Annotated in this window: 161 protein-coding genes and 2 tRNA genes; 77 read left to right on the top strand and 86 right to left on the bottom strand. The window is 38.7% G+C overall.

What is annotated here, in order from left to right:
• A partial coding sequence (locus tag BLR60_RS16145; protein ID WP_143009100.1) for a transposase occupies positions 1-185 on the top strand: 185 nt, incomplete at its 5' end.
• Between the two features lie 154 nt (positions 186-339).
• Here the strand turns inward: BLR60_RS16145 and BLR60_RS16140 are convergent.
• The 7 genes from BLR60_RS16140 to BLR60_RS16110 all read right to left on the bottom strand — a co-directional run bounded on the left by BLR60_RS16140 (position 340) and on the right by BLR60_RS16110 (position 9252).
• A tRNA-Asp gene (locus BLR60_RS16140) sits at positions 340-416 on the bottom strand.
• Positions 417-832: 416 nt separating this feature from the next.
• Complete coding sequence (locus tag BLR60_RS16135; protein WP_090501630.1) at positions 833-1045, bottom strand: TIGR04139 family peptide modification target; 213 nt, start codon at positions 1043-1045, stop codon at positions 833-835.
• A 463-nt stretch (positions 1046-1508) separates the two neighbouring features.
• A tRNA-Asp gene (locus BLR60_RS16130) sits at positions 1509-1582 on the bottom strand.
• 102 nt (positions 1583-1684) lie between these two features.
• Positions 1685-2758 (bottom strand): peptide chain release factor 1, encoded by a 1074-nt coding sequence (prfA, locus tag BLR60_RS16125; RefSeq protein WP_090501656.1) that lies wholly within the window; start codon positions 2756-2758, stop codon positions 1685-1687.
• 680 nt (positions 2759-3438) lie between these two features.
• Entirely contained in the window at positions 3439-4188 is a 750-nt protein-coding gene (locus BLR60_RS16120) for a UDP-2,3-diacylglucosamine diphosphatase (RefSeq protein WP_090501628.1), read from the bottom strand.
• 285 nt (positions 4189-4473) lie between these two features.
• On the bottom strand, positions 4474-6012 hold the full coding sequence (locus tag BLR60_RS16115) for a RagB/SusD family nutrient uptake outer membrane protein (protein ID WP_090501626.1): 1539 nt from the start codon (positions 6010-6012) through the stop codon (positions 4474-4476).
• An 18-nt stretch (positions 6013-6030) separates the two neighbouring features.
• Positions 6031-9252: a SusC/RagA family TonB-linked outer membrane protein gene (locus tag BLR60_RS16110; RefSeq protein WP_090501625.1), complete on the bottom strand. Its 3222-nt coding sequence runs from the start codon at positions 9250-9252 to the stop codon at positions 6031-6033.
• A gap of 290 nt (positions 9253-9542) precedes the next feature.
• On the opposite strand from BLR60_RS16110, the gene BLR60_RS16105 reads away from it, so the two are divergent.
• From BLR60_RS16105 to BLR60_RS16090, 4 genes are all read left to right on the top strand, one after another.
• Positions 9543-11669 (top strand): prolyl oligopeptidase family serine peptidase, encoded by a 2127-nt coding sequence (locus BLR60_RS16105; RefSeq protein ID WP_090501624.1) that lies wholly within the window; start codon positions 9543-9545, stop codon positions 11667-11669.
• Between the two features lie 11 nt (positions 11670-11680).
• A complete protein-coding gene (locus tag BLR60_RS16100; protein WP_143009099.1) occupies positions 11681-12211 on the top strand; it encodes a hypothetical protein in 531 nt (176 codons plus the stop codon).
• Between the two features lie 158 nt (positions 12212-12369).
• Positions 12370-13380: an NAD(P)/FAD-dependent oxidoreductase gene (locus BLR60_RS16095; RefSeq protein WP_090501620.1), complete on the top strand. Its 1011-nt coding sequence runs from the start codon at positions 12370-12372 to the stop codon at positions 13378-13380.
• Between the two features lie 36 nt (positions 13381-13416).
• The gene (locus BLR60_RS16090) at positions 13417-13743 is read left to right on the top strand and encodes a 2Fe-2S iron-sulfur cluster-binding protein (RefSeq protein ID WP_025141835.1); all 327 of its coding nucleotides are present in this window, start codon (positions 13417-13419) and stop codon (positions 13741-13743) included.
• 396 nt (positions 13744-14139) lie between these two features.
• Here the strand turns inward: BLR60_RS16090 and BLR60_RS16085 are convergent, their stop codons facing one another.
• The 6 genes from BLR60_RS16085 to BLR60_RS16060 all read right to left on the bottom strand — a co-directional run bounded on the left by BLR60_RS16085 (position 14140) and on the right by BLR60_RS16060 (position 23779).
• A complete protein-coding gene (locus BLR60_RS16085; protein ID WP_090501618.1) occupies positions 14140-16746 on the bottom strand; it encodes a glycoside hydrolase family 2 protein in 2607 nt (868 codons plus the stop codon).
• A 98-nt stretch (positions 16747-16844) separates the two neighbouring features.
• Positions 16845-19103, bottom strand: a complete 2259-nt coding sequence (locus BLR60_RS16080) for a GH92 family glycosyl hydrolase (RefSeq protein ID WP_090501616.1) — start codon at positions 19101-19103, stop codon at positions 16845-16847.
• A 300-nt stretch (positions 19104-19403) separates the two neighbouring features.
• Positions 19404-20729: an alpha-L-fucosidase gene (locus BLR60_RS16075; RefSeq protein ID WP_090501614.1), complete on the bottom strand. Its 1326-nt coding sequence runs from the start codon at positions 20727-20729 to the stop codon at positions 19404-19406.
• Positions 20730-20754: 25 nt separating this feature from the next.
• Positions 20755-22446 carry a S41 family peptidase gene (locus tag BLR60_RS16070; protein WP_090501612.1) on the bottom strand — a complete coding sequence of 564 codons (1692 nt, stop codon included), beginning with the start codon at positions 22444-22446 and terminating at the stop codon, positions 20755-20757.
• Positions 22447-22638: 192 nt separating this feature from the next.
• Positions 22639-23472, bottom strand: a complete 834-nt coding sequence (locus BLR60_RS16065; RefSeq protein WP_208600653.1) for a carboxylesterase family protein — start codon at positions 23470-23472, stop codon at positions 22639-22641.
• Positions 23473-23563: 91 nt separating this feature from the next.
• Positions 23564-23779 (bottom strand): hypothetical protein, encoded by a 216-nt coding sequence (locus BLR60_RS16060; RefSeq protein WP_010599278.1) that lies wholly within the window; start codon positions 23777-23779, stop codon positions 23564-23566.
• A 248-nt stretch (positions 23780-24027) separates the two neighbouring features.
• Between BLR60_RS16060 and BLR60_RS16055 the strand changes: the two genes are divergently transcribed.
• On the top strand, positions 24028-24630 hold the full coding sequence (locus BLR60_RS16055; RefSeq protein ID WP_090501608.1) for a porin family protein: 603 nt from the start codon (positions 24028-24030) through the stop codon (positions 24628-24630).
• A 178-nt stretch (positions 24631-24808) separates the two neighbouring features.
• On the opposite strand, the gene BLR60_RS16050 is transcribed toward BLR60_RS16055, so the two are convergent.
• The 5 genes from BLR60_RS16050 to BLR60_RS16030 form a co-directional block, all read right to left on the bottom strand.
• The gene (locus BLR60_RS16050; RefSeq protein ID WP_090501606.1) at positions 24809-26404 is read right to left on the bottom strand and encodes a SusD/RagB family nutrient-binding outer membrane lipoprotein; all 1596 of its coding nucleotides are present in this window, start codon (positions 26402-26404) and stop codon (positions 24809-24811) included.
• 11 nt (positions 26405-26415) lie between these two features.
• The gene (locus BLR60_RS16045) at positions 26416-29460 is read right to left on the bottom strand and encodes a SusC/RagA family TonB-linked outer membrane protein (protein WP_090501604.1); all 3045 of its coding nucleotides are present in this window, start codon (positions 29458-29460) and stop codon (positions 26416-26418) included.
• A 254-nt stretch (positions 29461-29714) separates the two neighbouring features.
• A complete protein-coding gene (locus BLR60_RS16040) occupies positions 29715-30512 on the bottom strand; it encodes a DUF4397 domain-containing protein (protein ID WP_090501602.1) in 798 nt (265 codons plus the stop codon).
• A 24-nt stretch (positions 30513-30536) separates the two neighbouring features.
• The gene (locus tag BLR60_RS16035; RefSeq protein WP_090501600.1) at positions 30537-32147 is read right to left on the bottom strand and encodes a SusD/RagB family nutrient-binding outer membrane lipoprotein; all 1611 of its coding nucleotides are present in this window, start codon (positions 32145-32147) and stop codon (positions 30537-30539) included.
• A gap of 8 nt (positions 32148-32155) precedes the next feature.
• Positions 32156-35239 carry a SusC/RagA family TonB-linked outer membrane protein gene (locus tag BLR60_RS16030; RefSeq protein ID WP_244155681.1) on the bottom strand — a complete coding sequence of 1028 codons (3084 nt, stop codon included), beginning with the start codon at positions 35237-35239 and terminating at the stop codon, positions 32156-32158.
• Between the two features lie 231 nt (positions 35240-35470).
• Between BLR60_RS16030 and BLR60_RS16025 the strand changes: the two genes are divergently transcribed.
• Positions 35471-36217, top strand: coding sequence for a DeoR/GlpR family DNA-binding transcription regulator (locus BLR60_RS16025; RefSeq protein ID WP_090501596.1), 747 nt, complete (start codon positions 35471-35473; stop codon positions 36215-36217).
• A gap of 34 nt (positions 36218-36251) precedes the next feature.
• Here the strand turns inward: BLR60_RS16025 and BLR60_RS16020 are convergent, their stop codons facing one another.
• The 3 genes from BLR60_RS16020 to BLR60_RS16010 form a co-directional block, all read right to left on the bottom strand.
• On the bottom strand, positions 36252-37490 hold the full coding sequence (locus tag BLR60_RS16020; RefSeq protein WP_244155680.1) for a RagB/SusD family nutrient uptake outer membrane protein: 1239 nt from the start codon (positions 37488-37490) through the stop codon (positions 36252-36254).
• Between the two features lie 74 nt (positions 37491-37564).
• Entirely contained in the window at positions 37565-40699 is a 3135-nt protein-coding gene (locus BLR60_RS16015; RefSeq protein WP_090501591.1) for a SusC/RagA family TonB-linked outer membrane protein, read from the bottom strand.
• A gap of 103 nt (positions 40700-40802) precedes the next feature.
• Positions 40803-41999, bottom strand: coding sequence for an anhydro-N-acetylmuramic acid kinase (locus tag BLR60_RS16010; protein ID WP_090501589.1), 1197 nt, complete (start codon positions 41997-41999; stop codon positions 40803-40805).
• Positions 42000-42149: 150 nt separating this feature from the next.
• Between BLR60_RS16010 and nagB the strand changes: the two genes are divergently transcribed.
• From nagB to BLR60_RS15995, 3 genes are all read left to right on the top strand, one after another.
• Positions 42150-44075, top strand: coding sequence for a glucosamine-6-phosphate deaminase (gene nagB / locus BLR60_RS16005; RefSeq protein WP_090501587.1), 1926 nt, complete (start codon positions 42150-42152; stop codon positions 44073-44075).
• Between the two features lie 652 nt (positions 44076-44727).
• Positions 44728-45888 carry an acyltransferase family protein gene (locus BLR60_RS16000; protein WP_090501585.1) on the top strand — a complete coding sequence of 387 codons (1161 nt, stop codon included), beginning with the start codon at positions 44728-44730 and terminating at the stop codon, positions 45886-45888.
• Positions 45889-45927: 39 nt separating this feature from the next.
• Positions 45928-46965, top strand: a complete 1038-nt coding sequence (locus BLR60_RS15995) for a LacI family DNA-binding transcriptional regulator (protein ID WP_090501582.1) — start codon at positions 45928-45930, stop codon at positions 46963-46965.
• Positions 46966-47064: 99 nt separating this feature from the next.
• Here the strand turns inward: BLR60_RS15995 and BLR60_RS15990 are convergent, their stop codons facing one another.
• Positions 47065-48609: a glycoside hydrolase family 10-like protein gene (locus tag BLR60_RS15990; protein WP_090501580.1), complete on the bottom strand. Its 1545-nt coding sequence runs from the start codon at positions 48607-48609 to the stop codon at positions 47065-47067.
• A gap of 205 nt (positions 48610-48814) precedes the next feature.
• On the opposite strand from BLR60_RS15990, the gene BLR60_RS15985 reads away from it, so the two are divergent.
• Positions 48815-49717, top strand: a complete 903-nt coding sequence (locus BLR60_RS15985) for a coiled-coil domain-containing protein (RefSeq protein WP_090501578.1) — start codon at positions 48815-48817, stop codon at positions 49715-49717.
• 42 nt (positions 49718-49759) lie between these two features.
• Here BLR60_RS15985 and BLR60_RS15980 read toward each other — a convergent pair whose 3' ends face one another.
• The 4 genes from BLR60_RS15980 to BLR60_RS15965 form a co-directional block, all read right to left on the bottom strand.
• Entirely contained in the window at positions 49760-53491 is a 3732-nt protein-coding gene (locus BLR60_RS15980; RefSeq protein WP_090501576.1) for a sensor histidine kinase, read from the bottom strand.
• A gap of 87 nt (positions 53492-53578) precedes the next feature.
• The gene (gene fabD / locus BLR60_RS15975) at positions 53579-54460 is read right to left on the bottom strand and encodes an ACP S-malonyltransferase (RefSeq protein WP_090501574.1); all 882 of its coding nucleotides are present in this window, start codon (positions 54458-54460) and stop codon (positions 53579-53581) included.
• Between the two features lie 81 nt (positions 54461-54541).
• Entirely contained in the window at positions 54542-55177 is a 636-nt protein-coding gene (folE, locus tag BLR60_RS15970; RefSeq protein WP_090501572.1) for a GTP cyclohydrolase I FolE, read from the bottom strand.
• 12 nt (positions 55178-55189) lie between these two features.
• The gene (locus BLR60_RS15965) at positions 55190-55600 is read right to left on the bottom strand and encodes a 6-pyruvoyl trahydropterin synthase family protein (RefSeq protein ID WP_090501570.1); all 411 of its coding nucleotides are present in this window, start codon (positions 55598-55600) and stop codon (positions 55190-55192) included.
• Positions 55601-55705: 105 nt separating this feature from the next.
• Here BLR60_RS15965 and mqnB point away from each other — a divergent pair, with 105 nt between their 5' ends.
• Complete coding sequence (gene mqnB, locus BLR60_RS15960; RefSeq protein WP_090501568.1) at positions 55706-56329, top strand: futalosine hydrolase; 624 nt, start codon at positions 55706-55708, stop codon at positions 56327-56329.
• A 118-nt stretch (positions 56330-56447) separates the two neighbouring features.
• On the top strand, positions 56448-57296 hold the full coding sequence (locus tag BLR60_RS15955) for a menaquinone biosynthesis family protein (RefSeq protein ID WP_090501566.1): 849 nt from the start codon (positions 56448-56450) through the stop codon (positions 57294-57296).
• Positions 57297-57404: 108 nt separating this feature from the next.
• Here the strand turns inward: BLR60_RS15955 and BLR60_RS15950 are convergent, their stop codons facing one another.
• The 3 genes from BLR60_RS15950 to BLR60_RS15940 all read right to left on the bottom strand — a co-directional run bounded on the left by BLR60_RS15950 (position 57405) and on the right by BLR60_RS15940 (position 60684).
• The gene (locus tag BLR60_RS15950; protein WP_090501653.1) at positions 57405-58100 is read right to left on the bottom strand and encodes a response regulator transcription factor; all 696 of its coding nucleotides are present in this window, start codon (positions 58098-58100) and stop codon (positions 57405-57407) included.
• Positions 58101-58251: 151 nt separating this feature from the next.
• Positions 58252-60072, bottom strand: a complete 1821-nt coding sequence (locus BLR60_RS15945; RefSeq protein ID WP_090501564.1) for a sensor histidine kinase — start codon at positions 60070-60072, stop codon at positions 58252-58254.
• A gap of 246 nt (positions 60073-60318) precedes the next feature.
• The gene (locus BLR60_RS15940; protein WP_090501562.1) at positions 60319-60684 is read right to left on the bottom strand and encodes a DUF3127 domain-containing protein; all 366 of its coding nucleotides are present in this window, start codon (positions 60682-60684) and stop codon (positions 60319-60321) included.
• 71 nt (positions 60685-60755) lie between these two features.
• Between BLR60_RS15940 and BLR60_RS15935 the strand changes: the two genes are divergently transcribed.
• The 13 genes from BLR60_RS15935 (at position 60756) to BLR60_RS15875 (ending at position 79483) form a co-directional block, all read left to right on the top strand.
• The gene (locus BLR60_RS15935) at positions 60756-61934 is read left to right on the top strand and encodes a THUMP domain-containing class I SAM-dependent RNA methyltransferase (protein WP_090501651.1); all 1179 of its coding nucleotides are present in this window, start codon (positions 60756-60758) and stop codon (positions 61932-61934) included.
• Positions 61935-61999: 65 nt separating this feature from the next.
• Positions 62000-62494, top strand: coding sequence for a hypothetical protein (locus tag BLR60_RS15930; RefSeq protein WP_143009098.1), 495 nt, complete (start codon positions 62000-62002; stop codon positions 62492-62494).
• 281 nt (positions 62495-62775) lie between these two features.
• The gene (locus tag BLR60_RS15925) at positions 62776-63057 is read left to right on the top strand and encodes a helix-turn-helix domain-containing protein (protein ID WP_090501558.1); all 282 of its coding nucleotides are present in this window, start codon (positions 62776-62778) and stop codon (positions 63055-63057) included.
• A gap of 69 nt (positions 63058-63126) precedes the next feature.
• On the top strand, positions 63127-63771 hold the full coding sequence (locus BLR60_RS15920) for an HD domain-containing protein (RefSeq protein WP_090501556.1): 645 nt from the start codon (positions 63127-63129) through the stop codon (positions 63769-63771).
• Between the two features lie 101 nt (positions 63772-63872).
• The gene (locus BLR60_RS15915) at positions 63873-65129 is read left to right on the top strand and encodes a putative DNA modification/repair radical SAM protein (protein ID WP_090501554.1); all 1257 of its coding nucleotides are present in this window, start codon (positions 63873-63875) and stop codon (positions 65127-65129) included.
• Positions 65130-65303: 174 nt separating this feature from the next.
• Entirely contained in the window at positions 65304-66068 is a 765-nt protein-coding gene (locus BLR60_RS15910; RefSeq protein WP_208600652.1) for a TIGR03915 family putative DNA repair protein, read from the top strand.
• 383 nt (positions 66069-66451) lie between these two features.
• The gene (locus BLR60_RS15905; protein WP_025141798.1) at positions 66452-66742 is read left to right on the top strand and encodes a co-chaperone GroES; all 291 of its coding nucleotides are present in this window, start codon (positions 66452-66454) and stop codon (positions 66740-66742) included.
• 133 nt (positions 66743-66875) lie between these two features.
• A complete protein-coding gene (groL, locus tag BLR60_RS15900) occupies positions 66876-68510 on the top strand; it encodes a chaperonin GroEL (protein ID WP_090501552.1) in 1635 nt (544 codons plus the stop codon).
• Between the two features lie 295 nt (positions 68511-68805).
• Positions 68806-74763 (top strand): PKD domain-containing protein, encoded by a 5958-nt coding sequence (locus BLR60_RS15895; protein ID WP_090501550.1) that lies wholly within the window; start codon positions 68806-68808, stop codon positions 74761-74763.
• Between the two features lie 3 nt (positions 74764-74766).
• Entirely contained in the window at positions 74767-75780 is a 1014-nt protein-coding gene (locus BLR60_RS15890) for a PorP/SprF family type IX secretion system membrane protein (RefSeq protein WP_244155679.1), read from the top strand.
• 23 nt (positions 75781-75803) lie between these two features.
• Entirely contained in the window at positions 75804-76463 is a 660-nt protein-coding gene (locus BLR60_RS15885; RefSeq protein ID WP_090501547.1) for an MgtC/SapB family protein, read from the top strand.
• 288 nt (positions 76464-76751) lie between these two features.
• A complete protein-coding gene (locus BLR60_RS15880; protein WP_090501545.1) occupies positions 76752-78179 on the top strand; it encodes an L-serine ammonia-lyase in 1428 nt (475 codons plus the stop codon).
• 110 nt (positions 78180-78289) lie between these two features.
• Positions 78290-79483: a C1 family peptidase gene (locus BLR60_RS15875; protein ID WP_090501543.1), complete on the top strand. Its 1194-nt coding sequence runs from the start codon at positions 78290-78292 to the stop codon at positions 79481-79483.
• A gap of 256 nt (positions 79484-79739) precedes the next feature.
• On the opposite strand, the gene BLR60_RS15870 is transcribed toward BLR60_RS15875, so the two are convergent.
• The 10 genes from BLR60_RS15870 to BLR60_RS15825 form a co-directional block, all read right to left on the bottom strand.
• Positions 79740-80645, bottom strand: a complete 906-nt coding sequence (locus BLR60_RS15870) for an AEC family transporter (protein WP_090501541.1) — start codon at positions 80643-80645, stop codon at positions 79740-79742.
• 69 nt (positions 80646-80714) lie between these two features.
• Positions 80715-81935: a DEAD/DEAH box helicase gene (locus tag BLR60_RS15865; protein ID WP_090501539.1), complete on the bottom strand. Its 1221-nt coding sequence runs from the start codon at positions 81933-81935 to the stop codon at positions 80715-80717.
• A 183-nt stretch (positions 81936-82118) separates the two neighbouring features.
• A complete protein-coding gene (locus tag BLR60_RS15860; RefSeq protein ID WP_090501537.1) occupies positions 82119-82571 on the bottom strand; it encodes an Hsp20/alpha crystallin family protein in 453 nt (150 codons plus the stop codon).
• A gap of 53 nt (positions 82572-82624) precedes the next feature.
• Entirely contained in the window at positions 82625-83017 is a 393-nt protein-coding gene (locus BLR60_RS15855; RefSeq protein WP_143009097.1) for a glycosyltransferase, read from the bottom strand.
• Between the two features lie 4 nt (positions 83018-83021).
• The gene (locus tag BLR60_RS15850; protein ID WP_143009096.1) at positions 83022-83252 is read right to left on the bottom strand and encodes a hypothetical protein; all 231 of its coding nucleotides are present in this window, start codon (positions 83250-83252) and stop codon (positions 83022-83024) included.
• A 5-nt stretch (positions 83253-83257) separates the two neighbouring features.
• Positions 83258-83524, bottom strand: a complete 267-nt coding sequence (locus BLR60_RS15845; RefSeq protein ID WP_090501532.1) for a hypothetical protein — start codon at positions 83522-83524, stop codon at positions 83258-83260.
• A 431-nt stretch (positions 83525-83955) separates the two neighbouring features.
• Positions 83956-84303 (bottom strand): HMG-box domain-containing protein, encoded by a 348-nt coding sequence (locus BLR60_RS15840; RefSeq protein ID WP_244155678.1) that lies wholly within the window; start codon positions 84301-84303, stop codon positions 83956-83958.
• A gap of 10 nt (positions 84304-84313) precedes the next feature.
• Entirely contained in the window at positions 84314-84865 is a 552-nt protein-coding gene (locus tag BLR60_RS15835) for an RNA polymerase sigma factor (RefSeq protein ID WP_057933206.1), read from the bottom strand.
• Positions 84866-85401: 536 nt separating this feature from the next.
• On the bottom strand, positions 85402-86337 hold the full coding sequence (locus BLR60_RS15830; RefSeq protein WP_090501528.1) for a TolB family protein: 936 nt from the start codon (positions 86335-86337) through the stop codon (positions 85402-85404).
• Between the two features lie 187 nt (positions 86338-86524).
• Positions 86525-87286 carry a DUF4197 domain-containing protein gene (locus BLR60_RS15825; protein WP_090501526.1) on the bottom strand — a complete coding sequence of 254 codons (762 nt, stop codon included), beginning with the start codon at positions 87284-87286 and terminating at the stop codon, positions 86525-86527.
• Between the two features lie 205 nt (positions 87287-87491).
• Between BLR60_RS15825 and BLR60_RS15820 the strand changes: the two genes are divergently transcribed.
• Together BLR60_RS15820 and BLR60_RS15815 are read left to right on the top strand one after the other, a co-directional pair.
• Positions 87492-88070: an RNA polymerase sigma factor gene (locus BLR60_RS15820; protein WP_090501524.1), complete on the top strand. Its 579-nt coding sequence runs from the start codon at positions 87492-87494 to the stop codon at positions 88068-88070.
• Entirely contained in the window at positions 88063-89367 is a 1305-nt protein-coding gene (locus BLR60_RS15815) for a carboxypeptidase-like regulatory domain-containing protein (protein ID WP_090501522.1), read from the top strand. Before BLR60_RS15820 ends, BLR60_RS15815 begins: the two co-directional genes overlap by 8 nt.
• A gap of 701 nt (positions 89368-90068) precedes the next feature.
• Here BLR60_RS15815 and BLR60_RS15810 read toward each other — a convergent pair.
• From BLR60_RS15810 to miaB, 8 genes are all read right to left on the bottom strand, one after another.
• Positions 90069-91079 (bottom strand): inorganic phosphate transporter, encoded by a 1011-nt coding sequence (locus BLR60_RS15810; protein WP_090501520.1) that lies wholly within the window; start codon positions 91077-91079, stop codon positions 90069-90071.
• Positions 91080-91091: 12 nt separating this feature from the next.
• The gene (locus BLR60_RS15805) at positions 91092-91733 is read right to left on the bottom strand and encodes a DUF47 domain-containing protein (RefSeq protein WP_186828578.1); all 642 of its coding nucleotides are present in this window, start codon (positions 91731-91733) and stop codon (positions 91092-91094) included.
• Positions 91734-92116: 383 nt separating this feature from the next.
• On the bottom strand, positions 92117-93142 hold the full coding sequence (locus BLR60_RS15800) for a sensor histidine kinase (RefSeq protein ID WP_090501516.1): 1026 nt from the start codon (positions 93140-93142) through the stop codon (positions 92117-92119).
• Positions 93143-93274: 132 nt separating this feature from the next.
• On the bottom strand, positions 93275-93637 hold the full coding sequence (gene secG, locus BLR60_RS15795) for a preprotein translocase subunit SecG (protein WP_090501514.1): 363 nt from the start codon (positions 93635-93637) through the stop codon (positions 93275-93277).
• Between the two features lie 13 nt (positions 93638-93650).
• Positions 93651-94706, bottom strand: a complete 1056-nt coding sequence (locus tag BLR60_RS15790) for a hypothetical protein (protein ID WP_090501512.1) — start codon at positions 94704-94706, stop codon at positions 93651-93653.
• A 75-nt stretch (positions 94707-94781) separates the two neighbouring features.
• Positions 94782-95297, bottom strand: a complete 516-nt coding sequence (locus BLR60_RS15785) for an LptE family protein (protein ID WP_317039658.1) — start codon at positions 95295-95297, stop codon at positions 94782-94784.
• A gap of 66 nt (positions 95298-95363) precedes the next feature.
• Positions 95364-96611 carry a sigma 54-interacting transcriptional regulator gene (locus BLR60_RS15780; RefSeq protein WP_090501510.1) on the bottom strand — a complete coding sequence of 416 codons (1248 nt, stop codon included), beginning with the start codon at positions 96609-96611 and terminating at the stop codon, positions 95364-95366.
• A gap of 68 nt (positions 96612-96679) precedes the next feature.
• On the bottom strand, positions 96680-98095 hold the full coding sequence (gene miaB, locus BLR60_RS15775) for a tRNA (N6-isopentenyl adenosine(37)-C2)-methylthiotransferase MiaB (RefSeq protein ID WP_090501508.1): 1416 nt from the start codon (positions 98093-98095) through the stop codon (positions 96680-96682).
• A 522-nt stretch (positions 98096-98617) separates the two neighbouring features.
• Between miaB and BLR60_RS15770 the strand changes: the two genes are divergently transcribed.
• The 4 genes from BLR60_RS15770 (at position 98618) to BLR60_RS15755 (ending at position 103847) form a co-directional block, all read left to right on the top strand.
• A complete protein-coding gene (locus BLR60_RS15770; RefSeq protein ID WP_090501506.1) occupies positions 98618-100402 on the top strand; it encodes an AsmA family protein in 1785 nt (594 codons plus the stop codon).
• A 66-nt stretch (positions 100403-100468) separates the two neighbouring features.
• The gene (locus BLR60_RS15765; RefSeq protein WP_090501504.1) at positions 100469-102283 is read left to right on the top strand and encodes a hypothetical protein; all 1815 of its coding nucleotides are present in this window, start codon (positions 100469-100471) and stop codon (positions 102281-102283) included.
• Positions 102284-102333: 50 nt separating this feature from the next.
• Complete coding sequence (locus BLR60_RS15760) at positions 102334-102891, top strand: LemA family protein (RefSeq protein WP_090501503.1); 558 nt, start codon at positions 102334-102336, stop codon at positions 102889-102891.
• Entirely contained in the window at positions 102891-103847 is a 957-nt protein-coding gene (locus BLR60_RS15755) for a DUF3137 domain-containing protein (RefSeq protein WP_090501501.1), read from the top strand. Before BLR60_RS15760 ends, BLR60_RS15755 begins: the two co-directional genes overlap by 1 nt.
• A gap of 118 nt (positions 103848-103965) precedes the next feature.
• On the opposite strand, the gene BLR60_RS15750 is transcribed toward BLR60_RS15755, so the two are convergent.
• The 8 genes from BLR60_RS15750 to gltX all read right to left on the bottom strand — a co-directional run bounded on the left by BLR60_RS15750 (position 103966) and on the right by gltX (position 113545).
• Positions 103966-104331 carry a response regulator gene (locus BLR60_RS15750; protein WP_090501645.1) on the bottom strand — a complete coding sequence of 122 codons (366 nt, stop codon included), beginning with the start codon at positions 104329-104331 and terminating at the stop codon, positions 103966-103968.
• Positions 104332-104350: 19 nt separating this feature from the next.
• Entirely contained in the window at positions 104351-104935 is a 585-nt protein-coding gene (locus tag BLR60_RS15745) for a chemotaxis protein CheB (RefSeq protein WP_090501499.1), read from the bottom strand.
• Positions 104920-105735 carry a CheR family methyltransferase gene (locus BLR60_RS15740; RefSeq protein WP_244155682.1) on the bottom strand — a complete coding sequence of 272 codons (816 nt, stop codon included), beginning with the start codon at positions 105733-105735 and terminating at the stop codon, positions 104920-104922. The genes BLR60_RS15745 and BLR60_RS15740 overlap by 16 nt, the downstream gene beginning before the upstream one ends.
• Positions 105736-105741: 6 nt before the next feature.
• Complete coding sequence (locus BLR60_RS15735; protein WP_090501495.1) at positions 105742-106113, bottom strand: response regulator; 372 nt, start codon at positions 106111-106113, stop codon at positions 105742-105744.
• A 13-nt stretch (positions 106114-106126) separates the two neighbouring features.
• Positions 106127-109711 (bottom strand): response regulator, encoded by a 3585-nt coding sequence (locus BLR60_RS15730; RefSeq protein WP_090501494.1) that lies wholly within the window; start codon positions 109709-109711, stop codon positions 106127-106129.
• A 19-nt stretch (positions 109712-109730) separates the two neighbouring features.
• A complete protein-coding gene (locus tag BLR60_RS15725; RefSeq protein ID WP_090501492.1) occupies positions 109731-110864 on the bottom strand; it encodes a sensor histidine kinase in 1134 nt (377 codons plus the stop codon).
• Between the two features lie 101 nt (positions 110865-110965).
• A complete protein-coding gene (gene ypfJ / locus BLR60_RS15720; RefSeq protein ID WP_090501490.1) occupies positions 110966-111808 on the bottom strand; it encodes a KPN_02809 family neutral zinc metallopeptidase in 843 nt (280 codons plus the stop codon).
• A gap of 228 nt (positions 111809-112036) precedes the next feature.
• Positions 112037-113545, bottom strand: coding sequence for a glutamate--tRNA ligase (gltX, locus tag BLR60_RS15715; protein WP_090501488.1), 1509 nt, complete (start codon positions 113543-113545; stop codon positions 112037-112039).
• A gap of 137 nt (positions 113546-113682) precedes the next feature.
• On the opposite strand from gltX, the gene BLR60_RS15710 reads away from it, so the two are divergent.
• From BLR60_RS15710 to BLR60_RS15700, 3 genes are read left to right on the top strand one after another with little or no spacing between them, the layout of a single operon-like run.
• Positions 113683-114891 (top strand): sensor histidine kinase, encoded by a 1209-nt coding sequence (locus BLR60_RS15710; protein ID WP_090501486.1) that lies wholly within the window; start codon positions 113683-113685, stop codon positions 114889-114891.
• Positions 114872-115381 carry a DinB family protein gene (locus tag BLR60_RS15705; protein WP_090501484.1) on the top strand — a complete coding sequence of 170 codons (510 nt, stop codon included), beginning with the start codon at positions 114872-114874 and terminating at the stop codon, positions 115379-115381. Before BLR60_RS15710 ends, BLR60_RS15705 begins: the two co-directional genes overlap by 20 nt.
• Positions 115371-115793, top strand: coding sequence for a hotdog fold thioesterase (locus BLR60_RS15700; RefSeq protein ID WP_090501482.1), 423 nt, complete (start codon positions 115371-115373; stop codon positions 115791-115793). The genes BLR60_RS15705 and BLR60_RS15700 overlap by 11 nt, the downstream gene beginning before the upstream one ends.
• 42 nt (positions 115794-115835) lie before the next feature.
• Here BLR60_RS15700 and BLR60_RS15695 read toward each other — a convergent pair whose 3' ends face one another.
• Positions 115836-116936, bottom strand: a complete 1101-nt coding sequence (locus BLR60_RS15695) for a serine hydrolase domain-containing protein (RefSeq protein WP_090501480.1) — start codon at positions 116934-116936, stop codon at positions 115836-115838.
• Between the two features lie 12 nt (positions 116937-116948).
• Positions 116949-117311, bottom strand: coding sequence for a DUF6249 domain-containing protein (locus BLR60_RS15690; RefSeq protein WP_090501478.1), 363 nt, complete (start codon positions 117309-117311; stop codon positions 116949-116951).
• A gap of 190 nt (positions 117312-117501) precedes the next feature.
• Here BLR60_RS15690 and BLR60_RS15685 point away from each other — a divergent pair, with 190 nt between their 5' ends.
• The 4 genes from BLR60_RS15685 (at position 117502) to BLR60_RS15665 (ending at position 119917) form a co-directional block, all read left to right on the top strand.
• Positions 117502-118068 carry a Crp/Fnr family transcriptional regulator gene (locus tag BLR60_RS15685; RefSeq protein ID WP_090501476.1) on the top strand — a complete coding sequence of 189 codons (567 nt, stop codon included), beginning with the start codon at positions 117502-117504 and terminating at the stop codon, positions 118066-118068.
• Positions 118069-118137: 69 nt separating this feature from the next.
• Positions 118138-118458 carry a DMT family transporter gene (locus tag BLR60_RS15680; RefSeq protein WP_090501475.1) on the top strand — a complete coding sequence of 107 codons (321 nt, stop codon included), beginning with the start codon at positions 118138-118140 and terminating at the stop codon, positions 118456-118458.
• Positions 118459-118859: 401 nt separating this feature from the next.
• Positions 118860-119441, top strand: coding sequence for an RNA polymerase sigma factor (locus tag BLR60_RS15670; RefSeq protein ID WP_090501472.1), 582 nt, complete (start codon positions 118860-118862; stop codon positions 119439-119441).
• Positions 119438-119917: an anti-sigma factor family protein gene (locus BLR60_RS15665; protein ID WP_090501468.1), complete on the top strand. Its 480-nt coding sequence runs from the start codon at positions 119438-119440 to the stop codon at positions 119915-119917. Before BLR60_RS15670 ends, BLR60_RS15665 begins: the two co-directional genes overlap by 4 nt.
• Positions 119918-120007: 90 nt before the next feature.
• On the opposite strand, the gene BLR60_RS15660 is transcribed toward BLR60_RS15665, so the two are convergent.
• From BLR60_RS15660 to BLR60_RS15635, 6 genes are all read right to left on the bottom strand, one after another.
• Positions 120008-120535 carry an RBBP9/YdeN family alpha/beta hydrolase gene (locus BLR60_RS15660; RefSeq protein ID WP_090501643.1) on the bottom strand — a complete coding sequence of 176 codons (528 nt, stop codon included), beginning with the start codon at positions 120533-120535 and terminating at the stop codon, positions 120008-120010.
• A gap of 81 nt (positions 120536-120616) precedes the next feature.
• Positions 120617-120808, bottom strand: coding sequence for a cold-shock protein (locus BLR60_RS15655; protein ID WP_010599196.1), 192 nt, complete (start codon positions 120806-120808; stop codon positions 120617-120619).
• A gap of 104 nt (positions 120809-120912) precedes the next feature.
• Positions 120913-121839 carry a hypothetical protein gene (locus BLR60_RS15650; protein ID WP_090501466.1) on the bottom strand — a complete coding sequence of 309 codons (927 nt, stop codon included), beginning with the start codon at positions 121837-121839 and terminating at the stop codon, positions 120913-120915.
• 73 nt (positions 121840-121912) lie between these two features.
• Positions 121913-122788: a phosphodiester glycosidase family protein gene (locus BLR60_RS15645; protein ID WP_090501464.1), complete on the bottom strand. Its 876-nt coding sequence runs from the start codon at positions 122786-122788 to the stop codon at positions 121913-121915.
• A gap of 336 nt (positions 122789-123124) precedes the next feature.
• On the bottom strand, positions 123125-125641 hold the full coding sequence (locus BLR60_RS15640; protein WP_090501462.1) for a zinc-dependent metalloprotease: 2517 nt from the start codon (positions 125639-125641) through the stop codon (positions 123125-123127).
• Positions 125642-125731: 90 nt separating this feature from the next.
• Positions 125732-126979, bottom strand: a complete 1248-nt coding sequence (locus tag BLR60_RS15635) for an aspartyl protease family protein (RefSeq protein WP_090501460.1) — start codon at positions 126977-126979, stop codon at positions 125732-125734.
• 51 nt (positions 126980-127030) lie between these two features.
• On the opposite strand from BLR60_RS15635, the gene BLR60_RS15630 reads away from it, so the two are divergent.
• From BLR60_RS15630 to BLR60_RS15620, 3 genes are read left to right on the top strand one after another with little or no spacing between them, the layout of a single operon-like run.
• Positions 127031-128359: a D-alanyl-D-alanine carboxypeptidase gene (locus BLR60_RS15630; protein WP_090501457.1), complete on the top strand. Its 1329-nt coding sequence runs from the start codon at positions 127031-127033 to the stop codon at positions 128357-128359.
• On the top strand, positions 128359-129399 hold the full coding sequence (locus BLR60_RS15625) for an aminotransferase class I/II-fold pyridoxal phosphate-dependent enzyme (RefSeq protein WP_090501455.1): 1041 nt from the start codon (positions 128359-128361) through the stop codon (positions 129397-129399). Before BLR60_RS15630 ends, BLR60_RS15625 begins: the two co-directional genes overlap by 1 nt.
• 37 nt (positions 129400-129436) lie before the next feature.
• The gene (locus BLR60_RS15620) at positions 129437-129937 is read left to right on the top strand and encodes a phosphoglycerate mutase family protein (RefSeq protein WP_090501453.1); all 501 of its coding nucleotides are present in this window, start codon (positions 129437-129439) and stop codon (positions 129935-129937) included.
• Positions 129938-130079: 142 nt separating this feature from the next.
• On the opposite strand, the gene BLR60_RS15615 is transcribed toward BLR60_RS15620, so the two are convergent.
• The 5 genes from BLR60_RS15615 to porX form a co-directional block, all read right to left on the bottom strand.
• Positions 130080-130769: a M15 family metallopeptidase gene (locus BLR60_RS15615; RefSeq protein ID WP_090501451.1), complete on the bottom strand. Its 690-nt coding sequence runs from the start codon at positions 130767-130769 to the stop codon at positions 130080-130082.
• A gap of 69 nt (positions 130770-130838) precedes the next feature.
• The gene (locus BLR60_RS15610) at positions 130839-132065 is read right to left on the bottom strand and encodes an alanine dehydrogenase (RefSeq protein WP_090501449.1); all 1227 of its coding nucleotides are present in this window, start codon (positions 132063-132065) and stop codon (positions 130839-130841) included.
• Positions 132066-132139: 74 nt separating this feature from the next.
• Positions 132140-132556, bottom strand: a complete 417-nt coding sequence (gene tsaE, locus BLR60_RS15605; RefSeq protein ID WP_090501640.1) for a tRNA (adenosine(37)-N6)-threonylcarbamoyltransferase complex ATPase subunit type 1 TsaE — start codon at positions 132554-132556, stop codon at positions 132140-132142.
• A 204-nt stretch (positions 132557-132760) separates the two neighbouring features.
• Positions 132761-132982 carry a hypothetical protein gene (locus BLR60_RS15600; RefSeq protein WP_090501447.1) on the bottom strand — a complete coding sequence of 74 codons (222 nt, stop codon included), beginning with the start codon at positions 132980-132982 and terminating at the stop codon, positions 132761-132763.
• A 185-nt stretch (positions 132983-133167) separates the two neighbouring features.
• Positions 133168-134721, bottom strand: a complete 1554-nt coding sequence (gene porX / locus BLR60_RS15595; RefSeq protein ID WP_090501445.1) for a T9SS response regulator signal transducer PorX — start codon at positions 134719-134721, stop codon at positions 133168-133170.
• Positions 134722-134832: 111 nt separating this feature from the next.
• Between porX and BLR60_RS15590 the strand changes: the two genes are divergently transcribed.
• The 10 genes from BLR60_RS15590 (at position 134833) to BLR60_RS24900 (ending at position 143423) form a co-directional block, all read left to right on the top strand.
• Positions 134833-136056 (top strand): HD domain-containing protein, encoded by a 1224-nt coding sequence (locus BLR60_RS15590; RefSeq protein ID WP_090501443.1) that lies wholly within the window; start codon positions 134833-134835, stop codon positions 136054-136056.
• Positions 136057-136178: 122 nt separating this feature from the next.
• A complete protein-coding gene (gene lpxD, locus BLR60_RS15585; protein WP_090501442.1) occupies positions 136179-137255 on the top strand; it encodes a UDP-3-O-(3-hydroxymyristoyl)glucosamine N-acyltransferase in 1077 nt (358 codons plus the stop codon).
• Complete coding sequence (locus BLR60_RS15580; protein ID WP_090501440.1) at positions 137245-138657, top strand: bifunctional UDP-3-O-[3-hydroxymyristoyl] N-acetylglucosamine deacetylase/3-hydroxyacyl-ACP dehydratase; 1413 nt, start codon at positions 137245-137247, stop codon at positions 138655-138657. Before lpxD ends, BLR60_RS15580 begins: the two co-directional genes overlap by 11 nt.
• The gene (gene lpxA / locus BLR60_RS15575; RefSeq protein WP_025141731.1) at positions 138657-139442 is read left to right on the top strand and encodes an acyl-ACP--UDP-N-acetylglucosamine O-acyltransferase; all 786 of its coding nucleotides are present in this window, start codon (positions 138657-138659) and stop codon (positions 139440-139442) included. Before BLR60_RS15580 ends, lpxA begins: the two co-directional genes overlap by 1 nt.
• Positions 139443-139514: 72 nt before the next feature.
• On the top strand, positions 139515-139982 hold the full coding sequence (locus BLR60_RS15570) for a GNAT family N-acetyltransferase (protein WP_090501438.1): 468 nt from the start codon (positions 139515-139517) through the stop codon (positions 139980-139982).
• Between the two features lie 13 nt (positions 139983-139995).
• Complete coding sequence (locus tag BLR60_RS15565) at positions 139996-140622, top strand: ABC transporter ATP-binding protein (RefSeq protein WP_090501436.1); 627 nt, start codon at positions 139996-139998, stop codon at positions 140620-140622.
• Between the two features lie 479 nt (positions 140623-141101).
• Positions 141102-141662 (top strand): elongation factor P, encoded by a 561-nt coding sequence (efp, locus tag BLR60_RS15560; protein ID WP_090501435.1) that lies wholly within the window; start codon positions 141102-141104, stop codon positions 141660-141662.
• 130 nt (positions 141663-141792) lie between these two features.
• Positions 141793-142353: an elongation factor P gene (gene efp / locus BLR60_RS15555; RefSeq protein ID WP_090501433.1), complete on the top strand. Its 561-nt coding sequence runs from the start codon at positions 141793-141795 to the stop codon at positions 142351-142353.
• Between the two features lie 340 nt (positions 142354-142693).
• Positions 142694-143254 (top strand): 5-formyltetrahydrofolate cyclo-ligase, encoded by a 561-nt coding sequence (locus tag BLR60_RS15550; RefSeq protein WP_090501431.1) that lies wholly within the window; start codon positions 142694-142696, stop codon positions 143252-143254.
• Between the two features lie 10 nt (positions 143255-143264).
• On the top strand, positions 143265-143423 hold the full coding sequence (locus BLR60_RS24900) for a hypothetical protein (RefSeq protein ID WP_167354761.1): 159 nt from the start codon (positions 143265-143267) through the stop codon (positions 143421-143423).
• A gap of 153 nt (positions 143424-143576) precedes the next feature.
• On the opposite strand, the gene BLR60_RS15545 is transcribed toward BLR60_RS24900, so the two are convergent.
• The 4 genes from BLR60_RS15545 to BLR60_RS15530 all read right to left on the bottom strand — a co-directional run bounded on the left by BLR60_RS15545 (position 143577) and on the right by BLR60_RS15530 (position 147676).
• Positions 143577-144557, bottom strand: coding sequence for a formimidoylglutamase (locus BLR60_RS15545; RefSeq protein ID WP_244155677.1), 981 nt, complete (start codon positions 144555-144557; stop codon positions 143577-143579).
• Positions 144535-145776 carry an imidazolonepropionase gene (gene hutI, locus BLR60_RS15540; protein WP_090501429.1) on the bottom strand — a complete coding sequence of 414 codons (1242 nt, stop codon included), beginning with the start codon at positions 145774-145776 and terminating at the stop codon, positions 144535-144537. Before hutI ends, BLR60_RS15545 begins: the two co-directional genes overlap by 23 nt.
• Before the next feature lie 93 nt (positions 145777-145869).
• Entirely contained in the window at positions 145870-146637 is a 768-nt protein-coding gene (locus BLR60_RS15535) for an exodeoxyribonuclease III (RefSeq protein WP_090501427.1), read from the bottom strand.
• A 340-nt stretch (positions 146638-146977) separates the two neighbouring features.
• On the bottom strand, positions 146978-147676 hold the full coding sequence (locus tag BLR60_RS15530) for a peptidylprolyl isomerase (protein ID WP_090501425.1): 699 nt from the start codon (positions 147674-147676) through the stop codon (positions 146978-146980).
• A gap of 94 nt (positions 147677-147770) precedes the next feature.
• Between BLR60_RS15530 and BLR60_RS15525 the strand changes: the two genes are divergently transcribed.
• From BLR60_RS15525 to BLR60_RS15490, 8 genes are all read left to right on the top strand, one after another.
• On the top strand, positions 147771-148172 hold the full coding sequence (locus BLR60_RS15525) for an HYC_CC_PP family protein (RefSeq protein WP_090501423.1): 402 nt from the start codon (positions 147771-147773) through the stop codon (positions 148170-148172).
• A 134-nt stretch (positions 148173-148306) separates the two neighbouring features.
• Entirely contained in the window at positions 148307-148843 is a 537-nt protein-coding gene (locus tag BLR60_RS15520; RefSeq protein WP_167354760.1) for a heavy-metal-associated domain-containing protein, read from the top strand.
• Between the two features lies 1 nt (position 148844).
• Positions 148845-149657, top strand: coding sequence for a hypothetical protein (locus BLR60_RS15515; protein WP_090501419.1), 813 nt, complete (start codon positions 148845-148847; stop codon positions 149655-149657).
• Positions 149658-149701: 44 nt separating this feature from the next.
• Entirely contained in the window at positions 149702-150205 is a 504-nt protein-coding gene (locus BLR60_RS15510) for a DUF3347 domain-containing protein (protein WP_090501417.1), read from the top strand.
• Positions 150205-150765, top strand: a complete 561-nt coding sequence (locus tag BLR60_RS15505; protein ID WP_090501415.1) for an AraC family transcriptional regulator — start codon at positions 150205-150207, stop codon at positions 150763-150765. Before BLR60_RS15510 ends, BLR60_RS15505 begins: the two co-directional genes overlap by 1 nt.
• Before the next feature lie 234 nt (positions 150766-150999).
• Positions 151000-151572, top strand: a complete 573-nt coding sequence (locus BLR60_RS15500) for a YceI family protein (protein ID WP_090501413.1) — start codon at positions 151000-151002, stop codon at positions 151570-151572.
• A 123-nt stretch (positions 151573-151695) separates the two neighbouring features.
• Complete coding sequence (ygiD, locus tag BLR60_RS15495; protein WP_090501411.1) at positions 151696-152520, top strand: 4,5-DOPA-extradiol-dioxygenase; 825 nt, start codon at positions 151696-151698, stop codon at positions 152518-152520.
• Positions 152521-152845: 325 nt separating this feature from the next.
• On the top strand, positions 152846-153565 hold the full coding sequence (locus BLR60_RS15490; RefSeq protein WP_090501409.1) for a heavy-metal-associated domain-containing protein: 720 nt from the start codon (positions 152846-152848) through the stop codon (positions 153563-153565).
• Positions 153566-153754: 189 nt separating this feature from the next.
• Here the strand turns inward: BLR60_RS15490 and BLR60_RS15485 are convergent, their stop codons facing one another.
• Positions 153755-154231 carry a DUF6265 family protein gene (locus BLR60_RS15485; RefSeq protein WP_090501407.1) on the bottom strand — a complete coding sequence of 159 codons (477 nt, stop codon included), beginning with the start codon at positions 154229-154231 and terminating at the stop codon, positions 153755-153757.
• Positions 154228-154752 (bottom strand): YfiT family bacillithiol transferase, encoded by a 525-nt coding sequence (locus BLR60_RS15480; RefSeq protein ID WP_090501405.1) that lies wholly within the window; start codon positions 154750-154752, stop codon positions 154228-154230. The genes BLR60_RS15485 and BLR60_RS15480 overlap by 4 nt, the downstream gene beginning before the upstream one ends.
• A 218-nt stretch (positions 154753-154970) precedes the next feature.
• Here BLR60_RS15480 and BLR60_RS15475 point away from each other — a divergent pair, with 218 nt between their 5' ends.
• The 5 genes from BLR60_RS15475 (at position 154971) to BLR60_RS15455 (ending at position 160238) form a co-directional block, all read left to right on the top strand.
• The gene (locus BLR60_RS15475) at positions 154971-156155 is read left to right on the top strand and encodes a hypothetical protein (protein WP_090501403.1); all 1185 of its coding nucleotides are present in this window, start codon (positions 154971-154973) and stop codon (positions 156153-156155) included.
• 163 nt (positions 156156-156318) lie between these two features.
• Positions 156319-158703, top strand: a complete 2385-nt coding sequence (locus BLR60_RS15470) for a S9 family peptidase (RefSeq protein WP_167354759.1) — start codon at positions 156319-156321, stop codon at positions 158701-158703.
• A gap of 331 nt (positions 158704-159034) precedes the next feature.
• Positions 159035-159667 (top strand): peroxiredoxin, encoded by a 633-nt coding sequence (locus tag BLR60_RS15465; protein WP_039479644.1) that lies wholly within the window; start codon positions 159035-159037, stop codon positions 159665-159667.
• A 14-nt stretch (positions 159668-159681) separates the two neighbouring features.
• Positions 159682-159990 (top strand): thioredoxin family protein, encoded by a 309-nt coding sequence (locus BLR60_RS15460; protein ID WP_039479645.1) that lies wholly within the window; start codon positions 159682-159684, stop codon positions 159988-159990.
• Positions 159990-160238 (top strand): DUF6952 family protein, encoded by a 249-nt coding sequence (locus tag BLR60_RS15455; RefSeq protein WP_010599336.1) that lies wholly within the window; start codon positions 159990-159992, stop codon positions 160236-160238. Before BLR60_RS15460 ends, BLR60_RS15455 begins: the two co-directional genes overlap by 1 nt.
• Before the next feature lie 699 nt (positions 160239-160937).
• Here the strand turns inward: BLR60_RS15455 and BLR60_RS15450 are convergent.
• From BLR60_RS15450 to BLR60_RS15430, 5 genes are all read right to left on the bottom strand, one after another.
• Positions 160938-163523 carry a phosphoenolpyruvate carboxylase gene (locus BLR60_RS15450; protein ID WP_090501401.1) on the bottom strand — a complete coding sequence of 862 codons (2586 nt, stop codon included), beginning with the start codon at positions 163521-163523 and terminating at the stop codon, positions 160938-160940.
• 262 nt (positions 163524-163785) lie between these two features.
• A complete protein-coding gene (locus BLR60_RS15445; RefSeq protein WP_090501399.1) occupies positions 163786-165333 on the bottom strand; it encodes a DHA2 family efflux MFS transporter permease subunit in 1548 nt (515 codons plus the stop codon).
• Between the two features lie 8 nt (positions 165334-165341).
• Positions 165342-166379: an HlyD family secretion protein gene (locus tag BLR60_RS15440; RefSeq protein WP_090501397.1), complete on the bottom strand. Its 1038-nt coding sequence runs from the start codon at positions 166377-166379 to the stop codon at positions 165342-165344.
• 8 nt (positions 166380-166387) lie between these two features.
• Positions 166388-167707 (bottom strand): TolC family protein, encoded by a 1320-nt coding sequence (locus BLR60_RS15435; RefSeq protein ID WP_090501395.1) that lies wholly within the window; start codon positions 167705-167707, stop codon positions 166388-166390.
• Positions 167704-168330 carry a TetR/AcrR family transcriptional regulator gene (locus BLR60_RS15430; RefSeq protein WP_090501393.1) on the bottom strand — a complete coding sequence of 209 codons (627 nt, stop codon included), beginning with the start codon at positions 168328-168330 and terminating at the stop codon, positions 167704-167706. Before BLR60_RS15430 ends, BLR60_RS15435 begins: the two co-directional genes overlap by 4 nt.
• A 232-nt stretch (positions 168331-168562) precedes the next feature.
• Here BLR60_RS15430 and BLR60_RS15425 point away from each other — a divergent pair, with 232 nt between their 5' ends.
• Together BLR60_RS15425 and BLR60_RS15420 are read left to right on the top strand one after the other, a co-directional pair.
• A complete protein-coding gene (locus tag BLR60_RS15425; RefSeq protein ID WP_025141696.1) occupies positions 168563-168748 on the top strand; it encodes a hypothetical protein in 186 nt (61 codons plus the stop codon).
• Positions 168749-168876: 128 nt separating this feature from the next.
• On the top strand, positions 168877-169446 hold the full coding sequence (locus BLR60_RS15420; protein WP_090501391.1) for a DUF2911 domain-containing protein: 570 nt from the start codon (positions 168877-168879) through the stop codon (positions 169444-169446).
• Between the two features lie 200 nt (positions 169447-169646).
• Here BLR60_RS15420 and BLR60_RS15415 read toward each other — a convergent pair whose 3' ends face one another.
• Together BLR60_RS15415 and BLR60_RS15410 are read right to left on the bottom strand one after the other, a co-directional pair.
• A complete protein-coding gene (locus BLR60_RS15415) occupies positions 169647-172016 on the bottom strand; it encodes a phosphocholine-specific phospholipase C (RefSeq protein WP_090501389.1) in 2370 nt (789 codons plus the stop codon).
• Between the two features lie 131 nt (positions 172017-172147).
• The gene (locus BLR60_RS15410; protein ID WP_090501387.1) at positions 172148-173653 is read right to left on the bottom strand and encodes a family 16 glycosylhydrolase; all 1506 of its coding nucleotides are present in this window, start codon (positions 173651-173653) and stop codon (positions 172148-172150) included.
• A 505-nt stretch (positions 173654-174158) separates the two neighbouring features.
• On the opposite strand from BLR60_RS15410, the gene BLR60_RS15405 reads away from it, so the two are divergent.
• The 5 genes from BLR60_RS15405 to BLR60_RS15385 all read left to right on the top strand — a co-directional run bounded on the left by BLR60_RS15405 (position 174159) and on the right by BLR60_RS15385 (position 184468).
• The gene (locus tag BLR60_RS15405) at positions 174159-177476 is read left to right on the top strand and encodes a DUF4175 family protein (protein ID WP_090501385.1); all 3318 of its coding nucleotides are present in this window, start codon (positions 174159-174161) and stop codon (positions 177474-177476) included.
• Between the two features lie 260 nt (positions 177477-177736).
• Positions 177737-178174: an rRNA maturation RNase YbeY gene (ybeY, locus tag BLR60_RS15400; RefSeq protein ID WP_090501384.1), complete on the top strand. Its 438-nt coding sequence runs from the start codon at positions 177737-177739 to the stop codon at positions 178172-178174.
• Between the two features lie 661 nt (positions 178175-178835).
• Positions 178836-180698, top strand: coding sequence for an ABC-F family ATP-binding cassette domain-containing protein (locus tag BLR60_RS15395; RefSeq protein ID WP_090501382.1), 1863 nt, complete (start codon positions 178836-178838; stop codon positions 180696-180698).
• 142 nt (positions 180699-180840) lie between these two features.
• Positions 180841-182703 carry a tRNA uridine-5-carboxymethylaminomethyl(34) synthesis enzyme MnmG gene (gene mnmG, locus BLR60_RS15390; protein ID WP_090501380.1) on the top strand — a complete coding sequence of 621 codons (1863 nt, stop codon included), beginning with the start codon at positions 180841-180843 and terminating at the stop codon, positions 182701-182703.
• Positions 182704-182824: 121 nt separating this feature from the next.
• Positions 182825-184468 carry an Ig-like domain-containing protein gene (locus BLR60_RS15385; RefSeq protein ID WP_090501378.1) on the top strand — a complete coding sequence of 548 codons (1644 nt, stop codon included), beginning with the start codon at positions 182825-182827 and terminating at the stop codon, positions 184466-184468.
• A gap of 91 nt (positions 184469-184559) precedes the next feature.
• Here BLR60_RS15385 and BLR60_RS15380 read toward each other — a convergent pair whose 3' ends face one another.
• Positions 184560-185072, bottom strand: coding sequence for a gamma carbonic anhydrase family protein (locus BLR60_RS15380; RefSeq protein WP_090501376.1), 513 nt, complete (start codon positions 185070-185072; stop codon positions 184560-184562).
• 116 nt (positions 185073-185188) lie between these two features.
• Positions 185189-186775: an L-aspartate oxidase gene (gene nadB, locus BLR60_RS15375; protein ID WP_090501634.1), complete on the bottom strand. Its 1587-nt coding sequence runs from the start codon at positions 186773-186775 to the stop codon at positions 185189-185191.
• Between the two features lie 408 nt (positions 186776-187183).
• Between nadB and nadA the strand changes: the two genes are divergently transcribed.
• From nadA to thiL, 3 genes are all read left to right on the top strand, one after another.
• Positions 187184-188224, top strand: coding sequence for a quinolinate synthase NadA (gene nadA, locus BLR60_RS15370; protein ID WP_394333572.1), 1041 nt, complete (start codon positions 187184-187186; stop codon positions 188222-188224).
• Positions 188225-188331: 107 nt separating this feature from the next.
• On the top strand, positions 188332-189576 hold the full coding sequence (locus BLR60_RS15365; RefSeq protein ID WP_090501374.1) for a dicarboxylate/amino acid:cation symporter: 1245 nt from the start codon (positions 188332-188334) through the stop codon (positions 189574-189576).
• Positions 189577-189650: 74 nt separating this feature from the next.
• Positions 189651-190691 carry a thiamine-phosphate kinase gene (gene thiL / locus BLR60_RS15360; RefSeq protein WP_090501372.1) on the top strand — a complete coding sequence of 347 codons (1041 nt, stop codon included), beginning with the start codon at positions 189651-189653 and terminating at the stop codon, positions 190689-190691.
• 226 nt (positions 190692-190917) lie between these two features.
• Here thiL and rmuC read toward each other — a convergent pair whose 3' ends face one another.
• The gene (gene rmuC / locus BLR60_RS15355) at positions 190918-192303 is read right to left on the bottom strand and encodes a DNA recombination protein RmuC (RefSeq protein WP_090501370.1); all 1386 of its coding nucleotides are present in this window, start codon (positions 192301-192303) and stop codon (positions 190918-190920) included.
• A 118-nt stretch (positions 192304-192421) separates the two neighbouring features.
• Between rmuC and purU the strand changes: the two genes are divergently transcribed.
• A complete protein-coding gene (gene purU, locus BLR60_RS15350) occupies positions 192422-193261 on the top strand; it encodes a formyltetrahydrofolate deformylase (protein WP_090501368.1) in 840 nt (279 codons plus the stop codon).
• Between the two features lie 233 nt (positions 193262-193494).
• Here the strand turns inward: purU and BLR60_RS15345 are convergent, their stop codons facing one another.
• Positions 193495-193923 carry a hypothetical protein gene (locus BLR60_RS15345; RefSeq protein ID WP_167354758.1) on the bottom strand — a complete coding sequence of 143 codons (429 nt, stop codon included), beginning with the start codon at positions 193921-193923 and terminating at the stop codon, positions 193495-193497.
• Positions 193877-194086: an FAD-dependent oxidoreductase gene (locus BLR60_RS25470; protein ID WP_090501364.1), complete on the bottom strand. Its 210-nt coding sequence runs from the start codon at positions 194084-194086 to the stop codon at positions 193877-193879. The genes BLR60_RS15345 and BLR60_RS25470 overlap by 47 nt, the downstream gene beginning before the upstream one ends.
• 81 nt (positions 194087-194167) lie before the next feature.
• Between BLR60_RS25470 and BLR60_RS15335 the strand changes: the two genes are divergently transcribed.
• The gene (locus BLR60_RS15335; RefSeq protein WP_057930995.1) at positions 194168-194863 is read left to right on the top strand and encodes a zinc metallopeptidase; all 696 of its coding nucleotides are present in this window, start codon (positions 194168-194170) and stop codon (positions 194861-194863) included.
• Positions 194864-195059: the final 196 nt, after the last annotated feature.

Here is a 195059-nt window from a genome sequence, read left to right as displayed (position 1 = left end):
CGTTCAATACAATTGCAAGGTCCATCCAGAACCATTACACAACAATATTGAACTATTTTGATAACAGATCAACAAATGCAGCGGCAGAATCTTTCGATGCAAAAATCAAAGCTTTCAGGGCTCAGTTCCGTGGTGTTAAATGCGTTAAGTTTTTCCTCTATAGACTAACGCAATTATATGCTTAATACGTTTATCACACAACTTTTGGTATTGATCCGTAAAGTGCGCTCGATTTGTCCACCTATATTTTAAGAAAGTTTGAATTTATTGGATGCTGTAGAAGCAAAAAAGCCTCTAGAAATACATTCTAGAGGCTTTTGATACATTTTGTATGTCACTTGGCGGAATGGACGGGACTCGAACCCGCGACCTCCTGCGTGACAGGCAGGCATTCTAACCAGCTGAACTACCACTCCTTTTGTTCCCTTTAAAGTTCGAACCTCTTTCCCTTTTCAGGACTGCAAATATAGGCACTATATTCAGTTTATCACTATAGTACTCCACTTTTTAATCAATAATTGCGTAACAGGCTGAGCCTCATTCTAAATATTTTCATCAGAACAGTCTTCAACCAAAAAGCCTTAACTTTGCAAATTAGACTTTTGTTGCAGAATGTACAGGACTCGAACTCAACCTTTACACATGATCTATTACTGCAATTTTAATATCAAAGATATATTGGCCCCTTCAAGACCTGTCGAAACAGTATGTTCAGTAGCTAATATAGATCGTACCGATTCTTCACCGCTGATAAGATTAAGTCTGCAAGTTTTTCATTTTAAAAAACAAAAAACTCGCAGACTTAATTTTTTATTTCTTGAATTGATTATTATCAATATTGGTTTTTACAATCGCTAAATCTAGCACACCATTTGCCATCATAATAGTAATCCACCAATGGACATCCGTTTTCATCTTTAAGGTTAGAAACGATATACTTAGGTCCACCAGCTAAACCACCTAATACAGCTTTATAACTTTCGAAACCCAGTTTCTTGTTTTCCAATGATGACAAGCTTTTTTGCATCTCTTTTAACTTTATCATTTTCTTTTAAAGTTTAATATTTGATTGATAAGCGCCAACTTACCCTGGCGTTTAGGTTTGGGTGCTATTTATAAAACATCAGTTGCACGTCTACAAAAAATATTATATAAATAGCTAACTACTGCGGTATAAATTTAATTTGCTAGCACTACCACAATAAGTTATTTTAAAGTTGAATATAAACATTTGGCAGTACAAGGCACATTTGATATTTGTTGGGTTTCGATAGATATTCGTAACGTTTACCAACAAATGCGCTAAAGGACTCTATAACCCCATATAGAACAGATGGTAAAGTAGGGATGAACAGTTTGGAATGACTAATCAGCACTATAAATTTAGGCTAGAATCTTTTCGTATCTAATGAATTCTGGAGATACGGACTTGGCAAGAAAAGAATACGAACTGATTATCAAGGTGATATTAACAAAAAAAAGCATCAATAAATTGATGCTTTTTTTAGCGGAATGGACGGGACTCGAACCCGCGACCTCCTGCGTGACAGGCAGGCATTCTAACCAGCTGAACTACCACTCCTTTTGTTCTCTTTAAAGTTCGAACCTCTTGTCTCTTTCGAGGTTGCAAATATAGAGACTATATCTTAATTCGCAAAATTTTTTTCAAAAAATATTTAACTCCTTAACCTACAGCACCTTCCTGCATCTTCTCTGCATTTTCTGCAAACTGAAGTGCATCAATAATCTCCTGAATGTCGCCATCCATAATAGATGGCAGGTTATACATCGTTAAGCCGATCCGGTGTTCGGTAACGCGGCCCTGAGGATAATTATAAGTTCTGATCTTTGCCGAACGATCCCCTGTTGATACCATCGTTTTACGCTTTGCAGCAATATCTCCGTTTTTCTTCTGCAATTCGATATCGTAAAGCTTACTACGCAACATCTCCATCGCAATTACACGGTTACCCAGCTGAGAACGTTCCTGCTGACATACTACTACAATACCCGATGGCTTATGCGTTAACTGCACTTTGGTTTCTACTTTGTTTACGTTCTGTCCACCAGCACCACCCGAGCGCGATGTTTGCAACTCAATATCAGCAGGGTTAATATAAAGATCAATTTCTTCTGCTTCTGGTAAAACCGCTACAGATGCAGCAGACGTATGAACACGGCCCTGCGTTTCGGTATCTGGTACCCGTTGTACGCGGTGTACACCACTTTCATATTTCAACTGTCCATAAACATCATCTCCGCTCACTTTCAAAATTACCTCTTTATACCCCCCAGCGGTACCTTCGGTTACATCAACCGTTTCAACCTTCCAGCCTTTTGTTTCGAAATAACGGGTATACATGCGGTACAAATCGCCTGCAAATAAAGCCGCTTCGTCGCCACCCGTACCGCCGCGGATTTCAAAAACCGCATTTTTGGCATCTTCGGGATCTTTAGGGATTAGCATCAAACGAATATTGCTTTCCATTTCTTCCTGTTGTTTCAACAGCAGATCCAATTCCTCCTTCGCCATTTCACGCATTTCAGGATCCTTTTCAGTCGCTAATATCTCTTTATTGGCATCAATGTTACTCATCACATTTTTGTAGATTTTGTATTCATCTACAATCTTGCCCAAGTCTTTATATTCTTTATTTAAAGCCGCAAAACGTTTCATATCCTGAATTACATCCGGATTGCTCAACGATTCTTCCACATCTTCCCAACGCAGCTTTATAGCTTCTAATTTATCTAACATATTTATTCTTGTTGAAATTTCCTGACGGTTGGTATAGGCCCAAAAATTCAGGAAATGCAAAAATAAGGAAAAAAGTTTGTTTGGAGCATGGTTAATTGGTTAACTGTTCAAATTGGTTAATTGCACGGGCATTGAGCCTAATGGATGGTTTATTAAAATTAGAAAATGAAAGATTCCTGCTTTGGCAGACTGTACGTCTATACACAATGCAACCCGAAATAGCAGCAGAAACCGATGTACCTAAACGGGATTGTAGTGACAGCTCCCGATTTTTTTCTAATCGGGACTATAACGAAAAGCCCGACGAACATTAAAAAAAGCTACAGACACTGCTTTCCAAAAACAGACATCATTTTTTTTTAAAATAGTTCTAAACGTAAAGGACATTATTAAAAGGTTTTGAAAATGAGCAGTTCCTCACTTATGGCAGCCGGCAGCCCCGCTATCACTCCAAGTCCTCGCTGCGCTCCGGGCTTTACGTTCTATCACCTGCCCGCTGCAGGCGGGGGTTTAGGAACAAATTATGGTAGATTTTAGGCTTAATACAACCTCAAATAGTAGTACCGGCCTGCCTTAATAAACGGGATTACAGTGGCAGCTCCCGATTTTTCATCGGGACTATAACGGAAAGCCCGGCGAACATTCAATGCTACAGACACTGCTTTCCGAAAAAATAGAAGTTATGGTTTTGGCTTATAGTATTCCAGTTTTAAATCTACCCCATCAAACACCCCGTAAGAATTATAATTAAGCCATTCGCCAATATTTACGTAACGGCTTCCATTACCTAAATCGATATCAAGTGGCAGATGCCTGTGTCCGAAAATAAAATAATCGAAATGCGTTTTCTGTAGTTGCTCTTTGGCATAAATGGCCAGCCATTCTTTTTCCTCCCCCAAAAACACTTCTTTCTCGGTTTGTGCTGCCCTGCTACCCTGACTCCATCCAGTTGCAATACCAATACCCAGATTAGGGTGCAAACGCGCAAATAACCACTGGCAAACTTTACTCCTAAAAATCTTTCTTAAAAATTTATACTTATGATCCCCCGGACCTAAGCCATCGCCATGGTGAAGGTAAAATTTCTTTTCACCCCGCTCAATCACCAGTTCATCGCTAATGATTTCCATGCCAATTTCCTGGGTGAAATAATTGCGCACCCACATATCATGGTTACCTTTAAAAAAGTAGATTTTTATTCCCGCATCGGCCATGGCAGCCAATTTACCCTGTAAACGGATAAACCCCTTGGGGATAACCTTCGCATATTCAAACCAGAAATCGAAAATATCGCCCATCAAAAACAATTCCCTACAATTTGGTTCTATAAAATTCAACCAATCTACAATACGCGCCTCACGGGCACGGCTTTCGGTATAATTGGGCGTACCTAAATGAAAATCGGAAGCGAAGTAAATATTTTTTGCCATGGAATTTTCAAAGGTAAGGCAAAAAGCTTAAAGACTAAAGAAGAAAGACCAAAGCTCCATAATCTGTGATCCTAAAACCAGTACAATCAACCGAAGGTAAAAACCTAAAGACTAAAACAAACAGCCAAACTCCGTGTAAATCTGTGTTTCCGTGGCAAAAAACTTAATGCTCTTAATTTCTCAATGGTGAAAACCCCGAAGAGAAAAAGATTAAAACCCATTATTTAGATAAAAAAAAGCGGCAACCCTATTAGAGATTGCCGCATATTTTTGCATTGAAATTTACTATGGATTAAAAGCTCCGTTATAATCTGTTTCTCTACTAGGAATCACAATTTTCCAATTGTTTGCCTGGTTTGGCAGAATAGTTGTTGCCAAAATATTAACAAAGTTGCCACCATTGGCAAAACTTTTTCTTTCGATCTTATCCCCCCATCTTTTTAAATCGAAAAAGTCGAACCCTTCGCCCCAAAGCTCAATGGCTCTATATAACTTGATTTCGTCCAAAAGTGCTGCGCCAGTTGAAGTACAATTGTAATTAGGGTCTCTCAAACTGGTTTTAGTTAAAGCATTCATTAACGCCTGAATATCTGCAGCTGGCTTATTCTGGAAATATTTTGCTTCAGCTTCAATCAAAATCATTTCAGAACTTCTGAAGTGGTTTAGATTTCCAACACCGGGCATATCGATTGCAGAAAATTTGAATTGCATATAAGGATAAGATCTGGCTGCTGATTGCATAGCAGGATATTGCGCTTTCGCAGCTGCAGTTAAAGCAGCGCTTCCTTCGCCTGTTGTAGTGTTATATGCCAAATTCTTTGGATCTAAAAACAGTGCCTTTCTGATATCGGTTGTAGGTATTTTGGCATATAAATCCTTACTCATATATCTTGGCGTTGATGTAATTGTTGACGCCGTTGAATTGTAAGCGATATAAGCAAAGAAAGAATAGAAAAATAAGGTCTCGTCAGTTGCTCCATAAGAACCCCATATCCATTCGCTGTTTGAAGTGTTAAAACCTGTTTTATACTGCGCATTCGTCATTAAAGGAAAGTTTTGTCTCGCTTTATTGGCATAATTCTCAGCAGCAGCATAATCCTGTCTGTTAAGGGCAGCCCTTGCATAAGTTGCATAAGCCACGTTAATATCAGTTAGATAGAATTGCGTTGCTACTCGGGTTTTACCAGATGCTGTAAATAAACTGATGGCTGTATTTAAATCATTGTAAATCAAGTCATAAGTTTGTTTTAATGTTGAAAGTGGTATATCGCCTGTAGATTCATCAACCCTTAATACCACAGCCAACGTAGCACCATTGTTTGAGTCAGACCATCTGTTACCATATAACTGCGCCAACATGGTATAAGCGTAAGCCCTAAATGTTAAAGCCTGGGCTTTAATATATTGTCTTTCGCTTTCAGTACCACTAGCGGCATCTATTCTATTGATAATGGTATTTGCGTTACCTATAATGGAGTAGTAGTAATACCAAGGATAATATCCATAGGTGCTGGTTGGATTGGCATAAAACTCCATATTGATTGGAATAGAAAAACCTGGTAAATTAACGCCGAAGTGATTACCCGCATAGTTTCCATAATACATTTTTATGGTTCCTTCGCCATTAAAACCCTGGCTTGAGATTTTTTGCTGGGTCATTAACTTCGCCAACCCGTTAACCGCTAATGCCGCGCTGGCAGTAGTAGCAAAAACAGTACTTGGAGCGGTTGAATTTGTTGGAGCGGTATTTAAATACTCCTTTTTACATGATGCAAACATCGAAATAATGACAATTGCACTTATATATTTATTTAAAATTTTCATATATTTTATTTCTAAATACTATAAACCAATATTAACACCTAAAGAGAAAGTACGCGAAGGAACAAACTGGCTTTCGCTATAACCGCCAAAAGTTTGCTGTGGACTTAGACCTTTCATCCTGGTAAATGTTGACAAGTTATCAACGAGGAAAGTAAATGACAATTTGCTCAAATCTAATTTTCTGATAACATTTTTTGGTACATTATAACCAAGAGCAATGTTTTTAATTACGAAATAAGAATTATCATACAAGAACCTGTTGCTTATACTATTGTTATTGTATTGGCTATTGGTAAAGTTAATCTGAGGTGTAGCTGTTGGGTTTATTCTATCTGGAGAAGTTAATGTCATTCCTTCCGGCACACCATTCCACGAATTTAAGATATCTTTATGAACTGCACTTGGTGTAGAGGTTACACTCATCAAGCCGATATAAGAATAATCGAATCCTTTTCCTCCGATTGAATAATTGAACAATGTGGATAGAGTGAAGTTTTTATAGCTAAAGCTAGTATTAAAACTTCCCATTACATCAGGAATAGCGTTACCACTCCAATCGCGTTTAGCATAGGTTGCATTACGGGTATAATTTACGCCGTTAACATTTACCAAGAATTGATAGTGTGCACCTGTAGTATTGGTTGGGCTAAATGCCGCATCGTCCGCATAATAAAGCGCCTGGCCGGTCATCATATCCACACCCGCATATTGATATAAGAAATAATCGTAAATCGAATGCCCCTCCATGTATTTAAATGGAGCTGTTATAATACCATTGGCTTTATTTTCTGGAGGCAACGCTACAATTTTGTTCTTTAAGAATGTTGCATTGGCACCAAAGTTCCAGGTAAAATTTGGATTTTTAATGATATCGACGTCTGCAGAAAGTTCAAAACCGCTATTCCTAACCTTACCAATATTTTTAGTGATGATTGATACGCCACTTGTTGTGCTGGTTGCACCTGCAGAAAGTGGAAGATTAACATCAAAGATCAAACCATCCGATCCTTTATCAAAATATTCAACTGTTAAATTCAATCTATTAAAAAAACGTCCTTCTAAAGCTGCAGAAATTGCTCTTTGTCCTTCCCATTTTAAATCAGGATTCTCATTTTGGGTTTTATATAGCGCAGCAATATTATTATTCTGTCCGATGGTATATAATGGCATATAACCATAAAGATCTACACTACTAATATTCCCTACTTTACCGTAAGAGCCACGGAGTTTTAAATCATTTACATAATGTGATATTGAACTAAAGAAATCTTCTTTAGAAACCAACCAGGTTCCACCAACCGACCAGAAATTACCCCATTTATTATCGGGATGTAATCTCGATGTTCCATCTCTCCTGAATGAACCTTCTACAAAGTATTTTTCCTTATAGTTATAACGCAATCTGCTTAACAAACTTTCTGTTCTATCATTTTGCTCATAATCGGTTAAATTTGTAATCTGGGTAAAGTTTACCAAATCTACCTGACCCGCAAAAGTTTCGGTGGTCTTATAACCATACAGATAGTTATACCTATAATAGTAGCTTTCATGACCCGCTAAGAAATCGAAATTATGGTCGTTAATACTCTTTTTATAAGTTAATTGTTGTTGCAGGGTTAATTCATTTCTTCTATAAACCGTTCTGGAACCTCTTCCTTTGTTTCCTGCTCCATCGCCAATAGTGGCGTTATTGTAGGTACGTTGCTCAGAATTTCTTAGTGAATTACTTGCTATGGTAGAGAATTTAAAATCTTTTAAGAAATTGATATCTACATAGGCCTGAGAAATTAACGAATTTTGATATGTCCTATCCATATTCAATTCGTTTTCCCAAATTACGTGACGGTTTAGATACTGAGTTCTTGAATTTACTCCATTATCATAAATTTTATTTCCAGAAGCATCTAAAGTATATTCACCCGTAGAAAGATTATGCGCATAAACTGGATATATGGGTGCAATATTTCTTGCGAAGTTCCATGGTGTGGTAAAACCAGAGCCGCTACCAGTAGTATTATTGTTAACCTGATAGTTTCCATTTAAACTTAATCCAGCTTTAATCCATGATCTTGGGCTAATGCTCCCGCTTACACGACCGGTAAAACGCTCAAAATCTGATGTTTTAATATAACCCTGCTCATCTAAATAACCCAACGAATAAAATAAATTAGATTTTTCCGATCCAGACTGACCACTCAGGTTGTAATCTTGACGGTAACCATCTCTACTAATTGGCTTAAACCAATCTAAATCTTCAGCATAAGTCCCCTTAATCTGTGCATCAGGCATTAAGTTGCCATTTGCATCGAACAATTGATTATCAGGTAAGTTAAAAATATTGGTTTTCAGGATAGTTGGCACTAAATTCGCATTTACCGTTGCGTTTGCCTGTGCTATTGTCAGCGCAGGATTAGCTGTCATTAATTGATTTCGGTATCCCAAAAATGCAACTCCCATATATTCTTGAGGTGTTACCTTATCATATTCAGGAATACCCCTTGTATATAAACCTTGATTTACAGACAAATTTAAATTTGAAATCCCATTTTTCCCTTTTTTGGTTGTGATTACAATTACACCATTCGAACCTTTACTTCCGTATAAACTCGCTGAAGTTGCATCTTTTAAAACAGAAATCGATTCAATATCATTTGGATTAATATCATTAACACTTCCACTGTAAACAACGTTATCCAAAACAACTAAAGGTGCTGAGTTCCCATTGATCGATCCAAATCCACGGATACGGATACTTGGTGCAGATCCCGGTTCACCATAAGAGTTATTAATCTGCAAACCTGGTGCAGAACCTTCCAAAGCTACCAATGCATTTGCAACAGGCCTATTTGCAATATCGTCAGCGTTTATAGAAGAAACAGAACCGGTAATGGCCTCTTTTTTTAGCGTACCATAACCCACAACCACTACCTCATCCAGGTTGCGCACAGCATCCTCTAACTTAATTGTATAGTTGGTTTGGTCGCCAATAACAATGCTTTGGTCCTGAAAGCCAAGTGATTTAAATACAACGGTAACACCTTTATTTACAGAAAGGCTAAAGTTTCCATATAAATCGGTCTGACTCGACATATTAGCATCTTGAATGACGATGCTCACATTTGGGATAGCCATATTTTTGCTATCCAGAACTTTACCCGTAATTTTTCTGCTCTGTCCATAGCCATCAAAAGCTATAAGAGAACAAAAAAGGGCAATAAAAATTAGTAAGTTTTGTTTCATACTTATTTGTTTAGGTTAAAAATTAGTTTTTTAAGAAAAAGAAGTAAAAGACTTGGTTTAGGTCTTGTTGGGGATAATATTCATGAATAAGCTAGTTTGCCGGGGGGTATCTGGCTGCAAAAATAAAAGATTTAGGTTTGGATCAAAGGAAAAAATTATTTTTCTAAAAAAACTGTATAAAAATAATACATTAACACATCTAAACTCATAAAAACAAGCAATACTTTTCAGACAATTTAGCAGTGCATTAGGAAATAACAGTTTGACATTAAAAAAAAGAAAATTAAACCATGAAAAAACAAATTCTATTATCCTTATTTGCACTAAGCCTTTTTGCCTGTAACCAGGGCAAAAAACCAGCAGAAAAAATAACATTGATGAAATACCCTGAAACGAAAAAAGACAGCACAAAAGATAATTATTTCGGAACCACTATTGCCGACCCATACAGGTGGCTAGAGAATGATACCTCGGCAGAGACAAAAGCCTGGGTTAGCGCCGAAAACAAAGTCACCCAGAATTATCTTGAGCAAATTCCCTATCGTGCTGATATTAAAAAACGCCTAACTGAACTATGGAATTATCCAAAAGAAAGTGCCCCTTTTAAAGTAGGCGAATATTATTTTTTTACCAAAAACGATGGTCTTCAAAATCAAAGTATCTGGTTTATTAAAAAAGGTTTAGATGGCAAAGAAGAAGTTTTTCTCGACCCCAACACACTCACCAAAGATGGAACAGCGGCCATTTCCCTGCTCGGTTTCTCACATGATAAAAAATACCTGGCCTATTCCGTTGCACAGGCCGGATCAGACTGGAGCAACATTTACGTAATGGATATTGCCAACAAAACCAAATTAGCTGATGAGCTAAAATGGACCAAATTCTCTGGCGCAGCCTGGAAAGGCGATGGTTTTTACTACAGCAAATTTGATGAGCCTGCGAAAGGAACCGATCTTTCTGCAGCCAATAAATCGCAAAAGATTTATTTTCACAAATTGGGCGATCAGCAACAAAATGATCAGTTGGTTTTTGAAGATAAAAGCAATCCGAATTTATATTTAGGTGCCACTGTTACAGAAGATGAACGCTTTTTGGTGGTTTATGCCAGCGCTGGCACTTCGGGCAATGCGCTATATTACCAGAATTTAAAAGCACCCGGTAGCAAAATCAACTTATTAATTAAAGGCTATGAACACAACCACAGTGTGATTGATAATGTTGGCGATAAATTATTGGTCAATACCGATCTCGGAGCCGAGAACAAACAGGTGGTTTTGGTGGATCCCAAAAATGAAGATCCGAAAAACTGGCAGAAAATTATTCCTGAATCGAAATTGGCTTTGGAAGGTATCGGAACCGGAGGGGGATTTCTCTGGGCTACCTATTTAAAAGATGCAAGCACCAGTATTATTCAGTTTGATTTAACCGGAAAGAAAATTGGTGAAGTAAAACTACCTGCAATTGGAACCGTTGGAGGCTTTGGAGGCTACAAAGAAGATAAAGAATTTTTTTATACTTTTTCGAATTTCACCACTCCGGGCAATATTTACCGATACGATGTGAACAAGGCCGAATCTATTTTGTATAAAAAGTCAGAACTGAAGTTCAATACAGACGATTATGAGACTAAACAGGTATTTTATCCATCAAAAGACGGCACAAAAGTACCCATGTTTATTGTACACAAAAAAGGCATCAAACTGGATGGCAACAATCCGGTTTACCTTTACGCATATGGCGGCTTCCAGATTAGTTTAACGCCCGGGTTCAGTCTTTCGCGCATGTTGTTTTTGGAGCGCGGGGGTATTTACGTTCAGCCGAGCTTACGCGGAGGAAGCGAGTATGGCGAAGCCTGGCATAAAGGCGGTATGTTAGCCAAAAAACAAAATGTTTTCGATGATTTTATCGCCGCAGCTGAGTACCTGGTTAAAGAAAAATATACCAATCCTGCTAAAATCGCGATTTCGGGCGGCTCAAACGGCGGTTTATTGGTTGGGGCCTGCATGACTCAACGTCCCGATTTATTTAAAGTAGCTTTACCTGCTGTAGGCGTTTTAGATATGCTCCGCTACCACAAATTTACTGTTGGCTGGGGCTGGGCAGTTGAATATGGCACCAGCGATAAAAAAGAAGACTTTGATTACCTGATCAAGTATTCGCCGCTCCATAACATCAAAAGCGGTGTTAATTATCCCGCAACTTTAATTACGACAGCAGATCATGATGACCGCGTGGTACCTGCGCACTCTTTCAAATTTGCAGCAACACTACAGGAGAAATACAAAGGCGAAAACCCGGTTTTAATCCGAATAGAAACCAATGCAGGGCATGGTGCCGGCAAACCCACTACGAAAGTAATTGAAGAAGCAACCGATGTTTGGAGCTTTGCATTTCAGAATTTAGGGATGAGTTGGTAAAGTTGTAAATTATGATGAACATTCATAAAGTGATCAAAAATAATGAACTGTATCTATATCAAAATGGAATACTTATTTATAAAAAATGGTTGGCAACAGGCGAATCAAAAGTTTTTGATTTAATGGCATACAATAAATACACATTAGTAAGTTTCAACGAAATAGAGTATGAAAATTCAAATTCATTAATTTTAGTGCAGGCAGAACTGGAATTGAAGCCAACAAATGATGGAGGAAGAAAATCGGGTATTATATCAGGCTTCAGACCCAATCATGTATTCGAATACAAACAAAACCAAATGTTACAAACCTTTATTGGGGATATTAATTTTAGCGAGTGGCCTACAATAGAACCAGGGGAGAAAAAAAATGTGAAAGTTAGGTTTCTTGATTTTCCTTTACTCCACCCCTATTTAAATCTTGGTCAGGTATGGCATATCCATGAAGGAGAACGGGTTATTGGCAAAGCTAAAATATTAGCTTTTTATGACTCGGATAAAGAAAGAGAACAATTTCCTAGTAAATCCATAGACCAATTATAATTTGCTTTAAAACACTAAAAACCTTTAACTTTTGTTTTCAATTAGCTCAAAGCATATAAAATACTGAATATAATAAGATTGCAAAATTATCTAGAATATTTCTAAATAGCAGAATTGATAAGACTTTATTTTGTAACTTTGCGTCAAATTTTTCTTTAATGATCACTACTGATATAGCCGTAATAGGCGCTGGTCCGGTTGGTTTATTTGCCATTTTTGAAGCCGGTTTATTAAAAATGCGTTGTCATTTAATTGATTACCTTCCTCAGGTTGGTGGTCAGCTGTCTGAAATTTACCCTAAAAAACCGATATACGATATACCTGGTTATCCTTCTGTGCTGGCCCAGGAACTTATCGATAATTTAATGGAACAGGCTAAACCTTTCCATCCTACCTTTACCTTAGGCGAGCGTATAGAAGGTTTAGAAAAACGCGGTGAAGCCGATTTCGTTTTAACCACCAATATGGGTACCGTTATTGAAGCTAAAGTTGTCGTTATTGCCGGTGGTTTAGGCTGTTTTGAGCCGCGTAAACCAGCTGTAGAAAACTTAGAAAATTTTGAAAATGGCAAGGGTGTAAACTACATGATCCTTGATCCGGAGAAATACCGCGACCAGAAAATGGTAATTGCAGGTGGCGGTGACTCTGCTTTAGACTGGACCATTTATTTGGCAGAGGTTTGTTCTGAACTGACTTTAGTACACAGAAGCGAAAGTTTCCGTGGTGCTCCTGACTCAGTTGCAAAAGTAATGGCATTGGCAGAAAGTGGAAAAATCAATTTGATTTTAAACAGCAACCTACAGGCCGTACACGGAACTGATAAATTGGAAAAAGTTCAAATTGTACAGAACCGTACCATGGAAAAAACAGTTGTTGAAGCTGATCATTTAATTCCTTTGTTTGGTTTGAGTCCTAAATTAGGTCCGATTGAAGATTGGAACTTAAATATCAATAAAAGCGCAATTGAAGTAAATGTTGATGATTATTCGACCAATATCCCAGGTATTTATGCTATTGGCGATATCAATACTTACACCAACAAGCTTAAATTAATTCTTTGTGGTTTCCACGAGGCTGCATTAATGAGCCACAGCGCTTATTCGTACATGAACCCAGGTGTGAAATATACCATGAAATATACAACTGTAAACGGAGTTTCAGAATTTTAAGCTTTCTGTTATATTTGCGATAAGAAAGAGAGCAAAATGGAAAACAACATTAATATATATATGCAGGAGCCGGATGGCTCGGTTACGGAACACGTAGCACCAACCGATATGGGTTTAAGCCTGATGGAGTTTTTAAAAGCATCAGAGTACGATATTCTGGCTACTTGTGGCGGAATGGCTTTATGTGCCACCTGCTGTGTTGATGTATTGGAAGGCGAAGAAAAACTTAACGAAATGACAGACGATGAGTATGCCATGTTGGATACTTTACCTGATCTGCTGCCAAACTCACGTTTGGCCTGCCAACTGCAGTTAAACAACAATATGGACGGATTAAAAGTAAAATTACACGGCGTAAGCTAAGTCGTAAAGAACATAAACAAAAAGGCGATATCAAAAGTATCGCCTTTTTTCATTTCATAGACCGTGAATTGCAAACTGAAGACTGGAAACTGCTAACTGATTTGGGCGTTACCCTAATCCCGATGAAAAAAATCGGGAAAGGGTCCGGGCTTTTCAGGGCTGCGCTGCGCTGCGGTACAGATGAAAAACCGGTACTGCCCCCTTACAATCCCTAACGCAAACCCATCACGATTCGGAGCATCGGCCTTTGTTGCTAAACCTGATAAAGCGAAAAGCCCGGAGCGCAGCGAGGACTTGCAGCGATAGCAGGACTACAATCCGCCACGACAACAGAACCGATCATTTCCAAAAAAAAATTACACGATCGACCTTTAAGAATTACAAACCCCGACTAGTTTATTGAATATTTACTTTCTGCTTTTCTACATTCCAGCCATAAACCTCTACCGCCAGGTTACTTTGTTTACCTGTATATTCTACCGTAACCGTTTTACTCTCGCTAGGTAAAATGCTTACATAATTATCATCATAAAAGCTTGGTAATACCCGCTCATTGCTATTCGCATTGATTAAAGCAATACGGTTAAAAAACGCGACAGGATTTCCAGCTGCGTTACTTAAAGTCACAGCTACTTTTCCGTTTTTCTGATCAACAGCAGCTATTTTTAATGGCGTCTTTTTGATATTTTTCAAACCCGAATATTCACCGTCTTTTCCGGCAAGCCAATAAAGGTTTTCACTTAAAATGTTTTGTTTTTGATCTAAAATCCTTAACGAAATAAAAACACCTTCTTTTTTATCCAATTTGGTTAAAAACTCGTTCATAGGAAAAAGTCTTCTCACCGAAGATGGACCAACGGAATTGAATGCCTGCGAATAGAAATAATCTTTTCCATCCATATCGTAAGCTTTAGCCTGTACCATCAGGTTGTTTTTGGTCGTAAATCCGTTATTTACAATCGTAACCATGCTATCCAAAGGATTCATCATCACATGCAAAGGCTCGCTTCCTTTTCTTAAGCCATATAAACAGGCATTTGGGTCAAGGTAATAATCATACATCTGTCCGCGCATGGCTGTCCAGGGATTTTGCGTTTTCCAGATAATGGACCCCGTGTACCAATCCCACATTTTGTTAGAGAAACCTTCCATCAAAGCCCTGTATTGATCGTAATTGGCCAGTTGAGCTTTCATCGCAAAATCTTCTGCATTTTTTGGTTTACCATAAGGATTCAGGTATTGCTCGTAAGAGATATATTTATGGTAATCCCATACCGAATCAGGTTTGGCATTATATTGCGGTGCAATCAGGTTTTCTTTTGGAATAAAACGGAGCAAAGAAGCGTAATCACCTACCCCTACTGATCCCACTTCCGAGTTATAAGGAAATGTTTTGGTACCCCAAAAAGTTTTAATGTCTTGAATGCCATACGGACCATCACCGTTCCCGCCAATAGAATTGTACGACATTTCATCACTGTTAGAAAAATCGAAAAATTTCCTGGTACCATCTAAGCGCGGCAGGATATCATTTTTCAATGGTTCTAAAATATCTTTTGGCGGGGTAATTTCATTCCCTCCGCACCAAAAAGCAAGTGAGGCATGATTTCGGATCATTTTGATCTGATCTTCAATTGCTGTTAAAGCAAGGTTATGGTCATCTGGATAATTTCTTCGTGTCCATTGGTCTTCCTTCTTCATCGGGTCTACCCAACGGCCATTACAATCGCCACTAAACCAGAAATCCTGAAAAACCAGCAAACCATATTTATCGCAGGCATTATAAAACTCAGGACGTTCCAAAATTGCGCCACCCCAGATCCTGATCAGGTTGAGGTTCATATCTTTGTGGTAACGGATTTCTGCATCGTAACGGGCGTCGCTAAAACGCAACATGGCATCAGAAATAATCCAGTTCCCGCCTTTAATAAAAATCTTTTGTCCATTCACTAAAGCGCCCATACTCTTGGTATGTTCATTCCAGATATTGTCAATCTGGCGGACCCCCACTTTAAGCTGCTCCTGATCCAGTACCTGATTGGCCGCTACAAACTCGATTTTTACATCATATAAATTTTGTGCACCATATCCGCTTGGCCACCATAATTTAGGGTTTTCAAGCTGTAAATCAGCAAATTTAACAGTAGTGATTTTATTGGCTGCAATGGTGGTTGATTGTTTAATTAACTTTCCGGCAATCTGATATTGCAAAGTACCTGAAACAGGCTGATTGGTTGGGTTTTCTACTTCAACCGAAACTTTAACCGTAGCGGGGTTCTGCTTGCCTTCTGGCAAACGTTTACCCGGCACCAAAGTAATTACCTGTGGATTTTGGATATTAATACTTTTGGTTTTTTCGATGGTTACTTTATCCCAGATACCCGTATTACGGTCTCGTGTAGGTTGAATCCAGTCCCAGCCCGCGGTATATTGGGTAGTCAACCCCTTGGCTATCGTTCCATCGCCACCCTGGCCGCCATTCGGGTTACCCGGAAAATCTGGCGGATAAACGATTACCGCAAGCCGGTTTTTCCCATTGGGCGATAACAATTTCGTAATGTTATACTGTGCCCGAAGATGCATGCCCACCTGCGTTTGTGGGTTTACCTTTTTCCCGTTTAAATAAATTTCGGCTTTATAATTTATTCCCCTAAACTGTAGCCAAACCTGTTCGTTACCCTTCGCCTGCTCCTGAAAATCTTTTACAAACCAAAAGGTATAGTAATCATTACCCGTTTTATATACATCAGGAATCTTTTCATTATTCATCCCATAAAATGGATCGGGAACTTTTTTATTGTTCAGCAAAGTGGTTAAAACCGTTCCAGGCACTGTTGCGGGCATCCAGCTGTTAAGCGAAAAACCAGTTTTAGAAATTTCCGAACCGTTTGCTGGTGTGTTTTTGATATTTGTACATACCCAGCCTGAGTTTAGTTCGTATCGTTGCTGCGCATTTACAAAGAAGGCTGAACAGCATAATAGAAGTAGAAGTATTTTCTTCATTTTTTTTAGAATTATTGAATGAATGACTTATTGAATGAGAGAATGAATATCGTTCTTTAGCATAAAGTCCATCACGCTCTCATTCAATCATTCTCTCGTTATTTAGTAGATATAGGCCTGTCCTCAGGTTTTACACCCCAGCTTGCCGATGGTTTATTGCCCATATATATTTGCATACTTCCACCAGCGGTGATGGTTTTATGTAAAATATATGATTTGGTATACGGTTTGCCATTTAATACAACTTTCTGGATGTATTTATTATCCGCACTATTATTTACAGCCTTAATATTAAATTTTTTGTTCCCCGCCAGCGAAATGCTAGCGCTGTTAATTAAAGGCGTACCAAAAACATAAGCGCCATTTGCCGGATTTACCGGATAAAAACCCATAGCCGTAAAAATATACCAGGCGCTCATTTGCCCTACATCTTCATTGCCGCACAAACCATCAGGCTTAGATGAGTAAAAATCTTTGTCGATTTTACGGATCAGATCAGCAGTTTTCCAGGGTTGACCAGCATAAGTATATAAATAAGTAATGTGGTGGTTGGGTTCATTTCCCTGTGCATAATTGCCTATCAACCCACTAATATCCGGCGAACCATTGGTTCCCAAATCTAATGGCAGGGTAAACAGCGAATCGAGCTTATTGGTGAAAGGTTTATCGCCGCCGAAAAGTTTAATTAATCCTTCTACATCCTGAGGTACCAACCAGGTATATTGCCAGGCATTCCCCTCTACATAGTCATCTTCACGGTGTTTAGATGAAAAAGGATCGAAAGGACTTCTCCAGTTTCCATTGGTTAATTTACCCCGCATAAACTGAACACTCGGATCGAAGTATAAACTGTAGAGTTTGGATCTTTTGCTAAAGTAATTATAATCGGCTGTTTTGTTCAGCGCCTTGGCCATTTGCGCAATGCAATAATCATCAATGGCATACTCCAAGGCTTTCCCTACTGATTCATTAACCTTATCAGCAGGAATATATTTTAATTGCTGGATATAATCAATACCATCTGTTTTCTGCATGGCCGATTGTTTAATCGCTTCATAGGCCAGCTTTACATCAAAGCCCCGGTATCCTTTTAAATAGGCATCCACAATAACCGGAACCGCGTGGTAGCCCACCATGGTATTGGTTTCATTACCCATTAAATGCCATACGGGTAATTTACCCTGTTGTTTGTAAATAGCCAACATGGTATTCACTACATCACTTACTTTATCCGGATGCAGAATGGTGAATAATGGGTTTGCTGCACGATAGGTATCCCAAAGGGAAAAGGTTGTTAAATTGTTAAAAACAGCTTTTTTGTATACCTTTTTATCTGTACCGAGGTAATCTTTATTTACATCGTTAAATAGTGATGGCGCTACCATGGTATGAAACAAGGCCGTATAAAATACTTTTTTAGTTGTATTTGATGCTTCAATTTTAACCTTCGATAGTTCTTGCTCCCATTTTGCATCAGCACTTTTAACGGTTGATGCAAAATCCCAGCCTGGCAATTCTGTTTTAAGGTTTAAAATGGCATTTTCGATACTCACAGGAGATAGCGCCACTTTAATCTGCAGCTTGTTATTATTAATTGCATTAAAGCTAACTGCGGCTTTCAGTTTTTTACCGGATAAGGTTGTACCGCTTTTAACCACGGTGCTATCGTAAAGTGCAATGCTTTTAAGCGGTTGCGAAAGTTTAATTACAAAATATAACCTTTGATCGTTGGCCCAGCCTGTCGAATGACGATGCCCCACCAGGGTAGTGGCATCTAACTGCTTAATGGAAGCAGATACTGGTGCATCCCAACCGATGCCTTCAATTAAATCGATCACAAGATGTGGATTTTCCGCTCCTTTTTTAAAAGTATATTGATGAAAACCTACCCTTTCAGTAGCAGTTAACTCGGCTTTAATACTATACTTATCTAACCATACGCTGTAATAACCGGCTTTTGCAGTTTCATTTTGATGAGAAAAGTTAGAAAGATAACCATCTTGATCATCGGCCTTTTTGCCTTTTTCTAAAAGCAGTTTACCAGTTGCGGGCATAATGGAAATATCGCCTAAGTCGCCGATACCCGTACCACTTAAATGGGTATGCGCGAAACCGGTAATGGTATTACTTGCGTAATTGTAACCACTGCACCAGTCCCAGCCTTCAAAAATATTGTTCGGTCCTAGCTGAACAGCCCCAAAGGGAACATTAGCACCTACAAAAACATGACCGTGTTTTGCCGATCCGATTAATGGATCTACGTATTGGGTTAAATTTGCTTTTTGTTGTGCAAAGGTATTATTAATAAAAAGAGAAGCCGTTAAAAATAGAATGGTAAAGGTTTTCTTGAGCTGCATGTGTGCTTATAATTTCCTACAATAGATTTGAAAATCTAAAAGTAAAACGTTTTATGTATATTTTCTCTTAAAAGGGTTAAAGAATATGTTGAAATTAAGTAAAACCGTTGAATTTAGGCATTTATTAAAGTGATTGGCTTTAAGTTACAGGCGACTTAATGGGAAAATATGATCAATTCGAAATGAAATAGTCGTAATTTACCTATAAAGAAAATAAAGCATTTAAGCTTGAGTAACCTTGAATGACTTATAAAATTAAAATAAATTATTCCCAGGAGGACAGCATATATAAATATTCTCTTAACCAATTTCCAAAACAATTACCTGATCTGGTTTTGTAGCATTTGGCACAGTCCCAATTGATAATTTCGCTTTTTTAAAGGTAAAATTTACCGGGCTTTTATCTTTTAGTAAATATGCCTTTTTAATTTTTTTTACGGGAACGTTTTCCAGCTCGAGAGATGCCGTTTTCCCGTCAACAATATGAATATAAATTTTGTTACCGTTTTGCGTCATGCTTCCCCAAGTCTGTGGTTTAATAAACCCTGCCTTTGTACCGTAAATGCTTTCGCCATAAACTTTAAGCCAATTACCCAAACCCGCCAAACGATCTTGAAATTCCGGCTGAATTTTACCACTTGGCATCGGACCAATGTTCAATAAAAGATTGGAACCTAAGCTTGCTGCTTTAACCAACATATGAACCAATTCTTTATCCGATTTGTAATAGGTATCACTCAAATTATATCCCCACGAATTTGAAATGGTTTCGCAGGTTTCTAATGGGAGTTTATCTGATGCTTTCTGAAAACTTAAACCTGATTTATTTTCTCCCGGAAGATCACGTTCAAACATCTGAAAATCTTCACCTTGAAATGGTGTTAAGTGGTGGTTATTACCAATCATACACTGTGGCTGCAATTTGTGGATCAAACCATAAATCTCATTGTATTTCCAATCTATCCGCGAGGTCCTGTCTTTCGATCCTTCGGGTTCGGTCTGATCCCAATGCCCATCGAACCAGATTCCGCCTATTTCACCGTAATTAGTCAACAGCTCGGTTAACTGGTTTTTCATAAACTGCAAATAACTGGCATAATCGCCTTTACCTGTCCGACCTGAATGCTGCCCCGTACGACCGGTTTCATGTGGGTAATCTTCCCGGCGCCAATCTAGTAATGAGTAATATAGGTATAACTGTATACCCTGTTTATGGCATTCATCTGCCATCATTTTTACAATATCTTTTTTGTAAGGGGTATTCATGATGTTGAAATCAGAATATTTCGTATCCCACATGCTGAAGCCATCATGGTGCCTGGTAATTAGGGTAATATACTTCATTCCGGCATTTTTCGCCATACTTACCCATTGTTCGGCATTGAACTCCACAGGGTTAAAAAAATCTTTAAGGTTGGTATAATTATGAACCGTCAGCTTTCGCTCGTTCATTACCCATTCCCCACTTCCGGGTATGCTAAAAGGTCCCCAGTGGATAAATAACCCAAACCGGGCATCATTAAACCATGCCCTTTGTTTTAAATTAGTGGCTGTAGGGATGTAATCCTGCGCCGTTAACTGTAAAGCAATTAATAGTACAAGGCCTATTAAGGTCAATTTCTTCATAAGAATGGGTATATGTTGGTTAGGTTTAATCTATCGATGCAGTGGCTTTGGTTGGTTTCCCAATTACCTTATAATTTCCATCTCCTTTTAAAATGGCGAGCATTTGTGATTGATTGGCAAAAAGATTTTTCGCCGCTGCCAATTCTTTATCGTATTGAAAACTCTGCTCAATCCTTCCTTTTTCGTAAAAATAACGGCTCACGATCTGTGTTTCTAAAACTCTTTTAATTTCTGCTTTATGGCTCACCAGGTCGGTTTTTTTAGACGAAGTAAGTTTATATTTAAGGTTTTCGAGATCGGTTTTTACTTCTGCTGATTTATTTTCTTTTTCAGCCTCTGCACGCAGATCAGAAAGTAACCTTTCGGTACGGCTTTGATAGGACAGGTCTTTATCGGCAAGGCTGCCAGAAAATGCAGCATAATCTGCATCAGATAACTGAAAGGTTTTGGCCGAAGCTAATGTTGCTTTTTCTTTTCTGTACTGATTTGCATAATTAAAGAAAAGGCTCTTATTGATCATCGAAATGGTAATCGGGCTTAACTTGGCTGCATCTACCACAATATCCGGATAAACGCCGTTTCCGCTGTATACATTTCGGCCTGCTTTGGTTGGATACATCACCATGGTAGAATCGGCAAAACGCTCGGCCACACCATCGGCATTTTTATGTGCATAATCCAATTTTTGGATGCACCTGCCCGAAGGTGTATAATATTTAGCAACAGTTACTTTAACGAGACTGTTATAAGGCAGGTTGAAGGTTTGCTGCACCAGGCCTTTACCGTAGCTCCGTTGTCCGATCACGATTGCACGATCTAAATCCTGCAGAGAACCAGCCACAATTTCTGAGGCTGAAGCCGAATTACCGTTTACAAGTACCACCAGTGGCACTGAAGTAGAAACTGGGGTTAAAAGTGTTTTATAAGCAATGGTTTTCTCAGCATTTTTGCCTTTTTGAGTTACAATAAGCTGATCTTTATCTACAAAAAGGTTCACAATTTTAACTGCTTCCTGCAAAATACCTCCGCCATTGTTCCTTAAATCTAAAACTACACCTTTTGGATTTTCTTTTTGAATAGCCAACAGCGCGTCTTTAACCTCCTGGCCGGAATTTTCCAGAAATTTATCGAGTTTGATATAACCGATCCCATCGCCAACCATTCCTGAATAAGAAACATTAGGCTGTTTTATTTCTTCCCGCACGAGTTTTTTGGTCATTTCCTTACCATCCCTAGCCATCACTAAATCTACCACTGTGCCTTTAGGCCCTCGCAGCAATTGGCTAATTTCCTGACGGTTTTTTCCTTTTACCGCAATTCCGTTAATGCTCACTACCTGATCTCCTGCTTTAAGCTCGCTTTTGTTTGCCGGATAACCTTCGCTTACATCGTTTATAAACAGTTTTCCATCAATAAAAACAGTGCTGGCACCAATACCGCCGTATTGTGTACTTACATATTTTAGTTTATAATCTTCAATTTCAGATTCGGGAACATATTCGGTATAAGGATCTAAACTATCCAACATGGCATCGATACCGGTTTTCATCAATTGGGGCGCATTGGTATCATCAACATAGTTGATGTTGATTTCTTTATAGAGCGAAGCAAAAATATCGAGGTTTTTAGACACCAGGAATAAATCTTCTTTAAACGAAAAAGATAAAACAGCCAACCCAAAACCTGCTGCTAAAAGACCATATTTTAGTTTCTTCATTCCCCTTTTGTTTTAATTTCAATGTTGTAGATGAATAGATTATCACCTTTTTTGAAAGATTATTTACAATTTGTATACCATGTAAATGTACAAAAAGCGATAAATATAAAAAACGACCTCTCGGGGGCCACGCGTAAATTGAGCGTTACTCAACAGGCCATTTAAATACCAGCTTCAAGGCCAAAGCAGTATTTATTGATGCTGGGAAAACAACCAGGCCGGTATTTGAGGTGTAAGCAATAATGGAATTGTAATCAGGTTATGATCTAACTTATTATAGGTCGTAAACAATAGATTATGACTGCCTTTTAAAGCGCGATATAAATGCTCGCTCCCCTCATAAGGATTTTCATAATCCTGCCTGCCATGAATTAACCAAATAGGTTTCTGACTGATCCCTTCTGTATTGCCAAAATCCGGAACTGCAGCAATTGAAACCATAGCAGCAAAGGTTTCCGGCGCAATATTCATCAGGTTTTGTGCCGTAGATGCACCCATAGAATAACCGACCAGATAAATGCGATCAGTATCTATCTGCGGATACTTATTTTTTACCTCACGGACCAAATCCAATAATAAATGTACATCTTCAGATGGTTTCGAGATTAAGCAATGTTGTACCGAATCGGGATAATAATTTGACGAACGTGTTTGAAACTGTGGTGCAATAACGAATGCCTGGTATTTCCGGCGCATGTCTGGCCGTAGCCAGATCCTGGCTAAGGGTTCTAATTGCTTTTCATTATCTGTCCCTATCCGTGTTGAGTTGTGAAACGTAATAATCAAAGGATACTTCTTCTGATTTCTGTTCTTCGCCGGCAATAGCAATCTATAATTAATCGAATGGTTTCCTTTACTGAAAGTTTGCTTAAGGTAGTCACTGGCAGATAAATCATTTAATTCTTTTCTTGTCTGCGCTGAAGTTAAACTATCGGTGAAAGCATCATTAAACACCTGTTTTTGTGCTGTTGCTGTAAACGCAACTAACCAAAGCAGGGATGCTAATATAAAAGAATTATGTTGCATAGCAGGAGTAAAATACATGGAGCGATTTATGTATTTAAATTGCCTAAAGAAAGGTTTAAACAAAAATTTTGTGCTGAAAAAAATGGCAATCTTAAAGTCTGTTTCCTTTGGTATCAGCAAGTGCTTTTTGGATCGTAAATTCGATGTAGGTGCGGTCGCGTTTTACCAAACGCATTAAATCTTCAACCAATTGATCTTCTTTGCCAGGCGTAAATTCTAAAGGCTCATTCGCCAGATCGCGGTATTTCCTTAAAAACTTGGTTTTAACTTTAAATGCGGTTTCAGAAGTAAGTTGAAAATTAGCCATGGCATATTTTATTTGATGCAAAAGTAAAAAATATTTGTTCAGGTTGATGCTTTTTATGTGATGGAATAAAAAAAGTAGATATTCGCAAAAAATTTTGCACGATAATTGTGTTAAATGCGCGTTATAAACCGGATTCCGGAACAGAAAACCGCGCGAGGTATTGAAAAAGAAACTACGAGAGCAAAAACATGTATAAAATCTCCTAAGCGCTGTTTTGGTACCGTAACTAAAAAAACAAATTAAACAACATGAAAAAAATCATTTTCTCCATTGTTTTCCTAACCTTGGGTTGGGCAACATCAAAGGCACAAACTTTTAACCTGGGTGTTAAAGCAGGTGTAAACTTGTCTAAATTAAATGCAGATTTTGCAAGTGAAGAAAACCGTTTAGGCTATCAGATTGGTGCATGGGCACGTATCGGCGGCGCCAGTTTATATGTACAGCCCGAAGCTTACATTGGCAGCAAAGGCAATAAATTTATCAGCATTCAACAGGATAATGGCAATGAAGTATCTGCTGAAGGAAAAGTAAGATTCACCACTTTGGATGTTCCTGTTTTAGTGGGAACAAAATTTGGCGCCAAAAATTTAAACTTCCGCTTAATGGCCGGTCCGGTTATTTCATTTATTCTGGATGAAAATTCTTCGTTTAGTTCTGCTTATCAGCAAGCTACCGATTTCGATAACTACAAAAACCAGGCATTGGGATTACAAGCTGGCGCAGGTGTAGATGTAGGTAACATTTCAGTTGATTTACGTTATGAAGCTGGTTTATCGAACATCAGCAAAAGCGAAAAATACAGCCAAAAACCCAACTTGTTTCAATTGAGTTTAGGATTTAAGATTTTGTAAGATAATAGGCTGTATTGTAATTTTCTAATTTGTCACGTTGAGCCTGTCGAAATGCCTTTAAGAATTTAAAACATGGCGCTTCGACAAGCTCGGGATGACAATTTTACTTATGATACAGCCTCTTAATTGATCAGGCTTTCTAACTTATTTCTGATTAAAGACCTTTCTATATCGAAATTTAGTTGGTGTCCCACCAAAGTGGGGTTAACAAACGGTATTTTTCCGAATTATCGCCAACTGCCTGAGGATTTCGGGTTTGCTCATTGCTTTCATAAACCATTCCCCTTATCCATTGACTGGCATTGTTGGCATCGAAAACAACCGTATTTAGGTTTACAGGACGTACTAAAGACGGGCCATAAATTGCCTGACTAAAATCAGATCTGCGCATATCAACCCAGGTTTCAGGATTTAAGCATAATGTAATATATTTTTGCCGCATTATGTGGCTTAACCCCTGGGTAAGATTTCCAAAGTGTGCCACAAGTCCATCAGCCAACTGTGCTGTCCAATAAGTATTAATTTCGGCAGTGGTAACGCCCAATTTACGCATGTTAGCTTTAATGCCTTCTTCGTAAGCAGCGAGTGCGCCTGCAACATCATTGGCACGTAGTCTGGCTTCGGCTTCAATCAATTTCACTTCAGAGTAAGTGATAAAAGGGATAGGCGAGGTTTGTTTGGTGTAAAATCCACTATTACTAAACCGGCCATAATCATTTCCGTCCGTTTTAGTAGCATCACCTGGCTGTCCGTTAGGTAACAAACCCTGACCACCCGCTAAACCAGCCCCGGCCCTTAAGCCCCGGTACTGCCCGTCTGAAGCTGCAGGCTGCATAATCCGACTTATCCTCGGGTCCTGAAAAGTGGTGTTGGTAACCGGGAATGAGGATAACATGTTAACAAAGAACTGGCTCCAGGCAAAATAACGTGGATCGTAAAGTGAATTATTCGGATCGGTTGTAGTCAGTACGAAACCGCCCCAGCTATACCAAGGATTTTCATCAGTCTGGATACCGCCCGATAGATAAGGAAACTGCGCATCCATTCCGTCTGCATTAAAGGCATTGTTACAGGCTTCGATAATTTTTGCAGAATTATACAATGCACCCTTTTTAGACAAATGATTCAGATACCTGGCTTTTAATGCCCATGCAAACCTTTTCCATTTAGATACATCGCCCTGGAACATAATATCGCCACCATTGGCATTAAGTCCGGTAGCGTTGGTTGTACTGCTAAAAGCAACAATAGCCTCATCCAGTAATTTATCTATACGTTGGTAAACTTCCTGTTGTGTCTGCATTTTGGGCAACAGGTTAAGCTGGGTTTTACCATTGTAATAATCATCAACCACAATTGATCCATATTGATCGGTAAGCAAGCCAAAATTCATGGCCAGCAATGTTTTTCCGGCACCTACAAAATAAGGGCTCCCCTCTTCTTCACCAAGATTAATCACATCAACACAATTGGGCATGGTGTATACATAGGCATTTTGCCAAAGAAAATAGCTGGCTGTAAAACGCCATTGTTCTGCATTACGGTTAGTACCTGTAAGCAATTTAGTGGTTCCGTACTGTACAAGCCCCGAGACCTCTCTGATGCCCCTCCATAATGCAGCTCCATTTGATGTGGTAATGGCACCAACCAAACGGCTTGCTGCTGAAATTTTGGTTGGGTTATTTGGATCTTTATTTACATCGAGATACTTCTTACACGATGTACTTAGAAACATCCCACTGATTAATGATGCTATAATTATTTTATTTTTCATGACAAACGCAATTAAAAAGTTAATCTTAAACCCATATCTACTCCACGTGTAGCCGGAATACCCAGGTTATCGAACCCAAAAGAGCCCGATCCACCCACACCTGCACCACTCCCCGAAACTTCAGGATCTACCCCTGAATATTTGGTAATCAAGATCAGGTTTCTACCTGTTACCGTAAATGCCAGGCCTTTTAACTTCGTTTTAGCCAAAAAGCTATTCGGCATGTTGTAAGTTAATGTGGCATACCTCAGTCTGTACCAGCTTCCATCTTCCACAAAATCATATCCTTGATTGGCATAAATGGTCTGGTAATAATTCTGACTTAATGGTACTGATAAGGTATTTGGTAATCCTGTGGATTCTATAATGCCATCAAAAACTTTCGAGCCCCGATCTAATGTTTTTGTACTCAGACCAGAACGTACCAATGAATTTTCAGTCGCATTAAATACATCTCCACCTACGCGCACGTCGACCATAAATGATAGCGCAAAGTTTTTATAGTTAAAGGTATTGGTGATCCCTGATGTAAAATCAGGATTACGATCTCCGATATTTGCTAAGGCCGTTTGTACCTGTGGATAACCGGTATTGCTCAGCAGCAATTGTCCTTGAGCATTACGTTTCCAAACATTACCATTAATACCGAATAAGCTTCCGTTAAGGAAGGCTGCACCCTGGGCAGCATTGGCAGCTACCCATGCATCAGAAAGCTCTACCCGGTCTAAAGCACCTGGAAGTGCTTTTACTATGGATTTGTTATGAGCAAAGTTGATATCTATTGTCCATCTGAAATCTTTTTTTACGATGGCCTGTGCATTCAGCACGAATTCAATTCCTTTATTCTGAATAGCGCCACCATTGAGATAGGTAATAAAAGCTCCTGCCGATGGCGGAACCCTGGTTGCCAAAATCTGATTATCTGATTTACTTCTATAATAAGTAAAATCGATTCCAAATCGGTTTTTAATAAACCTCAAATCTGCACCTACCTCAAACGCACGGGTAAATTCAGGCACCAATGTCGGGTTACCAAATGGGTTATTGGCATTGGTAATAAAACCACGTGGGTTGATGGTAAAAGTATTGGTAACCGCAGCAAGCGAAGTAGTGATTACATGGGGTGGTGCATCTTTACCTACATTGGAATAAGCCGCCCTTATTTTTCCATAAGAAAAAATCTGATCGTCAGATTTTAGCTTAAGTTCCTTTAATAAATCTGTTAGTACAACAGAGGTACTAATGGCAGGATAAAAGAAAGCATTATCACCCACTGGGATAGTAGAAGTCCAATCGTTGCGCGCCCTGAGGTTCACATAGATCATATTTTTCCAATCGAAATTAAAATCACCAAATACACCTACAATTCTTCTGCGGTTTAAATTTTCAGAAACGGACCGATCGGTAGCTACGGTGTTGTTTATACTTGGAAAAGTGGGATCAATAAAATTGATGGCGTTAGCCGTTAAGGTTTGTATCCTTGTATTTTCGATATTGTTACCGATAGCCAGGCTAAAATTGTAATCATCCCAAAAAGTTTTCTTTGCTGTAGCAATAAAAGTGGATGTGGTAATCTGATTGGTATTGGTATTTTGCGCAACTGCCCCCTTAAGTGCATCGGTTTCTAAAGTACCAGGCATGCGTACCGCCTTAAAATTTTCAGTATACAAATCAGTACCGAGGCGATAGGTTAAATTTAGAAAGCTAAAGGGGTTGTAATTAATATTGGCTATACCTATAAACCGGTTGATCCCACTGGTAATGGGTTTGTTCTGGATAGTCCAATAGGGATTGTCGTTCCCGCTAGGAAAAACCCTTTGTGAACCATTTGGGTTGAGGTAATTGGTCATATCATCATTACGTGGCCAATACAATGCCCCCATGGTGCCGTTCGCACTTCCTTGTGGCACTGAAGTACGATCGGTGCGCACATAATTAGCCGAACCACCAACGGTAAGCTTTTCGCCAATTTTGGTATCGGCATTTACCCTAAATGATTTTCTTCTGAAATCAGCATTGTCTACAATAGAGCCCTGATCTAGAAGTGAAGCAGAAGTGTAAAAAGTGCTTCTCTCGGAGCTTCCACTTACCGACAGGTCATGGCTTTGGGCAAAAGCCGTTTTGAAGAAATTGTTCAGGTTATCATAAACGGTTTCATTGGCTGCAAATTCTGGCCCCCAGGAGTTTGGCGCAGTTGCACTAAAATTACCAGCCTCTCCCTGTTTATATTTACCCTGCAGCTCTGGTAACCGATTTACATTATCTAAAGAAAAAGTATTCTGATAAGTAACCTTTGCCGCACCGCCTGAGCCTTTTTTAGTGGTAATAACGATGGCACCCGAAGCAGCCCTGATTCCATAAAGAGCTGCTGCAGCAGGCCCTTTTAGCACGGTTAATGACTCAATATCTTCAGGATTAATATCAATGGCGCGGTTAGATGCCGGGGCAGTACTAGCGGCTAGCCCAGCCTGACTTACCGGCGTGGTATTATCAACAGGGATGCCATCAACCACAAATAAGGGTTGATTGTTTCCACTTAGTGAGCTTCCTCCCCTGATCATAATATTGGCGGAAGAACCCGGTGCACCACTCGAATTGGTGATCTGTACGCCCGCCACCTTTCCCTGCATGGCATTTACCAGATTGGGCTGTTGCGAATCGACAATTTCTTTCGCTTTAACATTTTGTGTAGAGAAACCTAAACTTCTTACCTCCTGCTTAACCCCAAATGCGGTTACGGCTACCTCATTTAGTGTTTTTGCGTCCTGTTTCAATTGAACATTAATAACCTTGTTATCTCCAATTGGCCGCTCTTCGGTTATGGAACCGATGTAGCTAAAAACCAAAATCTGATCGCTGGTGGCTTTAATGGTATAGCGACCGTCGGTGTCGGTACTGATCCCTGCGGCTGACCCTTTAACTTTTACGGAAACACCAGGCAAGGGTGTACCATCATCTGCTGATGTTACCTTACCAGAAATGGTTATTTGTTGGGCAAATACCTGCCCCGCAAAAAAACACACTCCCAGAAACAAGAATAGTAGCTTTTTTTTCATAAAATGATTAATTAAAAATTAGAAACGGTTGAATAAATATGAAAAATCGCAGTTAATGCTGCATTACTCTAAATATCACTAATAATTTCCTGGTAAAAGAAAGCATCTCAGCCTTTTTACAGAAAAGCTTGGCCATTACCCGGATATGTGAACATATTCAAACAAAATGACTCAGGATAAACTGTCGATCAGTGCACTTTTAACTTCCCAGAGCAAAAAAGGCCATCTCCATTTTGAGATAGCCTTCCTAAAAATTATCTTATCAGGAAAAAGGATACGTATGGTCTCCGTGGCGCAGTAGCAATACCACTATAACCACTGGCAAAAATGGTGTATACCCTTTGATTTAAAAATGTGCTTGCGCTGGTGTAATTGGCTAAAACCGTTGCTGTGGTTATAGCCGCCCCGGCGGGCCTGATTTTCCAGGTTTTTGATTGTGCCGATCTTAATTTAATCTCATTGCTGATGCTTAAATAATTTACATTGCCAGCAATCAGCGAGTCTTTTGTATTATCAGCAGCACTGGTTCCATAATACAAATCTACAGAAGGGACATTAGGCATCAGGTTAATAAAACGGTATTTACAATATGCTGTATCAGGCCTAATAAAACTTTCTTCGGTTAATACATTTTTAGTGAAGGCTGCAGTATCTGTAATGTGGGCAACATAATTTTTACCAGCCTGGATCTGAAAAGTTGTACTATACAATACCAGCGAGTCTGTACCATCATCTTTCTTTTTAGGAAGGATGATAGATAATTTTAAATCCCCGGGAGTTACAGCCAGAAAATCGGCGGTAGAACTACCCCCTGTATTGTAACCGCCGCCAGGAAAAGGTGTGCGTGCTGTAATTACACTACTTACCCTTTTATCGTTAATTTTAATAGCTATCGCTCTATTATTATAATAATAAGAGGCATAATTTACCTTTAACAAAGCCTGATCACTGGTCAACTTTTCGGTTTCACCATAATCAAGTACATTTTTGGTACAACCTGCTAAAGCTACAGTAATAAACAGGCCTGCAAATAAGTAAGAAAATATTTTCATCTTGATGTCTTTCTAAATTAATAATTATGGTTGGCTGAACCAGGTTTCTTTGGTCATGTAATCAGGTTCTAAGCCACCCCACTTCCTGAGTTCTTCAGCATTCCATACATACTCGGAGTTATAACGGGGTCTAAAACGATAGGCATATTTACCTCCCAGTAAAAGATCGGCTGTAGGAATCTGATAAAACTGCCTGAAAACATTGGCATCGTAATGGTATTTCCTAATATCGGTCCACTGCTCTAAACCTGCCCAGCCCCATTGCGCAATGTATTTTTGACCCATAATGTCGGCCAGGCTTAATGTAGCTGCACTTTGCGCTACCTCCGTAGAACTTAAATAGGTGTTGATTTCTGCATCGGTAATTAATGGATCGGGTGTTTTGGAAGAACGTCCATAAGTATTGCAAAAAACCATATGCCCTGAAATACCTTCTCTGTAAGCAGTATAGGCATCTGCAGTTTTTCCCTGCAGAAATAAGGCTTCTGCCTTTGCAAACCGCAACTGCGAATAAGTCATGATTGGATACCTGGCCGCATCGGCAAAAATATATTTTCCATTATAAACAGTAGCACCTGCAGGGATTGATCCAAAAACAATGGGAAGGCCAGATGTACTGCTGCCCTGCGTTGGAATACCGGCAATATATCTGCCCAGAGTAGCGGTAGCTGTACTTGCAGGCAACATTCTGCTCAAACGCGGATCGAGCGAACTTGTTGGATTGACCGTAGGTGTTCCCTTCACTCCACCGGCTAGATAATTTAGGATGGTTGTAGAAATTCTTCCATAGTAGGTAGAAGTTGTTCCGGCAGTATTGATGTAACCCAAAGTTGGACCAAAAGGATTGGTATCATCCTGACTGGCGGCTGAAAAGTAAACCGTTGCAGATTCGGCCTCATTGGCAAATGATAAATTGGTGTATTTAACCACACTATCGGCATACATGGTTTTAAATTCAGGTTTATTGATTAAATGACTATACTGCAATGCATAAATGGCATAAACGAATTTGCGCCATTTGGCCATGTCTCCTTTATAAATCCCATCACCGGTAACACTGGCCAATTGTGTAGCATAATTTAACGGACTTTTCAGCAAAGAATATTTTAACGATTGTTCGCAATAGAAACGAACTTTTGCATACACCTCAGGCTGATCGTGGTAAGGAAATTTTAACATCCCTGGCGTAAAGGCTTCATCCAAAATAATTGGCCCATGCAGATCGGTAGTTTGTTGATATGCCCAAGCTTTAATGGCGTAACCAATTGCAGCGTATTCATATTTTTGGTTGGCCACTGCATCATTAATCAAATTCTCGAGATTCAAGCCAAGATCTACATAAGTCATCCTCCAGATCACACCTCCATTATCACTATTGGCCACAAAAGAGTGCTTTTCGGGATAAAGTGATGCAATATCTGTTGACGCACCGATCATATTCTGTGTAAACTTCCAAAGCAAACGGTAATCCTGTGCCGTTCCATTTGTCATTTGGAATAAAATTGGTGGAAGTAGCAATTCTGCTTTAGTGGTTTGCGGCACGGCAGGATTGGTATTGATATCGAGGTATTTTTTACAACCCCCTGCCATTAATAATATTGCTGCAGCAATATATAATTTATATAATTTTTTCATGTTATTCACTATAATTTAACTCTAAATCCGATGTTAAAACCGATTGGTTTGCCCACATTACCATAATCGATACCATAACCACCTATGCCCCCTACGCCCGGCGAGTTGGAGTTACTTTCTGGATCGCCACCAGAATAATTGGTGATTAGAATCGAATCGGTTACGGTGAAAAAAGCACCAAAATTTTGGATAAATCCGATACGTTTAACCAATGACGGCGGAAAATCGTAAGCCAAAGTAATATCCCTCAAACGGATTGTATTGATATTCTTCTCCACGAACATCTCTGGTGCAACGTTTAAAGAGTAATAGTTAGAAGCATAATATGGTGTTACAGCAATGGTATTAACTGTTGGGTTTGCGGTATTCTGCAAACCATCGTTCAGCACACCGGTAATAATCCTGGGTACTTCCCTATCCAGTGTTTTCAAGCTAATTCCTTTTTTATAGGATTCATATTCAGTACCATTAACTACATCTCCGCCATACCTGAAATCCCATAAGAAAGAGAGGTTAAAGCCTTTGTAACTAAACCTGTTTACAAAACCTAAAGTAAATTTTGGATTTCTGTCGCCAATCGGATAAAACTGGGTATCAGTAACTGATGGCAAACCTGAAGATGGATTGATCAGAATATCGCCCCTATCGTTACGGGCAAACCTGGTACCACTAATTGCACCTGTACTATACCCGGGATGTACCGCACTTCTAATATCACCAACTACCCATGTATCAGATTCGTAAAGCTCAGGAAGTTCATTCGCCAGTGATAATACCACCCCACGGTTTCGGGTAAAATTCAAAGTAGTATTCCAGTTAAAATCTTTTCCCCTGATCGGAGTTCCTGTTAACTGCACTTCAATACCTCTGTTGCGTACGGTACCACCATTCATCATTTCTAAAACGAAGCCCGTACCATAACTCAAACGCGGATTAATGATCTGATCTTTACTTAATAGATTGTAATAGTTAAAATCCAGCCCGATGCGGTTTTTCAGAAATTGCATTTCCGTACCAATTTCAAAATTTTCTGATACCTCTGGTTTTAAGTTAGGGTTACCTCCGTAGTTTGAATAAGCATAACCACCACCAGTAAATCTTTTGGCTTCGTAGTTTGTACCTGTAGAGTATTCTCTCCAGGGTTCTTTCCCGGTTAAAGCATAAGAAGCCCTTAGCTTACCATTATCCAACCAGGGCAAAGCGGTTTTAACACTAGCAAGATCAGTGAAATTAAAGGCCAAACTAGCAGATGGATAAGCAAAATATGGATTGTTCGGCATTAATCGTGAAGCACCATCCATCCTGCCCGATAATGTTAAGTAAAGCAAGGTTTTATATCCCAAAATGGCCTGCGCAAAAGCACCCACAGTACGGTAACGGTTTACATACGTTAGTGCACGCTGTGTGGAAGGCAGGGTATTGTTGATACTGTAAAAATTAGGATCGTACATATTCGTTCCACGCTGAGAATCTGTGGTAGAATTATAATCATTAAATGTAGCACCGATTACATAAGTATTGTTAAAATCGCCAAATTTATGTTTGGCTGAAGCCGTTAATGATCCATTAAATATTTTCGCCAATTGGCTGTAAGTCATTACCGTACCGCCTGTTGGGGCAGCAGCAGAACCGGAACCGCGATAAGATTGGGCATGATATACAGACAGTCCTTTGGTATTTGCAATATCGGCCCCGATTATACCATTAATACGCAACCATTTTAAAGGAGTCAACTCTATATTGGTATTGGCAATTAAGCGGTTAACTTTATCATTATTTACGTTTTTAGTCACATCCCAAAGCGGGTTATCAAACTCTGAATAAATGCTCGCCAAGTGTAAAATCCGGTTTCCGTTGGCATCCTGATAGTTCTGAACATCATAGGCAGAACTAAATCGCATCAATTGTAACAGAGAGCCGTTAGTACCTTTATTAGCCTTATCATTGTTGGAATTGATGTAATTGAAGGTAGTGGTGAGTTTTAAAATCGGTGAAATGGTCCCAACTGCGGTTACCCTTGAGGAAATTCTGGTGTAACTTGTTGTAGGAATCGTTCCTTTTGAATCGGTATATTCATTAGACCAGCGGTAAGAGAATTTATCGGTTCCTCCTTCAAATGATAAATTGTGTTTTTGAGTGAAACCTGTTTCGAAAAAATTGTGGATGTTATCGTATAGCGGTGTATTAGGTAAAAATGCAGGACCGAAAAAGTTAGATGAACCTCCATCATAAACACCATTAGAAATCCCTGTATTATACCTGGTTTGTATTTCCGGAAATTTATTCAGCTGCTCTATCCTAAAAGAATTATTGTAATTGATGGTTCCACGCCCTGCTTTACCCTTTTTTGTGGTAATCAAAATGGCACCACTGGCACCAGCGCTTCCGTATAAAGCAGTGGCCTCTGGACCTTTCATGATTACATAACTTTCAATATCGTTGGGGTTTATATCCATCCCCCTGTTAGAATAATCCTGATCCTTATTTGCTGCACCCGATACAAGCTCTCTGGTCTGATTAAGTGTGCTGTTATTGATTGGCACACCATCAACCACAATTAGGGCATTATTATCTCCGCTAATGGATACAAAGCCACGCAATACAATCTGTGCGGAGGCTCCGGGATTTCCATTGGTGCTGTTGATCGATAAACCTGGCACCCGGCCCTGTAGACCGCCAAAAAAATCGTTTCGCTGGGTTTCTGCCACTTCTGCTCCTGAAACCTTTGGAGTAGAGTAACCTAGCGATTTAGCATCACGATCAATTCCGTAAGCCGTAACCACCACTTCATTAAGGTTACTGGCGTCGGCAACAAGCGTAACATTAACGGCTGTATTATTACCCACAGCTCGCTCAACAGTCTTATATCCAATATAAGAGAATACCAAAACATCGGTTTTGGCTGCTCTAATGGAATAATTACCGGTGTTGTTGGTTTGGGATACGGTGGTACCCCCTTTTACCCGTATGGACACGCCAGGAATGGGTCCGTCAGCAGCGCTGACTTTACCGGTAATAATTTGCTGTGCAAAAATTTGAGCAGACAGCATGAAAATACCGATAAAACTAAAAAGTAGTTTTTTCATCATCATTTGTTAGCAAGAAAGTTTGGTTACTGAGATAGTTGTTTCCAGTTTAGTAAAAACGCAAATTCACGCATTTTTAATCATAGTTAAGTAAATATGACGATTTTTTCTGATAAAAAAATAATATCGAAGATTTTCTTGTCAACTAACAACATTAAACCGCACCAACACGCAAAAACGCGCAACATGTAGAAAATCTAAAAATCTTTTATACTTTCGTTTAAACCAAACATCACTATGCTGAAAAAAGAACGCCACGACTTCATCATGCGACAGATTAATTTGCACAACCGTGTATTGACATCGGATCTGGTGCAGTTGCTCAATGTCTCGGAAGATACTATTAGAAGAGATTTACAGGAACTTGTTGACGAAAACCTGCTCTATAAGGTTCATGGAGGTGCTTTATCCAAATCATATCATAGTTCTTTTGATGATAGTACAGTATATGCCCGCGACAGTAAAATTGCCATTGGCAAAAAAGCTGTTCGGCTCATAAAGGATGGAATGGTGATTTTAACAGGTGGCGGAACTACGATTTTGGAGTTTGTAAAGCTGCTGCCCCAGGGCTTATCAGCAACTTTTTTTACCATTAGTCCGCTAGTGGCGGTAGAATTGGCCAAATACAATAATATTGAAGTGATTTTGATTGGCGGCCTTTTTTCTAAAAACTCGCAAGTTACTTACGGCGGACAAGTCATTACTCAGCTATCAGAAATTAAGGCCGATTTATGTTTGATGGGCACCAGCGCCATCCACCCTGATGAAGGTTTGACAGATACTTATTGGGAAATTAACCAACTTAAAAAGGCCATGTTAGCCTGTGCAAAAAAAACAGCCGTGCTTTGCATCTCCGAGAAATTGGATATTGCCTTAAGACTAAGGGTTTGTCCAATAGAAAGTATTAGTTATTTGATAACGGAGCTGGAAATTGGACATGAGTCTTTAACCAGTTACCGCGCTAAGGAACTTAATATTTTATAGAGAGCCCCGATAAAAACAGGACTCTCTATATCTGCTAAAAAGTTGGATCAGCAGGGGTATTCGTATTATTATCTCTTTCCTGAAAAGGATAAGGGAAAAAATTTCGTTTACGATCGGTTAATGGCTGATTAAACCTCCTCATATCTTCAATTTTTAAGCCTGAAGCATACAATTCAATTGAACGGTGTTTGTAAATCAGATCCAATAATTGTTGTTGCGTATAAGGGCCAACTAATGGCGGCAATGCTGCGGCCACTCCGAAAAGGTCTGAAGTTTTGGTCACTACCTTGTTCAACTCAATTAATGAATTGGTCAGGTCCGGCTGTCTTGCAAGTGCTTCTGCTTTGATTAAAATGATCTCACCAGGTAAGTAAATCGGAAAAGGGCTGGCAGTTGCCGCAGCAAAACCATTCATCCGTAAGGTTGCCGGCGATCCTGCCGTGAGGGTATAAAATGGGATCCTTTTATCTGCCACATCAGGAACATTTGCTCCGGAAAGGCCTAAATTCGCGTTTAAAGGCTGAAAAACATTATTGGAAGAAATAATACTGAACAGAATATTCGGCGAAGTAGCGTCAAATTTAAAAAAAGAGGCTTTTGTTAGATCCACCGCATTGGCTTCTGTTAAGGCAAGTGTATAATTACCCGAAAACAGCGCATACCTCGCTTTTAAAGCGTGTATAGTATTTATAATATTTACATCTGCGGGTACGTTACTTAAGAAACTGGCAGAAATAGGATTTGCAGCAATAACAGTTAAAGCATTATCCAATACTGCAATGGCTTTATTAAAGCCTGCTGCACGTGTAATATAAGCTGCATTTTTCCCGGTACCATCTGGAATTTTCTCCCAATATTGCGCCATATTACCAATGGCCAGCGCTTTAAATATGCTCGAATAAGCGATCAATCCGGCAGCGTAGCTCTTATCCCCCAAATTATTAGCATTGCTGATTACCAGATCTGCATCGTAAACAATTTTATTGGCACTGGCCCAAAGATTAAACAAAATGGTATTTGTTCCATCTACAGCACTGCCTCCCGTACTCAACTGCAATTCAGGAATATTACCTGAATTAAGCAACCTGAACTCATTGGTTACAAAGCCATTTGCAGCTATAGAACTAAACATTACACCCGTTCTACTTAAAGTATAAACCCGTTGCAAACCGATCGCTACAGCGGTTAAGCCTTGCTGCGAACCTAAGGCTACGTCGGTTTTTGCTCTTGAAGGATCCTGATATTCTTTCGTGCAAGAAGCTAAGCACAACATTAACGAAAGAGTTAAACAGGTTATATTTGTGGAAATATTATTTTTTAAAATTTTCATAAAAATTTCTTTAACGATTATAATTTAACTGACAGACCTAAACTAAAAGTACGCGGAATAGGCACCGAACCGAAATCGATATTTCTTAGAATAGTCGATTGTCCGCCAGAATTTAACTCTGGATCATAACCTTTGTAGTTGTCCCACGAAATCAGATTTCTTCCGCTCAGGGTTACCGTAAGGTCTCTTAAAAATTTCAGTTTACCCACATTATAGCTCAACGAAATTTCCCTTAACTTAACAAAAGAGCCATCATCAATCCTCCACTCTTCAATGGCATAAACACCGGCAACATATCCCCTCGGCAATAATCCCATTTGTTCTTGCTCGGCTATTTTGCCACTTCCAACACCCTGGCGGGTTCTCCAGTCTGCATTCCATACATCTCCTCCCTGTACAGCATCCAACTGCACATGTAAATTCAACCTTTTATAAGTAAAATCGTTTACAAACGACATATTATAATCTGGATTAGGATTACCGATTACTTTACGCAAAGTCGTTCCGGTTGGCATACCGTTTGCATCACGTTGAGGGGTAAATGTGGTAGCGGAGTTTTGAATTCCTTTTTCTATCTGGGGAATACCGTTAGCATTAGTTAACAGACTACCATCTGGATTACGTGCAAAAAAGGTCCCATAAAAAACACCGATCGCTTCGCCATTTATAATCGCCACAGGAGCACCCGGATTGGTACTGAACAACCTTAAACCACCTACATCAAGCGCCGTATTCCTGTTTCTGTTAAATATAACCGAGGTATTCCATTTAAAGTCTTTGGCCGAAACAGGTGTTCCGTTCAGCACCAGTTCTATCCCTTTATTCCTTAATGAACCTATATTATCCAATAAGCTTGAAAACCCGGTTGAGGGTGCCTGTACGCTGGCAATCAACAAATCACTCACTTTTTTATTATACCAGTTAAACTGCAGGCCCAAGCGGTTTTTAAAGAAAGACAGATCGGTTCCCAATTCCAGTTCGCGCTGGCGCTCTGGTTTCACATTTTCGTTAGCAAGGGTTGCACTAGAGAATAAAGATGCTCTTCCTAAAAAAGATTGGGTAGCATAAGCATTAATCCTGTCGTAAGCGCCAATACCGGTTAAATTACCCGATTCACCATACGCCGCCCTGATTTTGAAGGCATCCCACCAACCGGAAACACCTAAATTTTTCCAATAATCGGCAGAAGAAAGCACATAACTTAAACTCCCTTTTAAATATTCCTGTGTGCGGTTAGCTGATCCAAAAACTGATGACTGATCTACCCTTAGCGCACCAGTAACAAAGAAATGATCTTTGTATTTAAAGTTTTGCTGAACATAACCGCCACTTACTGAAAGCTCGGTACGCCCATCAATACTGGGCAATTGGGTTGCAGCAGCATTTACCGTTTCAATCAGAGGAGCCAAACCTCTTCCGTTTACCAACTGATACCTTGTTTTTTCATATTGGAATGAATAACCTATCTGTGTGGTTGACGAAATCAGATCAGACAATTTAGCCTGATAGGTTGCATTAAATTCATTGTTAAACTGAAAAGCATTATTGGTTGCTGCACTGGCGTAGCCATTCAAAGTACCATCCAGTGCCGCACCTCCGCCATAAAAATCAGGATTTACATTATATGCAAAAGGTGGAATATAAGTTGAGCCGCTCTGGCCCGAATTATCGACACCTAGTGTAAAATCTAAAGTCAGATTTTTAACCGGGTACAACTTTAAATTGGCATTGGCAATAATGCGGTTGGTTTCCTGTCGCTGTTTGATATCTTCGATTACCGAAACCGGATTTACCCGGCCACGTTCGCCAACTGCAAGTAAATTTCCATTCGCATCTCTCGCAAAAATATCGTGAAAATTACCAATAATGGTGACAGAATTCATGGGTGAGAAAAAAGAGTTTCCATCTGGCTTTTCGTTTGCGGAACTTCGGATGTAGTTTAAACCTGCGCTCAATTTTGCCCACTCCGTAATTTTCTGATCGACGTTTGCCCTGAAATTATAACGGGTAAAATCGGTATTTTTAATAATCCCCTGATTACTGAAATACGCTGCAGAGGTATAATACTTTGTATTTTCATTACCACCTGATACCGATATGGTATTATCAGTACCCGTGGCCGACTGGAAAATATAGTCTTGATAATTATATCGGGTAACAGGCGTGGTATTGGTGAGCAGCATTGCCGGATCGCCTGCGGTTTGTATAACATCCTGGGTAAAAGTGTTAACCGAACCACCAAACTTGAGCGGAGATTGGTTTACCTCAATCTGTTTACGTAAATGGCTTAACGTTAAACTGGTGCTAAAATTAACCTGAGCCGCACCACTTACTCCTTTTTTGGTAAAAATCTGGATCACACCCGAGTTTGCCCTCGAACCATAAATGGCCGCTGCAGCTGCTCCATTCAACACTTCGATACGTTCAATATCAGCGGGGTTAATATCAACCATCCTGTTCTGACCAATACTTCCCACAAAGTTTCCACCATCGTAATTAGAAGAGGTATTGGTAACGCGTGTGGTAGAATTATTTACAATTACACCATCGATAATGTAAAGCGGTTCTGATGACGAGTTAACAGAACTGATTCCTCTTAAACGGACAGATAATCCACCTGCAGGATCGCCCGAATTCTGACTGATCTGCGCACCTGCAGTTTTGCCTTGTAAGGATGAAAGTACATTTCCGCTGGGTGCTTTGTTAAGGTCATCGCCCTTAACGGTACTTACATAACTTCCCAGTTCTTTTCTGGTGGTTCCCTGCGATGTTCCCGTAACAATTACTTCATCAAGCCCTACAGCATCGGCACTTAAGGAAGCACTCAACTGAACCTGATCGTTGCCGCCAAGATCAACCGCCTGGATTTTACTCTTGTAACCTACGTAGGAAAACTGGATCTGGTATTTGCCGGGGGCTAAATCTACTGCAAAAGTATAACCGCCGTTAGTGTTGGTACTGGTTACTAAATTTGTACTGAGGACTTTAACTACAACGCCTGGGATGGCTCCGTTATTTCCGGCATCAGTAACCTTACCACTTATGGTATATCGCTTGTTTTGTGCCTGGGCCGCCTCTTTAAACAGCAGCAGAAATGGGATCAACAAAATTGCGAAGAATCCCGGTGACCATTTTAGGTAACTTTTTTCCATAAAATTTGGTTTGTTAGAAGTTAGTGTTAAAAGCAAATTTAACAAAATACCACACAAAGCAAATTTTTAACCGCTGTAAGCCTATTTACAAAATAGCGCTTACCTAGGCTGGCAAACTGATTTTACCCATGCAAACCGATGGAACGCCTTGCCGGTTGCCAAAATTAATTGGCTCACCACACAACGTTTCATTGGCTAAAACAGCAAATAAAACAGCTTCTTTTGCATCGGGATTAATATTTAAATCTGCTGTGCTTAGGAACTTGCACAAAGGCAGCCTGGCCTGTAGAAGCTGAACGAGCAGCGGGTTGTGCATTCCACCACCACTCATAAATACCTGCACTTTGGCTTCCTGCCCAAAACATCGTTTTATCGCGTTAGTAATGGTCTCTGCAGAAAAATGGCACAAGGTGGCCATTACGTCCTCTTTGCTTAGATTAGTTGTTGAAGATTGTTCCTGTGCAATCAATAAATATTCCAGGTTAAATAATTCTGGCCCTGTGGTTTTAGGAAAATCCAGTGTGAGGAAATCACAGTTAAGCAATGCCGCCAATAGTTTGGAATTTAAATGACCACTTAGCCCAACTGTTGCGTTTTTATCATAGAATTGATTAAAATGTTGTTGCATGTACTGGTCCATCAAGGTATTACCAGGCCCAACATCCGTTGAAAAAATTTCGCTGGCATCTGTACTGCCTGGCAAGTAAGTGAAATTTGCTATACCGCCAATATTTAACATTACCCGATCTTCTCCCGATTTAGAAAACATCAGATAATCTCCATAAACGGCCAGGGGAGCACCCTCACCTCCCGCAGCCAAATGTTTCTGCCTAAAATCAGAAAGGGTAATAATCCCGGTCTTAGTGGCTATATGGTCGCCATCGCCAATCTGTAGCGTGCCATTAGGATAACCGGCCAGTTGGTGCAAAGATTTTGGTGCATGAAAAATAGTTTGTCCGTGGCTGGCAATAAAATCTATATCCTCGTTTTTATAACCCCACTCTTCTAAAGCTTCATTAATTAATTGAGCATGGATGTTTGCGATATGCTCGTTCATCAGGCAAACCAATTGTAAATCAACTTCCTTTTTGGAGAATATGGCTTTTACTTTAGCCCTGAACTCAGCCGTATAACCGCCGGTTTTAAATTCTAAGACCCTGATATCAGTTTCGGCACCACTTTTCTTAACCGCGCAGAGGGCAATATCAAGTCCATCCATAGAAGTTCCACTCATCAATCCAATAATCAACCGTTCTGATTTGCCTGCTTTGGAATATAAGTTTTGAATTTGCCTGTTCATATGAGTTTATCTTAAAAAAATCAAACGTTTTTTGCCCCTTTTGAGTGAATTTTATGTAAATACTTGCAATAAATGTAAATAACCTTTGTTAGAAATTGGGCATAACTCTCTATATTTACTGCTCCGTACATTAAAATCCATATAAAAAAAATGGCTAGATTAAATCTACTGGAGGAGACACGTTTCGAGAAATTACCCGTAAGCGTGTTCGAAAATCCAAAAATTGCTTCAATTAATGTGGCACATCGCATTGCCGAGCTCATTAAATCAAAACAAGCAAACAACGCACCTGCAGTACTGGGCTTAGCAACAGGTGTTACCCCGATTGCAGTTTATGCCGAACTGGTTAGGCTGCACAAAGAAGAGGGCTTAAGTTTTAAAAACGTAATTACTTTTAACCTGGATGAGTATTATCCTATGGCGCCAACTGCGGCACAGAGTTATGTTACGTTTATGAACGAAAACCTTTTCAATCATATCGATATTGACAAAAAAAATGTCCACATCCCTGATGGTACGCTTGCACTGGAAGATATTCCGGCTTTCTGCGTGGAGTATGAAAAGAAAATAGGTGATCTAGGTGGTCTTGACATCCAGATTTTAGGAATTGGCCGTACCGGTCACATCGGGTTTAACGAACCTGGCTCTGCACCAAATTCAGGTACCCGTTTAGTTACTTTAGATGATTTGACACGCCGTGATGCGGCACGCGATTTCGGTGGAAAAACTTTTGTGCCAACAAAAGCCATTACCATGGGTATCGGTACAATTTTCAAAGCAAGAGAAATTATATTAATGGCCTGGAGCCGTAAAAAAGCTTCCATTATTAAAAAAGCTGTTGAAGGCGAAATTTCAGGCGAGGTTCCGGCAACATACCTTCAGCTTTCAGATCATGTAGAATTTATTCTTGATGCACCTGCGGCTTCAGAACTTACCCGTTTTGACACACCATGGCTGGTTAAAGATTGTATTTGGACAGATGCCCTGATCCGCAAGGCAGTGATCTGGTTGGCCAATACATTAAAAAAACCGATCTTAAAATTAACAGAAGACGATTACAACAATAACGGTATGGCGCAACTGGCTACTGAAAAAGGACCGGTTTACAACATCAACATCCATATCTTTAATAAGTTGCAACACACCATAACCGGCTGGCCGGGTGGCAAACCCAATGCTGATGATTCACAGCGTCCGGAAAGGGCAGAACCAGCTCAGAAAAATGTTATTATCTTCTCTCCTCACCCAGATGATGATGTAATTTCGATGGGCGGTACTTTTTTACGGTTGGTTGATCAGGGACATAATGTACATGTAGCTTATCAAACCTCGGGCAATACGGCGGTATGGGATGATGATGCCCTTCGTTTTGTGGAATTTAACGTAGATTTTACAGAGAAAATGGGTATGGATAATACGCACCTAAAGGAACTTTATGATAAAATGAGAGCCTTTATGGAGCAGAAAAAACCAAACCAGATCGACACTCCTGAGATCCAAACCGTTAAAGGGCTGATCAGAAAAGGCGAAGCGATTGCCGGCGCAAGATATTGCGGTTTAGAGGATGATCACATCCATTTCCAGGCACTTCCTTTCTATGAAAGTGGTAAGGTTCAGAAAAACCCGGTAACTGATGCCGATATAGAACTTACAGTTGCCCTATTGCAGCAAGTAAAACCTCAACAGGTTTATGCCGCCGGCGATTTTGAAGATCCTCACGGAACACATATTGTTTGTTTCAAAATTATCCTGGAAGCGTTAAAACGCTTACGTAAAACTGAAGCCTGGGCACAAGATTGTTGGTTATGGATGTACCGCGGTGCATGGCACGAATTTGAAACGTATGAAATTGAAATGGCGGTGCCAATTTCTCCGCAAGAACTGGAACGCAAGAGAAATGCCATCTTTAAACACCAAAGTCAGAAAGACAGGGCAGTTTTCCCTGGCGATGACTCAAGAGAGTTTTGGCAACGCGCTGAAGACCGTAACCGTGATACAGCGAAAGCTTATGACGAGCTTGGACTGGCAGAATACGAAGCGATGGAAGCTTTTGTTCGCTGGAAATTTGAAGACTAGCTTAAAATATACCAAATCCTGCTTTGTTAGTACAAAGCAGGATTTTTTTTGCCAATCTGCGAAGTTCAAATGGTCATGATCACAGAAAAGCAGCTTGGATAACGATAAAAAACACACCTTCAAAAGTGCCTTCGCTGCGTTACCATTGACAAACTCCTCAAAAAATTCGTCATCTCGACTTTAGCGCAGCGAAATGGAGAGATCTTTGAATCTAGTTTAAAGATTTCTCCACGCCTGTACGGGCAGGCACTACGGTCGAAATGACGATACTCTGAGACCGTTCAAACTTCTTTGCATATCTGTATTTTATATAATTCATTATTCTTCAGCATCACGCCTTCTGTAGATTGAGATAATCGGATATACTACCACCTGTCATGCTGAACGCAGCGAAGGATTTTTTAAAAAATTGCAACGTCTGTCCGAACTTTCAGGAATTTTATACGAATGCATAAAATGTCAATCTTGAGCCTTTCTAAGGACTTACCATCTTGTATTCTATTGGAGCATCGTTAGATAACAATTATAAAACTACATCTGCTAAAGATGTCCATGTTGTTCAAGATGACACGTTACCCTTAAACTTCGTAAGTAATTTCTCATTCTAAAAACAATAGTCTAAATTAGTTTGCTAAACCCAAACCAGCTAATCATGACCGAACCTAAACAACGTCTGCTATCTCTGGATTTTTTTAGAGGATTAACCGTAGCCGCGATGATCTTGGTGAATAATCCGGGCAGTTGGGGACATATTTATGCCCCTTTGGAACATGCAGAATGGAATGGCTGCACACCTACTGACTTGATTTTCCCGTTTTTTTTATGGATTGTTGGCGTTTCTATAGCTTTTGCCATGAGCAGCAATAAAGCAGACCCCTCTACACATCAAAAAACAATCATTAAAGCCGCTAAACGCGGTATTATACTTTATTTACTGGGTTTCTTCCTGGCTATTTTTGGGAAAATTATCAGTGCATTAACAACTGAAAGCACCATCCTGGAAGCTTTTCAAACAGTAAGGTTATTAGGCGTTTTACAAAGAATAGGGATCGTTTTCATCATTAGCAGCGTTATTTTCATCAAGTTTTCTAACAAAACCATATTTAAAACATTAATTGTAATACTCGCCGTTTACTGGGCACTCATGACCTTTGTTCCGGTTCCTGGAGTTGGGTATCCCAATATGGAAAAGGAGACCAATTTAGCGGCCTGGATAGATCGTGGAATTTTAACAGAAGCGCATACCTGGGCTTCATCAAAAACCTGGGACCCCGAAGGCGTTTTAAGCACACTACCTGCAATAGGGACCTGTTTATTTGGCATTCTGGTGGGCGTTTGGATGCGCAGAAAAGATGTAGACAACCCAACCAAAGTAGCCTGGTTATTTACCACAGGCATTACGGCCGTTATATTAGGCCTACTCTGGGACCTGCAGTTCCCGATTAACAAATCTTTATGGACCAGTTCTTATGTGTTATATGCAGGCGGCCTGGCGGCTGTCGCATTGGCGCTCTGCTACTGGATCATTGATGTGCAAGGCTACAAGAAATTTACCACTCCATTTGTTGTATATGGCGTAAATGCCATTACAGTTTTCTTTCTGGCAGGATTAATGCCAAGAGTGTTAAACCTCATTCAGGTTACCAAAGCAGACGGCACCAAAACAGGACTTCTGGTTCTTTTCTATGAAACCTGCTATACGCCCTTTTTTAGTCCAATAAATGCGTCACTGGTTTGGGCCATAACCTATGTACTTGGTTTTTATGTATTATTATATTTTATGTACAAAAAAAATATTATCATTAAGGTTTAGTAAAAAAACGCTATAATTGATTGTCTCTCTCCAATCCAATTGAAAAAGAAAACGACCATATACGACATTGCCAAGGCGCTCAACATTACAGTATCAACTGTTTCCAGGGCACTTAGTGGCTTTCCGGCAATAAGCGATACGACCAGAAAGGCTGTTGTTGAAATGGCTAAAAAATTAAATTATAGCCCAAATAAACTTGCGTCAGCATTAAAGTCTGGAAAAACCCATATCATTGGCGTAATTGTGCCAAGCGTACAGGCCCATTTTTTTGCATCTATTATCCATTGTATAGAGGATGGTCTGAAAGATAGCGGTTACCGCGTGATTATTTATCAATCCAATGAATCAGTTGAGAATGAAATTAATGGTGTAAGAACCTTATTAGAGGCACAGGTAGATGGCATTATGGCTTCAATGTCTTTAGAAACAAAAAACATTTCGCATTTTTCAGAAATTATTAAGCAAAACAAGCCCCTGATATTATTTGACCGTGTAAATACCGATTTAAAAGTCCCGACTATTACGCTCGATGATTTTAAGGCCGGGTATATTGCTACAAAACACTTAATTGACCAGGGCTACCAAAAAATTGCATTTGTAACCACGGTTCACCAGATTAAAATATTTAACGATCGTTTAGAAGGATACAAGGCAGCTTTGACAGATCACGGCTTTCCGGTTGTGGAAGACCATATTATTTTTGGCGGTTTATCCATTAAAGATGGCCGATTTGGTGCAGGGAAATTAATGCGCAGCAGCAATAAACCTGATGCAATAATTGCCGGTGATGATTTTACGGCACTAGGCGTAATTAAAAAGCTAAAAGAAATAGACGAAACACCGCCTAAAATAGGTGTAATTGGTTTTGCGAATGAGGCCTTCTCCGCTTACATTACGCCCAACCTATCTACAATTGATCAGCATGCCTCACAAATGGGGCAAGAGTGCGCTAAAATGTTTTTGAAAATGATTAATCAGGAAAGCCCATACGCCAACATGGAACACATTGTGCTTGATCCAGGGGTTGTAGAAAGAGATTCGACTAATAAGAAAGTCGCCATCAAGACTGAAGCATAGCGAAACGGAGCGATCTGCTTAGATAGATTTAGCTTCGCTGAGCCTCCGGGTTCTCGACTTCGTTGCATGCTGCCCGAAATGACGGCAAGTTCAGAACAATTATTCCTTTGCTAAAGGAACTTCTACACCAACAGGACCGCTAGGCTCACTTTCATTTTTTAACCGATCTAATGCCGTTACAAGATAGCTGTACCGTTTTCCACTTTCTACACTGGTATCAATGAATGAAAGATAATCATCAAAGCTTATTTTAACAATGTTTTTTGGGTCAACTATCGAAATTTTATCTCCTTCATTAAATCGGTAAACTACAAATCCTGAAGCTGTTTCTCCATCCTTAGCCTTCAATGGAAGCTGCCATTTTAGATGCACGCCATCTTTTAATGCATCAGCTGTTAATGCCTGGGGTTCATTCGGCGGTACTTCATCCAGCCATGGCATCTGTGGTGGCAAAGCAGGGTATTTGTAAAGATCGTTCTTTAGCGAATCGCCAACTGCTTTAGCTACCGTACTTAATGATTTGGAACTAAAAAACACACTGCCCTGAATCCTGTTGTTATCTCTGAGGTATCTAATCTGTTTGGGTATCTCACTCAGGTTTTTCCAGGCGGCTTCAGCCCTTGAATTTACGAGGTAAGCACCCTGTCCAATGTAAACATGTCTGCCAAAGTTATTATTGCTCCACCAATCAACCAAAACACCATAGGGCGCTACTCTTCTGGTAAACGTAAAATATATCTGAGGATTAATGTAATCTACCCAGCCTTCTCTAACCCATTTACGGCTATCAGCAAAAAGTTCTGCATAATTAGACAGCCCGCTGGTTGCAGAACCTTCAGGATCTTCATTTTTATTTTTCCAGATACCAAAAGGACTGATGCCAAATTTTACCCATTTTTTATAGTGGTGAATGCTATCGTCAAGCTGTTTGATGAGCAAATCGACATTATTGCGCCTCCAATCTCTGATGTCTGAAAAATTATTAGGGTATTTACTAAAAGTATTACTATCATTAATGGTTTGCCCTTCTAATTTATAAGGGTAAAAATAATCGTCGAAGTGGATTCCATCAACATCATAGCCTTTTACTACATCTAAAATGACCTGAACAATATATTCCCTCACCTCCGGAATACCTGGATCAAACTGCTTTTTACCACCATAAGTAAAAAACCAATCAGGATGTTTACGGTAAGCATGGTTTTCGCTTAATACGGTCGAACTGCTCATACTGGCTCTGTATGGGTTAAACCAGGCATGTAATTCCATTCCCCTGAAATGGGCTTCTTTAATAGCAAAGGCCAGAGGATCGTAACCAGGTGCTGGCGCCAAACCCTGTCTGCCCATTAACCACTGACTCCATGGTTCTCTGGATTTCGCGTAAAATGCATCGGCTGCGGGCCTAACCTGCAAAATAATGGCATTCATACCCTGGCTTTTATGCCTTTCTAAAATGCCAATCAACTCTTGCTTTTGCTGATCGATGCTTAAACCCGGCCTCGAAGGCCAGTCTATATTGGTAACAGTAGCTACCCAAACACCTCTAAACTCCCTTTTTGGTGCAATTTTTGATAAAGGTTGTGCATTTAATATATAAGGTACTACAGTTAGCAATAAAAGTGCGTATAGGAAGTTTTTAAGCATTATTTCTTGTCTTATTTTTTATTCAGGTTGTGTGTTTGTGTAGATTTGGATACAAATTGAACATCAGCAAGTAAACGATTTTTTTTAAAAACTCTTATAAGTTTATTAAAAAATTTAATTTACGCCCTGCTAAAATTAATTGTGTACCCCATTTACCTATGGAGAACAAAAGTATATTAATTTATAGAAGATACATTGTTATTAAATGGAACCACAAAAGATTAATAAGGGTGATAGAAACAAAATTTACTTCCTGGTTATCGTTATTGCCGCTTTAATTGGCACAAATGCCTATTTGTTTTTTAAAGATCGAAAGCAAAGCGATAGATTTGTTACCGTTAGTGCGGAGAAAGATAAACTACGGCTTGAAGTAGAAAAGATTGAGGTTGAACTGGATAAGGTAAATGCACTAAACCTGGATTTAAACGAGAAACTTGTTGAAGAACAAAAGGTTGCCCGCACGAAAATCGAAGAGCTAAAGCAGGCTTTAGAAAAAAACCAGATTACCCAACTCGAAATTGATAAAGCCAATGCAAAGATCAATGAACTGAAAACATTTGTAAAAAAATACAATGATCAGATTATTCAGCTACAGAAAGACAATATTTTTCTAAAGAATAGCCGCGATAGTTTACAGAATACACTCAGAAATATAAGTAATAAGGCCTCGGATTTGGAGAGCGAAAACTCCAGTTTAAATGCGAAAGTAAAAACGGCTGCAGCATTAAAGTTACAATCAGCAGAAATTATTGCTTTCAGAACAAAATCAAGCGGCAAAAAAGTCGAAGTAACCAAATCATCTACTGCCGAAAAGTTAAGCGTACGGTTTAACATTGTGCCAAATCAGTTAGCAGAAAAAGGACATCACAACATTTACCTTCGGGTATTCGATCCGGCGGGAAACCTGCTTGCTGACGAGGAAAACCATTTCGAGGCTGACGGACAGGATATGCAGTTCAGCCATTCTATATTTATTGATTACAATAATGATGACAGCACCTATGTTATCGATTGGGTAAACCCTAAGCCATTTATAAAGGGCATATATACCGTAATTTTATATGCTAATGGCAATACCATGGGTAAGGCACAAGTGGAATTGAGGTAATAACCGTTATCTGATTAAACCATCCAATCCTTATTTTTAATTTTAAGCAAGCGGAAAGTTCAGGTAGAACGTTGTTCCCAAACCGCTTATTGAGGTAAATTTAACTGAACCCCCGGCATTCTCTACAGCTTGCTTAACAAAAGCTAACCCTAAACCTGTACCTGATGTTTTTGTAGTGAAATTAGGTACGAATATTTTGTCTTGCAGGGCCGGCGGTATACCTTTTCCATTATCTTTTATTTCTATATACGCACTCTTCACATCTGCATACAAAATAATGGTAATGCAACATAACGATTCCTCGTCTATAGCCTCTATTGCATTTTTAAGCAGGTTATTAAATGTTCTCAACAGCTGATCGTGGTCTGCAAGGATGGTGATGTCCTTTTCGCTTTTGTTCAGTACATCAATGGTCACATTTTCACTGCTTTTAAACACTTCTCTAGCCTGCTCAATGATTGGAAGCAAAGAAAGTCGTTCCAGGTTGGTATCAGGCATTTTAGCGAAATTCGAAAATTCGGAAGCAATTTTGGAAAGGCTATCAATCTGTTCTATAAATGATTTGCTGAACTTGTTAAACTTCAGTTCAAAATTAGGATCTTTCTCTTTCCAGGATTTTTCTAACAACTGAACACCTAACTTTAAAGGCGTTAACGGATTCTTGATTTCATGCGCCACTTGTTTGGCCATTTCGCGCCAGGCGCTTTCACGTTCAGATCTGGCCAGCTTTATTGCACTCTCTTCCAAGGCAGCAATCATATGGTTGTATTCCTTAATCAGAGAGCCGATTTCATCATGTCTACGCCATACAATAGGCTCATTCTTTTGCCCAATTTTGGTTTTACTAATACTTTCCTGAATAAAAGTTAAGGGGTTTGTAATCTGATTGGCCAAAAACACAGCCAATACCCCAACAGCTACAAATACCAGTGCGTAAAGATTGATCAGGTTACTTACAAAAAGTGCAAGTTTATCGCTATACTCCTCTTCATTAGAATAGTTAGGCAAACCAATATAAGCAATTGTTTTGTTCTGCGCATTTCTGATAGGGGCATAAGCAGCAGCATAAATTAAACTCCCAATGTTCTCTTTAAGGTTAATATATTCTGACCGGTGTAAACCATTTAATGAAAAGAAAGCCTTAGGCCCCATTTTTTTACCTATAATTTTGTAATTGTAGAGCTTAGGGTAGGTCGTCATAATCAGGTTGCCACTCAGATCATACAAATTTAAATCGGCGTTATTGATATCGGCAAAATTATTAAAATCTGCTACCGCATTCTCATCATTTTCAATAATGCCATTCCTGAAAACCTGCTTTTCAAAATTCTGCTGTACTTTTCTTATTTTATCTTTTAATATCGCATCTTGCTGTCCGCGGTATTCATAGTTCATATAATAATAAGTTCCCCAACCTACAATAACCAGCGTGGCCACCACCACTAATACAATAGATACCTGGATCCTTGTTTTATATAAAATCTTATTGGCATTGATCATTAAAGACCTATTGATACTGAACCAGCCCACCTTATCATCATCAAGGTTTTTGATCAACCATATCAAACCATAAAGCAACAGGGAGAAAATGATAAATATTAAAAAGAAAAAGGATAGCGCAGCCAGGCGCTCTACATAACCTACTTTTTCCTTACTAATCACAACCATTTTGCTATTAGATGGCTTGTAAATTAAATGGCTGTAATGAAGTTCATCATCATTACTGGTTATAAAATCATCTTTTTTACCTTTAAACATGCTTCCATCTAAAGGATAGGTATAATTTCCAGACTGATTAAGCAGTTCGTTATTATTATAAAACGCGATAGAATACCCCTTAAAATCTTCATCTTTAATCAATTTCTGATCACCCAGAAGATCGGGTAGCCGATTGTTATAATTGTATGGTTTAGAACGGAGTTCGAGCACCAATGTGCCGAGTATACTGCCCTTGCCTACCACCGAAATGATCCCAAAGTAATCCTGATAACCGAATGTATTGTTTACCTGATAAAAAAAGTTAGAGCCATCTATTTTAACCGAGCCTGCTTCTACCAGGTTTTTATATTTACTAATCGGTGGTGTATCGGCATTCTCGATCGCTAAGCCCATTTTATCATAAGGATAAATCTGATAATCGTATCGGCTTAAATAGCCATCCAGATAATCTTTGATATGGTTTTTGAGCACTGCATAACTACCTTTCCGGTTTTGGTTGAAATAACTTGTCAGGAATCTATCTTTTGCAATTTCGTCGCCTAAAGCACCCAAAGCAACAATTGCATTCGGATCTTCTGATGATTGCACTTTTCTGGCTAAAGGCTCGCGCAAACCTCTTTCTTTTATATCTTTATACTTGGTGTACTTAATAGAAGTATTAAAAGCCAGACAGAAAAATACGATGGCAAACATGCCGATTGAAAAATTCTTCTCTTTTAAATAAACAGCCTTCCCTACTATAAATAATACCAATGCAAAAACAATAAAAAATGCATTAAAATCGACCATTAACTTGTAGGCTAAAACACCTGCAAAGCCGATTAAGAAAATAATTACCCGTTCTTTATTGCTTACATTTAATTGACTGCTTACTGTTGCAGAGATGACAGTGATCAGGTAAATCTGGAACCAGGCTAAACATAAAATTACAATCCCCACCCAACTGGTTCCGCTAAGCTTAAGAATATTAATGATATCGAAATTAATTTTCGAGTTAAAGATCAACCCGAAGAAGATATCATCTGTATCCCAAACAATCCGCCCTATTAACACCAATAACCCAGCCTGAATAACAATACCTATTATTTTACTCCGTTTAATAAATTCCGGAAATTTGTATTGTTCCTTATGGTTATACATGAAGAGGAGCAACCAGGTAAGTGCGATTACGTTCAACAGAAAATCTCCTAAAGATGGCATCAGGAAATTATCTGCATATATCTTCGGATCAAACAGGTCTAAATTAAACCTATGGTTATACCAACCATAATACAAATCTGTTAACCTAAACGCTAAAAAGAAAAACAACAGCAAAAAAGTACCCCAGGCAATGTGTCCGCGTCTGGCAATAAACGAACTTAAAGAGTTAAAAAACATGCAGATGCACAACATCCCGGCCACAAACAACCACAACTGCGTACCCGAATAATGGGTTTCTGCATAACCTGGTTTTACTTTTAGCCCAAATAAAAACTTATTTTCGAGGTTTTTTATAACATAAACGTCTTTATCTGTAAAAGAGGCAAAGGTTAGTATTTTTGTTTTGGATAAAATAGGGTCAATATCATTCTTAAAGTACTTCGTTTCTTTAAAAGGATATTGGGACTGAATGGAGATCAGGAAAACAAGACTGAAATTGCCCTGGGTACTTTTAATAACTTCATACCAGCCATTAGAAAAAAACAGCACTGAACTACCTTCCTTTATGGTACCCGGATCTATTTCAGAAACCTTATAAGTACTCCAAAACTTTAGCTGATTATTTTGAAACGTTAATAGGTTTATCCCATTACTCTCCCGATAGGTGGTAATAAAATCAATGGCATCTTTAGGATTGAGATGAAACTGTTTGGCTTTGGCCACTTCCTGCTTATTGTTCAAAAATGTTTGAACGGCTTTTTCTTTGAGCAAAACATTCTGTTGGATTTCTGCTGCATCGTGTTCTAACAGTTCACTTTTAGTGGTAAACCTGCTTAACGAAATAGAAGTTGCAATAAGGCAGCAGCCCAAAACAAGCAATAGAAATCTAATTTTTATACCAAAGCTCATTTTCATCTACGGATAAAGATATTAAATATTGATAAAAAACAACGCCATAAACTTCCGGTCTATGGCGTTGGCACTAATATTCTATTTGAGTAATTACACTATAGCAGCACTGCTTGTCTGTACCTCGCGACTTACTTTTTTAACCAATCCCTGTAACACATTGCCCGGACCAACCTCTACAAATTCAGTTGCGCCATCGGCAAGCATATTACCTACCGTCTGTGTCCAACGCACAGCACCGGTTAATTGTTTAATTAAATTGGCTTTTATTTCAGCGGGATCGGTATACGGCTTAGCATCAACATTTTGGTAAACAGGACAAATTGGCGATGCAATATTAGTGGCTTCAATAGCGGCCTGCAATTCGATTTTTGCCGGTTCCATTAAAGGGGAGTGAAATGCACCACCTACGTTTAATTTTAATGCTCTTTTTGCGCCAGCCTCTGTTAATTTGGCACAAGCCAGATCAATCCCTTCTATACTTCCGGAAATAACCAGTTGCCCCGGGCAGTTGTAATTTGCAGGTACCACTACGGCATCAATTTCTGCACAGATTTTTTCAACCACCTCATCAGCTAGTCCTAAAATGGCCGCCATGGTTGATGGTTGTGCTTCACATGCCTTTTGCATGGCATTTGCACGCGCAATAACCAGCCTTAAACCATCTTCAAAACTTAGTGCGTTTGCCGCTACTAAAGCCGAAAACTCACCTAAAGAATGGCCTGCAACCATATCGGGTTTAAAATCATCACCCAAAACTTTTGCTAATATAACGGAATGCAAAAAGATGGCTGGTTGGGTTACATTGGTTTGTTTCAGTTCTTCATCTGTTCCGCTAAACATAATATCGCTAATGCGGAAACCGATAATTTCATTAGCTTGTTCAAATAATGCTGCGGCTTTTGGGTTTTCGTAAAGATCCTTACCCATACCTACAAACTGTGCTCCCTGTCCGGGAAAAATATATGCTTTCATACCCTTAATCCCCTAAAGGGGAAATTAAATATTTAGTTAAATGTTATTGTTAAATCCACACCCTCCCAAGGGGGCGGGGGGCTAATCTAAACTTGCGGTAATTAACCTTAAAAACTCAGATCTTGTTTTATCGTTACTTAAAAAAGTTCCTGTAAAGGCTGATGTTGTAGTTACCGAGTTTTGTTTTTGTACACCACGCATAGACATACATAAGTGCCTGCACTCCATCACTACTGCAACGCCCATTGGGCTAAGGGTATTTTGGATACAATCCCTAATTTCGTTTGTTAAACGTTCCTGTACCTGTAAACGGCGCGCAAAAGCATCAACCACACGGGGAATTTTACTTAAACCTACAATATGCCCGTTAGGAATATAAGCAATATGTGCTTTGCCAAAAAATGGCAACATGTGGTGCTCACACATTGAATATACTTCAATATCTTTAACTACCACCATTTGGCTGTAATCCTCTTCAAACATGGCCGACTTAAGGATTTCATCAGGTTTTAAATCGTAGCCATGTGTTAAATATTGCAATGCTTTAGCCACACGCTCAGGCGTTTTTAGTAAACCTTCGCGCGCTGGATTTTCACCCAACTGACCAAGAATATCTTTATAATGTGCCGCTACAGCTTCAATTTTATCTTCGTTGTAACGGTCTATTTTTACATAGCCATCTCTCGATTCGCCTTTTAATACGTCTTTATTGCTCATTAATTTAGATTTTTAACCAAAGTATTCAACAAAATTATTTTCGGTTTCGTAGATTTTTACACAGTGTAAAATTGCACCGCTCTCTGCAATCGGAGCCCAAAGTTGTTTCCAGATTTCAATGGCCAGGTTTTCGGTAGAAGCCAGTTTGCCTTTCATAAAATCTACATCAAGATTTAAATTTTTATGATCAACCTTATCCACCACATAGTCATTCATTACGTCTTTAAGCCATTTCAAATCAACCAGAAAACCTGTTTCCGGATTTACTTCGCCTTTAACGGTAACGTATAACCAATAGTTATGGCCATGCCAGTTGGGGTTGGCACATTTACCATAAACTTCATTGTTTTTATCATCATCCCAATCAGTACGCGCCAATTTGTGCGCCGCATTAAATGATGCTTTTCTCGTTATGTAAATCATTACTATAAAATAAAATGCAAATATACGGATAAAGGTTCAAGCTTAAAGACTAAAGACCAAAGCTTACATAAAACTTAAATGAAAACAATCCACTAACTTTACGTTATGAAAACTTTAGTTGTTGCGGCTACAAAAGCCGAGCTTACCTTTTTTTACCAGCACTTTAATTTACCAGACAGTGATTTTGTAGAAAGTAAAAATTTCGACCTGCTGATTACCGGAGTTGGAATGGTAGCAACAGCCTTTGCTCTGGGCAAACACCTTTCATCTAAATATAACCTAGTGTTAAATTTAGGTATTGCCGGCAGCTTCAGTCGGGATATGGCCTTAGGCACCATATTAAATATTACTGAGGATACTTTTGCCGAAATGGGCGCCGAAAATGGAACCGAATTTTTAAGCATAAATGATTTAGGTTTTGGGGAGAACCACTATACCTCAACAACACCAAAAAACGTTGACCTACCCATAGCAAAAGGCATTACCGTAAACTGCGTAACTGGAAGCGAGAAAAGCATCAAAAATTTAATCAGCAGGTTAAATCCAACCACCGAAAGCATGGAAGGCGCTGCTGTTTTTTATGCCTGTAAACAATTAAATATAGCGAGTTTGCAGATTAGAAGTATATCTAATTATGTAGAACCGAGAAATAAAGACAATTGGAAAATTGGCCTGGCCATTAAAAACTTAAACGATTGGGCCATTAACTTTATTGGAGAAATGAACTGATTATGACCGATTAGTTTACCGCAGTACTTAATTTTGATTGATGAACCCGACACAATTAAAATAATTATTTTAACTGTCAAAGGCTCCATCTAACAACTGAAAACAAAAAAACAAATAGATGAAACTTACCCTTGGATTTTCTCCCTGCCCTAACGATACATTTATTTTCGATGCACTCATTCACCATAAAATTGATACGGAAGGATTAACGTTTGAAGTTTCTTATGATGATGTTGAAACCTTAAACCAGAAGGCACTTAGGGGCGAATTAGATATTACCAAGTTAAGTTTTCATGCATTTGCCTATGTAGCCAACCAGTATGCTTTATTGGATGCCGGGAGTGCCCTGGGCTTTGGCGTTGGCCCGTTATTGATCAGCAAAAATCATTTTGAAGGTGCAGCTGACCCTCAACTTCAAGCGCCAAACAATACGCTCAAAATTGGAATACCCGGAAAATACACTACTGCAAATTTCTTATTGGGAATCGCTTATCCCCACTTACAAAACAAACAAGAACTTGTGTTCTCGGCAATTGAATCGGCTTTACTTAATGAAGAGATTGATTTAGGCCTGATTATTCACGAAAACCGGTTTACCTATCAGGATAAAGGTTTAACCAAAATTGTTGATTTAGGCGATTATTGGGAAAAACTTACCGGATGTGCGATTCCATTAGGCGGTATTGTAATTAACCGCAATTTAGACCGCGAAATACAGTTAAAAGTAAACCGCCTGATCCGGAAATCTGTCGAATTTGCTTTTGCCCATCCAAAATCGGGTATCGATTTTATCCGCCAGCATGCGCAAGCTATGGAAGAAAGCGTGATGTACAAACACATTGAGTTATATGTAAATAAATACAGTATCAACCTTGGCGAAGAAGGCCGTAAAGCCGTTGATACTTTATTTAAACTGGCCCAGGAACGCGGTATTATTCCTGCTATTCAGGAGAATTTATATATTTAACGATACTTAAACACCGTACGTCAATCCTGAACTTGTTTCGGGATCCAATGTAATGCATTCAATAAAGCTCCTGAAACAAGTTCAGGAGGGCGATTGGGTCTATTTAATTTAGCCTACCAACAACTTATAACCTTTTCCGTGCACATTAATAATTTCAACTGCAGGATCGGCCTTTAGATACTTACGTAGTTTGCTTAAAAACACATCCATACTTCTTCCGTTAAAGTAATTATCATCATGCCAGATACTTAACAATGCTTCCTCACGGGTTAAAACGGTATTTTTTTTCAAACATAATAACCTTAAAAGCTCAGCTTCTTTGGTAGATAGTTTTTGCTGATGATCATTATCGGTAATAATCTGCGTAGTATAATCGAAATGATACCGACCAATAGAAAACTGCGTTTCGGCAACCTCTTCGTTCTTATCTGTTTTATTTGCTATCCGCTTAAACATGGCATTAATACGAAGTAAAAGCTCTTCTATACGAAATGGTTTGGTGATATAATCATCACCACCTAAGTCATAGGCAGCAGATTTATCTTCTAACATGGTTTTAGCCGTTGCAAAAATAATGGGCACCTGGGTGTTAACCTTCCTAATATCTTTACCCAGGGTAAAGCCATCTTTTTTGGGCATCATTACATCTAAAATACATAAATCGAAGTTTTGCTTATTAAATGCTTTCAAACCATCCTCCCCATCAGTACAAAGTACTACATCAAACTTGCCTTTCAGCTGCAGATAGTCTTGTAACAATAAACCTAAATTTGGGTCGTCTTCTACCAGGAGTATTTTTTTCATTTTCTTGTTTTTATTCAATACGCGGCTTAGCCACATTAGCTTTTGATGATGAATATGAGTAACTGTTTAATTTAAATAAATTAATAAGCTACATCAGGTCGCTTTAATTTTACTACATCGATACCGCAAGCTTTCGTACCCATGTTGAGCTTTATAAAGGTAAAGATATTTCGAAAGTCGTTCCTTTATCCTTTTCGCTACTTACCTTAATCCTTCCGTTGAGTTTTTTAATAATATCCTGAACGTAATTTAATCCCAGACCAAAGCCTTTAACATCGTGTAAATTACCAGTGGGCACCCTATAAAACTGGTCGAAAATCCTTTTAGACTGTTCTTTGGTCATTCCAATGCCCTTATCTGCTATTTCGATAATTAAATTCTTGCCGGCATTTCGGGTAGTAATGGTAATCTCAGGCGTATCACTACTGTATTTATTCGCATTATCAATCAGGTTATAAATTACATTAGAGAGGTGAAGCTCGTCGCCGTATACAACAGCATTTTCTGCATCGGTATGCACATTGATGATGGCATTCCTTTTTTGCAGCTGCAATTCCATACTGTCTAACACAATCACAATCAGATCGTTCACATCTACCTCTGTATTCTCCATTTTAAGTTCTCCCTTCTCTAAGCGGGCAATACTTAAAACACGCTCGATATGGCTACCCAGGCGAACATTTTCATCATAAATGATTCCGGCCAAACGTTTTAACCGGGCTTTATCTGCTGTTACCTCCGGATCTCTCAAAGCTTCACTGGCAATCATGATCGTTGCCACAGGCGTTTTAAACTCGTGCGTCATGTTATTGATAAAATCCGTTTTCATTTCCGACAGTTTTTTTTGCTTTAAAATAGCATAAAGGGTGTAAGAGAAGATGAAAACAAGCACCAGTAATAAACCTATTGAAGATACAAGTGTAGCACTTAAATTAGCTATGATAGCTGAATTTTTATTTGGAAAGCTGACGAAGAGCATACCAGGATCGCGAAAAATATCATTTCCGAATAAAGGTGTTTTATAGGTATTTTCCGGCAAAAAAGCTCCTTTAACATGAGATGCCATCATAAAAATGGTCGAATCTTTCCGGGCTAACGAAATCCGGTAAGCGGGCACTAATGAAATATTATTGGCCAGGAGCTCTTGTTCCAATAAGCGCCCCAAAGCGCTAAAATTAATGCGTTTATAAATGGGTATATTGGTTTCCTGCAACTCTTTAGATACGTCCTCAACCACACTTGACCGGGTATATGAAAAAGTATCTTTACCCAGTGCAGCAATTTTAAGGGCCAGTTTTTTCCGCTCAATTTCATCCTCCCGTTGAAATTTTTTCTGTAAATCGTTCGGAATCTTAGGCACATTTGCAAAACCCGGACTGCCATCCCGTGGATCAAAAACCAGATATCTCAATGTATCTGGCAAACTCTGCAGACTTTTAAATTCGAATGTTTTTGGTGGTGCGGTAAAAGGTTTTGTACGCATGCTGTAACCTTTTAAAATAAGGCTTTTAACATCGATAATTGCATCCATCTGCAAATCTAGTTTATCACCATTTTCCGAACTAAGCGAAGTATATTCCCGTTCTGTAATTACATTCGGTGCCCGGTAAGATACGCGGATAATACTATCCTGTTGGTTCAGGTAGCGCTCAATCTGATTTTCGCGTTCAGCCTGCCGCAGCTCTGCTTCCTGTGCATATTGTTGCCTTAAATCCTTAATATCCAACGCACGTTGCCTGGAGTCTTGTAACTGCTTTAACTTATTTTCAGCATCTTTCCGGTTTAAGTGATCGGCAACATTTCTACGTTGTAGCTTATTTACTACCGATGTTAGGGTTTGATTTACCTGTTCATCAAAAAGCTGAGATTTTAGTTTATACGATTCCCTTATGTAATACAATTGCATTACAAATACGCCCAGTAGCGCCACCGTCATTAAAACCGTAATTAACCAAAAACTTCTTTTCTTCATGAATTAGATTGGTTTTTAAAACTAAAAAAACCGGGCATAATCTTCTTAAAGCTAAACAGATATCAAAAATACTGATTCGCTAAGTGAAGTAGTTGTTTTTAACATATTTTAACAGCACATAAAAGACTTCCGAAATTTACCCAGCCTTAAGCCACAACAAACTTCGGAGATCTGGCATGGCAAAAAAAATGCCGAGGCTAAGCCTCGGCATGGTTCAAAATTGTTTGCTTAAAAAAGATTCTTTATTTAGAAAGGCAAATCATCATCTTCACCTGGTGCATTGCTTACATCAACCGGGGCTGCATAAGCTGGCGTAGCTGCTGGAGCACCTGCTGCAACGGCATTAATACGCCAAATAACCAAGCTGTTAAAATATGATGTTTTACCCGTTTTATCTGTCCATGGACGACCACGTAAATTAAAGAAAACCTCAACCTCATCGCCTGCTTTAAATGTATCTAATAATGCAGTTTTATCTTGTAAAGCCTCAAAACGGATATATTCTGGGTATGTTGGATTTTCTGCGTATTCTACTATTAAATCACGTTTTTTAAACGTTTCACTTACTTGTTGCGTGGCACCTACTTCGTGTACTTTTCCTTTAATTTCCATAACTAATACTACTTAATGTACTATAAACATCAAATCTCTATAATTTTATTGATAACTTCGCATATATTATGATGCAAGTTTTCCACAATAAAAGCAAGGTAATTATTACCTGCAATAAGCGCCTTTCGCCTTATTTACAAGAAGAAGTTACCGCTTTAGGCTATACTATCGAGCGGTCTTTTGCTACGGGCGTTGAACTTAATATTACCCTTACAGAATGTATTAAGTTAAATCTGAACCTGCGCTGTGCCAGTCAGATTCTATATGCCATCAAAAGTTTCAAAGCCGTTACACCAGATGATCTGTATAATGAAATTGCAGCCATTGAGTGGGAAGAACTGATTGATTTTTCGGGTTATTTCTCTGTAACTTCAAATGTTGATAACCCGAATATTACCACACCACTTTTTGCAAACTTAAAGGTGAAGGATGCGATTGTAGACCGCATGAAAGAAAAAAAAGGCATCCGCCCTAATTCTGGATCGGATGCAAATAAAACGGTAGTCCATTTATATTGGAAAGATGCTGACGCCGATGTTTTTATGGATACTTCTGGCGAAACCCTTGCCAAACATGGTTATCGTAAAATCCCAGGAAAAGCCCCTATGTTAGAGGCTTTGGCTACAGGGGTTATATTAGCAACCAAGTGGGATAAGAAATCTGCATTTATCAATCCCATGTGCGGATCGGGAACCTTAGCTATCGAAGCTGCCCTGATGGCCACCAACCGCGCGCCTGGTTTATATCGTATGAATTATGGTTTTATGCACATACTGGGTTATAACGAAGAAGTTTTTTTCGCTGAGCGCAGAATTTTAAAAGATCAGGTAATTAAAAATATTGATTTTAAAATTGTGGCTTCCGATCTGTCGGAAGATGCAATTGAAGTAACCCGTAGAAATGCTAAAACGGCAGGTGTTGATACTTTAATCGAATTTGAAGCATGCGATTTTGAATTAACAACAGTGCCTGAAGAGGGCAAGGGCGTAGTGGTTTTTAACCCCGAGTATGGAGAACGTTTAGGTGTGCACAGCAAGCTGGAATTGACGTATAAACGCATGGGTGATTTTATGAAAACGAAGTGTAAAGGTTATGCTGGTTATATTTTTACCGGAAATCCTGATCTTGCAAAGAAAATTGGTTTAAAAGCGGCCAAAAAAGTTGAATTTTATAATGGTAAATTAGATTGTCGCTTATTAGAATATGAATTATATGAGGGTTCTCGCCGTGCACCATTAGTTGACGCATAGTCTTTTTCACTGGAAATTAATATATTACGCTCTATTACGTACCATAACGTAGAAAATTGAAAAGTATGGAATTTGACGACATGGATCATATGCCCGAATGGGAACATTTTAGCCGATTTGGCCGGGATGATGAGGCTGAAGAAAACCTCTCAAACGTTGATGCCGAAAAGGTTAGGCTGAAAGTGACCAGAGCCAAAAGCCTTTACAACCAGGCAAGAGCCGTGTACAAATACGCTGCACTGTTCTGCGAAACGCTGGAAGGAGAAATGGCCGAAATGACTGCTAACTTAATTATGCAGAATGCGCTCATGTTATGCCCTAAAATAGTTGGTGCAGAAGGCGCAGATATGTATATTTTAAGAATGGAAAACGCTTCTATTATCAGAACTAATTGCCGCGAACTGGAAACCCAGGTAAGGGCAGCGGATATGTTCGAAATATGTGCCCCAGAATACAAAGATATTGTTTTAGGCGAAATCGAAAAATTTCGCCTGCTCTTTATTGAATGGGTTAAACACTTCGAAAAAGATGAATTTGAAGATGACTGGGGCCTATATTAATAAGTAATTAATAGTTTTACCCGCCTCTCCTTTCCTGCTTTTTACTGCATACCTGATATTTTCTAAATATATCACTTCCAACCATCCCTGCGCTATCTAAAGAAAAGCTTAATGATAGGTTAAAATAAAAGACCTAAACATTTTAGGTTATCGCCTGTTATAATTGACAGTTTCTTATCCCGTTCGTGTAATTCTAGATGTGTTAAAATTTACACCCTTAAAATCTGTAGGAGTAAAAGTTTCGTACATAATAAAAACTATATTAAAAAATTATCCGTTTTATGGAAGATGTATTAGCTTTAAAGACGAAGAATGTCGCCGGGAATATTAGAAAAATTAGAGAATACAGAGATTATACTCAGGATTATCTGGCCGCGAAATTGAAAATATCCCAAAATGCGTACAGCAAAATTGAGCTCGGTTATAGCAAATTAACTATCGACCGCTTGTTTCAGATTGCGGCAATTTTAGAGGTTGAAGTTCCTCATTTATTAACTTTAAATCACAGCGATTTGATCAAAATCATTGCTGATGACGAAAAAAGAACAGCGACGGCAAGCTAACCGTTGCTGTTGATATCATTTCTTGTGCCCTGCAGATAATTCCGATACCTTTGGGATAAATTTAAAATTATGCAGGCTTCCATTCAAAAAACCATCGATTTTGTTCAAAAAACACTAGCTAATGCCGAAGCCGGACACGATTGGTTTCATATAGAACGTGTTTTTAAAACCGCGCAAACCATTAACAAACAAGAAAATGGCGATGAACTTGTAGTGGCTTTCGCCGCATTGTTACATGATATTGCTGATCCTAAGTTTAATAATGGTGATGAAGAACTTGGACCAAATATGGCTGCCTCTTTCCTCTCATCAATTGCTGTTGATGCCGAGGTAATTGATCATGTTAAACTGATTATCCAGAACATGTCTTTCAAAAATAGCTTTGATGGTGCAGGTTTTACTTCAAAAGAAATGCAGATTGTACAGGATGCAGACCGTTTAGATGCCATAGGCGCTATTGGCATTGCCAGGGCGTTTACCTATGGAGGATTCAAAAACAGGGTACTTTACGATCCTGCAATTTTACCACAAGAACACCTCAACAAAGAAAGTTATAAAAATACTACTGCACCAACTATTAACCATTTTTACGAAAAACTGTTGTTGCTAAAAGATATGATGAATACAAAAGCAGGAAAAGCAATGGCAACAGAAAGGCACAATTTTATGCTGCTTTACCTGGAACACTTTTATAAAGAATGGGAAGGACAGTAAACTTCAACCTAATACGATTATTCCAAATTCGAATAGATTAAATCGACTTATTTGCTAATATTTTTAGTTATTAAGCTATCTTTGTTAGTAAAAAAATCCCTATGTTTGATCGTATCCGTGAAAAATTAAATATTCTTGCTGACGCTGCTAAATATGATGTTTCCTGTTCATCAAGCGGCGGCACAAGAAAGAATGATAATAAAGGACTTGGTAACAGCCATACCTCAGGCATTTGCCATACCTACACAGAAGATGGCCGATGTGTTTCTTTATTAAAGATCCTGCTAACCAATCATTGCATTTATGATTGTTTATTTTGCGTTTCGCGCAAAAGTAACGATATAAAGCGTGCAGCCTTTACAGTTGATGAGGTAGTAGAACTGACCATGAATTTTTATCGCCGAAACTATATAGAGGGTTTGTTTTTAAGTTCAGGGATTTTTAAAAATGCCGATTTTACCATGGAAAGGTTGTTACTGGTGGTAAAAAAATTGCGCTTAGAGCAAAATTACAATGGTTACATTCATTTAAAAACCATTCCTGGTGCCAGTGATGAATTGATAAAAGAAGCTGGTTTGTATGCCGATCGGATGAGCATCAATCTCGAAATGCCTACCGAGGCCGGACTAAAACTTTTAGCGCCCGAAAAAAGCCATGCTGACGTAATTAAGCCGCTTGATTTTGTGCAAAAACAGATTACCCAGTTCTCGGCAGATAAAAAATTAATCAAACACATCCCAAAATTTGTACCGGCAGGGCAAAGCACTCAAATGGTTATTGGCGCCACGCCCGAGAGCGATAAAGATATTATGTATACCGCCAATGCCTTTTATAACAACTTCTCCTTAAAAAGAGTTTACTATTCTGGTTATGTACCCATTAGCAACGATACCAGGATGCCTATACTGGGCACACAACCGCCTTTGTTAAGAGAAAACCGTTTATACCAAACCGATTGGTTGATGCGGTTTTATGGCTTTAAGGTTCAGGAAATTTTAAACGATGCCAACCCGAACCTGGATATTGATATCGATCCAAAATTAAGCTGGGCCATTAGAAATATGCAGCATTTCCCGGTTGATATTAATACTGCTGATTATAAAATGATCCTTAGGATCCCTGGGATAGGCGTCATGTCGGCAAAGAAAATTGTGCAGGCCCGTAAATTTGGAAAACTCAGGATTGATCAGTTAAAAAAAATAGGCGTGGCTTACAATCGGGCCAAACATTTTATTATTTGCCTGGACAGTCCATATCAACTGAAAGATTATCAGGGCACCCAGATTAAAGCTTTTATTCTTGCTGAAAGCAAGAGCAAATATTTAAAAACGGATAACAACCAGATGATTTTGTTTTAACGCCTTTTACTGTGGAATGCAAAATTGTGTCATAAGCTGTATATCACATTGATCTGTCACGTTGAGCCTGTCGAATCGCTTTTAAGAAATTGAAAGAGGTCCTTCGACAAGCTTAGAATGACAATTAATAATTATAATATTACCTCAGCCGATATAAAACCTGTATATATAATTATGACCTACATTTTCGATGGTTCGCTACAAGGGCTTTTAACAGCTGTTTTCGAATATTTTGAGCGCAAACCTGGTGAAACTATGCTCAAATCAACCGAAATGTTTCAGCCACAAGCTTTTGCAGAAAGTTTTACGGTGATTACCGATGCAACAAAGGCCGACCGCGTTTGGGCCGGGCTTCAGAAAAAGCTGAAAAAAGAATGGCTCCGCAAATTTTATTGCAGTTATTTATCTGAGGTTTCAGAAGCTTACAATCATCTTTTTCAATTTTCGATTTACATTTTTAAACATGCTGCCGGTGCAGAAAGCAACTATGGCAATGAGCATGTAATTGCCCTTTCTAAATATGCCAAAAGTGTAGAACGCGAAAAACACCGGATGGAAGCATTTATCCGCTTTCAGAAAACCGGCGATGGAATATTTTATGCTGGTATTGATCCTGATTTTAATGTGCTGCCTTTAATATCCAATCATTTTAAAAACCGATATGCCGACCAACAATGGGTCATTTATGATTTAAAACGTAAGTATGGCTTACACTATAATTTAACCTCGGTTGAAGAAATTACGATCAGTTTTACCAATGGTATAAATAAACAAAACCCCGCATCAATTTTAATGGATGAAAGCGAAGCTTTATATGCGACGCTCTGGAAAGATTATTTTAAAAGCGCAAACATTGTAGCCCGTAAAAACACTAAATTACATGTACAACATGTTCCAAAGCGGTATTGGAAATATTTAACAGAAAAGGAAATACTTTAAACTTTCAAGTCATCACCAACCCGTAGCGAAGCGGAAAGTTATAAGGTAAACCGAATCTTAAGCAAGCCTACCGAAGGTAATTTATTTCAGGAACTATCCGGCCGGAAAGATACTAACCACATAGTAGCTACAAGGCAGTTGAAAATATTACTTCCAATTGTAAAATAAATTCAGCATGACGGCCGCGCAGTGAATGCTCAAAAGTTAAACATAATCCAGGTTAAAAACCAAAACATACTGCCATGCTGACACACCTATAAATCATTAGCATGAAAAGATTGACAGTTTGGTGAAAATTTGTCCCTCTAAATCACTTGGCATAAAAAGTGTTAATTGTAAGCGTAGTAAAAAACTCAAATCAAAATAAAAAAATAATAAAAGTTATGGCGTTAAACCTTAAACCAATTGCTGGCAGTTCGAACAGAGTAATCGTTGAACCGGCTGCAGCTGAAGAAAAAACTGCATCAGGTTTGTATATCCCTGATACTGCAAAAGAAAAACCATCTAAAGGGACTGTAGTTTCTGTTTCTGAAGAAGATTCTGAAGGTAAAAAAGCGAGCGTAAAAGTTGGCGATGTTGTAATTTATGGTAAATACGGCGGTACTGAGTTCCCTTATGAAGGTAAAGATTACCTGATTATGCGTGAAACTGATATCTACGCTGTTGTTGGGTAATAAATAAGGATTGAATGACTGAATTTCGAATGTGTGAATTCGGCATTAATCAACAAGTAAAATAATCATGTTAGAATGAAAAGAATACAAATTCAATCATTCTAACATACAATCATTCAAAATTCAAAAAGAAATGTCTAAACAAGTAAAATATAACGTAGAAGCACGCGACGCCCTGAAAAGAGGTGTTGATATTCTTGCAAATGCAGTAAAAGTAACATTAGGTCCAAAAGGACGTAACGTAATTATCGATAAAAAATTCGGATCACCGGCCATTACCAAAGATGGTGTTACGGTAGCAAAAGAAATCGAATTGAAAGATGCGGTAGAGAACATGGGTGCTCAAATGGTTAAAGAAGTAGCTTCAAAAACAGCTGATATTGCTGGTGACGGTACTACTACTGCCACTGTATTGGCCCAGGCAATTATCACTACCGGTATTAAAAACGTTGCTGCCGGTGCAAATCCAATGGATTTAAAACGCGGTATCGATAAAGCAGTTGCTGCTGTTGTAGAAAACTTAAAAACACAATCGCAAACTGTAGGTGAAGACAATAATAAAATTAAGCAAGTTGCGTCTATCTCTGCTAACAACGATGAAGTAATCGGCGCTTTAATTGCTGAGGCAATGGGTAAAGTTGGTAAAGATGGTGTAATTACTGTTGAAGAAGCAAAAGGTACTGAAACTGAAGTTAAAACAGTTGAAGGTATGCAGTTCGACAGAGGTTACTTATCTCCATATTTTGTAACCAATGCAGATAAAATGGAAGCTGAATTAGACAGTCCTTACATTTTAATCTACGACAAAAAAATCAGCAACATGAAAGAATTGTTGCCTGTTTTAGAAAAAACAGTTCAGACTGGTAAACCATTGGTAATCATTGCTGAAGATTTAGATGGCGAAGCTTTAGCTACTTTGGTGGTTAACAAAATCCGTGGTTCACTGAAAGTTGTTGCTGTTAAAGCACCAGGATTTGGTGACAGAAGAAAAGCAATGTTAGAAGACATCGCAATCTTAACCGGAGGTACTGTTATTTCTGAAGAAAGAGGTTACAAATTAGAAAATGCTGATTTAACTTATTTAGGTTCTGCAGAGAAAGTTGTTGTTGATAAAGACAATACAACTGTAATTAACGGAGCGGGTAATACAGATGATATCAAAGCACGCGTTAACCAGATTAAAGCACAAATCGAAACGACTACTTCTGACTACGATAAAGAAAAATTACAAGAGCGTTTAGCTAAATTGGCTGGCGGTGTTGCAGTACTTTATGTTGGTGCAGCAAGTGAGGTTGAAATGAAAGAGAAAAAAGACCGTGTTGATGATGCTTTACATGCAACCCGTGCGGCTGTAGAAGAAGGTATTGTTGCAGGTGGCGGTGTAGCTTTTATCCGTGCTGTTGAAGCTTTAGCAAACCTAAAAGGTGCTAATGAGGATGAAAACACAGGTATCCAGATCATCCGTCGCGCGATTGAAGAGCCATTACGTCAAATTTGCGAAAACGCAGGTATTGAAGGTTCTATCGTAGTTCAGAAAGTTAAAGAAGGTACAGCCGATTTCGGTTATAATGCACGTACTGATGTTTACGAAAACTTAATTGGAGCAGGTGTTATTGATCCAACTAAAGTGAGCCGTGTAGCCTTAGAAAACGCAGCATCTATTGCAGCGATGTTATTAACTACAGAAGTTGTTTTAGCAGACGAGCCTGAAGAAGGTGGTGCTCCAATGCCTCCAATGGGCGGCGGCGGTATGGGCGGTATGATGTAACATTCACCCCATAACGAAACCGATTTCGTGTAAAAAAAAACCCTCAAGGTATAATACCTTGAGGGTTTTTTTATGCCTTTATCATACTTAAAGAAACTTTACCACGCTTATAACCTACTCATTTATTTAGCTTTGGTGTAAAATTTTGCAAGCTTAACATAAAAAATACGTTATTTATATTGTATATTTATTGATGTGTCTCAAGTCGAATATTCATTTTTGATATTTAACTAAGCGAGTTAAACTGACAAAGCTTCTGGAACACAATAAAATCATTCCCTGCTATTAGTGTTTTATGGAGATTTGTTGTAAAAGCTTAAGGTTTTCTTTTGTGCTATTTTTTGGGGCATTTCTACTTGCGTCAAATGTTTACGCACAGGTAAACGTTGGTGGAATAGATCCCGGACCATATACTCCTGGCAGTACCATTGCTGTTCCTTTTCAAGTACCGGCAAGTTGTACCGCTCAGGGAAATCAATTTCAACTCTATTTATCAGATCAAAACGGTAATTTTGCGGCAGAATCACTTATTGGCTCTTATGCTGGCTTTTATAGCACTTACGTAAACGGATTGCTCCCTACAGGCCTTACGCCAGGAACAGGCTATCGCGTTCGGGTTAAAACAACCTTGCCAACCTCGGTAAGTGCTGCCTCTGCTCCTTTCGAGGTTAAAGCTGGTGCTTCTGTTGAAGCCAAGCTCACCTCAACCTATTTAAACAATAACAATAGAGAAACTTTTGGAACCTGTATTAGCAAGCCAAACAATTCTTTTCTGATCACCAATGAATCTACAGCAAATAGCAATGTTACGGCAACAGTAACCGATCAGGGCAGTGGCGGTACCACCACCACATTGTCTTTTCCTACTCCGATACAAAGTTTTACGGCCCAACAATCGCATTACACAATTTATGCCAGGGCAGTAATGCCTGATGGCTCGGTTGCCACCAAAGCCTATCTGTTGATTAATAATAAAACCATTACCGCCTTTGCCAATACAGGTAATACCGTGGTATGTTTGCCATTAGGAGCATTAACATTTAGTGTTGATGTTACTTCAGCTTCCGGGATTCAAAACAACTTCCCAGGCAATATTTACACCATTAATTGGGGCGACCAATCTACAACTACCTATACCCTCTGCGATATTATCAATAATGGTGGCACTGTAACCCACTCCTACATGAAATCATCCTGTGGAAGCGTTTCAACCTCCAGTGCAGGCACTATTTTTAATGCATTTGATGTATCCATTAATGTATCGAACACGTTTTGTGGCATCGTTGGCACACCGGTTTCTTCTTCGGCCAAAGTAGTGGTTAAACCGGAAAATTCTTTTGCTTTTAATAGCCCTGGCTGTACCAATGCCGACATTACTTTTGCAAACACTTCTACACGTGGCGAAAATCCAAACACCAATACCATAGGCTGTGCGCCAAATGAAGTAACTTATAACTGGTATGTAGATGGTGTACCAGTAAAAGCAAATCAACCCAGGTCATATAATCTTGTACATAAATTTACGACACGTGGCGAGCATGTTATCCGACTAGAATCAAACACTTCCGGCGCATGTAACGGCGATCCGGTAGAAATGAAAATCTGCATACAGGACCCACCGAAGCCAGATTTCAGTTTACCATCCAGTACAATCTGTGCCGGAACCACACTAAAAGCAACTGACCTTTCTGTTTTAGATAATATCTGCGGTGCAGGGAATAACTATTCATGGACAGTCAGTCCTGCAGTTAGTTTTGTAGGAGGCACCAATGCAACAAGTAAAGAGCCCGTATTTAGTTTCCCCACTGCAGGAACCTATACCATCACTTTAAGCATTAGCACACCATCATGTGGTCTAATTACCAGCCAGCCACAAACTGTTGTGGTAAATGAAAACCCGCAAGCTACACTTTCACCTGATATTACCTTGTGTAACCTTGCAGTTTACGATTTTAATAACATCACAACAGGACCGACCAAAACATTAATATCAGGTACCATAAAAGATTTACCAGACACTTATACGTGGACTGTTGTTCCGTCGGGAACAGGAACTTACAGCTTTACTAACGGCACAACGGCAAATGCTAAATATCCCTCTATAAAATTTGATAGCTACGATACTTATACCATAAAAGTTGTTCATCAAAATAATTGTGGTACAGCAGAAGATACACAGGTAATTACTTTCAGTACTTCCCCTGTGGTTAACGCAGGTCCCGATCAAAGTATCTGCTTTAACGATCCGAGTTTTACTTTAAATGGCGCGGTAACCGGAACCACAACCACACAAACCTGGGTTGGCGGGCAAGGTACATTTACACCCAACCGAAATGATTTGAATGCCGTTTATACCCCAACATTGACCGAAAAAAGAGCCGGTATAGTTACATTAATATTAAGGGTTACTACCTCATTGGCTGCACCATGTAACCAGATTGACGATGAAATTATCTTAAAAATTAAACCAGATATCAGCTTAACAAGCGCAGCCAACAAAACCATTTGTACCGGTAATAGTGTAGCATATACGCCAACTTCAGCTGTAGCGGGCGTAACCTATACATGGACGGCTACTAGTACACCTTCTGTAACCGGATATACGGTTAACGGGACTGGAGATATTAATGATGTGCTTACCAACACCGATATTAATGCCGATGCCAGCGTAACATATACCATCACGCCCAATTTCGACGGCTGCAATGGAACGCCTTTTAATTTGTTGGTTACCGTGAAGCCCAATCCTATCGTTGCTGCTACATCGGCCAGTTCAACCATCTGTAACAAAACATCATCTGCCATTAGCCTATCTGGCAATTTTGCAGGAGTAAATTATACCTACAGCAGCGCCGTAACCGGAAGCATCACGGGAAATAGCAATCGAAATGTTGCATCAGCAGAAACACAGATAAACGACATCTTAACCAACTCAGGTACCACCAGTGGCAGCGTAACCTATACCATTACACCCGTATCTACAAATGGCTGTCCAGGTACGCCTGTTAATATTACCATTATAGTTTTACCCAGCGCAACACCAGCAAGTGCTGGCATGGATGAAGCGATCTGCAATACCGGCTCTTACACTTTAAAAGGAAATGATCCAATAGTTGGTACCGGCAAATGGACAACTGTTACGGCGCCAACAGCTGTAACGTTTGCTGATGACACGCAGGGCAACACAACCATCACAGGTTTACAGGCCGGGAATACTTATACCTTTAGATGGACAATAAGCGACACTAATTGTTCTACATCCAGTGATGATGTTCAAATCACCGTTAACCCACTCAGTATTGGTGGTACCACAACAGGGGATGCGAACGTCTGTGCGGGTTCAAACGGAGGGAACATCAATTTGGCAGGGCAGGTTGGCAATATTATCCGCTGGGAAAGATCTATTGATAATGGGATTAACTGGTCTACCATCACTTCAACTGCAAATCCATATGTATTTACTAACCTCACCATTACCACACAATACAGGGCAGTGGTGCAAAGCGGCAGTTGTGCAGAAGCTTTTTCTACCGTAACTACCATCACCGTAAATCCCGGAACTGTTGTAGCCAACGCAGGTCCTGACCAAAATTTATGTACCGGAAGCAGTATTAACCTCAATGGAAACAATCCGGCACCGAACAGTGGCACCTGGACCATCGTATCGGCTCAAACAGATGTTGTTATTACCGATCCTAACCTATATAACACTACAGTTAGCGGTTTAATACCTGGAGAAACTTACACCTTTAGGTGGACTATTACCGGATTTGGCGCTTGTCCACCTTCTACCGATGATGTAATTGTTACTTATTATCCATTAGTTACTAATAACATTAGCGCATCGGCTACACCCGCTTGCTCAGGACAGAATATTACCATTAACGGCGATGCACCTACAGGAGGAACAGGCACTTATGCCTACCAATGGCAGAGCAGTGCCGATGGCAATACATGGGCAAATATTCCTTCGGCCGTTAATAAAGATTTAACCATAACGGCTAATGCATCTGGTTATTTCAGGCGGATAGTAAACAGCACCTCTTGTCCCTCGTTCAGCAATTCGGTACAGATTACCGTTTTACCAGCGATAACCAACAATACCATTTCTGCCAATCAAGATATATGTACCGGCACAGCTGCCGCAGCTTTAACAGGTAGTACACCAAGTGGCGGTAGTGGAACATACACCTATCAATGGCAATCAAGCTTAAATGGAACGGATTGGAGCGATGTGTTGGGGGCAAACAGTTTAAACTTTACGCCGCCAACACCAACGGCAAGCATTTATTACCGCCGATCAGTTGCCAGCGGGGTTTGCGATAATAGTTTAAGCAACCAGATTAAGATTACGGTAAACCCAAATGCAAAAGCTGAGATAACTTACAACACCAACACGGGCTGTGCTCCTTTTACACTCGATGCAACTAATATTGCCGTAACATTATATCCTGATAGAAATAGTGTTTATACCTGGTTCGCCAATAATGTACAAATCGGAGTAGGAGCAACATTCCCAGGTTATACCATTACGAACGGTAACCAAAGCGTAACCATAAAACTTGTTGTTACCAGTAGCCTGGGTTGTAATCAGGATGAAAAAAGCGAAATATTTAGTACTTTCCCTAGTGTTACACCATCGTTTACACAAAGTGCAACAGAAGGTTGTGGTCCGCTTAGTGTAACTTTCACCAACACTACTGATCCGCTTAACAGCGCAACTTATGCATGGAATTTCGGCAATGGTCAGTCTTCTACCCTCGCACAGCCTGCAGCAGTAACTTTTCAGGCTGATCCGACCGGGAAAGATAAAACCTATAATATTACGCTAACAACAACCTTACCCTGTGGCATTCCTGTTGTAACAACTGCAACGGTTATTGTACATGCCATACCTGTTGCCATATTTTCGCCTGATAAAACAACAGGATGCGCTGATCTTGTTGTAAACTTCATTAACACCAGCCCGGAAAGCGCAGGGACAACCTACACTTACAATTTTGGTGATGGCACTTCATCAGGTCCTCTTACAGATAGAAACACGATAAGCCATACCTTTAGAACACTTGTGGTTAAAGACTTTATTGTTAACATGACGGCTAAGAATAGCTGTGGCGAGACAAATGCTACCCCGGTTGTGATCAGGGTTTCGCCAAATGATATTACACCAGCATTAGTAGTAAATGGTAACGAGAAAAAAGGTTGCGCACCCTGGACGGTAAACTTTTTAAATAATACCAGCGGAGCCAGTCGCTACGTTTACACTATTACTAATGAAGATTCTGGCGAGGCACCCGTTGTTATCCCGACAAACAATACGGGCGTTTTTCCATATACTTTTCTCAAAGCAGGAAGATACACCATCAGGTTAGATGCTGAAAATGATTGTTCCAGAAATTCAGCAACTGAAACTGTAACCGTACTTGACCAACCTACAGTAAGTTTCAGTGCCGATAAAACTGTTGGTTGTACCAACCTGGTTGTTAAATTTAAAAACACCAGTATTGGTGCTATCGGTTATACATGGGATTTTGGCGATGGTTCCCCGATCTCAAATGAATTTGAACCACAGCATACCTACATCGGATCTGATATAAATTACTCCGTAACCTTAACCGCAATCAATGCATTGGATTGTTCTCAAGCCGTAACAAAAACAGATTTCATCCGTATTGTTGCGCCACCAGTAGCCACATTTACGGTTAGCCCTGGGAACGAAATATCTGTTCCGAATTATACTTTTGGCTTTAAAGATATAAGCGCAGGCTCGGTTAGCTGGGAATGGTCTTTTGGCGATGGTGCGAAATCGACTTTACAAAACCCAAACCATACTTACCCCAATGAAGGCACCTATAATGTAACCCTGAAAGTATTGAACAAAGAAGGTTGTTCTTCTACTACCTTCCAATTCGTGAAAATTATTAGTGTACCAGGCAATTTAAACATTCCCAACTCCTTTATGCCGGCAAGCGCGAAAAATGAGATTAAAATCTTTAAAGCAAAAGGTCGGGGTATAAAAGAATGGAACATGGCTATTTTCAACAAATGGGGAGAGTTACTTTGGGAAACAAGTAAATTGGATGATGGCGCACCTTTAGAAGGTTGGGATGGCACATATAAAGGCCAGGAACAGCCACAAGGTGTTTATTACTGGAAAGCAGAAGTCAAATTTACTAACGGAAGTGAGTGGAAAGGGATGACTTACGATTCATCTCCTGCCCGAAAAACCGGCGTAATATATTTAATCAGATAGATAATGGGTAGAAGGGTAATCATATTTTTGTTTTGGTTGCTGCCAATGGTTGCTTTGGCGCAAGATCACATTTACTCACAGTTTTACAATGCGCCAGTTTATTTAAATCCCGCACTTACCGGGCAATTCGAAGGCGACATGAGGTTTAACGCACTCTACCGTAACCAATGGACTGGTTTGGCCAGCGATTACTCGTACATGATGGCTTCAGGAGATATTAATCTATCCAGACTAAACAGCGGCATTGGAATTATTTTTAACCGTAGCAGTGAGGGCACAGCCTATCTGCTCAAGAACAACATTGCCTTAAGCTATTCTTATATCATTGGTGGAGATAATTTTGCTTTATCATTTGGTTTACAAGGAGGCATTACAAACCAAAAGTTAAATTGGGATAAACTGGTGTTCGGCGATCAGATCGATATCGTAGGTTATATACCAGGTAGTATTTCGGGCGCCGAAAGACCAAGTGTAGATAGCCGGTATTACTTTGATTCAAATGCTGGTGCCAACCTCGTAGTGGGAAAATTTATGATGGGATTAGCAGCACATCACCTTAACCGTCCGAATGAATCTATATCAGGTTTTCAGGCCAAGCTGCCAATGCGCATCTCAGGCAATTTAAGTTATAAATTAACTTTGGTGCCAGATGAGTATGATCGTGACGGGAATTACCTCATCCCATCCATAGTAGCTTACAAACAAGGCAACGTAAAATCATTCAGTGCGGGCATGCAGTATAAATATGCAAGTATAAATGCCGGTATATGGTATCGTAATGATGGCAATTCGAATGGAAATGATGCGATTGTTTTTTCTGTAATCTTCGATATTTTTAACCGCAAAACCAATGGTGAAAAATTCAGGTTGGGAATCAGTCACGATGCTACAACTTCTAAAATTAACTATAGCAATACAGGCGGAACATCTGAAATTGGCTTAGGTTATGAAAAATATTTTCCAAATAGTTCAACTGGTAGCCGTGCAAATGGACTAAGATGTTATGATTTTTATTAATTTGCCGTTGACAATTAAAGGCGATGAACGAAATTATAGAACAAAACCATTTTATTACACAAAGCGAAATCAATAAATTTTTATTGGCTACCTTGCTTTGCGGTATAATCGGAGCCGAACGCGAGTACAGAAGTAAATCTGCCGGATTAAAAACCATGATGATGATTGGTTTGGGCGCTACCTTATTTACCATTCTGTCCATTAATATCGGGCCCGCCAGTCAGGATCGAATCGCATCAAACATTGTAACCGGCATTGGTTTTTTAGGGGCCGGTGTAATTTTTAAGGAAGAAAATCGGGTTAAAGGTCTTACTACAGCCTGTATCATCTGGATTGTAGCAGCCATTGGCATGGCCGTAGGTTCTGGTTATTACGAACAGGCCATTGGCGTTACCATTGTGGTGATCCTGGCTTTAATTATCTTCCCCTTTCTAGAAGAAATCGGCGACCGACGTTTCACCAAACGGATCTATCGCATTGTTAAAAAACAACATACACATGGCGATTTAGAAAGCTACGAAGAAGTTTTTAGAGAAAGTAAACTTAAACCCCAACGTGGTAAGCATCAATTGGTAAACAACATCATTACCGGAAACTGGACGGCTACCGGCACACCGCAAAACCACCAGAAGTTTGTAGAGCGAATGCTAAAAGATAAGGATATTATTGAGTTTGATTTTTAGTCAAATAAATTAATCCCACATTTCTCCTGGTCGTTTTGACTTTTCACGTGAAACAGACCAAAAATAGTGCTCTGTCCTTTGAGCGAGATTTCCTCAAAAGTTAAACGCAAGATTGAGTCGAATTTTATTCTGGCATCTAAAATCATTTGTCCGATCTGGAGTGCTGTACCACTCCCAATTTTAGAGGAACTTTAAATGAAAAATTAGCATATTAAGCCTATTAATCACAGAAAATTAATTTATCCAAAATCATAAAACAATTATAGCTTTGTATAACTAACTTTCATCATGATCAAGGAACAAATCTCGGTTTTCGATATTTTCAAAATAGGTATTGGCCCATCCAGTTCACATACATTAGGTCCGTGGCGCGCTGCCCAGCAATTTACGGCTTCCCTTACACAGCACAACCTGATTAACAATGTTGAAGGTATCAAGATATTATTGTATGGTTCTCTTGCCAAAACAGGCAAAGGGCATGGAACTGATGTAGCCATTCTACTGGGCTTAACAGGTGCCGATCCGGTAACTTTTGATGTAGATGCCGTTACCCCTACTTTTGAAAGTATCCAAAGAGATAAAAAATTAAATCTTGCCGATCAATTAATTATTGATTTTGATTACGATAACGATCTGCTTTTCCTTTTTGCCGAAAGTTTACCATTCCACCCCAATGCAGTTACTTTTCAGGCATTTTTAAAAGATGGAAAAGCTTTTTCAGAAACCTATTATTCTATAGGCGGTGGTTTTGTGGTAAAAGATGGCGAAGACAATAGCAAAAAAGCCCAGGTAGACCTTCCTTTTCCTGTAGAAAAAGCAAAAGAACTATTACACTGGTGCCTGTCAACAGGTTTAAAAGTGAGCGAAATCGTAATGGAAAACGAATTGGCCTGGCGTACTGAAGCAGAGACAAAAAAAGGGATTTTACAGCATTTTGCCGTAATGCGCGATTGTATTTATCGCGGCTGTCACACTACAGGTTTTTTACCCGGAGGCCTAAATGTAGCGCGGAGAGCATTTCCATTAAATAAACGATTAATTGGCAAAAACGAATATGCAGATTATACTGGCTGGGTAGAAGCCATCAGAAAAGGCGGAAACGGTTTTAATTATATTTTAGATTGGGTAAGCTGTTTTGCCTTAGCCGTTAATGAAGAAAACGCATCGTTTGGTCGTGTGGTAACCGCCCCTACCAATGGTGCCGCAGGCGTAATTCCAGCCGTATTGCAATATTTTATTACTTTTTGCGATGGCTATAGCGAAGAGAAAATCATCCAGTTTATTGCCTGTGCTTCAGAAATAGGCAGTATTTTCAAAAAAGGAGCAACCATATCAGCCGCTATGGGTGGTTGTCAAGCCGAAATCGGCGTTTCCTCAGCCATGGCTGCAGCGGCCTTAACCGAGTGTTTAGGCGGTTCGCAAAGACAGGTTTTAATGGCAGCAGAAATTGCCATGGAACACCACCTTGGCTTAACCTGCGATCCGATTGGCGGCCTGGTACAGATTCCTTGCATCGAAAGAAATACTATGGGTGCCATTAAAGCCATTACCGCCAGCCAATTGGCACTACAAAGTAATCCTGATAAGGCAAAAGTAAGTTTAGATGCTGTGGTAAACACCATGTGGGAAACTGCACTCGACATGAATGCCAAATACAAAGAAACATCAGATGGCGGATTGGCAACCAACATCCCAATCAGTTTACCGGAATGTTAATTCAACATTGTTGCAATAAAATGACCGATGTTATCGATTTATTACAAAATTTTTGAGGGTCAAATCAACAAGTATTTTTACATTCGCTGAATTACTAATTATCCATAAAAATGATCAACTACACCAAAATCAGTGTGATTGGTTTGGCATTGTCGTTGTCTATATCAGCGACCTATGCACAAGACAATCTCGTTAATTCTTTAAAAAACAACCAAAGCGAGAACAGTGCAGCTTCTTTTAAATTTACTGAAGTCATTAACCTGGCCAATACCCCCGTTCAAAACCAGGGATCTTCAGGTACCTGCTGGAGCTATTCTACCAACTCATTTTTAGAATCAGAAATGATTAAAGCAGGCAAAAAGCCTGTAGCCTTATCTCCGCTTTTTTCGGCCCGTAATGCTTATGTAGAAAAAGGTAAAAATTACGTGCGCATGCATGGGGCGGTATCGTTAGGCGATGGTGGCGCTTTGCACGACGTAATCAATATGTACAGAAAATATGGTGCAGTGCCACAAGAGGTATACACCGGACTAAACTATGGTACTAAAATCAATAAAACGGCAGAACTTGGCGATATTGAAAAAGGTGTATTAGAAGCTGTGGTAAAAAATGCTAATGGTGAGTTAACACCAAACTGGTTAAAAGCTTATACTGTCGTAATTGATGCTTATTTAGGCGCTGTACCAGAAAACTTTACGTATAATGGCAAAAAATACACACCAAAAACTTTCGCTCAGGATGTGGTTGGTTTAAATCCAGATAACTACGTAGAACTTTCCTCATTCAACGATCACCCTTTCTATAGCAAATTTACTTTATTGGTACCAGATAACTGGTCTTTCGATCAGGTTTATAACGTAAAAGTGAATGAATTAACAGACATTATTGATAACGCCTTAAAAGGAGGTTATACAGTGGCTTGGGCAACAGATGTTAGCGAAAAAAACTTCAGCTGGAAAAATGGTGTAGCCTTTGTGCCGCAAACGCCTTTCGCGGATATGACGGCGAAACAAAAAGCAGAAATGTTTAACGGTCCGCAGCCAGAGATGGAAATTACGCAGGAAAACCGTCAGCTGGCTTTCGATAATTATCAAACAACTGATGATCATGGTATGCACATTGTTGGTTTAGCCAAAGATCAGAACGGTAAAGAATATTATATCGTTAAAAACTCCTGGGGAGCAAGCAACGATTACAAAGGATATTTATACGTAACTAAAAACTATGTAAAATATAAAACAACAGCAATTTTATTAAACAAAGCAGGTATCCCATCTGCAATTACCAAGAAATTGGCTTTGTAATTTAAACTTAAATCATTCAAGAAGCCGCAGGAGAAATTTTGCGGCTTTTTTGTTAACCACAGAGCTCACCGAGTTTTACACAGAGGAACACTGAGACACCCTGTGAAGTAGCCTACTCCACTCACTATGACGTCTATAATTAAATTAGAGTTCTATCTGTGCCCATCCTTTCTATCTGTGGTTAAAATATACAAACCTCTGTGATCTTCGTGCCTTTTCTCTTCAGTGTCTCTGTGGTAAAAAAGTAAACATTAAACTACCCCGAATAATTCAGCACCAACCACCATAAACCCGTGGTGATAAACGATAGCGATATTCCTATCCCCACCACCAGATTAGAAAGCTTAGGGTTAAGGTTATACTGATCGGCTACCACTCCAGCGGTCAACAGTGTTGGCATAGCCATTTCGAAAATGGTTATCTTGGCAATCATTCCGTTCATACCTAAAACGAGTGCCATAACCAAAACGACCAAGGGTGCTAAAATCAGTTTATACAATAAAGCAAAGCTGATGTGTTTCAACTCGCTAAACCAACCGCCAAATTTTAGTTGTAAGCCAATCGAAAACAATGCCAATGGACCAACCGTTCCCGCTAGTTTATCGAACAATGGATCTAACGAAGAAACATCAATAAAGCGTGGTATGGTTAGTGCCAGCACACAACCAATAAGCGGCGGAAAGGTCAGTACCTTTTTCAGCACTAATTTTGGACTTAACTTCTGATCTTGCGACGAGCGGATGGCCACAATAACACCAATGGTAGATAGCAGCATAAAAGTTACCTGATCGCAGATAATAGCGATGGCCAGTTCCTTTTCGCTAAAATATGCCAAAATTAGCGGGAACCCCACAAATGAAGTATTACTCAGCGAACCGGTCAGTTTTAATCCGCCAGCAGTAGCTTTGCTCATATTTTGGGTACGGCTGTACAGGGAAATAAACAGCCAACCCAACAGCCAGATACCAATTGGCGCCAGCGCTGGAAACAAAAGGTCTTTAGTCCAGGTAATATGCGGCAGGTATTTAAACGAAACTGCTGGCAATGCAATATAGATAATCCATGCATTAATGCCCTTATGTGCATCTTTAGGCAATGACTTACTCTTTCTGAAAAGAATACCAGCCAAAATGCATAAACCGATAAGAATGAAATTTGCCATCGAATAGCGCAAAGATAATCTGTAAAAGAAAAACGCCGATAAGAATAGTCTTATGGCGTTTCAAATATTTTAAGCTGAAGGTTTTGGTTTTTTCTTTTTATGCCAAACCTTTTTGTTTCCTTTTTGCGGTACTTTCTTTTCCTCTACATGCGTAATTTCCATTGCAGCTATGCTTTCTGGCAGCGGCATGCGCGGAACCGGTTTCTCGATTAATTTTTCGATGTTATCAAACTTGCGCTTATCCCTTCCGTTAACCAGGGTAATGGCTGTACCCTTAGTTGCAGCTCTTGCCGTACGCCCAATGCGGTGCACATAATCGGCAGGATCGCCAGGAACATCATAGTTGATCACCAAATCAATTCCCTCTACATCAATACCGCGAGATAATACATCCGTTCCGATTAAAATTGGTAATCTTCGGTTTTTGAAGGCTAATAAAATATCTTCTCGTTCTTTTTGCCCCAAATCTGAGTGGAAAGCTTCGGCTTTAATGCCCAAACCTTTAAAGGCTTTATATAATGCCTTTACCTTTTCTTTTGTAGAGGCAAAAATGATACTGCTTTTGTATTGGTCGCTTTTGAAAATCTCCGTTAATAAAGCCTGTTTTTGCTGATCGTGAATGTTATAAGCTTGTTGATCAATTCCCTCAGCAGGTTTAGCAATTGAAATGGTAATCTGCTTCGGTTCGTGTAAGATCTTGCCCGCCATGGTCCTTATTTTCGGCGCCATCGTAGCAGAGAACAACAGTGTTTGCCTTTTTTTCGGCAGATAGCTAATAATGCGGATAATGTCGTCGTAAAAGCCCATATCCAACATTCTATCTGCTTCGTCCAAAATCAAATGCTGTAAATGTTCCAGTTTTAATACACCTGAAGATAAATGCGCCATCAGCCTTCCAGGAGTAGCAATAATGATATCTACACCCTCGCGCATGGATCGTTTTTGCTGTTCGTAAGCAATACCATCTCCCCCACCGTAAACCGCTAACGAACTGATATTGGTAAAATAAGCCAAAGCTTCTACCTGTAAATCAATCTGTTGCGCAAGCTCCCGTGTTGGTGCTAAAATTAAGGTATTGTTGTGCCTATTGGCAGCTTTGCTAATTTTATCCATTACGGGTAAAAGGTAGCTGGCCGTTTTTCCGGTACCAGTTTGAGCGCAGGCAATCAGATCATGATTATCTAAAATTACCGGGATGGCTTGTTCTTGTATCGGAGTAGCGCTTTTATACCCCATGGCCATTAAGCCTTCGTATAAATCGGGGTTAAAATTAAAGTCGTTAAAATTCAATCTATTGTGTTTATGTCTTTTAGCAAAAGTACCTTAAAATACCGCGAATAACAAACCTACATTTAATTTCTGCTTTCTTAATTCCTGTAAAGCGTTGTCAGGTTATTACTTTTCTCTCAAAATAAACAAAAAAGCCCCAACTGCTTTAAACAATTGGGGCCTGGAAATTATAATAGACGAAACTTAGTCTACCAGAATATCTTTCTCTGGTGTATTCGTTTCAGGGTTTTTAGGGAGTGTAACCTTCAGAATTCCATCTGCGTAACTGGCAGAAATATCTTCTACTAAAACTTTTCCGTTTAAGCTAAAGGCTCTTTCAAAAGTGCCGTTGCTATATTCTCTTCGGCTATACTTTTTACCTGCATCGGCTTCTTCTTTTGGTTGGTAAGAAATGGTTAATACGTCATCTTTGGTAACTACCTTTAAGTTTTCTTTAAGCAAAGCCGGCGCAAAAAGCTCAATAACAAAGTTACTTTCTGTTTCTTCTATATTAACCGGTACCTTTCTAAAGCCCTGGTTAAACATAGCGTGTTTATGTTGACCAAATGGACCACCAAAGTGTCTGTTAAATTTTCCCGCTCCTGTGCCGAAATGGCCATGCATCTTGCCCGAATGGCATCTATGTTCGTTGTACATTTTATTTAATTTTAATTGTATTTATTCTGTTAATTCATCGGCCTAAGCCAATATTAATTGTAAACCGCCTGTTCCGTTTTAGGAATATCTAAAAGCTGTGTAATGATATTTGCATAAGGATAGGCCGGTGAGAAGACGGCATAATCAAATTTTAAACCCCTTAATTGAACCAAAATATCATCGATAAATTTCATGGGTTCCAGCAATGCACTGATCAATCCCGATTTAGGTTTTTCTTCATCTTCAACAGCCTTTTCTCCTTGAAAAATATTCAACTCCTGATTATAGGCTTTAAAATCTGCGCCGATTTGTTCTATCGGAGCCTTAAATTCATCCGAGCTAAAGAAAGTAACCTGTTCTCCCCGGGTAATCATTTCATTTGCCATACTCAAAATCGGACTAACATCGGCTCGAGATGGATCGCTTAAAAAAAGTACTTTTGACATCAGGCTATCTATTTACTTTGTTTGTACTGTCTGTTGGGATAATGGTATCAGTCTTCTGCGTACGATGATGACTGAAGCCATGGTCTTTATATTGCGCGTGATCACAATCATCATGATAATGCCTGTTTTTAAAATCTAACCGATCAGGGTATCCGTACTGAACGGCCAGTACATTTAAGCTGTAAAAAGTTCCTGCAGCAACGGCTAATGCCAGCAATATTCTAAATGTTCTCATGGCGGTTAATCATTTACGTTAATGTGGTTAACTATTCCGTTACCTTGTACATTTGGCCTGTACCATTGGTTATCGATCGGCACGATTGGGCTGTAATGGTTTTCGAAACCGTTAAAGCGGCTGTGAAAATAATGGCGACGCCTACCGGTAAAGATCCTGAACATTAAACCGATCAGCATGATCGCCAATATAAATTTAAACACAAATGGTACGAAGAAAGCAGCTGCACCAAGTAGCATCCCGAATCCTATAGTTTTTAATATTTTTTTCATTTGTTATAATTTTGAAGCATTGTAATTAATTCACCTTAAACAAGTTGAACTAGCAATGCTGTTGTTTTTGTTATTTATATAGGAAGACGGAGCAAGATTATTTTTACTTTAAAATATTTTGATTTTTTTTATTTACTAAGAAATTCATGCTCTGATCTCATCCTGCGCGGAGTCGAAGGATATTTTATACATCATTTCGGTCGGTGAGACACCAACAAATAGAATAAGTAGAAAAGTCGTTATTAGTATGACAGTTTAAAAAATCGCCGTCATTTCGACTGAAGCGCAGCGAAATGCCTGTACGGGCAGGCCTGTCCGCACAGGCGGGCACTCCGCGTTGCTACTGTTGACGATTCGCGGAGAGGCTTTCAAGATGTTCAGAATGACAGCATTGTATAAAACAAAAAACCCCGAATCTATCGGCTTTCAAACTATTCTTTATTGCGGTGGTGGCCCCATCCGCCACATCTCCGCTTGTATTCCTCTTTAAATTTTGCCCGCTCCTCTTCGTTCATGGAATCCCATTTAGCACGCATTTTCTGTGCACGTTCACGGAAACCACCGCCATGCCCCCCTTTATTAAAATTTCCGAACAGTATCCTGCAAAGCACAAGCAAACCAAGGGCCTGCCAATAATTAAGCCTCCCTGCATGGGCAACTTCAGGCAGAATCCAGTTCCATAAAGACATAACTACGTAGCCCAGAGCCGCTGCAATAAGCACCGCTACCGGGAAAAAGAACATGAATTTCTTACCGCGATTAAAATTTCTATTCATCATGTCTGTAAATTTAATAGTTAATAAATTCCTGATATAAATTTTGTAAACGGTTACGCAGGTGTTTTACCGCATAACCTTTTCTTGATATTAATGTTTTAATATTTTCCCCGCTCTCATCGGCCAGTTCCTGAAAAGTACGTTCTTCCAATTCGTTCTGAACAAATACATAACGTTGATTTTCAGGCAGTTCTTCCAGCGCCAAAAACAATTGATCCCAGAATAGTTTCTTTAAACTCTCCTCTTCCGGCGAGTAGGCTTCAGCAAGTAAAATTTCCTTAAAATTGATTTCGCCGTCTTCGCCTTCAAAAGTGAAGTCTTCTAACGATTCTTCCTTTTGCTTGCGGTATTTATCGGTAATCTTATTTCTGGCTACCCGATATAACCAGCCGCTAATCTGCTCGATAGCGCCCGCTTCTGGTTGATTGCTGAGTTGAAACCAAACATCCTGCAAAATATCTTCCGCGTCCTCATCCGTATTCACCCGGCCGCGGATGAAACTGAATAAGCGTTTACCATAATTGGCAACCGTTGAAATGATATTTTGAGGTTCGTTTGTTGGCACTAAATTTTGCTTAATAATCCAGTAAACGGATGAAACTCAATATTACTTTAAATTTTCTTTATTTTTTTCGGCAAACTTCCGAAGTTTGATGTTGGAAATAAACAAGGCTAAATCGAAAGTCTAAAAAGACTTTGAGCAAAGAAGGTATAGTTTTTATTATCTTTTTTAGAAAAGGAACGGACGAGGTTCTTGGCAGACGGCAGCCCCGCTTTTGGTTTAATCTTTTTGTTCCCTTTCACAAGGCCCTGGCTGCAACAAAAAGGATTTCACCGCAATCGGGTTTAGGTACAAAGTGGGTGCACCCTGCAACCCCTAAAATGAAATGCTGTTTGGGCCATCTAGCCCCGGGGGAAGCGTTACCCTGAAAGGTGGAGGAATCCCGATTCTTCGGGAAAGCGTATAAGCGTAACACAGGAGCCATGTTCTTTTCTTACACAGCCATTGCGCTCCAAAAAAAATCAGGGTCAATTGGCCTGCGCTAATTAACGAAGTCTCCCTATCACACCAACCCTTTAGACTTCGTAAGTCTTTGGCTGCTACTTTAACGCACCAGTTGGATTATTGCCCTTATCCACCACCGTTTTAATGTTCCCGTCCAAATCAGAAACATATATTTTGCTATGTGTAAATGGTTTTTCAGTTCCACTGTAAAAAATCCGGTCATCTGCGGTAAGAAAAACATAAGGAACATTCATCCCTTTAGGTGAAATCCGCCGGACTTTTTTATTGGCCAGATCTAAAATATAAACTGCTTCGCTTGGCCCTGTTAATCCGTCTAAAACATCGGCATTACCCGCATTAAAAATTAGTTTCGTACCGTCTTTTGTATAAAAAAAACGGTTACTGCTTGCTATGGAAAATTCTTTCCCGATCAAATCAGATATCAGTTTAGTATCTATTAACTTTCCGGTAAGATCAAAGGTATAAAGCCTGGCTAGATCGTGCCCGACGATTTCCTTTTCATTTTTCCAGGTTGGGGCATAAATATTTATGTTAGATGCGCTATCAAGCATCGCATACCCCGAATTATCGGTTTTAATCACACCTATTTTCCACAGGTGTTTGCTGTTAAAAATATTAAATGCAATTGCGCTTCCATCAGCAGACCACATGGCCTGATAATAATTATTACTATTTACCTGTAATTTACCCTGACTTTTGTTTTCCATATCGGCAACCCATATTGATCGGTTCCCGGCAGAATCGCTAAGCGTATAAGCCAATTTATTACCGTCAGGAGATATAGCTGGATTGACTGCGCCACCAAACGAAATCTGCTTCATGGTATCGATACTCGTAGCTACAATTTTATCTCCATCCTGATAGGCTAGCGCGAAATTTTTATTACTCAAAGAAACCGTATCTAAAACAGCTTTAGCATTTTCTCCTTCAGATTTATTGTTGCTGCAGGAAGCAATTAATGCTACAGAGGAAATTAAAATAGAAAGTATGGTGGTGCTGATTTTCGTCATGTACAATTTTACAAATAGTTTTTGTGTATTATTCAGGGATACCTTGGAGAAGCTATATTTTACTTAATACAAACTTTATGTTAGTCGATTTGCCGTAGTTCGTGTCCTCACGCGCAACAATCAATCAATACCTATACTTAATTTAATTTCATCCGCCGTGGTTCTTGTCCGCACGAAACACCCCACACTAATTCTTTTTCCTGTCCGCGTAGCCAAACACCTTTTGAAGTAGCGTTGTGCTTCTGGAACTCAAGTTACCCCTAATTTTGAGTTCTTCCTTTGCAACTTCAACAAATAAACCATCAATGGCTTTTTGAGTAACATATTCCGTTAAGTTGGTATTTACTGGCCTCACTAAAGGCAAACGGTTGTATTGTGTAGTTAAATCGCTGTAATATTTAGTGGCATTAACCTTATTTAAGCTTGTGGTTACAATCGGGCTAAACTTCTGCATCAGTTGTGCTGTGGTTACCCTTTTAAAATATGCTGTAGCCGCATCTTTGCTTCCTAAAAGAATATTGGTCGCATCAGTTAAGGTCATCTGTTTAATGGCCGATATAAAAATAGGCTTTGCTTCGGTAGCTGCATCCTCAGCGGCACGGTTTAAGCTTACGATCACATTATCGCAAAGCTTGTTCAAACCTATGCTCCGTAATGTTTTTTCAACCTTTTGTGCTTCAGGGGGCATCAGAATTTTAACCGCTAAATTGCCCAAAAAGCCATCTTTAACCGAAAGCCTGTCTGCACCCGCAGAAACACCGATCTGTAGCGCTTCTTTAATTCCCTGTCCTATTTCAAAAGTGGACGGCGTTCCTGTAGCGGCTGTTGTAGAACCCTGCTTCCCGGTTACCTTTTTAAATATATCACTCAGTTTAATCTGGGCGCTAACATTTAGGCTTGAAAATACCATCATGGTTAGTGATACCGATAAAATATTAATCTTTTTCATCTTGTGTGTTTTATCATGCTTAGCAAAACAACGGCCATATTTATATTCAAAGATAAGTCTTTGTACAGGACAGCAACATAAACGGCTCAAAAAGATCTTCATCAACGCAAATATCTTGAATCTTTCTTCTAAAAAATTAGTTTATGTCACATCAGTGAGAAATATTTTTTATACTTGAAAGATAATTCGAAATAGCGACCATTTTTTGAGGTTTATAAAAAACACAGCTGGAAATACCCAGCAAGACGATGCGAAATTGATTGCCAGTTACAAAAATACCGGCGATTTGGACGCTTTGGGTACGCTTTACAATAAATATATGCATTTGGTGTTCGGGGTTTGCTTAAACTACTTTAAAGATGAAGAGCAAAGCAAGGATGCCGTAATGCAGATTTTTGAAGAACTGGTAACGAAGCTAAAAATACACGAGGTACAGAATTTTAAGAGTTGGCTTCATGTTTTAACGCGGAACCATTGTTTAATGGCATTACGAAAATCGGCAAAGCAAAATAATGTCTCCATAGACGATACTTTTGTGGAAAACAGCGAGTTTGTGCATCTGGATATAGACAACACAAAAGAAACGCAGCTTACCATTATGGAAAAGTGTATGGAAACTTTGCCTGAAGAACAGCGAAAAAGCGTAGATTTATTTTATTTACAAGAAAAATGCTATAAAGAAGTGGCTGATATTACGGGCTACGATATGCTTAAAGTGAAGAGTTACATCCAAAATGGTAAGCGGAATTTAAAGATTTGTATAGAGAAAAACAGTAGTGAATAACGATTGGTTAGATATTGATGTACTGGAAGATTACCTGGATGGTAAGCTTGATGCTAAAGCTATGCATTTTGTAGAAAAACAAGCTTTGGAAGATTCTTTCGTTGCCGAAGCTTTGGAAGGGCTAAAGCAATCGCCAAAACGCAAGCAAACGCTTTCTATTTTACAAAAACAACTGTATGATCGTATATCAGAAAAGCCTGTAAAACGTAAACTATGGGGCATCACCACCCAAAGATTAAGTATCGCAGCAACCGCAACTGTGGCTTTTATTGCAGTAAGTATTTTATTCTTTATGCGCGAAACCAACCGAAGGAATGCAGAAATTGCCGCGCATAAAAAGGAAGGGGTATTGGTTCACTTAGACAGTGCTACAAGTATTGCTGCTAATCAAACAAAAGCTAAAGAAGAAATCGTTACGCAAAACACGAAAAAATCCACCTTGATTGATACGACAATAACAGCGGCAAAAACAGGAGATCTGGCAAAAAATACTAAAAGAAACACTATGATAGCACCTGCAGAACAGCAGGTTGCCGAAGTAAAAGCAGCAAAAATTGCATCAGATAATAGTCGCGCAAAAGCAATGAGCCGTGTAGGACTTATCGATTATAAATCAAGTCAAGCAACGTTAAGTGAGACTGTGGTGACAGCAGAACCTGCAGTAGGCTCAGGTAAAATTGCATTTAGCGGCAATGTGGTAGATCAAAGTAATGGCCAGCCGGTTCAGGGAGCCGTGGTAAAGTTAGCTGGCTCTAAAAATGTAACTGCAACCGATGCCAAGGGTTATTTCTATTTACCTGCTGATAGTAATGCAAAAGATAAAGACTTATTAATTAATGCTATTGGTTTTAAAGAATTACCCGTAGCTGGTTTGCAAGATCCAAATGTGATTAAAAATGCACTGAGTGGAAATAAATCATTAAACGAAATTGCTTTAATTACAGGTTCAAACGGGCAAAAAAAGGAAAATATTGCTGCACCAAAAATTACACTGCGTGCAGAGCAAAACCTGGATGGAAAATCGGCCAATGAGATTACTAAGCCTGTTCCGGTTTCTACCATTAACTATAGCCAGTACTTAGCGCATAACAATAAACTTTACAACCCTAAAGGACCGGAGCAATTTGTGATTTTAAGTTTTAAAGTTAAAAGCAACGGGCGGCCTGCCAACATCGCCGTTATAAAATCGCTGAACAAAAAAGCCGATGCAGAAGCAAAGCGGTTAATTCAGGAAGGTCCGGATTGGGTATTACCTAAAAACGGAACGGATTCGGTAGAAATTAGCGTTAAATTCTAAGTTTTTGTTAACGACTGTTAACCAACTTTGTGTTCTAAATCGTTTGAAGTAGCATCACATAGAACTTAGCGTTACGATTTCATATTTTAATAGAAAGTGTTATCATTTTAGACTATCGCTTTAACTACTCAGATCATAAAAGATTCATTACCAGAGCATTAAAAATCATTTAATAAATATAAGGTGTAGTTAAAATATTCTTTTTTGCACTACCATTGACAGAATCCACTAGTTCGGTCGTCATTCTCGCGAATGCGGGAATCTTAATGCACGTTTAAGATTCCCAATCAAGTTGGGAATGACGATTTCTTGATGGATATTACATAATTAAATTTTATCTGTCAATCATATTGCTTTAAATCATAAATTATCCCTCAGGATGACATTCACAAAGTAAGCTATCATTTCTAACGCAGTAGAGAACCCGAAGGCGCTGGGAAGCAAAATCTTTTAATATATTTTAAGGGTTTATTGCAATTCCAGTTCAAAGATTTCTCCATTGCGCTGCGCTTCAGTCGAAATGACGGAGATTTTAAATCTGTCATTGATAGACAACTTTCTCTGTTTGATCTGTGCAAACTCAATGTTCTCTCTGGTAAACAAAACGTCGCTTCGCGAAAACTTAGCGTTCTTTGGGATTAAAAGCAAAAAAGACCAAAGCTAATGCCCTGGTCTTCTGAATATATTAAAGGATTTTGTTTTTATTTTAAGTAATAAATCACAGCATAAATAATGGCTGCCAATGTAGCGGAAACCGGAATGGTTAAAATCCATGCCCAGATTAAGTTGATGGTTACCCCCCAACGTACAGCAGAAATACTTTTTACCACACCCACACCCACAATAGAACCTGTAATGGTATGTGTAGTAGAAACCGGGATCCCGAAATGCTCCGTAATACCCAATGTTACGGCACCAGCACCCTCGGCGGCAACACCCTCAAGCGCGGTTACCTTTGTGATTTTAGATCCCATTGTTTTAACAATTTTCCAACCACCACTCATGGTACCTAATGATATTGCCGAGTAACAGGCTATTGGTACCCAGGCAGGCATCGCTTCGAAATTAGGAATTACTTTTGAAGCGATTAAAGCTGTAGCGATAATCCCCATTACTTTTTGGGCATCGTTACCACCATGGAAAAAACTTAATGCCGCAGAAGATAACAATTGCAGACGTTTAAACCACTTCTCAGCAGTAGCAGGCTTGGCATAACGACAGATATTGATAATGATCAGTGTTAATATAACTGATATCACCATACCGATTATTGGTGCCAATACAATGAAAGATACAATTTTAATTACATAGCCCATGTTTACAGCATCAAGCGGACTAGCGCCTGTAAGTAAAGCATGTGTCATACCTGCACCGGCAAAACCACCGATTAAAGTATGTGACGAACTTGAAGGAATACCGTACCACCAGGTTAAAAGGTTCCAGATAATTGCAGCAACCAAACCTGCCAGAATAACTTCTAAAGTGATATAGTTTTCGATTACCGTTTTAGCAACAGTATTGGCCACCTTGTGATCGGTAAAATAAAAGTAGGCAGCGAAATTGAATAATGCAGCCCACAAAACCGCCTGAAAAGGCGTAAGAACTTTTGTAGAAACAACTGTTGCAATCGAGTTAGCGGCATCATGAAAGCCGTTAATGTAATCGAAAGCAATAGCCAGAATTACAACAACAACCAATAAGGTAGTTACCATGTTTGTTTTTTATTAAGCGTTTTTAACCAAGATAGTTTCAAGCACATTCGCCACATCCTCACACTTATCTGTCGCTTTTTCTATCGTTTGTAAAACCTCTTTTTGTTTAATTAATTCAATCGCATTGGTTTCGTATTCAAATAAACGTGCTACCGCTAAGGTGAATACATAATCGGCCTGGTTTTCACCACTGTTAATACGGATACAAGCATCAGCAATTACACGGATATTTTTGAAACTGCGTAATTCTTTAATTGCTTTATCAATATCAGTACACATTTCTACCAAAAGCTCAGCAATTTTAACAATAGGCTCGTTAATGGTATTCATGTTATACATCTGCATACGGTTTGCAGTACCATAAATATAATCGGCAACATCATCAACGGCAGTTGCCAATTGGTGAATGTCTTCTCTATCAAATGGAGTGATAAAGTTCCTGCTCAGCTCAAGAAATATCGAATGGGTAATATCATCACCTACATGCTCTAAGCGCTCAATTTCCTTAAAAATTGTTTTTCTGCTTTCCGCATCACCCGTACTAACCATTTCTAAAAGGGTTTCAGCAATTTTTAATGCATTGCTACCAGCTTGTTCGAAAAGCGGATGAAACTTTTTGTCCTGAGGTGTAAAGAACTTAAAAATATTGTTCATGTTAATTTTTAATATGTTGCAAAGCTACAAGCCCAATGTTAAGTTAATGTTAATTCCTTAATTATATTAACTAATTATCATCTAATTTAGTTAGGCAAGCGTTATTTCTACACTTTCAGGTAGCTGACAATGAAATAAATAGTTTTTTTTTGGACCAGTGTGGAACAAGTTCTTCAGTTACAGCAGCCCCGTTAAATGCTTATCCTGATGAAACCTGTGCATGCAAATCATAAAGTTAAGATAACTACTTAATCAGGATATTCGCAAATATCGGGTTTATCAACAGAGGTAAATTGCTTTTCAGAACGAAATCAGAACCTGTATTTTCCGTGCGATCTGTGTTTCCGTGGCAAAAATTGAGAATGATTCTCAAGGCACTAAAGCTACCCGCCTTTTTGCAAGGTAAAAGCGAAAGTTGTTCCAATGCCTGGCGTGCTACGAACCGAAATAGTTTGCTGGTGTGCTTCTAAAATGTGTTTTACAATAGCTAAACCTAAGCCCGTGCCGCCAACTTCTCTTGCCCGGTGGGTATCAATGCGGTAAAAACGCTCGAACAGACGTGCGAGATGTTTTTCTTCTATACCAATACCATTATCAGTTACTTCGATCAAAACCTGGTCGTGCAGCTCGAAAATCTTAATGGCGGTTTCGCCTCCATCAATACCGTACTTAATGCTGTTTACCATTAAGTTAATTAGCACCTGTCTGATCTTTTCGCGATCGGCAGAAACGAGGGTCATGGCAGTGTACTTCTCTTTAAAAAAGAGTTTAATGTTTTTTGCTTTTGCACGGTCTTCGAGGTTTTCCATCACCTCTTTTGCCAATTGTACAAAATCGAATTTTTGGTAATTTATGGGCGATTCTCCTGTTTCTAACTTTGAAATAACGTCTAAATCATTAATCAAATAACTCAAACGCTCTACGTTGTTTTCTGCTTTTTTTAGAAATAAAACGGCTTGATCGGGGTCATCTACCAGGCAATCCTGTAAGGTTTCGATATAACCCTGAATGGCAAAAAGCGGGGTTTTAAATTCATGCGAAACATTTGAAAGAAACTCTCTCCTAAACTGTTCCTGTTTTTTTAATAAATCAATTTCTTTTTTCTTTGCACCTGCCCATTCCTTTACTTCCTGTTCTACATCATTAATCGGATCAGAACTTACATACTCACCAAGCGCATCTTTTAAATCTTTGCCCAATTTAAGGTTATGGATCAGCTTGTAGATGAGTTTAATTTTAGTGTAAATATATTTCTCCAGCAGATAATAAAAAACCAAAAAGCTGCACAGAAACGATACACCAAAAGAAATGGCCATGTAATACAGACTATGCTGAAAATAAAAATTAACCATCCCGATGGAAAGACCAACGGCGAGAGCAGTAAATAAAACCAGCACACTTAATTTCATGCTGCAATTTAAAGCTTTTTATGTTAAATGTGTGTTAAGAGACAAAGGCTATTCATTCATTTTACTGAAGACTAAAAAACAAAAAAGCTTTCCCTTTTGAGGAAAGCTTTATAAAATAGGAGTAACTACTACTTATTTCTTTGTTGTATCGGTTTCGGCCGGAGTTGATGTGGCCGGTTTAGTGCTGTTTAAATTGCCACCGATTGGAGATGGTGATGGCGTTTTGTTTAAACGCTCCTGAATAGCTGAGTTTCCAACTGCAGCACTACCACCGCTTGTTTTAGCAATTGTAGTAACGGCAAGGGTTAACACCACTATCAGCGTTAACAATACCCACGATCCTTTTTCTAAAACATCGCCAGTACGTTGTACACCAAACATGTTACTGGTGCCACCGCCTGTCGCTAAACCGCCACCTTTAGGGTTTTGTATTAAAACAAACAAGCCTAAGGCTACACACGCAATAATTAATAAAATGATTAAAAAGGTTACCATGTAATATTATATTTTAAAATTTCTTTTCTATAGATTGGATAAGGTCGGCAAAGTAACGGCTTTTTTCCGGATATTTCAAACTTAATTTTTTATAAGTATCTATGGCTTTGTGATAAAGCATTTGCTCGATATAAATTTTAGCTAAAGTTTCCGAAACCAGGTCGTAATTGTCTTCTGCACTTTTCTTGGCCTTATTTTCATTATCGATCTGTTCTGGCTTAGGCGGCTTAATTGTTGGATCTTCTTTTAAAAATTTCTCGATAATTTCAGCGCCCTTTGCATCTTTAATTTCGGCAGCGGGATATTCTGCTAAATGATCGGCTACCTCGAAAGGAGTTTGGATGTGAAAAATATGCTCAACATACTGTTGCTGAAACTCAGCGCTTTCTTGCTGTGGCTTATTTTGTGGCTGTGGTTTATTATTATTAGCATTAGGGTGCGCATAAGGCTGAAAAATCTGCTCATGCTCCTTGCGGGTTTTAGCCAACCACCATAAAAAAGTATATGGAAGCTTATCATCGTTATATTGCGAAACAAAATTTCTTTCTGGTTCGTCTGGCACAACAGTTTCGATTTCTGGTGCAGTGCTAACCACGTCGGTACTTAATTTCTGCTCAAAGGCAAAGAAATCAGTAGCGGCTACACTTTCGATAAAAGAATCGTCATCTGCAGGCAAGTCCATGAAATGGTTATTGCTGTCGGGCAGGTGGTTTGTTGTTTCTACATCTAACACCTGATCCATAACAGCTGGACTATCATCAGTAAATTCACTTGTTTGCGCTAAAACTTCTGGCTCATCCTGTATATTTTCTGCAACAACTATATTAACATCAGCCCCCTCTTCCTGCTTTGCCTCCACTGGAACCATATTCAGTACATGGAACAATACATGCCCCTGACCATATAATGCAGCTTTTGGTATAAATGAAGCATTGGCTTTGGCCAAAAGTAAATGGATGGGCTGCGCATATGGAAATTGCTTAACCATTTCCTGCAACATGGATGCATGCTCTGGCCTAACCTTTCCAGGTTGCGCAAGTAAATCTGCCAGTAGCTTTTTGTTATCCATTATCGAGGTTTGCCGCTAAGTTAAAAAAATGTAAACGGGTTTTGAAAATTTTGTCTTTTTAGCGTGCTGTTTTATTTACCACTGTGCAAAGGCACGGTTAAAAATATCTTCCGATAACTGTTTGTTGATATTCTCGATAGCACCAGGCAACAACGTTTGAATTGGTGCACCGTTAATCGGAAAATCAAAAAATTTGGTAAAGCTCTCTTCAAAACTTTCTTTTTCGTGCTCTTTTATATTATTCTTATATTTTACTGAAACTGTAATGGTTAATCTGTTTGCACCCGCGGTTGGTGTAGCACTATTCTGAAGCGCAACCGGTTTAATATCATAACCTGTTATTCTACCCTCAAACGATGCATCTCCCTCGCCTGTTGGAGAAATAATCAATTTAGTTTGGTTACGGATACGGCTTTTTAACGATTCAGTAATCTGGTTACTTAATGTTGGCACCACTAGTGGTGCATTATTTTCGAATACCCGAACAACCACCGTTTTTAACCCTGTTGTTGATGCTCCACTGAATTTATAAGAGCAAGCACTAAAAACAGATGCGAGCAGAATTAAGGCAAATATTTTAATTTTCATCATTATAGAAAATGTTGTCTGATTTTTGAGAAACGTACTTTACAGGGAATTTAATATAAGCAATTAAATTTATAGGTTTAATTCCTTAATCTTCCTATACAGGGTCCGTTCTGAAATACCCAATTCCTGTGCAGCAAACTTGCGTTTACCCTTATGTTTTTTTAATGCTTTTTTAATCAGGTCTGATTCTTTATCCACCAGCGATAATGATTCTTCTACTTCTTCCGCGTCATGCGCAAAATAATCAGCATTATTATTGTTGTTAACGTTATTATTGCCTGGTGCAGGGTGCTGAATGGTAAAGGCGTGCTCCTGTCCTGCGGGCAACTCTACATCACGGTATAGCTGATTGATATATTGCGGGTTATCTGCCAATACCGTAGCAGTATTTCCACCGTGCTGAATAATTTCAGCCACCAGTTTTTTAAGCTCAACCATGTCCTTTTTCATATCAAAAAGCACCTTATACAAAATATCTCTTTCTGTAAAATCTTCTTTAGATTGAGCGTTGATCGCCATTGGCAGGTTACTCCCGGCTTCGTTCGGGATATAATTTAAAATGGCCTGACCGCTCACATTCCGGTCTTTTTCTAATACGCAGATCTGCTCAGCTATGTTTTTTAACTGACGAACATTACCCGGCCAGCTGTAATTGGTTAAGACCTGAATGGCATCAGGCTCCAGGTGTAATGCCGGACTACGGTATTTGTCGCTAAAATCAGCTGCAAATTTTCTGAATAGTAAATAAATATCTTCTTTACGCTCTTTCAAAGCGGGTATGCGCAATGGAACAGTATTTAACCTGTAATATAAATCTTCGCGGAATTTTCCATTTTTAACACGGTTATATACATCAACGTTAGTGGCTGCAATAATACGAACATCTGTTTTTTGTACTTTAGAGGAACCCACACGTAAATATTCGCCACTTTCTAAAATACGTAGTAAACGAGCCTGTGTGCCTAAAGGCAACTCGGCAACCTCATCTAAAAAGATGGTACCGCCATTTGCTACCTCAAAATATCCTTTACGGGCCTCATGCGCACCGGTAAATGATCCTTTTTCGTGACCAAAAAGCTCAGAATCTATGGTCCCTTCGGGGATGGCACCACAGTTTACCGCGATAAAAGCACCGTGTTTACGGGTGCTCATTTGATGGATAATCTGCGAGAACACCTCTTTACCACTACCACTTTCGCCTGTAATTAATACCGACATATCGGTTGGTGCTACCTGGCTGGCAATATCTATGGCACGGTTAAGTAAAGGCGAATTGCCAATAATACCGAAACGTTGTTTAATATTTTGTGTATCCATTCTTTAGATTTGAGTATTGAGATTTGAGATATGAGACCTTATGCCCCTTACCTTCTACCCTCCACCTTTTAAACTATTTTACCAATTAACGTAGCGGATGTACATTTCTCGATATACACATTTGCATACTGCCCTGGTTTTACACCTTCAATGGCAGGGAAAATGGCCATTGCGCCGCTGTCGCCTCTTCCGCAATAATCGAGGTCAGATTTTTTAGAAGTGCCTTCAATCAAGACCCGAACAGTTTTACCTACCCATTCTTGCAAGCGCATTAATGAATGTGCCTGTTGTTTGGCTAAAATTTCAGCAAGACGGCGTTTTTTCACTTCTTCAGGAATATCATCTTCCAATTTACGGGCGGCTAAAGTCCCCGGTCTTTCAGAGTAAGTGAAGTTATATGCAAAATCATACTGCACATAATCCATCATACTCAGGGTTTCCTCATGCTCTTCTTCCGTTTCTGTACAGAAACCAGCAATGATATCAGTAGAAATTGCACAACCCGGAATAATGTTCCGGATGGCATCAATACGATTGATATACCATTCGCGGGTATAAGTCCTGTTCATTAGCTCCAAAATACGCGTATTACCAGATTGAACAGGCAAGTGAATATAATTACAGATATTATCGTATTTAGCAATGGTATGTAAAACCTCGTCGGTAATATCTTTTGGATGTGAAGTAGAGAAACGCACTCTTAAATCTGGACTTACCAATGCTGTTTGCTCCAAAAGTTGCGCAAAGTTTACCGTTTCTGTACCATCTTCCGATGTCCAGGTGTACGAATCTACGTTTTGACCTAAAAGTGTAACTTCCCGGTATCCGGCTTCAAACAAGGCCTTTGCTTCTTCTATAATGGAATGTGCATCGCGACTACGCTCTCGGCCACGGGTAAAAGGCACCACACAGAAAGAGCACATGTTATTACACCCACGTGTAATGGAAATAAAAGCAGTTATTCCATTGCTGTTTAAACGAACCGGACTAATATCTGCATAAGTTTCTTCGCGCGATAATAAAACATTAACCGCTTTATGTCCGCTCTCTACCTGCTCAATTAAGTTAGGCAGATCGCGGTAAGCATCTGGCCCCACCACTACATCAACTAAACGTTCTTCTTCCAAAAATTTAGATTTTAAACGTTCTGCCATACAGCCTAAAACCCCAACAATTAATTTTGGATTACGGCGTTTTTCAACACCGAATTGTGATAGACGGTTTCTTACCCTGGTTTCCGCATTTTCGCGGATGGAGCAGGTATTGATGAAGATCACATCAGCCTGGTGATAATCCCCTGTCGTTTCAAATCCAGTTTCAGATAAAATAGAAGCCACAATTTCACTATCAGCAAAATTCATGGCACAGCCGTAGCTTTCGATATATAATTTACGGGCATCTGCTTTAACCGGTGTATCTAAAATTAAAGCTTCACCTTGCCTGGCTTCATCGTGCTTCTTATCCTGTACTTGTAAATCAATCATTATTTAATAACATTTTTGGGGATTGCAAAAATACACAAATAAAATTAAAAGTGACAAATTGACATAGTTTGTTTAAATGTTTACAGTATGATTATGATAAAACAGTAAGCAGGCTCTATTAATCTACATTTTACTTACTGATAACGTTTTTTGGAAATGTAAGGTTCTGTGCCTGTGGAGGACCGCAGCCCCGCCCCCGGTTCTACCTCAATTGAAGAAGTTGTGGCATCCCGCTAGGTTCGGTTTAGATTACAGCTGTTCCTGCTACTATGAGGGGACTTACTACCACCGTCTTAACCCATTTAGCCCTTGGCGAAGCGGTACCCTGCAGGCCAGGAGGTACGACGGCCGAAGCGTACAAGCGGAGCAAAGGAACAAACGGTGTTAATAGCGCTGAGCTTGCGCTTCTAAAAAATTAATCATAAAAAACGTAGCTATATCTCCTCTTCGGTCTGAGCTTTTAGCTTAACACGAAAAAACCTTTCTTGCTCCCATCTGTTACGTAGGGATAAGCCATAATAAATGACAGCGCAGAAAAACAAAATTTGGGTCTGGATAGGAAGCATACTCGGTATATTAATTTTAATTTTAGCATTTGGTGCTATGTTTTTAAGCGCCCGATGGAAACCCATATTGACCGAAAAAATCAAAGCTGGTGTTTATAATGGCTCGCATCATTTATATCGGATAGATTTTAAAAGCATTAACTTAAATGTGATTACAGGCAGCATGGCACTGCGCGATGTTACCCTTACTCCGGATACGGCTGTTTTTGATAGCTTGAAGAAAAAACAACTGGCGCCTGCCCATATTTTCGAGCTTAAGTTAAAGAAACTGCAGATTAGCCGTGTTGGCATACTAACCGCCTACTTTAAAAAGCGGATAGAGGTAAATGAAATCCTCTTACAAAAGCCATCTATCAACATGTATTTTAACAAAGTAACCAAGAAAACCGATAGCATAAAAGATGAAAAATCGCTTTACGAACAGCTTTCCAAAAACTTTGAATCGGTACATATAAAGAGCATTAAAATTGTAGATGCAGATTTTGATTACATCAATAAAACCACTTCGAAAAAAACCAAAAACTCGATCAAACACCTTGATATTAATGTTAATGATTTTTTATTGGATTCGCTTTCAGGCAATGATACCACCCGGTTTTATTATACAAAAGACGTAACATTTCAAATTGCAGGTTATAAATCGGTAACAAAAGACAAGATGTACAACATGAAAGTGGATACGGTTAAAGGTTCCACCTCATCAAAAAAGATAACGGTTAAGGGCTTTCAACTTATACCTTTATACAACGAACTTACTTTTGCAAGGAAATACAAGATTCAGAAAGACCGGTATAATCTAAGCTTTGATCAGGTAGAGTTCAATGGGGTAGATTTTATTGGCTTAAATACCGACCAAAAACTATATGCCAAATCGTTAAAAATCGGGCCAGCCAATGTGGAAGTATTTATGAGCCGCGAATCGCCACCTCCGCCAGGTTTTGATAAAGGCCAGAACTATCCGCACATGGCACTGAAAAGATTAAACATACCTGTTTTGATTGATACAGTAAAGCTGAAAAACATTGATGTTAAATACGCTGAGTTTAACCCCGCGAGTAAAAAAACCGGATCAGTTAATTTTAAAGCGCTCAATGGAAATATTTTTAATGTAACCAATGATAGCCTGCAATTGATCAAAAAGAACCATGCACTGGCAGATTTAAATACACTTTTAATGGGCACCGGAAAGCTGAATGTAAATATCGATTTTAACCTGACCGATAATAATGGTGCTTTTACTTACAGCGGAAGTTTGGGCAAGTTTGATATGAAAAATTTAAATCCATTATCAAAAGCGCTCGGCCTGGTAGAAATAGAAAGCGGAAACATACAGCATATTGATTTTAAGGCCAACGGAAATTTAAGATCTGCAGCAGGCAAGATAAATATGCTGTACACCAACCTGAAAGTAAAACTCTTATCAGATAATATTGACGGCGAGGGAACTAAGAAAAAAGGGGTTTTATCTTTCCTGGCCAATACGATTTTGGTTAAAGACGAAAATCCACAAAAAGGTGAAACACCGAGAACAGCCAGGATGACGAATACCAGAATTAACTCCGCCTCTTTTTTTAACCTGATGTGGAAAACTGTTTTTGTGGGCATTAAAGATATTGTAGGCGTTGGGATCGTACCTGAAAAGGATCCGGTAAAACAGCAAAAAGTAATTGCAAAAAAAGTAAGGGAACAAAAAAGGGCAGACAGAAAAGCTGCAAGAAAAGCACGCAGAGAAAAAAATTGATCTTACGTTTTTCAAATATATGTTTATACCGTATATTGCTAATGAAACACCATCTCTGCTTTTTTAATGCCTGATACTAAAAGATACCGTTATAAAGTTTTTAAATGGATTGCGTGCACACTCCTCAGTGTTTTTATCCTGCTTGCTGGCATTGCCTGGCTGTTAAATGTAAAATCGCGTCCTATTTTAACGGATAGGATTAAAACCCTGCTCTATAAATCAACAGATAGTTTATATACCATCAGCTTTACCCAGGTATCTACTAATGTGTTTACAGGAAATGCCACTTTACAGAATGTAAAAATAACACCAGATACCAATCGGTTCAGACAACTTATTGCCTTAAAAAGAGCGCCAAACAATTTATATACCGTTTCTTTAAAAAAGCTGGTGGTGAAGCACTTCCACCCGCTAACCTTATACCGCGAAAAAAAACTACAGCTGGAGGAAATCATATTTGATAAGCCTGAGGTAATCATGGTTAATCAGCAATTTGCTTTTAATGAAGGGCGTGCACCAAGGCCCATTAAATCGCCTTACGATATCATCTCTCAAAACCTGAAAGAGTTTAGCATTAAAACCATCCGCTTTAAAGATGTAAGCTTTAAATATGTGAATAAAAATGTACCGCATTCAGTCCCTTTCGGTATTGACGACCTTAATATTACGTTAACCGATTTGCTGGTTGATTCGACCTCTGCTGATGACCCGAGCCGGTTTTACCTGCTGAAAGATATCGTAATCAACCTGAACAACTATATATACCGTACACCCGATAAAATGTATGACATTAAGTTGGATAAACTTGATTTTAGGGCTATTACAGGTAAACTAAGGATAAATAGCTTTGCATTGGTTCCATTATATGATGAAATGAAATTCGGCAAGGTTGCGGGTTATGCCAGAGAACGTTTTGACATTGGCATGCGCGATATTATGCTCAACGGCATAGACTTGCCGCTTTACATCAGCAAACAGGAACTTTGGGCAAAAGAAATGGCCATAGCTAATGGTTCTGTCTCTGTTTTTAACCAAAATGGGCTCCCTGATAAGCCACAGGAGAATAAGATTGGTAAATTTCCCCATCAGCTTTTGCAACTTGTTCATGCGCCTATTCTGGTGCAGAAAATCCAGTTGAAAGATGTAAACATCAACTATTCTGTTTTTAATAGCGAAAGTAATCAAAGAGGACACATCAGTTTTGAAAATACCTCGGGAATTATAAAAAATGCCACTAACCTTGATAACATTAAGGCCATAAACCCAATAATGGAGGTTAACCTAAATACTTATTTATTTGGCCAGGGGAAGCTTGATGTGAATTTTATGTTCAACCTTACCGCTAAAAATGGTGCATTTGCTTATCATGGCGTTTTACACAATTTTAATGCGCGGGTTTTAAACCAAATCACTAAACCCCTTGGGCTGGTGCGCATTAACCGCGGCAGTGTAGATAAATTAAAGTTCAATTTTAAAGCAAACGATTTGGGCACAAAAGGAACGGTAACATTCTCCTACTATGACCTTTCTGTTGCCCTGATGAAAAACGATCCCGAAAAGGACCACCTCGTTACACGCGGTTTTCTTTCTTTTTTAGCCAATGCCCTGATTATCAAATCCGAAAACCCTGGTGCAGATGGCAAGCTGGTACCTGTAAGTGTAAATTACAGCAGGCCTTCAAACACATCATTCTTCAACATGATCTGGAGGGGTCTTTTTACAGGGATAAAATATAGTATAGGCATTACCGAAGAAAAGCAGAATGAAATGCGTGAACATATTGCAAATTTTAAGGCCATGCGCACCAATCATTTAAAAAGGAAACAAAAGCGGTTAGAAAGAAAGATTAAACGGGAGCACAAGCAAAATGAAAAGCGATAACATGTTGTAACCTTTTCTTATCTTTATTCTCTAAACATTAAACTAAAACTATGATTATTGCCCTCGTTATTATCGGATTCATCTTTCTTATTGGGATTTTCTTTTACAACTCGCTTATCGGGAAGAAAAATCAGGTAACAAATGCCTTCTCGGCCATTGACGTCATGCTAAAAAAACGGTTCGACCTTATTCCAAACCTGGTTGAGGTGGTAAAACAATACACCACTTACGAGCAGGGCACCTTGACCAAAATAGTTGAACTGAGATCAAAAGCTGGTGCGCCAAATATCGGTAACGCCGAAAAAGCAGATTTGGATGCGCAATTAAGTAGCAATATAAGAAGTTTGATGGTCAACGTTGAAAACTACCCTGATTTAAAGGCCAATACTAATTTTATTAACCTCCAAACCACCTGGACGGAGAGTGAAGAACAGATTGCCGCAGCCAGAAGAACTTACAATGCTTCGGTAACCGATTACAATAATTCGATTATGATGTTTCCAGGTAGTTTATTTGCCGGGATATTAAACTTCCATCCGGTTCCTGTTTTAGAAACCGCAGCTGAAGAACGCAAAAACATTAGTGCAAAAGAACTCTTTAACAATTAATGTTGTTCGATATTGCAAATGATGTAGCCTTACAACAAGTATTGGCCACTATGGAGGTAACACGCAAAAGAATTGCCGCTACCCAAACCAAAGGTTATACTTTTATTGCAGCAGGTATTCTAATTTGCATTTTAGGCTTCGTACTGGGCTTTCCCATTCCCGGTGTTATTGTTGGTTTAATCCCATTAATATACGGTGGTGTACTATTCTTTAACATTAACGATTCTTTAAAAGCTTACCGTCATGCTTATAAAACCAATGTAATTGGTGCTGCGCTTAAATTTTTAGACGAAAGTTTGTCAATTAACCCTTACCAGGGAATTGAAGCTTCGGAATTTATGTACACACAATTATTTACCCAAGAGCCCGATCGTTATAAAACAGAGGATCTGGTAACCGGATGTGCGGATAGAACCCGTTTTTATTTTGCCGAGGTCCATGCCGAATATAAAACGGTAACCCAAACCAAAGACGGAACCCGAACAGAGTGGCACGACATTTTTAGAGGGATCCTCTTTGCTGCCGATTTTAATAAGAAATTTAATGGCGTAACCATCGTCAGACCAAAAGATTTCGGAGCAGCTTTTGGCGCATGGTTTTCAAAAAACCTGTTTTCTTTTGGCAAGAATGACGTTATCCAACTGGAGAATGTAGCATTTGATAAGACCTTTGTAACTTATGGTTCAGACCAGGTCGGATCCAGGTATATCCTTACACCCGCCCTGATGGAACGGATACTAAACCTCAATCATCAAAGCAAGTATAACATCAGTTTATCGTTTATCGAATCGAGGATGTATATCGCTTTCCCCTTAAACCGGAATTACTTTGAGGCACCAATTTTTAAATCTTTAGTTAATGCCGAAGCCTTAAACGATGATATTACCACCATAAAGTTTATGTATGATATTGTTAAAGAGCTTGATCTGAATACCAGGATTTGGGGTAAGGCTTAACTTTCCGAAGTTTAACTTGGGCATAAAAAAGGAACTTCGGAAGTCCAACAAAGGCTTGGCCTAGACTTGCGAAGTTTGCCTTCATATCAGCCTATTGAAACTTCGTGAGCCTTACGTACTAACCCAAATGCTTTTTTACAATTTCTTCCAATGCAGCAATATCAAACGGTTTAGACAGGTAACTATCTGCACCTGCTTCATCAGCCAGTGAAGATATATCATTGTTGGCCGAAAAATAAATTACCGGAATATGTTTTAAATCAGGATTGCTTTTTAAAGCCCTGGTGGCCTGTATCCCACCCAGATCGGGTAACCAGTTATCCATAAAAATTAGATCGGGCATATAGGCTGCAACCTGTTCTTCTATGTTATTAGCACTTTCGGATGTTTTTATCTCATACCCGGCATCTTCCAAAATAAATGTACAGAGATCAAGGATATCCCTATTATCATCAAAAACAAATACTTTTTTCGCAATTATCATATTAACCTCCGAAAAGCAATTAATCATTTAATTTATTTATATAATCAGCCATATCGTGGCTGTCCAATATTATATGTGGTTTCACATTCAGAACCGCCTGTTGTGGCATATATGGCATTATCGCCGTATTTGGATTCTGAATAACCGCTCTACCCCCAAAGCTGTTTACGCATTTTAATCCCTCTACACCATCCGAATTAGAACCTGATAGCAAAATGCAGACTAATTTTTCTTTAAAAACTTCAGCTGCAGACTGAAAGGTAACATCAATTGAAGGTCGGGAATAATTTACTTTTTCAGAATAATCTAACGATATACTTCGGTCCTCCTCTATCAACATGTGGTAATCTGCAGGAACAATAAAAACTTTGCCCGGTAATAAAAACTCTTTTTCATCTGCTTCGCCAACGGCCAGTGTAGTGCGCGATTTTAACAAATCGGTTAAAAGAGATTCGTTACTTGCCTTTCGGTGAACCACTAATACAATAGGGAAACGAATATCGTTCCTTAAAGCCGGAAAAACTTCAAGCAAAACGTCTAAACTACCAGCGGAGCCACCAATAACTAACGCCTCACAAGATGTAGAGCCTATAGTTTGCGCCATATCTTCTCCATTTTAACCCGCTTATATTCTCTTGCCTTTGGCCAGAACTCCAAACTTTCTTTACTTCCCAGCGCAAGATAGCCCAATTTCTCGATGCTGCTATCAAATAGGTTGAAAACTTTATGTTGTAGCTCTTTATCGAAATAAATTAATACATTTCTACATAAAATCAGTTGGAACTCATTAAAAGAATGATCTGATACCAGGTTATGGGTAGAAAAGATCATCTTACTGCTTAAGCTTTCATCAAATTTTGCCAAAGAGTAGTTTGCAGTATAATAAGCCGAAAAATCTTTTAATCCTCCTGATTGCAGGTAATTTTCAGAATACTGTTTTAAATAAGTTAAAGGAAACATGCCTTTTTTTGCTTTTTCTAAAACCGATGGATTAATGTCTGTAGCGTAAATAAGTGATTTATGCAATAAATTGAGCTCTTTTAAAACAATGGCCAGCGAATAAGCTTCTTCTCCGGTAGAGCAGCCTGCCACCCAAATCCGGATAAAAGGATAGGTACCCAGCACAGGCAGTACATCATTGCGTAAAGATCTGTAAAAAGAAGGATCGCGGAACATTTCAGTAACATTAACCGTAATCTCCTCTAAAAAACGCTTAAAGTATTGTTTATCCGTCCTAACTGTATAACGAAACTCAGCGAAACTCACAAAATTATCCAGTCCGTAAAGGCGTATAATCCTTCTTTTTATCGAAGCAGGTGAGTATTCCAAAAAATCGTAACCGTGATTTTCTAAAACATCATTCAACAGGATTTCTACCTGTTCGTTATCTATCACATCACTGATCACCTGTTATTTTGTAAGATTTTCTATTTGCTTTAATAATTCATCAACATTTATTGGCTTGGAAACGTAACCTGATGCACCTGCACTCAGGCAGCGTTCTTTATCGCCAACCATGGCTTGGGCAGTTACTGCCAATACCGGTATATTCTTCATTTTATCTGATTTTTTCATGGCTGCTATGGCCTGATAACCGTCCATATCCGGCATCATCATATCCATTAAAACGACAGCAACATGATCGTGCTTTTCTAAAATAGCGAAACCATCCTGTGCGCTTATAGCAGACAAACAATCAAAACCTTTGGCCTTTAAAACAGCTTTTAAAGCAAAAATGTTTCGGTTATCATCATCAATGATGAGAATTAATTTTTGAGGCATAAAATAAAATGGTTTATGATGTATGATGATTTTCGTATAACCAAACTCTTAATAAAGATATCAGCTGATCCATATCTACCGGTTTGCTGATATAATCTGACGCACCCGCAGCTATACATTTTTCTCGGTCGCCCATCATCGCCTTTGCAGTAACGGCTAAAATTGGCAGGCTTCGGTATTTGATATCCTGCCTGATGGCTGTTGTCGTTTCGTAACCATCTAGTTCAGGCATCATCATATCCATTAAAACCACATCAATTTCGGGGTTTTCATTTAGCAGCTTAAGGGCTTCCTTACCATCTATGGCGGCTACCACTTTCATTTGGTGCTGCTCTAACATTTTGGTTAAAGAAAAGATGTTACGCACGTCATCATCCGCTATCAAAACCGTTTTGCCAATCAATACATCTTGCAGCTCGGAAAACTTTTTAGGCGTTTTGGTTTTCTCCTTGCTTTTTTCTTCTACCAGGTGAAGGAACAGGCCGGCTTCATCCAGAATACGTTGATAGGAATGCGCTGTTTTAACCACGATTGAATCAGCATATTGTTTAATCCGGTTTTCTTCACCTTTTGATAGGTTTTTACCGGTGAAAATAATGATCGGTAAATTTTCCAAGCCAGGTGTTTTCTTCACCACTTCAAGTGTTTCGTAAGCATGTTTATCCGGAATGCCCATATCCAAAATCACACAGTTCACCTCTGGCTTATGCAAGGCGGAAACACTTTCATTTACCTGGTTAACAATTTCTGTCTGGATATTAAAATTGCTCAGAAAATAACTTAAAGCCTTGGCATGTTGTTCATTTTCTTCTACGATGAGTACCTTTTTAGGATGACGGCTTAAAGCATGCTCTAATTTTGAGAATATCTCTTGCATATGCTCAAAGGCGAAAGGTTTATTGATAAAATCTACCGCACCTTTAAGTAAACTTTCTTTCTTCACCTGCAAAGAAGACATAATATGTACCGGTATCGGGCGTGTAGCAGGATCCGATTTCAGCTCCTCCATTACCTGCCAGCCATCTTTAACCGGTAGCTGGATATCAAGCAAAATGGCAAGCGGTTTAAAAGTTTTCGCCATTTCAATCCCTACGTCGCCACGAACGGCAACCAAACCTTTATAATTTCTTTTTCGGGTAAAATCTAAAAGTGTTTTAGCAAAAGGAGTATCGTCTTCAACAATTAAAATTACCTTGTCATCAGGCTCAATATTATCCCGGTCATCCTCAATCTCTTGCGGAATATTTCCTACGGTTAAATGGCTTACTTTTTTTACCGGAGTTTCGAAAGCCATTACAGGTTTCTCTGTTTGGGGTACTACGCTTTCAAATCCTTTAATTTTATCAATTGGCAGGGTAAGGGTGAAAACACTTCCTTCGCCTTCTGCACTTTTTAAATCGATATATCCGCCCAATAGTTTAGCCAGTTCTCTGCTGATCGAAAGCCCAAGGCCGGTACCACCAAACTTACGGCGCGTAGAGCCGTCGGCCTGCTGAAAAGCCTCGAATATCATACCCTGTTTTTCTGGAGCAATACCCACGCCAGTATCGGTAACTTTAAATATCAGTGCGCCTAATTTTTCATTTGTATGAATATTTAGGGTTACCGAACCTACGGTAGTAAATTTAATGGCATTAGACAGCAGATTTTTAATGATCTGTTCCAAACGCATTTTATCGGTATGGAAAAATTCAGGAACTCCTGCCGATTTTTCTACAACGAAATTTAGATTTTTGTCCTTAGCCAAAGGGTTAAACAAAGAGCGCATACTGGAAACAATCTCATCAACCTTAACATTTGTCCGGTCGAGCTCCATTTTGCCTGCCTCAATTTTAGAAAGGTCTAAAATTTCGTCGATTAAACTTAAAAGCCCCTGACCAGAGCTTTGAATAACCTCTGCGTATTCCTGGTGTTCAGGATCCATGGCCTCATTTTCGGCCATTAATCTTGATAATAGCAATATCGAGTTGAGCGGTGTTCTCAACTCGTGCGACATATTGGCCAAAAATTCTGATTTATACCTCGTACTGAGTTCTAAAGCTTCTGCCTTTTGTTGAATCTCAATATTCCGTTCTTCAATCAGTTCATTTTTTTCTTCCAATAAGCTGCTTCTTTCTTCAAGCTCCTGGTTACTCTGCAACAATTCTTCCTGTTGCACCCGTAATTCTTCTTCGCTGGCCTGAAGTTTCTGCGCCTGCGCTTCAAGCTCTGCATTTAAACCTTCCAATTCGTTGTGCTGAACCTGTAATTCTTCTGATTGGGCCTGCGTTTCTTCCAACAATTGCTGCAGTTTTAACCTGTTCTGTGCGCCTAATAAAGCGGTACCTACATCAGATAAAATCGAGTTTAAAAAGTGCAATTGTAATTCGCTGTATTTGCCGATGGTACCTAATTCTAAGCCACCTATCGAAATTTCGTTTCGAACAATAGGGAGCACAATCAACTGTGCAGGTTTAATATTTCCGGTAGCGTGCGTAATGGTTAGCTCGTTCTGTGGAACATCTTCCAACAGTATAGGCTTACCTGATTTAACCGCCTGTCCAATTAAGCCTTCGCCAAGTTCTAAGGTTTTAGGTAAATTTTGCCCATGTAGTGCATACTGCCCCTTTAAATGCAGGTATCCATCATCTTTAAATAAATAAATCGCACCAATCTGACTTTTGGTATAGGTGGCTAAAAACTCCACAATATCATCTGCCAGATGGAAAACGTCTTTCTCGCCAACCATTTTCACATTCAGGTTAGCTACCCCTGTCTGCAACCATTCATTCTCTTCTAAAATATCAAAAGATTTTTTCAGAGATGCCGACATGGTATTTAACGATTCGGAAAGTTCGCCGATATCATCCCTGCTTTGGCTATCAAGCTTTACACCATAGTTACCATTAGAGATCTGAACGGCAATTTCTTTAATGGCCGCTATGCGTTTCTCCATCTCGTATTTTTTATCTTCAATTTCTTGTTGAAGTTTAACACGTTCATCAAAATCGATTGATACCCTCCTGTAAAAAAACAAAGTGATCATTATGGCAAGAAGCGCTGCAATTAAAATCAGGATTGGGGTATAAGAAGTAAGTTTGTTTAATTCATTGGTTCTTTCCTCCAGTAATCTTTTTTCCTCGGCAACCATTTTACTTACAACAGCCCTGGCATCGTCCATATAAATTTTGCCCTGAAACAATACCGTTGCATCAACGGCACCTCCTAAAGTTTTAATCTCTATAGTAGATTTAATGATACCCATTCGCTTAAAAAGGATATTTTTTAGCGCAGTTACATTTTTTTGCTGAATGGGGTTATCCTTGGTACTAAACTCTACTTTTTTTAGGAGCGCTGCGGCCGAATCGCTGGCTCCATAATAGGGCGTTAAAAAAACCTTATTTCCGGTTAATAAAAAACCGCGCTGGCCAGTTTCGGCATCTTTTAAATAGGATATAATACTTTCCGCATTTAAGATCACCTCATCACTGCGTTTAACCAATTCGGTACTTTTAATCAGGTTACCGATACTTATATAAGAGGCCAGGGAACTGATAAACAGAATAATCAGCGATAAGCCGAGGCCTAAACGCAAATTATTTTTAAGAGTTGTTTTCATTAATATGGATTAAGGATAATTAGATTTGATTTTTAAGGATTTCTCCTTCTGTGATGGGAATAATAAAATAGAATTCAGAGCCTTCATCTGGCACACTGTTTACACCTATTGTACCACCATGGCGGTTTATGATTTCTGAACAGATGTATAAGCCAATCCCCAGACCGTTAAACCGGTTGCTGTTTTCTTCTACCCGGTAAAATTTATCGAAAATTTTATGCTGCTGCTCTTTTGAAATACCGATACCGAAATCTTTTACGGCCAGATAAAGTTTACCGTCCTTGATATTTACGGTTACGTTAACCTGATTGGTGCCTGGAGCATATTTAATGGCATTGGTGATAAAGTTGATAACCACTTGTTCCAGTCGCATTTCATCACCAAAAATCATTTCGTGGGTTTTGCCCAGCTTGTTTATTTTAAAATCGGGATTCGACTGCTGCAACATCTCGATGGCATTATTTACCATGTTATCAGCACAAAAAGTTTTCATATTAAACTTCATCTTTCCACTTTCAATTTTTGAGATATCAAGCAGATCGACAATTAATTCGTTCAGTTTTTCGAGTTGGATACTGGCTTTTTCGAGGTGGTTTTGGGCAATGGCTTTATCATCTCTTTTAAGGCTGCGTTGCAACAGCTGGATATAACCCTTTACACTGGTTAAAGGCGTTTTTAGTTCGTGACTGGCAATACTGATGAATTCGTCTTTTTTATGCTCAGCCTGCTTTCTGAATTCAATTTCTTCGAGTAGTTTTTCCTGCACCTCGTTTAGCTTTCTATTTTGCTCGTAAATGCGATAAAATGTTTTTATTTTAAGGAGTAATACATTAATATCAACCGGCTTGGTGATGTAATCCAATCCACCGCTCAGGTATCCTTTGGTAATGAATTTTAATTCTGTATTTACTGCCGAGAGAAATATAATGGCTGTATCTTTTGCCTTACTAAAGCCCGAAATGGCTTCAGCTACCTCAAAGCCATCCATATCTGGCATCTGCACGTCGAGAATAATCAGGACATAATTGTTTTTTAAAACTTTTTTCAGCGCTTCTTCGCCAGATGATGCGGTATCAACCTCAAAATTGTGTGCCTGGAGTACTTTCTGTAAAGAGATCAGGTTTTCTGGCCTGTCATCAACTATAAGGATCATCTTGATTAAAAATAAGAAGCCGGGATAATTATGTTTGGTTTGGAGAGAAAAATCTCTTTAACTGTAAACAAACAACCACATTTTAAAAATGTTTTAATTTTTTACAAATTATTTGAATTAAAGGTATCGCCTTGTTTAATATCTCCTGTTTCAAAGCCTTTTTTAAACCAATACATCCGCTGTGCGGAAGTACCGTGGGTAAAAGAATCAGGCTGTACTTCGCCAGTAGCCTGTTTTTGTAATTTATCATCTCCAATGGCATTGGCAGCTGTTAATGCTTCTTCTATATCGCCCTCATCCAATTTAAAATCTTTAAGGTTTTGGGCATTGTGCGCCCAAAGTCCGGCAAAAAAATCGGCTTGTAATTCTAATTTTACCGATAAGCGGTTATATTCTTTTTCGCTAACCTGGCCACGTGCCCGATCCAGTTTTTCTGAAATTCCCAATAAATTTTGAACGTGATGACCAACCTCATGTGCAATTACGTAAGCCTGTGCAAAATCTCCGGCAGCGCCAAAGCGGTTTTTTAAATCATCATAAAATGATAAATCGATGTAAACTTTATGGTCTCCCGGGCAATAAAATGGTCCAACATTCGCACTGGCATTTCCGCAAGCTGTTTGCACAGCTTCCCTAAATAACCTGAGTTTAGGATATTCATACTGTTTGCCCATGGCCTGAAACTCCTTGTCCCATACCTGTTCGGTTGATTCTAATACACCCGCTACAAACTGTGCCTGCGGATCGTTTGCCGGTACACCCTGCTTTACTTCTTCAGTACCTGCGGTAGCCGGACCCTGGCCAACCAAGCCAGTTAAATCTTTGCCAAAAATTAGGCCGAGTACCACAATTATGATTCCTACACCGCCACCTAGGATGGTTTTTCCACCACCGCCACTTCTGCCATCTTCTACGTTATTACTGCCTTTACCAAACCATTGCATAATCTATATTTTAGTTTAATGAATAACCTTAATTATGGGATAATTGTTATGCTAAAGTATAAATTATTTTGATTGATTTACTCTTTGAGTTATGGCAATAACAAAAGCCTAATTTCTAAATTTATGCCGTAACTGGTTTTATCTTAAGGAGGTCGCCAGGTTGCTCTGGAATATAAAAAAAGAAGTCAGGCTTTGAAAGCTTGACTTCTCTGAATATACCTTAATATATTATGCGTTAAACACAGCTATCGCTTTGGCTATTCTTGCTTTAGTTTCAGCTACGCCCAACAATACAGCAATATCGAAAACGCCGGGACCAAATTTACCACCTACCAGCATAATACGGAAGGGCAGCATCAGTTCGCCAGGTTTAAAGCCTTTTTCTTCAGCCAGAGCCTTAAAGGCTGCTTCAGCAGAAACGGCATCACTTAATGTTAAATCAGCAGCAAAACGATTAAAGAAATCGGCCTTTTCAGCTGTCCATTTTGGCTTTACCGAGTTCACATCATATTCTGAGGGCTGGGCAAAAAAGTAGCCGCTCTGCGCCACAAAATCAGGCAATAAAGTGCAGCGATCTTTAATCAGATCGATAACGGTATTTAAAAAAACATCGTCTTTAACTTCGATACCTGCCTTTTCGAGTTCCGTTTTTACGCTTCGCGCCAAGTGCTCGGCGCGCTCCGCTTTAATCCACTCATGGTTATACCACTTGGCTTTTTCGAAATCGAATTTAGCGCCTGCTTTACTAATTCTTTCTATCGAGAATTTTTCTTCCAGTTCTTTCAACGAAAATAACTCCTGGTCGGTACCATCATTCCAGCCTAAAAGGGCCAGCATATTAATAAATGCTTCGGGCATAAAGCCCATTTCTTTAAAGCCTTTGGTTATATCTCCGGTTTTAGGATCGGTCCAGTTCATGGCATAAACCGGGAAACCTAACCGGTCGCCATCACGTTTGCTTAATTTTCCATGTCCATCTGGCTTTAAGATTAATGGTAGGTGCGCCCAGGCTGGCATATCCGCTTCCCAACCCAAATACTTCCAAAGCAAAATATGAACTGGTGCAGAAGGCAGCCATTCTTCTCCTCTAAAAGCATGAGTAATTTCCATCGCCTTATCATCAACCACAACGGCTAAGTGGTAAGTTGGCATTCCGTCGGCTTTTAACAATACTTTATCATCAACCAAGGCAGTTTCGAAACTTACATCGCCCCGAATTAAATCATTAAAATGTACAATTTCATTACCTGGCACCTTAATGCGGATCACATGTGGTGTTTTGGCTGCCAACAACTCCTCAACCTCACTAATGGTAAGGGTTAAAGAATTACGCATCTGCATGCGTGTGGCCTGTCCATACTGGAAATTTGGAATTTCTTTACGTTTGGCCTCTAAATCTTCGGGAGTATCAAAGGCGTAATACGCATAACCATCGCTAATTAGCTGTTCGGCAAATTTACGGTAGCTGGGTTTGCGCTCGCTTTGGCGGTATGGTCCATAAACTCCCGGGTTATCAGGACTTTCATCTGGTGTAATACCGCACCAATCTAAACAGTATACTATATATTGCTCTGCGCCTTCTACAAAGCGGTTTTGATCGGTATCTTCTACTCGAAGCACAAAAGTTCCATTATTTTTTTTGGCAAACAAATAATTGAACAGGGCGGTGCGCACACCGCCTAAATGCAAACCTCCGGTTGGGCTTGGGGCAAATCTTACTCTAACTTTTTTATCCATGATTAAGCAAAGAGCAGGGAGTTAAGGCTTAGAGCTATGGTGCACTCCATGCTCAAAGCGCAACGCACTATGCTCAGCACAAAGATATGTTTTTTATGTTTTTTTCGTTTTGTTATTGTAATTTGGCTAACTAAAGCATGAATCCCTATCAAAAGAAACGCCGTTGGAAGTTTTTCCTTCTCATTTTTGCCATCTTAATTGGCATTGCTTCAGTATTTTACACCGATTCTTTTGTAAAAAAAATGGAGCGCGAAGAGGCAAACCAGTTTCATCTATGGGTAAGGATCCAGGAACGGGCCATGTTTCTGTATGATAACGACGATTACCGCGATGTGGTAGAAACCGTTAGAAAAAATACGAAGACCCCTGTAATCATGATTGATTCTGCAGGAATGATTACTTCTTTTTTTGGCTTAGACAGTACTAAAACCAACTACCCTGTTGCAGATACCAAACTCACTTACGATAGTTTATATTTTGTACGGCAGTTAAGGCAAATGAAAGCCCAGCATCAGCCTGACGAAATGAATATTTTTGGCCGGAAATTTAAAGCATACTACCGCGATTCTTTTATTTTAACACAGTTGAGATATTTCCCCTATATCCAGATGGGTGTTATCTTCCTCTTTCTTTTAACTGCTTATGCGGCATTCAGTTCTGCCCGAAAAGATGAACAAGACCATGTTTGGGTAGGATTGGCGAAGGAAACAGCACACCAGTTGGGCACGCCGATATCATCGCTTATGGCCTGGACAGAACTGATGAAATCTAAATTTGATGCTGAAGATGATCCGCTGATTGCCGAAATGGAAAACGACATTAAGCGACTGGAAATTATTACCGACCGTTTCTCCAAAATCGGTTCAAAACCTATCCTTGAAGACCATACGGTTTATATTGTAGTGAGCGATTTTATCCGTTATTTTAAAGTACGCACATCAGATAAGGTTAAATTTAGCATTACCGGCGATGAACAAGTGCGTGCCATGTTAAACGTTCCGTTGTTTGATTGGGTGATTGAAAATCTACTCAAAAATGCGGCAAATGCCATTGAAAACGAAGGATCGATTTCCATCAATATTATAGAAAATTTAGCCAAAGAGCAGGTCTTTATCGATGTAAGCGATACCGGAAAGGGTATTCCGAGATCAAAATTCGACGCCGTTTTTCAACCTGGTTATACCACGCGTAAACGTGGCTGGGGACTCGGTTTATCACTTACCAAACGGATTGTAGAAAATTACCACAGTGGAGAAATCTTTGTCAAAGAATCTGAACTGGGCAAGGGCACAACTTTTAGAATAATATTAAAAAGCAGTTTAAGATATGAACCGACCACAGCCTAATGAATATCCAACTTGGGGCGAAACCTATATTAGTAAAGTTAACGGCGATATTTTCGAAATTTTAACCGATCAAATCCAAAGTCTTCCGGCCTTGTTTAGGGCAAATGCCGATAAAGCTGATTATGCTTATGCAGAAGGTAAATGGACGCTGAAAGAAATGTTAGGCCATATTATTGATACTGAACGCGTTTTTGCTTACCGCATTACCTGTTTTGCCCGAAACGAGCAACAACCCTTGCCAGGTTTCGAGGAAGATGATTATGTATTGAATGCGCGCTTTGCGCAACGTGACCTGGAAGATCTGATCGAAGAATTTATCGCCCTGCGTAAAGCCAACTTATACCTTTTTAAATCTTTAAATGAAGAGGAACTAAATAGAAAAGGTATTGCCTCTGGCAGGGAAATTAATGTAAAATCTATTTTATTTATTGCGGGTGGCCATATTATTCACCATGTTTCTATTTTAAAAGATCGTTACCATGTGGTTTAAAAGCTTTACTGTTGATGAGCTGAATAGTCGTCCTAAAAATCATTTAGGTGGGTTACTCGATATTCGCTTTACCGAAATTGGCGAAGATTTTATTACCGGAACCATGCCTGTTGATGAACGTACACACCAACCTGCGGGCATTTTACATGGTGGCGCTTCGGTGGTTTTAGCAGAAACATTGGGCAGTATTGCCTCTTATATGTGTATAAACCCCGAGAAATACGTTGCTGTGGGCTTAGAAGTAAACGCCAACCATTTGCGACCTGTAAAAAGTGGTTTAGTTAAAGGTATCTGCAAGCCCTTACACATTGGGGCCAAAACCCACGTTTGGGAAATAAAAATTTACGATGAACGCGGCAAAATGAACTGCATTAGCAGGCTAACCGTAGCCATTATTAACAAACCACAATAAGGAAAGAGATTACATGCGGTGAGGCGTACCGGTAAAAATGGTTTACTGACCTTTGATTAACTGCCTGATCACTAAGCACGTTATATTTTCGGTAAGTAAGGTTGGCGAACTGCAATCACAGTTGGTAAGCCCTACTACATATATATCTTCACCCGGTACATAAACGCCCATGCTTTTAAATCCGAATATACTGCCACCATGCGTGTTAACCGGCAAACCTTCCATCTCCTTAATGTGCCAGCCATAACCATAATTAAATGGCGTGCCATTATTTAATTTATAGCTTGAAAATGCTTTATCTGTTTCTGCTACATTTAGCAGTTTATGCTGACTTAGTGCATTTTGCCATTTCAACAAATCGGCCAAAGTAGACATTAAAGAACCCGAAGCAAAGGGAACACTAAAATTAATTACGGTTTTATTTACATAAGTATTTTCTTTCTTCTGGTATCCATAAGCGCGGTTTTTGATGATCTGCCTATCGTTAGCATAATAAGAATGGCGCATAGCCAGCTGATCAAAAATGTGATGTTGAATGAAATCAGCATATCGCTCACCAGAAACGAGTTCAATCAGGTAACCTAGCAATACATAGCCCGAATTATTATATTCAAAACGCTCACCCGGAGCAAAGTCAACCGGCTCATCCTTAAAAAAATCAACCATCATTTTAGGTGTCATTTCTTTTTGGGCAATACTGGCAAGTGATTTCATTTTAGTGAAATCTTTAATACCCGAAGTATGGGTAAGTAAGTGGTGTATGGTAATTTTATTTCCAGCCGGATAATCTGGAAGGTACTTTGAAATGGGGTCACTTACCTTTAATTTACCCTCCTGCTCCAAAAGCAGCACAGATACAGCTGTAAACTGTTTGGTCATAGAGCCCAGTTGAAAAATATTTTCAGGTGTTAGGCCTACCCCAAGCTCAATATTGGCTTTGCCAAAAGCTTTTTGATAAAGTACTTTTCCTTTATGCGCAACCATAAATACACCTCCGGGCCCTTGCTGATCGGTTATTACAATCTTAATCAAACTATCAATCTGACCGTTAAGCTTTTGGGCCTTTGCCGCTGCCGATAAGAAAAGGCAGCAGCTTAGTATGGATAAAAAGCCACACAGGATCCTGGTCTTTTTTCGTTTCATGCTTAGAATCGATTAAAACTTATCTTTTTCCATCGCTTTCTTCTCCACCAGGAAAGAAATAATCAAACCTAAGCCACCAAAAACGCCCAGGCAGCCAAAATAAACCGCTACAGCCTGAGAAGTTTCCGCATGCGTCATTTCGCCGCCAAACATACTTCTTACTATAGAAAGGGCAACAAGAAGACCAATACCCAAGCCTACAAGTAATAAACCAAATTTTAAACTCAAATAAGGTTTTGGGGCCGATTTACCAACCCCAGGATTGATCCCTCGCTCAATCATGGCCATTTTCTCTTTGTTTGATAAATAACGGATTCCGAATACCATGGCAAATCCGCCTAAAAAAAGTGAGATGGGAAATAATATACCGATCATAATGATAATTTTTTAATGTGTTAATATGCTAATGCTTAATTGAACCGTGTTCTGTGTATTATGACTACATGCTTTTCAAACAGGTTACACCTAGGTTAAAAAATATTCAATGAGCAAATCTTTATAAAAAAACAAGACCTAAATAAGCAAGCTAAAAAACATTTCTATTTTTGTAATAAACCCACCTGTTTTGATTGAACAATTGAGAGATATACCACTTTTTAGCGCCTTAAGTAATGATTCATGGCATGAGCTAAGCCATTACATGGTGCTTGTTCAATATCCAAAGGGAACCACAATTATTTATGCAGATAAAGTAGAACCTTATTTTTATATACTTCAAAGTGGCATTGCCCGGGCATATATTGATGGCGAAAACCAACAAATTACCTTTTGGTTTGGAGAAAGTGGTGCTGTTCTTTTTTCGTTCAACAGTTACATTAACAATAGCCCTGGGTATGAGAATATAGAACTTTTAACAAACAGTGCGCTGACCAGGATTAAGTTGACCGATCTGTTTCTACTCTATCAACAAAACCTCGAAATAGCCAACTGGGGCCGGAAAATTGCCGAACAAGAACTGATTGCCACTGAAAGAAGATTGATAGATAGGGCTTTTAAAGGAGCAGCCGCACGTTACCATGAATTTGCTGCACAATCGCCTGAACTGATTAAGAGGGTAGCCTTAAAACATATTGCTTCCTATCTGGGGGTAACGCAGGTTACGCTGAGCAGAATAAGGGGAGCATATAAATAGAATGATTTTTTAACATTTGTAAAATGTTGCCTGATAAACGCGCCTTAAATTTGCAGAAATACATTTATCATGAACTGGATTATCCTGATTATTGCCGGCCTCTTTGAGGTTGGCTTTACTACCTGCCTTAAATTATCGAACAATTTTTCGAATATAAAATGGAGCATAGCTTTTTTTGCCTGTATCATTTTAAGTTTTCTATTGCTAAACAAAGCCACGCAAACCTTACCGATGGGAACGGCCTATGCCGTATGGACAGGCATTGGTGCGGTTGGAACGGTAATTATAGGGATTTTATATTTTAATGAACCAGCAACCTTTTGGCGGATATTTTTTATCTGCACACTTATTGGATCAATTGCCGGGTTAAAATTTTTCGCTTCGCATTAATCTTCCAAAACAAAGATATATCTTCTATTACATGGGTCAGTTTCTCCTTTGGGAGCACAATGCCTGTACAGATCACCAAGTTAGTTCCCGTGTTGCGCTCGTACGCTTTCCCGAAGAATCGGGATTCCTCTGCCCTGCAGGGTACCGTTTCATCCGGGGCTGAATGGCCAAAACAGTATTTCATTTTTTGGGTTTTCAAGTGCACAAACGATGTTTATAAACCTGATTGCCACGGAAAAAAAGATTAAGCCAAAAGCAGGACTACTCTCCCACCATGAAAACTGTCCTTTCGTTCCAAAAAACCAGACTATTGCCTTATGCGCATAGCGAACGGCAAAAAAATCTATTTTATCAGGTTTCACGTGTAACCTACTCATCCATGATGTAGTCCTAAGCTAAACATGGAGCAAAAAATTACAGATTTAGCGCTGATCCAAAAAGTATTGAACGGTGAAACCGATCAGTATGCTTTATTGGTGAAACGCCATCAGCGATTTGTATTTACACTTGCTTTAAGGTTTTCGAAAAACAGGGAAGATGCCGAGGAAATTGCGCAGGATTGTTTTGTAAAAGCATATAAAGCATTGGGTACCTTTAAACAAACAGCTAAATTTAGCACCTGGCTTTATACGATCACCTACACTACGTCCATGACATTTTTAAGAAAAAAACGTTTAGATACCACTTCTATACATGATGAAGATACGGTTTTGCAACTTGAAAATCAGACCTCTGCTTTTAATGCGAGTGGATACGAAAAACAAGATAGTCATGCTTTTTTAAATATGGCTATTACCCAGCTCTTACCTGATGATGCGGCTATTATTACCTTATTTTATAAGGGCGAACAGAGTTTGGAAGAAATTGGTGAGACATTGCACATGGCGCCTAACACCATAAAAGTAAAGTTGCATAGAGCCAGGCAAAGACTTAAAGAAAAATTACAATATTTGTTAAAAGATGAAGTAAAGGAGTTACTATGAACACTATAGAACAACAGCTTTGGGAATATATTGATGGGGATCTGGATGAATTTTCAAAAAAAGCCATTGAAGAAAAAATTAAATCTGATGCCAGAATTAAGGTACAGTACGAGGAGCTATTAAAGCTTAATTCAGCATTTAGTGCGCTCGATCTTGATGAGCCATCCATGTCTTTTACCAGAAATGTGATGGAAAGTATTGCCTTGGCGCCTGCCCCGGTTGCGATGAAAACCAAGGTGGATAAAAAGATTATTTACGCAATTGGCGGCTTTTTTATTGTTTCCCTCTTGTTCTTATTTGGCTATTCAATCTACAGCTCGAACCTCAGCATGCCTAAATTGGATTTTAATTTTAACTTTAATTTGGATCGGTATATTACACCTACTGTACTGTATAGCTTCTTATTTTTCGATCTGGTGATCGGACTGGTATTCCTTGATCAGTTTTTAAGGAAAAGAATAAATAAAGAGCATTAATTTGGTGCTGGATCGTCATTTCGACTGGAGTGCAACGAAATGCCCGCCCGCCTGTACAGGCAGGCACTACGGGTCGAAATGACGATTTATTTAACCCAGTTTTTTCAAAATCTCCAATCCATTTGGCCACTCTCCGAATCCTGAAGCTGCATTAATATGTCCGGCATTACCGATATTAATGAATTCACTGCCCCAATTTTCAGCAAAAAACCTGGCCCTTTCTAGCGTTACCCATTCATCGTTTGAACTGGCTACAACAATGCTTTTAAAGTTGATTTTATCTAAGGGAACCTGATCAAAACCAATTGTTTCAAAAGTATAATGTGGTGCTTCCAAATCGCTGGGCGCAACCAGCAATGCACCTTTTATTTTCTTTTGGTATTCTTTTGCCCAATTTGCAATGGCGGTACAGCCTAAACTGTGACCAATTAAAATTACATCGGCAAGATCATAGCCAAAAAGGTTTTGTTCAATCATTTCAATCCAATCTTTACTGGCGGGTTTATCCCACTCCAGTTGATTGATGCGGATAAAATGATCTCCTGATTTTTCGAAATGTGTTTGCCAATGATCCGGGCCTGAATTACCCAAACCAGGAATAATAAAGTAATAGCTCATAAGTGGCTTTAAGAATCCAGATGAAATAAAAAAGGCCGCCATCGCAAGAAAGCAGCCTCATGTTTAAATATGATAAATAAATTAAATTACTTTCACATTAACGGCATTTAAGCCTTTTTTACCGTTAGCAACTTCGTACTGAACTTTGTCGTTTTCACGGATTTCGTCGATAAGACCTGTTGAATGAACAAAAATTTCGCTATCGCCATTCGCAGGGATGATAAAGCCAAAACCTTTAGTTACATTGAAGAATTTTACTGTGCCTTCTTGCATTGTATTAAATATTAAAATTAAGTATGCAAGGTAAGTTTTAATTTTTAGAATTAAAATAAAATTTTAACATTTTTTAACGTTAAGATTTTGTAAACAACAGATTACTAAGGCTTTTTATTTGCTTTCCCAATCATTGTTAAAGTAATTTCGCTATTATGCGGAATCCCTAACGTTGTTCCCGGAGCTACATCAAAAAGGTTTCTAACATAGATATCGGCTATTCCCTGGGCTACCTTTTTTTTGGCTTCGGCATTTTCTGGAAGTATATTATAAACGGTTTTTACATGTATCCCTCCCTGAAAATCAACAACGGCGGCAACCTGGTAAGCAAAATCTTTATAAGCACGGCCTATCCGGATAATATACTGCGGAAACATGTAATCGTAAGCCTCAGTTCTGTTATTCGTCCGGTCTACCGTACTGATTTTTTCAACCTTTGCAATTTTGCTTTTAGGGATAAATTGAACCGGGTTTATGGCAGCAAAAGCACTATCGCTATTGGCGTTAACCTGAGCAGAACGTTTCTCGATAAAAGCAGTGTCGGCTTTGGTTGGTTTTTGCAGCTCTTCGGCTCTTGCTTTTAATTTATTTTTAATATAATCCTGTGCGTAAAAGGTCATGTTTACATCCGAACGAACATCCGCAGCAATCACCTTTCCGTCAACCTGGATCCTTTGAAAAACCAAACTATCTTTACTGATGTGTTTTACCTTAAAAAATTCGGCCGCGAAATTATATACATTGCCATGGTCGTATTGCAGGTAAAAATTCTGCATCCTGTTTTTCTGAGGGCTCCAGGCAGCCATGGTGTCTTCTTTAACTACTTCGATAATCCATGATGGTTTTTGCATAAAACCATCCCTATTAAAAGAATAGCCATCTTTAAACCGTCGCTTCACTTCAACATAGCGGATACCTTTTACAGGTTCAAAAGTAAAATCCCTTAACGTTGGATTGCTGGTTTTAGCACCATAATTACAGGCAGAAAGCATCAGTACGAAAAAGACAAGGTAAATGGTGTTTTTAATCATTTCAACAAAAATATTGGGCTAAAATAAGTTTTTTTAACCAGAGGCAAACAAGGTTGTTAAAGGTGATGCGTGTTTATTTCCTAACTTGTTTTTTCACTAAGATAACATTGGCAACCTTACGTTGCCCTTCATGATCCCACTTTTTATTATCAGCTGGATAGTTTACAACGCCATGATCAGGCATCCCGTTTACCCATAAGGTGGTAGAGCCACCACCATCAAAATTTATGGCACTGGTACAGCCTAACCACTGCATTAATTTGGTTAGCTCGAACAAACTCATGCCTGCAGCGTTTTCATTTCTTCCATCAACAGCCAGCAAAATCACCCTTCCATTTGGCTTTATACCCAGGCAGGTACGTGGATGGCGTAAGCGACTAAAACTGGTCGTATCTAACGTTTCATCAATGTGATTTAAAGTTAACAAAGGCCCGTTTAACATCACATTTTGAGCGGTCAGTTTGGTTTCCCAATCCCTTGTTCCATCCCACTTTTTTATTGAAATTTTTCCGTTTTCAATTACAACCGCTGCTTCCTGGTGTCTGGCTCTATTGCCATTCTTATCCAGGCGGTTCGTATTGATGGTTTTCCCGTTAACATGAACAAAATCTACTGCACCTCCGTTTTTTACGTCGAAAAAATTACCATTTATCGCTGCAATTGCCGTATCCCGTAATCCAAAATTACTCGTTTTAAGCAATTCTTTTTCTTCTGCTCCGATAGCAAAAACGGCCCTGCGACCAGTATTTTTTATTTCTAAAAAAGAAATATTTTGGTTTGCCGCAAAAAGATTTTTCTGATCAAAGTGATGCCGGAATAAAACCACCTGCCGGGCAACTCTGTTTTTGTGCCATTTAGCTTTTACAACGACAATAGAGTCGGCGTTTTGGCCAAAGGCTGAAAAACTAAAGATAAATAATGCAAGGGGAAAAAATAGTTTTTTAAGCATAACCTTATTTTGCCATAAAATTAAAAAATGGTTATGTTGTTTAGGTTAAAGCATCAAGAATTATACAATAGAATTCGCGATTTCGATCGATGTGTCGTGAAGCCAGGAACCACGTCATATCATGTAGAACTCAATCTGATATGATAGGTCTCACCCCGCCTGTACGGGCGGGCATTCTGTTGCACGGCAGTCGAGATGACAAACATTGATTAAACACCTGCAAGGTTTACCCCATAAAAAAAGCGGAGCGATCAATTTAATGATCGCTCCGCTTTTTTTAAATTTTCAATGATTAAATAAGCGCATCGCTATTCAATCATTTTCTAATTCTATCGTTTATTTCTTCGGATTTAAAATATCTTTAATTCTGATATTTAAATCTTCATAATGTGCTTTGGTAATGGCATCGCCAGCAGCTGCCCTGGCTTTTGTAGTAGCCAATAAAGTTTTGAGCTCTGCCCTAACCAATGGTCTGATATCAGATAAGCCAACATTGATCGGTGTTAAACCATAACTTGCGGCATAATCTACCGGGAAACCTACCGGAAGTTCGTTTTCTTTCGTCATTAAATTCTCCAAACGATCTACGTAAGCACGTTGTAAATTACGTTTAAATGCATCTGCCCTTCCTGCAACAAAAACCGATGATCTTAAGTCGGTAAATAATTCAGGCAAGGTATATGCTTTTGCCGTTCCGTTTTTAGTTTCGTTATCCAGCAAGCGTGCAATACGGGATGCTGATAGCAAATTACCCAGCGTATTTGTCTGAACCCCTTTAATTCGGTTTAACAATACGCCATTATCAAATTTATTTAATTGATCATTGCTGATTAACCAAAGTGGTGTGGTAAATAATTGTTTGTTGAAAAAGGTAACTGCTTCTCTTTGTTTTGCTTTAGGTAAATAAGCATAAACAGGCCCCTTCTGATCGTAGGTTTTAAAATTTTCGCTTAAGCCACCAACGTTTGTAGCTACATGTCCCATGTAACGGTTAAACTGGCCAACAATTTCAGTGTAAATTTCTTTTAAATCGCTATAATCTTTTCCTTTTTGATAAGTCCACTTTTCTACGTTTGGAAGGATGCGTTTTAAATTGGCAATACCATAAGTACTCGCTTTCATGGCATTGTCGCCCAAATCTTCGCTCTGCAAACGGGGATCCAGTGAAGTTCCCTGGCGGCCGTAGAAATATAAAGGATTACCAGCATTTTTTAAGGTCCACTGGTCTAAAATTTCTTTTTCCTGTTCTGCAGTTTTGTTTCCAGGAATCCAGGAATAGCCCCATTTCACTGCCCATTTATCGTATTCTCCAATTTGAGGGTGAAGTTTGGTTACACCATCTCCAGGTTGAGCAATGTAGTTAAAACGTGCATAATCCATAATTGATGGCGCGGTACCATGTTTATCCGTAAACGTTTTTGAACGTAACGAATCAACTGGATAAGCATAGCTTGAGCCAAAGTTATGGGGCAAACCTAAAGTATGACCAATTTCATGTGATGAAACAAAACGGATCAACTCGCCCATCTGTGCATCGGTAAATTGTGCTTTACGCACATCAGGATTAATGGCTGCTGTTTGCACAAAATACCAGTTACGTAACAGGTTCATTACATTATGGTACCAACCGATATGCGTTTCTAAAATCTGACCAGTGCGCGGATCGCTAACATGCGGACCATAGGCATTTGCAATATCTGAGGCAAAATAACGAACCACTGAATATCTCGAGTCTTCTACACTAAACTGAGGATCTTGTTGCGGCGTCGGTGCTTCTTTACCGATAATGGCATTTTTGAAACCAGCCGCTTCGAATGCCACCTGCCAATCGTTAATCCCCTGAATCAAAAACGGCACCCATTTTTTTGGGGTTGCAGGATCGATATAAATTACAATAGGCTTTACCGGTTCTACTAATTCGCCACGTTTATAGGCATTTGTATCTTTCGGAACCAAATTCCAGCGGTGAATGTAAGCGGTACGCTCTGCCTTTTGTGCGTTGCTTCCATAATCAATTTGTGACTGACCAAAAAAGCCAACTCTGCTATCCATTATCCTGGCTTTTACAGGTATTTTTGGCAACAACAACATTGATGTATTAAACTCGAAAGTAACAGCTCCGTTGCTGCTATCTGTTGGAGATTCTGCCGCACGGTATGTTTTCGCTGTTTTTACTTCAACATTAATCGGAAAAGTTTTTATCGTATCGATATAAGAGCGTGTAGCATCGTACATGGTTACTTTATAAGCCTTACGGATCTGATCAGTAGCACCAATGGCCATAATATCACCATTATAAAAATCGGTAACATCAATTACAACGCCGGAAGTATCTTTATTGTAGGCTTTAATCTCAAAGCTGGCTAAGATCTGAGCAAGATTAGAGTTTTGCACCGATTCGTACATATCGCTGTTCGCATCTGCTCTGGTTGAATAGCTTGGTACGCGGATGTAAACCTGTTTTCCCCTACGCTCCCATTTCCAAACTTGTTCATTTAATTCTTCACCACCATATTGTTGGTTCCCTACTTTTACACCTACAGGCGCCTTTGCCAAACGGGTAACTACAAGCATTTCGCGATTGATCATCGAATCTGGTATTTCAAAATACCATTTATCGTCTACTTTGTGTGTTTTAAATAAACCATTTGTTGTTCTTGCCTTTGCTGTTATTACTTCAGAAAATGGTTTAATACCTTCTTTTTTCTGTGCTGCTGCCGGGGCTGCGGCAGGCGTTGTTGGAGTAGTTCCTTTGGTTGTTTTTGATTTTTTCTGGGCATATACCGAACCTGTTCCGGCTGCACCAAATACCAGGATACCTGCCAAGGCAAGTACCTTAAAATTTTTATTCATGTGTGTATAAAGTTAGTTTGCTTGGTAATAAGAGGTTAAAGTTAAAATCTTGTTACACGACAAATCATTTGTAACTGGAAAATTACTTTATTAAATCCTTTTTTCGAGTCGAACGATTTTAAGATAAACTTGATTATCCCTAAAAATTTCGAGAATGATATTTCTTTCTGCTTTTGATTTAAACATTTCGGAAAGATCGTTTAAAGAATACGCATCAATACTTTTAAAGTTTATCCCAATAATTTCATCGTCAGGGAACAAACCGGCTTTTTCTGCCGGACTATTCTCGTCTATTTCTCCAATAAGCACTCTTTTATATGTTTTCTGATCAAGATATAACACCATACCCACCATATCGTGTTCAAAAGCAGTTTTTCTGAATCCATTGGGTTTAACATAAATAAACCCATCCTGATAGTTGAACTGAATGTTAAATTTCCGAAGTAAATCGGCACCTAAATTGCCATTCCGTTTTGATAAATCGATCTTATTTGAAATGCTTGTAAAATCAGGGAATCCGGCAACAACATCTTTAAAAACATAGCCCCCAATATTAAATCTCGTTACACGGCCAACATATCCCTTAATCTGGCCGCTTAAACTCATTCCTAAATTAGCTTTGATTTTCTTTTGAGGTAATGGGAATTCCATTCCATTGAGCATTTCGAGTGATAAAGCATGGCTGGCACCTGTATCCATTAAAAACCTGGCTTCAACTGTTTTTCCATTAGAAGCATCAATGGTAGCTGAAATATACGGCTTCTGGCTCTCTATTTCGATAGGAATTTTTTTTCCACGGTATTTAATTTTGGTGTCAGGATCATAAATAATCAGCCTATTTTCGCTATACCTGATATCGACAATAAAACTGTTAAAAAAACTGTAGCCCAACAGGCCATAAATTTTCAGCCCTAAATGTCCTGACAGGTTAAACAAGTCTTCTTTTAAGATTGCCGCTGGTATATACTTAATACTGGCACGGCCTACTTTAACATCAAGACTTTGAGAAACATATGCATCAACGCTTTCAATACCCAGGCCCGAAACTTTAATTTTACGGAGCTGACTGAAATTTAACGAATCGATAATAGAAGGATCTGTGATAATCATGGGTCCAACACCAGTATCAAGCACAAAATCATAGGGTCCTTTTCCATTTACATATACCGGAATAACCATCAGATTTTTAATACACTTGAAAGGAATTGACTGTTTTTGGCGGTTTCTTTTAAAGCGGAATTCTTGCCCAAACCCAGGAAAAGTGAGAAATACAAGCACCAGGCAAATGGTCAGTTTACGTAAACAGATTATTACACCGGATTTATATTTGGCTAACATTAAACTAAATTTAATAAATTAGTTAATCTTTATGTCTCCTAAATTTAGCACATGTTTCCTTTAAAAAATCATAATTTTATTTTTATCACCTTTGTTATCTCCTTTTGCTTGTTAGCGGGCTGCTCAACAAATAAGATCATTTCAAAAAAAGTAGCCAGAGAATTTAAAAATTCGCAGGTCATTAAACAATATCAGGTTGGCTTCGCGCTTTATAACCCGACGGACAAAAAAATGATCTTTCAGAAAGATGCAGATCAATATTTTACCCCGGCATCTAACACCAAATTGTATACATTTTTTGCGAGCCTTAAAATGCTGCCAGATTTAATGCCTGCTTTGAAATACACCGAGCGGAATGATTCATTGATTTTTTGGGGAACTGGAGATCCTTCTTTTTTGCAATTTGCCGTAAAAGATAAATCGGCATACAATTTTCTATTGGCTTCAAATAAAAAACTCTTTTTTTCACCGGGAAGATATTCGGGCAACTTCTTTGGCGAAGGCTGGGCCTGGGATGATTACGATTATTATTATCAGCCAGAAATTACCGAAATGCCTATTATGGATAACATGGTTACTTCTACCTATGCCACTCCAAATAAAATTAACGTTGTACCAAAGGTTTTTACCTCCTGCTTCGAAATAGATTTTACAAGGAAAACAGGCAATTTTCAGGTCAGTAGAGATTTCTGGAGCAACCGCTTTCATTACCCAGCAGTTGCAGTAAAGCCAGGCTATAATCAGCAAAACCCATATAAAACCAGCGCGCAGCTTACCGTTGAAATATTAGCAGATACCTTACACAAACCCGTTGGCATCATAAATTTAAAAATACCGCAGGATGCTAAAACCTTGCCAGGCGCAAAGCGCGATTCGGTACTAAAGCAAATGATGTTACCCAGCGATAATTTTATTGCCGAACACCTGTTATTGGTTTGCTCCAACCAGATTGGCGATACGTTAAGTACAACCAAAGCCATTGATTACATTACGAAAAACTACCTTTCTTTTCTCCCTGATCAGGTAAAATGGGCTGATGGATCCGGGCTGTCCCGCCAGAATTTATTTACGCCACGCGATAATGTATATCTACTTGATTCTATTTACAGATTGGTAAACAACCCGGAAAAACTTTTTGACTTATTGCCTGCAGGCGGCAAAAGCGGCACTTTAAAAAGTGCTTATCCTAAAACCGATAAACCTTTTGTCTTCGGCAAAACAGGTTCACTCGGTGGGGTGCATAACCAAAGCGGATACGTACTCACTAAAAAAGGCAAAACATATATTTTCTCTTTCATGAACAATAGCTTCATAAAACCAACTGCAGAAGTCCGTGCAGAAATGGTGAGGATAATGACTTACATACACGATAATTTTTAATGCGGGATTTAAAATCGATTGATCAACCTTTTTCCAATAAAATAAATATTGAAGGGAGCAACTATTTATACTTTGGCGGAACAGCCTATTTAGGCATTCCCCAAAATCAGGATTTCATAGATCTATATATCGAGGGGATTCAAAAATTCGGTTTAAACAATGGAACAAGCCGCACCAACAATATTCAGCTGGGCATTTATGATGATGCAGAAAAAGTAGCTGCTGCGCGTTACGGATCAGAAGCCGCTTTGATAACTTCAAGTGGTTACTTAGCTGCACAGCTTACCGTTAAAGGTTTGTCTACATTAGGCAAAATAATTTATGCTCCGGCTACACACCCTGCACTTTGGTTAAACGATCAGCCCGCAAATCAGCAATCGTTTAATGATTGGAAAAAAGAAACAATAAAGCTCATCAACGCTTCCGAAGAACAGAATTGGGTACTGGTCAGTAATTCCATGAACAATCTTTTCCCTGAAATTTATGATTTTAACTTCCTTACTGAAATACATCCGGAAAAAGAGATTATTTTAATTGTAGATGATTCGCATGGTATCGGCATCCATAATAATGGAATGGGTGCATTGATTAACCTTCCGGTTAAATCCAATATCGAACGTATTGTTGTGGCCTCAATGGCAAAGGCATTAGGGATAGATGCCGGGTTGGTTCTGGGTTCAAATGCACTTATTGCCAAACTAAAAAACGGCAATATTTTTATTGGGGCATCACCTCCATCCGCAGCCAGTCTTTTTGCCTTCATCAAGGCTGAAAAAATATACCAGCACGGATGGACGAGGTTACAGGAGAATATAAAGCTATTTACCGCTAAAATAAACGAAACATGGGCATTTGAACCGGCATTTCCGGCATTCTTGACACGAGATTCGACTTTGGCTGACTGTTTGCTAAAAGAAAAAATCCTGATTTCGTCTTTTCCTTACCCTAAGCCCGAATCTAAACCGATAAATAGAATTATTTTGAGCAGTTGGCATGAAAAAGAAGATATTGAAAAACTGGTGGCCGCTATAAATTTTTAACCTTTCCTTATCCAATTAATTTTTTAATATTTATAACATGAAAAAACTGTTCGTATTACTGGCTTTAACACTACTCTTTGCCAATATCGTTTCTGCACAAACGACTACGGTTTGGATTGTCAGGCATGCAGAGAAAGATAAATCCAATCCACAGGATACCAACCCCAACCTGTCTGATGAAGGGAGAATCAGGGCAGGAGATTTAGCCACATACCTCAAAAAAGTAAAGTTTGATGTTGCTTTTGCCACACCTACAAAAAGAACGCACCAAACATTAGATTCATTGGTGATTCCTAAAGTGATTGATTATAAAGATATTAAATCGCTTGTAGATAGCATTAAAACCAATTATGTTGGCAAAACTGTGATTATTGCCGGCCACTCTAACACCGTGCTGGAGATCATTGAAGCCTTTGGTGGTAAAAAACCCAAAGCAGAATTAACGGACGATGATTACGATTATATTTTTGAATTATCCGTTAAAGAAGATAAAGCGCGGGTAAAAATGGATCAGTTTGGCAGGCCACACCATTTGTAATACCTGTTGTATGCTGTCAGGTGTTACCACCTGACACCGGTAAAACTAATTAGTTTAAGATGGTAACACCTTACACCACAGATAATGGACCTCAGTTGTTATGCTCCCAACACTAATAACCAATGACAATCGAACTAATGAGCTATAATTTCTCGAAAGGAATATCCATTAAATCATAATTTCTCCAGTCCGAAAAATCATAATGCCACCATTCATTTCCTAACACATTCATGCGGTATTTAGCCATAATGGCAATGAGGAAATCGCGGTTTTTCTTTGCCTCTGGTGATACGTTTTCATATTTGGCCGCAGCAGCTGCCGAAAAACTATCGTAAGGTGTTGGCATCAGTAGTTCTTTGCCTGTTTTCAGGTTAATCAACGTGAGATCTACCGCACAGCCCCTATTGTGTTTCGATCCTTTTGCTGGATTAGCTACAAAATTTTTATCACTTGCCTTTTTATAAAACTCAACCGTAATGGCGTAGGGACGGTAGCCATCAAATATTTTTAAGCCATAGCCTTTTTTATTTAATGCTGCCTGGATCTTTTTTAACGATTCTACCACTGGTTTTCTGGCAAAAGCCCTCGCCTGCTTATACATGATCTGCCGCATAAAGTTATTTTTAGTGGCATAGCGGATATCTAACCTGATACTAGGGATGGCCTTCTTAATTTCAATCAATTCGTTATTCGGATTTGCTTTTATCGAGACCTGATATTGAGTATAAGAACTAACAACAACAAGCTTTTTTGCTGTAACGGGTTTGTTTTGAGCGTTTACAGCAATTGAGAGGAAAAAGAATAAAGCTAGCAGATTGAATTTTATCATCATAGTACCAAGAGGAATCAAACACCAAGCGCCTTTCCCATTATCCGTTTTACATTGTCTATCTTACATTTTTTATTGATTCGAAACGACCAACAATTCAAGATCTTTAAACGGCAAATTAAACATATCGGCCAAATCTTTATTGGTACAATTACCCTGATAAATATAAAGTGCTTCGCGGATGCCTGGGTTATTCCAAACCATATTCATTAAGCCTCCAAATTCGCCTATATCCAATAAAATTGGAGCAAAGATATTGGTAAGCGCATAAGAAGCTGTTCTTGGAACACGCGAAGCAATATTAGGCACACAATAGTGAATTACATCGTATTTTCTAAAAACCGGGTTGGTATGGTTGGTCACCTCTGAAGTTTCAAAGCAACCGCCCTGATCAATACTCACGTCAATAACTACCGAATGTGGTTTCATTCTGGCAACAGTTTCTTCCATTACTATACACGGACTGCGGCCATGTGTCGCTCTAATGGCACCAATCACTACATCGCAGGTAATAATGGCCTTATTTAAAACAATAGGCTGCATTACCGAGGTAAATACCCTGCTCCCCAGATTATTCTGCAGGCGGCGTAAACGGTAAATGGAACTATCGAAAACTTTTACCTCTGCGCCTAGTGCCAAAGCTGTTCTGGCGGCATATTCGCCAACCGTTCCGGCACCTAAAATCACAATTTCTGTGGGAGGAACCCCTGTAAAGCCGCCTAACATTAAGCCCTTGCCCCCGGTTACATTGCTTAAATATTCTGCAGCAATTAAAATAGAGGTCGAACCTACTATTTCGCTCATGGCGCGCACTACACTTAGTATATTACCTTCATCGCGGAGATTCTCAAAACACAATGCATTAATTTTTTTATGCATCAATGCTTTAAGATAATCCTGCTTAAGCGTTCCGGTTTGTAAAGAAGAAATAAGTGTTTGCCCCTTATGCATCATTTCAATCTCTTCCAGCATGGGAGGGGCAATTTTTACCAGGATATCAGCATCAAAAACTTCCTTTTTGTTATAGGCAATTTTTGCACCCTGCTCCGCATATTCGGTATCAGAGAAATTAGCAGCAATACCTGCCCCACTTTCTAAAACAACCCGATGGCCATTGTTTACCAACAAAGCAACAGATAAAGGTGTTAATGCGATTCTATTTTCCTGAAAAGAAATTTCTTTGGGTATTCCTATGTATAGACTGTTTTTTTTATTTCTGGTTTCTAGCGTTGCTTCCTGCGTTTGTAGTAAACCCTGACGAGCTATATCGGCCATTCCTTCGCGTAATCCTGTAGCCATGTTTGAATTAAAATTATGATAGTTTTAGGTCGTTCAAGATACGCAAAATCTGTTAATTTATTGATAACGAATTGTTATACCTTCGAAAACCTGAATACCCGGCGGTTTTCATCCAGCACATTGATCTCAACCTTAACAAAATTTTCAGGTAATAATTCTTCTACCCGCTCCGGCCATTCTATTAAACAAATTCCACCCCCATAAAAATATTCTTCATATCCTAAATCGTAGGCTTCACGAATGTCTTTTATCCGGTAAAAATCGAAATGGAATACCGATCCGTTAGGGCTTTCATATTCGTTAACGATAGAATAAGTTGGGCTCGAAACCACATCGGCTACACCTAAAGCCGCGCAAAAAGTTTTGATGAATGTGGTTTTGCCTGCACCCATATCACCCTCAAAAATGAAAACTTTTTGGTCACCGGCAAAATCTGAAAGTTGCTTTGCAACAACAGGTAGATGGGCTAAACTATGTACTTCGATATCCATATATAAAGAATAAAGGCAAAAGTAATACATAATTGGATTGCTTTTGCCTTTATTTGTTTTGCCACTAGCCAAGCTGAGTTTGTTGAAAGCCTATAACCTGTAAATTATTGAAAGTCTTTCGACAGGCTCAAGATGATAACCGACTAAATATGTAACTTATAACTTTAGCTAGATGAATAAGTCATCATCAGAGCAATTATACAATTAACCTTTAAAGTAGAGGCCGATAATCATTAAAGCCAACGCTATAAATAAGCCAACAAACCATTTAATCATATCAGTTTTAGCATTCGCCAAATCTTCTTTAGAAGCCAAATGGGTGGTTTTATCAACTTTCGCCTCAATATAACTGGTTAACTGCTCTGCAGTATCCTTATCAAGTTTTTCGCTTAAGAGTGCATATAGTTGAGTTATCGAAATATTCATATGTCTAAAATCTAATTAAAATTAAGAATAATGCTTCAGTTTAACAAAATATAGGCATATTTCTTCTTGCAATGATTGCTTTGGCCTTACTATTCAAACGAACAAATCCTGAAACAAATTCAATAGGACATTCTTTGAAAATGACCAATCTCATGTCTCAAATCTGGTATCTCAAATCTATCAAACTACCTTGGCGAATACGTCACCACCGGAATAATCATTTCCTCCAATGAAATACCGCCATGCTGGAAAGTTTCGTTATAATAATTTACAAACTGATTGTAATTATTGGGATAAACGAAATAGCTATCTTCCCTTGCAAAAATATAACTGCTGCTGATGTTAATCTTCGGCAGCAAAGCATCATGAGGATTTTTAATCAAAAACACTTCTTTTGCATTAAAATTAAGGTTTCTACCCTGCTTATATCTTAAATTGGTATTTGTACTTCTATCACCAATAACTTTAACCGGTTTTTTAACACGAATGGTTCCATGGTCGGTGGTGATGATTACTTTAACTTTTTTCTGCGAAATTTTCTTCAATAAATCCCAAAGTGGTGAATGCTCAAACCATGATAAGGTTAATGAACGGTAAGCCGCATCATCGTTAGCCAATTCACGTATCATTTGCATATCCGTTCGTGCATGACTCAACATATCAACAAAATTGAACACAATGGCGTTAAAATCGTTATGCAATAAGTTGTTCGTCTGCTCAACAAGATCTTTACCCTGTTCAAAAGTCAGAATTTTATGATAACTGAATTTACAATCCTTTCTTAAGTTACGTTTAATATTGTCAGATAGGAAAGCCTCTTCATGCATGTTTTTTCCACCTTCATCATCATCATTTTGCCAAAGTTGGGGGAAACGCTTTTCCATATCCAAAGGCATCATACCAGAGAAAATTGCATTACGGGCATATTGTGTTGCCGTTGGTAAAATACTGGTGTACATGTCCTCTTCATCTATCCTGAAATATTCTGATATCAACGGATTGATGATTTTCCATTGATCATATCTTAAATTATCAATCAGGATAAAAAATACCGGTGTATTATCATTGATAAGCGGAAAGGCTTTTTTCTTTAATAACTCGTTCGAAAGCAAAGGCGCCTTATCTTTATCCTTAATCCAATCAAGGTAATTTTCCTCAATAAATTTTGTAAACTGTGTATTGGCTTCCTGTTTTTGCATGGTTAAAATCTCATGCATCTGCGGATCGTCCAGTTTTTCTAACTCAAGCTCCCAAAAAACGATTTTTTTGTAAACATCAATCCACTCTTCATAATTAAGCCTGTCACCCAAAGTCATACCCAAACGGCGAAAATCCTGCTGATAAGCCATAGAGGTTTTCTCACTCACCAAACGTTTATTGTCGATCAGCTTTTTAATGGTCAGCAAAACCTGCTTAGGGTTTACAGGCTTGATCAGATAATCATCAATTTTGCTGCCTATCGCATCTTCCATCAGGTTTTCCTCTTCACTTTTCGTAATCAGCACCACAGGAACATCAGGATTTAGGTTCTTAATGGCCGATAACGTTTCGATACCGCTCATGCCAGGCATATTCTCATCCAGAAAAACCAGGTCAAAATGGGCTTTTCCAAATGCTTCAAGCGCGTCGTTACCATTGGTAAAAGTGGTTACGTGGTAACCTTTATCATTCAATAATAATATATGAGGTTTTAACAGGTCGATTTCATCATCGGCCCACAATATTTTAGTTTCTTGCATGTTTTTGTAAAAATAGATCACTATTGCCGTTTAATTACGGCAGGTAATTCAAACTATAAATAAAAATAGCAATTTTTGTACCGTATCTATCTATTTAACTATTTTTAACGATTGAATAAGAAGAAAATAATAAATGATCCGGTTTACGGCTTCATCAGTATCCCGTCCGAATTGGTTTACGATGTGATTTCACATCCTTATTTCCAGCGTTTGCGTTATATCAAACAGCTTGGAATGACACATTTGGTTTATCCAGGGGCTTTACACACGCGTTTTCACCATGCACTGGGTGCCATGCACTTAATGAGTTTGGCCATCAATCTTTTAAAAAGTAAAGGACATAACATAACCGACGGCGAAGAAGAAGCCGCCATTTTGGCCATTTTATTGCACGATATCGGACATGGGCCTTTTTCGCATGCATTGGAGCACTCTTTGGTTACCGGCATCAGGCACGAAGATATCTCAGCAAAACTGATGCAGGAGCTGAATGCCCATTTTGATGGCCGTTTAACCCATGCCATTGAGATTTTTAACGGCACGTATCCTAAAAAATTTCTTCATCAATTGATTTCAGGCCAGTTAGATCTGGATAGAATGGATTATTTAAACCGCGACAGCTTTTTTACAGGCGTAAGTGAAGGCGTAATCAGTTTCGACAGGATCATTAAAATGTTCAACGTTTATGATGATGACCTGGTGATTGAAGAAAAAGGCATTTATTCTATAGAGAAATTTCTAATTGCCCGCAGGCTGATGTATTGGCAGGTTTATCTGCACAAAACAGTAATATCGGGCGAGATGATCCTGGTAAAATTATTAGAACGCGCTAAAGAACTATCAGCAGCCGGAGAAAACTTATTTGCTTCGCCATCCTTAAATTATTTTTTAAAAAACGATATCAACGAGGCTAATTTCTTTGCGCAGCACGAAAATCTGGAGCATTTTACCAGCCTTGATGATCAGGATATTTATGCTGCCGTTAAGGTTTGGGCCAAACATCAGGATAAAATTTTGTCTACGTTATGTAAAATGCTCACCTCCAGAAATCTTTACAAAGTAGAAATGGGCAATGAAAGGGCTGATACCGACCGAGTAAACTTTTTGCAGGATGCGGCAGTTAATTTGCTGGAAATCAAACCAGAAGAGGCCCGTTATTTTGTTTTCACCGATTCTATTCAAAACCGCGCATATAACGCTGGGGTTGGAAATATTAAGATTTTAATGAAAAATAACGACATTGTTGATATCGCAAAAGCTTCTGATTTGTCTAATCTGGAGTCGCTACAGAAAACTGTAGAAAAATATATTCTCTGTTACCCAAGAGGGATTTAAGTTTTTTTAACAAAATATTTGACTTTCAGTGCCGTTTTAACTCTTATTATTGTGCAAATAATACCCCGTTTAACCCATGCAGGTTTTTTTGTTCATATCAATTTAACATATACCTTTGTACGATGCAATTTACTGCCACGCAGATAAGTCAGTTTCTGAACGGTTCCATTGATGGGAACCCTGATGTAGCCGTTACCGAACTTTCTAAAATAGAAGACGGAAAGGAAGGCTCCTTGTCTTTTCTTTCGAACCCTAAGTACGAAAACTTTTTGTATTCTACTCAGGCATCAGTTGTTATCGTATCAAAAGACTTTGCCCCTACACAGACTTATACCAGCACATTAATCCGTGTTGAAAATCCATATAGTGCATTTACGATCTTATTGGATAAATATAACGAAGCCATTAATGCCCAAGCCGTGCAATCTGGTGTTGATAAATTGGCCTTCGTTCATCCTACAGCTAAAATCGGCAATAACGTGTTTATTGATGCTTTTGCCTATGTGGCCGAAAATGTAGAGGTTGCAGATGGCTGTAAAATAAACGCACAAACCTTTATTGGTGCAAATTCTAAAATTGGCAAAAACAGCACATTTTTTCCTGGTGTAAAAATTTATCACAATTCTATAATCGGAAGCAGAGTAGTCATCCACGCGAATACTGTTATCGGAAGTGATGGTTTTGGCTTTGCCCCACAAAAAGACGGCACTTACAATAAAATCCCGCAGATTGGAAACGTTATCATCGAAGATGATGTCGAAATTGGCGCAAATACAACCGTAGATCGTGCAACCATGGGCTCAACAGTTGTAAAAAAAGGTGCAAAAATCGATAACCTGATCCAGATTGCGCACAATGTAGAAATTGGCGAGAACACTGTTTTAGCAGCACAGTCAGGGATTTCTGGAAGTACAAAAATTGGCCCTAACAGTGTAGTTGGCGGGCAGGTTGGTATAGCCGGACACTTAACCTTAGCCAAAGGAACTCAAATCGGTGCACAGGCAGGTATAAATTTTAATATCACAGAAGAAAATAAACAATGGCACGGAAGTCCGGCGCAACCATTGCGCAACTGGATGCGTGCATCGGTCATTTTCAAACATCTTCCAGATGTTGAGAAAAGAATTAATAAGCTCGAAGAGGAGTTAAAAAAACTCACCGCTGAACTGGAAAAGAATACATTACACAATGAACGTTAGACAAAAAACGATTAAACAAGAAATATCAGCATCTGGTGTTGGTTTACACACTGGTGCTAATGTGACTTTAACATTTTGCCCCGCCCCAGAAAATCATGGCTTCAAATTTCAGCGTATTGATTTAGATGGCCATCCGATTATCGAAGCTGATGCAGATAATGTTACCGATACCTCAAGAGGCACTACGCTTACCCAAAATGGCGCCAGCGTAAGTACCGTAGAACATGTAATGGCATCGCTGGTTGGTATGGATCTGGACAACGTACTTATTAAATTAGATGGTCCGGAAACGCCAATTATGGACGGGAGTTCTATTCAGTTTGTTGATTTATTGGAAGAAGTAGGTACAGTTGAGCAAAATGCAGATCGGGAATATTTTACCATTCCGCATAACATTACCTATACCGAAGAGGATAGAAAAGTAGAAATTGTGGCCATGCCGTTAGACGATTATCGTTTTACCTGCATGATCGATTACAACTCTCCTGTTCTAGGTAGCCAGCATGCGGGCATTAATACCATTGCAGAGTTTAAGAAAGAAATTGCTTCTTGCCGTACTTTCTGTTTTCTACATGAACTGGAATACCAGCTATCACACAATTTGATTAAAGGTGGCGATTTAAATAACGCCATTGTAATTGTAGATAAAGAAGTTACCAGGGATGAATTAAGCCACCTGGCTAAATTATTTAACCGCAAGGATATTGATGTTGCCCCACAAGGGATCTTGAACAACATGGAACTGCGTTATCAGAACGAGCCCGCACGTCATAAACTATTGGATATGATAGGCGATCTAGCCTTGGTTGGTATGCATTTAAAAGGCCACATTATGGCCGCCCGTCCAGGCCATGCAGCAAACGTTGCTTTTGCTAAAAAAATTAAAGCAGCGATTAAAAAAGAGAAAAACAAAAAAATACAAAAGGTATACGACCCAAGTGCAAAACCATTATATGATGTAGTTCAGATTATGGACATTTTGCCTCACCGTCAACCATTTTTATTTGTAGATAAAATATTAGAACTTTCTAAAAACCACGTGGTAGGCGTTAAAAACGTAACCATGAACGAAGAGTTTTTTAAGGGACATTTTCCTGGTGCACCGGTTTTTCCGGGTGTAATTCAGATTGAGGCGATGGCGCAGGTTGGTGGTATTTTAGTATTAAGCACCGTTCCGGATCCTCAGAATTACCTCACCTATTTCTTAAAAATAGATAACGTACGTTTTAGAGCCCAGGTGCTTCCTGGCGATACAATTGTTTTCCGTTGCGATTTACTTGAACCCATCAGAAGAGGTATTGCCCAGATGAAAGGTGTTGGTATGGTTGGCGAAAAAATCGTTGTAGAAGCCGAAATGATGGCTCAAATTTCAAAAGTTAAACAAGCAGAACCCGCTCAATAATGATACAACCCCTAGCATATATACACCCTCAGGCAAAAATTGCCGAAAACGTGGTAATTGAACCTTTTGTAGTGATACATAAAGACGTTGTAATTGGAGAGGGAACCTGGATCGGATCGAATGTGACCATTATGGATGGCGCACGGATCGGTAAAAACTGCCGGATCTTTCCTGGAGCGGTTATTTCTGGCGAGCCACAGGATTTGAAATTTGCAGGTGAAATTACCACTGCAGAAATTGGCGACAATACCACTATACGCGAGTGCGTTACCATTAACCGCGGCACCAAAGATAAATGGAAAACTACCATTGGCAGTAATTGCTTAATTCAGGCTTATTCGCACATTGCGCACGATTGCGAGGTTGGAAATAACTGTATTTTTTCGAACAGTACTACCTTGGCCGGCCACATTACAATTGGAAACAATGTAGTTTTGGCAGGTCTGGTTGCCATACATCAATTTGTTAAAGTAGGTTCTTATGCCTTTGTAACCGGTGGTTCACTGGTACGTAAAGATGTTCCGCCATATGTAAAAGCAGCTCGCGAACCCCTTTCTTATGCTGGTATCAACTCTGTTGGTTTACGTAGACGAGGTTTTACCAATGAGCAGATTGATGAGATCCAAGAAATTTACCGCGTACTTTTTGTAAAACACAATAACGTAACCAAAGCTTTAGACATGATCGAAGCTGAATTTAAACCTACCGAAATCCGTGATGAAATTGTAGATTTTATCCGCAATTCTAACCGCGGGGTAATGAAGGGGTTTGGCATGGGAAGTTAATTAAGGTAGAAGGCTAAAGGGTTTAAGGTAGAGGGTTAAACTAATTGCTTAACCAAATTCAAATAAATATTCATGGGTGATTTAAGACTGATCCGAACAGATTCAGAACATGTGGATTTTAGGATGTTGGTTGCTTTATTAGATCTGGATTTGGTTATTAGAGATGGTGAAGATCATTCCTTTTATACGCAGTTTAATCAAATTGATAGCATTAAGGAGGTTGTTATTGCCTATCAAAAGAGGCTGCCCGTTGCTTGTGGTGCAATAAAACCGTTCTCCTCTACAGCAGCTGAAGTAAAAAGGATGTTTGTGCACCCCGACTACCGAAATAAAGGCATAGCCGCTAAAGTTTTACATGAACTTGAAAACCGGGCTACTGAACTCGGTTTTGACGCATGTGTTTTAGAAACTGGCAAAAGACAACCGGAGGCCATCGCACTTTACCAAAAAGTAGGATATCATATTATTTCTAATTATGGCCAATACATTGGCGTTGACAACAGCGTTTGTATGACTAAACCGCTTAGCGCTAAACCCTAAATGCCTACCACAAATGAATATTACTTTACAAAATGTTGGCAGAAGGTTTAATAAAGAGTGGATTTTTAGAAATTTAAGTGCTGAATTTTCTACAGGAAACAGTTACGCCATACTTGGACCTAATGGTTCCGGTAAGTCGACTTTATTGAGCGTATTAACCGGCAGCTTATCACCTTCAGAGGGAAAGATTTCATTTTCTGATACGAAAGATATTCCGGTAGAAAATATTTATAAATACATCAGCCTTGCTGCACCATATCTTGAACTGGTTGAAACTTTTACCCTAAAAGAGATCATTGATTTTCATTTTAAGTTTAAAAATTTCGCTTCTGGCCTGGATGCAAAAAAGCTGATCAGTGTTTTGGGATTAGAAAAAGCAGCAAACAAACAAATCAAATACTTTTCGTCTGGAATGAAGCAAAGAACCAAACTAGCTTTGGCATGTTGTGCAGATACACCCATTTTATTTTTAGACGAGCCGACGAGCAATTTAGACGTTCAGGGAATCAATTGGTACCGCGAACTTATCGAAAATTTTGGAAAAGAGCGGCTTACCATAATTGGCTCCAATCAAATACAAGAATACGATTTCTGCACAAATCACATACAAATATCAGATTATAAGCAAGTTAAACTATAATCAACCATTTATAAAGAAGTCTGTTTTGTCATACATTTGTATTATAAATATTTTTTTGAAAAAATATTTTGTAGTTCACAAATTATATCTACCTTTGCACCACCAAAAAGAGAAACAATTATTTAATTTATCTCTCTAAGTAAAAGATCATATTTCCGTTTTCGGAATTAAAATATATAGCCCTTAAAAGGCAAAGAGTTTTTCATAGTTTAGTTTGAGGTTTAGGTTGATTATGCCTTTGGAGTGGTTCCCAAAGGCATTTCTTTTATATGGAGTTTTTTATTCTTTTCCTCGGTGTTTTATCAATTGCATAGCCCGCTTCTTATATAGCTGTTAATCGGGATCAATTACCAACATCAAAGTTTAAAAAAAAGCTCCGCCTTCCTGGGCGATTAATGATGGTTTTGCTTTTCAAATCTGTAGGCATTTTTTAACTTTGATTTTTAATCCACAACAAAAACAATATTCACGATCATAAAATGGCAAAGGCATCAGAAGTAAAAAGCGGAAACGTGCTTCGTTTTAACGGAGAGTTGGTAAGTGTAGAAGAGTACATCCACCGTACTCCGGGAAATCTAAGGGCTTTTTATCAGGCTCGTATGCGCAATGTAAAAACCGGCAAAATTGTAGAATATCGTTTCCGCACAGATGAAGAGGTAACCATTTGCAGGGTAGAAACCAACGATTATCAATACCTATATGAGGACGGCGACTACCTGGTTGTGATGGACAATAATACTTTCGAACAATACAACATTCCAAAACTGCTTTTTGGCAGTTCGATTAAATTCTTAAAAGAAGGCATGAATGTTACTATCGCTTTTGAAAGCGATGAGCCCATTGTTGCCCAGCTGCCTAATAGTGTGGAGTTGGAGATCACCTATTCTGAACCCGCTGTAAAAGGCGATACTTCTACCAGTGCACAAAAGTATGCTACGGTAGAAACCGGTGCCGAAATCAGGGTGCCCTTATTTATCAATCAGGGAGATAAAGTAAAGATTGACACTAAAACGGGCGAATATATGGAACGGGTAAAATAGGACAGTAAAGGTTTAAATTTTCTTAAACCCTAAGCCTTATGCCTTAAACCTTTATAGGTTTTTATTAAAATAATTTTACCTTTGCCGTCACGAAAAACTAAAATTAACCCCCAATTTGGGATAACACAATATGGCAAAAGCATCAGAAATTAAAACAGGTAACATTCTACGTATCAACAACGAACTGGTTACTGTTGACGAATGGAATCACCGTACACCAGGAAAAGGCGGAGCGTTTTACACAGGGAAATTCCGTAACATTAAATCGGGCAGAATTGTTGAAGCACGTATGAATACCGACGAGGCTGTAGAAATATGCCGTGTAGAAACAAACGATTATCAATATTTATACGAAGAAGGTGATTATTTGGTGGTAATGGACAATAATAGTTACGAGCAGTTCAATGTAGAGAAATCTTTATTTGGTTCGGCTATTAAATTCCTAAAAGAAGGTATGAACATCATTGTTTCTATGGAAAGCGACGAAGCCATTATGGCACAATTACCAAACTTTGCCGAATTTGAAATCACTTACTCAGAACCAGCTGTTAAGGGTGATACTTCAACAAATGCGCTAAAAGCAGCAACATTAGAAAATGGTGTTGAAGTTAAAGTTCCGATGTTTGTAAACCAGGGCGATAAAATTAAAATTGATACCCGTACCGGCGAATATGTTGAGCGTGTAAAATAATTTTAAACTAAAATACCTAGAAGCCTCTAAAATTAATTTTAGGGGCATTTTTGTTTAAGACCTGTAAGGTTTAAAAACCTGTGAGGCTTAAACCTATAATGCTAAATAACCGTATCTCTTACAGGCGCTAAGATGAGTTACGTGGTCATTTCTTAGAAAAGCAGGGTTCTGCGCGCTCGTGCCATGACAACCCCGCTATTCGCTTCAAAACCTTGGCTCGTGCCTCACCTTCGGGTTTTACGCTGCTATCGGGTTTATTTAACCAAAGCATCTAGGTCTTAGGTCACAAAACCCCGCAAGTTTCGAAACCTGCGGGGTTTGAAAATATTATCTTTGTTATATGTTTAAAGCCGAAATCAGAAAACAAGCATTAAAAGATAGATTACTGTTAACCGACCCAATGTATCATGCGTTGAACGAATCACTTTTAAAACAGTTTAAAACAATCGATTTTGGCCAAATTAAAACCCTTCACATCTTTTTACCCATTACAGAAAAAAAAGAGCCGGATACTTTTTTATTGATCGAATGGCTGAACAAAACGCATCCTGAAATTAAAATTATTGTGCCTAAGGCCGATTTTGAAACAGCACTGATGACTCACCATGAATACCTGGGCGAAAAAGACCTAAAAAAAAACCTTTACAATATTTTGGAACCCCAGAAAGGGAACCTGCATGAAGGCGAAATAGATATGATAATTATCCCTTTATTGGCTTTTGATAAACTGGGTTACCGGGTAGGTTATGGCAAAGGATTTTATGATCGTTTTCTCCGGGATGTAAATGCTCAGAAAATAGGTTTATCTTTGTTTCCTGCAATTAAGAAAATCGATGATGTAAATGAACACGACATCAAATTAGATTTTTGCATCACACCAACAGAAATTATACAATTTTAAGCTTACTGGCATGCCACAGGAAATCGTTATCAAAACCGAAAAACAGTACGAAGACAATATGATCGCCGTATTTGAACTTCAGGAAAAGGAAGATTTAACAGCGGAAGACCTGAAACAGATCGAGTTGATGCTAAAGGCAGGAGAAAAATACGAAGCGGAGCATTTGTAAAAGGCCTACTCTCAAACATCACCCTGATCCGATAGCTATCGGATTTATTTCAGGGTCCATTTATAAGGCATTTACCGCAAGAAAGATTCTGAAACAAAACAAGTTCAGGATGACGACATGAGCTAATACTCCGTGTCTGCTGTGCATCCTTAGCTAAATCGAAGAAATATGTCCTTTCACAAAATCGCTCACCAGATAAGCAATCAGCTTAGCGGTTGACTGGTTTACCCTACCATCCAGCATCCGCGTAGCCCCTTCACAAATATGTAGATAAGAAAATTTATTGGCTTTGCTCAAGATTAGCTTTCGGATCTCGTTAACTGCAAATCCAGACGGAGTTTCGGCGCTCGAAAGTATATTTTGAATACCATCCAGATCTATTTCTAAACCTGCTGTTGACCCTAACTCATCGAATAGACCATTGTCATCCCGTCCAGTTAAAATATCCTCAAAAAATACAGCCTTTAACTTAGGATTGTTATCAATCTGGCTTAAAATAGCTTCGTTATTATAATTTTGATGTAACCCATACATAAAATAATGATCAAGATAATTTTCGTTTAAAGCATAAGAAAACCCATTTCCGCTATGCCGGCCTTCCAATCCCCTTAAATCAGCATGCGCATCAATATTTAGCACATCAATTGGGGTTTTATTGGCTAAAGAAACTCCTTTGATGATTGGATAAGCATTATTATGTCCGCCGCCAATTACAATAGGGATTTTGCCCGCAGCTGTGATTTTTTCAATTATCGGATAAACGAGATCATCAATTTCAGCCACTTTATCCCGTAGTGCTTTTATAGAAGAATCACCAGGCTCGTCAATCTCGAAATGGCCCAAGACCAAAATTTCATTACCGCCTAAAAAACGGTTACTCTGAATATTTAAAAAGGCCGTTAATGCCGGTCGCCATGCCGATGCCGCTCCTGCCATGCCACCATTTGCACGCACACCAATATCTTCAGGAATGCCCAGCAACACAAATTTTGCTTTTGTATCTGGCAATTCTTCCCATGAAGATATAACAGCCACTTTTTCGCCCAGCTTAGTTTCGCCCTCGCGGTGAATAACCAAACGATCAATGTCGTGCTGTGTATATGTTTTAAGGTTATCCATTATAAATTTCGCCATTTAAGATCACTTGATCTACCTGGCTTTCGCCAAAGCTATAAGGCAGATAAGCAATTGACGGCATTGGTTTAGTGATCAATAAATTTGCTTTTTTCCCAACCGCAATACTTCCATAATCTTTGCTCAGCTCCATTGCTGCAGCACCGTTTAATGTTGCGCCATTAATGGCCTGCTCTGGAAACATCTTCATTTTAATGCAAGCTAATGAAATTACAAAATTCATATTTCCAGAAGGTGTTGAGCCCGGGTTATAATCCGTAGCCAAAGCCATTGGTAAGCCAGCTTTAATAAAGCCCTTCGCATCGGCAAACGGAATTCCTAAGTAAAACGAGCAAGAAGGTAGCAATGTTACAATTGTGTCGGCATTTTTTAACGTTGCGATCGTTTCTTCGTTACTTTCCTCTAAATGGTCAACTGAGATGGCACCATTTTCAACAGCAACCGCTATAGCTCCTGAAACGGAAAGTTGGTTGGCATGTATTTTTGGCTTCAATCCGTATCTGGCTCCAGCTTTTAATACCTGATCGGTTTCTTCAACAGAAAAGAACCCCTTTTCACAAAAAACATCAATATAATCGGCCAGTTTTTCTGCTGCTATCAGCGGCAGCATGTCATTAACAATCAAATCGATGTAACCCTGATGATTATTTTTAAACTCGGCTGGAAATGCGTGTGCGGCTAAAAAGGTTGCTTTTATCGGGATTGGAAATTGATCCTTCAACCTGCGGATGACCCTTAACATCTTGATTTCACTTTCAGTAGTCAAACCATAGCCACTTTTAATTTCAACCGCCCCGGTTCCCTGGAGGATCATTTGTTTTAACCTTTGCGCAGCACTTTGAAACAACTCATCTTCTGTTGCCTTTTGAAGTTTACGCGCAGAATTTAATATTCCGCCACCTGCTGCCGCAATTTCCTCATAGCTTTTGCCCTGTATTTTCATCGCAAACTCTTCTTCCCGGGAAGCTGCGAAAACAATATGCGTATGGCTGTCACACCAGGAGGGAAAAACATAGCGGCCTTTCGCTGAGACTTGAGATGGGAAATTCGAGATTTGAGAAGGAATTGAACTCATCTCGCCAAAATCTTTGATCAGGCCATCTTCTATCAAAAGCCAGGCATTTTCGAGAACGGGTAAATCGCTTAGTTCGTTACCGCGAAGCACCAACTTATCTTTAGGATGCAGGCCAACAAGGCCTTTTATGTTTGTGATCAGCATTTATTGGCTGGTTAATTTTTGAAACTGGATAAACTGGTGAATCGAAAAGGGTTCAGTTAACCGATTTAAACAATTAACCAGTTAACCTCAAAACTATTCTATTTCCAATAGCACCGGACAATGATCAGAATGTATAGCATCGGGCAAAATCCTTACATTTTTCAAGCGGCTCTCCATCGGTCTGGTTGCTAAATGATAATCGATCCGCCAGCCCAGGTTTTTGCCTCTTGAACCTGCACGGTAACTCCACCAGGTATAGTGATGTGGATCTTTATTAAAATGGCGGAAAGTATCAATGAAACCATTATCTAAGAATAATTGCATCCATTCCCTTTCTTCTGGTAAAAAACCAGATGAATTGGCATTGGATTTTGGGTTATGGATATCAATAGCGGTATGGCAGATATTATAATCACCGCTCACAATCAAATTTGGGATCTCTTTACGCAATTCTCCAATGTAGGCATCAAAAAACCGCATAAATTCATATTTTTTTACCTGCCTGTCATCTCCACTTGAACCGGATGGCATATAAAGGCTCATTAAAGAGAAATCATCAAAATCTGCCCTTAAAATACGTCCTTCTTTATCAATCCATTCTTGGCCGCAGCCAAATTCTACATGATGAGGTTTGATTTTAGCTAAAATGGCTACACCACTATAGCCTTTTTTCTCTGCAGGGAACCAATAATGATGATAACCCAACTGCTCAATCAGTGCAATAATTTCGGGGATTTGCGAAGGTAACGCCTTTACTTCCTGTAAACACACCATGTCGGCATTGGTGGCCTGTAACCAGCCAAAAAAGTTTTTGGTACTTGCGGCCCTAATCCCATTAACATTATAAGAGATAATCTTCATTCAGTAAATTTCAATTGTTGTGGGCGGTAAATTTAGAGATTTATTAAATAAATGCTTAGTAATTCAGATTTGCTTTCGTTAAATTTGGGTTGCAGCAAGCTAAAGAAGGTAAATTATCTCCTCATGAAGAAGTAAAAAAGGCATTCTGAGAGATTTATTACAAGCAATCGTCACCCTGAATTTATTTCAGGGTCTATCTTAGGAAAGATGCTGAAATAAATTCAGCATGACGAGCGGATTTGTAAAAAGTTAATCTATATAGATCTCTCGAATACGTTGCACTCCGCTCGAGATGACGCCAACTAGGAAAATTATTCAATCGAATAACGATTATCTTTGATTAACCCATCAATAGCTGTTTCTCCAATTTTTTCGCTTCTCTTCTTTTCAAAACAGTTACTTCCATTTTCGCGTCTTGTTTTGGCCGGTTGTTTTTATCGGTAGCCAGAGCGGCAATTTTATCAACCATATCCAAACCCACTACAATTTCTCCGTAAACAGTATAATTCCGGTCTAAATGTGGCGTACCACCTATCGTTTTATATATTTCACGCTGCCATTCCGGAATTTTGAACTTCAACCGTTTTTCTTCTACATTATTCAATTGCTGGTCGGTAAAAACTTTTCCCTGCACCAGGTAAAACTGGCTACCGCTTGATGCCTTACTTGGATTAACATCATCACCCTCCCTTGCAGCAGCTAAAACGCCTTTTTTATGGAATAAGCTGTCATTAAACTCTGCCGGGATGGTATATTTAGGCCCTCCTTCACCCAAAAGAGAATCTGGCTTTGCATTTTTAGAATCTGGATCACCACCCTGAATCATAAAATCTTTAATCACGCGGTGAAATAAAACACCGTTGTAATATCCCGATTTGGCCAACTTCACAAAATTATCCCGATGCAATGGGGTTTGATTATATAGCCTAACAATCCATTCCCCAAATTCAGTTTTAATCCGCACATATTGATTTTTAGGTTTTGCAGCAAAGGTTGAAAGTATCGAAAAGGTGCAGAGGAATAATAATATTTTCTTCATTTAATCCGTGTTTAAGGCTAAAGTAAGCTAAAAAATGAAATTCAGTAAATAATTACCGGCATTATTCGATATTTTTTCCTTTACCTTTGTATTAATGAAGTTAAAACAAAAAATAGCACTTTCTTTGGCTGTATTCTATGCAGTTAGTGTTATAGGTTTGGCTTTAAGTCTGCATTTCTGTGGAGGCAAACTAGAAAATGTTAAACTATTCAGCAACGAAGTTTCCTGTAAGTTCTGTAAGGATATCCCTAGCGAAAAGAAAGATGATGGTTGCTGCAAAAACACTCAGGTAACGGTTAAGGTTAAAGATAGTCACCAGGCAGAGGCGCAATTAAAAATGCCAAAGCTCTTTTCTATCCAGCTTTTTCTTCATCCACCAGTTTTAGCATTTTTAAACGATATTACCCCGAAATTTTTCAGTAAAATTTCAAATAAAGCACCGCCACTTTCCTCGCGGATTGCCCTGCATATTTTCAATTGTATTTTTAGGAATTAGGATTTTTCTACTTTTCCGTCATCCTGAACTTCCGCCCGGCCAGTCGGACGGGTGTTTCAGGATCTGTTTTGCTATAAGCCCCTGAAATGAAACCAGGGAGACGACAGTTTAAAATTATTCAAATTCAAAAAATCATGAAAGCAGTAAAAATATTCAGCATTATTATGCTATTCTTTGCCGTTAATGTTTCGGCACAAAAAATATCTTCAGCAGATTTACAGGTAACCGGTTTAACCTGTTCAATGTGCTCAAACGCTACACAAAAATCCTTAGAAACCCTTGACTTTATTAGTAGCGTTAAACCTGATTTAAATAAAAACATCTTTGTGCTCACCTTTAAAAAAGATGCAAACATCAATCTCGATTTAGTGCGTAAAAAAGTTCAGGATGCTGGTTTTTCAGTTGGTGGCTTAACCGCTAACTTCAATTTTAACGATGTAAAGGTAGATGATAAGGGCCAGGCAATTGTAGATGGCAACGTGTACCGTTTTGTAAATGTAAAAGATAAAACGCTTAGTGGTACCATTAAGGCCAGTGTAGTAGACAAAGATTTCATTTCAGGTAGCGCATTTAAAAAACAGGCAGTAACTGCTAATTCTGATGCTTATGTAAGCGGCACAGGTGTTGTTAACGGCAAAAAAACCCGCATTTACCATTTAATTCTTTCCTAGGATGAAGCGGATATTCGTATTAGCGCTGATGATGATCGGCGCCTATACAAATGGTTTTGCACAAGAACTATATGTATTTACAGAGCCGGCCAGTAATATGCCCACCAAATCAATTGGTGTGAGAATTACGAACGAGGGCATGTTTAATAATCCGGGTTTTGTAAGCAGGACCATTCCGGAAGTCATGTTTGGTTTTAGTAAAAACCTGATGATGCATGCGCAAGGTTTTGTGTCTGATATGGATGGCAGATACCGTTTAGAGGGAGGAAGTTTATATGCAAAATACCGGTTTTTATCATTAGATGAAGCACAAAGCCACTTCAGGGCATCGGCTTTTGGGCGGATAAGCACCAGCAGAAGGCCAACGTATACGAGAGACATTAATCTTGAAGGCGACAATAGCGGTATACAGGGCGGATTAATTTTCACCCAATTGCTACACAAACTGGCATTATCATCAACATTGGGTTATGCACATGCTTTCGAAAATAGCAACAGGCAGATTATGGGAATGCCGCAGCCCAAGAACATGTTGTCTTACAGTTTATCATCGGGTTATTTGGTTCTACCCGTTGTTTACAAAGATTATAAGCAGCCTAACTTTAATATCTATTTAGAATTATTGGGCAAAACCGATCCAGGCACCGGCCAATCTTATTTAGACATCGCCCCTGCTGTACAAATGATTTTAAACAGTACAACACGTATCGATTTTGGCTACCGTTTTCAGGCTACCGGAAATATGGATAACCGATACACCAAAAACATGTATCTGATTCGTGCAGAATTCAATTTCTTTAACGTTTTGAAATAAAATAAAACCATGATCATCCATCACCATTAAACAATATAAAAAAGATGAGAAAAATATTAGGATTAGTTGCCATCATGACGATCGCAACAACAGCATTTACTTATGCACAAAGCAAAACAGACGTAGCATTAAACCAGGTATTAACGGCCTATTACGATGTGAAAAACGCACTGGCAACGGATAAAAAAGACTTAGCCATCGAAAAAGTGAAAGTTTTATCTACAAAGATAAATGCAGTAAATCACAAAGATCTGCCAGCAGATAAGCATAAAATATTTATGGAACAAGCGGCTATTATTAAAAGTAAATCTGCTCAACTTGCTGGTTCGACCGACATTAAAGCACAAAGAAAAGCCTTTGAAGGGATTTCTTATGCCATGATTAAAACGTTGAAAGCCCTGAAATTTAACAGCCAAACCGTTTATGTTCAACACTGTCCAATGGCAAAAGCGAGCTGGTTAAATGAAAAAGAAAACATCGAAAATCCATATTACGGAAGCATGATGTTTGATTGTGGTGACGTTTCTGAAACGATAAAGTCTAAATAATGCACTTGCATATCAAAAATATGGTATGCAACCGTTGTAAAATGGTGGTTAAAGCCGAGCTGGAAAAGCTTGGCTTTAAAACGCTATTGGTTGAGCTTGGAGAAGTTACCCTTGACCAAGATGTCTCGGCAGCGGATAAGGTCAGAATTTCGGAACAACTCAGCCATTTTGGTTTCGAACTTTTGGAAGATAAAAAAATGCAGATTGCTGAGCAGCTTAAAACGGCCATCATTAATCTGGTTCATTATAACAAAGAACCGCTAAAAATCAATCTTTCTGCCTACCTCAGCGAGCAGTTAAAACAGGAATATATCAGCTTGAGCAGCATCTTTTCCGAAATTGAAAGCCAAACCATTGAGAAGTATTTTATTGCTCAAAAAATAGAGAAAGTAAAAGAAATGCTCACTTATGGCGAACTTACCTTGAGCGAAATTGCCTATCAGCTGAACTACAGCAGTGTAGCACACCTATCGGCACAATTTAAAAAAGTTACCGGAATTACGCCTTCAGTTTATAAATCTGGGTCAACAGATAGCAGGAAAACGCTGGATGAGGTTTGAGGATGTAAAATGGATGATAGGCCTGAGGTTAATCGTCAGATAGTTCATCGTCGATAGCTGATCTGCCTAAGAACCAAAAACCATTAACCACTTTTCGATCCTGAAATTTAACTATTTCACCATTAACCGATTTAAACGGTTAACCGATTAATCTATCCAAGCAATTTCTTACCATAAGTCAATACTGATTGTTCGATTCTCAACTACATTTGTATCTAAATAAAATCACTAAATATGAAAAAATTATTCTTATTTCTGATCGCTACCTCAATCAGTGTGGCATCATTCGCACAAACAAGCTGGAAAATAGATCCGATGCACTCGTTTGTTAACTTTTCGGTTAAACATATGGGTATATCTTTTGTTGACGGTTCTTTCAAAAAATTCGATGGGACAGTTACCGCTGCTAAACCAGATTTAGCCGACGCTATAATTAGCTTTACGGTTGATGTAAATAGCATTACTACTGGTGTGGATATGAGAGATGGACACTTAAAAACAGATGATTTTTTTAATGCTGAAAAATTTCCAACAATGAAATTCGAAAGCACTTCTTTCAAAAAATTAAGTGGTAACAATTATGAGTTAAGTGGTAAATTAACCATCCGCGATGTAACTAAAGATGTAAAATTTGCTGTGGTTTATGGTGGTACAGCTAAAGATCAGCAAGGCCATACTAAAGCAGGTTTCGGCGCTACGACAACCATTAACCGCTTAGATTATAATATTAAATATGATCCAACCGGTGCAGGGGTAGCAAAAGATGTTGCAATCAAATTAAACCTGGAATTTGTTCAGGGAAAATAATATCAAAATCGTCATCTCGACTGGAGTGCAGCGAAATGGAGAGATCTTTTAACCCGTAATAGTTAGAAACTTCAAGGATTTCTCCACTTCGGTCAAAATGACGATTACTTAAATAGAATACCCATGTCTGCACTATCCCAATTCAGAAACTTTACTCAACGTTTGCCGCAAACGGATTTAATGCCAACGCTTTTTATTGGCCATGGCTCACCAATGAACGGCATCGAAAATAATGAGTTTAGTGAGAGCTGGGTAGATTTGGCCAAACATATCCCTGTTCCAAAAGCAGTTTTAGTGGTATCGGCCCATTGGTACACACATGGCACTTTTGTAACTGCAATGGATTTCCCAAGTACCATTCACGATTTTGGTGGTTTCCCGCAGGCACTTTTCGATGTTCAATATCCTGCTTCGGGCGACCCAAAGTTGGCCGCTGAAATCCCTGGTTTAATCCATTCAACACCAGTTGGCTTAGATCACGACTGGGGTTTGGACCATGGCACCTGGACGGTAATTAGGCATATGTATCCAAATGCCGATATTCCCGTTTTGCAATTGAGTATAGATTATACCAAATCGCCCGCGCAACATTATGAAATTGCCAAAGAAATTTATGCCCTCCGCAAAAAAGGTGTGTTGGTTATTGGCAGTGGCAATATGGTGCACAACCTGCGTATGTTAAGCTGGGAGATGATTAACGGAGGTGGCTATGATTGGGCAATTGAAATGAACGATAAATTCAAAAATTTAATTGCAAATGGCGATCATCAGCCCTTGATCAACTACCGTAACCTCGGTACCGATGCCATGTTGGCCATCCCAACGCCAGAACACTATTTGCCGCTTATTTATACGCTTGGTACGAAAAAGGACAAAGATGAGGTTTCTTTCTTTAACGACAAAGCGGTTGGCGGTTCGTTAACCATGACTTCGGTTTTGGTAGGGTAATATAGGGTTTAGGGTTTAGGGTTTAGGGTTTAGGGTTTAGGGTTTAGGGTTTAGGGTTAAACGAATCACTAAAGGAACTTGTTTTAGCTGTTTAAACGGAGTTTAAACCTTAATTTTCTTAACTCCTTAATGGTCAAAAGTATATTTTGTAAATTTCCATTAAGAAATTAAGGTCATGAAGGAAATATCCTACACTAGATTTCTCCGCTACGGTCGAAATGACGATCTCTGGCAGAATGAAAATCCAAAATTCTATAAAACTTTATGATTATTCTGTAACGCTTTTGGCCTTACGAAGCCGTAAATTTGCATTAAGATTTTAATCATGACACATACCTATCAACTTACAGGAATGACCTGTGGCGGTTGCGAAAATAAAGTAAAAAGTAGTCTGCTTGTTTTACCAGATGTAACTGCAGTAGAAGTTTTCAAAGACACCAATTCAGCTACCATTAGCATGGATAACCATATTGGCTTAGATACCTTACAACAAGCTTTGGGAGGTAGTGAAAGCAAATACCAGATTTCAGTAACCCAACATAGCGAAACGCTTGAAGAAGCAAAATCATGGGCAGAAACCTATAAACCCATTTTATTAATTTTTGGATATGTTACCGCAATTTCATTAGTGGTTTCATGGCAGAACAATGCGATCAATTTTATGGTGTTTATGCGCATTTTTATGGCAGGTTTCTTCCTAACCTTTTCTTTCTTTAAAATGCTCAACTTAAAAGCCTTTGCCGAAAGTTATGCCATGTACGATATTGTAGCTAAAAAATTCAGCGCCTGGGGTTATATCTATGCTTTTATCGAATTAGGTTTAGGTTTATCTTTTGCATTAAACCTATCGCCTGTTACGGTGAATTGGGTCACCCTGATTGTCATGACGATCAGTATCCTTGGGGTTCTGGAAAGCGTTTTAAACAAAAAGAAAATTCAATGTGCTTGTTTAGGGGCGGTGTTTAACTTACCGATGAGTACCGTAACTATTGTTGAAGATGCAATCATGATTGCCATGAGCGCAGCCATGTTAATTTTGATGTAGTTAGATATTGTTTTCTTTTTTTAACGTGATCGTCCCCCTGAACCAAGCCTTTGCGAGCTCACCGAAGTTAATTTATTTCAGGGCCTTTCATGCTAAAAAGATGCTGACCACGAAGTAGCTAGCAGACCTTTAAACGACATAAACAGCTAATAAAATAAATCGAGCCATCGGATCAGCATGACGAATCGTCTATTGCCGCTTATACCTAAACTCTGATTTTCGGCTTTTGCCATTCCGCTCGCCTTCAATCCAGGCGAGCATTTCATTTTTACCCAGGTTTTGATAAACTATTCTTTGCGGAAAATCGTGTGCCGCATTTTCGAAAATATAGATCTGATCCTTTTTGGAAATAAGTTTAAAACAGACTTCTTTACCTTCATTCTGATTAGCAACCGTTGAACAATAGAAAACCTCTTTTCCTATTTTTCTGATCTGTAAGGTTTCCGTAAGTATGCTATCTCCCTTTGCAGTGACGCGATAACTCTTGCCTTCCAGTATTTTATTGGCACCATGGCTCCACTGCTCCACAATTTTGCCTTTTAGCGTTTGCATTTCCCATGAGCCTAACACAAAAGAAAAAGTTTTTGAGGGATCTTTTTGCGCTTTAACATTGCTGTAAAAACCAACAAAAAATAAAATCGAGGCGTATAAATAGATTCTTTTCATTTTGTTATCGTATTGGTAATATGTGCTAAGTGGTGTTTTCCGTGCCATGCGTACATGCCCAGCATATTGGCTAAAGTAAGTTCTTTATTTTGGGCCGGATGAATGTATTTCCGTTGGTAATCTTCAATTTTTAATGTTCTTAAAAAAGCAACCCAACGCTGATGTAATCCCGCTAACAGGTCAATCGACAATTTAATATCACCATTTTTGGCTTCTTCTGTTTCCGCCCAGCGCTCTTCAAAATAAGGTCTGATTGTCGGAATGTCTTCAGTTATGGCTTGTTTAAAACGGATATAGGCATTGATATGGCTGTCCGGAAGGTGATGAACAACCTGCCTCAATGTCCAGCCTTCCGGGCGATAGGTTTGATCCAGTTCGTCGTCGGTTAAATTTTCTATAGCCTTTTTAATTTGGCCTGGTAATGTCTCTATTTCAGAAATCCATACGTCAACCTGCTTTTGATCGAAAATATCAGGCATAGTAAATTGACCGATAGGATATTTAAGTTGTTCTAAATCCACGGAACCAAAATAAGGAGAATTATCGAGTTTTAATTACAAAGATTCACGAACTGCAGGAGGTCTTACAAGAAAGCTTTTCGTATCTGTTGTTATAAATATCTAATATTGGCTTCACATATCGATTCCCCTGACATTACACATTAAGTTTAGTTAAAATGCCGCCTTTTCATTAAAAATTCATTCATTTAAAGCATATTGCATTAAATTTTGATAAAAATATGAAAAGACTGTTTTTTGTTTTCGCATTCATAATTCCTTTGGTTATCCATGCCCAAACCATAAAAACAGATGTAATAGTGATCGGTAACGGAGATGCCGCTTATGCCGCGTCTTTTCAGGCTTTTAAATCGGGTGTAAAAACCATCCTGCTTAACCAAAAAGAACAGTTGGATTTAAGTAAAATGCCTGAAAATAAAAGGGCTCTACTCCCTTTTTATCAAAGTTTTTTAAAATGGGAAACGGAAAATGCAAAAAGCCTGGAAACGCCAAAACCTAAACCAGATAAAAAAAACCGGGCGAAAGTAACTGTTGTAGATAGCACCTTACTCCTAGACGTCATTAACAACACGTCTTACACAGAAATTAAACGTTCTGGCAATGGTTGGGAAGTAAAATTGACGCAAGATAAAAGCATTAAAGCCAAAGTGCTTGTGCTGGCCGATAATCGTGAAAAACTACTGGCTGCATTAAAAATCTCCACTTTAAATCCTGCCTCTTTAAGTCCATTAAATTATAGCGAAAATACTTACCGGACAACGGTAACTAAAGTAGCTTCAGGAGCCAGCTTTTTATCTCTATACAGCTTATTGATCCCAGATCAGGAAAACTTGCTTTATATCGCTAATGATCAATTTGAAATTGGGCAGGCAGCTGGAGCAACAGCAGCTTATGCCACCTTTTTTGACACTAAAACCAGCCTTTCAAACTTAAAAAGTATTCAGGCTGAATTATTGGCCTACAAGCATGCATTAATGCCTTTTGAAGACGTAAAAACGACGGATTCTAACTGGTTGGCCATCCAAAAAATTGGTATAACCGGCATTATTAAAGCGGAAATAAAGCAAAACAAAGCCTATTTTAATCCTGAAAAAGAGGTGACCTATGATGAGATCAGGCAACCAATCAAAGATTATTATTACAAGGCCCAAATCTGGTTCGATGATCATCAGCATATACCTATTAATTTAGAAAACACTATTTCTATGGTGTGTTATGTAGGGAATAAATCAGTTGATGCCACAAAAGCTGCGTTACAAAAAAAATGGAATAAAAATTATAGGTTTAACTCCAGATACGAACTTAAAAAAGTTTTGACCAGACGCGAATTGGCTGTTATCATTAATGATTTTTTGGAAACTTTTGATAAAGTGAACGTAGATAAAACCGGAAGGGTGATCCGTTAGTAATTCACCGTAAATTCCCACAGATTTAAGTACATATTTCGAATCTCATCTGTGCTCATCCTTTTTATCTGTGGTTAACTTATACGCTTGAAGGCATGTAACATTTCCATTTCCTTCTAAAACTTGCATGCTCATTCCCTAAATTGCAGACAAACCTAAATTCATGAAGAAATATTTACTTTTCCTTTTGCTTTGCACGGGCGAATATGTTTTTGCACAACAATTGGCGCCCTTAACAGTTGAAAAAATTATGCGGGATCCAAAATGGATAGGTATTGCACCAACCAATTTTCGCTGGACTGCAGACAGCAAAACCCTTTATTTTAACTGGAACCCAGAAAATAAAAACAAGGAAGAGTTATTTAAGATTTCGGCAACTTCTGCAAAGCCAGTTAAAGCAGCAGAAAAGGAAGATGAAAAATTATTGAGCTTAAATTACACCTACAATGCAGATCGTTCCCTTGGCTTAGTTGAAAAAAGCGGTGATATTTATTTACAGAACTTCAAAACGAATAAAGAAACGCGATTGACCAACACACAGGAAAGGGAAAGCAATCCGGTTTTTTTGACCACTGGCAATGTCGTTTATCAATTGGGCGATAATCTTTTCATGGTTAATTTAAAATCAGCAGAAACCAAACAGCTTACCAATTTTGTGAAAGGTAAAAAAGCCGGAAAAGCAGAAAGCAAACCGACTACAGAACAGGATAAATGGCTAAAAGCACAACAGACAGCGCTTTTCGATATTATTAAAAAGCGAAATGCTGAAACCAAAAACGATTCCCGTGGCGGAAGAGGACGCTTTGGAAATACTGATGCAGATACAAAACCGCTAAAAGAACTTTATACTGAAGATAAGTTTTTAAACGGCGTAATTATTAGCCCGGATGCACATTTTATTACATATAAATTAACCACGCCTGCGCAGAATAACCACAATACCATTGTTCCTAACTATGTTACTTCCTCTGGTTATACAGAAGATATTCCGGGTAGAACAAAAGTTGGGGAAAATGAAAATAGCTCGCAGGGTTTTATATATGATACACGCCGTGATACGGTTTATGCCATCCAAACTTCAACCATTCCGGGTATAAAGGACCTGCCTGATTACCTGAAGGATTATCCAAAAGAATTGGACACTTTAAAAAAGAAAAACGCTGACCGTCCTGTAAATTTCTTTGGCCCGCTCTGGAATGATAATGGAAGTACGGCCATTATCGTAGCAACTTCTACCGACAATAAAGACCGCTGGATTTTAAAACTGGATGCCTTAACCGGCAAATTTTCTTTAATAGACCGCCAACGAGACGAAGCCTGGATTGGTGGGCCCGGCATTAGTGGTTTTTACCAGGGCAATACCGGATGGATAGACAACAACCGTTTTTATTATCAAAGCGAAGCAACAGGATATTCACACCTTTATGTAGCCCATGTAAATACTGGAGATAAAAAACAGCTTACATCTGGCAAATGGGAAGTACAATCGGTACAGTTATCAAAAGATAGAAATACGTTTTATATCAAAGCGAATAAAGAGCACCCTGGTATCACCAATTTCTTTAGAATCGGCGTAAACGGTGGCGAACTAGTGCAGATTACCACCATGAAGGGTTTAAATGACATTACGCTTTCCCCTGATGAAAAATACCTGGCCATTAATTATTCTTTTATGGATAAACCAGGAGAATTATACCTACAGCCCAATAAAGCAGGAGCTAAAGCTGTAAAAATCACCCAATCTACATCTGCTGAATTCAATTCTTATAAATGGCGGCAACCAGATCTGGTAAGTTTTAAAAACCGTTACGGCGCCGATGTGTATGCACGGGTTTATAAATCAGCCAATCCACACTCTAACCACCCTGCAGTAGTTTTTGTGCATGGTGCAGGTTATTTACAGAATGTACACTTTGGCTGGAGCACTTACTTCCGCGAATTTATGTTTAACAATTTACTGGCCGATAATGGTTATACGGTAATCGATATCGATTATACCGGAAGTTCGGGCTATGGGCGCGATCACCGCACGGGGATTTACCGCCATATGGGCGGAAAAGACTTGACCGATCAGGCCGATGGGGTTAAATTTTTGGTAGAGAAATACGGGGTTAACCCGAAGCATGTGGGTTTATATGGCGGATCTTATGGTGGTTTTATTACCTTGATGGCCATGTTTAACGAATCGGATGTTTTTACCAGTGGCGCCGCGTTACGTTCGGTTACCGATTGGGCACATTATAACCATGGCTATACTTCGAATATTTTAAACGAACCTTTCAACGACCCGATTGCCTATAAAAGAAGTTCGCCGATTTACTTCGCAGATAAATTAAAAGGCAATTTATTAATGGCACACGGAATGGTAGATGTAAATGTGCATTTTCAGGATATTGTGCGCCTATCGCAACGTTTCATAGAATTAGGCAAAAATAACTGGGAACTGGCTGTTTACCCGGTAGAAGACCATGGTTTTATCGAGCCAAGCAGCTGGACGGATGAGTATAAAAGGATATTTAAATTGTATGAGAATACGTTGAAGAAATAGCCCTTTCTTTTATTAGGTCGTCATTGCGAAGAGGCTTTTTCAGCCGAGGAAGCAATCTTACAACGATCGCTAACAGCGAGCGCTGTAAGATTGCTTCGTGCCTTGCAATGACGACGTTTTTATATGAAGCATCTGCAGCCTATGAAACAGATGCTTCGTACCTTAGCATGACAGCAAAGAACTAAAATAGAATCCCGCTATACCTCATAAAAAAGATATAGTTTTCGTCTATATCGTTATCAATAAATACAATGAACTATTAATGAAACGGGGTTGATAAACAACTGTTTTAGCCTTACCTTTGTGCCAACAAAATTAAAGACAAAAAATTATGGCAATAGTAGGTAAAAAATTCCCAAGTGTTAGTATTGATGCAATGTCAGACATGGGTGATGACTTGAAAATCAACGTATTTGAAGAAGCTGTAAACAAAAATAGCAAAGTGTTATTATTCTGGTATCCAAAAGATTTTACTTTTGTTTGCCCTACAGAATTACACGCTTTCCAAGCTGCTTTACCTGAATTTGAAAAAAGAAATACAATCGTTATTGGTGCATCTTGCGATACCAACGAAGTTCACTTCGCCTGGTTAAATACCCCAAAAGATAACGGTGGTATTGAAGGTGTTACTTATCCGATTTTAGCAGATACCCACAGACAATTATCAGGTATCTTAGATATTTTAGATCAGGAAGTGAACTACGACGAAGAAGGAAACGAATCTTTCTCAGGTTCTAACGTAACTTTCAGAGCTACTTACTTAATTGACGAAACTGGTAAAGTTTTCCACGAAAGTGTTAACGATATGCCACTAGGTAGAAACGTTAAAGAATATTTGCGTTTAATTGATGCTTATGCTCACGTTCAGAAACATGGCGAAGTTTGTCCTGCAAACTGGGAAGAAGGAAAAGAAGCAATGAATGCAAACAGAACTGGCGTAGCTGAATATTTAGCCGCTAACTAATTAAACAAAACGTTATGTTTTTAGAATTAACAGAAGATAATCTTCAACAGTACCTTGCCGATAACTCAAAGGTAATGGTTCAGTACGCTGCATCCTGGTGTGGTAACTGCAGGATCATGAAACCTAAGTTTAAAAAACTGGCATCGGAGAATGAAGATGTAGCTTTCCTGATTGTTGATGCCGAAAAACTTCCAAACTCACGCAAATTTGCAAACGTTGATAATTTACCAACCTTTGCAGCTTTTGAAGGCGGTGCTTTGGTAGATCAGGTACAAACCAACAAAGCAGAAGGCTTGATTGAACTATTTAATAAGATAAAGTAATGAAGATTCCAGTTATAAGACAGTTATTTCAAAACACCACTCCGGCACAACTGGAGACTACTTTAGAGGTTTTAGAGGCCTTCTGCGAATTTAGAGGCGTTAGCGAGCATGAAGTTGATGTGGCAGGTGAAATGATTACCAATATCTGCGGTGCACTAGAGGTACACCAGATGGTAAGTGAGGGTGCTGCTGAAAAAGACGCACTAAATGCTTTCGGCCAAAAAGTGATGGGGTCGATTGATAGATAATCGTCTTAAGCATTAAGCTGGCTTTTTCAAAATATAAAATCCCTCGTTGATGAAAAAATCAGCGGGGGATTTTTTGTTTAATTGCAGGCGTCATTGCGAGAAGGCTTTTTCAGCCGACGAAGCAATCTTTCCTACCTTTAGCAAAACATTTCCTTAAAGATTATTTTGTCATGGTTTTTGGAAAGCAAGGTTCGGCTTTTCATAGGTTTAAGCATTCCTGCTTTCCGTCCAGCCGATAGAAAATCGGCATTCGTCCATCAGGTTTAGCTGGCAAGGTTTTGTCATCCTGAACGCAGTGAACGCCTGCGAAGCAAGCATGAATGCCGAAAACCTTAAATACAAAATGAATAATCTGCAGCCAAAGGACTACAGGATCAATGATAAGCAGTCAATTTCAATGCCTGCTACTATGCAAAAGATTCTTCGTGCCTACCATTGACAGAATCCACTAGTTCTGTCGTCATTCTCGCGCATGCGGGAATCTTAATGCAAGCGTTTTAAGATTCCCAATCAAGTTGGGAATGACGATTTCTCGAAGGATATTACTAATTAATTTTTATCTGTCACTCATATTGATTTTTATATAATAAGTTATTCCTCAAAATGACAGCTGGCAATAAAAAAGGTCTGTGAGGACACAGACCTTGGTTTATATTTAACCTCGCAGGTTTCTGAAACCTATGAGGTTTGGCTGAAGCACTAAGCTAAATTCCTACCAGCATTTACAATACCAAATACTGTTCTAACCGCAAGCTTTTCTAAAGCCTGCTGGTCTTTCTCGTTCTGATCATGCTGTAGTTTTTCTAAAGCAAAATGCTGGATCAATACCAGTGGCAAAATAATTTTCTCGCGTGTAGCGATCGATTTTTTATCTACCGGATAGTTAGCCATTAGGGTTTCCTGTCCTGAGAGTTTTAAAAGCATCTCTTTCGCTAATTTATATTCTTCGTGTAATTGAGTCCAAAATGCACCAAACTCTTTATCTGCGGCTAAATGTGCGGTTATGGTAAAGTCTGATTTACTCATACTCATCATACAATTATCTACAATAGTTTTTAAGTAATCAGAATCCTGATAAACTTTAACCACCTTATCCCAGTTGCCTGCTTTCTCTTGATTTTTCATCGCAGTACCCATTCCATAAAAACCCGGTACATTTTGTTTTAACATACTCCAGGCCGTAACGAAGCTGATGGCTCTTAAATCTTCAAGTTTCATTTCGCCACCACCATTTCTTTTTACCGGGCGACTGCTGATATTAGCCTGTGATAATAATTTAAGTGCAGATAATTTCTCTAAGTAACTAACAAATAATGGATGTTCACGCAAATCGACAAATGCTTTGTAACCATCTTCTGCCATTGCATCGAGCAATGTTTTATTTTCCGGATCTAAAAGTACATTGTGTTTCTCTTTTAAGCCTGATGAAATTCCGGCATTAATTAATTGTTCAATATTAAATTCAGCACTTTCTACCGAACCATACTGAGAACTGATCGTCTGCCCCTGAACGGTCAACTGCATGTTTTTGTTTGCAATTTCTTTACCCATTGAGGCATAAAAACGGTGTGTTTTGCCACCACCACGTGCAGGAGGTCCGCCACGACCATCGAAGAATGCCAGTTGAATGTTATGTTTGGCAGAAATGGCCGACAATGAGGTTTTTCCGTTAAAAATAGACCAATTGGCCATTAAATAACCACCATCTTTGGTACTATCAGAATAACCGAGCATAATATCCTGTTTATTGCCACGGCTGGCCAAATGTGCTTTATAAAATGGATTGCTATACAAGGTATCCATAATAGCAGCAGCGCCATTCAAATCGTTAACGGTTTCAAAAAGTGGCACAAAATCAATCGTTAATGATTCTTTGCTCCAACCGTTCCAAAGGAAAAGTTCAATCAACTGAAGAATATCACTCGCCTGCTGGCAATTGCTGATAATAAAACGGTGACAGGCTTTTTCGCCATTGCGTTTTTGAATCCCCTTGATTCCTTTAATTACCTCAATGGTATCCTCAATTAAGGCATCAGGCTCACTTGCGTAAACGATGGTGGCTTCTTTAAAAGAAATCAGGCTCAGTTTTTCAGCTTCTGATAATTTATCATAATCAGCAGGATATAACGAAGAAATAGGCTTATTAGCGCGGCAATATGCGTGCACACTCCTTAAAACGCGGCTATCCTGACGGATATCTAATGAGGCAAAGTAGTTGCCGTATAAATCTATTTTGCGGATCAGATTGTTAACCAGATCAACAAACAGACCTCCGTGTTCTGCCAATAAAGTTTCTTTAATTTTATTCAGGTTATCTCTTAATTCATCAGAAATATCATGTAGCTCACAGGCCTGATCGAAAGCGTTCTGATAAAGTACATCATGCAGTTTTGCTATATTTTCTTCAACGCCTCTAAAAGTGATGCGGCGTTTAATCACTCTGAAATCCCGGTAATAACAGCGGAACAGAATTTGCCGTAACATTTTAGAAACTTCTAAGGTTGTATCGGCGTGGATATTTGGATTTCCGTCCCGATCTCCCCCTGGCCAGAAACCCAGTTCTAAAATTTTCTTGGTCTCCAGGTTATATTCATCCAGGTTCTGGTCTATTTCTTCCTGAATGTTTGCTGCTGCAAAATAAAAAGTATTTTCTAAAAACCAGGCCAGGTTTAAGGCTTCATCAACCGGCGTTGGCGATTTTTTGTTGAAAAATGGCGTTTTACCCAGTTGCTGTAACAGCGAATTCATCGAGGTAAGATCGTTATCCCTAATGGCCTTAGTTAAATCGGTAATAATAGCTAAAACACTTCCGGGATAAAACTGCGTGGGATGTGCGGTTAAAACCAGACGAAGCGAAAGTTCATCGATCAACTCCTCAATTTTCGATAACATTGGTTTGTTATCTGCATTCTTCTTTAAAATGTAGGCCAAAGTGCTTTGCTCGTCTGTAGTATTTAACTTGGTAAAAGAAGCATCCTCTACGGCATCAAAAAGCACCACTTGCCGTTCGATATACTGGATGAAACGAAAAAGCAGGTCAATAATATCTTTACGCTCGGTATAACTGGTATACTTGGCGAAAAATTCTTCAATAATCTGTGCAGGTTTTTCTCCATTGGCGATACCTTCTTCACAGCTTTTAAAAAACAAGGGAAGCAATGTTCCGGTATCCTTAATTTTGTAAAAAGGTAAAGTGAGAAATAAACTGTTAAACAGTTCGAATTTTGAGATTACCTCATTATTAAAAATAGATTCACGGTGCGTAGTTAAACGAAGTTTCGGCATAGGTTATGCAATAGTTTTGTGTACCGTAATACTACAAAAAATGCATAAGGTATTAAAATTCTAAGGCTTACAATTTGGAAAATTGTAGAATAAATTTTATTTTTAGAATCTTATTTGGCCACCATGTGGTTAACTAAGAACATTTGCAATGTTTAAGGGCATTGCATTGATTGTTAATTTTTTGGGTTAAAACAGCCGATGTAATAAAATGCACCGGCTGTTTTTATTTTTTGCCATTATTTATGGCATTTCTTTGCAAATTTTAGTGCACATCGGCAGGAATGTTTGCATTTTTCTTAAACTTTTGAAGATATAAGAGCGGGATGGAGAACAGCATAATCAAGCCGGCAACCCAATAAGCATCATCATAAGTCAGTAACATGGTTTGCCTGGTTACGATTCCTTCCATCGCCTTTGCTGCCATAATTTTGGCATCGAACAAGGTCTGGCCTTTAGCCATAAAACCTTTGATCAAACCATTAAAACGATCAACAAATGGCTGGTTATAATCGTTAAGATTAGTCAACAGGTTGCTTCTGTGAAAACCTGATCGGATGTGGATCAACGTGGTTAAAGCTGCGATACCAAACGAACCGCCCAACTGGCGCATCATATTATTTAAACCCGAACCCTGACCAATCTCTGGTCCTTTCAAATCCTGAATAGCCAGGGTAGTTAATGGCACAAACAATAAGGCCATGCCTATCCCCCTGATGACCAGTGGCAAAAAGAAATCGCCGGTACCTGATTGAAGCGTTGATTTACTCAGCATCCAACAGAAAATAAAGAATGCTAGCATACCAAAAGTAGCCATAAACTGTGCAGGAATACCTTTTTTTAGCATAATACCAATAAAAGGCATCATTACAATGGTACACAAACCACCAGGGAATAACAGTTCTCCTGTTTGCAGGGCCGAAAATCCCAGCAAATTCTGGCAGAATACCGGAAATATAAATACAGAGCCATATAAGCCGAAGCCTAAAATAAAAGAGGTAAACATACCCACAGAAAAACTTCTGTGCCGCATGATCTTAAAGTTCACAATGGGGTGGTCGGTACTCATTTCCCTCCAGATGAAAAGCAATAAGCCAAATACCGATGCCGCAGCCAAAGCTGTAATGTAAGGGGTAGCGAACCAATCTTCACTCTCTCCTTTTTCGAGTAATGTTTGTAAACTACCTACTGCAACAGCCAATAACGCGATACCCCACCAATCGACAGGTTGACCCTGCCCTTCTTTCGGGGTGGCCCGCACAAAGGAATAAGTACAGTAGGCCGCGAGTATTCCGACGGGAATATTCACATAAAAAATCCACGGCCATGAACTAATATCCAAAATATATCCACCAATGGTTGGTCCAACGGTTGGTCCAACTACCGCACCCAAACCAAATAAGGCTGTTGCGATACCTACATCTTCCCGTGGCCAGGTTTCGATAAGAATAGCTTGCGCTGTTGATATTAAACCACCACCGGCCAATCCCTGAATAATTCTGAATAAAATAAGCTCGTTTAATGAAGTGGCGTTTCCGCATAAAAAGGAAACGAGTGTAAACACAATAATAGAGGTAAGAAAATAATTTTTCCTGCCGAACCGGTTACCCAACCAGCCCGACATTGGCAATACAATAACGTTTGCTACCGCATAGCCGGTAGAAAGCCAGGCCACATCCTCCAGGGTGGCGCCCAGGTTTCCCTGTATCTGTGGAATTGCCACGTTTACGATAGTTGTATCAATCAACTCCAACAAGGAAGCTGTGATTACCGTAAATGTAATAATCCACTTTTTTAAACCTACTTCGGCCATTTTTAATATTATTTAGTAGAAACTGAAGCTTTAACGCTCATTCCTGGACGTAATTTAGTCAACAGTTCTTTTGATGGATGGATTTTGATTTTTACCGGAACACGTTGTACAACTTTAACGAAGTTACCGGTAGCGTTATCTGGAGGCAATAAAGATCCTTTTGCACCTGTAATTGGTGAAAAGTTATATACTTCGCCCTCAATTTTTTGATCAGGATAAGCATCTACTTCAATCTCTACTTTAGAACCCTCTTTAATTTTTTCCAATTGAGTTTCTTTAAAGTTAGCCGTTACATAAATACTTCCGTCGTTTACAATAGAGAATAAAGATTGGCCTGCCTGAACCAGTTGTCCTTTTTGCACATTCTTTTTAGAAACAATACCAGTTGCAGGTGCTTTAATATCGGTATAAGATAACTGAAGCTTAGCAAAATCGATATCACTCTGGCGCTGACTAATTACATTGCTGCTCACCGCCAACTGCGATTGTGTAGTACCCACTTGTTTAACCGCTGCATTATATTGATCTACTGCGGCCTGGTAGGCTGCTTGTGCTGATTCTTTAGCTGCTTTTGCCTGGTCGAAAGCCTGTTGGGTAATCGATCCGTCTTTAATCAGATTGGCGTAACGGTCGTAATCTTTTTGAGCCAGGTTTAATTTAACCTTTGCTGCTGCTACGTTTGCCTTTGCTGTGCTGGTATTGGCTGTAGTTGCAGCAATTTGAGACTGCGCCACACCAACACCTGCTGTAGCACCCTTTTGGCCAGATTGTGCCTGTTCTAATTTTACTTTGTAATCGTTATCATCAAGTTTAACCAAAACCTGTCCCTCGGTTACATGTGTATTTTCTTCAAAACTAATATCCTTTACATAACCGCCAACGCGGGCCACAACAGGACTAATATCACCATCAATCTGTGCATCATCTGTATCTACGTGTTTGCTATAATAATTCCATTCTACAATCCCGAAGACTATACCTATTACTAGTAAAACACCTAAAATGATGGGTACTACTATGTTCTTTTTTTTCTTTTCAGTTGTCATTGCTGTATTTATTGCGTTATTTTTCCTGTTGATTTTAATAAGGTATAGTAAGCCAAACCTGCGTCTGCCTTGGCTATCTCCAAGTTTATTTTTGCCTGATATAATAAGGTTTCGGCATCGATACGGTCGGTAACTGAAGCCACGTTGTTTTTGTATTTTGATGCCAATAATTTATCGTTTTCTGTCGCCTGAGCAATTGAGGTTTCCAAAACCTGGATTTTGTTCATGGCCACCTGGTAATTTTGAAAGTTTTTATTGATATCTGTTTTTACCTGATCAGACAAAATGTCCTTCTGGATAGTAATTTCATTCTGTTGGATTTTTGCCTGGCTTACTTTGTTTTTATTTGTCCAGAGGTTTCCGAAATTCCATGAAACCGTTGCGCCTACCGTAATGGGCATGAGGTATTGGTTTGCTGGCGGAATAAAATTACCGCTTGGGTTAATATAGTACAAATTGGCTCCAACACCAACGGTAGGTAAAGTATTTGCCTTAACGGTTTTGATATTAAAATCGGCAACTTTGTTTTGCACATCAAGTTGCTTTAACTCCTGTCTGTTAGCCATTGCCATGCTAATGTATTCGTTTAACGAACCTGATACTTTTGAGCCTGCGGTTGGATCAACAATCTTAACTTCTGTATCTTCCGGTAAACCTAAAAGGATATCCAAGTTATAGTTGATTACTTTACGGTTGCTTTCTATATCCATTTGGGTTAGCGTAACATTTGCCTGTTGCAATTGAAAACGCAACACATCATTTTTGGTTACAATGCCCTGTTCGAAGAAACGTTGTGCCTGTTTAATTTGTGCGGCAATCGATTCTAAATTCTGATCAACTACTTTTCTGCTTTGTAAAACCTTATATAAAGAATAGTAGGTATTGATAATCGCGTAAGTGATTTCTTCTTTACTCTTATCGGCATCCAAATGTGCAACCTCTGCCAATAATTTGGTCGATTCTTTTGCATATTTTAATTTACCACCACCATAAACAAGTTCTTGCACTGCCGCTGTACCTACAAAGGCATCGGCCCTTTTAGGCAGGCGGAAAGATGATCCGCTACCAGGCAAAGCAAATGTTGTGGTCGGTATTTCGGCGTGGTTGTACATAAAGCTTGCATTTGCTGTTGGCAAAGCATTGTCTTTTACAACTTCGAGCTGGGCAGCTGCCTGATCGATCTTGTTTTGAGAAAGTTTTAAGTTTTTACTATTGGCTATGCCAAGTTCTATTGCCTGGTTGATATTTAATTCTTTCGGACCCTGTGCAAACAAAGCCGCTGGAATTAATGATGCCACAAGCATTAATCTTATTGATTTGGGTATCATTTTTTTGTTGTTAAATAAACTGTTGTTAGATCTTGTAAGTGAGCGATTGCCCGATCCTTAATCATTTTTTTATCTTTTGGGTTATTCAGGTCAAAGTTGGAACATGGCATCACTTTCTGAGGTGCAATAACAATATTGGTAATCGTACCCATAATGGTCGCGATCACCATCCGTACATCTACTTTATTAAAGGTGCCATCTTCAATCCCACCGGTAATAATCCGGTCAATAAGCTGCATGTTGTGGCTCATGGCATCCTTAATTTTATCATACATTGCTGGTCTCTGAGTTAAAGAAAGCTCCCGGTGCATCATTTTATGAAATGCAGTGTTACTTAAGATCCTATTTACATAACCCTCTATAACTCTATGCAATTTTTCTAATGCCGAAATCTTATCTTCATTGATGATTTTTAACTGAGAAGCAAAACCAGCAATACGCTCATTCATAATCTCTACAAAAACCCCTTCTTTAGAACCGAAATAATAATTTATCATCGCCATATTTGCTCCAGATTCCTTAGCAATCTGCCGGGTAGAAGTACCTTCATAACCCGTTTCGCAAAACAGCTTTTCAGCTGCTTCAAGAATGGCTTGTCTTTTATCTACTTTTTCTGTTTTCATTTCTTTTTAACGGCACAAAATTAATCAAACGATTGATTAACTTCCAAATGTTTCTTCACTTCTTTTACATTCTTTTGATAAAACCCTGATTTTAAATTAAAAAATTATCCAGCTCATTAATTTATACAAACACTACCATTACAGTTTAGGTTATATTGATAATAATTAGAATTCGGACATATTGATTAAAATTTAAAATAAATATTAACTTTGCCTCCAAATAACAGAAAACATGAGTGTACAAGAGAACAGCAGCAATAATTTCAACTGGTTATATTATGCTTTAGGTTTATTCTTCGGAGTACTAACCGGAGCAATTATTACACAAAACTATATTTTTGCCTTATTAGGTGGTGTTTTAGGTTTGTTAACAGCAGGCTTATTTTTAAACGCTATCGTAAAAGGAAGAAAATACTAGTTCTTTTGCCTTTTATTCAACCCGATCCTTTTAAGGATTCAAAATAATTAGCAGCGAATGAGATTGCGTGATTTTAAAAAAAAATTAAATCATGACCGCTCATCGCAACTGAAAACAAAAACCTACAAATGAAAAATATCTTCATTGTTGTTTTCGCTCTTTTTTGCTTTAGTGCCAAGGCACAACAAGGTACTTCTGCTGAAGTAAAATTTCCTGCTGCAGACCCAAGTCCTGCAGATATTGTTTATTTTCCGCTTAATGCCCCAAAGGCAAAAGCCGGAGATCCAACAAAACCGGTTATTAAGATTGTTTACTCGCGTCCGCAGAAAAAAGGTCGTGATATTTTTGGTGTTTTAGAGCAATATGGCAAGGTTTGGCGTTTTGGAGCCAACGAAAGTACAGAAGTTCGTTTCTTTAAAAAAGTAAACATTGGTGGCAAGAAAATCAAAGCGGGTACTTACAGCCTGTTCGCCATTCCCAACAAAGATACCTGGGCCATTATCGTAAATAGCGAAACAGATAAATGGGGCGCTTTTACCTACAATCAGGATAAAGATGTTGTTCGTGTAAATGTTCCGGTAAAAACTTTATCTAAACCGATCGAATATTTTTCTTTAACCTTTACAGAAATTAATGGTGGAGCTAACCTCGTTATTGGCTGGGACAGAACTCAGGTAGAATTACCGATTACTTTTTAACTTAAAAAGCAATAAAAATATAAGTCCCGGCTATTGTCGGGACTTTTTTGTTTAAATCGTTTTTATTTCGCCACAAAAATTATTCGTCATTTGAGTGGCCGTTAGTAAGGTTATAGATTTAATATATCAACAATACCGATATGTAACACTAAAAACACGTCATTTATATTAACAGCTTCGAGCCTTTTGATCGGTATTTCTTATACGTTACCCATGTATGGATCGCTTTGGGTAATCTCTCCTGTTTCTATTTTACCTGCATAGCGGTGTTTAAATGTGGTATTGCCAGGCTGCACGATACTGAAATCGTACCAATTTGCATTTTTAGCCAGGTTAAAGGAAGCATTTTCAACTGATTTTGGCCTGATCATTACTGTTTTACTTCCTGATTTATATTTGTTATCTAAAATTTGAAGCGTAATTAAGCTGGCACCGGTGTTCTCAAAAGCAAAAATCAGTTTACCGGTAAGCTTTTTACTTACCAAACCAACTTGCTCTGGATAGGCTTTTACAACAATGGAAGGATTCTTTTTGCTGCCTGTAAAATTTCTGTAAAATCCATTCGGACCGCTTACGGTGAGATCGTAAACTTCATTATCAAAATCATCCAGTTTAATGCTATCGTATAATACATCGCCGGCTTTTACAGCATAGGCCCACGTTTTGCCTGCAACACCTTTAAATTTGGCAATGGTATTCATATTAAAAGGTGCGCCAACAGTTTCAACCTCGCTGCCAAACAAGGTCTTTACCGATTGGAAAGTAAGTGCAATTTCATGATGAACCAAATTAGCATCAACCGTTAAGTGATAAGGCAATGCACAAGCCTGTTTGGTACCATTTTCCTGCTTAGGCGCATGGATTGATGTTTCACTTGAGCAATTTTCAAATTTATTGATTTTGGCTACTTCGGTTTTATTCAATGCAGTAGGACCAACCTGTGCAGGTTTGTTTTTTGCATTACCAATATTGGCTACCACAACATCGCGTTTTAAAGGCTCAGGAGATTTGATTTCTTCTCCATGATATGGTCTAAACACCGAGGTTAAGTCACCGCAGATATTCCTTCGCCAATCGCTAATGTTATTACTTTTTATGGTTTTGCCGGTCTTTTTTGCCAGCCATTTCTCCATAAACATTAATGATGATGTATGATCAAAAACCTGAGAGTTTACAAAACCTCCTTTGCTCCATGGCGAGGCAATAACTAATGGCACACGGTAACCCAAACCTATCGGACTTCCTTTTCTTGCTTCAAAATCAGTAGCATAATTTATGCCTTCCGAAGTTTTTCCACTGCTCGGGTCATTGGGATTGGGAACTACAAAAGGTGGCTGGTGATCAAAATATCCATCATTTTCATCATAGGTTAAAACAAAAATTGTCTTCTTCCATACCTCAGGGTTTTTAGTTAAAATATCTAGCGCTTCACTTACATACCAGGTCCCATATAACGGTGAGCTGGTGTGATCGGAAAAACGTTGAGGGGCCACTAACCAGGAAACAGTTGGTAATTTTCCGCTGTCTACATCCTTTCTGAACTGATGAAAAATATCTCCTTTTGGAAGGTTTATGGTTTCTGACTGACCTTGATCATTTTTAAACGTGAAGGGCTCTAGGTCTAAGTAATCTTTTTGAGAAATGTTGGTCGTAAAAGCTTTATCGATCAAATTCTTCTCCCTTTGCGATAGTCTATCGTACTTCGCCTGAACCTCTTTTGCAGTTAAAGCTGGTTTAACCGTATTATCGCCATTTTTTCTAAAATAAGCCGATAACTTAACGTTGTGCCTGCTAATATATTCTACCGGATTATCACCATAATTTCCCAACCAGTCATCTATTTCACCTTCCGGAAGCTTTGAGGTCCACAATTCGTTCTGGTAAATGCGCCAGTCAATACCATTGTCTTCTAATGTTTCCTGAAAGGTTGGCCAATCTACAAACACATTATTTTGCGATTCAGCCTGATCGTTATTAACCACCGCAATCGGGTTTGCACTTTTTTCTCCGCGAACAGTTCCTGTAAAGAAGAATAGTCTGTTGGGTGTTGTTCCAGTTAACGATGAGCAAAAATGCTGATCGCAAATGGTAAAAGCATCTGCCATGGCATAATAGAAAGGAATATCATTCCGGTCATAGTAAGCCAGTGTCATTGGTGTTTTAACGGGTAACCATTTATCGTACCGACCGCCGTTGCGAGCCGCTACCTGATCATTCCAAGAGTGTGGTAAACCACCTTGCCAGGTAATTTTTGTTTTATTAATATCAACATGAAATGGCGCATAAGTATAACCCTGCCCATCTTTTTGCAGCCAAACTTTGTTGCCATCAGGCTGAATGTGTGGGTGTGGATCGTTAAATCCGCGTACACCTTTCATTTTACCGAACATATGGTCAAAAGACCGGTTTTCCTGCATCAGAAAAACAATGTGTTCGGCATCATAAAATGTACTGCCAGGCTCAGGGTTAATGGCCATCGCTTTTAGCAACGAACTGGGCAAGGTGTTGGCCATGCCTGTAGCTCCGGCAAACAAGGCCGCTTTTTTTAGAAATTCTCTACGTGAGTCCATAAAAGTTAACAATAGCTTAGATACTGTGTTTGATTTTTTCAGTCGGCATTTTACGGTTGACGGTTTGCAATTCAGTTAACCGATTTAAACAATTAACCGGTTAACCGAATAATAGATAATGAACTATAGAATTACTTCTGAAACACCCTTACATAATCAACTTTCATCGTTGCCGGGAAAATGGCATCATCCACTCCTTTTTTTCCGCCCCAATTGCCGCCAACAGCTAAATTTAAAATGATGTGGAAGTTTTGATCAAATGGCCAATCACCAGATCCTTTTTGGGTATTTTTGAAAGTGAGGTATTTTTGATCGTCGATAAAGAAGTCGATATGATCGGTAAACCATTCTATTGCATAAATGTGGTACTCTGTGTAAGGGTTATTAACTTTCAAGGCCTTACCTACCTGCGTATGAATAACGTGGTTGAATTTTTCGGTGTGCACTGTTCCATGAACACTATCAGGATCATATCCTACATGTTCCATGATATCAATTTCGCCACTTTTTGGCCAGCTACCATATTTCGAATCGGTAGGAAGTGCCCATATCGCAGGCCACAAGCCTCTGCCTTTCGGGAGTATCGCCCTTACTTCTACTCTACCATATTTAAAATCAAATTTATTTTTGGTTACCAGCCTGGCTGATGTATAATGCTTGTTTTCCTTCTCCGCTTTTATTGCAATAATGTTCAGGTTTCCTTTTTTAACGATCGCGTTTGCAGTATCGGCATCGGTGTAATATTGCAGTTCATTATTCCCCCAACCTCTACCCCCTACATCGTATCCCCAGTTTTTAGTTAAAGGCAATCCGGCATCGTCAAATTCATCTGCCCATTTTAACTTCCATCCCTGGGCAACTGGTGTTTTTTTTATCTCTTCAAAAAGCAGTTCAGGTTCGTTGGTGGTAATATATTCTACGTTGTGAGCCGATAACCATTGCATTTCAGGTGCGTTGTTTACCGTCCATGCATTTACAGTTAAACCTAGTTTTTGCGCATTCTCAATCCAATTATCTTTTTGGTAAACACTGTAATGGTAATCAACACCCGTTAATTTATCCGCCTTTATCTGCTCAGCACTAATTTCGCCCTTTAAATAGGCAACTTTTGCATTTGGCAATAAAGTTAAAATGCGTTTACAGTAGTCGTAATCAAAACTGATGTATTCAACCCAGTCGGTTACCTTTAATTTCCGAACCATTTCTACGCATTTATTCGTTACCTCAAGACCACGTTCTTTGCTAATCAATGAGGGTTTTATTTCCAAAATCAGTTTGGTGGTTTTCTGTTTTTTACCTGCTAATAAGTAAGCTTCTAACGTGGGTATCTTTTCACCATTGGTCATGGTTTTAGTCAAAAGATCTGCGTAATTTACTTTCTCAATCGTTAAACCCTGAAATTCTGGATCGTGATTAATCACCAAAACGTGATCTGCTGTCATCCATACATCGAATTCCGAACCGTAACAACCCAGTTTTACCGCTTCGTTTAATGAAGCAATGGAATTTTGGGGAAAATTATTTTTCTTCCACGCACCCCGGTGTGCAATCACCTGGTTTTTGTTCCAGTTAAATTTTTGTCCGAAAGAAGCAGTAAAAAAGAACAACATCAGTGTAGAAATAATTAATTGTTTCATATTGGCATCATTATACAAAAAGCCAAAAGTAGATTTTTATCAGAATACCTGTTTAAAATCTATGTAACCTTTGTATTAAGTAAAACAAAATAAGATTTTTAAATTAATGCGGTATTAACGGATTGTGATTTATTACACAAATCTTTTGTCTAATAAATGTGCTTTTTTTGAAGCGCAAGGCAGGTACAGCTATCAAAGTTTGTTCCCGTGCTCCGCTATATCCTTTCGCTGCGCTACAGGGATGCCGCTGCGCCCGTGGCTAAACACCTCTGAGCTGCAATAAAAACCAAACGCCTACAATTGGAGCGCAACCAATAGCCTTTTCTGCTTTTGTTGCAGCAAAAGAATGACTGAAGGCCACCCAGAAACACAAAACATTGTTTTCTAAATTACAACATAAATTTTTAATTAATAGCAATCGAGATAATAAACGATTTGAAATAAACGCGTTACCTTAAATACTTTCCTTTTAATTGACTGGAACAATTTTTACATTTACGGAGATATGGTGAGCAATAACTACAACGATTTATTACGAAAGATAGATGAGTTTATCCGCAAATTTTACCTGAACAAAATTTTGCGGGGCAGTATTTATGCTTCAGCCATACTTTTAGCGCTATATCTCCTCGTTTTTTTAAGCCTTTATTACCTCAACCCAACCGCTGGATTTAAAACTTTTGTATTTTTTGCTTATGTACTTATCAGTATATTATTAGTTGGTTTTTTAATCGTTAAACCATTGCTTGCCATGCTAAAGCTGGGTAAACACCTGACGTTAGACGAAGCATCGGTTATTATAGGAAATCACTTTTCCGATATCAAAGATAAATTACTGAATACCTTGCAACTTCATCATTTAGCTGAAAAAAATCCTGAAAACAACCGCCTCATCATGGCCAGCATCGATCAAAAGATCATTGAACTCAGGCCAGTTCCGTTCTATACCGCAGTTAGGATTAATGATAACCGGAAATATTTAAAATATCTTTTTGTTCCCCTTTCCATCATTTTGCTCATTGCTGTTATAGCGCCCACTATTTTACGCGAGGGTACAAACAGCTTCTTTAGGTATAATGAATACATTGCGCCCAAAGCACCTTTCAGCTTTACCATTTTAAATAAAAGTTTAATGGTTACACAAGGTGATGATATCACCATGAAACTAAAACTGACTGGTGATGAAATTCCGGCGGAGATTTATGTAGAAGACGGAAAAAATATCTATAAACTGGAGAAAGAGAGCACCAGTAAGTTTAATTATGCTATCAAAAACATCCAGAATGATAAAAAACTGATTTTCAAAGGTGGAGGATTTAGTTCTGCCATATTTACTATTACCGTTAAACCCCGCCCTGAACTGCTTAATGCTACAGCTACCTTAAATTATCCGGCTTATTTGGGTAAAAAAACAGAATCTATTGCCAATGTTGGTGATATGCTGCTGCCTGAAGGCACTAAAGTAACCTGGAATTTTAAGACTGAAAAAAGCAACATACTCCTATTTATGTTAAACGGGAAAGAAAACCTGCTTAAAATTATCAAAGATGAGGCTAGTCTTAGCGCTACCATCAAATCCAATTCAAAATATAATATTACCCCTAAAAATCAATACGTTACCATCAGAGATTCACTTTCACACCAAATTACGGTGGTTAAAGACCTGGCTCCGCAAATCACAGTAGAGGAAAAGCAGGATTCCGTTAATAATAAAGCTTTATATTTTAGTGGACAGGTAACTGATGATTACGGATTTAGCCGCTTGAGCTTTAAATACAACCTCAAAGAAAATAACCGTATTGTGGGCACCGTTACTAAAAATATTGCCATTAAAAGTAATGCAACGGCAAATAATTTTTTCTATTTCTGGGATTTAAAAGCTGTTGCTGCCAAACCTGGTCAGGAAATTGAATATTATTTTGAAGTAGCCGATAATGACGGTGTAAATGGTGCAAAAGTTACCCGATCTGAAATTAAAACCGTTAAACAGCCGACTAAAAAAGAAACTGCCGAACTGGTAAACGCCAGCAACCAGGCTTTAAAAAAGAAAATGCAATCGGCTATACGTTTAGCCAATACCATCGAAAAAGAGAGCAAAAAAGTGGCCGAAAGCCTTATCGATAAAAAGCAGATTTCTTTCGAAGATAAAAAGCAGATTGAAGCCCTCTTAGACAAACAAAAACAGCTGGATGAAGCTGTAAAAGAAATTAAGGAGCAGAACGATAAAAATATTCAGCAACAGCAAGACCAAAAGCAAACGGAAGAACTTATTGAAAAACAAAAACAGATTAAAGACCTGTTTGACAATGTATTAGATGAAAAAACAAAAGAACTTTTGCAGAAGCTGCAAAATTTAATGAACGAGAAAAATAAAGACCAGACGCAGAACGAACTCTCAAAAATGCAACTGGACAATAAAACCCTCAAAAACGAACTCGACAGAATTTTAGAACTTTATAAACAGCTGGAATTTGAGCAAAACCTTCAAAACGATATAGACCGTTTAAATGAGCTCGCTAAAGAACAGAAAGAACTTGCCCAGCAAACCAAAGATAAAAAGCAGGATAATGAATCGCTAAAACAGAAACAGGATGCACTAAACAGGGAAATGAAAGACCTGAAAGATGATCTGAAAAAGCTGGAAGAGAAAAATAAATCCTTAGATAAGCCAAATCCTTTCGAAAACCCTGAAAAAGATGTTCAGGATATACAAAAAGATCAGCAAGACAGCAAAGATGCCCTGGATAAAAAAGACTCGAAAAATGCGAGCCAGAAACAGCAAAAGGCAGGCGAGCAGATGGAAAAACTATCCAAAAAAATGAGCGATATGCAGCAACAGGGAGAAGAAATGGAAAATAACCTGAATGCCAAAGAATTGCGTCGCCTGCTGGAAAATTTATTGACTACCTCTTTCGATCAGGAAAAAGTGATGCTTGCTCTAAAGAGAATGACTTCCGCTGATCCATCTTATACCAGTAATGTACAGAAACAACGCAGTATTAAAGATAACCTTAAAACTATTGCCGATAGCTTGTATAGTTTAAGCAAACGCGTTCCACAGATAGAATCGACCGTTAATGAGGAAATGAATAAAATTAATTTCAACCTTGATAAGAGTTTAGAAAATCTGGGCGATAGGAGAACGGCTGAAGCTAACCGTTTCCAGCAATTTACCATGACTTCTATTAATAATCTAACCCTAATGTTGAGCGAAGCACTAAGTCAGCTTCAAAATATGCAGAAAAACGGCAAAGGCGGTAGTGGAAAGAAACAAAAGCAAGGCATGAAGCAACTCTCTCAGATGCAGGAACAGCTGAATAAGAGCATGCAAAAAGCCCGGGAACAACTGCAAAAACAAGGGGGTAATCAAGGTACAGTTGGTAAAGGACAAATGAGCCAGGAATTTGGTAAAATGGCTCAACAGCAGCAAATGATCCGTCAGGCTTTAGAAAAACTCAATCGTGAAGAAAATAAAGACGGTACAGGAAAAATGGGTAACTTAAACCAAGCCATTCAGGAAATGAAACAAACCGAGAGCGATCTGGTTAATAAACGTTTACAACAAGAAACATTAAACAGGCAGAAAGACCTCTTAACCAAATTGTTAGAAGCAGAAAAAGCAGAGCGCGATCAGGAAGAAGATTCGAAACGCGAAAGCAAAGCAGCAAAAGAGTTTCCACCATCCTATCAAAAAATGCTCGATCAATTTAAAAAACAGCAGCAAAATGGAAATGATATGCTGCAGAAGCTACCACCTGGTTTAAATTACTACTACAAAAATAAGATTGCAGAATATTTAAAATCGTTGAATATGACTCCATAATTAAGCAATATTTATTAACAATAAGCTGATTCCAATAATTTAAATTAGATCGTCATTTCGAGCGGAACGCAGTGCAGTCGAGAATCCTTAGCCTTGTATGCATATTTTCAATCAAATATCTCTCCCCTTCCTGTACGGGCAGGCATTCCGTTGCACTTCAGTCGAGATGACGAGTCTCTATCTTAATCATTTCTCCAATTATTCTGATTGATAAAGCTACCGTAATATTTTCTTAAATTTGCAGCCATAAACATTACAGTATGCCTGCAATATCTTTTTTTACAGAATCCATTAGCTATAACCTTCCACAGAAACTTAAAATCAAAAAGTGGGTCAAAGCTACTATAGAAAAGGAAGGGTATAAATTGCAAGAACTTAATTTTATTTTCTGTAGTGATGAATATCTTTTAGGCATCAATCAACAATATTTAAATCATGATACCTATACCGATATCATTACATTCGATAATTCTGAAGAAGCAAAACACATTGTAAGCGATATATTCATTAGCATCGAGCGCATAAAGGAAAATGCTAAAACCTTTAAAACTTCAGCATTTGATGAGGTTTGCCGTATCATGATTCATGGAACATTACACTTATTGGGTTATAAAGACAAAGGAAAAGCTGCCAAAACCCTTATGACGCAGAAAGAAGATGAATATTTAGGTTATAGAAATGAATTCGGATTAGTTTAAATTTCCACTTCCACCTTAATATCTTGCTGAATAATTTGTTGTACAAAAATCAATAGCAATGACAGATAATTTAGCAAATTGAAAAGCCAAAAGGCATCGTCATTGCGAGAAGGCTTTTTCAGCCGACGAAGAATCTTACAACGATCGCTACTAGCGTGCGCATTAAGATTGCTTCGTTCCTCGCAATGACGATTTTTCTATTGGAGTCTGTCAATGATAGCCCAACGAAGAATCTTTACCTATAACTCATTTTTCACAAAATACACCTCTCTAGTTTTTCTTTTCGTCTAAATGTTATTGGCGTTCGTCGATAATTAAACACAGCTGGTATAATACCAGCAATCTATCTGCAACTTTCCTCCCTTACCAACGTCTTATATTAAAAAGCGACAATAAATATAGGACTTGATTTATATCGCCAAGTCACATATACAAGATAAAGTTTAGTTTTAGTTAATGATTGAAGCAGCGGTGGAGCGATTCCGACCGCTGTTTTCTTTATAAATATTATTTAATAAGCTTGTAATTCAAATCCCAATACATCAAGCTTCTGCCATTTTAGCTGATATACAACAGCTTTGAAATATCTATTTAGCATTCCAAAATAATTTATACTTACCTTTGCACTAATTTTTCTTTATAAATCCGAAATACAAAAAAATTGAGCACATTAATTGCGGCAGAAGGCTTAGGTCATGGTTATCATGATGAATGGTTATTTAAGAATTTAACCTTGGGAATTAATTCCGGACAGCGCGTGGCGTTGGTTGGTATTAATGGTGCAGGTAAGAGTACATTATTGAAATTACTTGCCGAGCGTTTCCCTCCCCTCGAAGGTAAAATTGTAAAAAATAAATCCGTTAAAATCGGTTTTTTAGATCAGGAACCTCAATTTACTGAAGGTTTTTCTATTAGCGACCATATCTTTTCGCTTGAAAATAAACAGCAGCAGCTCATTAAAGAATATGAAGAATTAATTGAAAATCCAAACCCCGATGAAAAAACACTTAACCGCTTATATGAAGAATTAAGTGAGCATAATGCCTGGGAATATGAACATGAGATTAAAACCATTCTTAACCGAATGGGGATTACTCATCTACAACAAAAAATATCTACCCTATCCGGCGGGCAAAAAAAACGTTTAGCATTAGCTAAACTTTTAATTGAGGATCCAGAAATTCTGGTACTCGATGAGCCTACCAACCATTTGGATATCGATACCATCGAATGGCTGGAGAAATTATTAACTACAGGACAAAAAACAATTTTATTGGTTACCCATGACAGGTACTTTTTAGATAATGTTTGTAATACCATCGTAGAATTAGACCGGGGAAAAATTTTCAATTATAATGGAAATTATGCTTACTTCTTAGAAAAGAAAAGCGAAAGGGAAGCGTTAGACGCAACGGTTTTACATAAGAACCAACAGCTATTAAAGAAAGAATTGGAGTGGATGAGGCGTATGCCACAGGCTCGTGGAACAAAATCTAACGCCAGAATCAATGCTTTTTACGATTTAGAAGAAAAAACCAAGAAAAAGTCTGATAATCAGAGTATTAACCTCCAAATGAAGATGTCTCGTCAAGGCGGAAAGATTATTGAGGTTGAACATATTGAAAAATCCTTTGATGGGCGTCCAATCATCAATGATTTCAGCTATACCTTTAAAAAAGGTGATCGGATTGGCTTGGCAGGTAAAAACGGAACTGGAAAATCTACGCTATTAAATATCATCACTAGTCAATTAACACCAGATACAGGTAAAGTTGAAACGGGAGAAACAACTGTGTTTGGATATTATAAACAAGGCGGTTTAACTTTCGATCCAAAAGAACGCGTAATCGATATTGTAAAATCTGATGCCGAATATATTAAAATGGCAGACGGTTCTGTAATTACTGCTTCTGCCCTATTAACACTTTTTCTTTTCCCGCCTAAAAAGCAACACGGCATGGTAGAGAAATTAAGTGGTGGTGAAAAGAAACGTTTGAACCTGATGAAAGTCTTGATGCAAAACCCTAACTTTTTAATTCTGGATGAGCCGACCAATGATCTGGATATTGACACCTTAAATGTTCTTGAAGAATTCCTGGAAAATTTTCCCGGCATCTTGATGTTGGTTTCCCACGATAGATATTTACTCGATAAAATGAGTGATCAGCTTTTCATTATGGAGGGCGAGGGCGTTGTTAAAATTTATAACGGTAATTATTCTGAATACCGTTTAAGCTTAGAGCAGCCTAAAATTAAAATGGAAAATAAAAAATCCCCTGCTCCAGTTATAGAACAAACTCCGGCTAAAGCAGCAAAAAAGTTGAATTTCAAAGAACAAAAAGAATTAGCAGAGAGTGAAAAAGGTATGGAGGAAACGGAAAATAAAATAGCCATATTAACACAAACCTTAAACAATATAGATGCTTCAGATTATATTAAAATTCAAGAATTATCAGCAGAAATAGAAAAACTGAAATCCAGATTAGATGATTATACCATGCGCTGGTTGGAACTTTCAGAATAAAATAAAAGCATAATAATAATGGTTTCTCTTCGATGTTTCACGTGGAACATTACAATATTAATCCTATCCTGCAATTATCAGATAGTACGAAGAGAGAGTAAAACAAATTGTTTCACGTGGAACAATTCTAATACAAAGTAAAATGTTTTCAAAATACGATTTGATAGTTGTTGGTGCCGGACATGCAGGATGTGAAGCTGCTGCTGCCGCTGCTAACTTAGGATCATCTGTTTTATTAATTACAATGAATATGGGGACCATTGCCCAAATGAGTTGTAACCCTGCAATGGGTGGCGTCGCCAAAGGACAAATCGTTCGTGAGGTGGATGCAATGGGTGGGTATTCAGGAATCATCTCTGATAAATCGACTATTCAATTTCGCATGCTCAATAAATCAAAAGGCCCTGCTATGTGGAGTCCGAGAGCACAAATAGATAGAATGCGTTTTGCAGAAGAATGGCGTTTAGCATTAGAACGAACAGCAAATCTAGATATATGGCAAGATAGTGTCGTTGGCCTACTCGTAAAAGACAATACAGTATATGGCGTTAAAACCTCTTTGGGTATTGAAATTGAAAGTACAGCTGTTGTACTAACTAATGGAACTTTCTTAAACGGTGTAATGCACATCGGTGAAAAGAAATTTGGTGGTGGTAGAACAGCTGAAAGAGCATCAACCGGTATTACCGAACAATTGGTAGAACTAGGCATGGAAGCTGGTAGGATGAAAACCGGTACCCCACCCCGCGTTGATGGCAGAAGCCTTGACTACTCCAAAATGGAAGAACAATGGGGAGATGAAAATCCAGGGAAATTCTCCTACACGGATACCGAAGTTTCAACCGATCAACGTTGTTGCTGGATTACTTATACAAATGACAACGTACATGAAACTTTGAAAGAAGGTTTTGAAAAATCGCCGATGTTTACCGGCCGAATCAAAGGCTTAGGTCCGAGATATTGCCCTTCTATTGAAGATAAAATTAATCGCTTCGCAGAGCGCGACAGACATCAAATTTTTGTTGAACCTGAAGGTTGGAATACTTGCGAAATATATGTGAATGGATTTTCCACCTCGCTTCCGGAAGACGTACAATTTAAAGCGTTAAGATTAATTCCAGGTTTCGAACAAGCAAAAATGTTTAGACCAGGTTATGCCATAGAATATGATTTCTTCCCACCTACCCAATTATCTTTAACGCTGGAAACTAAATTGATCAGCAATTTATTTTTAGCCGGACAAATAAATGGAACTACTGGGTACGAAGAGGCAGCTTGTCAAGGCTTCATGGCAGGTATAAATGCACATCAAAAAATTACTGATAAACACGAACTGATCATGAAAAGATCCGAAAGTTATATTGGTGTTTTAATCGATGATCTAGTAACTAAAGGAACAGAAGAACCTTATCGCATGTTTACTTCAAGAGCTGAACATCGTTTATTATTAAGACAAGATAATGCAGATATCCGCCTCTCTCCTATTGGCCATGAACTTGGGTTAATTTCGGACGAGCGCTTGGCTAAGGTAACTCAAAAAGTTACTGATGCCGATGCTTTGGTAAAATTTACAAAAAGCCAGGGCATTGAAATGACGGATGCAAATCCAATGCTTGAAAGTTTAGGCTCGAATACTTTAAACCAAAATGTAAAAATTCATAGCTTAGTTGGCAGACCTCATATTGGTTTACAAGATATCATTAAAGTAAGTAAACCATTAGCCGAAGCAACAAAAGTTTTAGATAAAGAAACTATTGAACAAGCCGAAATTAAAATTAAATATGAAAGTTATTTTGAAAAAGAGAATGAGATTGTAGCTAAAATGCTAAAGATGGAAGATAAAGAAATCAAGCCAGATTTTGACTATAATAAAATCGTTTCCATATCAAAAGAAGCACGCGAAAAATTATTTAAGATAAAACCGCGTACTTTAGGTCAGGCATCTAGAATTTCTGGTGTTTCGCCATCAGATATTTCGGTTTTGATGGTCTATATTAATAAGTAACTGATTATCAGATATTTAACTAAAATAAATATGACTTTAAATAAAGCTATTTAAGAAAGAAAAAATATTTTTTAAATATAAGAATCCAAAAAGTATAAAAATTCGTCAGAACGATTAAAATATGCCAAATTTAAAAGACAGTTATTTTAAGCTTAAAAATCTAGTGGCCGTTATGACCCTGCTCCTATTTTTTGGTTGCGCAAGTATACAAACACCACAAGGTGGACCAAAAGATACCAAGCCACCGAAAGTTTTGAGCATGATCCCAAAGAACCTGACTAGAAATTTCAATGCTAAAAAAATCGTAATAGAATTCGACGAATATTTTAATTTGAAAGATGAGTTTAAAGAATTTTCAATTTCTCCTGATCAGGAAAGGGTTCCGGAGTTAAGAAAGAGACAAAAGCGATTAGAAATTATCCTCAAGGATTCTTTAGAGAAAAATACAACTTATACCTTAAACTTCGGAAAATCGGTTGCAGATGTGAATGAAGGAAATGTTGTTAAAAATTTATCTTATGTCTTTTCAACCGGACCAGATATAGATTCATTATCGATCAGTGGTAAAGTAATCAATTCATTAAGTGATGAGCCGGAAAAAGAAGCTACTGTATTTATTTTGCCTTTAGAAAGAGATACCATTTTTGGAAAAAGACGTCCATCAATATATACCACAACCGATAGTGCCGGCACCTACAAATTAAGTAACCTCAGAAAAGGTACTTATAAAGTTTATGCCATTAAAGAAAGTACCGGAGGTGGGGATAAAATATATCAACAGATTTCTGATGAAGTTGGATTTATAAAAGAACCCCTCGTAATTGATAAAAACCTGGAGAATATTAACCTGCAGATTTTTAAAGAACTGGCTCCAGAATTTCGCGTATTAGACCGTAAACTGAATAACGATGGTAGTATATCAATCATCTTAAATCAGCAGCTTAAAAGCCCTAAAATAACTATAACAGATCCTCCTTCAGTAGATGTGGGCAAGTATGTCCATTTTACCAAAAACAATGATACCGCTAAAATCTGGCTGAAAGACATGAGTTTCGATTCAGTAAAGGTGGCTATTGAAGATCAGGGAAAGCTCTTGCAAACCCTAAATTTTACCAAAGGTAAAAAAGATACTTACACACGCGATCTTACCATTTCTGATAATTTATTGGGCGGCAAATTAAACCCGTTCCAGCAGTTAACCTTAACTTTTCCTTTTCCGATAACTGGTGCAGATCCATCTAAAATTACCCTCTTAGAAGATTCAGTTAAACGAACAGCTTTCGAGGTAGTTAAAGATAGTGTGGATTTTCTTAAATACTACATCAGATATCCATGGAAGCATAAAAGAAACTATGATTTAAAACTGGGTGCTGGCGCATTCACAGCTATATTTAATGCGAAAAATAAAGATATAACCAAACGCTTTACGCTGGAAAGCCAAGATGCTTATACCACTCTGTTATTAAATGTAACCGTTCCGGATACTTCAAAAAGCTATGTAGTACAGTTTCTAAATGAAAAAAAAGATGTCATAAAATCTTTTCCAGTTAGCAAAAACACAAAAGTTACTTTCTCCAAATATCCGGCAGGTAAGTACATGCTGAGGGTTATTTATGATGAAAATAAAAATGGCATCTGGGACACAGGAAATGTTAAGGAAGGATATCAACCCGAAAAAGTATGGTATTTGAAGGCATTAATGGATTTAAAACCCAATTGGGAACGTGAAGATCCATTGGTCATACCACCGCCTAAAAGCGATTAAATACTGATAGATCGTCACCCTGATCCGATAACTATCGTATTTATTTCAGGGTCTTAAAAAAGATGCTGAAACAAGTTCAGCACGACGGAAACTATTGGGTAAACCAACCTGAATACATGATATAATTATCAGGTAATTTATTCAATAAAGCCCTTTGCTCATCAGTAATGGGCTTTATTTTTTTTGCAGGCGTACCGGCATACAAATAACCGGTTTCGCAGATGGTGTTCTCCAGTACTACAGATCCAGCTGCTATGATACAATATTCCTCTATCACAACGTGATCCATTACAATGGCCCCCATACCGATCAAAACATGATCCTGAACGGTACAACCATGTACGATAGCATTATGTCCAACTGATACCCTATTTCCAATATGCGTAGAAGCTTTTAAGTAAGTGGCATGTATTACTGCGCCATCCTGAATGTTTGATTCATTTCCTATGGTAATCGCATTCACATCACCCCTAATCACAGCATTAAACCATACAGAACATTTATCTCCAATGGTTACATCACCCACTATTGTGGCATTCTCTGCAATGAAATTATCTTTTCCTATTTCAGGATATTTATCTTTTACGGGCAATATTAAAGGCATAAATTAATTTTAACGTCACCCTGAATTTATTTCAGGGTCTTTCTATGTATTGTATATCTGCTGTGTTTAGGTGCTGAACTAAATCCGATCGCTATAGGATCAGCATGACGGAAATATTAAAAAACAGTATCCACTAATTCATTAGCATGCTCAGGATAATCTGTAGTATAATGTAATCCCCTGCTTTCTTTTCTTTGCATAGCAGATTTTATCACGATATAAGCCGTTTGAATTACATTTCTTAACTCACAAAGCTTAACTGAAACTTTATTCTTTTTATAAAATTCTTCCGTTTCCTGGTAAATTAAAAACAAGCGACGATGTGCCCGTTCCAAACGAAAATCGGAACGTACAATCCCGACATAATCGCCCATAATTTTTTGCAACTCCCTCAGGTTATGCGTTACCAATACATCCTCATTAATTTGCGTGACACCATGCGAATTCCATTCTGGAATGTGATCTGGAATAATGTTATTTTTAAAGTTTTCAATAGCATCCTGATAGATTCGATGAGCGAAAACTGTAGCTTCTAATAACGAATTGGAAGCCAATCTATTAGCACCGTGCAAACCAGTTGATGAACATTCGCCACAAGCATATAAGTTTTTTATTGAAGAACGACCATATTCATCAACCATGATACCACCACACATATAATGAGATGCAGGCGTAACTGGTATATAATCTTTCGTCATATCAATTCCTATAGATAAGCATTTAGCATATATATTAGGAAAGTGCTTCAGAATATCTTCTTTCTTACGCATCGTAATATCAAGATAAACAAATTCATCACCCGATTTCTTCATTTCATTATCAACTGCACGGGCTACAATATCACGAGGGGCTAATGATTTACGCTCGTCATACTCGTGCATAAATTCTTCACCATTCTTACGCCTTAAAACTCCACCAAAACCTCTAACCGCTTCCGAAATTAGGAATGACGGATACTCTCCAGGGTGATATAAAGCCGTTGGATGGAACTGAATAAACTCCATATTTCTTACTTTTCCTTTTGCCCGGTAAACCATGGCCATACCATCACCTGTTGCAATAACCGGATTTGTGGTAGCTGAATATACGTGTCCGGCACCACCCGAAGCCATCACAGTCACATTTGCTAAAATCTTTTCCACATCGTTAAGCTCTGTGTTAAAGGCATATACACCATAACAGTTAATATCTTCGGTACGTTTATCCACAAACTCACCAAGGTGATGCTGGGTAATCAACTCCAGTGCAAAGTAATGTGTTAATATCTCTATGTTGTTATTCTCATGAATTTCATTCAGTAACACCCGTTCAATCTCATATCCGGTGATATCTTTATAGTGTAAAACACGGTGTTCGGAGTGCCCCCCCTCCTTCGCTAAATCATAAAAACCAGCATTATCCTTATCGAAGTTTATACCATAGTCTATGATCTCCTCAATACGCTGAGGCCCCTCTTTTACAACGATTTCCACAATTTTTTGATCACATAATCCATCACCGGCAATCAAAGTATCTTCAATATGTTTCTCAAAAGAATCACCTTTATCTACCACAACTGCAACACCGCCCTGAGCGTATTTTGTATTGGATTCATCTTCGTTCGATTTAGTAACGATTAAAACCTTACCAAACTTTGCAGCTTTAAGTGCAAAACTCAAACCCGCTATACCTGAACCAATTACCAGAAAATCTACTTTTCTCATTAATAAAAACATTTACTTTATCCACGATGTTAACAACTAGTTGATAAATGTTAACTCTGTGTCTAAATTATCCTAACAAATAAATTTGAATGTTTAAAGCTACTCTAAAAACACAATTTGCCACAATCTTTTGCGCAATTTTTAAGCAGCTTCATGCAAGTAATTAACTTTTTCCCCACTTATAAACAATTAACATTCCACTATTGATAAAAATTGAACGACTTTTCGATAACACTGAAAATCAAACCTATAATATTAGATAAATGTAATCTAAATGTTAGTAAACAATTAATAACTTATCTAAACGAAAGAAATTTCTAAACTTGCCAACAATACTAACACACTAATAAACAAACAAGATTTATTTATTTAAAATAACTTATTAATTATTGAGACGTGGAAAGCTTTATCTTTGACCAACGTCAAAATTCAAAAAAGGAAAATTTTAAAATGAACATAGATGTCTTAGAAGAAATCAACAAAAAAGGTTTCGCAGAAGAAGAAATTGATCCTACACTCGATCTTTTTGCAGAGATTGAGAAATTAAAAAAGGAAAAGAATGCCATAATCCTTGCACATTATTACCAAGAACCTGACATACAGGATATTGCAGATTATATTGGCGATAGTTTAGGGTTATCACAAGAAGCTGCAAAAACAGATGCTGATATAATTGTTTTTGCTGGTGTGCATTTTATGGCCGAAACAGCCAAAATTTTATCACCAAACAAAACTGTTTTGTTACCAGATGTAAAGGCAGGTTGTTCATTAGCAGATAGTTGTCCACCACATCTATTCAGGAAATTTAAGGAAAAGTATCCAGATCACCTGGTTATTACTTATGTAAACTGTACAGCTGAGTTAAAAGCTTTAAGTGATATTGTGTGTACAAGTACAAATGCGGTACAGATTGTAGAAAGTTTACCTAAAGACCAGAAAATAATATTTGGCCCCGACCGTAACTTGGGGGCTTACGTAGCAAAGAAAACCGGACGCGACCTGGTATTATGGAATGGTGCATGTATGGTACACGAAATTTTTTCTCAGGAAAAGATTACTAAATTAAAAGAACGCCATCCTAATGCTAAGTTTATTGCACATCCGGAATGTGAAGAAGTGGTTTTAAAAATGGCTGATTATATCGGTTCAACAACCGGACTTTTAAAATACACCATCACTAACCCGGCTACAGAATTTATTGTAGCAACAGAAAGTGGAATTATCCACCAGATGGAAAAGGCAAATCCAACAAAAACATTTATTCCGGCACCACCGAATAATAGCTGTGCCTGTAACGATTGTCCTTACATGAAAAGAAATACTTTAGAAAAACTATATTTATGTATTAAAAATGGTTTGCCAGAAGTAACTGTTCCTGAGCATATTATTGAGCGGGCACGTAAGCCAATCCAAAGGATGCTGGATATTTCGGCTGAATTGGGCTTGTAGAAATAAAAATCGTCATTGCGAGGAGGTACGACAAAGCAATCTTACAACTATTGCTACTGGCGGGCGTATTAAGATTGCCTCGTGCCTCGCAATGACGAAAAGATCATATGGAAAAAAACAACATCCTTAAAAATTATTCAGGCTTATTATGGCTTTTGGCGGGAATAACCGCTGGAAGTATTGTCGGTTTAATTTTTGGGAAAAGCGTTGAAAGTATCAAACCATTAGGGGATATATTTTTAAACCTGTTATTTACCGCTGTTATTCCATTGGTATTTTTTGCTGTTTCCTCAGCCATTGCAAATATCGATAGAACAAAAAAGTTAGGCAGATTATTAACCATTATGGTTGTGGTATTCCTTTCTACTATCCTTATTTCTGCAGTTTTAACTTTATTTGCAACATGGATCTTTCCTATCCATCAGCAATTGGGAAATGCAGTTTTACCAAACGAACCCGAGAAAATCATATCGTTTGGCGAACAAATGACACAGCTTTTAACGGTAGGTGAATTTTTCGAGATCGGCAGCAGGAAAAATATGCTTGCGCTGATTATTTTTTCGGTTTTAGTAGGTTTTTCTACTTTATATGCTGAAAAAGAAGGCGAAGGTTTTAAAAAATTTCTGGTATCAGGTAATGAGGTAATGAAAAAACTCATCATTTTGATTATGAAATTGGGACCGATTGGCCTGGGTGCTTATTTTGCCTACCAGGTTGGGGTATTTGGTCCACAGCTTTTTGGAACCTATGCTAAAGCTTTAGGTTTGTATTATGGTGTAGGTGCATTTTATTTTGTCGTATTTTTCACTTTATATGCTTTTGTAGCAGGAGGATTTAAGGCAATTAAAGTATTTTGGAAAAATAATATTGTACCTTCTTTAACTTCCATCGGAACCTGTAGCAGCATTGCTACTATTCCGGCAAACTTAGAAGGAACTACAAAAATGGGTGTACCGGCATACATCACCAATGTAACGATTCCTTTGGGATCAACTTTACATAAAGATGGATCAAGTATTAGTTCCATTATAAAAATTGCCGTTGTTTTTGCCATTTTTGGTAAAGATTTGGTACATGTAGATACCATTATTTTGGCATTGGGTATTACTGTTTTAGTAAGTATTGTTGAAGGTGGAATACCAAATGGCGGTTATATAGGCGAATTATTGATGATTTCAGCTTACCAATTGCCACCGGAAGCTTTGCCACCAGCAATGATTATAGGTACCTTGGTTGATCCGATGGCCACCTTGTTGAATGCTACCGGTGATAATGTTGCAGCGATGTTAATTGCCAGGTTTACTGAAGGAAAAAATTGGATGGAGAATAATAAACTAGATCCGTCACCCTGAACTTGTTTCAGGGTCTTTTTATTAAGATGCTGAAAAGCTCTCGGATCAGCATGACGATAATTATAATATAATTTATGTTTGAAAATAAAGAACGCACAGATATTAATGAATTAGGCGAATTCGGGTTAATTAAACACCTGACTACTAATTTTAAAATTAAAAATGATTATTCGGTAAAAGGTGTTGGCGATGATGCAGCAGTCCTTGATGCAAAAGGCAAACAGACCTTAATTTCGACCGATTTATTGTTAGAAGGAATCCATTTTGATTTGGCTTATGTGCCATTAATGCACCTGGGTTACAAAGCAGTGCAGGTAAACCTGAGTGACATTTATGCCATGAACGGAAAAGCAAGTCAGATTACGGTTTCGCTGGGTTTATCGAGCAAATTTCCTTTAGAAGCTGTTGAAGAAATATATAAAGGAATCGAATTGGCTTGCAATAAATATAACATCGATTTAATTGGTGGAGATACCTCATCAAGTAAGCAAGGTCTGGTGATTAGTATTACCAGTATTGGTTATGCTGATGCAGATAAAGTGGTATACAGAAATGGTGCTCAGGAACATGATTTACTGTGTGTTTCCGGTGATTTGGGCGGTGCTTATTTAGGCCTGCAGATTTTGGAAAGAGAGAAATTAATCTACCTGGAAAATCCACAGATCCAACCCGATTTAGAAGGTAAAGATTATATCATCGAACGACAATTGAAACCTGAAGCCAGGATGGATATTGTGGCACTTTTAGATGAAATGAATATTAAGCCAACCGCTATGATCGATGTTTCAGATGGTTTGGCTTCAGAAATTTTGCACTTGGCAGAACAATCAGATAAGGGAATGACCATTTATGAAGAGAAAATTCCTTTAGATCCTATGACTTATGAAACCGCACGTGAATTGGGTATTGATCCAACCGTTTGCGCATTAAGTGGTGGCGAAGATTATGAGTTATTATTTACCATTAGTCAGGAAGATTATAAAAAGCTGAAACATGATGTAGATATCACCGTGATTGGCCATGTAACGGATAAAAATTCGGGTTGTAAAATGGTCTCCAAATCAAATAATGTGCATGAGCTGAAAGCCCAGGGCTGGAATGCTTTTAATAAATAAAAATAGGTCGTCATTTCGAGCGGAGTGCAACGAAGTCGAGAAATCTATCAAGTATAGATCTCTCCCCGCCTGTACGGGCAGGCATTCCATTGCGTTTCAGTCGAGATGACGATTTACTTCTATTATTATGGCTAGCGAATCTTGCTTTTAAGCAGTTATCCAGCCTTAACTCACCTATTCCCTCAAAATAAAAAGAATTGAGCGTATTGTCTAGTTTTTAGCATACCTAAACATCCTGTGTTTCATTCAAATCCAAATACTTCGTATCAATCTGTTTCGTAGCCTTTGCACCGAGTTTTTTAATCTTTTCTGAAGTATTGGTCAAATTTCCAGCACCTACTGACAATTTATTAATGGCTTTATCATAAGCATCCTGTCCGTTTTTGATGTATCTGCCAATGTTTTCCATGTCGGCAACAAAACCTACAAACTTATCGTACATACTTCCACTTAAACGGGCAATTTCCATGACGTTACGGTTTTGACGCTCCTGTTTCCACATGCTGGCAATGGTGCGTAGGGTAGCAAGCAAAGTAGACGGACTTACAATTACAACTCTCCTATCCCATGCAAAATTGAAAAGTTCTGCATCTTTTTGTACTGCAATGCTAAAAGAAGATTCGATGGGAATAAACAGCAAAACAAAATCCGGAGAATTGATTTTATATAAATCCTGATAGTTTTTTGATGAAAGTTCCTGAATGTGATTCTTAATAGAGGCCAGATGCTGTTTTAGATAGCCTTCACGCTCTTCATCCGTATCTGCTGATACAGATCGCTCGTACGCTACTAAACTCACCTTAGCATCAACAACAAGGTGTTTATCATCCGGGAGGTCTATTACCACATCGGGCTGGTAGCGGCCACCTTCAGCAGAGGTATGCGAAGCCTGGATGCGGTATTCCTGATCGCGGACCAATCCAGAGCGCTCCAGAACTTTTTCCAGAATGATTTCTCCCCAATTTCCTTGTTTTTTGCTATCACCCTTTAACGCTTTGGTTAAATTATTAGCATCTTCCTGAATAAGTTTGCTTTGAATCTGCAGTTCTGAAATCACACCCTTCAGTATATTTCTTTCGTCTGACTCTGCTTTATAAACTTTTTCTACCTTATCTTCAAAAGCTTTGATATTTTCTTTCAGAGGATTGAGAATGATATCCAGGTTGGTACGGTTCTGCTCAATAAATTTGGTGGATTTTTCTTCGAGAATTTTATTGGCAATCAGTTCGAAATCTTTATTTAACTTTTGTTGCGATTGCTCGTAACTCAATTTTTGTTCTGCTAGCTTTTCTCTTTCAGCCAGGTAAAACGATCTGGTACTTTCGAGTTCACGGTTGGCATCCGCAAGCCGATCGCGCTCAGCCTGTAATTCATCAATTAAGCGTTGTTGTTCTTCTTTAAGTAAAGCAGTAATATGTTCTTTTTCCAAAGATAAATTAGAAACGCGTTCCTCGGCTTTGGCTAAATTGATTTTTAAAGCCTCATTTTCACTTCTGATCCGTTCAAAATCTTCTACTGAGACAATAGATATAGAAGCTTGTGGTTTCTTAAGTAATAAAATAACCAAAACAATTAAAATTACAATTAGTAAAGCAATGCCGACGATCTCCATAATGATAAAAATTTTAGCAAAAATGAAGATTTAAAATAGATATACCAAAAAAAATTAGTCAACATGAGCCAGATAAAACCGTAAAAATTATTTATAATTGGATATTAGTATTTTAAAAATGAACGCTTTAACCGTCCTTATTTCTTGCCCTGATCAAGTTGGTTTAGTCACCAATATTACCCGCGTGCTGGCTGCACATCATTTGAATATTATTGCCATGCGCGAGTTTGTAGACGAAGCCAATAAAGCATTTTTTACAAGAATTGCCTGTACCGGAAACCTGGAAGATGCAGAAAAATTAAAGGAAAAACTTTTGGAAAATTTACCGAATGCTGCTGAGGTAAATTTAATTACCAGGCAGGAAAAGCAGATTGCTGTGCTGGTAACGAAAGAATATCATTGTTTGGCAGAAATACTGATTAGAAACCAATTTAAAACTTTAGGGGCAAATGTTCAATGTGTTATTGGTAATTATGAACGCCTGAAGGATTTTACTGAGAAACTAGGTATCCCTTATTTTTACGTAGATCATAACAATAAAGATAAAAGTGAATTCGAGGCTGAAGTAAAAACTATTATTAATCAATTTGAGGTAGATTACCTGGTATTGGCCAAGTTTATGCGGATTCTATCAGCTGATTTTGTAAAAGATTATGCGGGTAAAATCATCAATATCCATCATTCCTTTTTACCCGCTTTTATAGGTGCTAATCCTTATCGGCAGGCTTTTGAGCGTGGTGTAAAAATTATTGGGGCTACTGCACATTTTGTTACCGATAATTTAGATGAAGGCCCGATTATTACCCAGCATACCAATCACGTAGATCATAACTTTGGCGTAAAGGAAATGGTGCGTGCGGGGAAGGAAATAGAGAAAAAAGTACTATTAGAAGCGTTGGAACTTATTTTTGAAGACCGGGTTTTTGTGAGTGGGAATAAGACGGTGGTGTTTAAATAGGCGATAAGCGTTTATGGGATAGCGTATAGCGAAGCCGAATGGTGTCGTTATTGCGAGAAGGCTTTTCAGCCTACGAATCAATCTTATGCCTAGGGCTATCATCGACCGCTGTAAGATTGATTCGTCGTTCCTCCTCGCAATGACGATGAATCTTAAAGGATCTTTAAAGAAAACCAAACTTTGTGCCCTCTGTGCTTTCCTCTTTGTTCTCTGTGGTAAAGAACTGCTATAGTTTATTTAACAAAAAATTTGCCACATCTTCTCCGCTTTGAGAACCAATAGCAACACCCATACCATTGAATCTGCGCTTCATATTGATTCGCAATTAAATTACTCACCCCTTTAAAACCAAAGAAACTGATTTTTTTATTTTTTAAATTAAAAGCATTAAACCCGACAATACCGTTAACAATAAGATTAAAATGTTCAATTTTGGATACACCCACATCAGCTAAAAAATTTTCTTCTTTTTTAAATAGTTCGTATCTGCCCAGGCATTGATAATCAATAGTATTATCGCCCAACAAATTACGTAGTTTGAGCAGGCCTTTCCAACGTTTTTCGATGAGCATCGCAAGCCGATCGCTACCGATTATTTCTTCCTGCTCTATTAGTTTAGAAATGCTCCCAAACAGGCAAAACCTGCATTTTTGTACTTGCACCTGTAGGCAAAAATCCCTTTTCAAGTATAACTATCTTTAAGGAAGGAACTGTTTTTTTAAGGTGTATGGCAGCATTTAATCCTACTATTCCGCTACCAATTACGATCGTATCATAATTACAAAAAAATGATTCTTTTTCACAGTATGAAAGTCTTGTTGGCATAGTATAATGTACTGTTTTTAAACTTCAAATAATATGGGAACGCTTTTTGATATATGCCGAATGAAAAACATACATAAGAAAATGGGAGTTTATTTAATATTAATCATCCCGGTATTATTGCTGAGCATGTTTGTACAATGGCGGTTTAGAAACAAGTTTTCCAAGTATGCCGAAATGCAATTAAGCTCTGGTTTATCGGGCAAGGAGGTAGCAGAAAGAATGCTGCATGATAATGGGATATACGACGTGAAGGTGATGAGTACCGAAGGGCAATTAACAGATCATTACAATCCATCAGATAAAACCGTTAATTTAAGTACAGATGTATATTATAGCCGAAGTGTGGCGGCAGCTGCAGTAGCGGCTCACGAATGTGGACATGCAGTGCAACAGGCAAAATCATACAATTGGTTACAGCTAAGAAGCAGCATGGTACCAGTGGTGAGTATATCATCTAACCTTTTGCAATGGGTATTATTAATTGGTGTATTACTGATAGGTTTTACCGGAAACCCAATTGTTTTGGCGATTGGTGTAGTGGGCCTGGCATTAGTGACCATATTTAGTATCATTACCCTGCCAGTCGAATTTGATGCCAGTAACCGTGCATTGGCCTGGCTTAAAAATAATAATGGTGTAATGCAAACACAGGAAGAAAATGCACAGGCTAAAGATGCACTTTGGTGGGCGGCCATGACTTATGTAGTAGCAGCTGTTGGTGCACTGGCCAATTTATTATATTACGCATCAATGCTTTTTGGAAGAAGCCGGGATTAAGGAATATCAATTATGAAAGATACAATGCGGCCGGGATTTATATCCTGGCCGTTTTTGGTTATTAACTTAACTCGATCTGATCGTCATGCTGATCCGATAACTCCTAAAATCCGCATGTCTGTCGTAATCTAAATATTTACTAACTTCTAAAGATGAATATTACCTGATTTTATTCCCCGATAATTATATTTTTAGC

Origin of the sequence: Pedobacter terrae (assembly GCF_900100705.1) — a bacterium.
In the GTDB taxonomy this organism is placed as follows: Bacteria; Bacteroidota; Bacteroidia; order Sphingobacteriales; family Sphingobacteriaceae; genus Pedobacter; species Pedobacter terrae.
The sequence above is the reverse complement of the archived record's forward strand: the minus strand, read 5'-3'. Positions and strand labels throughout refer to the sequence as shown.

Bases quoted from the DNA above. Each gene is read 5' to 3' on its own strand.
- BLR60_RS15530 (WP_090501425.1), bottom strand. From the start codon at position 147,676: ATGAAGAAAATATTATTATTCCTCTGCACCTTTTCGATACTTTCAACC.
- BLR60_RS15825 (WP_090501526.1), bottom strand. From the start codon at position 87,286: ATGAAAAAGATTAATATTTTATCGGTATCACTAACCATGATGGTATTT.
- BLR60_RS16070 (WP_090501612.1), bottom strand. From the start codon at position 22,446: ATGAAGAAACTAAAATATGGTCTTTTAGCAGCAGGTTTTGGGTTGGCT.
- BLR60_RS16090 (WP_025141835.1), top strand. From the start codon at position 13,417: ATGGAAAACAACATTAATATATATATGCAGGAGCCGGATGGCTCGGTT.
- BLR60_RS16105 (WP_090501624.1), top strand. From the start codon at position 9,543: ATGAAAAAACAAATTCTATTATCCTTATTTGCACTAAGCCTTTTTGCC.
- BLR60_RS15895 (WP_090501550.1), top strand. From the start codon at position 68,806: ATGGAGATTTGTTGTAAAAGCTTAAGGTTTTCTTTTGTGCTATTTTTT.
- BLR60_RS15500 (WP_090501413.1), top strand. From the start codon at position 151,000: ATGAAAAAATTATTCTTATTTCTGATCGCTACCTCAATCAGTGTGGCA.
- BLR60_RS15565 (WP_090501436.1), top strand. From the start codon at position 139,996: ATGAATATTACTTTACAAAATGTTGGCAGAAGGTTTAATAAAGAGTGG.
- BLR60_RS15580 (WP_090501440.1), top strand. From the start codon at position 137,245: ATGAACGTTAGACAAAAAACGATTAAACAAGAAATATCAGCATCTGGT.
- BLR60_RS16100 (WP_143009099.1), top strand. From the start codon at position 11,681: ATGATGAACATTCATAAAGTGATCAAAAATAATGAACTGTATCTATAT.
- BLR60_RS15670 (WP_090501472.1), top strand. From the start codon at position 118,860: ATGGAGCAAAAAATTACAGATTTAGCGCTGATCCAAAAAGTATTGAAC.
- BLR60_RS15790 (WP_090501512.1), bottom strand. From the start codon at position 94,706: ATGGATAACAAAAAGCTACTGGCAGATTTACTTGCGCAACCTGGAAAG.
- BLR60_RS15755 (WP_090501501.1), top strand. From the start codon at position 102,891: ATGTTGTTCGATATTGCAAATGATGTAGCCTTACAACAAGTATTGGCC.
- BLR60_RS15505 (WP_090501415.1), top strand. From the start codon at position 150,205: ATGCACTTGCATATCAAAAATATGGTATGCAACCGTTGTAAAATGGTG.
- BLR60_RS15770 (WP_090501506.1), top strand. From the start codon at position 98,618: ATGACAGCGCAGAAAAACAAAATTTGGGTCTGGATAGGAAGCATACTC.
- BLR60_RS15810 (WP_090501520.1), bottom strand. From the start codon at position 91,079: ATGGTAACTACCTTATTGGTTGTTGTTGTAATTCTGGCTATTGCTTTC.
- BLR60_RS15935 (WP_090501651.1), top strand. From the start codon at position 60,756: ATGCAAGTTTTCCACAATAAAAGCAAGGTAATTATTACCTGCAATAAG.
- BLR60_RS15640 (WP_090501462.1), bottom strand. From the start codon at position 125,641: ATGAATAAAAATTTTAAGGTACTTGCCTTGGCAGGTATCCTGGTATTT.
- BLR60_RS15765 (WP_090501504.1), top strand. From the start codon at position 100,469: ATGCCTGATACTAAAAGATACCGTTATAAAGTTTTTAAATGGATTGCG.
- BLR60_RS15510 (WP_090501417.1), top strand. From the start codon at position 149,702: ATGAGAAAAATATTAGGATTAGTTGCCATCATGACGATCGCAACAACA.
- BLR60_RS15365 (WP_090501374.1), top strand. From the start codon at position 188,332: ATGGAAAAAAACAACATCCTTAAAAATTATTCAGGCTTATTATGGCTT.
- ybeY (WP_090501384.1), top strand. From the start codon at position 177,737: ATGCCTGCAATATCTTTTTTTACAGAATCCATTAGCTATAACCTTCCA.
- BLR60_RS15760 (WP_090501503.1), top strand. From the start codon at position 102,334: ATGATTATTGCCCTCGTTATTATCGGATTCATCTTTCTTATTGGGATT.
- BLR60_RS16030 (WP_244155681.1), bottom strand. From the start codon at position 35,239: ATGATGATGAAAAAACTACTTTTTAGTTTTATCGGTATTTTCATGCTG.
- BLR60_RS15625 (WP_090501455.1), top strand. From the start codon at position 128,359: ATGCGGGATTTAAAATCGATTGATCAACCTTTTTCCAATAAAATAAAT.
- BLR60_RS15925 (WP_090501558.1), top strand. From the start codon at position 62,776: ATGGAAGATGTATTAGCTTTAAAGACGAAGAATGTCGCCGGGAATATT.
- BLR60_RS15690 (WP_090501478.1), bottom strand. From the start codon at position 117,311: ATGATCGGTATATTATTTCCCATCTCACTTTTTTTAGGCGGATTTGCC.
- BLR60_RS15405 (WP_090501385.1), top strand. From the start codon at position 174,159: ATGGTGAGCAATAACTACAACGATTTATTACGAAAGATAGATGAGTTT.
- BLR60_RS15730 (WP_090501494.1), bottom strand. From the start codon at position 109,711: ATGAAAACAACTCTTAAAAATAATTTGCGTTTAGGCCTCGGCTTATCG.
- BLR60_RS16000 (WP_090501585.1), top strand. From the start codon at position 44,728: ATGACCGAACCTAAACAACGTCTGCTATCTCTGGATTTTTTTAGAGGA.
- folE (WP_090501572.1), bottom strand. From the start codon at position 55,177: ATGAGCAATAAAGACGTATTAAAAGGCGAATCGAGAGATGGCTATGTA.
- BLR60_RS16040 (WP_090501602.1), bottom strand. From the start codon at position 30,512: ATGAAAATATTTTCTTACTTATTTGCAGGCCTGTTTATTACTGTAGCT.
- rmuC (WP_090501370.1), bottom strand. From the start codon at position 192,303: ATGGAGATCGTCGGCATTGCTTTACTAATTGTAATTTTAATTGTTTTG.
- BLR60_RS25470 (WP_090501364.1), bottom strand. From the start codon at position 194,086: ATGCCAACAAGACTTTCATACTGTGAAAAAGAATCATTTTTTTGTAAT.
- fabD (WP_090501574.1), bottom strand. From the start codon at position 54,460: ATGAAAGCATATATTTTTCCCGGACAGGGAGCACAGTTTGTAGGTATG.
- ypfJ (WP_090501490.1), bottom strand. From the start codon at position 111,808: ATGCAATGGTTTGGTAAAGGCAGTAATAACGTAGAAGATGGCAGAAGT.
- BLR60_RS15490 (WP_090501409.1), top strand. From the start codon at position 152,846: ATGACACATACCTATCAACTTACAGGAATGACCTGTGGCGGTTGCGAA.
- BLR60_RS15430 (WP_090501393.1), bottom strand. From the start codon at position 168,330: ATGAAAACAGAAAAAGTAGATAAAAGACAAGCCATTCTTGAAGCAGCT.
- BLR60_RS15610 (WP_090501449.1), bottom strand. From the start codon at position 132,065: ATGGCTACAGGATTACGCGAAGGAATGGCCGATATAGCTCGTCAGGGT.
- BLR60_RS15465 (WP_039479644.1), top strand. From the start codon at position 159,035: ATGGCAATAGTAGGTAAAAAATTCCCAAGTGTTAGTATTGATGCAATG.
- BLR60_RS15705 (WP_090501484.1), top strand. From the start codon at position 114,872: ATGAACCGACCACAGCCTAATGAATATCCAACTTGGGGCGAAACCTAT.
- BLR60_RS15455 (WP_010599336.1), top strand. From the start codon at position 159,990: ATGAAGATTCCAGTTATAAGACAGTTATTTCAAAACACCACTCCGGCA.
- BLR60_RS15450 (WP_090501401.1), bottom strand. From the start codon at position 163,523: ATGCCGAAACTTCGTTTAACTACGCACCGTGAATCTATTTTTAATAAT.
- BLR60_RS15700 (WP_090501482.1), top strand. From the start codon at position 115,371: ATGTGGTTTAAAAGCTTTACTGTTGATGAGCTGAATAGTCGTCCTAAA.
- BLR60_RS15800 (WP_090501516.1), bottom strand. From the start codon at position 93,142: ATGAAATTAAGTGTGCTGGTTTTATTTACTGCTCTCGCCGTTGGTCTT.
- BLR60_RS15415 (WP_090501389.1), bottom strand. From the start codon at position 172,016: ATGGACTCACGTAGAGAATTTCTAAAAAAAGCGGCCTTGTTTGCCGGA.
- BLR60_RS15435 (WP_090501395.1), bottom strand. From the start codon at position 167,707: ATGATACCCAAATCAATAAGATTAATGCTTGTGGCATCATTAATTCCA.
- BLR60_RS15520 (WP_167354760.1), top strand. From the start codon at position 148,307: ATGAAAGCAGTAAAAATATTCAGCATTATTATGCTATTCTTTGCCGTT.
- BLR60_RS15635 (WP_090501460.1), bottom strand. From the start codon at position 126,979: ATGTTAGCCAAATATAAATCCGGTGTAATAATCTGTTTACGTAAACTG.
- BLR60_RS16055 (WP_090501608.1), top strand. From the start codon at position 24,028: ATGAAAAAAATCATTTTCTCCATTGTTTTCCTAACCTTGGGTTGGGCA.
- BLR60_RS15600 (WP_090501447.1), bottom strand. From the start codon at position 132,982: ATGAATATTTCGATAACTCAACTATATGCACTCTTAAGCGAAAAACTT.
- BLR60_RS15915 (WP_090501554.1), top strand. From the start codon at position 63,873: ATGTTTGATCGTATCCGTGAAAAATTAAATATTCTTGCTGACGCTGCT.
- ygiD (WP_090501411.1), top strand. From the start codon at position 151,696: ATGTCTGCACTATCCCAATTCAGAAACTTTACTCAACGTTTGCCGCAA.
- hutI (WP_090501429.1), bottom strand. From the start codon at position 145,776: ATGCTGATCACAAACATAAAAGGCCTTGTTGGCCTGCATCCTAAAGAT.
- BLR60_RS16075 (WP_090501614.1), bottom strand. From the start codon at position 20,729: ATGAAGAAATTGACCTTAATAGGCCTTGTACTATTAATTGCTTTACAG.
- BLR60_RS15615 (WP_090501451.1), bottom strand. From the start codon at position 130,769: ATGATGATAAAATTCAATCTGCTAGCTTTATTCTTTTTCCTCTCAATT.
- BLR60_RS15535 (WP_090501427.1), bottom strand. From the start codon at position 146,637: ATGAAGATTATCTCTTATAATGTTAATGGGATTAGGGCCGCAAGTACC.
- BLR60_RS15485 (WP_090501407.1), bottom strand. From the start codon at position 154,231: ATGAAAAGAATCTATTTATACGCCTCGATTTTATTTTTTGTTGGTTTT.
- BLR60_RS15920 (WP_090501556.1), top strand. From the start codon at position 63,127: ATGCAGGCTTCCATTCAAAAAACCATCGATTTTGTTCAAAAAACACTA.
- BLR60_RS16135 (WP_090501630.1), bottom strand. From the start codon at position 1,045: ATGATAAAGTTAAAAGAGATGCAAAAAAGCTTGTCATCATTGGAAAAC.
- gltX (WP_090501488.1), bottom strand. From the start codon at position 113,545: ATGGATAAAAAAGTTAGAGTAAGATTTGCCCCAAGCCCAACCGGAGGT.
- purU (WP_090501368.1), top strand. From the start codon at position 192,422: ATGAACGCTTTAACCGTCCTTATTTCTTGCCCTGATCAAGTTGGTTTA.
- BLR60_RS15475 (WP_090501403.1), top strand. From the start codon at position 154,971: ATGAAAAGACTGTTTTTTGTTTTCGCATTCATAATTCCTTTGGTTATC.
- BLR60_RS15420 (WP_090501391.1), top strand. From the start codon at position 168,877: ATGAAAAATATCTTCATTGTTGTTTTCGCTCTTTTTTGCTTTAGTGCC.
- BLR60_RS15550 (WP_090501431.1), top strand. From the start codon at position 142,694: ATGTTTAAAGCCGAAATCAGAAAACAAGCATTAAAAGATAGATTACTG.
- BLR60_RS16110 (WP_090501625.1), bottom strand. From the start codon at position 9,252: ATGAAACAAAACTTACTAATTTTTATTGCCCTTTTTTGTTCTCTTATA.
- BLR60_RS16045 (WP_090501604.1), bottom strand. From the start codon at position 29,460: ATGAAAAAAAAGCTACTATTCTTGTTTCTGGGAGTGTGTTTTTTTGCG.
- BLR60_RS16095 (WP_090501620.1), top strand. From the start codon at position 12,370: ATGATCACTACTGATATAGCCGTAATAGGCGCTGGTCCGGTTGGTTTA.
- BLR60_RS15785 (WP_317039658.1), bottom strand. From the start codon at position 95,297: ATGATGAAAATTAAAATATTTGCCTTAATTCTGCTCGCATCTGTTTTT.
- secG (WP_090501514.1), bottom strand. From the start codon at position 93,637: ATGGTAACCTTTTTAATCATTTTATTAATTATTGCGTGTGTAGCCTTA.
- BLR60_RS24900 (WP_167354761.1), top strand. From the start codon at position 143,265: ATGCCACAGGAAATCGTTATCAAAACCGAAAAACAGTACGAAGACAAT.
- prfA (WP_090501656.1), bottom strand. From the start codon at position 2,758: ATGTTAGATAAATTAGAAGCTATAAAGCTGCGTTGGGAAGATGTGGAA.
- BLR60_RS15735 (WP_090501495.1), bottom strand. From the start codon at position 106,113: ATGCCTCAAAAATTAATTCTCATCATTGATGATGATAACCGAAACATT.
- BLR60_RS15940 (WP_090501562.1), bottom strand. From the start codon at position 60,684: ATGGAAATTAAAGGAAAAGTACACGAAGTAGGTGCCACGCAACAAGTA.
- tsaE (WP_090501640.1), bottom strand. From the start codon at position 132,556: ATGGATATCGAAGTACATAGTTTAGCCCATCTACCTGTTGTTGCAAAG.
- BLR60_RS15620 (WP_090501453.1), top strand. From the start codon at position 129,437: ATGAAAAAACTGTTCGTATTACTGGCTTTAACACTACTCTTTGCCAAT.
- BLR60_RS15845 (WP_090501532.1), bottom strand. From the start codon at position 83,524: ATGAAAAAAATATTAAAAACTATAGGATTCGGGATGCTACTTGGTGCA.
- BLR60_RS16060 (WP_010599278.1), bottom strand. From the start codon at position 23,779: ATGGCTAATTTTCAACTTACTTCTGAAACCGCATTTAAAGTTAAAACC.
- BLR60_RS15930 (WP_143009098.1), top strand. From the start codon at position 62,000: ATGGAATTTGACGACATGGATCATATGCCCGAATGGGAACATTTTAGC.
- BLR60_RS16015 (WP_090501591.1), bottom strand. From the start codon at position 40,699: ATGGAAAAAAGTTACCTAAAATGGTCACCGGGATTCTTCGCAATTTTG.
- BLR60_RS15570 (WP_090501438.1), top strand. From the start codon at position 139,515: ATGGGTGATTTAAGACTGATCCGAACAGATTCAGAACATGTGGATTTT.
- porX (WP_090501445.1), bottom strand. From the start codon at position 134,721: ATGCAAGAAACTAAAATATTGTGGGCCGATGATGAAATCGACCTGTTA.
- efp (WP_090501435.1), top strand. From the start codon at position 141,102: ATGGCAAAGGCATCAGAAGTAAAAAGCGGAAACGTGCTTCGTTTTAAC.
- BLR60_RS15860 (WP_090501537.1), bottom strand. From the start codon at position 82,571: ATGTACAACGAACATAGATGCCATTCGGGCAAGATGCATGGCCATTTC.
- BLR60_RS15875 (WP_090501543.1), top strand. From the start codon at position 78,290: ATGATCAACTACACCAAAATCAGTGTGATTGGTTTGGCATTGTCGTTG.
- BLR60_RS15470 (WP_167354759.1), top strand. From the start codon at position 156,319: ATGAAGAAATATTTACTTTTCCTTTTGCTTTGCACGGGCGAATATGTT.
- BLR60_RS15910 (WP_208600652.1), top strand. From the start codon at position 65,304: ATGACCTACATTTTCGATGGTTCGCTACAAGGGCTTTTAACAGCTGTT.
- nagB (WP_090501587.1), top strand. From the start codon at position 42,150: ATGGCTAGATTAAATCTACTGGAGGAGACACGTTTCGAGAAATTACCC.
- BLR60_RS15905 (WP_025141798.1), top strand. From the start codon at position 66,452: ATGGCGTTAAACCTTAAACCAATTGCTGGCAGTTCGAACAGAGTAATC.
- BLR60_RS15655 (WP_010599196.1), bottom strand. From the start codon at position 120,808: ATGCAAGAAGGCACAGTAAAATTCTTCAATGTAACTAAAGGTTTTGGC.
- lpxA (WP_025141731.1), top strand. From the start codon at position 138,657: ATGATACAACCCCTAGCATATATACACCCTCAGGCAAAAATTGCCGAA.
- BLR60_RS16085 (WP_090501618.1), bottom strand. From the start codon at position 16,746: ATGAAGAAAATACTTCTACTTCTATTATGCTGTTCAGCCTTCTTTGTA.
- BLR60_RS15630 (WP_090501457.1), top strand. From the start codon at position 127,031: ATGTTTCCTTTAAAAAATCATAATTTTATTTTTATCACCTTTGTTATC.
- BLR60_RS15885 (WP_090501547.1), top strand. From the start codon at position 75,804: ATGAACGAAATTATAGAACAAAACCATTTTATTACACAAAGCGAAATC.
- BLR60_RS15945 (WP_090501564.1), bottom strand. From the start codon at position 60,072: ATGAAGAAAAGAAGTTTTTGGTTAATTACGGTTTTAATGACGGTGGCG.
- BLR60_RS15990 (WP_090501580.1), bottom strand. From the start codon at position 48,609: ATGCTTAAAAACTTCCTATACGCACTTTTATTGCTAACTGTAGTACCT.
- BLR60_RS15515 (WP_090501419.1), top strand. From the start codon at position 148,845: ATGAAGCGGATATTCGTATTAGCGCTGATGATGATCGGCGCCTATACA.
- BLR60_RS16050 (WP_090501606.1), bottom strand. From the start codon at position 26,404: ATGAAAAATAAAATAATTATAGCATCATTAATCAGTGGGATGTTTCTA.
- BLR60_RS15660 (WP_090501643.1), bottom strand. From the start codon at position 120,535: ATGAGCTATTACTTTATTATTCCTGGTTTGGGTAATTCAGGCCCGGAT.
- BLR60_RS15830 (WP_090501528.1), bottom strand. From the start codon at position 86,337: ATGACGAAAATCAGCACCACCATACTTTCTATTTTAATTTCCTCTGTA.
- BLR60_RS15410 (WP_090501387.1), bottom strand. From the start codon at position 173,653: ATGAAACAATTAATTATTTCTACACTGATGTTGTTCTTTTTTACTGCT.
- BLR60_RS16010 (WP_090501589.1), bottom strand. From the start codon at position 41,999: ATGAACAGGCAAATTCAAAACTTATATTCCAAAGCAGGCAAATCAGAA.
- BLR60_RS15855 (WP_143009097.1), bottom strand. From the start codon at position 83,017: ATGTCAAAAGTACTTTTTTTAAGCGATCCATCTCGAGCCGATGTTAGT.
- BLR60_RS15445 (WP_090501399.1), bottom strand. From the start codon at position 165,333: ATGGCCGAAGTAGGTTTAAAAAAGTGGATTATTACATTTACGGTAATC.
- BLR60_RS15380 (WP_090501376.1), bottom strand. From the start codon at position 185,072: ATGCCTTTAATATTGCCCGTAAAAGATAAATATCCTGAAATAGGAAAA.
- BLR60_RS15965 (WP_090501570.1), bottom strand. From the start codon at position 55,600: ATGATTTACATAACGAGAAAAGCATCATTTAATGCGGCGCACAAATTG.
- BLR60_RS15695 (WP_090501480.1), bottom strand. From the start codon at position 116,936: ATGAAACGAAAAAAGACCAGGATCCTGTGTGGCTTTTTATCCATACTA.
- BLR60_RS15525 (WP_090501423.1), top strand. From the start codon at position 147,771: ATGAAGTTAAAACAAAAAATAGCACTTTCTTTGGCTGTATTCTATGCA.
- BLR60_RS16080 (WP_090501616.1), bottom strand. From the start codon at position 19,103: ATGCAGCTCAAGAAAACCTTTACCATTCTATTTTTAACGGCTTCTCTT.
- efp (WP_090501433.1), top strand. From the start codon at position 141,793: ATGGCAAAAGCATCAGAAATTAAAACAGGTAACATTCTACGTATCAAC.
- mqnB (WP_090501568.1), top strand. From the start codon at position 55,706: ATGAAAACTTTAGTTGTTGCGGCTACAAAAGCCGAGCTTACCTTTTTT.
- BLR60_RS16025 (WP_090501596.1), top strand. From the start codon at position 35,471: ATGCTGAAAAAAGAACGCCACGACTTCATCATGCGACAGATTAATTTG.
- BLR60_RS15745 (WP_090501499.1), bottom strand. From the start codon at position 104,935: ATGGCGCAAACTATAGGCTCTACATCTTGTGAGGCGTTAGTTATTGGT.
- BLR60_RS15750 (WP_090501645.1), bottom strand. From the start codon at position 104,331: ATGATAATTGCGAAAAAAGTATTTGTTTTTGATGATAATAGGGATATC.
- BLR60_RS15950 (WP_090501653.1), bottom strand. From the start codon at position 58,100: ATGAAAAAAATACTCCTGGTAGAAGACGACCCAAATTTAGGTTTATTG.
- BLR60_RS15850 (WP_143009096.1), bottom strand. From the start codon at position 83,252: ATGAGAACATTTAGAATATTGCTGGCATTAGCCGTTGCTGCAGGAACT.
- groL (WP_090501552.1), top strand. From the start codon at position 66,876: ATGTCTAAACAAGTAAAATATAACGTAGAAGCACGCGACGCCCTGAAA.
- BLR60_RS15985 (WP_090501578.1), top strand. From the start codon at position 48,815: ATGGAACCACAAAAGATTAATAAGGGTGATAGAAACAAAATTTACTTC.
- BLR60_RS16120 (WP_090501628.1), bottom strand. From the start codon at position 4,188: ATGGCAAAAAATATTTACTTCGCTTCCGATTTTCATTTAGGTACGCCC.
- BLR60_RS15440 (WP_090501397.1), bottom strand. From the start codon at position 166,379: ATGACAACTGAAAAGAAAAAAAAGAACATAGTAGTACCCATCATTTTA.
- thiL (WP_090501372.1), top strand. From the start codon at position 189,651: ATGTTTGAAAATAAAGAACGCACAGATATTAATGAATTAGGCGAATTC.
- BLR60_RS16020 (WP_244155680.1), bottom strand. From the start codon at position 37,490: ATGTTGTGCTTAGCTTCTTGCACGAAAGAATATCAGGATCCTTCAAGA.
- BLR60_RS15385 (WP_090501378.1), top strand. From the start codon at position 182,825: ATGCCAAATTTAAAAGACAGTTATTTTAAGCTTAAAAATCTAGTGGCC.
- BLR60_RS15805 (WP_186828578.1), bottom strand. From the start codon at position 91,733: ATGAACAATATTTTTAAGTTCTTTACACCTCAGGACAAAAAGTTTCAT.
- BLR60_RS15425 (WP_025141696.1), top strand. From the start codon at position 168,563: ATGAGTGTACAAGAGAACAGCAGCAATAATTTCAACTGGTTATATTAT.
- BLR60_RS15980 (WP_090501576.1), bottom strand. From the start codon at position 53,491: ATGAAAATGAGCTTTGGTATAAAAATTAGATTTCTATTGCTTGTTTTG.
- BLR60_RS15710 (WP_090501486.1), top strand. From the start codon at position 113,683: ATGAATCCCTATCAAAAGAAACGCCGTTGGAAGTTTTTCCTTCTCATT.
- BLR60_RS15955 (WP_090501566.1), top strand. From the start codon at position 56,448: ATGAAACTTACCCTTGGATTTTCTCCCTGCCCTAACGATACATTTATT.
- BLR60_RS15650 (WP_090501466.1), bottom strand. From the start codon at position 121,839: ATGATTAAAAACACCATTTACCTTGTCTTTTTCGTACTGATGCTTTCT.
- miaB (WP_090501508.1), bottom strand. From the start codon at position 98,095: ATGATTGATTTACAAGTACAGGATAAGAAGCACGATGAAGCCAGGCAA.
- BLR60_RS15665 (WP_090501468.1), top strand. From the start codon at position 119,438: ATGAACACTATAGAACAACAGCTTTGGGAATATATTGATGGGGATCTG.
- lpxD (WP_090501442.1), top strand. From the start codon at position 136,179: ATGCAATTTACTGCCACGCAGATAAGTCAGTTTCTGAACGGTTCCATT.
- BLR60_RS16035 (WP_090501600.1), bottom strand. From the start codon at position 32,147: ATGAAAAAATTATATAAATTATATATTGCTGCAGCAATATTATTAATG.
- BLR60_RS16115 (WP_090501626.1), bottom strand. From the start codon at position 6,012: ATGAAAATTTTAAATAAATATATAAGTGCAATTGTCATTATTTCGATG.
- BLR60_RS15890 (WP_244155679.1), top strand. From the start codon at position 74,767: ATGGGTAGAAGGGTAATCATATTTTTGTTTTGGTTGCTGCCAATGGTT.
- BLR60_RS15840 (WP_244155678.1), bottom strand. From the start codon at position 84,303: ATGATGAATAGAAATTTTAATCGCGGTAAGAAATTCATGTTCTTTTTC.
- BLR60_RS15645 (WP_090501464.1), bottom strand. From the start codon at position 122,788: ATGCTTAAAAAACTATTTTTTCCCCTTGCATTATTTATCTTTAGTTTT.
- mnmG (WP_090501380.1), top strand. From the start codon at position 180,841: ATGTTTTCAAAATACGATTTGATAGTTGTTGGTGCCGGACATGCAGGA.
- BLR60_RS15780 (WP_090501510.1), bottom strand. From the start codon at position 96,611: ATGGATACACAAAATATTAAACAACGTTTCGGTATTATTGGCAATTCG.
- BLR60_RS15725 (WP_090501492.1), bottom strand. From the start codon at position 110,864: ATGATCCTTATAGTTGATGACAGGCCAGAAAACCTGATCTCTTTACAG.
- BLR60_RS15680 (WP_090501475.1), top strand. From the start codon at position 118,138: ATGAACTGGATTATCCTGATTATTGCCGGCCTCTTTGAGGTTGGCTTT.
- BLR60_RS16065 (WP_208600653.1), bottom strand. From the start codon at position 23,472: ATGCAACATAATTCTTTTATATTAGCATCCCTGCTTTGGTTAGTTGCG.
- BLR60_RS15335 (WP_057930995.1), top strand. From the start codon at position 194,168: ATGGGAGTTTATTTAATATTAATCATCCCGGTATTATTGCTGAGCATG.
- BLR60_RS15545 (WP_244155677.1), bottom strand. From the start codon at position 144,557: ATGGCGAAATTTATAATGGATAACCTTAAAACATATACACAGCACGAC.
- BLR60_RS15870 (WP_090501541.1), bottom strand. From the start codon at position 80,645: ATGGCAAATTTCATTCTTATCGGTTTATGCATTTTGGCTGGTATTCTT.
- BLR60_RS15880 (WP_090501545.1), top strand. From the start codon at position 76,752: ATGATCAAGGAACAAATCTCGGTTTTCGATATTTTCAAAATAGGTATT.
- BLR60_RS15460 (WP_039479645.1), top strand. From the start codon at position 159,682: ATGTTTTTAGAATTAACAGAAGATAATCTTCAACAGTACCTTGCCGAT.
- nadB (WP_090501634.1), bottom strand. From the start codon at position 186,775: ATGAGAAAAGTAGATTTTCTGGTAATTGGTTCAGGTATAGCGGGTTTG.